Below are 178,097 nucleotides of genomic sequence, written 5' to 3' on the forward strand. Positions count from 1 at the left end.
TACGAGCGGTCTGACAGACAAACGCTCAATTCATACGCCCGTTTGATTTGGGTACGCCACCTTCATCCAATTCCGGGCAATTGTCAATCGCTCCAAAGGCTAGGAAAAACGCGACTTTCCAGTCATTTCAGAACCCCAACCATAGGCCTGCGCCTCGTCAATATTCAACTATTCACGAAATCAATAGTCGGCAAGGACGCGAAGGGTCGCGCAGTAAGCGCCCCGCTTAAAATGCCAACTTGAGCATCAGGCCAACGCTTTAAGCAGCGCATCAATGTCCTGCAAAACCTTCGCGTCGCCCTTCTCGCCCCAATACAAGGCGATCATTTGCTTGTCGGCTTGGACTTTGTAGACATTGGCCGGCAACGTTGAAAAATGCGGCAACAACTTCTCATCCACGCACGGTTCACGCCATTGGTTGACCCACACCCCGGGCTCCAGTTGCCAGTAACTCCAGATCGCCGGCGCCGCGCCACGCCGCGGCCGGCAGTATTGCGCGCACGGGCTTGGCGGCTCCTGCTTGAGCCAGTGCGGCCACTCCTGAGGTGCCAGTTGCATGGCCAGACCGATGCGACGCGCCTCCATGCGCAGGGCCATGCGCCCACTCTGATGACGCGACGGGCGCAGCCATGCCAGGGGGCTCAATACCACTACAAGGATTGACACCACTATCCAGACCGTCATATCTGTACTCCCGATTTTTCTGATGAGCGGATTTGACCTGACGCAACCCCATCCGCTTGAAACCAGCCATACTTAATTTATTGCAGTCCCCCTGGAGGAACGCCTCATGTCGTACGAACATATTCTGGTCGCTGTAGATCTGACCGAAGAGTGCGATCCAGTGATCAAGCGCGCACGAGCTTTCGCAGTCGCCAGCGGCGCCAAACTGTCCCTCGTGCATATCGTCGAACCCATGGCCATGGCCTTCGGCGGCGACGTTCCCATGGACCTTTCCCAACTGCAGCAGCAACAATTCGACCAGGCCAAGGAGCGTCTCGATCGCCTGATCGTCAAATATCCCGAAGTGACCAAGGAAAACTCCCACCTCACTTACGGCCAACCGCGTCAGGAGATCCACCACCTGGCCAAGGAACACGGCTGTGACCTGATCGTGGTCGGCAGCCATGGCCGCCACGGCCTGGCGTTGCTGCTCGGCTCTACTGCCAATGATGTGTTGCACGGCGCGCCGTGCGATGTGTTGGCGGTGAAGCTGGTTAAAAATACTTAAGGACGCTGAAGACCAAATGTGGGCGGGCGGTGCGACGTGCCCCCTCCCCCATTTAAACCGTATTTCATATGAAAAAGCCCGGTGCTCATCAGATGAACACCGGGCTTTTTATGGCCTGTAGATCAATCAGGCATCCAATTCAGCCCAACGCTCGACCAACGCCTCCAACTCCTGATTCAACGTCTCCAGCGAAGCGATGACCTTGGCGGTTTCCGCCGCAGGCCGCAGATAAAAACCCGCGTCAGCCATTTGCGCTTCTACTGCGGCGATCTGCTGTTCCTTGGCATCGATATCACCGGGCAAGGCTTCCAGCTCACGCTGCAGCTTGTAGCTGAGTTTCTTCTTGGCGGCCGGTGCGGCTTCCTGCACCGGGGCAGCAGCTTCCACCGGAGCCACCACAGCGGAGGTCAGGTCGGCTTTGCCGGATTTGCTTTCGGTCACGCCCAGCAGACGCGCAGAGCCGCCCTGGCGCAGCCAGTCCTGGTAACCCCCGACGTACTCGCGCACCTTACCTTCGCCTTCGAACACCAGCGTGCTGGTCACCACGTTGTCGAGGAATGCCCGGTCGTGGCTGACCATCAGCACAGTGCCGTTGAAGGTCAACAGCACCTCTTCCAGCAGTTCAAGGGTTTCCACGTCCAGGTCGTTGGTCGGTTCGTCGAGCACCAGCAGGTTGGCCGGCTTGCTGAACAGCTTGGCCAGCAGCAGACGCGCACGCTCACCACCGGACAGCGCTTTTACCGGGGTACGTGCGCGCTGCGGGCTGAACAGGAAGTCGCCCAGGTAGCTCAGCACGTGGCGGCTCTGACCTTCGATGTCGATAAAGTCACGGCCTTCGGCCACGTTATCGATCACGGTTTTTTCCAGGTCCAATTGATGGCGCAGTTGGTCGAAGTAGGCCACGTCAATGCGCGTGCCCTCTTCCACCGTGCCGCTGGTCGGTTTAAGACCATTGAGCATCAGCTTGAGCAAGGTGGTCTTGCCGGTACCGTTGGCGCCGAGCAGGCCAATACGGTCGCCGCGCTGCAGGACCATGGAGAAGTCTTTGATCAGGAACGGGCCGTCCGGGTGATGGAAGCTGACGTTCTCCAGCACCATCACCTGCTTGCCGGACTTGTCGGCGGTATCCAACTGGATATTGGCCTTGCCGGTACGCTCGCGACGTTCGCTGCGCTCAACGCGCAAGGCTTTGAGCGCACGCACGCGACCTTCGTTACGGGTGCGGCGCGCCTTGATGCCCTGGCGAATCCAGACTTCTTCCTGGGCCAGCTTCTTGTCGAACAACGCATTAGCAGTTTCTTCAGCGGCCAGCGCGGCTTCCTTGTGCACCAGGAAGCTGGCGTAGTCGCCGTTCCAATCGATCAGGCCGCCGCGATCCAGTTCCAGGATGCGCGTCGCCAGGTTCTGCAGGAAGGAACGGTCGTGGGTGATGAACAGCACCGCACCCTGGAAATCCTTGAGGGCTTCTTCCAGCCAGGCGATGGCGCCGATGTCCAGGTGGTTGGTCGGTTCGTCGAGCAGCAGCAGATCGGGTTCGGACACCAGCGCCTGGGCCAGCAGCACGCGGCGACGCCAGCCGCCGGACAATTCGGCGAGGGTCTTGTCGGCCGGCAGTTGCAGGCGGCTCAAGGTGCTGTCCACCAACTGCTGCAGGCGCCAGCCGTCACGGGCTTCAAGGTCCTGCTGGACGTGCATCAGCTTGTCCAGGTCTTCCTCGGTGACGCAGTTCTGCGCCAGGTGATGGTATTGCGCAAGCAACTCACCGACACCGTCCAGGCCTTCGGCAACCACGTCGAACACAGTCCGTCCGTCGGCCACCGGCAGCTCCTGGGGCAATTCGCCGATCTTGAGGCCCGGCGCGCGCCACACGGAGCCGTCATCGGGCTTCTGATCGCCCTTGACCAGCTTCATCATGCTGGATTTGCCGGTGCCGTTGCGGCCGATGATGCACACCCGCTCACCACGGGCGATCTGCCAGGACACCTTGTCCAACAACGGCATAGCGCCGAAAGCAAGGGACACATCGCTGAATTTGAGCAGGGTCATACGCTTCTCCAAAAACTGGGCGCGCATTCTACCTGAGTTGAGGGTGGGATGCGGCCGGCATTTTCGCTGTCGACACGTTCTGTAGGACATTTCCGGCGAACTTGCAGGAAGCGCCCGGCAAAGCTTTCACCGGCCGCTGGCAAAAGGCTAAGCTAGGGGCAATCAGTGTCGGCGGTGCCGGTGCTAGTCGTGATTTCTTTGCACGGACGTCTCATGCGCAGTCGCCTTTTCAACTTTTTATCTTGTCTGCTTCTTTCCGCCACCGCCGTTCAATCCGCCCAGGCCGTGGACCTCACCACCCAACGTCAATATTACGATGAAGCCAAACGCGCCCTGGCCAAAGGCGATACCGGCCCCTACATGCAATACAGCCAGGCCCTGGCCGATTACCCGTTGACGCCGTATCTGGCCTACGACGAGCTGACCGCACGCCTGAAGACCGCCAGTAACGAGGAAATCGAACAGTTCCTGGCCAAGAACGGCGACCTGCCCCAGGCCAACTGGATGAAGCTGCGCTGGTTGCGCTGGCTGGCCGATCGGGGCGACTGGCAGACGTTTGAAAAGTATTACGACCCCAAACTCAATTTCGTTGAACTGGACTGCCTGCACGGCCAGTACCAGCTCACACACAACTTGAAGGCGGAAGGGTACAAAACCGCCGAAAAACTGTGGATGACCGGCAAATCCCAGCCGGCCGCCTGCGATGTCACCTTTGGTCAATGGGCCGCCGACGGCCAACTTACCGAACAGAAAATCTGGGACCGCGCCAAGCTGGCCGCCGAAGCACGCAACTACGCCCTGGCCAACAGCCTGGTGAAAACCCTGCCGACCCTCGGCGCCCAAGGGCGTCTGATGGTGGACGTGGCCCAAAAGCCCGACATGCTCAGCGACCCGTCGCGCTTCCTGCCGGCCACCGAGGCGATGTCCGACGCCGTGGGCCTGGGCCTGCGTCGCCTGGCCCGTCAAGACCCGGACAAGGCCATGGCGCTGCTGGATGGCTATGCCAGCAGCATGCACTTCTCACGTGACGAAAAAGTGGCGATCGCCCGCGAAATCGGGCTGACCCTGGCCAAACGCTTCGACCCTCGCGCGCTCGAGGTAATGACCCAATACGACCCGGAGCTGCGCGACAACACCGTCTCCGAATGGCGCCTGCGCCTGCTGCTGCGCCTGGCTCGCTGGGAAGATGCCTACCAGCTGACCCGCAAACTCCCGCAGGACCTGGCCACCAGCAACCGCTGGCGCTACTGGCAGGCCCGCAGCCTGGAGCTGGCCGAGCCGAAAAACCCGCAAGCGCTGGTGCTGTATAAAAATCTGGCTCAGGAACGGGATTTCTACGGTTTCCTTGCCGCCGATCGCTCCAAGGCCCCCTACCAGTTGAAAAACAAGCCACTGTTGATGAGCCAGGCGCTGGTCAACAAGGTACGCAACACCCCCGGCGTACGCCGCGCCCTGGAATTCTATGCGCGAGGCCAGGTGGTCGACGGGCGCCGCGAGTGGTACCACGTCAGCCGTCATTTCAACCGCGACGAAATGGTCGCCCAGGCCAAGCTGGCCTACGACATGAAGTGGTACTTCCCGGCCATCCGCACCATCAGCCAGGCGCAGTACTGGGACGACCTGGACATTCGTTTCCCGATGGCTCACCGCGACACCCTGGTGCGTGAGGCCAAGGTACGGGGGCTGCATTCAAGCTGGGTGTTCGCCATTACCCGCCAGGAAAGCGCCTTCATGGACGACGCCCGCTCCGGCGTCGGCGCCAGCGGCCTGATGCAGCTGATGCCCGGCACCGCCAAGGACACCGCGCGCAAGTTCAGCATCCCGCTGGCCTCACCGGCCCAAGTGCTGGACCCGGATAAAAACATCCAACTGGGCGCCGCTTACCTGAGCCAGGTGCACAGCCAGTTCAATGGCAACCGCGTGCTCGCTTCCGCCGCCTACAACGCCGGCCCCGGCCGCGTACGCCAGTGGCTGCGCGGGGCCGATCACCTGAGTTTCGACGTATGGGTGGAGAGCATCCCGTTTGACGAAACCCGCCAATACGTGCAGAACGTGCTGTCTTATTCGGTGATCTACGGGCAGAAGCTCAACTCGCCGCAGCCGTTGGTGGATTGGCATGAGCGGTATTTTGATGATCAGTGAACGCTGAAGCAGTCGCCCGCTGAAGCGCCAAGATAAGTGCCCGCATTGGACCATGCGGGCATTTTTTATGGAGGGTCGATTCCACACGTTCCCCAGCCTGTGGCAGGGGAGCTGATCACCGCCAACAATCGCCTAACTGGCCGACTCTTCCCCATCACTGAACTGCAACGCCGCCAACCGCGCATACAGTGGATTGCTCGCAATCAACTGCTGATGGGTGCCCACCGCCACCAGCTTGCCCTGGTCCATCACGGCGATGCGATCAGCGTTCTTCACCGTCGCCAACCGATGCGCGATAACCAGCGTGGTACGCCCCTGCATCAACTGCGGCAACGCTTGCTGGATCAGGTGTTCGCTTTGGGCGTCGAGTGCGCTGGTGGCTTCGTCCAGCAGCAGGATCGGCGCGTCCACCAGCAGCGCGCGGGCGATGGCCAGGCGTTGACGCTGGCCGCCGGAGAGGCCCAGGCCGCCATCACCGAGGTGGGTCTGGTAGCCGTCGGGCATTTGCAGGATGAAGTCGTGGGCGTGGGCGATTCGAGCGGCGGCTTCGACCTGCTCGCGGGTGGCATCCGGGTTACCGTAGCGGATGTTCTCCTCGACACTGCCGAAAAACAGCGCCGGGCTCTGGGATACCAGGGCGAAGTGGCGGCGCAGGTCCGTTGGGTCGAGGTTGGTCAACGGTTGGCCGTCAAGCAGGACGCGGCCCTGCAGGGGGTCGTAGAAGCGCAGCAACAGGTCGAAGAGCGTCGATTTACCTGCACCGGAGGGGCCTACCAGCGCCAGGGTTTCGCCGGGGTTGATGGTCAGGTTCAGGCCATCGATGGCGTAGCTGTCCGGCCGCGAAGGGTAGGCAAAACGCAGATCCTGCAGCTCCATGCGGCCACTGACCCGTTCTGGAAGCGTTACGAGGCCCGTGGCGGGCGCCTGGATTTCGTTGTTCGACTGCAACAGCTCGCCGATGCGCTCCGCCGCACCGGCGGCGCGCTGCAGCTCGCCGAGCACTTCACTCAGGGTGCCGACGGCGCTGCCGACGATCAGGCTGTAGAACACGAATGCCGCCAGTTCGCCGCCGGAGATGCGCCCGCTGATCACGTCCATGCCACCGACCCACAGCATCACGCCCACGGCACCGAGCACCAGCATGATCACCAGGGTAATCAGCCAGGCACGCTGGGCAATGCGTTTGCGCGCGGTGTTGAACGCCTGTTCGACGGTGACGGCAAAACGCTGCTCATCCTGTACTTGGTGGTTGTAGGCCTGAACCGTCTTGATCTGGCCGAGGGTCTCAGCCACATAGCTGCCCACGTCGGCGATGCGGTCCTGGCTCTGGCGCGACAGGCTGCGCACACGCCGACCGAAGATCAGGATCGGCGCCAGCACCAGCGGCAGTGCCACCACCACGATGCTGGTGAGTTTGGGGTTGGTGACAAACAACAGCACGATGCCGCCGATGACCATCAACGCGTTGCGCAGAAACAACGACAGCGACGAGCCGATCACTGACTGCAACAAGGTGGTGTCCGTGGTCAGCCGCGACTGGATTTCCGAGCTGCGGTTGTTCTCGTAGAAACCGGGGTGCAGATAGATCAAATGGTTAAACACCTGCCGGCGAATGTCCGCCACCACTCGCTCGCCGATCCACGACACCAGATAAAACCGCGCGAAGGTGCCGACCGCCAGCCCCACAACCAACAGCATAAACAGGCCGATGGACTGGTTGAGCAGGTGCGGTGACTGGGTCATGAAACCCTGGTCCACCAGGAGACGGATACCCTGCCCCATGGACAGGGTAATGCCGGCGGTGACGATCAGCGCCACCAGGGCACCGAAGGCCTGCCAGCGGTAGGGCGCAATGAAGCGGCTGGCCAGGCGAATCGCGCGGCGTTGTCGGACTGAGAGCATGGAGGGCGTCACCGATGAGGAACCTGTACACACCCACATGGGGGGAACTTGGGCGAATAACAATGAGTCAGGTTAATTATGCCCGCCGATACTGGCCACTAGATGCTATCGGTCTAACGCCCGGCTGGAAATCCTCGGCGGTTTCTGGTGGACTGGTCGTTCGAACCGGTGATCTTGTAAGGAGTTGTAATAGCTCGGTCACGCGGGGGAATTAAAGTAGGTACACAACCTGATGAGGAGACAGGCCATGTCCTTGCAACACAGCAGCGATGCCAAGATTGACGTAATCCGCCAGCCACAGGCGTTGCCTTGCTCGTACATCGACGCCAAGGGTGACGAAGTGCAGATTACCGAAGAAATGATCCAGCGCGCCTGCAGCGAGCTGGAACAGCGACTGGTCAAGCCTGCCCAGCAAGGCTGAAACGCCCACGCTCTTTCACACCCGGCCCCGGTGGCCGGGTTTTTTATGCGCCGCGTTCCTACAGCTGTTGGGCGCCCAGAGCACTGACAATGCGCGCCAGCTCTGCCGACTCGCCGTTGATCCGCACTTTGAGCCCCTCGATCTCGCGACGCTGCGGGTAATGTTTGCGCAGCCGGTCAAAGGCCAGGCGCTGCTCCTGCACCGTGCCGACCAGGCTACGGCGAAAATCCGCGTCGTCACGGCGCGGGTCGTACACGCTGCGACATAAGGTCGCCAACGCCCAGGCCGGCTCCGTGGCTGGGTTCAGGTGCACTTCGGCCAGCCACGGAGGCGGCAGCAGATCGCTCAGCTGAATGCTCGGTGCCTGGCCCAGATGGGCACAAAACGCCTGATAGATCTGCGCCGTGCCGCGTTGTTTGCCGTCCAGGCTGTAACCGGCGATATGCGGCGTGGCCAGCACGCACAGGTCGGCGAGTGCCACGTCGACTTCGGGCTCGCCTTCCCACACATCCAGCACGGCTTGCAGGTCTTCGCGCGCCAGCAGCACCTCGCGCAGCGCGGCGTTGTCCACCACCGGGCCACGGCTGGCGTTGATCAGCCAGGCGCCGGGCCTGAGCTGGTTGAGACGCTGACGGTCGAACAGGTGCCAGGTAGAGCCGTTGCCGGACTTGATCAGCGGCGTGTGCAGGCTGATCACATCGCACTGCTCGATGATCTGCGCCAGGCTGACGTAGTCGCCGTCCTCGGCGATCTGGCGCGGCGGATCGCACACCAGCACATTCCAGCCCAGGCCCTTGAGCACCTGAACCAGGCGCCCGCCCACTTCACCGGCGCCGACCACACCGTAGGTGCGCCGGGTGAGGTCCACACCTTCGATCTCGGCCAGGGTCAGCAGGCTGCCCAGCACATAGTCCACCACGCCGCGGGCATTGCAGCCGGGGGCGCTGGCCCACTGGATACCGGCCTGCTTGAAGTAATCCAGGTCCAAATGGTCGGTGCCGATGGTGCAGGTGCCGACAAACCGCACCGATGTGCCTTGAAGCAAAGCGCGGTTGACGTTGGTCACCGAGCGTACCAGCAGCACATCGGCCTGCTCGACGGTCGCGCGGTCGATGGAACGGCCGGGCACACGGCGAATCTCGCCGAACCCTTGGAAGAATGCGTCGAGCAGGGGGATATTTTCGTCGGCAACAATCAGCATGGCGGGCTCCTTTGGCGGACAGGCAGTGTACAGGGATCGCGGGCATCGCTTACAAATCCCTAACACAGGTTTTTTCCTGACCGTTGCGTCAAGGCGTAGAATCCGCGGTCCTTGCGCACCTCTCGACTGGACACCTGTACGTGAACACTGCCACCGCTCCCCTCACCCGCCCCGCCCGCATCAGCCGGGAAGTGCGCGACCTGCTGACGCTCGCGCTGCCGATCATGATCGGCCAACTGGCGACCACCGCCATGAGCTTTGTCGACGCGGTGATGGCCGGACGCGTCAGCCCGCAGGATCTGGCGGCGGTGGGCCTGGGCAATTCGATCTGGATCCCGGTGTACCTGCTGATGACCGGCACGCTGCTGGCCACCACGCCGAAGGTCGCCCAGCGTTACGGAGCGGGCCGGTTCAGTGAGATCGGCCCGTTGGTACGCCAGTCATTGTGGTTGGCGGTGGTCGTCGGGGCCATCGGCGCATTGTTGCTGCTGTGCGCCGAACCGATCCTGCATGCGATGAAGGTCGAACCCGACCTGATCGCGCCATCCATGGGCTACCTGCATGGCATCGCGGCGGGCATGCCGGCGGTGGCGCTGTATTACGTGCTGCGCTGCTTCAGCGACGGCCTGGGCCGCACCCGGCCAAGCATGGTCATGGGCCTGGTCGGCCTGGGGCTGAATATTCCGCTGAACTACATCTTCATCTACGGTCATTTTGGCGTGCCGGCCATGGGCGGCGTGGGCTGCGGCTGGGCCACGGCCATCGCGATGTGGGTGATGATGCTCGGCCTGGCCGGTTGGACGCGCTGGGGCGCCGCCTACCAGAGCAGCGAACTGTTCAAACGCTTCGACTGGCCGCAGTGGGCGGTGATCAAGCGCGTGCTGGGCATTGGCCTGCCGATTGGCGTGGCGATCTTTGCCGAATCGAGCATCTTCGCGGTAATCGCCCTGCTGCTCGGCAGCCTGGGCGCCACCGTGGTGTCGGGGCATCAGATCGCGCTGAACGTGAGTTCCCTGGTGTTTATGATCCCCTACTCCCTGAGCATGGCGGTCACCGTGCGCGTCGGCCAGGCCCTGGGACGTGGCGAGCCGCGTGAAGCGCGCTTCGCCGCCGGGGTCGGCATGGGCACGGCATTGGCGTACGCCTGCCTGTCCTGCAGCCTGATGCTGCTGTTGCGCGAACAGATCGCAAGTATCTACACCCCGGACCCGGTGGTGATTCACCTGGCGTCCACGCTGATCGTATTCTCAGCGCTGTTCCAGTTCTCGGACTCGATCCAGGTCACCGCCGCCGGTGCGCTGCGCGGCTACCAGGACACGCGGGTGACTATGGTACTGACGCTGTTTGCCTATTGGGGCGTGGGGCTGCCGGTGGGATACGCCCTGGGGCTGACCGATTGGCTCGGCGAACCCAGCGGCCCGAGCGGTTTGTGGCAAGGGCTGATCGTAGGCTTGAGCTGTGCGGCGGGGATGCTGCTGGTGCGCCTGGCGCGCAGTGCACGCCGGCGCATTCGGGCCGACAAGGCACGGGGCTAATCGGCTTTCTTGCGGATCCAGTACAGATAGGTACCGGCCTGCTCCTGCTGCTCCACCAGTTCGTGGTCCAGGAACACGCAGAACTTGGGGATATCGCGACGGGTCGACGGGTCGGTCGCGATCACCTTGAGCAAGCCGCCCGCCGGCAGGTCACGGATGTGCTGGTGCAGCATCATCACCGGTTCCGGGCAGTTGAGGCCGGTGGCGTCGAGGGTGGCGTCGACGGGCAATTCAAGACTCATATTTCACTCCTAAAACCAACCCGATCTTTTATGGGAGCGGGCTTGCTCGCGAAGACGCGGGCACATTCAACATAAATTTCGACAGTTATACCGCTTTCGCGGGCAAGCCCGCTGCCACATTTTGAGCGGTGAGTCAGCGGGCCTTGGGTTTCTTTACGCTTTCCAACCGACGCAGGTGGCACGTCACTTCTTCACGGTCGTGGTACAGCTGCTTGCAGCCGATTTCCACACGAATGCCACGCGCCTTGAAGCCTTCCTCGATGCGCTCCAGCAGGCGCTTGACCTCGGCATAGCGCTGTTTCATCGGCAACTTGAGGTTGACCACCGCCTCGCGGCAATACCCTTCGCCGATCCAGGTCTCCAGCAGCGCCGCGTTACGCGCGGGTTTCTCGACGATGTCGCAGACCATCCAGTCCACCGGCTGCTTGGGCACGAAAGTGAAACCGTCGGCCATCAGGTGCTGCACCAGACCGGTGTCCATCAGGCTCTCGGCCATCGGGCCGTTGTCGATGGCGGTCACCAGCATGCCACGGTTGACCAATTGCCAGGTCCAGCCACCGGGCGCGGCACCGAGGTCGACGCCGGTCATGTCGCCATGCAGGCGCTCGTCCCATTGGTCGCGAGGAATAAAGTGGTGCCAGGCCTCTTCCAGCTTGAGCGTGGAGCGGCTCGGCGCTTCACGTGGGAACTTCAAACGCGGGATGCCCATCGGCCACATCGCCGAATTATTCGATTCGGCCAGGCCCATAAACACTTCGCGGCCGCTCTTGAAGGTCAGCAGCAGGCGCGGTTTGCTCGGGTCATCCACCAGCCGGCCGGCATTGAGCAGGGCTTTGCGCAGGTGCACTTCGAATTTCTTGCAGAAGTTCGACAGCTCTTTGCCGTCATTGGTGTCGACCATTTCCAGCCACAGGCTGCCGCACACCGGGAATTCGCGCAGGTGGGCAAGGATTACGCTGATGCGGTCGGTTTCCGGCAAGTCGATAAACACTCCACGCGCCCATTGCCGCGGGAAGATCAGCTCGGCAAAACGCTGGCCGTGCATCAGGCGCTGGGCGCCGTCTTCTTCGGGGCAGACAAATTCGGCGCAGGCGCTGCCGGTCTTGGCCTTGGCGTAGCCGGATACGTTCAGGCGCGCGGCAAGCTCGGCGATCTCGGAACAGACTTCGCCTTCAAACCCTGGGCGGCAGTGCATAAAAAGGGTGTTCATCAACTCTCCTGGTGACTCGACCGACATTGCGCTATCGCAATGCCTGTCATGAAAACGCGCGCATGATAGCCGAGTTCGGAACCTTGGACTTAACCATAGAGTCCAGTTATTAGCCTGCTAATCAAAACAGGGCTAACGTGATAGCTCTGTTCGTCCCGTCAGGTCCGTGGCCGTGCGGACCATAAGGAGTCGTGTCATGTCATCGCTTGATAGCCTGAGAACCCTTAAAACCCTCGAAATAGACAGCAAGACCTATCACTACTTCAGCCTGCCCGAAGCCGCCAAGAGCCTGGGCGACCTGGACAAGCTGCCGATGTCGCTCAAGGTGCTGCTGGAAAACCTGCTGCGTTGGGAAGACAACAAGACCGTCACCGGCGCCGACCTCAAGGCCATCGCCGCCTGGCTCAAAGAGCGCCAGTCCGACCGTGAGATCCAGTACCGCCCCGCCCGCGTGCTGATGCAGGATTTTACCGGTGTACCCGCCGTGGTCGACCTTGCCGCCATGCGCGCCGCCGTGGCCAAGGCCGGCGGCGACCCGCAGCGCATCAACCCGCTGTCCCCCGTCGATTTGGTGATCGACCACTCGGTGATGGTCGACAAGTTCGGCAACGCTGATGCCTTCGAGCAGAACGTCGACATCGAAATGCAGCGCAACGGCGAACGCTACGCCTTCCTGCGCTGGGGCCAGAGCGCGTTCGACAATTTCAGCGTGGTGCCGCCGGGCACCGGTATCTGTCATCAGGTCAACCTCGAATACCTGGGCCGCACGGTGTGGACCAAGGACGAAGACGGCCGCACCTATGCCTTCCCCGACACGCTGGTGGGGACCGACTCCCACACCACCATGATCAACGGCCTGGGCGTGCTCGGCTGGGGCGTGGGCGGTATCGAAGCGGAAGCGGCGATGCTCGGCCAGCCGGTGTCGATGCTGATTCCCGAAGTGATCGGCTTCAAGCTCACCGGCAAGCTCAAGGAAGGCATCACCGCCACCGACCTGGTGCTGACGGTGACCCAGATGCTGCGCAAGAAAGGCGTAGTGGGTAAATTCGTCGAGTTCTATGGCGACGGCCTGGCTGACCTGCCTCTGGCGGACCGCGCCACCATCGCCAACATGGCCCCGGAATACGGCGCCACTTGCGGCTTTTTCCCGGTCGATGAAGTGACCCTGGACTACCTGCGCCTCTCCGGCCGTCCGACAGAAACGGTGAAACTGGTCGAGGCGTACACCAAGGCCCAGGGGCTGTGGCGCAACGCTGGCCAGGAACCGGTGTTCACCGACAGCCTGGCGCTCGACATGGGCAGCGTCGAGGCCAGCCTGGCCGGGCCGAAACGCCCGCAGGACCGGGTGTCGCTGCCGAATGTCGGGCAGGCGTTCAGCGACTTCCTCGACCTGCAATTCAAGCCCACCAATAAAGAAGAAGGCCGCCTGGAAAGCGAAGGCGGCGGCGGTGTCGCCGTGGGTAATGCCGATCTCGTAGGAGAAGCCGATTACGACTTCGAAGGTCAGACCTATCGCCTGAAAAACGGCGCCGTGGTGATCGCCGCGATCACCTCCTGCACCAACACCTCCAACCCCAGCGTGATGATGGCCGCCGGCCTCGTCGCGAAAAAGGCCGTGGAAAAAGGCCTGACGCGCAAACCCTGGGTCAAAAGCTCCCTGGCGCCCGGCTCCAAAGTGGTCACCGACTACTACAAGGCCGCGGGCCTGACCCAGTACCTGGACAAGCTCGGCTTCGACCTGGTGGGGTATGGCTGCACCACCTGCATCGGCAACTCCGGGCCGTTGCCCGAGCCGATCGAAAAAGCCATCCAGAAAGCCGACCTCACCGTCGCGTCGGTGTTGTCGGGCAACCGCAACTTCGAAGGCCGCGTGCACCCCCTGGTAAAAACCAACTGGCTGGCGTCGCCGCCCCTGGTGGTGGCCTACGCCCTGGCCGGCACCGTGCGCATCGATATCAGCAGCGAGCCGTTGGGTAACGACCAGCAGGGCAACCCGGTCTACCTCAAGGACATCTGGCCCAGCAGCCAGGAAATTGCCGACGCCGTGGCCCAGGTCAACACGGGCATGTTCCACAAGGAATACGCCGAGGTGTTTGCCGGCGACGAACAGTGGCAGGCCATTGAAGTGCCGCAAGCGGCGACTTACGTGTGGCAGAAGGACTCGACCTACATTCAGCACCCGCCCTTCTTCGATGACATTGCCGGCCCGTTGCCAGTGATCAAAGACATCACGGGCGCCAACGTGCTTGCGCTGCTGGGCGATTCGGTGACCACCGACCACATTTCCCCGGCCGGTAATATCAAGATCGACAGCCCCGCCGGCCGCTACCTGCGCGAACAGGGCGTGGAACCGCGTGACTTCAACTCCTACGGCTCACGCCGGGGCAACCATGAGGTCATGATGCGCGGCACGTTTGCCAACATCCGTATCCGCAATGAAATGCTCGGCGGCGAGGAAGGTGGCAATACGCTGTATATCCCCACTGGCGAGAAGATGGCGATCTACGACGCCGCGATGAAATACCAGGCCGCGGGCACGCCGCTGGTGGTGATCGCCGGGCAGGAATACGGCACCGGCTCCAGCCGCGACTGGGCGGCCAAGGGCACCAACCTGCTGGGTGTCAAAGCGGTGATTGCCGAGAGTTTCGAGCGTATCCACCGTTCCAACCTGGTGGGCATGGGCGTATTGCCGTTGCAGTTCAAGCTGGACCAGAACCGCAAGGCGCTCAAACTCACCGGTAAGGAGAAGATCGATATCCTGGGGCTGAGCGACGTGGAGATCGTGCCGCGTATGAACCTGACGCTGGTGATTACTCGGGAGGATGGCAGTACGGAGAAGGTCGAAGTGCTGTGCCGGATCGATACGCTCAATGAAGTGGAATACTTCAAATCGGGCGGCATCCTGCACTACGTGCTACGCCAATTGATCGCCTCCTAAGAACATAGGAGATCTAATGTGGGAGGAGGCAACCCCCTCCCACAGTTTGTTCGATCAGCCGAACAGCCACTTCCACAGCAGCACCAGCACAACCACCGCCAGTACCGGTCGCGCAATGCGGTAAGCCTTCGGATGCTTGCGCTTCCACTGCTTGACCACGCCACTGAACTTATCGCTGAAACGCTTGCTCCAGGCATACGCCTGGTTAATCCCACCCACGCGCTCGTCGTCGAGGTTCTGCGGTGCGGTGGCGCGGCCCAGCTGCTTACTGACCCAACGGTTGACGCGGGTCATGAGGCGGTTGCTCAGCGGGCGCTCGATGTCGCAGAACAGGATCACGCGGGTCTGCTCGGTTTCGTTCTTGACCCAATGCACATAGGTTTCGTCGAACATCACGTCTTCACCGTCCCGCCAGGCGTACACCTGGCCGTCGACAAAGATGCGGCAGTCGTCGGAATTGGGCGTGGACAAGCCCAAGTGATAGCGCAGGGAACCGGCGAACGGGTCACGGTGCGGGTTGAGGTGGCTGCCGCCCGGCAACAGCGCGAACATCGCGCCCTTGACGTTGGGAATGCTGCTCACCAACGCCACGGTTTTCGGGCACAGCGCCTCGGCCGACGGCAGCGGTTTGTCGTACCACTTGAGGTAGAAACGCTTCCAGCCCTTTTTGAAGAACGAACCGAAACCGGCGTCGTTGTTCTTTTCGGCGGCGCGGATGTAACCCTCGTCGAACAGGTGCATGGCCTCTTCGCGGATCACTTCCCAATTGTCCTTGAGCACATCCAGTTCCGGGAATTTGCTGCGGTCCAGGTAGGGCTTGGACGGCACCGCCGAAAACAGGTACATCAGGGCGTTATACGGGGCGAACAGCGCCGAATGGTTGACAAACTGGCGCAACATCGGCAAACGGGCCTTGCCGCGCAGGTGCACGTACAGCGTGCTGCCGATAAACAACAGCAGCACCGACAGTTTGGCGGTCAGAGAAAAGGTCATGCGGCAACTCCTGGAAATAAGCGTCTGGCCGACAGCACCCCCTGGGCGGGATGCCAGACGTAGCAGCCGGCCATGATAAACAGTTGCGCCATTATGCAGAAGGCCCGCACCGACCAGCTGACCTGCATCAAGCCTGGTTTTCCTGCTCAGTGAACAGATCACTGAATAACATGCTCGACAGGTAGCGCTCGCCGGAGTCCGGCAGCACCACCACGATGGTCTTGCCCTGCATCTCCGGTTTCTGCGCCAGCCGCACCGCCACCGCCATCGCGGCACCGCAGGAGATCCCGCACAAGATCCCCTCCTCCTGCATCAAACGCAGGGCCATGGCCTTGGACTCCTCGTCGCTCACCAGTTCCACGCGGTCGACCATCGACAGGTCGAGGTTCTTCGGCACAAAGCCGGCGCCGATCCCCTGGATCTTGTGTGGGCTGGGCTTGACCTCCTGACCGGCCAGGGTCTGGGTAATCACCGGCGAACCGATGGGCTCGACGGCCACCGACAGAATCGGCTTGCCCTGGATATTTTTGATATAGCGCGACACCCCGGTGATGGTGCCACCAGTGCCCACGCCCGCCACCAGCACATCCACGGCGCCGTCGGTGTCGTTCCAGATTTCCGGGCCGGTGGTTTTTTCGTGGATCGCCGGGTTGGCCGGGTTTTCGAACTGGGCCGGCATAAAGTACTGGGCCGGGTCGCTGGCGACGATCTCGCCGGCTTTCTCGATAGCGCCTTTCATGCCTTTGGCCGGCTCGGTCAGTACCAGCTCGGCGCCGAGGGCCTTGAGCACCTTGCGCCGTTCCAGGCTCATGGACGCCGGCATGGTCAGCAGCAATTTATAGCCACGGGCCGCGGCGACGAACGCCAGGCCGATGCCGGTGTTGCCGGAGGTGGGTTCGACGATGGTCATGCCCGGCTTGAGTTTGCCGCTGCTTTCGGCGTCCCAGATCATGTTTGCACCGATGCGGCACTTCACTGAGTAACCGGGGTTACGCCCTTCGATCTTGGCCAGGATGGTCACACCGCGCGGGGCGATGCGGTTGATCTGAACCAGGGGCGTATTACCGATGGAGTGCGCGTTATCTGCAAAAATGCGGCTCATGGCGGGTCCTATTGGGCGGTTGCGAAAGGTTTCAAGGGTATGCCTGGTCTTCCGGGGCGTCCAGTCGGAGGAACGTTGAGGCCGGCGCGGGAGTCCATCTGCTTACGAGCAAGGAGAACTGCCCCATGAAACGTCGCTATAGTTGGCCGCTATGGACCATCGCCGGGCTGGTGGTGGTGCTGATCGCCCTGAACATCGCGCTGCCCTACCTGGTACGCAACTACCTGAATGACAAGCTCGCCAATATGGGCGAATACCGTGGCGAAATCGCCGACGTAGACCTGGCCCTGTGGCGCGGCGCGTACCGCATCAACGGCCTGCAGATCGTCAAGGTGGACGGCAAGGTGCCGGTGCCGTTCGTCAAGGCGCCGCTGATCGAGTTCGCGGTGAGCTGGCATTCGCTGTGGTACGACCATGCCGTTGTCGCCGAAGGCCACTTTGTGCGGCCGGAAATCAACTTTGTCGACGGCGGCGCCAACAAACAGGCGTCCCAGACCGGTAAAGGCACCGACTGGCGCGAGCAATTGGGCAAGTTGTTGCCGATCACGCTCAACGAAGTGCGCATCGAAGACGGCAAGATCGCCTTCCATAACTTCAATTCCAAACCGGCGGTGAACATCAATGCCACCGGGGTCAACGCCAGCTTCTACAACCTGACCAACGTGGTCGACACCGAGGGCAGGCGCGATGCGCGCTTTGAAGGTAAAGCACTGCTGCTGGGCCAGGCCCCGCTGGAGGCCAACGCCACCTTCGACCCCTTGAGCGATTTCGAAGACTTCGAATTCCGCTTCCGTGCCCGCGACTTGCAGCTCAAGCGCATGAACGATTTCGCCTCGGCCTATGGCAAGTTCGATTTCAAGGCAGGCACCGGCGACCTGGTCATTGAAGCCCAGGCCGAAAAAGGCCAGCTGTCCGGCTACATCAAGCCGTTACTGCGGGATGTGGAAGTGTTCGACTGGCAGCAGGACGTGGAAAACAAAGACAAAAACATCTTCCGTTCGATCTGGGAGGCCGTGGTGGGCGCCAGCGAAACGGTATTGAAGAACCAGCGCAAAAACCAGTTCGCCACCCGCGTCGAGTTGAGCGGCAGCGTGCACCAGCAAAATGTCAGCGCGTTTTCGGCGGTGATTGCCATTTTGCGCAACGGGTTCATCCAGGCATTCAATGCCCGCTATGAACAGCCCAAGCCCAGTGCCGATTGAGCGCTCGGCGTGACCGGCCATTCAGAGGCTGAATAGCCCGTCTGCGTTCACAGTCGCCGGGGCCGCGCGGTATAGTCCGGGCATTGATGAATTCGAGGAATGACCGATGAAGTTCGAAGGCACCCAGGCTTACGTTGCCACCGATGACCTGAAACTGGCCGTCAACGCTGCCATTACCCTGGAGCGTCCGCTGCTGGTCAAGGGCGAGCCCGGCACCGGCAAGACCATGCTCGCCGAACAACTGGCCGAGTCCTTCGGTGCCAGGTTGATTACCTGGCACATCAAGTCCACCACCAAGGCCCACCAAGGTCTGTACGAGTACGACGCGGTGAGCCGCCTGCGCGACTCGCAGCTGGGCGTGGACAAGGTGCACGACGTGCGCAACTACCTGAAAAAAGGCAAGCTCTGGGAGGCGTTCGAGTCCGAGGAGCGCGTGATTCTGCTGATCGACGAAATCGACAAGGCCGACATCGAGTTCCCCAACGACCTGTTGCAGGAACTCGACAAGATGGAGTTCTACGTCTACGAAATCGACGAGACCATCAAGGCCAAAAAGCGCCCGATCATCATCATTACCTCCAACAATGAAAAAGAGCTGCCGGACGCCTTCCTGCGCCGCTGCTTTTTCCATTACATCGCCTTCCCCGATCGCACCACCCTGCAGAAAATCGTCGACGTGCACTACCCCGACATCAAGAAAGACCTGGTCAGCGAAGCGCTGGACGTGTTTTTCGACGTGCGCAAAGTCCCTGGCCTGAAGAAAAAACCCTCCACATCCGAACTGGTGGACTGGCTCAAGCTGCTGATGGCCGACAACATCGGCGAGGCGGTGCTGCGCGAGCGCGATCCGACCAAGGCCATCCCGCCGTTGGCCGGTGCCCTGGTGAAGAACGAGCAGGACGTGCAGTTGCTGGAGCGTCTGGCGTTCATGAGCCGTCGCGGTAATCGCTGATGTTGCTCAACCTGTTCAATGAAATGCGCGCAGCCAAGGTGCCGGTGTCGGTGCGCGAATTGCTCGACCTGATCAACGCGCTCAAACAACGCGTGACCTTCGCCGACATGGACGAGTTTTATTACTTGGCGCGGGCGATCCTGGTGAAGGACGAGCGGCATTTCGACAAGTTCGACCGCGCCTTCGGTGCCTATTTCAACGGCTTGGAAAAGCTCGACGATCACTTGCAGGCGCTGATCCCCGAAGACTGGCTGCGCAAGGAATTCGAGCGTTCCCTCAGCGACGAAGAACGCGCGCAGATCCAGTCCCTCGGCGGCCTGGACAAACTGATCGAGGAATTCAAGAAACGCCTGGAAGAACAGAAAGAACGCCACGCCGGCGGCAACAAGTGGATCGGCACCGGCGGCACCAGCCCGTTCGGTTCCGGCGGCTTCAACCCCGAAGGCATCCGCGTCGGCGACGCCGGCAAGCGCCAGGGCAAGGCCGTCAAAGTCTGGGACCAGCGCGAGTACAAGAACCTCGACGACCAGGTGGAACTGGGCACGCGCAATATCAAGATCGCCCTGCGTCGCCTGCGCAAATTTGCGCGCCAGGGCGCGGCGGAAGAATTGGACATCGACGGCACCATCGACCACACCGCTCGCGATGCCGGCTTGCTGAATATCCAGATGCGCCCGGAACGGCGCAACACCATCAAGTTGCTGCTGCTGTTCGATATCGGCGGTTCGATGGATGCCCATGTGAAGATCTGCGAAGAGCTGTTCTCCGCGTGCAAGACCGAGTTCAAGCACCTGGAGTACTTCTACTTCCATAACTTCGTGTACGAATCGGTGTGGAAAAACAACCAGCGCCGCACCTCGGAACGCACCTCCACCCAGGACCTGCTGCACAAGTACGGTGCCGATTACAAAGTGATCTTTATCGGCGATGCCTCGATGGCGCCGTATGAAATCACCCAGGCCGGCGGCAGCGTCGAACACTGGAACGAAGAGCCGGGGTATGTGTGGATGCAGCGCTTCATGGCCAAGTACAAGAAGCTGATCTGGATTAACCCGTATCCCAAGGACACTTGGGGGTACACCGCCTCCACCGGGATTGTGCGGGAGTTGGTGGAGGACCAGATGTATCCCCTGACATTGCGCGGGCTGGAAGAAGGCATGCGCTTTCTCTCCAAGTAATGCCCGGTCCCACAGATTGGAAGCGGTGCAAATACTCTCTACAAGTACACCGACATCCAATGTGGGAGGGGGCTTGCCCCCGATTCCGGTGGTGCAGTCACCGACGGATGGACTGATACACCGCTATCGGGTGCAAGCCCTTCCCGCCGTCTGGAAGCGGCGCAAATACTCGATGTGCTGCCGATGCGCCGTTTCCTGCACCACCGGCGCCAATCGCACGGTCTCCCCCGGTAGACATTGCGCCAGCCTGGCCAACGCCAAGGGTGTGAGCGCACCCAGCCGTGGGTAACCGCCAATGGTCTGCCGATCATTGAGCAGCACGATCGGCTGCCCATCCGGCGGAACCTGGATCGCCCCCAAGGGAATCCCTTCGGAGATCAACGACGGCCCCTGATACTGCAACGGCGTGCCCAGCAGACGCATGCCCATGCGGTCGGCACGGCTGTCGAGCGTCCAGTCGGTGTTGAACGCGTCAAACAGACTCTGCCCGCTGAACCGGCCGATCTGCGCGCCGACAATCACGTCCAGCGAGCCGCCGGTCGGCAAGGCGGGCTGACTCAGCTCCTGCAGGGCACCGCCCGTACCGGAATAGGCCAACCGACCGCCTTCGGCCAGCGCCTTCCCCCTTCCCTCCACGCCACCGAGCGCTTCACGCACCACCGTGGCGCAGCTGCCCAACACCGCCGGCGCATCAAACCCGCCGGGTGCCGCCAGGTACGCCCGCGCACCGCTGAACGGCTGGGTAAAGCGCAGACGCTGGCCCTTCTGCAGGACAAAACTGCGCCCGGGGCTGATCGCGCGCTCGTCGATAAAGGCCCCCAGGTCGGCACCGGCCAACGCCAGCAGGCAATAGTCCTCGGCCTTCACGGTAAAGCCGCCGAGGGTGATTTCCACCACCGGCGCATTCAGCGCATTGCCCAGCAACCAATTGGCCCAGGCCATCGACACCCAATCCAACGCACCGCCCTGGGTTACGCCCAGATGGCGCACACCAAAACGCCCGGCGTCCTGCAACAGGCACAGCGGCGTGCTGGCCTCGATCAATAAACGGCTCATGCATGCGCCTCCAGCGGTGCGTCATCGCCACCCAACCGGATGAATTCGGCGTGATCCACCGCCTGGAAACGCACCGTATCGCCGGGCTGCATCAGGCTGTAACCGTCGCGCTCGCGGTCGAAGAGTTTGGCCGGGGTGCGGCCGATCAGGTTCCAGCCACCCGGCGACACCACCGGGTAGGCCGCCGTCTGCCGCTCGGCGATGCCCACGCTGCCGGCCGCCACGCGTTTGCGCGGGGTGCTCAGGCGCGGGGTGGCCAGGGCTTCATCTACCAGCCCCATAAAGGCGAATCCGGGAGCAAACCCAAGGGCGAACACCTGGTATTCGTGGGCGCTGTGGCGGCGGATCACCTCATCCACCGTCAAGCCACTGCGCTGGCTGAGCAAGCCCAGTTCGGGGCCGACGCGCAGGTCGTACCATACCGGCAGGACATGGCACTGGCCGCTGCCCTGGGCCTGGGGTTGCAGGTCGGCGAGGGCTCGATCGATGCGTTGTCGCGCCTCGGCCGGGCTCAACGCGGTGAGGTCGTAATGCACCATCAGCGTTGTATAGGACGGCACCAGGTCCACCAAGGCCGGGCCGAATGCGCCACGCAATTGCTGGGTAGCGGCGAGCATCCACGGCATATTGGCTTCGGCGATGACCTCGAACAGACGCACCATCAGGCAATCGATGGCCACCACTTCAATACATGGCTTCATGCTGACTTCAACGCTTGGCGAATGCGTTGCACCGCGGCGATGGAGCTGGCGTTGTCGCCGTGTACGCACAACGTATTGGCCTGCAACACCAGGGCGCTGCCGTCGCTGGCGGTCAGCGGCTCGCTGCGGGCGATGGTCAGGGCTTGCTGGAGCACGGTGTCGGCGTCGTGATGCACCGCGCCCGGCAGTTGGCGCGAGACCAGGTGGCCGTGGCTGTCGTAGGCCCGGTCGGCGAACGCTTCGAACCACAGGGTCAGGCCGTATTCGTCACCCATCGCCTGGGCCGCGCTGTTGTCGCGGGTGGCCAGCAGCATCAGCGGCAGGCCGGCGTCGTAGGCCGCGATGGCCTGCATGACTGCGCGCAGCTGCGCCGGCTTGGCCATCATGTCGTTGTACAGCGCGCCGTGGGGTTTGACGTAGCTGACGCGCGCGCCCTGGGCCCGGCAGATGCCGTCGAGGGCACCGATCTGGTAGTGCAACAGGTCCTGGATTTCTTCAGGGCTGTAAGCCATCGAACGACGACCGAACCCCTGCAGATCCTGATAAGCCGGATGTGCACCGATTCGCACGCCATGCGTGAGCGCCAGGCTGACGGTCTTGCGCATGATACTCGGGTCGCCGGCATGGAAGCCGCAGGCCACGTTGGCGCAATCGATGAACGGCATGACCTCGGCGTCCAGACCCATGGTCCAGTTGCCAAAGCTTTCGCCGATATCACAGTTCAGTAGCAGGCGGCTCACGGTGGTCGCTCCTGTAGGCTTTGTTATTTTGTAGTGTGGGATTTTTACCGCAGGACACGCAACTTGTCCTGGCACCCCCACGCCGCTTATCGTGGAACGAACCGATTTTTGGCGCTGGCCCCGTGCCGCGTCCAACTAATAAAAACCGATCCAAGCATAAGAAAAAGTTGATCCCATGAATTTGAAGTTCCTCGAAACCTTCGTCTGGGTCGCCAGGCTCAAGAGCTTTCGCCTGACCGCCGAAAAACTGTTCACCACCCAGGCATCGATCTCCAGCCGCATCGCCGTGCTGGAAAGCGAACTGGGGGTCAAGCTGTTCCTGCGCGATTCGCGGGGTGTGAGCCTGACCCCGGAAGGCGTCAAGGTGCTCGATTACGCCGAACAGATGATGGTGACCCTGCAAGGTTTGAAGCAGTCCCTGGAGACCACCAGCAGCAAGGTCGGACGGATTCGGATCGGCGCCATGGACACGGTGATCCACACCTGGCTCAGCCCGCTGGTGGCGGAATTGATGGACCGTTTCCCGCTGGTGGAAATCGAATTGGTCGCCGATACCGCACTGAACCTCAGCGATCAGCTGCAAAAAGGCTTCCTCGACCTGATTCTGCAAACCGACCTGCTGCGCCTGGAAACCGTGCGCAGCCTGGAGCTGGGCAGCCACCCCATGGCCTGGATCGTCGCCAGCCAGTCGATCTACAACCGCGACTATGCGTCCCTCGCCGACCTGGCCCAGGAGCGCATCATCACCTATTCGAAAAACTCCCACCCGCACCAGGACGTTATCCGCCTGATGCAGGCCAACGGCGTCGCCGCGCCGCGCATGAACTGCGTGAACTCGGTGTCGGCGATCACCCGCCTGCTGCGCGACGGCTTCGGCATCGGCGCCCTGCCGCCGGTGCTGGTCAGCGAAGAACTGGCGCGCGGCGAACTGTTGATGCTGCCCATGGAGCAACGTTTGCCGAACCTGCAGGTGGTGGTGTCGTGGCGCGTTGGGGTGGAATTGGTGGAGGAGATCGTGGGGTTGTGCCAGAAGGTGGTGGCCCGGTATGCCGAGGAAGTCGGCGAAGAACGGATGGTGCTGGCAGCTGAATAAACCGGATAGGAATGTGGGAGGGGCACCCCTCCCACAGTTGACCGAGTTGGGCGTTAAAGGCCCTTGAGGTCCCGCTCCTCAATCGGCCGGCTCTGGCGCAGGCGCTTGCCGCCCAGCACGATCCAGTCGATCAACCGGTACAGGCATTCCAGGCCGAACGACAACAGCATCGCCCCGCCCAGGCCCCAGCCCATGGCTTCGGGAGTCAGCAGGATCTGGTAGCTGTAGCCGTTCCAGGTTTCCAGGCGGATATCCGGATCGGCGGCCACCGCCACTTGCAGCGCGCGGATGTACCACGGGCCCTGCATGGCCTGGAATTGCTTGTCCAACGCCACCTGGCGATCAAGCAAGGCGCCCAGGCTGCTGGCATCGCTCTGGAACACCGGGTCATCGCTGGCGCGGTAATGCTCGACCAGGGCGTGCATATCCCCCTTGAAGAACTGCTGCGCCGTGGTTTCGAAGCCGCGCAGGCTGGTCTGGGCCTCGATCAGGTGGGCCTCGACGCGCTTGGCATAATCGCTGATAAACCCCGGCACCTGCACACCGACCAACAGGCCAATGGCAAACAGCACCAACCGCAGATAGCTGAGCAACATAGTCGATGTCCTTACTCGGTAATGCCCTGGCTGACGCATTCACCGCGCCGCCACAGGCTCCATTGACCCGGTTCGTAGCGGGTCCAGTTTTCGTTGTCGGTCAGGGGTTCGGTGGCAATCACCGTGACCACGTCGTTGGGGGTGGTTTCGGCCTGAAAGTCGACGATCACGTCGACATCTTTCAAGCGCGCCGGGCCGAACGGTGCACGTCGGGTGATCTGGGCCAGTTTGGTCGAGCAATAGCAGAACAGCCAGTCGCCATCGCTGAGCAGGCAGTTGAAGACGCCTTTGCTGCGATATTCGGTGCAGGCCGCGATCAGGTCCGGCAGCACCTGCTCCAGGTCCACCGGCTCTGGGAAGGCTTCGCGCACGCGGTTGAGTAAATCGCAGAACGCCGCTTCGCTGTCGGTATCGCCCACCGGCCGATAGAACGTGGCGCGCGGGGCGAAGTCCGCCAGTTGGCCGTTGTGGGCAAAACACCAGTTGCGCCCCCACAGCTCGCGCACGAACGGGTGGGTATTGGCCAGGCTCACCTTGCCCACGTTGGCCTGGCGGATATGACCGATCACCACTTCGCTCTTGATGGGGTAACGCTGCACCAGCAGCGCAACTTCCGATTCGCTGCTCGCGGCCGGGTCCTGGAACAGGCGCAGGCCACGGCCTTCGTAGAACGCGATGCCCCAACCGTCGCGGTGGGGCCCGGTGCGCCCGCCACGCTGCATCAGCCCGGTAAAGCTGAACACGATATCGGTGGGGACGTTGGCACTCATGCCCAATAATTCACACATGCCAGGGCTCTCGCTGCAGGGCTTACAACGTTAAAGGCGCGGTTCGACCCGCATACCGCTGACGGGCGCCGGACGCCGGAAGGGTTCGTCATCCTCCGGGTCTTCGGCGGCCAGGGCGGCGTCGGTGGCGGCCTTGCGTTCACGGCGTGCCTTGGCGGCGCGCTCGATGGGCCAGCGGATCAACACGAAGACCAGGTACACGCCGAATGCGATCATGGTGTACATGAACAAATCGGAAATGGCCCGCCAGGCGTTATTGCCAACCTTGAGCACCAGGTCCAGCGCGGTGATGGCCACGGCCGGCGCGAACTGGGTCTTGACCGGGTCGACGATGGTGGGGCTCAGCAGCAGCACCGCCATCAGCAATTGCAGCGGCTCGCGCAGCCAGCGCCAGATCCAGCGCGTCATGCGCCACCACACCAACAGGCAGCCCAAAGCGGCGAAGGCGTACAGGCCCCAAGCGGTCAGATAGTCGTTCTCGGTCATGGTGTCCATGGCAAGGTAGGCAAACAGGCGGCTATGATAACGGCTTTTGCGTGTCGCGGCTGCAATGCCGGCCACCTTCCGCCAGACAGAGAGTGATCCATGCCGTCATCGACCCACATCACTGCCGCCCCGATTGCCCGCAAGGCCCCAGGCCAGGACCCGTACGCCTGGCTGCAAGAACGTGACAGCGCCGAAGTGCTCGATTATCTCAAGGCCGAAAACGCCTGGCAGGAAGCCCAGCTCGCCGACCAAGCCGCGCTGCGCGAAAGCCTGTTCGAAGAGATCAAGGGGCGCATCCTCGAAACCGACCTGTCACTGCCCTCACCCTGGGGCCCGTACCTGTATTACACGCGCACCACCGCCGGTGACGAATATGCGCGTCACTACCGCTGCCGTCGCCCGGCCGACGACGGCAACCAGGTGGATGAAAGCAGCGAGGAATTGTTGCTGGACCCGAACGAACTGGCCAACGGCGGCTTCTTCTCCCTCGGCGCGTTCAGCATCAGCCCCGACCACCAGCGCCTGGCCTACAGCCTCGATACCAGTGGCGACGAGATCTACACCCTGTACGTGAAGGAATTGGCCACCGACAAGGTCAGCGAACTGGTATTCGATAATTGCGACGGCAGCATGACCTGGGCCAACGACAGCCTGACGCTGTTCTTCGGCGAACTGGACGATACCCATCGCCCGCACAAACTGTATCGCTATCGCCTGGATGGTACGGCGGCGCAGGAAGTCTTCCACGAGCCTGACGGACGGTTCTTCCTGCATTGCTACCGTTCAAGCTCCGAACGCCAGCTGCTGCTGGCCCTGGGCAGCAAGACCACCAGCGAAATCTGGGCGCTGGACGCCAACCAGCCGCACTTGGACTTCACCTGCCTGGCGCCACGGGTCGAGGAACACGAATACGATGTGGACCACGGCCAGCTCGATGGCGAGTGGACCTGGTTTATCCGCAGCAACCGCGATGGCATCAACTACGCGTTGTTCGTCGCCGCCGATACCGGCGAGGTACCCACCGAAGCCCACTGGCGCAACCTGATCCCGCACCGCGACGACGTAATGCTCGACGGCGTGAGCCTGAACGCCAGCGCCATGACCCTGAGCCTGCGCATCGGCGGCTTGCCGGTGATCGAAGTGCATCCCCAGGACCTGGCGGCCTACCGCGTCGAATTGCCCGACGCCGCCTACAGTCTCTACGTACAGAACAGCCTGGAATTTCCCAGCGACAGGATCCGCCTGCGCTATGAAGCGCTGAACCGTCCGGCCCAGGTGCGCCAGCTGGAGTTGGCCAGCGGTGCGCAGCAGGTGCTCAAGGAAACTCCGGTGCTTGGCGTATTCAATGCCGACGACTACGTGAGCCAGCGCCTGTGGGCCACGTCGGCCGATGGCACTCAAGTGCCGATCAGCCTGGTGGTCAGGCGCGATCAGTTGGGCAAGCCGACGCCGTTGTACCTGTACGGCTACGGCGCTTACGGTTCGAGCCTGGACCCGTGGTTCTCCCACGCGCGCCTGAGCCTGCTGGACCGAGGCGTTGCGTTTGCGATTGCGCATGTGCGCGGCGGTGGCGAGTTGGGCGAAGCCTGGTATCGCAACGGCAAGCAGGAGCACAAGCAGAACACCTTCAGCGACTTTATCGCCTGCGCCGAACACTTGATCGCCCAGGGCCTGACCACTTCCAAGCAACTGGCCATCAGCGGCGGCAGTGCCGGCGGCCTGTTGATCGGCGCCGTTCTCAACCAGCGCCCCGAGCTGTTCCAGGCGGCGATTGCCGAAGTGCCGTTCGTGGATGTGCTCAACACCATGCTCGACCCGGAACTGCCGCTGACCGTCACTGAGTACGACGAGTGGGGTAACCCCGAAGACCCGGAGGTCTACGCACGGATCAAGGCCTACGCGCCGTACGAAAATGTACGGGCCCAGGCTTACCCTGCCCTGCTGGTGATCGCCGGCTACAACGACAGCCGCGTGCAGTACTGGGAAGCGGCCAAGTGGGTGGCCAAGCTGCGGGACACCAAGACCGACGATAACCTGCTGCTGCTCAAGACCGAACTGGGCGCCGGCCACGGTGGGATGAGCGGCCGCTATCAGGGATTACGTGATGTAGCGCTCGAATATGCATTTGTATTCAAGGCGCTCGGGCTGATTTAGGAACTTAGTGCGGCGGTTCGGTCTGAACACAGGACCGCCACTGTTTGATGGACCAAATTGCAGCTATGCCACCACCTACCCAACTCAATAATGAAATCCGCGACATGCTCATGGACTGCGGATTATTCGATCCGCTGCTGCCGGAAGATTTTCATATCGCCGCCGGCTACTTCAACATCAGCAGCATTGCCCAGGGCGAAGTGATTTTTCTCGAGGGCGATGCGGGCACCTTCATGTGCATCATCCACAGCGGCCAGGTGGCGGTGCAGAAAACACCTCACGAAGGTCAACCCGTGACCATCGCCACCCTGCGCAGCGGCCGCACCTTTGGCGAGATGGCGGTGCTCGACGGCGAGCGGCGCTCGGCCAGTTGCATGGCCGCCAGCGACTGCGTGCTGTTGAACCTGGGCAAGGACTCCCTGGAGAAAATGCTCAACGAAGCGCCGCGGGTGGCCGCCAAGATCATCCGCGCCATTGCGATTGCCTTGTCCAAGCGCCTGCGCATGGCCGACGGGCAACTGCTGGCCCAGCAGTTCTAGCCGCCGGGTGTCTTCGGCTTGCTGTCGTTCTGCTGCAGGCCGGGCACCGGCTGATCCTTGGGCGGCGTCGGCAAGACAATGGGCGCCAGGGGCGGCGAGCCGTTTGTCTTCGGCACCGCTGGCGGCGTGACCTGAGGGTAGAGGGTGGGCGTTGGGGTGCCCGGTGCGCCAGGCGTGGGCGCGGGGGCGACCGGTACGGTTTGCAACTCCTGAGCCTGCGCCGCACCCAATGTGAGCGCGCTCAACACAATGACCGTTAGAATGCTGCACTTCATCGATGGCTCCATGGCCTGACCGGAATGTCCTAAGGCTACTCCCAACCGCGCAAGAATGCCCTTCCCAATGAGATTTCCATGAAACGTTTCGTTCTGCTGGACACCACCCCGATCCCCGACAACGGCGGCGCTTTGTGCCTGTTCGAATATGGCGAGGATTTTGTCATCAAGATCCAGGGCGGCGACGGTGGCCAGTTGATGAATACGCGCATGCACGGTTCCGAAGACGCACTGGCCGAAATTCCCTGCCGCAAGGTCGCCGGCCGGCCGGGCTCGCGGGTCTTGATCGGCGGCCTGGGCATGGGCTTCACCCTGGCCTCGGCCCTCAAGCACCTGGGCAAGAGCGCCGAAGTGGTGGTGGCGGAGTTGGTGCCTGGCGTCGTGGAATGGAACCGAGGGCCGCTGGGGGAAAAATCCGGTCGGCCATTGCTGGACCCGCGCACGGTGATCCGCCAGGAAGACGTGGCCAAGGTGCTGCAGGCCGAACCCCAGGGCTTTGACGCGATCATGCTCGACGTCGACAACGGCCCCGAAGGTCTCACGCAAAAGGCCAACAGTTGGCTTTATTCGGCCGGTGGCCTGGCCGCCTGCGCCAAGGCCCTGCGCCCCAAGGGCGTGCTGGCCGTGTGGTCGGCCAGCGCGGATAAGCTGTTCAGCGACAAACTGCGCAAGGCGGGCTTCAGGGCCGAGGAAGTGCAGGTGTTCGCCCATGGCAACAAGGGCACCCGGCACACCATATGGATAGCGGAAAAGCTTAAGGGCTGAATCACGCTGTGTCGTGGCTATCGGGGGCACGTGGAATCGTCACACCGCCCTTCCCACATCAGTGATGGGAGTGGCGGTAGTCGATCACGTACGGCACTTTTTTCTCGAAGGTTTTCTCCAGCTCATCGCGGTCCAACTGGGGCATGCCGCCCAGTTGACGGGCCGTGAAACCGCTGTCGCCTACCTGCGCGCCCGGCGCCAGGCTGACCATGCGTTTGGCGACCGCTTCAATCGCGTCACGATAGCCGCCCTTCTTGTTCAGGTTGTACGCCGTCAAATCCACTTGGGTACGCAGCCAGTTGCCCCAGTAGAACTCCAGGAATTCCGGCGCCACTTCACCCTCGTCCGGTTTGCCGTAGGCCGCCTTGCGAGTGAAGTACACCAGGCTGCGGAAGGTGTCGTCCTGCAGGGATTTGAAGCCCAGGTGGGCCGGCAACTGGTCGGGCCGCAGGGGCTGGCCCTGGTTATCCTTGAGCCAGACCTTGCGTGCAGCCTCCATGCGCTGCCAGAAAACAGCCAGGTTCGGGCTGTCGCTGAAGTCGTCGGTGACCTTGACCCACATTTTCAACCGAGGCCCGCCGCCTGGGGTTTCCCACAGTGTGGTGAAGCTGTGGTGACCATCGGTCAGGTACAACTGACCGCCCAGGCCCACCACCACGGTTTTCATGTCGGACGCATGGGTGCCTACCGGGCTGGCGCAGCTGAAACTGGCGGGCTGGCGCAGGTCGGCGTTTTTCGGCACGTTGGCGGCCTCGCCCTGGCCGTTGGTTTCGCAGTATTCATCGAAGGCCTTGGCGGGCTTGGCTGCAAACAGTCCGAGGCTGTAATGGATCTGATCGAACCCCACCACCGCCTGGGTCGGGTGCAGCTGTTCGAGGGTCACTTCGATCACCTGCCCCGGCTTGGGCACCGACAACGCCTGAGCTTGAGCGGCGACCACACACAGCAGCAGTGCAACAGTCCATGATGGCCAACGCATGACTTCCCATTCCTTATCGATAAAGTGAATCGAACCTAGCGGTCATTTGCGGCGCGAGCGGCTAGAATCAACACTGTCCGTGACCCACCTAATAGCCAGGAGCCATGATGAGCTCGAGCAACCCGCCCTCCCACACCGCCAAGCTGGACCGCATCCTCGCCGATGCCCAGCGCGACCGCGAAATGGGCTACCGCGACAAAGCGCTGAAGATGTACCCCCACGTGTGCGGCCGCTGCGCCCGCGAATTCTCCGGCAAGCGCCTGAGTGAACTGACGGTACACCACCGCAACCACAATCATGATGACAATCCCCAGGACGGCTCCAACTGGGAATTGCTGTGTCTGTATTGCCATGACAACGAGCACTCGCGCTACACCGACCAGCAGTACTTCGGCGAAGGCTCCACCAGCAGCCCGACTATTGCCAAGGCCACCCACAACCCGTTCGCGGCATTGGCGGGGTTGATGAAGAAAGACGACTGAAGATTGTCGTCGTCCGTTGCGCCTGCCTCCCACAGATGAAGGGGCTCACAATCGACAGGCGAGAGGGGGCTTGCCCCAATGCCAGTCAGTTAAGGAGGAACACTGTAACTGTGGCGAGCGGGCTTGCCCCGCGCTGGGCTGCGCAGCAGCCCCAATAGGAGCGTCGCAGTATGCCAGGCAGTTCCGGGACTATGTTTTGGGGCTGCTTCGCAGCCCAACGCGGGGCAAGCCCGCTTGCCACAGGTTACTGGTTGCCCGTTCCGTCTCTTAACTGACCGGCATTGGGGCTTGCCCCCCGATAGCGCTGGCCCAAGCACTACATCCCCTTCAGGCCGTATAATCGCCGCTTTTCTTCAAGGCACCCTTCCCCGTGGGCAATAAACGCTACAGCTGCATCGGTCTGTATAACCCAAAATCCCCCGAAAACGTCGGCTCGGTGATGCGTGCCGCCGGCTGCTATGGCGTGGCGTCGGTGTTTTACACCGGGGTGCGTTACGAACGCGCGCGGGATTTCATCACCGACACCAAGAAGGTCCATCACGATATTCCGCTGATCGGCATCGACGACCTGAAAAAGATCCTGCCGCTGGGCTGCATCCCGGTGGCCGTGGAACTGGTGGACGGCGCCCGCCCGCTGCCCGAATACACTCACCCCGACCGTGCGCTGTATATCTTCGGCCCGGAAGATGGCTCGCTGGATAAGGATATCCGCGACTGGTGCGAAGACGTGGTGTACATCCCCACCACCGGTTGCATGAACCTTGCCGCCACCGTCAACGTGGTGCTCTACGACCGGTTGGCTAAGGGCAACAACACCCGTTCGGGCCCCAAGTACTGATTTTTTCGGAACATCCGGCGCCTGCCGGCAGTCATCTGCAGACACTTGCCCTTGTTGGAGAGAGATCATGAGCGACAGCACAACCTTGCGCCCCGTCATCGAACACACGCCGTTCCAGACTCAGCCGACGCAGAATGTGCACGGTTGGGAACGCATCGGCTCGGTGGCCGGCGGCGTGATGATGGTCGGCAAAGGCCTGCGCCGTGGTGGCATTTTTGGTCTGATTCAGGTGGCGATTGGCGGCGTGGCGCTGGCCCGTGGCTTTACCGGGCACAGCTCGCTCAAGGACAAACTCGAGCAGGGCCGCCGTGAAATGAACAGCGTGCGCACCAAGATCGAACGTGCCGGGGAAGAGTTGAAGAATCTCAAGACCCGTGCGGAAGTGGCGGCCGAAAAAGCGGTTAAAACCACTGGCTGATCCCGACAGCTGAGCTGCTGGAGTTACAAATGAATGCAGGAGGTGGCGAGCCTCCTCCTGCAGTGGGATCTGTACAGGGTTGAGGATCAGCGCAGAAGCTTGGAATCGAGGACTACCGACGATTCGCCGATGATGCTTTCAGCCAGCTGCACAAACTCCGCCGTGGTGATGCGGTTGGCGCGCATCACCGCCTGCGCGAGATCATCGAGGGAGCGCTTGTTATGGGTTTTCACCCGGATCTCCCGATCCAGTTCCTGCAGCACCAGCACTGCCCGTGACACCGTTGCGCCGCTGACGTGTTCGCCGCGCAGGCTGGTGACGTCCTTGCTTTCCCTGGCCAACCGCGCCTGTATCGCCTGATACCGCTCATCGGTCACGCCGCCTGCACGGCGCAACAGTTCGATGGCGTAGAACTCGCCCATCCCTTCGCTGATCCAGTCACTGCTGTCATGGTCATTGAAACGGCCAATCGCCTGTACCACCTCACGGATCAACGGGCTGCCGCCGTTTTCACTGACCAGCGGCGTACGGCTGTTGAGAAAGATCGAATCGCGCGCTGAAAACGCGCCGCGGCGCATCGGGTCGCTGGCTCCAACCACCAGCAGCTTGGCCGGATGGCGCGGGAAGGCGGCTTCGACCTGGGGCCAGACGAAAGTCAGCAACGTCAGCACATCCATGCGCCGCATGCCCTGCGCTTTGGGCGATGCCACCGTGACTTCGGTTTCACCCAGGCGCACGCGGCGACTGCCGAGGTTGCCGGCAAGCATCCAGCCGGTGGGACGGTCAAACAGGCGCGAAACGTTGTCGACACGGAACTTGTGTTTGCCGATGCGCGGCCAGGCGGTTTCGATGCTCTTCCAGCCGGCCGGCAACTCGAACATCAGGCGCGAGACCAGCTCGACGCCATCCTGCTGGTCGAGCCGCGCGGTGGGCACCAGGTCCTCACCACGGAACATCGCCCAACCTGGGGTCACGCGCGCTTCATACACACCGGGTTTACGCGCCTGGGTGAGGCGGACCCGGTAGGTCAGGCTGGCCTTGTCGGCGCTCGGTTGCCACAGGCCGCGGTGGCCCGTGACTTTCCATTGCCCGTCGGCCTTGAAATCGCTATAGGTGCCGTCGTGGCCCAGGTCGAAATCCAGGCTACGCACCGCCGAACCTTGGGACAGGCTCACGCGGACTTCGGCCTGTTCGGTCTGGGGCAACAGTTTGACGTGGTAATCCAGGTCGACTTTCCGGGCGCTCCACGCCGCACTGCTGATGGCCAGCACCATCAGGCCCGCCGCCAGCTTGGCTGCAACCTTCATACACATTCCTCTCAGCCAGCGCGGAAGATCAGGTAATCCTCCCAGTCGTCTTCGGGCACGCTGCCTTCGCTGAGCATGCGTCCGGACTGGGAAATACGTTCGTGATGCACGGCGTCGCGGTCGCCGCACACCAGGTGGTGCCACAGCGGCAAATCCTTGCGTTCGCTCACCAGGCGATAACCGCAGGTGGGCGGCAGCCATTTGAATTGGTCGGCCTGGCCCGGGGTGAGCTGGATGCAGTCCGGCACCGACGCGCGTCGATTGGGGTAGTCGGTGCACTGGCAGGTTTTCAGGTCCAGCAACTTGCAGGCGATGCGCGTGTAATAAACGCTGTTGTCGTCTTCGTCTTCAAGTTTTTGCAGGCAGCACAAGCCACAGCCGTCGCACAGCGACTCCCATTCCTCCTGGTCGAGCTGTTCGAGGGTCTTGCGTATCCAGAAAGGTTCGACTTTGGCGGCCATGGCTCTACGTGGGTATCGGTCGGTAAAAGGGCCGCCAGTCTAGTGCGATGGCCGTCCGCGGCCAAGCGCTTACGACTGGCGGTGTTGCAAGACTTGTCAGTCTAGCGGGCGCGCAGTAGCTTTGAGCATCGAATTGACGATCAGGAACCACCTATGACCCGCGTTGCCGACTACCCGATCCATCCCCAGTTCACCGACCGCTGGTCGCCGCGCGCGTTCACCGGCGAAAACATCTCGAAGGAAACCCTGCTGAGTTTCTTCGAAGCCGCACGCTGGGCGCCGTCGGCCTACAACTCGCAACCCTGGCGTTTTCTCTACGCTCGCCGCGACACACCGGACTGGGAACGCTTCCTGGGCCTGCTCAACGAATTCAACCGCAGCTGGGCACAGCACGCCTCGGCCTTAGTGATCATTGCCTCGAAAACCGACTTTGTCGCCCCCGGCGCCAGCGAAGAAACCCCGGCACTGTGGCATACGTTCGACACCGGATCGGCCTGGGGCCACCTGGCGCTGCAAGCCAGCCTCAGTGGCTGGCACACCCACGGCATGGCCGGCTTCGATCAGGAACTGACCCGCAACGAGTTGAAGATCCCAGAAGGCTATGCCCTGCATGCGGCGGTGGCGATCGGCAAGCTAGGGGACAAGGCGACCTTGCCGGAGTACTTGCAAGGCCGTGAAGCGCCCAGCCCGCGCAAACCGTTGAGCGAGTTGGTATCGGAGGGCGATTTCAGCCATTAAGGCTAAGCGTGTCGGGGATGGGCCAGGTGATACTTTGTCAGCGCTGCCCCTCCCCGGCAGGCACACGTTTGAATGTGCGGCGCATTCAAGTGCACGGGCTTTTCTGCCCCTGTCGACTAGGCAAGCAGCTCACTCAAGCGTCTCTTGAGATCGTTCTTGCTGCGCGTATACGCCGCGATTTCCATCTCATAAAGCGCCTCGCCCGGCACCATCAGTTCAGGCGGTAGCGACTGAATATCAACCGGATAGATTTTGTTGTCTCTGGAGGAATATAAAAGGTTCTTCAACTGCAGATCCTGGTGATAAACGCCCTTGGCTTCCATCCCGTTCAATGCGTCCTCAAGTAAGGTTCGAACCTCTGGGGGCAAACTGCGCTTTTCAATTTTCGCCATGCTGACGCCGTCCAGTTTCGGCATTTTGATATATGAGCGGCCATCCTCAAGAATCGCCGTGGCAAAACCCTCTCCGTAATATTGGTTCAGCGCTCGGGTTTCATGCCTCGTGTAGTCGGGCAGAACGTCGGAGCTCGTAGCCCCCATGTCCTTATAGGCACTACGCCCATCGAGACTTTCATAGACGACGCCTTCGGTACCTCGCCCAATCTCACGTCCCAGGTCCGCTTTCACTGAAGCCGGACTCCCCCCACGGGCTCCCAGTCGCTGCCATTGATCACCCTGGACATGCTCAACCAGCAACGACGTTTGTCGATTGTTGTGATAAACCCGCGCCTGCACCCTGCCATCCTCGGTGCGCGTGACCTGTCGGACTTCGTAAACAGCTGTCCGGCCCGTGCTGTCGGTGTGGCGAATATGCGATACGTGGCCATCGGCGGCGACATACACCCCCTGGCTGTTGCGTGGACACCCGGCGATCCTCGCTTCGGGCACGTTGAATGAGCCAAACAACGCATTACTCAGCTCAGCGTCCGGCGCCTTCGGCAACAGGGTCACCTTGCCCTCCACTGCGCGGGCAGCCGGTACAAAATCTTCGAGCGGACGGCCATAAGGCCGCATGGCCTGCGCGTCCAGGGCATACCATTTGCCATTGTGCAGCGTCGCTGCGCCTTCAACACGTTCACCAGCCACTTTGAAGCTGCCCGTTGCCACGTCACCGTATTGCTTGCTGGCAATTTTGAGCAGGTCATAGCTACCGGTGGCACCCTTGAGGTGATTCACCACAGTACGACCACCTCTCAACGCCAAGCGGCCACCGACCAATGCCAGATCGCCCAGACCGCTCAAGGGGTTGAACGCCTCAACCACAGTCGCGCCGACGAACCGCGCGGCCTTGGCCAGCCTGCTCGCCGTTGACAGAGTTTTACCCAATGCCTTGCCCGCTTGCGCAGCCTTGCCGGCACCCAGGGTGACCAGGCCGACCACATCCATGCCCAAGTCGAAGAGGCCCTGCCCGACACTGCCGTTTTGAAAGTTGACGATGGCCGAGCGTAAAGGGATGAGGTTCAGAAAGAACTCGGAAATCGCGTGGTTCCGGCTGCGGTCTTGATCATATGAAGTGACCCCTCTGGCCTCCTGCAGTAGATCGGCGTTGTTCAGGTCCAGTGATTTGACGAAAACATCGGCGATCAACTGGCTGCGAGGGGAATTAAAACTATCAGGCTGCCCCGTCCCCTGCGGTTGCTGCGCATAATGCGCGGCGCGCTTACCGTCATAGGGGTCAAACACTGCCGTTCGCGAGAGGATATTGGCCTCGCGCTGTTCCATTTTGCGGGTGGTATACGGCTCGGTACGTCGGCGTAGCAGGAAGTTCTCTTTTTCGATGACACCTCTGCGCGTGTCGATGGTGTAGAGGTTTGGGCCATCTCGGGTGGTGGTCTTCACCTCCAGTGTGTGGCCTCTGACATGCAGGGCGGGAGGGGTGAGTAGATCACCGGCAATTGTGTATTGGTTGGTATGGAAGAATTCCAGCTTGCCCTCTTCCAGGTTCCTGCGGTCCTCCAAAGGCAACGTGGAGATCAGGTGCCGAACCAGGCGTTGCTGACCGTCCTCCAGTGCGCTCAGGGCCTCGTCATATGAAGCCTGGAAGGGCGCGGCAACCCCCAATCCACCCTTCTCGTAAAGCGCGCAGAACCTTTGGACGGGTAGCCGTTTGTCAGTGCTTATCCAATGATCTTCAGGCCCCAGCGCGCCGCCTTCCATGACGACGTCCAGCATTGAGCGCTCGCCGGGATACAGGCCTGGCCGACCTTCCTTCAAGCGTGCTTTGTGGAGCGTGCGCACCTCAAAGAGGTGGCTGTCCAGGTCGGGAAACGCGGCCTTGAGCTGGGTAAGTGCCATCGCCTTGCGACTGGGAATGTCAGTTTGCAGCAACGTACTGGCGTCTTTGAGCGAACTCAGGTGATGGTTATACGCTGTTCGCACGCGCTCCATATCGCTGGCCGAAGGCACTTGTTCCGCGCCGACGAGAAAGCCACTGGCGATGCCCCAATCCCTCAGCGCCTGGTAATCGATAGGCTGGCTGACCGTTTCATCGCTATCGAGCTGTTCGGCAGCCAGCAGAATCTCGGCGTACCCCATGGCGAGGGTGCGTCCGGGTGTCTGCACCTCGATCCTGGCCACGGCCATCGTCAATTGTGCCCACAGGACGCTACCGTAGGTCACGCTTTGGGGAATGTCTTTGACCAGGTAGTGAGGAGCAGCCTTGGCCAGCAGCAGATAGGCTCCTAAATGGGCGGTCGTCGCGCTGACACGGCCTTGCTCGATCAAATGTTTGCCTAGCGCCTCAACCACCGTTGAGGCCGGTTGCCCCCAATACTGGCTGCTCGCCAAGTCAAAACCGGCAACGTGATTGCGAGCGGGGGCCGCCAAAGACTCCGGATCAAGGCCCAACTGGATCGCCGTCATCACATAATCGCTGTTACAGCCCACGGCAGGCATACCGCCCAGCCGCGCCCGCAGGGCTTGCTCCAAAGCCCGCGCCTTGGGGGAGGCGAGCAGCTTCTCCATCGCGACCATCGGGTGTTTGAGGTCGGCCTCAACCACCGAGCTGCCACTGAGCAGATAGCCCAAGGCCCCCTTCCCGCCCTCAGGCAAAGGCAGACTTTGTAAGCCGGTTTCATTGCTGTGCAGCAGGTGGACGAGGGTGTTCTGGTCTTCACCGGGCATCGCTCGCGGCCAGGACAGGGCACCGCCGAGGTTCCCCAGCGGATGGGCCTGAGCTTGCGCGGACAGCGCATTTTTCAGCTCGACCAGCGCTTCCAGGGTTTTGGGCACCTGCAGCGCACAGCCTTGAAGGTACGCATCAAGACTGACCAGACGGTTGGGCGGCAGCGGCTGGGGTGGTTGATAGGAGGCGTCCTCGCACACATACATCGTTGTGCTGCTCAAGAGCGAGGCGAGCGCGGTCTCCATCCTTTCTCTGGCTTTGGCAGGGGTTAACGTGTCATCGGGCACGAGCTGGCCCGGGAGTTGCTGAATGACGGTCTGGAGCCGCCGACTCAGGGTTCGTCGGTCGCAGTGGTCGCCCAAGGCGTTCTTGAATGCCGAAATAGGTCGGGGCACAGGGGTGGCAAGCGTTTCAGACGGTTCGTCAGCGGAGGCGATAGCGGAGTGCAAATACTCCCTGTGGCGCACATAAACAGCAGGCGGTGTGGGTGTAGTCATGACAGTACCTGTCCTTAATCCAGTGGATATCCTTTAAAAGACGCAACCTTGCGCCTTTGCGATCACTGGGTGGCAGGCCCGCCAGGGCGGTTCCAACCGGACTGTCAGGTTTTGTGTACACTACCGAACGTAGATCAAAACGCGTCCGATGGCCGGGTGCGGCGGTCAGTAACCGCGCTCGAAATCCACTTCACCGCGCAAGGCTTGCTTTGCCTTGTATGCGCGTACGTTGTCCAGAAACAACTCCACCATCATCGGCGGCGACGTCGGCGCAGAGCTGTGCCCAGTCAACAACAGCCCCCAGGCGGTCCAGAATGGATGGCGCTGCGGCAGCGGTTCCTGGCGGCACACGTCGATCACCGCACCGGCCAGGTGCCCTTCTTTCAACGCCTCGACCAGATCCGCATCGACCACCGCCACGCCACGCCCGACGTTGATGAACAGGCCGGTGGGCTTGAACTGCTTGAACAGCGCCGCGTCGTACAGGTCATGGGTGTTGGGTGTGTTGGGCAACAGGTTGATCACATAATCCACCTCCCCCACCAACCGGCCCAGTTGGTCCGGCCCGGCCACTTCTATAAAGGGCTCCTGCTCACGCGCAGTGCTGGCGATGCCGTACAGCTTGACGCCAAACGGCACGAGGAATCGGGCGACGCTCCGGCCGATATCCCCCGTGCCGACGATCAACACCTTGCGTCCGGCCAGGCTCTGGCCCATGCGGTTGTCCCACTTGCGCTCGACCTGGCTGACCAGGCGCGCCAGCACCTCGCGCTCATGGCCGAGCATGTAGGTCAGCACAAACTCGGCCATCACCTGGCCGAAAATCCCCACCGCACGGGTCAGGCGATAGTCGCGTGGCAAGCCGTCGGCCAGCAGCGGCGTGATGCCGGCCCAGGTCGACTGCAGCCATTGCGGGTGGTGGCCCTGGCGCAGCAGGGTCGCCAGCAGGTCCGGCTGGCCCAGCCACACCGGGCAGTCGGCGGCCAGGCGCGACAGCTCGGCGGAGTCGCCGCTGGTCAGCACTTCCAGCTCCGGCGCTGCTTCGCTGAGCAGTCGGGCATACAGCGGGTGATCCTGTTCAGCAATCAGAACACGCATGGTTCAAACCTTTCAAAAACAGTGCAGACGGCCGCCCGTATCCTTACGGCCACCGCCAACTCAAACGATTTCATTGAGAATGTGCCCCGGACAGGGCACCTACCGATCACATCGGGTCATTGCGACGCAGCAGCTCTTCGGGCAAGTGTTCGATGTACTCGTCCTCGGCCGGCGGCATTTGCAGGTGGTAGCCCTGTTTATCGAGGTTTTCCAGGACCACGGCGATGTCCTCGCGCGACAACTTACGCTCTGGTGTCAGGACCATGTCGAAGGCCAGGTGCGGTTTGCCGAACGCCACCATCAAGGGCTCGGGCACGCGCTCAAGGGCATCGCTCTTGAGCACATAGAGGTACATGCCGTCTTTTTTCAAGCTGCGGTAGATGGAGCAAATACGTTTCAAGGCTGTTCTCCGGCAGTGGCCAGGCTGTCGAGCAGCGCCTGGCCCATCAACTCGCGGCGCCAGCCACGCAGCGAGTCTGGCAGTTGGTAAGGTCCATCGGGGTAGCCACTTTTAACCAGGGCTTCGAGGGTTTTCTTGCGCAGCATCAGTTCCGGCGCCATGTCCAAGCGTTCGGCTTCGGCCTGGCCGAGGGCGCGCAGTTGTTTGATCAGCGCGGCGGCATCCACCGGCAAGGGCTCGGCCACGGCCGGCGGCCATTGGTCCGCGGGCACACTGCCAGCACGCTTGATCAGGTCCAGCAGGAACTGCCCGTCCTGGCGCACGGTGCGCGGGTGCATGTCTTCGATCTTGCCCAGGGCGGCGAGGTTATCCGGCTGGGACTTGGCCAGGGGCCAGAGCGAATGCTCGCGGATGATGCGGTTGCGCGGCAGGTCCCGGGCACGGGCCTGCTGCTCGCGCCAGGCGCACAGCTCACGCAATACGGCCAACTGCGCGCGGGACAGTTTCCACGCCAGCTTGGCGTCGCGGTACACCTCGTAGGGGTCGACTTCGCGGCGCAGGTTGGCCACCAGTTCGGCGCCATCCTCCAGCACCCACGCGAATTTGTCGTCCGACAGGCGTGGACGCAGGCGTTCGTAGACTTCGGCCAGGTGCACCGCGTCTTCGGCGGCGTAGCTGATCTGGGTCTCGGACAACGGGCGTTGCAACCAGTCCGAGCGGGTTTCGCCCTTGGGCAACTCGATGTCCAGTACGGCCTGGACCAGGCGCGAGTAGCCCATGGAGAAGCCAAGGTTCAGGTACGCAGCCGCCAGTTGGGTGTCGAACAGTGGCACCGGCAGGCTGCCGGTCAGGCGCAGCAGCACTTCGAGGTCTTCGCTGCAGGCATGCACCACCTTGATCACCGCCGGGTTTTCCAGCAAAGCAGCCAGGGGTTGCCAATTGTCGATGGTCAGGGGATCGATCAGGTAAGCGCGTACGCCGTCACCGATCTGGATCAGCCCGGCAATGGGATAGAAGGTGTCGACCCGCATGAATTCGGTGTCGAGGGCGACGAATGGCAACTGCTGCCATTCGGCGCAATGCTGGCCGAGGCTATCGTTGTCGCAGATCCAGTGAATATCGATGGCCACACGGCTCTCCCTTGAAGAATGGCGCGCAGTATATATCGCGAAAGAGCCTTGCGAGCATCCGCAGTGCACAGCCGATCATGAAAACTCAGACAGGCATTGAAGAATAGTCCGACAGGCGGGAGTTATCATCTCTTACGCAGAACATAGACACGCCATACCGCGGAGCCCGGTACGAATTCCTGATGGTGCAGCACCTTGAAACCCGCCTGGCGAAACTCGCCCTCAACCGCGGTGCGGGAGTTGACCGAGATAATCACGGTGTCGCGACTGACCCGATGAAACTCGCGCAGCAGCGCCAGGCGTCCTTCACTGTCGGGTACATGACGAAACAATTCCAGACAGAAGATGCAGTCCACCGCGTTTTCCGACAGGCCGATGGAAAACGCCGAGCCCTGGAACGTCTTGACCCGCTTGAGCAAGGATGCCGGGTGATGGGTGCGGGCATGGTCGAGCATGGCCTGGGAGTTGTCCGACGCCAGAATCACGCGGTTGACGTGCTCGGCCAGCACCGGCCAGAAGCGCCCCGAGCCACAGGCCAGGTCGAGGATCAGCCCCGGCTCGCCGGCCACTTTCAATGCCTGGCGCACCAGCCAGGCATCGCGCCACGCCACCAGGCGCCGACGCAGCCCTGGCGGGCGCGTGTCACCGCAGACGCTGGCGTGTTCACGGCCACAGCGTTCGGCGTATTCGATCTCGATGGAGGATGGTGGTTGTGACGACATCTATGGGCTCATCTGGGCGAAACGGTAGTGAACGACCTTGATTGGCAGCTTAACGGCCGCCACGTGAAAAAAAGGTCGAAGACTTTCTACCGTTAATCCCGTCATGCCTGATGCAGGTACCAACGCCAATCCTGCTCCCCGACTTCGCCCATGAACTGGCGGTATTCGGCGCGTTTGACCGCCAGGTACACGCCGAGAAATTCTTCGCCGAACGCTTCGCGCGCCCATTGGGAGCCTTCCAGCGCGCGCAGGGTGGTGAGCCAGTCGGTGGGCAGCAGCTCTTTGGCCTGGGCGTAGCCGTTGCCTTGCACCGGAGCGCCGGGGTCGCGCTGCTCGCGCAGGCCACGATGGATGCCGGCCAGGATCGCCGCGGCAGCCAGGTAGGGGTTGGCGTCGGCACCGCAGATGCGGTGTTCGATATGCCGCGAAGGCGCCGGCCCGCCCGGCACGCGCAGGCTGACGGTGCGGTTGTCGACCCCCCAGGTGGCGGCCAGCGGTGCGTAGCTGTTGGCCTGGAAGCGCCGATACGAGTTGGCGTTGGGGCAAAACAGCAGCAACGCGTCGAGCAAAGTACTGAGCATGCCGCCCACCGCATGACGCAGCAGCGGCGTGCCATCGGCTGCGTCGCTGGCGAACAGGTTGTGGCCGTCGGCATCCGCCAGGCTGACATGCATGTGCAGGCCGGTGCCCGCCAGGTCGTCGAACGGTTTGGCCATAAAACAGGCGGTCATCCCGTGTTTGTGGGCCACACCCTTGACCAGACGCTTGTAGCGCACGGCTTCGTCCATGGCCTGCAGGGCATCGGCGCGGTGCTCCAGGGTGATTTCGACCTGGCCGGGGGCGTATTCGGAAATCGCCGTACGCGCCGGGATGCCTTGCAGCTTGCAGGCACTGTAAAGGTCGGCCAGAAACGGTTCGATCTGCTCCAGTTCGCGCAGGCCATAGACTTGGGTCGCGCGCGGACGGCCGCCGTCCTGGTCGCGTGCCGGTTGCGGGCGGCCGTGGCTGTCGGGTGTCTGGTCAAGCAGGTAGAACTCCAGCTCGGCCGCCATCACCGGGTAATAGCCGTCGGCCTTGAGCGCGTCCACCACCTTGGCCAGCAACTGGCGCGGGTCCGCCACGGTGGCGGGCAGGCCTTCGCGGGGGTGCATGCTCACCTGCACCGCTGCGGTGGGGATCAACCGCCACGGCATGCGTTGCAAGCTGCCGCTGATCGGGTAGGCGCGGCAGTCGATATCGCCCACGTCCCAGACCAGGCCGGAATTTTCCACGTCATCGCCGTTGATGGTCAGGCCCAGAATGGTGCTGGGCAGCGGGCGGCCGCTTGCGTACACCGCCAGCAGTTCATCGCGGTGCAGCAGCTTGCCGCGTGGCACGCCGTTGTTGTCGAGGATAAACAGCTCGAACAGTTCAATGTCCGGGTTGTGTTCAAGAAAGGACTGGGCTTCGTGCAGGCTGGCAAAAATACTCATGGGGGCTCTCATACGGGTACGTCAGGCAGGCGCGCGGGCGCCGCCGGGCAGATGCGCACAGGTGTGCGTCATCCAATGGGTCAATCAACGTAGGAGAGCGGTATCCGGCGGGCGCGCGTGACGGCAGTGGAACAGCGCCCAGAACGCCAGCGCGGACGCCAGTGTCGCGAGGTGAGCGTCGGGGGAAGCGGCCATGGGCAATCACACTGGTGGGATGCGCGCCAGCCTCACACGCGGCGACCGCCGGTTAAATTCACGCTTGACGGAGTGTGGTTGCAGCCCGGCTAAACAATCGTCACGCCTTGCCACCCTGCCCCGCGCTGGAAATAATGGCCACCCGCCCCTGCCCCAAGGACTCGACCGCATGAAAGCTCCTTTAGCCCTCTGTGTACTGGCGAGCCTGGCCACGTCGGCCCTGGCCGACACCGGTGCGTCGCGCCTCGATGAGGTGTTGCAGCGTGGCACCCTCAGCGTGTGCACCACCGGCGACTACAAGCCCTACACCTCGCTGCGCGCCGATGGCCGCTATGAAGGCATCGACATTGCCATGGCCGAGTCCCTGGCCAAAAGCCTCAACGCCAGGATCCAATGGGTGCCTACCACGTGGAAAACCCTGATGCCGGACTTCCTGGCCCAGCGCTGCGATATCGCGGTGGGGGGCATTTCGGTGTCGCTGGAGCGTCAGAAAAAGGCCTTTTTCAGTCAGTCCCTTGGTGTCGACGGCAAGATCCCGCTGGTTCGCTGCGTCGACGTGCAGCGCTACCAAAGCGTCGAACAGATCAACCAGCCCCAGGTACGAGTGATCGAACCGGCAGGCGGTACCAACGAAGTGTTCGCCCGTACGCACTTGGGCAAAGCGCAGATTCGCCTGCACGACAACGTGACGATTTTCGACGAGTTGCTGGCGGGCAAGGCCGACGTGATGATCACCGATGCCAGCGAGGCGCGCTTCCAGCAAAAGCTCAAGCCGGGGCTGTGCGCGGTCAACCCGGACAAGCAAATGCAGTACAGCGAAAAAGCCTTTCTGCTGCCCCGGGACGACGTGGCGTGGAAAAGCTATGTGGACCAGTGGTTGCACCTGAGCGTGGCCACCGGCGTGTACGACGGCATCGTCAATCAATGGCTGGCGGCGCCCTGAGCCATAGGCGTCTACGCTGTGCTCACATCAACAAGAACGAGGATGGGTTCATGAAGGGACTGCTGAGAATGACCTGGCTGCTGCTGTTGGGATTCAGCCAGGTGCATGCCGATACCGCTCAGGATGACGATGCCCAGGCCGCGAAGGCGCTGCTGGAAAAAGCCCTGGTTTATTACCAGAGCAATGGCGACAAGGCCTTTGCCGCCTTCAGCCGCCAGGGGGAGTTTGTCGACCATGACCGCTATGTGTTCGTGGTCGACACCCAGGGTGTCTTGCTGGCCAGTGGCGGCCCCTCCTCCGCGTTGATCGGCCGCGACGTATCCGAGGTGCTCGGGCCGGACCTGCGCGAGTCATTCGAGCAAGCGCTCAAGGTGCCCGAGGGCCAGGGCATGCAGCAGGCCGACTATCGCTGGCAGAACTGGAACGACGGCAAGGTCGAGCACAAGCATGTGTTTTACCAGCGCGTGGGCGAGCGCATCCTGGCGGTGGGTTACTACCTGCCACGGGCCACCCCGGAACAGGCCCGGGCGCTGCGCAACAAAGCGGTGAATGCGTTGGTCAAGGACGAAGCCGGTACGCTCAAGGCGATCAACTCACTGCAGGGCGGCTTTCTGCAGGATGACCTGTACGTGTTCGTGGTGGACCTCAATACCCAGCGCTACGTGGCCCATGGCACCACGCTGCGGTTGATCAACACCGACTTCAGCAAGATCAAGGACCCCGACGGCAAACCGGTGGGCGAGCCGATACTCAAACTGATGACGGAGCAGGACCAGGGCGAATACAAATACCGCTGGAAAAACCCGATCACCGACAAGGTCGAGAACAAACATGCGTATATCCGCAAGAGCGGGCATTACATGGTTGCGGTCGGCTACTACAGCCCCTGATCGGCATTGGAATGCATGCGAATGGGAGGGAGCTTGGCGGGGAGCTACTGTTAGAAATCGCAGTTCCGGCCGGTGGTAGGAGGCGGGAAGTGTGGCTATGCGGCGCGCAGACGCGGGGTGAATGGGCTGACCCCCGTTATTGGGAGCCAGCCCATTTCCGCTATCACCCAGCGTGCAGACACTCCAGCGCGCGGTCGGCCAGAGTGCTGGCCATGTCAATCAAGTGCTGCGTGGCACCGGCCATATGGCGCTGCTCGCCGCTCAAGCCCTGGGTGGTGTCGGATGCGGTGGCGGCGGCGCAGCGCAGCAGGTCGCAGAGCTGGGCGAGGGCGTCTTCGAAGCTGAGGTCGTGGTGCACGGTGAAGGATGGCGGTGAGTCGGGTTGCAGGTAATGACGCAGGGCGCGGTCGAGAATGTCGCGGTCTAGGGTGAAACGGGGTGGGTCGGGGACGATTTTGTTCATGAGTGAAGCTCCTACTGAAAAAGGAGCCAGCCTGGTGTCGTTTCCACACGACAATAGGGTGGCAGCTGTACGCAGGGTGGAAAACCGGACAGTAGGACCCGGCCAGACCGAAGCCTGCCCACGTACAGCCGCCATAAAACGATCTGAAGGCCAAGTCATGCCGACATCCGTCTGATGGAGCTGGCGCTTGGCGCCCACTGAATTCCCAGGTTTCCACACCCGATCGCTGATAGGCAGCGACGGAGCGAAGGCTAGCCAGTGGAACAAGCAGGCGCAAGGCCGTGGGATTGTCTAGGAAACGTCCTGCAAATTAAAGGGATAGGGATTGCTGGCCTTTAACAATGCATGTCGATCAGGCAGCACAGGCCACAGGTGGGAGGGGCGGTGCGTATAAGGAGCAAGTGCTAAAACGGGACGGATTATGAATAATCCGTCCCGTTTTAGTGTGTTGCCGTTATGGTGTGGCTTTTTTTCCTAATGAATATTAGTTGCTGACGACCGATACGGTGTTGTTTCCATAATTTGCAACGTATATCACTCCACTGGGCAGTATCGTTATTCCCTCTGGCTTGTTGAATCCGTTAATTTGCCCCACTTCCTCCTCCGTGTGAGTATTGATGATTTTAACATTATTGGCTGTCTGCTGTGTGAAGTATGCCATGTAGGTGATTGGATCAATTGCTATGGAGTGCGGTTCTGACACCCCAATAAGTTCTCTAGCATTTGTAAGGCGGTCTGTGTTGGTGATTATGATCTTGTTTTCTCTATAATCTGGAATATATAAGCGAGATCCCATTACGCTGTTTTGGCTGTAAGCCATGGTTCCTCTAACCTCGCCGTTTAATAATTCAGGATAGAGTTGGAATGACTGTGCATCAAACGCAGCGACCCCGTGATAGGAGCCGAAGTACCCGCGAGTATCGTCTGGGTTTGCTAATACACTGTTATTGTATGTAGAGTTCGTCAAGAACTGACCTACTCTGCCACCATTCAATGCGTTGAGTACGACGCAGGTTCCATTGTGCCCACCCAGATTGCTTACAACATAAAGACGAGTTCCCGCAGCGTTTACTGTTAATGCCCGAGATCCTGTGACGGTTGTTGAAAATAAAGTCGCGTAATTTGCTGTATTTATGCACCGTACGTTTGAGGAGCGGAAGCTTACGTATAGTCGACTTCCGTCCGGGCTAATTGCAAGGCCTATCCCAGGGCCGGATATTCCAGTAATAATATGAATAACCTCATTCGTACCTGTATCAATAACCGAAATAGAGTGACTTCCATCATTGGCCACGTAAACACGAGTGCCAGCACTGTTGGATACTATCGCACTGGGATTTGTACCCACCGAAATATTCTTAATTATCCGCATCTCCCGCTTAACCGTATAAGTCGTCAACGGAAAAGGCTGCCCCCCCTTCTCAGTACTCCCATCCAACGTCACGTCACAACTAACCGTAATCGAACCATTGTTTTGCACCCCCGAGAACCAATCGCGCGCCACATCCTTATTCACCAGCCCCGCCGCCGCTTCCCCGGAGTTGATCGGGTAACTCTCAAGCACCTTCAAGTCATCCACGCCCGGACTGCTGCAGGTCAGCCATACCCTTTGGTTGATAAAGCTCAACGGCCATTTACTGACACTGGCTTTAGCTGGCCCGGTAAAGTCCGCCAGGTCCAGAACACCGCCGTCCGGCAGTCCGTTGATCAGTGGTTGCGGTAAGTGTTCCGGCCGGATCATCTGCACCGTCAGCTCTTGAATGGCAGAAGTCACCCTGTCAGTTCTGATGGTCGCCACGTAACGCAAGGTGATCGTTTTACCGACGCTGTTGGCAATGATCCTTGCGCTGATCGGGAAGTCCACGCGCCCGCCGTCCAATCCGTTCTTTCCAGAGATCGGCTCCAGGGTGCAATCGGGATAGATCCATTGCAGTTCGATAAAGTGCGTACTGTTCATGCCCTCGTAAGCCACTGCCACAAAAGCATAGTGCTCATACTGGAGTGGGTAGATGCTCAGGCTCGCACCCGGAAGGTTGTGGAACCTGGGCGCCGGCAGTTCGCTGGGCAGCGCCTGCACGGTGTAACGACGTTCGCGGAACAACACCGCGTTGGCTTTGTTCGAGCCCCGATCAAAACTGACCCAGAACTTGACGGTCAGTGTCGACTCATCCTTCAGCTTTCGCAGTTCATCCACGGGCGTTGGCGGCAGGATGCCGTTAACCTCACCGTCGGCGGTTACCAGGTTGTTGGTATACGTGGCCTCGAAGTAAGTCCCTTCCGGGTCGGCATAGGTCCCGGTGTACTCCATCCACATGCGCTGGTTCCGATGGATGAAATGCCAGGTGTTGATCATGGTGCGCTCGGTGCCGGTCAGTCGTGACAGGTCGAGTATCGGTACATCCCCCACGCCTTCAATGGTCGGGATCGGCAAGGTGTTGAGGTTGAGCAGCAACAGATCGAGGATCAACGACGGTATTTCGCGGGTACCCCGCAGCAGGAAGTATTGCACGCTGATCTGTTGGCCAAAGGGCGCGATGTTAGCCCCCACCACGTCGGCGGGGACAATGAAGTCCAGGGTTTTGTGGCTGTTGCCGTCCTTGGTTTCACTGTGGCTGCCGATGTCGGGAATGCCCGTCCATACGGCGCGGATGCGGTCGGTGGGCAGCATTTGCGGGAACGTGACCCGAATGGTCGCACCCTGTGTGACGGCTTCGGGCGTCAGTTGATCGGGGTTGCGGGAGGCTTCAAGCACTTCGGGTCGCAGCAAATCGCCCAAGGCTTGGCCAACGCTGACGATGAGAGTTTCAGAACGCAGGGCCCCGCCACTTGCCGGGATCAAGGTGTAGCTCAGACGGATCTCGCCATTGCGGTTGTTGTCGACATACATCTTGTCGACCCCAAACACCACTGGCCGGCCCGCGCTGCTGCCATTGAGGAGGATGCTATCCCCGGTACTGCCGTTAACCCCCGTGCCCACCCAGCGCCAGATGAATGTGTCACCCGGGGAGGTGCGAACATAGGGCAGTGTCACGATGGCCTGGCCAATCACATCGTCCGGATCAAGGTTGCCGCGCTCATCGACGCGGTCCAACTGCGGTGCTGGCAGGTCGGCCACCCGCTCGCCAAAGTGCACGACCAAGTGCTCGGACTCGCGGACCGTCAGCGCACCGCTGCCGCCCAGCACGCCGACCAGGCCGTCGTCCACGCGATAAAAAATCTTCACATCGCCCAACCCCACAAAGCGCTGGAATTCACTGCGCGGCACAATCCGAAAGCGCGTCGGTGGCGGTGGGGCACCGGCCAGCAAGGTTTGCTCATAGAACTCCACGCCACCACCGGTACGCATGGCTTCCATGCGCAGGGTGACGGAGTAGTTGCGGTCGTAGGGCGTGTACTCTGGAAACTCGACAGTGATGTAATCAATCGAGGGGTCGATCAAGCCGGCGTCATCTTCCACCACGTTGACCGCCGGCATGGTGGAAACCGTGCCAAAAATGGTGACCGTCAGGCGACGCGATGTGCCAAGCACGGTGCCCAGTGGAAATTGCAACTCGTAGGAGATTTGCATGGAGCCATTGATCAGCGCCTTGAGGATGCTGTTTTCCACATGGGCGTAGGTAGAGCGGCCTATACGTGCCGTGAGGGCGGGTAAATGCACAATATGCTCAGAGCCGTCAGCCCGGATGCCGCTCAACGTAATGAGAATTTGGGTACCTGCCGGTGTGGTGGAGCCGTTGGGCAGCCGGCTGGGGACATACACCTCCACCTGAAAAGAACCCTCACCCTGGGTATCGAAATTGACATGGGTAGTGTCTTCATTGTCCACCAGGAAGTACGGCCGTTCCAGCAAGTTGGGATCAAGATCACTTTCCAGATGCACCTCTTGTGACCATTGCTGAAGTTCGCCGGAAAGATTCAGCACTTCATCGTAGACCCGAAAACGGATCGTCAGTAAGCCACTGCCGTGGGGCCGGTTAATGACTTCCGGCTCCACCCGCACTTCAAGGGGCCTGGCCCCGGAAATGTGATCGGCGTCCAACTGCAACATCACCGGATGGCCGTTCCAACGAAGATCAATGGTGTCGCGAATGCGCATTTCAGGGTAACGATCAATGGTGAGAACGACTCCCTGGGCTGCGCGATCAGGGTCCAGCACGCTGCCCGGAGGTTGCAGGTCGAGGGGCAAGTGCAGTTTGAGTGCGGAGTGATAATCCTCGTTTGGGTCACGATCGAGGCCGCCAGGCCTTGTGTCCTTGATCAACCAGGTTTGCGGCACCGAGGTACTTTCCGTACCGCTGCCCACACGCACCACCCGCCCATAGCAGGACGAAACAAAGCCCAGAGGCACCAGCTCGCGGGGGATCGCCAATTGATACCGTGGCCGGTTTTCTTCGCCTGGGCGCACTTCAGCCCAGGCCAGCTCGAACGGGGAACCGCCCATGTAAAACTCGAACACATCGCCCACGTTTAAATGAAACCAGCGCTCGAAGGTCACGATCAGGCGGTTCTCGATGTGGCGGATGCCCAGTCCTCGATCGGCGCCGACCACAGAAAGAACCGGGTCGGCCACATAAGGAGGGGGCTCCAGGTCCACGACGCGGTTGCTGTTGGACGGGTAAACCACCAGGGCGTGGTCAAATGGAATGGAACCCCCGGCGGGGGAAGGCTCAATGACAGCTGGCTCATCAGACATGGCTGAAACTCCTTGCGGTAATAGCGCCAAGGGGGCGCGGGACAAGGAAATCAGACACCCGGCGGGTTGGGCTGAATAGCTGTCAACACTGACAGTAGCGACGAACGGTTGTCACGCGGTGCGGACCCCGGCAGGCGTACGGGGCAGACTTGCCCCCGCCCCAGTTTTAGTCTTGATGGTGCCGGTTATTTCGCCTTGTCCTCGCGCCCGCGCAGTAGGCGGTTGGGCATGGCCATGGCCGCCGCCAGCCCCAGCAGCGACACCGCCGCACTCACCAGCAGCAAGTGTCGGAATGTCACTGCCAGTTCGGCGCGCAGGGCATCCTGCGCAGGGCCGGGGGCGGCGTTGAGGCCGTCGAGCAGCACGTTGCCCGAACTGCCCTCGGCCACCAGCGCGCCGCTGGACAGGTGGGCGAAGCCGGAGTCCTGCAGCAGCGCCAGCAGCAACGCCGACATGCAGGCCACGCCCACCGCACCGCCCAGCGAACGGAACAGGTTGGTGGTGCTGGTGGCCACGCCGATATCCGGCTGCGCCACCGAATTCTGCGCACCCACCAGGGAGGTCGGGAACTGCATGCCGGCGGCGATCCCGCAGAGCAGCATGAACATGGCGGTGAGCAACACATCCTGGGGCGCGCTGTAAGCCATGCCGAAGATGGCCAGCGGGCTCAACAATGCACCGCTGAGGATCATCGGTTTATAGCGCCCGGTCACCGAGGTCCGACGCCCGGCGCAGTAGGCACCGATTGGCAGGCCCATCGCCAGCGGCAGCAGGTGCAGGGCGGCGCTGTCGGCACCGGCGCCGGTCACGGTCTGAAAGCGCAACGGCATCAGCACGGTCAGGGAAATCGCCTGGAAACTGGTGAAAAAAATCGTGCACCAGCACAACACCGCACTGGCATTGGCAAACAGATGCATCGGCAGCAGCGGTTCGCGCGCGCGGCGTTCATGCCACACGAACAGCGTCAGCACCACCAGCGCGCCGGCCAGCAGGCCCAGCACCTGCGAGTCACGCCAGGAATGGCCCTGGCCGATTTCAGTGACGCCCAGCAACAGGGCGGTCAAACCGATGATCATCAGCACAGTGCCGAGGTAATCGATGATCGGCTTGCGCTGAGGCACCGGCAGCCCCACCAGGGTGCGGTGGGCCACGTACCACGCAGCGGCGCCCAGAGGCAGGTTGATCAGAAACACCCAGCGCCAGGACAGGTACTCGGTCATGTAACCGCCCAGCACTGGCCCGGCCACACTGGCCACCGCGTACATGCTGCTGAAATAGCCCTGGTAACGCCCGCGTTCGCGAGGCGCGATGATGTCGCCGATGATCGCCTGGCTCACCGAAACCATGCCCCCGGCGCCGATCCCTTGCAGCACCCGCGCCAGCACCAGTTGCTCCATGCTGTGCGCCATGCCACAGAACAGCGACGCCACGGTGAACACGCCCATGCCGATCAGCATCATCGGCCGACGCCCATACAGGTCGCCGAGCTTGCCGTAGATCGGCACCGCCACCGTCATGGCCACCATGTAGCCGGAAATCACCCAGGCCAGCAGATTGACGTCGTGAAAACGCGCCGAGATGGCCGGCATGGACACCGCGACGATGGTCTGGTCAAGGGCGCCAAGGAAGATGGCCATCATCAGCGCGACCAGAATACTGCGCACGGCGGGTAACGGCGGGGTGGGATGATTAAGCTGAGTCACGCAGGAACCTTCGAACAAGGTCGTGGGAAAGGCGCCCCACGACAATGGCGAATACGATAGCAGGCTATTCGATAGCCTCGTAAGGAAGTCCGACGTAATTTTCCGCGATCGTCCGGCGCCCGGCTTCGGAGTCGATGAAGTAGTCCAACTCACTCTGGGCGATGCGCTGGCTGAACCCGTCGGCTTCATCAAACGTGTGCAGCATGGAAGTCATCCACCAGGAAAACCGCTCGGCCTTCCACACCCGGCGCAGGCAGATCGCCGAGTACTGTTGCAGCAAATCCACCCGGCCCTGGCGATACACCTTGAGCAGAATCCTGAACAAGGTACTGACATCACTGGCCGCCAGGTTAAGGCCCTTGGCGCCGGTAGGGGGCACGATGTGCGCGGCGTCACCCAGCAGAAACAGGCGCCCGTACTGCATCGGCTCCACCACGAAGCTGCGCAGCGGCGCGATGCTTTTTTCGATCGACGGCCCGGTCACCAACTGCTCGGCCAATGCGGCGGGCAGACGCTGTTTGAGCTCTTCCCAGAACCGCGCATCCGACCATTGCTCCAGTGCTTCATCCGCCGGCACCTGCAGGTAATAGCGACTGCGGGTGGGCGAGCGCATGCTGCAAAGGGCAAAGCCACGAGGGTGCTTGGCGTACACCAGTTCCGCGTGCACCGGTGGTGTGTCGGCGAGGATGCCCAGCCAGCCGAACGGGTAGACCCGTTCGAAAATGTTCAAGGCATCGGCCGGGATCGATTGGCGGGCGACTCCGTGAAAACCGTCGCACCCGGCGATGTAGTCGCACTCCAGGCGAAACGTCTGGCCCTGATGTTCGAAGGTCAGCCAGGGCCGATCGCTCTTGAGGTCGTGGGGCTGGACGTCACGTGCTTCATACAGGGTGATGGCGCCCGCATCGGCACGCGCCGCCATCAGGTCACGGGTGACTTCGGTCTGGCCGTAGACCATCACGGATTTGCCGCCGGTCAACGCTTTGAGGTCGATGTGGGCGAGCCTATCGTTGAGCGCCAGTTCGAAGCCGTCGTGCACCAGGCCGTCGCGATCCATGCGCTGGCTCACGCCGGCCTCGCGCAGCAGATCGACCATGCCCTGCTCCAGCACGCCGGCACGAATGCGGCCGAGCACGTAATCGGCGCTCTGGCGCTCAAGGATCAGAGTCTGGATGCCGGCGTTGTGCAGCAACTGGCCGAGGAGCAGTCCGGATGGACCGGCGCCGATAATGGCGACTTGGGTGTTCAGCGTTTTCATTATTTTTATGGCCCGCAAGTTCCACCCGAACGGATCGAGTGAAAGAGTTGTCATTGGTCTTGTAGCTGACATTTTTCACTTGAGCGCCCAGCATAAGAAGGTGAAAACTGCGCCAAAGCCTGCGCTTTTTGCCAATCGGGGCGATTACCGCACAACTATCCCGAGTATCGGATTTAAACCATGACCAAAACCGCGATTCCGGTCTTCAAGCTTTACGGGGAAAGCCAGCAATGGCCGACGCCCGATTTGTTGCACTGCGAAACCATTTCCCGGCGCAGTCGGGAATACCAGTGGGAAATCCAGCCCCACCGGCACGCGGATCTGTGCCAATTGCTTTATGTGCACAAAGGCCAGGCCCAATTGGAAATCGAAGGCCAGCGCACCACCCTCAATGAAGCCACGTTGCAGGTGCTGCCACCGCTGTGCGTGCATGGCTTCCACTTTGCCGAAGATGTCGAAGGTTACGTGCTGACGCTGGCGGCCCCGCTGGTGGACCATCTACAGGCGCAACTGGGCGCCACGGCCGACGCGTTGCAGATGCCGGGCAGTTACCCGGCGGGCAAGGACAGCGAGTACCTCAACCGCCTGTTCGCCCGCTTGCAGGAGGAGTACGCCGATGAGCAACCGGCCCGGGACATGCTGATGCATGCCCTGGTCAGCGTGTTGCTGGTGTGGATCAGTCGTCAGGCAATCCAGCGTCGTCACCCTCGGGCGCCACGCGGGCGTGAGTATTTCCGGCGGTTCACCCAACTGGTTGAACAGCACTACCGCGAGCATCCGAAGATCGAAGACCTGGCCCACAAACTGGGGATCTCGGTGTCGCACCTGAACGGCACTTGCCGTGAATTGGGCGGCCAGCCCGCGCTGCAGATCATGCATGACCGCCAGTTGCTGGAAGCCAAGCGCTTGCTGACGTACACCAGCATGACCATCAATGAGATGTCTGAGGTGTTGGGTTTTTCCGACCCGACCAATTTCTCGCGGTTGTTCCGTCGCCGGGTCGGCTTTTCGCCCAAGGCCTTTCGCGAGCAGCTTAAATCCAGGCAGCCTACCTGAGCGCGCTGAAACTGCCGCTGCGCGGAACGCACAGATCCTGATGGCAGCTGATCGCAAAGGTCGGCTGCATACGGGTTTGCTCGACGCGGTAGGCGGCCGTTGCGTAAAGCGCGCTGGCCAAGACGCTGAGGGCGAAAATCGTCAGGTACTTGCGGGTTTTGATGCTCATGGCACTGACCTCTGCACGGTTCTACACGGTGCTGTTTAAAGCATAGGTCAGTCAGGGCAGGTTGCCATTATTGGCCGCCATTCAACCCGTTTATGTCGCGTATAAACCCTCATCCCACGCCGGCTCCTCGGGAAAGCGCAGGACCAGGAAATCCAGCAGGCTGCGCAACGCCGAGGGCATGTGTTTGCGCGAGGCGTAGACCGCGTAGATGTTCATCTGCCGGGGATCGGCGCCAGGCAGCAGGCGTACCAGTTCGCCACGACGAACGTAGTCGCCCGCCTGATAACTGGGCAGCATGGCCACCCCGGCGCCGGCCAGGGTAAGGCGCAGTAAGGTGCTGGCCTCGTTGGCGGTGATATTGCCGCTCACCGGTACCGACACATGCTCACCCCGCTCGTCGAAATGCCACAGGCTCTTGCCGAAATAGGAGTGGGTGAGGCAATTGTGGCGCGCCAGGTCTTCGACTTTGCGCGGCGCCGGATGCTCGCGCAGGTACTCAGGCGTGGCGCACACTACCGAGCGGCAAACGCTGAGGCGCCGGGCGATCAGGTTGGGGTCCAGGTCGTTGCTCATGCGAATCGCCAGATCGATGCGCTCATCCACCAGGTTTACCGTGCGGTCGAGCAGTTGCAGATCCACCGTCACCAACGGGTGGCGCTTGACGTATTCGGCGATGGCCTCGGCCAATTGCACCTGGCCGAACGACGTACTCACACTCAGGCGCAACAGGCCGCGAGGCGCGTCGTCCGGTTCGCTCACGGCGGCCTGCATGTCGGCACCCAATTCCAGCATTTGCCGGCAACGGGGCAGGGTTTCGCTGCCCGCTGCGGTCAGGCTGAGCTTGCGTGTGGTGCGGTGCAGCAGGCGCGCGCCGACCCAGTCCTCCAGCTCGGCCAGGTAGCGCGATACCACCGGGCGTGACAGGTCCAGATGATCGGCGGCGGCGGATTGGCTGCCCAGGTCGACCACGGTGACAAACACGCGCATTGCTTGAAGACGATCCATGATCTGCCCGCTTTTAGAAACAAACTATGTTCCAGCATCGCATTTTTAGTCTTGTTTGGTGCAACTAAGCTCTGTGCATCCTTTGAATCGATGCTGGAGCTGCCCAATGTTCTCAACCTTCAAGCGCCTGAGCCTGGCCACCGCCGCCCTGGCCTTCGCCGCCCATGCGGCCGCGGCCGAGCTGAAGCTCGACGTGTACAACCCCGGCGAAGCGGCAATCTTCCCAGTCACCTCGGTGCTGGTCAGCGGCGCCAGGGACGCGATCCTGGTGGATGCGCAATTCGGCAAAAGCCAGGCCGAGCAACTGGTGCAGAACATCCGCGCCAGCGGCAAGCACCTGACCACCATCTACATCAGCCATGGCGACCCGGACTACTACTTCGGCCTCGACACCCTGACTGCGGCTTTCCCCGACGCCAAGGTGCTGGCGCCGCAACCGGTGGTCGAGCACATCAAGGCCACCGTGGCCGACAAACTGGCATTCTGGGGCCCGAAAATGGGCGCCGACAAACCGGCTAAAACCATCGTGCCGCAGGTACTTGAAGGCCACAGCCTGAGCCTGGAGGGCCAGACACTGGAAGTGGTCGGCCTGGATGGCCCACAGCCGGATCGCAGCGTGGTGTGGATCCCGTCGATCAAGGCGGTCGTCGGTGGCGTGGTGGTGGCCCAGAACATTCATGTATGGATGGCTGACACCCAAAGCGCACAGTCCCACAAAGACTGGCTGGCGACCTTGCAACGCATCCAACAGCTGCAGCCGCGCACCGTGATTCCGGGCCATTACCTGGGCACGCCGTCGCTGGCGTCGGTGGCCTTCACGGCTGACTACATCAAGGCCTTTGACCTGGAAACCGCCAAGGCCAAGGACGCCGCCGCGCTGATCGCAGCCATGAAAAAGCGCTACCCGACCCTCGCCGACGAGAGCTCGCTGGAGCTGAGCGCCAAAGTCGCCAAGGGCGAAATGAAGTGGTGAACCGCTGTAAACCCTGACTTTTACTGGAGAACATCATGAGCAAGATCGCAATCATTGGCGCCACCGGCCGTGCCGGCAGCCAACTGCTGGAAGAAGCGCTGCGTCGCGGGTATAGCGTGGTCGCCATCGCGCGCAATACCGATACCCTGGCGGCGCGCGCCGGCGTCACCGTCGAACAGGTCGATGCCCTGAATGCCGACGCTTTGCAACAGGCCATCAGCGGCAGCGACGTGGTGATCAGCGCGGCGCACTTCGCCACATTGCCCGCTGCCGCCGTGATCGGCCCGGTGAAAAAAGCCGGGGTCAAGCGCCTGCTGGTGGTGGGCGGCGCGGGTTCGCTGCTGCTGCCGGACGGCAGCCGCGTGATCGACAGTCCGGGCTTCCCGGCTGAATACAAAGCCGAAGCCAGTGCCGGTGCTGAGTTCCTTGAAGCCCTGCGCCAGGAACAGGACCTGGACTGGACCTTTCTGTCACCGTCGGCGGAATTCGTCGAGACCGAACGCACCGGCCGCTTCCGCCTGGGTCACGACCATTTGCTGGTGAGCGCCGAAGGCCGCAGTTGGATCAGCTTTGCCGACTACGCCATCGCGCTGATCGATGAAGTGGAAAAGCATCAGCACCCGCGCCAGCGTTTTACGGTCGGTTACTGATTGGTGGAGTGACTGATCCATCGCTATCGGGGACAAGCCCCCTCCCACATGCACTGACGAAACCAGATCAAAACTGTGGGAGGGGGCTTGCCCCCGATGGCGATCGATCGGTCAGTTCAAGTACCGCTGCCCCACCCTGATCTGAAGAGTGCGCCTGGCTCTGCAGCCAAGCCATCAATGCCTCTAGCTCCGGCATGGGCTGCGCGCCCGGCGCAGACACCAGGTAATAGCCCATCCCCGTCGGCACACGCCGTTCAAACGGCATGACCAGCCGCCCCACCTTCACATCCTCGCCGATCAGCGCACAATCGCCGATCGCCACGCCGGAGCCTTGGGACGCCACTGTCATCGCCAGGTCCAGGGTTTCGAAGTGATGGCCTTGGCTCACGGTGCTCAAGCGCACATCCGCCGCATTCAGCCAGAGCGTCCAGTCCCGTTCGTCACGCGTGGGGTGCAGCAGCACCTGGTGTTGCAGGTCTGCCGGCGCGCGCAGCGTCGCGAGCAAGGCCGGCGCGCAGACCGGGGTGAGTCGTTCGTCGAATAGATGCACGGCCTCGGCGGGCTGTTCGGCGATGGGCGCGTAAATCACGGCCGCATCGAAAGGCTCGCGACGAAAGTCCACGGTGTTGGCCACGGTGGTAGTGAGCTCAACCGGCACATCAGGGCGTTCCCGTTGCCATTGCATCAGGCGCGGCAGCAACCAGCGCATCACGCAGGTGGAAGCCTTGAGTTGCAGGGCCTGACGCCGACGGCCGATCTGTTCCACCGCGGCACCGACCAGGCCAAACACCTGCTGCGTGCACTGCTGCCATTCACGCCCTTGCTCGGTAAGGCTCAAACCGCGCGCCTGACGCACAAACAAGGGGTAGCCCAAGTGGCGCTCCAGCCCGGCGATCTGCCGGCTCACCGCACCCTGGGTGATGTGCAAGCGCTCGGCGGCGCGGGTGAAGTTGCAGCACTGGGCCGTGACCCAGAACGTGTGCAGCGCAGGCAGCGGCGGAAGGCGTTTCATGCGATGAGCCATGACGTGAGGACATGGCGAGTATGACGTTTTATCGATTGTGGGCGCCATGGGCCAACCGTTCCAATACCGCCTTCTCTCATTCACAAGAGCGACCTGTATGGCGACCTGCGGCGAAGTGTTGGTCAACCTCCTGGAAGGCTACGGCGTGGACCATGTGTTCGGCATACCCGGGGTGCACACCGTGGAGCTGTATCGCGGCCTGGCCCGCTCCGGTATCCGCCACGTCACCCCGCGCCATGAACAGGGCGCCGGCTTTATGGCCGACGGTTACGCACGCACCCGTGGCAAGCCGGGCGTGTGCTTCATCATCACCGGCCCCGGTATGACCAATATCACCACGGCCATGGCCCAGGCGTATGCCGACTCGATCCCGATGCTGGTGATTTCCAGCGTGCAATCGCGCAGCCAGCTGGGCGGTGGACGCGGCAAATTGCATGAGCTGCCGAACCAGAGCGCGCTGGTGGCTGGAGTGGCGGCATTTTCCCACACGCTGATGTCGGCGGCGGAACTGCCGGGCGTGCTGGCCAGGGCGTTTGCGTTATTCCAGGCCGGGCGGCCGCGCCCGGTACATATCGAAATCCCCCTGGACGTGCTGGTGGAAAACGCCGATGCGCTGCTGCCCTGCGCACCGGTTAACGTGGCCCGCGCCGGCGCGGCACCGGCGGCGGTTGCACAGATGAGCCGTTTGCTCGTCGCGGCCAAGCGCCCGCTGATCCTGGCCGGCGGCGGTGCCATTGACGCCGCCGCTGCGCTGACCGAACTGGCCGTCACCCTCGGCGCACCGGTCGCGCTGACCATCAACGCCAAGGGCCTGTTGCCGGCCGCGCATCCGCTGCTGATCGGCTCGACCCAGAGCCTGCCCGCCACCCGCGCCCTGGTGGCCGAAGCCGACGTGGTGTTGGCCATCGGCACGGAGCTTGCGGAAACCGACTACGACACCACCTTCGCCGGCGGCTTCGAAATCCCCGGTGTCTTGCTGCGCATCGATATCGACCCGGACCAGACCGTGCGCAACTACCGGCCCGAGGTGGCGTTGGTGGCGGATGCACGGATCGCCGCCGACGCCTTGCTGGCCGACGTTTTGCGCGGGCCACTGCCTGCGCGTGAACCCCACTGGGGGCGCCTACGCGTGGCGCGGTTGTGGGCTGAATTGACGCCCACCTGGGACGCCGCCACGCGCGCGCATAGCCTGTTCCTCAATACGGTTCTGCACGCCTTGCCGGACGCCGTGCTGGTGGGCGACTCGACCCAGCCGGTGTACAGCGCCAACCTGACCCTGAACCTCGACCAACCGCGCCGCTGGTTCAACGCCTCCACCGGCTACGGCACCCTGGGCTACGCCCTGCCCGCCGCCATCGGCGCCTGGCTTGGACGCGGCGACGGCCGGCCGGTGGTGTGCCTGATCGGCGACGGCGGCCTGCAATTCACCCTGCCGGAACTGGCGAGCGCGGTGGAGGCTCGTACACCGATCATCGTGTTGCTGTGGAACAACCAGGGCTATGAAGAGATCAAGCGCTATATGCTCAACCGCGCCATCGAGCCGGTGGGCGTGGACATCTACACGCCGGATTTTATCGGCGTGGCCAAAGCCCTCGGCAGCGCCACCGCCAGCGCGCACAGCGTTACGCAGTTGCGTAGGGCGTTGGATGCCGCCGCGCAACGGCAGGGGCCGACGCTGATTGAAATCGACCAGGGGCTGTGGATGAAGGAGGTGGCGGTGTGAGCCCAGTCACCACAGGGGAGCGGCGCACACACTGGTTGTGCTGAGCGAGCAGTCTGTTGCAAGCCCATCAACCTCCGCGCAATTTTTCAATAACCCCTGCGACTTTCTCATTTGCTCCGCCTGCATCCACCGTGGCCTGATTCGCGCTTGTTCACTCAAGGCTTGCCCATGGAAAACGTTCACGCAAAACCCACTACGGCCGTCTGGCTGATGCTCAGTGTTGTGCTGGTCGCCCTTAACCTGCGTCCGTCGATGGCGGCAGTCGGGCCGTTGTTATCGTCGATTCGCGGCGATGTGCCGTTGAGTTTCAGCAGCGCGGCACTGTTGACCATGCTGCCGGTGATGGCCATGGGGCTGGCGATGTTTTTCGGTATGGGCCTGGCCAAGCGGCTTGGCGAACACCGCAGCATCGTGCTGTCGCTGGGGGTGATCGGCGTGGCGACGCTGTCACGGTTGTGGCTGGATTCGGCGCTGGAGCTGATCGTCAGCGCCATCGCCGCCGGGGTGGGGATCGCGTTGATCCAGGCGGTGATGCCGACGCTGATCAAGACCCGCTTCAACCAGAATGTGTCGTTGTTCATGGGCCTGTATGTCACCGCAATCATGGGCGGTGCCGCGTTGGCCGCGTCATTCGCGCCGTTCGTGCAGGCACGGACCGGCAGTTGGCGCATCGGCCTGGCGATCTGGGCAACGCTCGCCGTGCTGGCGCTGGTGTTCTGGTGCGCCCAGCGTGCGACGCTGCCGACGGTGCCCCAGGCCGGCTCCGGCGCGCAGGAAAGCTTTTTCGGTAACGCACGCGCCTGGTTGCTGGCGATCTTCTTTGGTCTTGGCACGGCGTCCTACACCTGTGTACTCGCGTGGCTGGCGCCGTACTACGTAGAGCAAGGCTGGAGTGAACAGAACGCCGGACTGCTGCTGGGCTTTCTCACGGCGATGGAAGTGGTGTCGGGGCTGGTCACGCCGGCCATCGCCAACCGTCGCCGGGATAAACGCGGCGTAGTGGCGGTGTTGCTGGTGCTGATCATCCTCGGGTTCTGCGGCCTGATCCTCGCGCCACAGCACCTGAGCCTGCTATGGCCCTGCCTGCTCGGCCTGGGCATCGGCGGGCTGTTTCCGATGAGCCTGATCCTGTCCCTCGACCACCTGGACAACCCCCGCCGCGCCGGTGGTCTTACGGCCTTTGTGCAGGGCATCGGCTACCTGATCGCGGGGCTGTCGCCTCTGATCGCCGGCGTGATCCGCGACCAACTGGGCAGTTTCGAATGGGCCTGGTGGGCGCTGACTGCCGTGATCGGTGTGATGCTGCTGATCGTGACGCGCTTCGACCCCAAGCGCTACGCGCAGCAAATTCGCTGAGGTCGTGTCGCCAACAGTTTTTGTCCCACACCCAACATAGAAACAGCCTACGAAGCTTCCTATTGGGACGCCCGTTCCGTTAATCTTTTGCGCTGTCTTGTACTGAATTCGGTACATGGGGTTTACGGACGAAACCGATGTTAAACAGTAACTTGCTCAGAAAGCTCGATATGCAGGACTTGATGGTGTTTATCGCCGTTTATGACCAGAGCAGCGTTACCGATGTGTCAGAAACGCTGTTCGTCAGCCAGTCCACCGTGAGCTACAGCCTCAAGAAACTGCGTACCAGTTTCGAGGATGAACTGTTTATCAACACCCGTGCGGGCATGCGACCGACGTACAAGGCCACCACCATGTACGGGCATGTGCAGAAGATTCTCGAAAGCATCAACCTGTGTCATGCCGGTGGCCAGGCGTTCGACCCGACCCAGCAGGCGGTGACCTTCAATGTGTGCGCCCCGGAATACTTCGAACAGCTGATCCTGCCGCGCCTGCTCAAGCAATTCGACCTCGCCGACCTGCCGGTGATCGTCAATGTGCGCAAGCTGGAAGCCGATATCCCCGCCGAGGACCTGCGCCAAGGTCGCCTGGACCTGGTGATTTGCTTCGGCCCGCACTTTCATCGCACCCACAAAGACTTCAGAACCCAGATGCTGCTGGAGGATGATCTGGTGTGCGTGTTCGACAAACGCGCCGCGCCACAGGAACCGGCGTTCAGCCTGCAATCGTTTGTGGAGCGACGCCATGTGTTTCCCACACCGTGGACGTCCGATACCAATATGATCGACGGTTGGCTGGGCCGCCTGGCGCATAAACGCCACGTGGTGGCGCGGGCCAACAGCTACAGCGCGGCATTAAAGATGATCACGGGCACCGACTATGTCGTCACCCTGCCCCGCCGTGTGCAAAAGCTACTGGCACCGGCCTCGACCTTCGGTCACTGCGAAGCGCCGAACGGCTTGCCGGGTTTTACTCTGGATATGCAGTGGAACGAAAGCAGCGAGCAGGACCGCGCCAATACCTGGTTCAGGGAACAGGTGGTGAAAGTCTGCGCAGAACAAGGGCTGCTCTGACGCAGGCTCTGCAGTGATTTTGCGGGGCGGTGATCAGCCGATGACAACCTTGCTGTAGGACTCTCGATCCATATCGAGCAGTTGCACGCTGAGCTGCACCTGCATGTCCGCCGGCCAGTCGCCCATATCGTGCAACGCCGCCAACAGGCCTTCCGACAGCTGTTTCTTGACTTGAGGCGAGCGTCCGCTGAGCAGCGACAATTTCACCGCAATGAAACCGCGTGGGTTGAAGGACGTGCCCACCTGGAAACTCTCGACTTTCACCGCGCGGCTTTTGATATCGAACTCCGAGCCGAATTGCCCGGATGCCATCAGCACATTGTTGAGCCGCAACAAGGCTTTCTCGACGGCCAGGCCGGTGAGGTTCGCGGTGTACTCCAGGTGCAAGTGCGGCATGGATCGCTCCGAGTCATTTGTAGGAAGACTCTTAGATATATCACGGAAAAAACCGTCAGGCAGGATTCAGCGGCCCGCGATCGCTCATAAACGCTTCCAACCGCGAACGCACCCAGCGCTCGGCCGGGTCGGTATCCACGTGGCTGAGCCAGACCATGGACAAATCCAGGGTCGGCGTCTCGAACGGAAACGGCTCGCAAAACAGCTGGCCTGACACGGCCATGGCCTCTGCGGTGTAGTCCGGCAGGCTGGCGATCAGGTCGGTGCCGGCCAACAGCGCCGGCAAGGCGCTGTATTGCGGCACCGACAACACCACCTGCCGCTTGCGGCCGATTTCCGCCAGCCATTCATCGGCAAACCCCGACACGTTGGCGGTGTGAGACACCAGCACATGGGGCCGTGCGCAATATTCATCGAGGGTCAACGGCGTGTCCGACGCATCGGCGCGCAACAGGCGCGGACGGATATGACGCAGCAATTTGCGCTTGGCATTGGCCGGCAGGCCACGGGTCTGGGTAATGCCGACGGTGATGTCACCGGATGCCAGAAGATCGGGGATGCGCCAGTAATCGACATGCTGCACCACAAACACCACCTTTGGCGCTTCCTGGCGCAAGGCGCGCAGCAAAGGCGGCAACAGGCCGAATTCCACATCGTCGGACAGGCCGATGCGGAAGGTCATGGTGCTGATGGACGGGTCGAAATCGTGGGTCAGGCTCAAGGCCGACGACAGCGAATCCAGGGCCGGCGACAGGTGCTGGATTATCTCTTCGGCTCGCGCGGTGGGCTCCATGCGGTGGCCGACGCGGATAAACAGCGGGTCGTTGAACAAGGTACGCAAACGGTTGAGCGCCGAACTGATAGTGGGCTGGCCCAGAAACAGTTTCTCCGCCACCCGCGTGACGTTGCGCTCGAGCATCAGTGCTTCGAAGACCACCATCAGATTGATGTCGGCCTTGCGTAATTCGTTGCGATTCATCGGCGCCTGCCCTTTCCCCAAGACGAACCGCAGTGTAGAAAGCGCCGCGAGCGGCGTCTACGCGCGACAGCGCCGGATTCACCGGCAGGCCATGGCCCACCGGTGCCTGTCAGACCTGGCGCTCAGGGTTTGAGCGGCATTTCCTGATCGCGCTCGGACAACTCCGTGCCATCGTCCGGATGTTTCCAGGTTTGTGGTTTTTCCTCTTCGTGACGCCGGGATTGCTCCTGCGCCGGCTCATCGTGGTGCTTCGGTTCGTTACCCATTGTCACCTCCCTTGCGTAAGCATTGGCCATCGTTATCAGCATAGAACAGGACAAGGGTTTCGGATGCAGTCGCCGATTGATAGCCATGACGCATCAATAAATCCAAAATTTTCACTTATCATTTCTAAATGTGTCAGCCACTATCCCAGGTCTTAAGCGAAACAAGCACTTTAAAAAGAACGCTGGAGACACAAAACCATGACTAGCTCAACCCGGCCTGACTCTGCCCGCTCCAAAGTGGGCGCGGTATTGCGCGTTACATCGGGTAACTTCCTCGAACAGTTCGACTTCTTTCTGTTCGGCTTCTATGCCACTTACATTGCTGCCGCGTTCTTCCCCGCCGCTAATGAGTTTGCATCATTAATGATGACCTTCGCCGTGTTCGGCGCGGGCTTCCTGATGCGGCCCCTGGGCGCGATCATTCTGGGGGCGTATATCGATGACGTCGGCCGGCGCAAAGGCCTGATCGTGACGCTGTCGATCATGGCCAGCGGTACGCTGCTGATCGTGCTGGTGCCGGGCTACCAGAGCATTGGCCTATGGGCGCCGTTGCTGGTGCTGCTCGGCCGCCTGCTGCAAGGCTTCTCGGCCGGCGCGGAACTGGGCGGGGTGTCGGTGTACCTGGCCGAAATGGCCACGCCGGGCCGCAAAGGCTTCTATACCAGCTGGCAGTCGGGCAGCCAGCAGATCTCCATCGTGGTCGCCGCCGCGCTGGGCTACGGTTTGAACGTGTGGATGGAACCGTCGGTGGTCGCCGACTGGGGCTGGCGCATTCCGTTCGCCGTAGGGTGCGTGATCATCCCGTTTATCTTTGTGCTGCGTCGCAACCTGCAGGAAACCGAAGAGTTCGCCAATCGCAAGCATCGCCCGACCATGCGCGAAGTGCTCGCAACCCTGGTGAAGAACTGGACCGTGGTGATCGGCGGCATGCTGATGGTGGCCATGACCACCACCGCGTTCTACCTGATCACCGTGTACGCGCCGACCTTCGGCAAGACCGTCCTGCAATTGAGCACCTCCGACGCGCTGCTGGTGACCTTGCTGGTGGCCATCTCCAACTTCGTATGGCTGCCCATCGGCGGCACCCTCAGCGACCGCTTCGGGCGCAAACCGGTGCTGATCGCCATGACCGCATTGACCGTGCTTACGGCCTATCCGGCCCTGTCCTACGTGGTTAACGCGCCGAGCTTTGCACATATGCTGGAAACCCTGCTGTGGTTCTCCTTCCTGTACGGCATGTACAACGGTGCGATGATCCCGGCCCTGACCGAAATCATGCCGGTGGAAGTGCGCGTGGCGGGTTTCTCCCTGGCCTACAGCCTGGCGACCGCGATCTTCGGTGGCTTCACCCCGGCGATCTCCACCTGGTTCATTCACATCACTGAAGACAAAGCTTCGCCGGCCTATTGGATGATGTTCGCCGCGCTGTGTGCACTGTGCTCGACCCTGGCGCTGTACCGCCGCGCCAACGCCCGTGGCCAAGTCATGCAGGGGGCCGCATGATGAAGCCGCTGTTCAATACGCTGACCGCCCTCGCCCTCGGCGCCCTGGCGCTGACGGCCCAGGCCGAGCAGCTCAAGGTCATGACCTCCGGTGGCTTCACGGCAGCCTATAAAGTGCTGGGCCCGCAATATGCCCAGCGCAGCGGCGACACCCTCGACACCATTCTCGGCCCGTCGATGGGCAAGGCGCCGGAAGCGATCCCCAACCGCCTGGCCCGTGGCGAACACGCCGACGTGGTGATCATGGTCGGCTACGCCCTGGATGAGTTGATCAAGCAAGGCAAGGTCGACCCGGCCTCGCGGGTGGAATTGGCCGATTCGCGCATTGGCCTGGTGGTCAGGCAAGGCCAGCCGAAACCGGCGATCGGCACCGATGCCGAGCTCAAGGCCGTACTGAGCAAGGCCAAGTCCGTGGCTTACTCGGACAGCGCCAGTGGCGTGTATGTCGAGAAAGAGCTGTTCAAGAAACTCGGCATGCCGGCCAAGGGCACCATGATCGAGCGCCTGCCGGTGGCCGAGCAGGTTGCCAAGGGCGACTACGAAGTGGGCTTGCAGCAGGTGGCAGAACTGTTACCGGTGCCGGGCGTGACCTACGTAGGCAAAATCCCCGAGGACGTGCAATCGGTGACGCGCTTCGCCGCGGGTATCCCGGTGAACGCCGATCACCCAGCGCAGGCCAAGGCGCTGCTGCAGTACCTCGCCTCTCCCGAGGTACAACCGGCGGTGCGCGCCACCGGCCTGGACTCGGTATCACACTGACCGAAACGGCATCTCGCGCACCAACCGTTCCAACTCCAACGCCGCCGGCGGCAACGTCCGCCCGCGGCGTTTGATCAAGCCCACATTGCGCATCACCTGCGGCTCCACCAGCGGCACACTCACCAGAATCGGGTGTTCGCACGCCGGCATTGCAATCGATGGCACCATGGCCACGCCCAGCCCCGCCTCTACCAACCCGATCATGGTAGTCACGTGGTGGGTTTCGCAGATACTCGGCTTCTTTACCCGCACGCCGCGCAAGGCCTGGTCGAGCAGGAAGCGGTTGCCCGAGGTTTTATCTACGGTGATGTAGTCATGCTCATAGGCTTCGGCCCAGGTCACGCTGTCGCGCCCGGCCAGTGGATGGTCACGCCGGCACGCCAGCACGTAACGCTCCTGCAGCAACAGTTCAAACTCCACCTCATCGGCCAGGCTGCCGCTGAAACTCACGCCGAAATCCGCCTCGCCGCTTTCCACCGCACTGCACACCTCGCCGGCACTGGCGTCGAGCACGCGCAGGCGAATCTTCGGGTAGAGCTTGTGGAACTCGGAGATTACATGAGGCATGAAGTAGTACGCGGTGGAGGGCACGCAGGCGATGGTGACATTGCCCATGCGCGTGGACGCCACATTGCTGATGCCCATCAGCGCGAGGTCGAGGTCGTCGAGCATGCGTTCGACCTGCGGGAGAAACGCGCGCCCCACCATGGTCAGGCTGACACGTCGGGTGGTGCGCTCGAACAGCTTCACATCGAGCGCCGATTCGAGCTTTTCGATGCGTCGGCTCAAGGCCGGTTGCGAGATGCGGATCGCTTCGGCGGCGCCGCGAAAACTGCCTTTGTCCACCACGGCACGAAAGGCCTGCAGGTCGTTGAGGTCGAAATTGATAATCACGGGAAGCACTGGCCGACTGAGAGGGTCGATCTATAGTACCCGAGGCCCATGAACGTGGGGCGACGCAGTTTGTAGACATCCCCCGCAATAATCCGTGTAAACAGTTTCAAACGACACATTTTGGTATAGATTGCGCGCAGCATATATCAGGCATCCAGGAGCTTTCCCATGGCGACACTTCACGCGAACACCGTTCAGGCGCTGCAAACCAACAAACTCAGCCTGTTGAGCACATGGATCGAAAGCCTCGAGGCCTCGGGTGCCACCCGTAACGTCAAGGAAGCCGAGCTGAAACAACAGGCCAACGACTTCCTGAGCACACTGATTGCAGCCTTGGAACAAGGCGGTTCGCAGAACGTCAACCACGAGAACTGGGCCGAAACCCGCGTGCTCCTGGAAAAGCTGTCCCATAGCCGCGCGCTGGTCGGCCAGGACTCGCAACAGACCGCCAGTTTCATCTTCGCGCTCAAAGGCCCGCTGTTCGCCCTGCTGCAACGCGAATACGTCGAACAGCCGGCGCAACTGGCCGAACAGCTGTGGGAAATTTCCGAGCTGCTCGATGCCCTCGGCATGCACACCATTCGCACGTTCCAGAAGTCCCGTGAACTGGTGATCAAGCGCCAGCAGGAAGAACTGCTCGAACTGTCCACGCCGGTGGTCAAACTGTGGGATGGCGTACTGGCCCTGCCGATGATCGGCACCCTGGATTCCCAGCGCACCCAGGTGGTGATGGAGTCGCTGCTGCAACGCATCGTCGACACCGGCGCGGAAATCGCAATTATCGACATCACCGGTGTGCCGACCGTCGATACCCTGGTGGCCCAGCACCTGCTCAAGACCGTGACCGCCATTCGCCTGATGGGTGCCGACTGCATCATCAGCGGCGTGCGCCCGCAGATCGCCCAGACCATCGTGCACCTGGGCCTTGACCTGCAAGGCGTGGTCACCAAGGCCAATCTGGCCGACGCCCTGGCCCTGTCCCTCAAGCGCCTGGGCGTGACCGTGACCAAGGCCGTCTGATTATGGAACGCATCCCGATTTTGCAGATGGGCGAGTTTCTACTCGTGACCATCCAGGTGGACATGCACGACCAGTTGGCGTTGACGCTGCAGGACGACCTGTCCGAACGCATCAATCGCACCTCGGCGCGTGGCGTATTGATCGATATCTCGGCGCTGGACATGGTCGACTCCTTTATCGGCCGCATGATCGGCACCATCTCCGGCCTGTCGCGGATCATGGACGCGCAGACCGTGCTGGTGGGCATGCAACCGGCGGTGGCCATTACCCTGGTGGAATTGGGCATGACCCTGCCCGGCGTCGCCACCGCATTGAATGTCGAACGAGGCATGAAGCTGTTGCGAGAACGGGTGGACCACTCATGACCGTGGCCAGCAATGGCACGCACCCGGTGCTGATCGAACAGGACGTCGTGCTGGCTCGGCAATTGGTCCGCAAACTGGCCCAGGACTGCGGCATGCGCCTGATCGACCTGACCAAACTGGTCACGGCGGTCAGCGAGCTGGCGCGTAACACGGTGGTCTACGGCGGTGGCGGGTATATGGATTGGGAAATAGTCGAGAAGGACCTGCGCCCCGGCGTTCGCCTGACGTTTCGCGACGAAGGCCCGGGCATTCCCGACCTCAAGCTGGCGATGACCGACGGCTGGACCTCCGGCGGCGGGCTCGGCCTGGGGCTGACCGGCGCCAAGCGCCTGGTGGACGAATTCGAACTGGACACCGCACCCGGCCAGGGCACCCGCGTGACGATCACTCGATGGGCCTGAATATTCCCAGCGCCCTCACCGAGGTGTTGTTGATCGAGGATGTAAGCCAGATTGGCCACGCCCGACGCACCGCGCAGAAACTCGCCGAACACCTGGGCTTCGACGAAACCGACGCCGGCAGAGTGGCGTTGGTGGCCACCGAGCTGAGCAGCAACATCCTCAAGCATGCGGCTCACGGGCAATTGCACCTGCGCGCCACCGGCAACGGCGGTGTGGAGATGATCGCCGTGGACCGCGGCCAGGGCTTTGACCTGGACAGCTGTCTGGTGGACGGGTTTTCCACCGGCGGCACCCAGGGCATCGGCATGGGCGCCATTTCACGGGTGGCCCAGGTGTTCGATGTATATGCCGACCCTCGCGGCACGGCGATGCTCGCGCGTCTGTATCCACGAGCCTCCACGGTCAGCGACATTCGCTACGGGGTCAGCCAGCATTCGCTGCATGACGACCCGGCCTGCGGCGACGCCTGGCACCTGGCAATCGAACCCGGCCGTTTCAGCGTGATGGTGGCCGATGGGCTGGGCCATGGCAGCGAAGCCGAACGCGCCGCGCGGGACGGCGAACAGGTATTTGCACGCAGTGCCTTTGATGAAGCCACGCGGCTGATGGCCGACATGCATGTCGGCATGACCGGCACCCGTGGCGGTGCGGTGGCCGTGGCGCAATACAACGCCGCGACCGGCAGCCTGCGCTTCACCGGCGTGGGCAATATCGGCGCCAGCCTGATCGGCTCCGGCAAGTCCCGTGGCCTGGCGTCCCACCCGGGCATCGTCGGCGTGCAGTTTCGCAAGGCGCAGCCGTTCGACTACGCTGAGGTCGGCGGCCAGTTGCTGATCCTGTACAGCGACGGCTTGCAGTCACGCTGGAACCTGGCCGACTACCCTGGGCTGACGCACCGCCACCCGGCTTTGATCGCCGCCATCCTGCACCGTGACTTCTGTCGCGGGCGGGATGACGTCACCGTTTTCGTGATTGCCCTGGAGGCCATCGATGGCTGACACCACTGCCTCGCTCGCCGCTGAGGTGCAACGCCTGCGCCAGGAAGCCGACGCCTTGCGCGCCGAGCTGGATGAAACCAACCAGGGCGTGCTGGCGCTGTATGCCGAGCTGGACACCCAGGCCGACCAACTGCGCCAGGCTTCGGATCTCAAGAGCCGTTTCCTGTCGTACATGAGCCATGAGTTCCGCACGCCGTTGGGCTCGATCCTGAGTATCACCAGCCTGCTGGACGATGAACTCGACGGCCCGCTCAGCCCTGAGCAGCACACCCAGGTGGGCTTTATCCGCAGCTCGGCGCGGGAACTGCGCGAGATGGTCGATGACCTGCTGGACCTGGCCAAGATCGAGGCAGGGCGCATCAGTATCTCCCCGGCTTGGTTCGACATGTTCGACCTGTTTTCGGCGCTGCGCGGCATGTTCCGGCCGATTGTCGATGCCTCGGCGGTGGACCTGATCTTCGAAGAGCCGGCCGGCCTGCCCAAGCTGTACACCGATGACAAGAAGCTCGCGCAGATCCTGCGCAACTTTATCTCCAACGCTCTGAAGTTCACGCTGCAGGGTGAGGTACGCGTGTCGGCGTGCATGGAGAACGAGCGGGAGATCCGCTTCGCGGTGCAGGACACCGGCCTGGGTATCCCGGTCGAACTGCACAGCAATCTGTTCGAGGACTTTTCCCAGATCGACTCCCCGCTGCAGAAGCGCCTGCGCGGCACCGGGCTGGGACTGTCACTGTGCAAGCGCTTCGCTCAATTGCTGGGTGGCCGGGTCGGCGTGGAGAGCAAGCCCGGCGTGGGTTCGCTGTTCTATGTGGTCATTCCTCTTTCCATCGCCAACGAGATCGTCGATGAAACGTGACATCCAAGTGTTGATCGTCGACGACAACGTTGCCACGCGCTACGCCCTGCGCCGGCGCCTGGAAAACCATCACTATCGGGTACTGGAAGCCGGCACCGGCCAGGACGGTCTGGACCTGATCGCCAGTCGCACCATCGATGCGCTGATCCTGGACGTCAACCTGCCGGACATGAGCGGTTTCGATATCGTGCGCGGCCTGCGCGCCGACCCCGCCACCGCGTTGCTGCCGGTGGTGCATGTCTCGGCGGCGTCGATCGAGACCGGCGATATCATCACCGGCCTGGACGCCGGCGCCGATGCGTACCTGATCCATCCGGTGGACCCGGAGGTGCTGCTCGCTACGCTGCGCACCTTGTTGCGCGTACGCGACACTGAATACGCCTTGCGCGAAAGCGAAGCGCGTTTTCGCGAGATTTTCTTCAACATCAGCGCGCCCATCGCGGTGATGGACGCGCACCTCAAAGTCCACGAATGCAACCATGCCTTCGCCCAGCTGATCCACGCCAACCTCAACCCCGACGCCCTGCTGGAATGCTTCGCCACCGATCAATTGGCCGTGATCCAGGAGCTATGCCTGCGCCTGGCCGCCGGTGAACGCTGGAAAGGCACGTTATTGATGAAGGTCGACGACCAGCTGCGCGAGACCGAATGGCAGATTTCGCCTTACCGTAGCGCCGGCCTCAGCCTGGTGTTCGTGGAGGACGTCACCGAGCATCGTCATCGCGAACGTCATCAACAGGCCGAACTGGCCAATGCCGCGAGCCAGTTGGCCCGCACCGAGGCGCAGTTGCTGCAGGCGCAGAAAATGGATGCATTGGGCAAGCTTACCGGCGGCATCGCCCACGACTTCAACAACCTGCTGACCGGGATCATCACCAGCCTGGAGCTGATCAAGAAACGCATTCAGAGCCAGCGCACCGACAAGGTGCTCAATTATGCCGACGCCGCGCTGAACTCCGCTCTGAGCGCCGCCGGCCTGACCAACCGCTTGCTCGCGTTCGCACGCCAGCAGCCGCTGGACACCCGCCCCACCGATATCAATGCGCATATCCGCTCCCTGGAAGAGCTGCTGATGCGCACCATCGGCGAACACATCGTGCTGAATCTGGAGCTGACCACCCACCCCGCCGTGGCGCTGGTCGACCCGATCCAGCTGGAAAGCTCGGTGCTCAACCTGGTGATCAACGCCCGAGACGCCCTGCCCCAGGGTGGCGTCATCTGGGTAACCACGTACCCTGCGCATTCCACCGGCAACCCCAAGCTGGAAAACGGCCCGTACATTGCGTTGTCGGTACGCGACAACGGCGTGGGTATCGAGCCCGGCGTGATCGACAAAGTGTTCGACCCGTTCTTCACCACTAAACCGGTGGGCCAGGGCACCGGCCTGGGCCTGTCGACCATCTATGGGTTCGCCCGCCAGTCCGGCGGCGATGCGCAGATCCGCAGCGTGACCCGCCAGGGCACCGAAGTGACCATCATGCTGCCCGCCGCCGACGGCCCCGCCGCCCTGGCCACGAAGGTCGAGGCCGTGCCAGGGGTGAGCAACGGCGAGCACATTCTGGTGGTCGAAGACATGCCTTCGGTGCGTGGTTTCGTGGCTGAAGTGCTGGTGGATGCTGGTTATCGCTGCAGCCTGGCCGCGGACGGTGACGAAGCCATCGTCATGCTGCGAGCCGATCCGACGATCGACCTGCTGCTTACCGATTTCGGGCTGCCGTACATGACCGGCCGCGAGCTGGCCGATCATGCGCGGGATCTGCGCCAGGAATTACCGATCCTGTTCATGACCGGTTACGCCGAGAATGCGGCGAACCGCCAGGATTTTCTCGGCGAACGCATGGACCTGATCACCAAGCCGTTTCATATCGATCAATTGCTGGAAAAAATCCGCCAAGGCCTGGAGGTTTGATTCGGGCTTTAAGAGGCGTGGTACACAATCCCAGGGCAGGCAGGCGTCATGACAGCTGGTTTCGATCCGTTGGTGCATATCGATTGGAAAACTCCCGGCGGCGAATGGCTGGCCCTGTTGCCGCCTTCCTACCCCCATATCCCTGCGCTGTGCGGCCCGGCATTCGAGGCGCTGCTGGACGAGCTGTGCAATGAAATGCCCGAGGTGTGCTTCGATGCGCTGGCCACTGCATTGGCGCGCGAGGGCTTCGACCTGTGGAACCTCGACGCCGGTGGCGACGATTACCGCCCGGTGATTGTCCCGACCGATCAGCGCGAGCGGTTTGCCCGGCATTGGCGCGAGCACAACGCAGCGCCACGCTTCACGCCCACGCTGATCGAAGCGCAAACACCGCCCGCGCGCCCACCCAGGCGCAGCAAGCTCAAGTGGCTGCAGGACGTGCACGACTACCCCGGCCCGACCTCTGTGCACGCGTACAACTACCGCAACGGCTGGGCCGCGATTACCGAGCAGGACGAAGACCGCTGGCTGTGCTTCCTGATTGATTACAACCCCTGGCCACCCACCGAGCAGGACATGCTCGAAGCCCGCGATGACAGCGTGGACGGCGCCGATCTGCAACTTATCGATGCCAACGTTCAACACAGCCTGTGGAAGCGTCAGGTGACGCGCGGCGCGTACGGTTCGGATGACCGCTATCAGTACGAGATCCGCCAGGGTGATGCTGTGGAGGACTTCGGGCCTGCCCAGATCCAATGGCCGGCGTTTGAAGAGCCCTGCGTGGTGGTCGATGGGCAGATATACGAGCGTCAACGCCTCTACGACCCCGAGCCGTTGACGCGGATCTGGCGCATCACCGCGCAGACCAGCGAGGTCATTTTCGAACACCCGGATGAACTGACCCTCTTGCCTATCGGGCCCAACCGTTTGCTGTTTATGCAGCACAACGGCCCGCAGTGCTGGATCTGCAACCAAGCCCCCGCGCAACACGCCGTCATCGCCGCCAAACCGTTGCCGGCTGAGGGTTATCAGTTGCGCGCGGCCACAGCGTACCTGGAAGGCGACGAGGTACTGTTGTTCAGCGAAGGCACACGGCCCAACCGCGAACACTCGGGCTATCAGGAAACCGTGCTGCTGGCGTGGCGCTTCAACTTCATCACCGGCGCCAGCACCCGTGCAGTCCTGGACGGCTTCGGCAGCGAACTGCGCCAGGACACGCGCCTGCTGACCACGCAACCCAAGCAGGTCATCACCCTGCGCACCTTTCATGGGCAACTGCACGTCGCCCGCGGCCATGGCGATTGGTGGGTGTGGAATTACCACACGCAAACCTTCGGCACGCACACGCTGGCGTGGTTCTGGAACCAGCGCAGCAATGACGTGCTGAAACTGTCCTCCAAAGACATCCCGCGAGTGAAACCGCAGATTCGTTACGTAGCGGCGCAGGATCGGTATCTGGCGTTCGAAACGGAATATGTGGCGCGGCTGCCGGAGTTTGCGCAGATGGTGGAGGTTTTGGGGAGTGAGGGGTTAGTGTTTGAGTGAAGGACGCCGGTACCCGCACCGGACACAACCCACCTCTACGATGAAGCCATCGGAAACGCAAAAGCCCCTGAAAGGGTTAAACCTTTCAGGGGCTTTTGGTTATTCAATAATGGCGGAGAGATAGGGATTCGAACCCTAGGTACCGGTGAAGGTACAACGGATTTCGAATCCGTCCCATTCGGCCACTCTGGCATCTCTCCAACGGCGCGCATCATAACAGCCTGTTTCGTGGAAGCAAAGCTCTTGCGAGATTTTTTTCCGTGCTATCAGATGCTTGCGTCGATTAAAGCGGTACGCCCAGACGGTTGGCGACTTCTTCGTAGGCTTCGATGACATCACCGAGGCCCTGGCGGAAGCGGTCCTTGTCCATCTTCTTCTTGGTGTCCTTGTCCCACAGGCGGCAGCCGTCCGGGCTGAACTCGTCACCCAGGACGATGGAGCCGTCATGGAATACGCCGAATTCCAGTTTGAAGTCCACCAACAGCAGGCCGGCGTCGTCGAACAGCTTGCTCAGCACGTCGTTGACCTTGAGGGACAATTCCTTCATGCGCGCCAATTGCTCGGCGGTGCCCCAGCCGAAAGCCACAACGTGGGACTCGTTGATGAACGGGTCGCCCTTGGCATCGTCTTTCAGGAACAGTTCGAAGGTGTAAGGGTTTAGCTTGAGGCCCTCCTCCACACCCAGGCGCTTGACCAGGCTGCCGGCGGCGTAGTTACGCACGACGCACTCGACCGGGATCATGTCCAGTTTCTTCACCAGGCATTCGTTGTCGCCCAGCAGCTTGTCGAATTGGGTCGGAATACCGGCCGCTTCGAGCTTCTGCATGATGAAGGCATTGAACTTGTTGTTCACCATGCCCTTGCGATCAAGTTGCTCGATGCGCTTGCCGTCGAACGCCGAGGTGTCGTTGCGAAACAGCAGGATCAGGCGGTTGGCGTCGTCGGTCTTGTAAACCGACTTGGCTTTGCCGCGGTAGAGTTCTTCACGTTTTTCCATGATGGGCTCCGCTTTGAGTGAGGTGGGCTAGGCGATATGTCGCCAGTCGAGCCCTGAATCTTGATCGGCCAGTTGCAGCCAGTCCGGGTCGCACCCGAGGGTGTCGACAAAACATTGCCGGGCAAGCGTCGGCAGGTTGTTCTTGCTGCTCAGGTGGGCCAGGACCAGATGTTGCAGGTCTTGCCAGCCCAACTCATACACCAGGTACGCCGCCTGGTGGTTGTTCAAATGCCCCCGTTCGCCGCCCACCCGCTGCTTGAGAAAATACGGGTAGTGACCACGCGCCAGCAGGTCACGGCAGTGGTTGGACTCGATCATCAACGCATCGAGGTTGCGGTAACCGTCCAGCACCTTGGCACAGTAGGAACCCAGGTCGGTGAGCACGCCGAAACGCCGCTCCCCATCGCTGAAGACATACTGCGTCGGTTCCTGAGCGTCGTGCGCAACGGCAATCACGTCGATGCTCAAGGCACCGACCTGCAACGTCTCGCCACCGGCCAGGAAACCTGCGGGTTCAATGGGTTTGCGCATCCCGCGCAAGGTACCGCGACTCAAGTACACCGGAAGATTGTAGCGCCGAGACAGCAAACCCACGCCATGCACGTGGTCGGCATGTTCGTGGGTCACCAGAATCGCGCTCAACTGCGTGGGGTGAACCCCCAGGCGCAGCAGGCGTCGCTCGGTTTCCCGCAGCGAGAAACCACAATCGACCAGCACATACGTGTCGTCATGGGCGACCAGCGTGCCGTTCCCTTGGCTACCGCTGCCGAGAACGGCAAAACGCATCGGATCAGCCCAGGTTGTCCTGAATCACTCCCAACACTTTGCGCGCTGTTTCAGCCGGCGCTACGGTATTGATGTTCTTCTCGACCGTGACTTGCACGGTTTCGCCAACCTTGCTCAAACGGACCTGATAACGCTCGGCGCGGGTCTCGACTTCTTCCTTGGTCGGTGTGCTGCCAAACAACTTGCCGAAGAAACCAGGCTCGTCATCCTTGCGCTCGGCCTTTTCGGCGACGTTGATGTAGTAAAGACCCAGGCTGCGGTTGATGTCTTCAACGCGCCATGGGCCTTGCTCCAAGGCACGGCCGACGCTGGCCCAGGCGCGATCCAGGTCTTCACCCAGGTTCAGCACCACGTTGCCGCTGCCGTCCTCGGTGAGGCTGACGCGGCTTGGGGTGTCGTAATCGCGGGCCGCGAGCAGCGAGACCGAACCGCCCTTCTCGGAGATCCGGCTCATGCTGGCCAGCATTTCATCGACCAGTGCAGAGTCGACACCGGTATTGACCGAGCGATTGGTGAACTCGACGTTGGACGTGCTGCCGGCAGGGCGCTCGGCGCTCACCACATAGACTTCACTGGTATTGCGCTGTACGCCGGGTTCGATCCGCACGCGCACACGCGTTTCGCTATCGGCGGCGACGCCACCGGCTTGCAGGCGCTTGGCCATGCTGGCGGACAATTCATTGCGCTGCTGCCACGCAGTGGTGAATTCACCGGTCTGCGGACGTTGTTCGTCAATGCGGAAACCGTTGTCCTGGAAGAACTGCACCGCCACCGGCCAGACTTCGGCAGGTGGACGTTGAGCAACGATCCAGCGCGAGTCGCCGCTTTTCTGCAGGCTGTAGTCGCTGGCATCGGCCACGGCCGCGATCGGCTGTGGACGTGGCACCACGTACTCACCCTTGGTGGTGTCATCGGCGACGTTGCGTGGAATCGGCAGCAATGGGTCAAGGCGCTTGGCGACATTGACGTCCGGCGGCAATTGCATCGGTTTGGTTGCTTGTGCTTCCAGATAATCGCTGCCGCGGTCACGGAAGTAGCCTTCCGGGCCCCAGATCCAACCGCAGCCGCTGGTGCTGGAGATAATCAAGGCAAGTGCGGAAAGTCCGGCCAATCGCTTCATGCGTAGTGCTTCCTCAATTAAACCAGGACGCCGGACTGGCGCAGGGCCTGTCGCAGCGGTTCGTGACAGGCTTCGCTGAGACGGGTGAGCGGCAGACGGATACCGTCCGGCATCATGCCCATCTCGAACAGCGCCCATTTCACGGGAATAGGGTTGGATTCGATAAACAGTGTCTTGTTGAGCGGCATCAGCTTCTCGTGGATCGCGCGGGCTTTGGCGGCATCGCCGGCGAGAGCGGCGGCGCACATGTCGCTCATGGCACGGGGGGCCACGTTGGCGGTCACGGAGATATTGCCCTTGCCGCCCAGCAGGATCAGCTCGACGGCAGTGGCGTCGTCACCGGAATACACCAGGAAGTCGGCGCTCACGCCGGCCAGGATGTCCTTGGCGCGCTGCAGGTCGCCGGTGGCTTCCTTGATGCCGACGATGTTCGGCACGGTGGACAGGCGGATTACGGTCTCGGCCTTCATGTCGCAGGCGGTACGGCCCGGCACGTTATAGAGGATCTGCGGAATGTCGACGGCTTCGGCAATGGTGCGGAAGTGCTGGTAAAGGCCTTCCTGGGTCGGCTTGTTGTAGTACGGGGTCACCAGCAGGCAGGCATCTGCACCGGCTTTCTTGGCGTTTTTGGTCAGTTCGATCGCTTCACGCGTCGAATTGGCGCCCGTGCCGGCGATGACCGCGATACGCCCGGCCACGCGCTTGACCACGAACTCGATGACCTGGATATGTTCTTCCACATCGAGTGTGGCCGATTCACCCGTGGTGCCGACCGCAACAATGGCATTGGTGCCTTCTTGCAGGTGGAAGTCCACCAGTTTGCCCAGGCTGTCCCAGTCGAGATGACCTTGTGCATCCATGGGTGTGACCAGTGCCACCATACTGCCCGCAATCATGCAACCGCTCCTGCCGGAAAAAGAGAGCCGTAATGGTACTGGCGCCAAGATGCTTGCACAAGCGAAGTACCGCGTGAGGATGCGTTCTGACGCAACTAAACGGCGATCGATGCCATCATCGGGCCAAAGGGCGATTCGAGGACCGCTGGAATCGGGCCGATGACGCAATGAAATCGCCACCTCCTAGCCCTTGGCGACGCTTTTCGCTACCCTTGATCCTTTGATCGATACGGCCCTCTCGGTATCGACCGCTCATCGCTTTAGGAAGGCTGCATGTCCACCCCCACAGTTCGCGAACAATTCCTTGTTATCAGTGCCCTCGGCGCCAACCCCATGGAGCTGACCAACGTCCTGTGCCGCGCCAGCCATGAGAACCGCTGCGCCGTCGTAACCTCTCGCCTGACCCGCCATGGCGAGTGCAGCGCCCTGGTGCTGCAGATTTCCGGGACCTGGGACGCCCTGGCGCGCCTTGAGACCGGCTTGCCGGGCCTGGCCAAGAAGCATGACTTCACCGTTAACGTGGTACGCAGCGCGGCCCTGGAGAACCGTCCCCAGGCCCTGCCTTACGTAGCTTATGTCAGCTCGGCCTACCGTTCGGACATCGTCAATGAGCTGTGCCAGTTCTTCATCGACCATAACGTCGAGCTGGAGAACCTGACGTGCGACACCTACCAGGCGCCCCAGACCGGCGGCACCATGCTCAACGCCACATTCACCGTGACGTTGCCGGCCGGCGTGCAGATCAGTTGGCTGCGCGACCAGTTCCTGGATTTCGCCGATGCGCTGAACCTCGACGCCCTGATCGAACCGTGGCGACCACAGAACCCAATGTAAGGATGTACCCATGGCGGTAGTCATCGACCAACCCGTACCCGACTTCGAAGCCCAGGCCACCAGCGGCCGGACGTTCAGCCTGGCCGCCCTCAAGGGCAAGCAGGTGGTGCTCTACTTTTACCCCAAGGACAGCACGCCGGGCTGCACCACCCAGGGCCAGGGCTTCCGCGACCAGCACGCAGCGTTCCAGGCTGCCGACACCGAAGTGTTCGGCGTGTCGCGCGACAGCGTGAAGTCCCACGAAAACTTCAAAGCCAAGCAAGCATTCCCCTTTGAGCTGCTCAGCGACAAGGACGAAGCGGTCTGCCAGCTGTTTGACGTGATCAAGTTGAAGAAGCTGTATGGCAAGGAATACCTGGGCGTGGACCGCAGCACGTTCCTGATCGATAAAGACGGTGTGCTGCGCCAGGAATGGCGCGGCGTGAAAGTGCCAGGGCATGTGGATGCGGTGCTGGCCGCCGCCCAGGCCTTGAACAAGGCCTGAACCGGCATCGGCAGGCGAGGGCCTGCTCTCGCCTGCAGCGGCAGCGGGCCAGACAGATCAGGCCTTGCGCAACCAATACCGGTACACACCGCAGGCATCTTCTTCGCGCAACAAGGTGTGCCCGGCCAGTTTGGCGAAGGTACGGAAGTCGCGCTGCGAGCCTGCATCGGTGGCGATCACCTTGAGCACCGCACCGCTGGCCAATCGATTGAGCTCCAGCTTGGCCTTGAGCAAGGGCAACGGGCAATTGAGGCCGCTGGCATCAAGCTCGGCGTCGAAGGCGATGGGGTCGGTCATGTCTTACTCCGGGACAAGCATTCGGGGCGCTTAGAATATCTGGTCCGAAGCTCAGTGTCCGGCTACAGTAAGCTCTTTGTCGAAAGGCCTCGTGCATGAATTTTTTGCGCCCTTCCCTGCTGACGCTGGCCTGCCTGCTGGCCTCTCCCGGCTTCGCCGATGACTTGCCGTCGCTGGGCGACGCCAGTTCTGCCATTGTCTCGCCGCAACAGGAATACCAACTGGGTCGTGCCTGGCTGGCGTACCTGCGGGGCCAGGTCTCGCAGCTCAACGACCCCCAACTCAAGGATTATGTTGAAACCAGCGTCTACAAGCTGGTGGAGACCAGCCAGGTCAACGACCGGCGCCTGGAATTCATCCTGATCAACAGCCCGCAATTGAACGCCTTTGCCGCACCGGGCGGGATTGTCGGGGTCAACGGCGGACTGTTTCTCAATGCCCAGACCGAAGGCGAATACGCCTCGGTGCTGGCTCACGAACTGGCTCACTTGTCCCAGCGCCACTTCGCACGAGGCGTTGAAGCACAACAGCGCATGCAGGTACCGATGATGGCCGCACTGCTCGGCGGCATCATCGCTGCCGCAGCAGGCGCGGGCGATGCTGGCATTGCAGCGATTGCCGGCACTCAGGCCGCAGCGATCCAGGAGCAGCGTCGTTTTTCCCGACAGAATGAACAAGAGGCCGACCGCATCGGCATCGTCAATCTGGAAAAAGCCGGTTACGACCCACGCTCAATGCCAACCATGTTCGAGCGCTTGATGCGCCAATACCGCTTCGACGCCAAGCCACCGGAATTCCTGTTGACTCACCCGGTAACCGAGTCCCGGATCGCCGACACCCGCAACCGCGCCGAACAAGCCAAGCCCGGCGGCAAGGAAGACAGCCTGCGCTACCAGTTGATTCGCGCGAGGGTGCAGTTGAAATACGAAGACACCCCAGGCCTGGCTGCGAAACGCTTCCAGGCACAGCTCGACGAAAATCCAAAAAACGATGTGGCGCGCTACGGCCTCGCCATTGCTCAGATAAAAGGCACGAAACTCAAGGAAGCACGGGAGAACCTGGCGCCGCTGCTGGCTAAGGCTCCCAACGATATCACCTACAACCTGGCGCAGATCGAGCTAGACATCATCAACAACCGCCTGCCCGATGCCCAGCAACGCACCGACAAGATGCTCACCCAATACCCCAGTAACTACCCGCTGAATCAGGTCCGGGTCGACCTGCTGCTCAAGCAGAATCGCACCGCCGATGCGGAAAAGGCCCTGGATGCGCTGCTCAAATCCCGCCCGGATGATCCGGACGTGTGGTATCAGGTCGCCGAGACGCGCGGTTTGTCCGGCAACATCATCGGCCTGCACCAGGCCCGCGCCGAATACTTCGCGCTGGTAGGCGACTTCCAGCAGGCTATCCAGCAATTGGACTTTGCCAAGCGCCGTGCCGGCAACAACTTCCCGCTGTCGTCGCGGATCGATGCGCGCCAGCGTGAGTTGATCGAACAGGAACGACTGGTCAAAGGGATGATGAGCTGAATCCATCGCCCACAAAAAAGCCCCGCTCTCTCTAAAGGAAAGCGGGGCTTTTTATTGAGCTGGCGCGTTACTCGGCCAGTTTGAACGTAATGAAGCTGGCACGGCCTTGACGCAGTACACGCATCGACACAGAACGATTCTTCGGCAGCGCTTTGGCAATGTCAGTGAACTGCTTGGTCGTGTCGATCGCCTGGTTGTTCAGGTGCGTAATCACATCACCCGGTTGCAGACCGATCAACGCGGCAGGCCCATCCTGCACTTCCTTGATTACCACACCGCTCTTGAGGTCGAAGCTCTTCTTCTGCTCGTCAGTCAGCTCGGCCACTGCAATGCCCAGGCGATTGCTGCTGCGCTCGGCGCCCGGCTTGGTGTTACCCAGCGCATCCAGGGTGGCGCCTTCTTCAGGAATGGCGCCGACGGTCAGCTCCACATTCTGACGCTTTCCATCACGGATCACTTCGAGCTTGGCTTTACTGCCCGCCTTCAATGCACCGACCAGATGCGGCAGGTCGGCCGACATGATGATCGGCTGGCCATTCATGCTCAGGATCACGTCACCGACCTGCAGGCCACCCTTGGCGGCCGGACCATTGTCCTGAATCTGCGCAACCAGTGCGCCCGCCGGTTTGTCGAGCCCGAAGGATTCAGCCAGGTCCTTGTTCACTTCCTGGATTACCACGCCCAACCAGCCACGACTGACCTTGCCACCGCTTTTGAGCTGATTAGAAACATCCATGGCCACGTCGATCGGAATGGCAAACGACACGCCCATGAACCCACCGGAACGGGTATAGATCTGCGAGTTAATCCCTACGACTTCACCCGCCAGATTGAACAGCGGCCCACCGGAATTACCCGGGTTGATCGGCACGTCAGTCTGGATGAACGGCACGTAGTTTTCATTGGGCAGGCTACGACCAATGGCGCTGACGATACCTTGCGTTACCGTATGGTCAAAGCCAAAAGGCGAACCGATGGCGACCACCCACTGACCGGCTTTCAGGTCTTGGGACTTGCCCAGTTTCAGCACCGGCAGATCCTTGCCATCGATCTTTAACAACGCCACATCGGAGCGCGGATCGGTGCCTATCAACTTGGCTTTGAGTTCGCTGCGATCAGCCAGGCGCACGAGGATCTCGTCCGCATCGGCAATCACGTGATTATTGGTGAGAATGTAACCATCCGGGGAAATGATGAAGCCCGAACCCAGCGATTGCGCTTCACGCTGACCGCCACCACCGCCACCCCGTGGCGCCCGGGGTTGTGGCATGCCACGCTCGAAAAACTCACGCAACATGGGCGGCAGGCCTTCGAGATCCGGCATCTGCTGGTTCGACACTTTGCGATCCGGCAGCTTCTGCGTGGTACTGATGTTCACTACGGCTGGCGAGGCCTGCTCAACCAGTTGGGTGAAGTCAGGCAGATCGGCCGCTTGCACAGGCACGGCCTGACCCAGCACCAACACCGTGGCGATTATGGATAGATAGGATTTCAAACGTGGTATCGACATACAGCTCCCGTTACGACGAGCAGGGTTGAGCGACAGGGTTCAATAAACGCCGGAAAACCGCGACCGACGTCTTTGTTCCGCGAACAAAACAAGGCCAGAGCCGACAAGCTCTGACCTATAAAAAACATGGAAGGTTTTTGCAAGTGAAAATCCTGATCCAGACATTTCATGCTCTCGGCAGCCAGGCGGGCATGGACGTAAGTTGAAAGGTCAAGATGAACATAGGATTAACAACTCACGGTGCAGGTTTGGCGGATGCCTTTTTTTCACCGCGCACCGATAACGCGATGCGTTCGGCAGTACCTATGGGGATTTCTCCTACCACCGTCACCATCATTTCGCCATCGACGGTATTCAGACGCCGGGACACTGCGACGGTCGGGCCCAGCTGCGTTCGAGCTTCCGTGACACTGCCATCGCTGATCGGCTCCAGAAACACCGAGAACCGTGCCAGGCCGTCGTCATACATCATGCTGTCGACGATGGCTTTGGTGTGGACATCCTTTCGCGCACTAGTGCGGGTGAGCTGAAACCCCGGCGGCAACCAATCCAAACGCCATATGTGGGTGGGCTGCACCTCAGGCGCACTGCTATTAGCCAGGGCAATGGGCGTGCAGTCCTTACTCGGCTGCAAGTTGCGATCATCCGGCTGGACCGAGGTGTTCAAGCGCGTGAACTGGAATCGCTCCAGCAGTTGCCCTTGGTCGTTAAGCAGCAGGGATTTGAGCGCGAGTGCGGTTTCGCGATCCAGATGCAACTCGAACCCATACCGGTATTGGTCACGCGGTGTAACGGCCACAATCACAGCATTACGACCAGCCACACGGGATTTTCCGATGACGGCCAGTTCATAAAATTGATTGAGTTTTTGCGGATCAAGCGCGCGCGAAGGTGCATCGCGGGAATTCCCAAGCCCGGGCACTAAAGTGCCGCTTACGCATTGGGTACGGCCATCCTCTCGCACGACTTCCTGGGCAGAGCCATCGAGCTGCAAAAGGCGCTCTCTGACTTGACCGTTCTGGACACGATGCCAGATGTCATGAGTGGAAAAACTGCCATTACGTTCATAGACGAACGTACCTTCAAAACTTTGGGTCTGCTCTGCACGCCCAAGTCGATTAAGCCAGTCCTGCGCTTCATCGGCATGGGCGGGGAGTACAAACCAACCACTGATCAACAGCGTAAGGAGCGGTATGGCGCGCATAAAGCTCCTTAACGGTTCAACGGTTTTCCAGGCTTGCAGCGCGAGCGTATGGCAGAGCACTTTCAGTGCCTTTCAAGGCCGATTCCTGAGCGTGTTGGCGCAGGTAACCTGGAAGACGCTGATCCTGCCAGCCGGATTGCCCCTGAAGCACGCCGTTAGCCATCGGGCCGGTCGTGTCGGAGCTTTCCTTGTAGCCGGCAAGTACGGCCGGACCTTTGACCTGCGGGCCAGCCATAACCGGCTGCTGGGTCTGCTGGGCCAATTCGGCACCGGCAATTTCGTCCTGGTTGTACAGGCGAACACCCGCCAGCACGGCAACAGTTACCGAGGCTGCCACTGCAAGGCGACCCAGGCTACGCCAAGGACCACGAGCAGCTTTAGCCGGAACGGCTTCATCAGCCAGCGCGGCAGAAACAGCCGCAGCAATATCCAGACGAGGGATTAGAAGATCCTTGTGCATCACCGCCCGAGCGACTTGGTAACGAGACCAGGTATCACGGGTTTCGGCATCATCAAATGCGTTGAGCACTCGACGAAGTTCCAGTTCATCCGCTTCGTTATCCATCACTGCGGACAGCGATTCCTGCAGGGCATCACGACTCATGGCGGTTCCTCTCTTGGCTGTCGCCGCTGTCTTTAGTTTTCCTGCAACAACGGTTGCAAGGCTTTGTCGATGGCTTCCCGGGCCCGGAAAATCCGTGACCTTACAGTCCCCACCGGACATTGCATGACGCTCGCAATGTCTTCGTAACTCAGACCATCGAATTCACGTAAAGTTAATGCGGTACGCAAATCTTCCGGCAGTTGCTGAATTGTGCGATGAACGGTTCCTTCGATCTCGTCGCGCAGCAATGCACGCTCCGGCGACTCGAGATCTTTGAGGCCGTGATCACCATCATAAAACTCAGCATCTTCTGAACTTACATCGCTATCCGGTGGGCGGCGGCCGCGAGACACCAGATAGTTTTTCGCCGTGTTAATGGCGATTCGGTACAGCCACGTATAAAACGCACTGTCACCGCGAAAATTGCCGAGTGCACGGTAAGCCTTGATAAAAGCTTCCTGTGCAACGTCCTGCGCTTCATGGGTGTCGTGCACAAACCGCACGATCAACCCGAGAATTTTGTGCTGGTATTTCAGCACTAGCAGATCAAATGCTCGCTTGTCGCCGCGTTGTACGCGCTCAACCAGCTGCTGATCCTCTTCCTGGGTTAGCATGAACACTCCTCGTAGTACTTGAAGGAGGCTTGCATAACTAAACGATCAGGCTTGCAAACATAGACTCGGTCTTTTCGCAAAAGTTCTCCCCCTCCAAGCAAGTTTCCGGCATGCACTGATTTGGCACACACGAAAAACGCAGCGCGGGTAACGCCGGCTGCGCGAATAATCTTGTCGTCGGTTTTCTGACGCGTCCAATGCTCCCGACGGGCCAATAAACTCAACGTTTTCCCAGCTTTCGGGCAACCTGCTATTGAGTCGGGAGCCATGCAAAAAGTTCCCGATTCGATAACCGGCTGATTATACCCAAGCCACGCACCGTAATCTCATATTGCCACGCATGCCTGGCTATTGTGCCGGTCCCCCCCTCTATATACTAGTGGGCCGTGTGACCCTTTGATTCGCCGATCCCGGCGTTCTGTCAGCGCCACCCTTGCGGATCGCTTTTTGCGGAATCCTATAAATGAGCCAACAGTTTCAACACGATGTTCTGGTGATTGGCAGCGGCGCAGCCGGATTGAGCCTTGCCCTGACCCTGCCGAGCCACCTGCGCATCGCGGTGCTGAGCAAAGGCGACCTGGCCAACGGCTCGACATTCTGGGCCCAAGGCGGCGTGGCGGCGGTTCTGGATGACGCCGACACTGTGCAGTCCCACGTCGAAGACACCCTCAACGCCGGCGGCGGCCTGTGCGACGAGGACGCGGTGCGCTTCACCGTCGAGCACAGCCGCGAAGCGATCCAATGGCTGATCGACCAGGGCGTTCCCTTCACCCGTGACGAGCACGCACGCGCCGACGACGGCGGCTTCGAGTTCCACCTGACACGTGAAGGCGGCCATAGCCACCGGCGCATCATCCACGCCGCCGATGCAACCGGCGCAGCCATTTTCAAGACCCTGCTCGACCAGGCTCGACAGCGCCCGAACATCGAACTGCTGGAGCAGCGCGTCGCGGTCGACCTGATCACCGAAAAGCGCCTGGGCCTGGACGGCGAACGCTGCCTTGGCGCCTACGTGCTCAACCGCGGCAGCGGCGAGGTCGACACCTATGGCGCGCGCTTCACCATCCTCGCCTCGGGTGGCGCAGCCAAGGTCTACCTCTATACCAGCAACCCCGACGGCGCCTGCGGCGACGGCATCGCCATGGCCTGGCGCTCGGGCTGCCGGGTGGCCAACCTGGAATTCAACCAGTTTCACCCCACCTGCCTGTATCACCCGCAGGCCAAAAGCTTTCTGATCACCGAAGCCCTGCGTGGCGAAGGCGCACACTTGAAACTGCCGAACGGCGAACGCTTCATGCAGCGTTTCGACCCGCGCGCCGAACTGGCACCGCGCGATATCGTCGCACGCGCCATCGACCATGAAATGAAGCGCCTGGGCATCGACTGTGTGTATCTGGACATCAGCCACAAGCCTGAAGCATTCATCAAGACCCACTTCCCCACCGTCTACGAACGCTGCCTGACCTTCAATATCGACATCACCCAAGGCCCGATCCCGGTAGTGCCTGCCGCGCACTACACCTGCGGCGGCATAATGGTCGACCAGCATGGCCGCACCGATGTGCCGGGCCTGTATGCGATTGGCGAGACCAGCTTCACCGGCCTGCATGGCGCCAATCGCATGGCCAGCAACTCGCTGCTTGAATGCTTCGTCTACGCGCGTTCGGCGGCGGCGGACATACTCGAGCAGTTGCCGCGAATCCCGGTGCCGGCCGCCCTGCCCCGCTGGGACGCCAGCCAGGTCACCGACTCGGATGAAGACGTGATCATTGCCCACAACTGGGACGAGTTGCGGCGTTTCATGTGGGACTATGTGGGGATCGTGCGCACCAATAAGCGCCTGCAGCGCGCGCAGCACCGAGTGCGCTTGCTGCTCGATGAAATCGACGAGTTCTACAGCAACTATAAGGTCAGCCGCGACCTGATCGAGCTGCGCAACCTGGCCCAGGTCGCCGAGCTGATGATCCGCTGCGCCATGGAGCGCAAGGAAAGCCGAGGCCTGCATTACACCCTCGACTACCCGCAGATGCTGCCGGAGGCCCGCGACACTATCCTGGTGCCAACCACCTACGGCGGCTGAACTTCAGGCGTACCCGCAGGCGCCGGTGCGTATCGGCGGCCTGCGAATCCCTCGGCACGCAGATCGAACGCGACCACCATTGCCCGCGCACGCGATAGCGCAGCACCACGATCGGTGGCAGTGCCAGGCTGTCGGGGCGCAACTGCACGGCGTGCCAGCCACGCTGTTCACTGAACAACTGCCAACCCTCTTCATCTCGGCGCAGGCCGCAGACCGATGAAGGATGGGTTAACAGAATATGTCTGGGCAGCACCCAACCCGCATGCGCAAGGCACAGCAGCATGCAAAGGCTTGAAAATGGCACATCCACTGCCGACAAGGCACCCAGCGCGAACACCTGGGCAAGCAAATACGCCACCAGCAGCCTGCGCGAAGGCTGCCAGCGGCATTCGAAACGGTTACTTGGGCTGGACACGGTCCAGGATCATCCGAACCATGCGCTGCAGTTCCGGATCGTCCGACTCGGCGCGCTCCATGAACCAGCCGAACATATCCTGGTCCTCGCATTCCAGCAGTCGCACATACACCTTGCGATCCACCTCATTGAGCGTGGAATAAACCTCTTTGACGAATGGCACCAGCAACACGTCCAGCTCAAGCATGCCGCGACGGCTGTGCCAATAGAGGCGATTGAGTTCTACATCTTCGACCATGGAGCGCTCCTCAAATAGAGCGCAAGTATACAGGCCCGACGGCAGCGCAACAGTCGGCTTTGGTCGTGCTCCCACGGAAACTATCCATTTGCCGGGCGCCCCTCTATGATGCACCCAAGACTTTTTGACCTGCGATGACCCATGGCCGACTCTGCTTTTTTCTGCCCCCTGTCCCACGAAGGCGTTCTTGCCGTGCGCGGTGCCGACGCTGCCAAATTCCTGCAGGGCCAATTGACCTGCAACCTCAACTATCTGAGCGACACCCAGGCCAGCCTGGGCGCGCGCTGCACACAAAAAGGGCGCATGCAGTCCAGCTTTCGCATCCTGCTGCAAGGCGACGGTGTGCTGTTGGCGATGGCCACCGAGCTGCTGGAACCGCAACTGGCCGATCTGAAGAAATACGCGGTGTTCTCCAAATCCAAGCTCACCGACGAAAGCGCCGCGTGGGCACGCCTGGGCCTGTACAACGCGGATTCAACCCTGGCCAGCCTCGGGCTTGAACTGCCGGCCGACACCGACAGCGTTGCCCGCAACGAACACTTGATCGCGATTCGCGTGTCACCTGATCGCAGCGAACTCTGGGTGCCGGCGGAACAGGCCGACGCGGTACATGGCCAGTTGAGTGCGCAATTGAAAGAAGCCGATCTGAACGAGTGGCTACTGGGCCAGATCCGTGCCGGTATCGGCCAGGTCATGCCCCAGACCCGCGAGTTGTTCATCCCGCAGATGCTTAACCTGCAAGCCGTCGGTGGCGTGAGTTTCAAGAAAGGCTGCTACACCGGCCAGGAAATCGTCGCGCGCATGCAGTACCTGGGCAAACTCAAGCGCCGCCTGTACCGCTTGAGCCTTGAATCGACGCAAATGCCCGAGCCAGGCACCCCGCTGTTTTCGCCCAGCCATAACAGTTCGATCGGTGAGGTGGTAATCGCGGCCAATGCGGGTCCGGTGATTGAACTTCTGGCCGTATTGCAAGCCGAAGCTGCCGATAGTGGCGATGTGCATTTAGGCACGCTCGAAGGCCCCGGCCTGCAACTGCTTGACTTACCCTACACGCTGGACCGCGATCGAGAGATCCAGCGTTAGTCGCCGTACTTTTTTGCAACACCCTAGAGAACATGAATGAACAAGCTGGCGGAAAAAGTCCAACAGGCTTTGGTCACGGCCATCGAAAACGATGACCTGGTTCTGCCGACATTACCGGAAGTGGCCCTGAATATTCGCAAGGCCGCCGAGGACCCGGAAATCAGCATCAGCCACTTGAGCAAAGTGATCGGTCGCGATACCGCCCTGTCCGCACGCTTGATCAAAGTGGTCAACAGTCCGCTGCTGCGCGCCACCCAGGAAGTCACCGACCTGCACACCGCCATCACACGGCTGGGCACCAACTACAGCAGCAACCTGGCGATCGGCCTGGTGATGGAGCAGATTTTTCATGCCCGCTCTGAAACGGTCGATCAGAAAATGCGTGAAGTGTGGCGCCGCAGCCTGGAAGTAGCCGGCGTGAGTTACGCCTTGTGTCGCAGCCACAGCCAGCTCAAGCCGGACCAGGCAGCGCTTGGCGGTCTGGTGCACCAGATCGGCGTGCTGCCGATCCTGACCTACGCCGAAGATCACTACGAGTTGCTGTCCGACCCGGTCAGCCTCAACCACCTGATCGACACTATCCATCCAGCCTTGGGTGATAAATTGCTCGGCCGCTGGGACTTTCCGGAGATGCTGGCGAAACTGCCCGGCCAATACCTGAACCTTGAACGCGACTCCAGCCGCCTTGACTACATCGACCTGGTGCAGTTGGCGGTGCTGTATTGCTATCGCGGCACCGATCACCCACTGGCAGGCGTGGTGGTTTCCGAAGTGCCGGCGATGAAAAAGCTCAAGGTCGACCCCTACAGCGACCGCCTGCGCGCGGAGCTCGATGAAGCACGCTCGATGTTCTACTGATCAACCGGCGATAAAACTCACCCTTACTTTCAGCCCCGCGCGCTCGCCATCGTGCAGGCTGATCTGGGCCAGATGCGCCCGGCAGATTTCCCCGACAATCGCCAAGCCCAGGCCCGAACCCATGCCCTGCTGACTGCGCCGGTAGAAGCGTTCGAACACCCGCTCCCGCTCATCCTGCGGGATCCCCGGGCCGTCGTCCTCCACCTCCAGTACCGCCGGTGCCGTCACCCGCAGGATTACATTGCCACCGGGCGGCGTGTGCGCCAGGGCGTTGTCCACCAGGTTGCTCAGCAGTTCGTTCAACAGCGTTGGCTCGCCGCGCAACCACACCGGCTCATCGGCTTCCAATGCCAGCGCCACGCCACGCGCATGGGCCAGGGGCGCCATCGCCATCCCCAACTCACGGGCCAACTGGCTCAGATCCAACAACTGCGCGCCGCCTTCTGCAATTGCCCGTGCGCCGTTCTCGATACGCGCAAGAGACAGCAATTGATTAGCCAGATGGGTCAGGCGATCAGTGCCCTGCGCAGCGGTTTCCAACGTGCTGCGCCAGGTGGCCGGGTCTTCGGCGCGCAGGCCCAACTCCAGGCGCGCCTTGAGCGCGGCCAAAGGGGTGCGCAGTTCGTGTGACGCATCGGCGATAAACTGTGCCTGGCGTTCGAACTGCCCGCGCAGGCGCTCGGTAAAGTGGTTGAGCGAACTGACCAACGGGCCGAATTCGTGCTGCACTTCCACCAATGGCAGCGGCCGCAGATCGTCGGGCTGGCGTTCTTCCACGGCCTTGCGCAGACGCTCCAGCGGGCGCAGCGCGGCGCTCACGGCAAACCACACCAGGAGCAACGCGCCGACCGCCAGCATGCCCAGGCGCAGCAGCGTATCGGCCATCAAACTGCGAGCCATGCTGACGCGGGCTTCGTCGGTTTCGGCCACACGGATTTCCGCCATGCCGTTCATGTTCGGCTCGGACACCGCCTTGAGCAGGCTCACCACCCGTACTTCCTGGCCCTGATACTTGGCGTTGTAGAACCGCGCCAGCGCCGGGTAATCATCGGTGCGCGGCGTGCCGGGAGGCGGACCGGGCAGGTTCTCGTAGCCGGAGATCAGCTTGCGATCAATGTCGTTGACCTGGTAATAAATGCGCCCGGCACTGTCGTAGGCGAACGTGTCCAGGGCCACATAGGGCACATTGGCGCTGAGGGTGCCGTCCACCTGGGTCAGGCCTGCGGCGATGGTGCGCGCCGACGCGAGCAACGTGCGGTCGTAAGCGGTATCGGCGGCTTCGCGGCCGTTCCAGTAGGCACTCATGCCGCTGGCCAGCATCAACAATACGAGCAACAGGGCCAGGTTCCACACCAGGCGCCAGCGCAGGCTGCTGGGCTTATGCATCGCGAGCTTCCAAGAGGTAGCCGAGGCCGCGGAAAGTCACAATGGCGATGGGTTGGCCATCGAGCTTCTTGCGCAGGCGATGCACATAGATTTCGATTGCATCGGGGCTGGCCTCCTCGTCCAGGCCAAAGACCTGCGAAGCCAGTTGCTCCTTGCTCATCACCCGGCCCGGGCGCGCGATCAGCGCTTCGAGCACCGCCTGCTCGCGGGAGGTCAACGTCAGCAGTTCGCCACCCAGCGTGAAGCGCCGGGTATCCAGGTCATACACCAGTACGCCGCAGGCCTGCTGACGCTCGCCGCCCAGCACGCTGCGGCGCAACAGGGCCTTGACCCGCGCCTCCAGCTCCGTCAGCTCAAAGGGTTTGGCCAAGTAGTCGTCTGCGCCCAGGTTGAGGCCATGCACGCGGTCCTTCACGTCGCTGCGCGCGGTCAGCATCAACACCGGCAGGTTTTTCCCACGGGCCCGCAAGCGTGCGAGCACCTCGAAACCATCCATGCGCGGCAGCCCCACATCCAGGATCGCGACCGCGTAATCCTCGCTGCTCAAGGCCAGGTCCGCGGCCACGCCGTCATGCAGCACGTCGACCGTCAGACCCGTGCTCTTGAGCGCCTGGGCCACACTGTCGGCAAGTTGCAAATGGTCTTCAACCAGAAGGACACGCATGGTTTTCTGCCTCGTTCAGGGGTGGTCGACGCCACGCTTTGGCGGGGAGTTTACAGGCGCCCGAGGCCCTGTGAAGCCCGGAAACATTGAAAGACTGCTGAAAGGTTAGTGAAAGCTTCGCCCATTAGCATCCAGCTCACGGTGAGCCTTGCCCACCCAGTTGCCCAAGCCGCAGCGCCCGCAAAACGCCTCGATGCGTTTTCGTCACAATAAGAACAATAACGGAGTGCACAACCATGCTGTCGACACAGCGCCAGAACCGCCCGCCTGTTCGTTTTCCTCGCTTGAACCACGCCGCCCTCGCCGGCGTTATTTCGTCGTTCAGCCAAACCGTCGTCCTCGAAGACCGCGGCACGGCCGCTGATGCGGATGAAGTGCGCCTGCTGGACCGCAAAGGCGCCGCACGCTGATAAGCAGTGCCTGGTAGTAGAACCTCATAACAAAAAAGACGGAGATACCCATGACTCTTTCATTGCGTAAATTGGCCCTCGCCGCCGGCTGCATGCTGTTCGCCGGCCAACTGCTGGCCGCCGACGAGCCCAAGCGTCCGGAATGTATCGCCCCCGCCTCCCCCGGCGGCGGTTTCGACCTGACCTGCAAACTGGCGCAAAGCGCACTGGTCAACGAGAAACTGCTGACCAAACCCATGCGCGTGACCTACATGCCCGGCGGCGTTGGCGCGGTGGCCTACAACGCCGTGGTCGCCCAGCGCCCGGCGGATGCCGGCACCCTGGTGGCCTGGTCCAGCGGCTCGCTGCTGAACCTGGCCCAGGGCAAGTTCGGGCGTTTCGACGAAAGCGCCGTGCGTTGGCTGGCCGCGGTTGGCACCAGCTACGGGGCCATCGCAGTGAAAAGCGATTCGCCCTACAAGACCCTCGACGACCTGGTTCAAGCCCTGAAGAAAGATCCAGGCAGCGTGGTAATCGGTTCCGGCGGCACCGTCGGCAGCCAGGACTGGATGCAAACCGCCCTGATCGCCAAGGCCGCCGGGATCAACCCGCGCGAGCTGCGCTATGTGGCCCTTGAAGGCGGCGGTGAAATCGCCACCGCGCTGCTCGGTGGCCACATTCAGGTGGGCAGTACCGACATCTCCGACTCAATGCCCCACATCCTCAGCGGCGACATGCGCCTGCTGGCGGTGTTCTCCGAGCAGCGCCTGGACGAGCCGGAAATGAAAGACATCCCAACCGCCAAGGAGCAAGGCTACGACATCGTGTGGCCAGTGGTGCGCGGCTTCTACCTCGGGCCTAAAGTCAGCGATGCCGATTACGCCTGGTGGAAAGACGCCTTCGACAAACTGCTGGCGTCCGAAGAGTTCGCCAAGCTGCGTGACCAGCGCGAGCTGTTCCCGTTCGCCATGACCGGCCCGGAGCTGGACACCTATGTGAAGAAACAGGTGGCTGACTACAAAGTGCTGGCCAAAGAGTTCGGCCTGATTCAGTAAACGCCCCTCTGTCGCGCGGCCATGCCTGGCAAACCCCAGGCATGGCCCAGGAGTTCACCATGCTCTTACAACGCATATTCGCCGCCGCGCTGCTGCTGGCCTGCGCCGGCCTGGCGCTGATGGCCTGGCCATATCAGGCGTCGTTTTCCTACGAACCCGTAGGGCCTCGCGCCTACCCGTTGCTGATGCTCGGGCTGATGAGCCTGGCGCTGATCTACATGCTGTTCCGCCCGCAACCAACCAAGCACACCGAAGAAGAACCGGCGCTGGATCGCGAAACCCTGGTCAAGATCGGTTTCTGCGTGGCGCTGCTGATTGTGTTCGCCGCCACCTTCGAACCATTGGGCTTCATCCTCAGCAGCATGCTGATCGGCATCCCCATGGCGCGCCTGTACGGCGGTCGCTGGGTGCCCAGCATCGTGATCGTCACCTTGATGGCCATCGGGCTGTACCTGCTGTTCGATAAAGCCATGGATGTGCCGCTGCCCCTCGGCCTGCTCGACGTTCTGGAGAACTGATATGGATACTTTCGGCTACTTGGGCCAGGGCTTCGGCGTGGCGCTGTCTCCTTACAACCTGGTGACCGCCCTGTGCGGCACCTTAATCGGTACCGTGGTCGGCCTGCTGCCGGGCCTGGGCCCGATCAACGGCGTGGCGCTGTTGATCCCCATCGCCTTCGCCCTGGGCCTGCCGCCGGAATCGGCGCTGATCCTGCTGGCGGCGGTGTACCTGGGCTGCGAATACGGCGGCCGGATCAGCTCGATCCTGCTCAACATTCCGGGCGAGGCCTCCACCGTAATGACCACCCTCGACGGCTACCCGATGGCCCGTAAGGGCCTGGCCGGTGTGGCGCTGTCGCTGTCGGCGTGGAGTTCGTTCATCGGTGCGTTTATCGCCACCTGTGGCATGGTGCTGTTTGCGCCGTTGCTGGCCAAGTGGGCGATTGCCTTCGGCCCGGCGGAATATTTCGTCCTGATGGTGTTCGCGATTGTGTGCCTGGGCGGCATGGCCGGCGACAAGCCGTTGAAGACCTTTGTCGCGGCATTGATCGGGCTGTTCCTCTCGGCGGTGGGCATCGACGCCAACAGCGGCGTGTACCGTTTTACCGGCGATAACATTCACCTCACCGACGGCATCCAGTTCGTCGTGTTGGTGCTGGGCCTGTTCTCCATCAGTGAGATCCTGTTGCTGCTGGAAAAAACCCACCGTGGCCAGGAAGCGGTCAAGGCCACCGGACGCATGATGTTCAACGTCAAGGAAGCGGCGTCGGTGTTCGTGGTGAACATCCGCTGCGGTCTGCTGGGTTTCATCATGGGCGTGTTGCCGGGTGCCGGCGCAACCCTGGCCTCGGCCGTGGCCTACATGACTGAGAAACGCATGGCCGGCGCCAGCGGCAAGTTCGGCCAGGGCGATATGCGCGGCCTCGCCGCCCCGGAAACCGCAATCGGTGCCTCCGCCTGCGGCGCTCTGGTGCCGATGCTGACGCTGGGCGTGCCCGGTTCGGGCACCACGGCGGTGATGATCGGCGCACTGTCGCTGTACAACATCACCCCCGGCCCGCTGTTGTTCCAACAGCAACCGGACATCGTCTGGGGCCTGATCGCCTCGTTGTTTATCGCCAACATCATGCTGGTGATCCTCAACATCCCAATGATCCGTCTCTTCACGCGCATCCTCGCCGTGCCGAACTGGGCGCTGGTGCCGGTGATTGCGATTATTACCGCGATCGGTGTGTACGCGGTGCATGCCACCACGTTCGACCTGTTCCTGATGGTCGGGATCGGCATCTTCGGCTATATCCTGCGCAAGCTGGACTTCCCGCTGTCGCCGGTGCTGCTGGGCTTTATCCTCGGTGGCCTGATGGAGCAGAACCTGCGCCGCGCGCTGTCGATCTCCAACGGTGCGCTGGAGATTCTGTGGTCGAGCCCGATCACCTTCGGTGTCTGGGTGCTGACGGCGTTTATGCTGGTCTTTCCGCTGATCCGCATCTACCGCAAACGCGCCCTGCAGCGTCGCGCCGTGGCCGATGTCTGAGGTCACCTTTAAACAGTGGTGGGGAACGCCGCTGGTCGGCCTGGCCGGCGGTTACCTGGCCAGCCTGATCGGCTGGCCGTTGCCGTACATGGTCGGCTCGTTGCTGGCGATCATTCTGGTGCGCTGCCTCACGCCGTGGCAGTTGGCGGAGATTCCCGGCGGGCGCAAATGCGGCCAGTGGGTAGTGGGGATCGGCATCGGCCTGCACTTCACCCCGGTGGTGATCGAGCAGGTGATGAGCCACTTCGGCCTGATCTTCTTCGGCGCGCTGGTCACCAGCCTGTCGAGCGTGGTGGGCGTGTGGCTGATGCGCCGCAGCGGTGAAGACCGCGCCACCGCGTTTTTCTCCAGCATGCCGGGCGGGTCCGGTGAGATGGTCAACCTCGGCGCACGCAATGGCGCGGTGCTCAGCCGTGTCGCGGCGGGGCAGAGTCTGCGCGTGCTGGCGGTAGTGCTGTGCGTACCGGCGATCTTCAAGTATTTGCTGGGGGGCGGCGCGCCGCAGTTTCATCCGGCACCGGTGAGTTGGGCGTGGCTGGCGTTGCTGTTTCCACTCGGGGCTCTGGTGGCCTGGGGTTGGCAGCGCCTGCGTCAGCCAAACCCGTGGTTGTTCGGCCCGTTATTGGTCAGTGCGACCGCCAGCGTTGTCTGGGATTTGCATATCGGCCTGCCCGACGGCGGCAGCCAGATTGGCCAATGGCTGATCGGCAGCGGCCTAGGCTGCCATTTCAACCGCCAGTTCTTCCGTCGCGCCCCATCGTTCATGGCCCGCACCTTGATCGGCACCGCCCTGACCATGGTACTGGCGACGCTGGCGGCCGTGGGCCTGAGCGCCCTCACCCACTTGGACCTGCGCTCGCTGACCCTGGGCATGATGCCCGGAGGCATTGCCGAGATGAGCCTCACGGCCGAGACCTTGCAACTGTCGGTGCCGCTGGTGACCGCGATGCAGGTGATGCGCTTGTTGCTTGTGTTGTTCCTGGCCGAGCCATTGTTCAGGCGGTGGAATCGTCAGCCGGAAACACTCTAGACCCTCCCCGTTTTTAGCAGGCCTGGCCTTAAAGAGGCGGCAGGCGCCACTCAATCGGCGTCTCGCCGTTCTGCTCGAGAAACTTGTTGGCGCGGCTGAAATGCCCGCAGCCGATAAACCCCCGGTACGCCGACAGCGGCGACGGATGCACCGACGTCAACACCAGGTGCTTGGTGGCGTCGATCAGCTTCTGCTTGCTCTGCGCATGGGCGCCCCACAACAGGAATACCAGGTGCGGCTGGTGCTCGCTGACCACCTCGATGATCCGATCGGTAAAAAACTGCCAGCCCTTACCCGCATGGGCATTGGCGTTGGCGCGCTCCACGGTCATGGTGGTGTTGAGCATCAGCACGCCTTGGTCGGCCCAGCTCTGCAGATAACCGTGGTTGGGGATGTCGATGTTCAGGTCGCGCTTGAGTTCTTTATAGATATTGACCAACGACGGCGGCGCCGGCACGCCCGGTTGCACCGAGAAGCACAGACCATGGGCCTGGCCAGGTCCGTGGTAGGGGTCCTGGCCGAGTATCACCACCTTGACCTTGTCCAGGGGCGTCGAATTGAGCGCATTGAATATCAGCGGGCCGGGCGGGTAGATCTCTTTGCCGGCGGCATGCTCCTGGCGCAGGAATTCGCGCAACTGGGCCATGTAGGGCTTGTCGAACTCGTCGCGCAGGGCGTCTTTCCAGCTGGGTTCGAGTTTGATGCGGTCGCCGTCGGTCATCGTTGAAGTGTCTTGTAAAAAAAGAATGAGGCGAACCCTAGGAAAGCCGACTCCGCTTGTCAATTGATCTGACACACCACCGGCACTTTCCCACCAAAGGATCATACTGATCCTTCACTTTCTCGATTGAGGTCACGATGAATCTGCACTTTGAAGAACTGACCGGCAGCGGCGGCGCCCGTATCGGCATCGCCAGCCTCGACGCGGAAAAAACGCTCAATGCCCTCTCCCTGCCGATGATTCTGGCCCTTGGCGACCGCCTGGAAGCGTGGGCCAAAGACCCGCAAATCGTCTGTGTGTTGCTGCGCGGCAATGGCCCCAAAGCGTTCTGCGCCGGTGGCGAAGTACGCAGCCTGGCCCAGGCGTGCCTTGAGCACCCAGGTGAAGTGCCCGCGCTGGGCGCGCAGTTTTTCGCCGCTGAATATCGCCTCGACTATCGCCTGCACACCTATCCCAAACCGCTGATCTGTTGGGGCCATGGCTACGTGCTGGGCGGCGGCATGGGCCTGCTGCAAAGCGCGGCGGTGCGTATCGTCACGCCGAGCAGCCGGCTGGCCATGCCGGAAATCAGCATCGGCCTGTACCCGGATGTAGGCGCCAGTTGGTTCCTGTCGCGCCTGCCGGGCAAACTCGGTGTGTTCCTGGGCCTGACCGGTGCGCATATCAATGGGCGTGATGCCCTGGACCTGGGGCTGGCCGACCGTTTTCTGCGCGATGACCAACAAGATCAGCTGGTCGAGGGCCTGTTGCAACTGAATTGGCAGGAACAGACCGCGATGCAACTCAACAGCCTGCTCAAGGCCCTGGCCCAGGAGGCGCAGGACCAACAGCCCGAAGCACAGTGGCTGCCGCGGCGTGCACAGATCGACGCCTGGCTGGACGTGGGCGATGTGCGCTGTGCATGGCGGGCCCTGAGTGCCCTGCGCGAGCATGCCGATCCGCTGTTCAACCGCGCCGGCAAGACATTGAGTGAAGGATGCCCGCTGACGGCGCATCTGGTGTGGGAACAGATCCAGCGCGCGCGTCATTTGTCCCTGGCTCAGGTGTTCCAGATGGAATACACCCTAAGCCTCAATTGCTGCCGCCACCCGGAGTTCGCCGAAGGGGTGCGGGCGCGGTTGATCGACAAGGATCAGACGCCCCATTGGCACTGGCCGGATATCAACACGGTGCCCGACGCCGTGGTGCAGGCGCATTTCAGCAAAGCGTGGGAAGGTAGGAATCCTCTGGCAGATCTTTCTGATTACTGACAGCTATCTTCGGAGTTGCTTTACGGTAAACGAGCAGTTGTCCGGCTGGCGGTCTTCACAGATGTACACGTCCCGGCCGAAGGGATCCTCGACCAGACGCCAGTGCGATGTCGCGGTCAGCGAAAAGCTGTAGGGGCCGTTCTTCGCGCTGTAGCGTAATGCGACCGACTGGCCGCGGTTAGTGCTGTAAATGCACTGTTCAAAATACCCCTCGTCGCGCGAGTCCCCCTCCTTCGGAATAAACACAGCGCCTACGAAACGCTCGACATAACCGTCGTACGGAACGCTGGGGCTGCGCCAGAGGGTCCGTCCATCAAGCGCCTGGAACCGGTTTTTTTCGTAGCGAACGGTCGATGGGTACGGGCACCCCTGCGCGGCGCTCGTCTGTATGACCGCACAGCTCAACAGCAGAAGTAGACAGGACATGGATCTGGTCAAAGGACGCCCCCAAAAGGCACTCACTATCCTGTGAGTGAAGGACATCCTGGGCAAAAAAGAAACCTGTTATAAATGACAGTCCCGATAAACGGTTGCAAAAAAAAGCGGCGCTCGATGCGCCGCTGCTCATTCAGGACCTTCAGCGGTGACCGCCGCGGCCTTGTCCATGATCACCTCGATGGCCGCGGTCGCCCCGGTCATAGCCACCATGCCCTCCACGATCGCCCCAACCCGGGTTTGGATAAGGCCGGTAGCCGGCGCGCGGGCCCGCAGGGTAATAGCGCGGTGCCGGCTGGTAGTAACGCGGGGCGGAGTAATAGCGCGGCGCAGGCGTGTAATAACGCGGTGCCGGATAGTAGTCGCGTCGGTATTGATACACCGAACCGCCACCGTAGTAGTACGCCGGTGCAGGTGAGGTGTAGACCTCGGAACGGTAATAGCTCTGGCCTCCATCGTAATAAGGCACGCAAGCGGTAAGGGTCAGACCGAGTAAAGCGCTGAGCAGCATTCGTCGATACATGGCGGCCTCCTGGACCGCGAGGGAGCACCTTCAGCGACGCTGAAGGGCGGCATTCAGCTTTCACCGAATGACGAAATATCTGACATCAAAAACGGAATCTGGTGCGTTCCGGCAACACATTGATACATCTATGTCGACCGGCGGCAAGGCCGCCGAAGCCACGTCGCCAGCGGCTCCCACGGCGGCTTCAGCTTTAACGTTTCAGTTAATTTTGAAACACCGAAACTCTTCGGCTTACGATGATGTCATTATGATGTCGCGCGACGCCAGGGAGGCTCTAGCGTGCATCCTTCGCTAACATCCCCGGATTCGAGCCATGAAAATTTCAACCAAGCTGCTGCTTTCATTTCTACTGTGTGCGCTGGTCACCCTTGGGGTCGGCCTGCTGGGTATCAAGGGGGTCGTTCGGCTCGCCACGGCGTTGGAACTGACGTTTTCCAACAACCTGGTGTCCGTGAGTAATACGGCGGCCACCCTTAATGGGCTGGTGGCGCACAACCGAGGTTTGTACCGCCTGATGGACGCCAGCCGAGGCGATGTGGCGCAGCAGGACCGTGACCGCGTACGCCAGGATATCGGCAATGAACTCAAGCGCAGCCAGGCCGCTTACGCCACCTACCGGGCAACCCCGCTGGAAGACGACGAACGGGCGGCCGGTGACAAGCTCGATCAGATCTGGCCAACCTACATCAGCAGTGCCGAACGCATCATGACGCTGCTCGACGGCGGCAAGATCGACCAGGCCCGCGTGGAGCTCAACACCACCAACAACGAGCTGTTCCGCCAGGCGCGGGAACTGATCCGCATAATCATCGATTCCAACAACCGCCAGATCAAGGAAGGCGCCATCGCTGCCGAGCAACTGCGCGACAGCGCGTTGACGTGGATGATCAGCGGCATCGTCCTGGCCTTTATCATCGCCATCAGCGTGGGCGTGCTGATCACCCGTCTGATCACGCGCCCCATCGCACAGGCGGTACAGAGCGCCCAGCGCATTGCCGACGGCGACCTCACCCACGCCATTCTCACCGAGCGCACCGACGAAGCCGGGCAACTGTTGATGGCGCTGTCCGACATGCAGGGCGGCCTGAAAAGCACCCTGGTGGAAATTGCCAATGCGGCTGATCAACTGGCCTCGGCCGCCGAAGAGTTGAGCGCGGTCACCGATGAAAGCAGCCGCGGCCTGACCCGCCAGAACGATGAGATCCAACAGGCGGCCACCGCCGTAAACCAGATGACCGCCGCAGTGGACGAAGTGGCGAGCAACGCCGTATCGACCTCGCAAGCCTCGCACCAGGCCACCACCGAAGCCGAGGAGGGTCGCCAGCAAGTGGAACAGGCGGTGTCGGGCATGTCGTCGATGGTGCTGGAGATCAACGATTCGACGCAATCGGTCGCCGACCTGGCCAACCAGGTGCGCGAAATCGGCAAGGTGATCGACGTAATCCGCAGCATCGCCGACCAGACCAATCTGCTGGCCCTCAATGCTGCGATCGAAGCGGCGCGCGCCGGCGAGCAAGGCCGTGGTTTTGCCGTGGTTGCCGACGAAGTACGCGCGTTGGCCCATCGCACCCAGACGTCCACGGTCGATATCGAAAAAATGATCGGCGAAGTACAGGTCGGTGCCGATGGCGCGGTGGCGGCGATGAACAAGAGCCTGACCTGGGCCAATAACACCCAGACCCTGGCGCAGAGTGCCGGTGAAGCGCTGCAGCGCATCACCGCCAGCGTGGCGAGGATCAACGAGCGCAACCTGGTGATCGCTTCGGCTTCCGAGGAGCAGGCCCAAGTGGCCCGTGAAGTGGATCGCAACCTGCTCAATATCCAGGACCTGTCCACCCAGACCGCGGCCGGTGCGCACCAGACCAACGCCTCCAGCCAGGACCTGTCGCGCCTGGCCACCTCCTTCAATGTGCTGGTGAGCAAGTTCAAGCTCTGAGTAGCCGACGCAAGGTCGGCCCTGTATCGTGCAAGGCACGCCGGAATTGACCGGCTCCTTGCCCGATACCGTCTGAACCCACCGATGACCACGCCCACCCTCTGCCCCGCCTGTGGTGCCCGCAACGACTGCGCCCTGGCCGACCCACGCCGCGTTGACCAGCCCTGCTGGTGTTACAGCGTCACCATCGATCCGGCAGTGCTCCAAGCCTTGCCCGATGCACTGCGCAACCAGGCCTGCCTGTGCCCGCGCTGCGCCCAGGTCGACCAGCAACTGCGCGACGCCGGCCCGTCCTGATGCGTGTCGATCGTTTCCTCAGCAACCTGCCGCGCTTCAATCGCCAGCAAGTGCGCCTGCTGCTGGTGGAACGCCGGATCAGCGTCGACGGCGTGGCCGTCAGCGATCCCCATCATGACGTGCGCGAATTCAGCCGGGTGTGCGTGGACGGGCAAGTGCTGCAGGCGGGCAGACCGGCGCGTTATTTCATGCTGCACAAGCCCAAGGGTTGCGTGAGTGCGACGGCGGACGCCCGACATCCGACCGTGCTCGACTGGCTGGACGAGCCGGATAAAGGCGAGCTGCATATCGCCGGGCGGCTGGACTTCAATACCACCGGTTTGCTGGTGATCACCAACGACGGCCAATGGTCGCGCCGCCTGACGCAACCGCAGACCAAGTTGCCCAAGGTGTATCGGGTCCACACCCAACAGGACATCGGCCCTGAGTACGCGGCGACGTTCGCCGCCGGCCTGTACTTTGCTTTCGAAGACCTCACCACCCAGCCCGCCGAGCTGGTGTTGCTGGGACCGAGGATTGCACGCTTGAGCATCGTCGAAGGCCGCTACCATCAGGTCAAACGGATGTTCGGGCATTTCGATAATAAAGTGATCGATCTGCACCGCGAGCGCATGGGGCCGCTGGAGCTGGATGCGACGCTCGCGCCGGGCGAGTATCGGGCATTGACCGACGCGGAAATCCGCCAGGTCTGACCACCGTTCAGCCGGTGCAGGCAAAAACCGGTTCGAGCGCCTTGCGGCATCCCGGGTCTGCTGCTTGAATCACCACGTCAGCCGCACTATGACTGATGAGTCGCCTATAACCTCCAAGACCTACCTTGCCCCGCCCGCGCTTGATCCACGGGCCTTCCAGGCAAACCGCCCGCCATAACAACACCCGCCGGCCAGCCGTTATCGGACCGACATGGGCCCTCCTTTTCCAGGCGTATGCCTGCCTGTCACAAAGCGCGTGCAGAGTGTTCTGCGCGCCCTACCCGCTTGCCAGGAGTCTTACGACATGAGGCCAGAAATCGCTGTGCTGGATATACAGGGTCAGTATCGGGTTTACACGGAGTTCTATCGCGCGGACGCTGCTGAAAAGACCATCATCCTGGTCAACGGCTCGATGGCCACCACGGCATCCTTCGCCCAAACCGTGAAAAGCCTGCACCCGCAGTTCAATGTGGTTTTGTACGACCAGCCCTACGCCGGCCGCTCCAAGATCCACAACCGCCATGAGCATATGCTGACGAAGGACGTTGAAGGCCAGATCCTGCTGGAGCTGATCGACCATTTCGCCGCCGAACACGTGCTGTCGTTTTCCTGGGGCGGCGCCGCCACCCTGGTGGCCCTCGCCCAGCGCCCGCGCCGGGTGGAAAAGGCCGTGATCAGCTCGTTCTCACCGGTGATCAACGCGCCCATGCGCGACTACCTCGAACGCGGCGTCGACTACCTGGGCAACCTGGACCGCGATCGCGTCGGCCATCTGGTCAATACCACCATCGGCAAACACCTGCCGTCGTTGTTCAAGCGCTTCAACTACAAGCACGTGAGCAGCCTGGCCGAGCATGAATACGGGCAAATGCATTTCCACATCAGCCAGGTACTGAACAGCGATCGACTGTGCTACCTCAAGGCCGCCAGGCAAATCGATATACCGGTGCTGTTCGTCAACGGCGAATGGGACGAGTACACCAGCGCCGAAGACGCCAGGCAGTTCGGGCACTACGTGCCCCACAGCAGCTTCAGCGTCATCCAGGCCACCGGGCACTTCCTGGACATGGAGCACAAGGCGGCATGCAGGGACAGCCGTGAAGCCGTGGTGGGCTTCTTGACACACACACGCCGCCCCAGCCGCTTGCGCTATGACCAGGGCCAGACCCAGCACGCCTTCGCGCTGTGAAACACAGGCTCAGTGCTGGCTTACGGTGACGAGCGAACCGGCTCGCCACCGTAAGCCAGCACGCGCATTGAGTGCGTTCGCCGGATCGGCCACTGCGCGCAACCCGTACATTTCCCAAAGAAAAACTTCAAATCCCGGCGCACATCTGGTACAAAGTCAGCCGCTCTGAGCGGGTGTCGTATAATGGCATTACTCCAGCTTCCCAAGCTGATAACGAGGGTTCGATTCCCTTCACCCGCTCCACTCAAATGTGCTTCCCGTCACGCAGTTACCGACGGGAACGCTTGAAAAACCGGTCCTTGGTGGCCGGTTTTTTTATGCATGCGATTCAGCCATCACAGCGCTTGGTCACTCCGCTGCTTGCCGCAAAAACCTGTACAAATTTATATTTTTGTACAAGTATTACGCCCTATCGGGGTGTCTTTCCCCGCACGTTCATGGAGTGAGAGCATGGCGCGTCTGTTGGTTTCACTGTGGCTGGTGCTAAGCCTGTGCAGTTGCACCGGCGTGGGGGTCGATCACTATGCCGACCAGCAACCCACCCTGGACCTGAAGCGATTCTTCAGTAAACCGGTCAAGGCCTGGGGCATCTTTGAGAAGCGTTCGGGGGAAGTGGTCAAGCGCTTTGAAGTGCAGATCGACAGCCGCCGTGAAGGCGAGCAGTTGATTCTCGACGAGCGCTTTGTGTACAGCGATGGCACGCGCCAGCGTCGGGTGTGGACACTGACCCCGGATGGCCCGGGCCATTGGCGCGGGCGCGCCGGAGATGTAGTCGGCGAGGCCATCGGCGAAGTGGCGGGGAATGCGCTGCGCTGGCGCTACCGCCTCAACCTGCCGGTGGACGGTTCGGTGTATGAGGTCAGCTTCGACGACTGGATGTACCTGATGGACGAAGACACACTGATCAACCGTTCGAGCATGTCCAAGTTCGGTGTCGAGTGGGGCCAGGTCACGTTGTTTTTCCGTCGCCAATAAAGCGCTTGTCGTGCCTTTCGACAGGCTTGGGGTGAATGATGAATAAGCAAATGCTGTCGGATCGGGCTGCAAAAGGTGAAGTCCGCGAGCTGCAACTGCTGTCGCTGGAAGGCGGTTTCTATGTGGCGCGCATCCGCTTTGACCATGGGGAAGCGACGCTGCTGGGAGAGGATGGCCAGCCGCTGCGCATCCGCTCTACCACGCACCTGCGTGACCTGCTGCTGGGCGTGACGCCCTTCCCCTGTGTGCTGGTGCAACAGTGCGCACATGACGAGATGTGCGGGGTCCGCGATGGGCCCATCGCAGCGTTGCGCGTGCCGTTTTCGCTGGGCGCCACGTTTTGAGGGCCTTTCAGCCGATCAATGCGATGAGCGGCCAGAAACGCAGCGGCGGGAAGCGGGTGGATACTCAGTAAAATCCGAATGCGCGCGAGGGTTCACTATAGTGATGATGACCATCCCTTGAGCCTGAGCGCGGAATGACGCATGCCTGGATACGCCCCAACCACTCCCCGCCACATCCGGCGTCAAGTCATCGGCTGGGTGTTGGTGTTGCCCTTGCTGGTGTCGTTTTTGCGGCTGCCATTCCCATTCGGGCTGTTGCTGGGGCTGGGCAGCATCGCTGCCTCGGCCTATGGCGTGTGGTTCGCCAGCCGCCATGCCAGCCGGCGCGTGACCCTGTTCGCGCTGATCGTCACCGTGTTCAATGCCTTTTCGTTGTTCATGTTGGGGACTGCATCCTTGCTCAAGGTGCCGTATCTGATCGCCTGGTATTACTGGTACGAGTACCACGCCAGCTGGGTTTATGGGTACTTCTAACGGCTGGGAATTGCACCGCAAGAAACGTAGTTTTCACTGAGGCGGGCGGCACTAGAATGGGCCTGTCGCTTTTAACCCCACCCAGTCGAGGACACCGCTCATGCCCTGCCACTACAAGCTTATGCCCTCGCCCGTTGGCGTGCTCACTCTGGTGGCGCGCGATGACAAACTCGCTGCCATCCTCTGGGAAACCGAGCGCGCCAACCGCGTCCGACTGGGGCAGTTGAATGAGGCCAATGACAGCCCGGTACTGCTGGAGACCGAACGTCAACTGACCGAGTACTTCGCCGGCAGGCGCAACAGGTTCGAGCTGGAACTGGACTTCACCGGCACCGTTTTCCAGAAGCTGGTGTGGCAGGCGCTGCTGACTATCCCCTTCGGCGAAACCCGTAGTTACAGTGAGATCGCCCAGCAGATCGGCAACCCGAAAGCCGTGCGTGCCGTGGGCGCGGCGAATGGGCGCAACCCGATCTCAATCATCGCGCCCTGCCATCGCGTCATCGGCGCGTCCGGCGGGCTGACCGGGTTCGCCGGAGGGCTGCAAGCCAAACAGTATCTGCTGGCGCTGGAAGGCACTGGTCAGGCGGGGCTGCTTTTTTAATGGCTGGTTTTTTCGAAGGTATCGGCGGACTTGAACATTCATCTCGTCCGCCTGCGTATTTGTAAAAAGAAATTTCAAAGCTCAGCTGCGGTCAGTTTATTCATCACCCACTTCTTTGAGGAAAACGGTCATGAAATTCTCCGCTGTTTCACAAACCCTGTCCCGTTGGGCAGGCAGCCCCCGGACGTTCTACACAGCGGTGGCGCTGATTCTGGCGTGGAGCCTGAGCGGGCCTTATTTTCACTTCAACGACACTTGGCAACTGATCATCAACACCTCGACCACCATCATCACGTTCCTGATGGTGTTCCTGATCCAGAACACGCAGAACCGTGACAACGACATCCTGCATATCAAGATCGATGAGCTGCTGCGCGTGTCCAAGGACGCTCAGAACGCCGTCCTGAGCCTTGATGGCCTGGACCGCAAGGAGTTGGAAAAACTGCGTCAGGAATACCGCAGCATTGGCCAGGCCGGGACGGTCAACCTCAACAGCAGTTGCGGGCATGCCGCCGACGATGCGGCGCCGACGAAAACCGACTTGAACCAGGCCTGAAAAAAACGGCGGTTGGAGCTTATCCAACCGCCGTTTCGTTATTCAACCGACCGGTTCAACCGTCGCCTTGGTGGCCTTTGCCATAGGTCGATGCCAACGCACGCGCCTTTTGCAGACGTTCTTCCAAGCGCGGCAAGGTTTCATCCACCAGCGCTTTAATCTCCGGCACATCGGAAGCGGCGCCTTCTTTTTTGAACAGTGCGATGGCCTCTTCGTTTTCCTTGACCTGCTGCGCTGTGTAGGCCGCATCGAAGGAGTCGCCGTCCTTGAGTTCAGGCATCAGGGTTTCGGCTTTATCGACGATTTTTTCCCGCGGGGCCACCGGCAGGTCGAGCTTCTTGGCGATGGCCGCCAGATGCTGGTTGGCCAGGGTGCGCTCGTTGATCACCTCGATGGTGTAGTCCTTGATTTCCTGGGACGAGGTTTTGGAGTGGGCCATGCGGCTGGTCTCGATATCGGCCATGCCCTTGGCCGACGCCTGCTCGATAAACTCAGCGGGCGACTGGGCGAAAGCACTGCTGGTGCCGAGGCCCAGCAGCATCGCGAAACTGGCGGTGCGTAACCGGATAGCCATGCGGCTCATGATGGGTTCCTCCAGAGCAAAAATTAGGGCGGGGCACAGGCCCCGCCCTGAATTCGAATTTTCACAGGAGTAAAGGTTTAGAAAAAACTTACCAGTGCGACGAACGGTCATCGGCTCGTCAGGCCGCTTTGCTGCCAAACAAGCCGGGCAAGGCATGGGCCAGTGCGTTGATGGCGAAACCGATAAACATCAGGCCACAAAGACGGGTGATAAGAATTTCATGCCGTTGGTACAGGGTGCGCACCCGATGAGCGCCGACTACGCCGATCAGAATCCCATAAGCCAGCAACCCGCCGATAAAACTCAACACAATCAACCACGGCAGCATCGACCAGGTCAGCAGCTCGGCACGGCTGGACAACAACGCAGTAAAGGTGGCCACCGCCACCGGGTAGGCCTTGGGGTTGGTCAAACCAAACAGAATGCCGTGCCAGAACGGATGCCGCGCCGCGCCCTCGGGAGCATCGCTGCTGCGACGCCGGGTGCGAATCGCGCGCCAGCCGAGCCAGAACAGATACGCACCGCTGAGCACGCCCAGCACATCGAACGCGCTGCTGCCCACCTCTCGCGCACCGACGATGGCAATCAACGCAGTGCTGCACCACACCACGTCCCCCAGCAAATGCCCGCACAAAAACCCCGCTCCGGCCCGCCGACCACGAGCGGCACCGATGCCGAACACGGCCAGTACACCGGGGCCAGGGGTAATCCCGTAGATAAAACCCGAAGCAAGCACAGCGAGCAGCAACGAAGGGGTCATGGCGCGACTCTGATAAGTGAGCGGTGCAAGGATTTTGCACGTTCCGGCGTTACGGGTAAAAGGTCATGCCGGTATAAGGCCGGGTGCGACAGGCTCGCAGGCGCGAAGCCAGATCGCCGACGTGGACTTCGAGCTTATGGCCGTCGGGGTCGAGAAAATAGAACGAGGCGCCCTCGCTGCGGTTATCGCGCCATTCCTGCACACCGGCGGTACGCAGACGTTCGACCAGCGCGGTGAACCCCTGCGGCTCAGCCGTGAACGCGTAATGCGTGTAGTCCGCAGCCGGCTCCGACCCGCATGAGCGGTCGAGGGACAGGCACAACCACAACCCCGGCAATGATAAATACGCGCCATTATCCCACGTGGCGTCAAGCTGAAGCCCCAGCACATCATGGTAGAAATTGACGCTGCGCGGCACGTCGGTGACGGCCAGAGTCAGGTGGTTGAAACCAGAAAGCATGATATTTCCTCGGCGCAATAGCGTGAGCAAGATCCAACAGTGCGAGCGCAGATTATGAAGCGAGCGGACCTCAACCCACCACCGCTTGTAGGTGGCAGGGTGAGCAATTGCCGATGATCAACGTTCTGCACGCCACGGGCGGACATCGTCAGGATCAGGTCCGTGCCCAGGATCAACTGTGGCGCCACGCCCCAGTGCGGCAGGCTGATCGCCACATATCGGCGCTGGCGGATCGCCCTCAGTACCCGCTCGATTTCCGGGGTGCCGCTGCCGCGCATTTCCAACAGCACGTGGGGGCGTGCCAGGTAAGTCGGCCTGTTCGGTCTTGCAGAGCGTCAGCTGACAACGCCCCGGGTGGTCGGGGCGTTGTTGCTGATGGGGGGCGTGGCGTTGATTCAGTTCGGCGGCGCGCCAGGCAAAGCGCTGGCGTCCGCATGAACCCGCGTCAGCGCTTGTCGGACGTGCGCATTTTCTGCGGCAGGCCCCACATCAACAGTGCGGCGGCGATCAAGGCGCACACGGCAATCACATACAACGCCGGCGTGGTGCTGCCGGTAATGTCCTTGATGCGCCCCACCATCACCGGGCTGACGATCCCGCCCAATTGGCCCAGCGTGTTGATCAGCGCTATCCCGCCCGCCGCCCCTGCTCCGGCGCCCGCCAACAGTTTGGGCGGCAAGGTCCAGAACGTCGGGATCGAAGCAATGATGCCGGCGCCCAAAAGGCCCAAGGCAATGATCAGAAACACCTGCTGGTCATCGAAGATACCCGCGCAGAAAAACCCTACAGCGCCCATGACCACCAACCCACTGACGAACTTACGCCGCTCACCGGTGGCGTCCGACCAGCGTCCTACCACGACCATGGTAATCGCGCCGCAGATATACGGGATGGCGGTCAACAGACCGATCACCACCGCGCTTTCGATGCCCGCGCTGCGGATCAATTGCGGCGCCCAGAAGTTCAGTCCGTAAGACGCTACCTGGATCAGGAAGTAGATCAATCCCAGCATCAGAAAACCGGGGATGCGCAGGGCTTGGAGCAGCGAACCTTTCTTGTGCACCTCGTGCACGGCAATGCGGCTGGCGAGCAGGGTTTTTTCCTCGGCGCTCAGCCACGGCGCGTCTTCGATGCGGTCCTTGAATTGCGTCAGCACCATCCACGCCAGCCCCACGCACGGCAGGCCGCCCAGCAGGAATAACCAGTGCCAGCCGCGCATCTGCAGCACCCCGTCCATGTGTTCCAGCACCAGGCCGGAGAACGGCGCGCCCACCAGCCCGGAAAACGCCGAGGCGAGGAACAGCATCGAGGTGATGCGTCCACGGAAGTCCTGGGGAAACCACAACGTCAGGTAATACAGCACACCGGGGGCAAACCCGGCCTCCATGGCCCCGATCAGAAAGCGCAGGGCATAGAACTGCCATTCGGCCGTGACGAACACCATGGCCGCCGTGGCCAGGCCCCAGGACACCATGATCCGTGCGATCCAACGGCGGGCGCCGACCCTGTACAGCATCATGTTGCTCGGCACTTCAAAGATCACATAGCCGATCACGAACAATCCCGCGCCCAGGCCGTAGGCGGTGTTGCTCAGGCCCAGGTCGGCCTGCAGCTGGAACTTGGCGAAGCTGATGTTGATGCGGTCAAAAAAAGCGAACAGGTAGCAGACCATGATCAACGGCATCAGGCGCCAGGCAACCTTGCGGACCACCGCCTTGACCGGATCGACTTCACCGACCGGGCGCGCGCCGGTCTCTACTGTGTTGGTGCTCATTGTTTTTCTCCCAGCGGACCGCTCCAAGGCGTCCGATTGTTTTTGTTGTCTGGTATGGCGTTACAGCGCGGCGGTGTGCGCCGGTGGCGGATGCAGATCGCAATTACGCCCGGCCTTGGCCACCTGCCCTGGCAGTTCATGGCCCAGCAAGACCGGCAAGCGCCGGGACAGCTGCAACAGGTGCGGCAGGTCGATGCCGGTGTGAATCCCCACTTCGTCGCACAGGTTGACCAGGTCTTCGGTGCAGATATTGCCCGACGCCCCCGGTGCAAACGGGCAGCCACCCAGGCCGCCGAGGGCCGCATCGAACCGACGCGCGCCCACTTCGTAAGCCGCCAGCACGTTGCACAAACCCAAGCCACGGGTGTTATGAAAATGCAGGGTCAGGTCACTTGCGCAAACCCGCTGCAGCACGCGCTTGACCAGGTGCTGCACCTGACGCGGGTTGGCCATGCCGGTCGTGTCGGCCAGGCTGATGCCTTCAATCCCCATGGCCTGGTACGCCTCGACTATCTGCAGCACACGGTCTTCGTCGATGCGCCCTTCGAACGGGCAGCCAAACGCCGTAGAGACACTGGCGTTGAGGCGCACCGGATGCTCGGCGGCAAACCGCGCGATATCGGCGAAAGCCGCCAATGAGGCTTCGCAGCGCATGCGCATATTGGCCAGGTTGTGGGTCTGGCTGGCGGACATCACCAGGTTCAATTCATCGGCGCGGGCCTCGATCGCGCGCTGGGCGCCCTTGAGGTTGGGGATCAGCGCCACGTAGATCACCCCCGGCCGACGTTCGATGCCCTGGAACACCTGCTCGCCATCGCGCAACGCCGGGATAGCTTTGGGCGACACGAACGAGCCGGCTTCGATGCGGGAAAAACCGGCCAGGGACAACTGGTCGATCAAGGCAATTTTGTCGGCGGTCTCGACCCAGGTCGGTTCGATCTGCAGGCCGTCGCGCGGCGAGACTTCCTGCACGATCAGCGGGTCGCCATAGTTATGGATCATTGCACCACCCCCGCGTTTTTCAGGCGTTGGATATCGGCGCCACTCAGGCCCAGGTTGCCGAGGATTTCGTCGGTATGCTGGCCCAGCGCAGGGCCCTGCCACTTCACGCCGCCGGGGGTTTGCGAGAGCTTGGGCACGATGCCCGGCATCTTCACCGACACACCGCCGGGCAACTGGGCATCGAGCAGCATGTCGCGGGCCTGGTAGTGCGGGTCATTGACGATATCCGCCACCGAATAGATGCGCCCGGCCGGGACTTCGGCAGCCTCCAGGACGCTGAGCACGCGGTCGATCGGCTGGCCGGCGGTCCAGTGCGTAATGGCCGCATCCAGCAAAGTACTCTGGGCGGCGCGGCCGTCGTTGTGGGCGAACTGCGGCGCATCGGCCAGATCGGCGCGGCCGATGGCGTGCATCAGACGTTTGTAGATCGGGTCGCTGTTGCCGGCGATCACCACGTAGGCACCGTCGGCGGTCGGGTAGGTATTGGACGGCGCAATGCCGGGCAACGCCCCGCCGCTGCGCTCGCGCACATGGCCGAGCATGTCGTACTCCGGCACCAGGCTCTCCATCACGTTAAACACGCTTTCGGCCAGGGACACATCGACGACCTGCCCGTCGCCCTGGCCGGTCTTGACCCGCAGCAACGACATCAACGCACCGATCACGCCATGCAGCGATGCCAGGGAATCGCCCAGGCTCACTCCGACCCGCGCCGGGGGCGAATCGGGGTTGCCGGTGGTGTAGCGAATGCCGCCCATGGCCTCGCCGATCGCACCGAAACCCGGACGGTCCCGATAAGGGCCGGTCTGGCCGTAGCCGGAGATGCGTACCAGGGTGAGCCTGGGGTTCAAGGCATGCAGCACCTCCCAGCCCAGGCCGAGCTTTTCCAGGCCGCCGGGGCGCAGGTTTTCAATAAGCACGTCGGCATCGCCGAGCAGTTGCTTGATCAGCCCCAGGCCTTCTTGGGACTTGAGGTCCAGCGCCAGGGACTTTTTGTTGCGCGATTGCAGGTACCACCACAGCGACGTGCCTTCATGCAGCTTTCGCCACTTGCGAAGCGGGTCGCCCTGGCCCATGGATTCGATCTTGATCACATCGGCGCCAAACTCGGCCATCAGGCGTGCGGCGAACGGCGCTGCGATCAGCGTGCCGATCTCGATCACCTTGATTCCGCTCAGGGGAGCTGTCATCGGGTGCACCTCTTATTCTTGGAATAGTGACCAAGGCTAGAGGAGCACCGCGCGGGAAATCCAACCGTCAGTGGGCAAGGAGCGTTCGCTAAACGCGAACGCTCATGAATTTTTCCGTAGGACCAGGCTGTCAGGCCGCTCCAGGGAAGGCATTGAGAGGCTCAGGTAGTCGAACAATAAACGGCTGACCGGCGACAATTGTGCTTCATCCCGTACGACGAGAATCAGACTGCGGTCCGACCAGGCATCCGTCAGCGCCACGGCATGCAGGCCCAGGGGGCGTCCGAACAGTTCATAGGCCTTGCGCGGCAAGATACCGATGCCCATCTTGGCCTGAACCATGCGGCACATCGCATCGAAGCCCGGCACATGAATGCGCAGGCGCAGCATCTGGCCCGCCTCGCGCGCGGCGGCATGGGTGCGCATGTTGATGGAGCTGGCGGCGTGCAGGCCGATGTGATCGCTGCCCAGGGTGTCGGCGAACGCCAGGCTCGGCCGGCCCGCCAGAGGATGGTCCGGCGGCATCAGCACCACCAGTTTGTCGTGGCGATAGGTCACGCTGGGCAGGCCCTTGGTGTCGGTGTCGCAGGAACAGATTCCCAGGTCCGCCACCCCGTCCAGCACGCCCTGCACTACGCCGTTGCTGGGGCGCTCTTCCAGATCGGTTTTGACTTCGGGGTGCAGCTCGGAAAAATCCCGCAGGTCTTCGGGCAGGAACTGAATGATCGCGGACAGATTGGCCAGCATCCGCACATAGCCGCGCACGCCATGGCTGTGCTCGCCCAGCTCAAGGCCCATTTTCTCGACGTTGAACAGCATCCTGCGCGCATGGTGCAGCAGGGTCTCACCGGCGGCAGTCAGCTCCATGCCTTTGGCCCGGCGCACAAACAGGCTCACACCAAGCACCTGTTCCAGTTCCATCAGGCGCTTGCTGGCAGCGGACACCGCAATGGCTTCACGGGTGGCGGCGCGGGTCAGCGTGCCTTCTTCGAACACCGCGACGAACAGTTGCAGGGTGATCAGGTCCAGGCGCCGTACCAGACTCTTGTGCAACATCACACACGCTCGCCGGCCAGACGCTGGATTTGGGCCTGTTCCACCACCGCCTGCGGCGCGCCATGGCGCACCGCCGCCAACATCGCGCGACCAACCGACTCGGTGCTCACCACCCATTCAGGCTTTACCCGACGGACCAGCGACAGCAGCGGCCCGAACAAGCTGTAGAACGCTTGATACAGCGGCGTCTTGGAGCGCACACCGTGCAACGGTTGAATGACCCCGGGGCGGAACAGGTACACCGCCTTGAACGGCAAGCGCAGCAAAGCGTTCTCGGTCTTGCCCTTGACCCGCGCCCACATCGACTTGCCCGTCTCGGTACTGTCGGTGCCGGCGCCGGACACGTAGATAAACGTCATCTGCGGATTGAGCCGCGCCAGGGTGCTGGCAGCGACCAGGGTCAAGTCGTAAGTCAGATGGGTGTAGCGCGCTTCATTCATGCCCGCCGAAGAAACACCCAGGCAGAAGAAACACGCATCGAAGCCCTGCAACAGATTTTCCAACGCCTGGAAATCCAGCATATCGGCGTGCAACACCTGATGCAGCTTGCCATGCACCTGCGGCAGCGGGGTGCGGCCAACGGCGACGACTTCCTGCACATCCGCCGCCAGCAGACACTCGCGCAACACGCCCTGGCCGACCATGCCAGTGGCGCCGAATAACAAGACTCTCATAAAAGGGACCTCAGCATTAAGCCGCAAGCGGTAAGCCGCAAGTTGATCGCAGTGGAAGTTCCACACTTTGGCAACCTGTAGCTTACCGCTTGCGGCCGATGCCCGCCCCTGTCAGAACGCGCTGCGAAAGATCTCCTCGATCTGACGCTGATCGGCCCGGCGTGGGTTGGTCAGCCCGCAGGCGTCCTTGAGTGCGTTGGTGGCCAGCAGGGGGATGTCCTGCAACTTGGCGCCCAGTTCACGCAGGCCGGCGGGGATTTCCACGTCGTGGGCCAGGCTGCGGATGGCGGCGATGGCGACCTGGGCGCCCTCTTCATCGCTGATGCCTTGGGTATCGGCGCCCAGGGCGCGGCCGACGTCGCTCAAGCGCTTGGCGCTGACGCTGGCGTTGAAGCTTTGTACGTGAGGCAACAGGACTGCGTTGCACACGCCGTGGGGCAAGTCGTAGAAACCGCCCAACTGATGTGCCATGGCATGCACGAAGCCCAGGGACGCGTTGTTGAAGGCCATGCCGGCGAGGAACTGCGCGTAGGCCATGTTTTCCCGCGCGGCTTTATCGCTGCCGTCGCGCACGGCCAGGCGCAGGTTGGCGCTGATCAATTCGATGGCCTTGATCGCGCAGGCGTCGGTGATCGGCGTGGCGGCGGTGGACACGTAGGCTTCGATGGCGTGGGTCAGCGCGTCCATACCGGTGGCGGCGGTGAGGCCCTTGGGCATGCCGACCATCAGCGACGGATCGTTGACCGACAGCAGCGGCGTGACGTTGCGGTCGACGATGGCCATTTTTACGTGGCGGGTGTCGTCGGTGATGATGCAGAACCGGGTCATTTCGCTGGCGGTGCCGGCGGTGGTGTTAATGGCCACCAGCGGCAACTGCGGCTTGGTTGATTGATCGACCCCTTCGTAGTCGCTGATATGCCCGCCGTTGGTGGCGCACAGCGCGATGCCCTTGGCGCAGTCATGGGGCGAGCCGCCGCCCAGGGACACCACGAAGTCGCAGGCGCTGTGCTGCAACAGCGCCAGGCCTTTTTCGACGTTTTCCACATTGGGGTTGGGCTTGGCGCCGTCGTAGATCACCGAGTCGATGTCCTGCATCGCCAGTTTCTCGGCAATCATCGCGGCCACGCCGGCCTTGGCAAGCCCCGCGTCGGTGACGATCAGGGCCTTGCGAAAGCCGTAGTTGCGAATGGCGTTCATGGCTTCGTCGAGGCAATCGGTGCCCATGATGTTGACGGCTGGAATGAAGAAAGTGCTGCTCATGGCGAATCCTCGGATGACGTTATACGTACAGCATCAACCTCAGCCGCAGGGCGCACCTTGATCAGGATCAACGCCGGCTCGTGATAAAGTCACCGCCCAGCAGATTTCGAGTAGACCCGCCGCAATGAAGGATTTCCAGGATATTGACGCCCACCTTGAAGACTGGAGCGCGCTGCGCAGCACCCACGACTTCAGCGCGATACTGATCGGCAACGGCGCCAGCCGGGCGATCTGGGAAGACTTTGCCTACGACTCGCTGTTCGAAAACGCCCGCACCGTTGAAGAAAAACCCTTAAGCGCCTCCGAACTGAGTGTGTTCGATGCGTTGCAGACCCGCAGCTTCGAGCAAGCCCTGAGCGCATTGAAAACCACCAGCCGGGTCAACAAAGCGCTGGCAGTCAGCTCGGCCGCGCCGCGCAATCGCTACTACGCGATCAAGGAGGCGCTGATCAATACGATTCACGCCGTGCATATTCCCTGGCGCCTGGTGCAGCCGTCGACGCTGGCGACAATCAATGCGGAACTGGCCCGCTACCCCACTGTGTTCACCAGCAATTACGACCTGCTCAACTACTGGGCGATCCTGCACACCCCCGGCATCGATGACCTGTTCCGCGGCGCCGACGCCCGCTTCGACCTGCGCGACACCCGCAGCGAGGCCACGCGTATCCTGTACCTGCACGGCGGGCTGCACCTGGTGCGCAACCTGGACGGCACCGCACGCAAACTGCCGACCACCGACAGCACGCTGCTCAGCAGCTTCGCGATCAACAACACGCTCAAGACCCTGGACGATGTGCCGCTGTTCGTCAGCGAAGGCACGGTGCAGGAGAAGCTCAAGACCATCCGCGGTTCGGACTACCTGTCGTTCTGTTACGCGCAACTGCTCGCTCACCAGGGCGCGCTGTGCATCTTCGGCCATGAGCTGGGCACGCAGGACAGTCATTTGGTGGACGCGATTCGTCATGCCAGGCCGAGCCTGTTGGCGATCTCGGTTTCAGGGCGCAGTGATGGCTTCATTCGTCAGCAGAAGCGCCGGTATTCGCAGTTGTTCGACGGCACCGGAGTGGCGCTGAGGTTCTTTGCGGCACGCACCCATGCGCTGGGCAATCCGGCGTTGTCGGTCCCTGTGGAGCCATAAGTCACGGCACCCATCGAAAGGCAGACACCACAGGCGGAGCGGCGCACACACGGGTTGTGGTCTCGGGTGTTATTTTCGCTGAACATGTGTCGAGACCTAACGATATAAGGAAAGCCAGCTTTACCTGGAGACAAATGACAATAATTCTCGATATCATCCGCGACGTTTTCACACCCCCTCTGCGTCAGGAAGGATATCCATGTCTCGTCCCAAGCCCGACCCGTTGTCGGCCGATGCTTTTCGCGGATTCTATGCGGACATTCTGCATTTTCTGCGCAAGCGCACGGATAACGTCAGCGACGCGGCGGACATGACCCAGGATGTGTTCGCCCAATGGCTGGGTTACCGCGACCGGGCCAACGTCGAGCAGCCTCGGGCGTTTCTGTTTCAGGTAGCGCGCAACCTGCTGCGTGACCATTGGCGCAAACAAAAGGTGCGCCAGACCGTGCAGTGCGAGCAGGTCGACAAGGACGCCGAAGCAGTCACCGAGGAGCAGAACGAACCCATGGCCGCCGCACTGCGCCTGCAGCGTCTGGAACAATTGAAAGAAGTCCTCGCCGAACTCTCGCCCCGCAGGCGAGAAGCCCTTATGCTGCACCGCTTCGAAGGCCTGAGCCAGGCGCAGATCGCCGCGCGCATGGGCATTTCGATCAGCATGGTGGAAAAACACATCGCCTTTGCCTTGCTGCATTGCAAGCGACGCCTTCAACACGAACCCGGCACGGAGCAGCCAGAATGAACCGCCTGAGCGACACCGACATTCTGGATATCGAAGCCAGCGATTCCATCGATGCCCAGGCCGCCAGTTGGTTTGCACGCAACCGTGAAGACACCGGCCGTGCCGACCGCAAGGCTTTCGCCGCCTGGCACGCCGTACCGGCCCATGCCCGCGCCTATGCCGAATTCGAGCAGTTGTGGGCCGATCTCGCGCAGTTGCAGCAACTGAACAAACCCGTGGCGCTGCCGCCGCGCAAGGCATCGGTATGGCGCCCGGCGCTGGCGGTAGCGGCGGCGGTCCTGTGCGCCTTGATGGCCACGCAACTCGGCGCGCCCCGCGAGCTGTATCACCTCCAGGTGTCGGCCCAGGCCAAGGGCGCGCGCACGCTCAGCCTGCCGGATGGCAGCACGCTCTACGTGAACGCCAACACTCGTCTGCGCGTGGATTTCAGCGCCCTGCAGCGCATCGTGCAGTTGGAGGAAGGCCAGTTGTATATCGACGTGGCGCCCGACAAGGAACGCCCGCTCTTCGTGCGCGCCGGTGAGGCCAGTGTGCGCGTGGTCGGCACCGGGTTTGATGTACGTCGTGGTCCCCGGCAACTGGTAGTCAGCGTCGCCCACGGCCAGGTCGCGTTCGCACCTACGCCCCAAGGCCCGACTCTCCAGCTCCATGCCCAACAGCGCGCCAGTTACACCTTCGCCAAGGGCACGCTGGTCCAGCAGACCCTCTCCGACGAAGCGGTCGCCGATTGGCGCAGCGGGCATTTGGCCTTTCGCAATCGCGAACTGGCCAGCCTTGTGGATGAGTTGAGCCTGTACCGGCCTCAGGCACCGTTGCAGGTCAGTCAAGCCGTGGCGCAGTTGAAAGTATCGGGCAACCTGGATGTGAACGACCCCGACGCCCTGCTCAACGCCCTGCCTGCGTTACTGCCGGTGAAAACCGTAAGCGCGGCCGACGGTGCGATCAGGATCGAACCGAACCAATAATCCCAGGCTCCACACATGAGAATATTTTGCATTCGCATGTGTGGATTTTTTTTCCAGCCCCGTCTTCCTCCCGTCTGCGTTTGATACGCACACCTTTTCGGCCTTTCAGCCACCCTGGGGGATTTCATGTTTCGCGCGCCTTGCCTCGCTTCGCCGATGTTTCGACCGACCCTTGCCTTTACCTGCCTGGCCTTCAGCCTGGGCGCCCAGGCCGAGTCGTTCACGCTGCACCTGCCCGCCCAACCTTTGGCCGCGTCCTTGAGCCAAGTGGCGCAGCAGACCAAAATCCAGCTGTTGTTCGACGAGGCCCAACTCAAGAACCTGCAGGCCCCGGCGCTCGACGGCGACTACAGCGCGGAAACGGCGATTCGCAACTTGCTGAACAACGGCGAGTTCATCCTGATCAAGGTCGGCAGCACTTACGTGGTCAAACCCGAAGCGGCCAGGACCACTTCCAGCAGCACGATCCAGCTGGAGGCCCTGAGCGTGATCGGCACCGGCAACGAAGTCGACTCCAGCACCGTCGGCCGCTCCACGCTGAGCCAGGCCGACATCGAGCGCTATCAGGCCAACAATATTCCCAGCCTGCTGCAGACCCTGCCCGGGGTCAGCCAGGGCGGCTCGCTCAAACCCGGCGGCCAGACCATTAACATTCGCGGTTTCGGCGATGCCGAAGACGTGCCGCTGACCGTTGACGGCGCCACCAAGAGCGGCTTCGAGCGCTACCAGCAGGGCACGGTGTTTATCGAACCGGAACTGATCAAGAGCATTGAGGTGGAGAAAGGCCCTAACTCGCCCTTCACCGGCAACGGTGGCTTTGGCGGCACGGTCAATATGACCACCAAGGACGCCCCCGACCTGCTGCAAGAGGGCCGCAACAGCGGCGCGATGCTCAAATATGGCTACTCCAGCAACGATCATGAGCAGGTCTACAGCAGTGCCGTGTTCGGTCGCACCGACGACGGCCGTTTCGACGCCCTGGCCTACCTGACCAAGCGCGACGGGGACGACATGAAAGTCGCCGCCAAGTTGCCCAACGAGAACAACCAGTACCCGATCAACCCTCAGCGCCTTCCCAACTCCGCCCAGAACGTCGACGGCCAGTTGTTCAAGGTCAATGCGCACTTCACCGATGAGCACAGTGTCGGCCTGTCGTACTCGCGTTCCCACAGCGACCGCTGGACCCCGTTTTCAGCCGCCAGCTACCCCACGCCCCCGACCCAGGCCAATATCGACCGCTACGGCTACGAAGGCGCGTTGAAGCGTTTCCTGGCCAACCGCGATACGGTCGACACCACTTGGTCCGGCAAGTACGAATACCAGCCGCTGGATAACCCGCTGGTGGACCTGACCGTCAAATATTCGCAGTCCAACACCGAGCAGACCGACGAGCGCACCGACACGGCGTTTTTCCAACTTGCCAGTGGCGGCCGCCGGATGGACACCGCCTACACCGACAAAAACCTCGATATCCGCAACGTCAGCCTGTTCGACACCGGGCCTTTGCAGCACGCGGTCACCGTCGGCACGCAGATCCGCAGGCATACGCGGGAAACCGAGATGTGGATGCCCGGCGCCACCTACAACACGCCGCGCTACAACTACGGGCATTTCCAGCCGGGCTTCATGCCCCACGGCAAGGTCGATACCAACAGTGCCTTCATTCAGGATGCGGTCACCCTGGGCGACGTAACGGTCACTCCGTCGCTGCGCTACGACCACGTGCGCAACCGTGGCGAGGCCAACGATGCGCCGTACTACAGCAATCCCGATCCGGCGGTTGGCCATGATTACAGCGACCGCACCTACACCGGATGGTCGCCCCGCCTGGCGCTGTTCTGGACCGTCACCCCGCAGGTCGGGCTGTTCGCCAACTGGAGCCAGACCTGGCGCGCGCCGGTGATCGACGAACAATATGAAGTGCAGGGCGTGGGCAGTCGCACCGCCACCAGCGTCGACCTCGACCCGGAGCGCATCACGTCGATCACCGTGGGCAACATCACCAGCTTCGACAACCTGATTGCTCAGGACGACAGCCTGCAAGTGCGTACGACGCTGTTTCACAACAAAGTCGAAGACGAAATCTTCAAGGCCACCGGCGTCGGCTGCCAGAACCAGGCAATCAATGGCGGCACGATTTCCACGGCCTGCCCGCCGGGGCCGATGGCCAACTACCGCAACATCGGCGGCGTGACCATCAAAGGCTTCGAGGTGGAATCGTTTTATAACTCCACCTACCTGTTCGGCTCGGTGTCGTATGCCTATACCACCGGCCAGCACGAAGGCGCGTACACCAACCCGTGGGGCCCGGATGTGTCGGCGCGGGACATTCCACCGACCAAGTGGGTGCTGGTGCTCGGCACTCATATTCCGGCCTGGGACGCCCAAGTGGGATGGATGGGCCAGTTCATCGGCGCCACCGACCGCCTGCCCAGCGACAAATACTCCGGCGGCCCCGGCAGCAGCGTCGGCGACACCTTTTACGACCAATACAACAACAAGCGCTACAACACCCAGGGCCTGTTCGCCAAATGGAAGCCGCAGCAGGCTTACCTGAAGGGCACCGAGGTCAACTTCACCCTCGACAATATGTTCAACAACAACTATCGCCCGGCCCTGAGCGGCGACCGGGCCTACACCAAGGGCCGCGATGCGAAGATCAGCGTCACGCGTTTTTTCTGAGCAGGTGTACGGATAAATCCGCGCGCAGCAGGGTTTCCAGGCAGTGTTCAGTGATGTGGTAATACGCTTTCAGCGCCTGGATTTTCTCCAGCAACGACGCGTTATCCACCGGCTCGGCACGCTTGACGGCCAGGATCATTTTGTTCTTGTTGGTGTGTTCCAGTGAAATGAACTCGAACACTTTGGTCTCGTAGCCGCAGGCTTCCAGGAACAGCGCACGCAGGCTGTCGGTGACCATTTCCGCCTGCTGGCCCAGGTGCAGGCCGTATTGCAGCATCGGCTTGAGCAGCGCCGGGCTCTGGATCTGCAGGCGGATCTGTTTGTGGCAGCACGGCGAGCACATGATGATCGACGCACCGGAGCGGATGCCGGTATGGATCGCATAGTCGGTGGCGATGTCGCAGGCGTGCAGCGCGATCATCACATCCAGTTCGCTGGGCGCCACGCTGCGCACGTCGCCGCATTTGAATACCAGCCCAGGGTGATCCAGACGCGCGGCGGCGCTGTTGCACAGGGTCACCATGTCTTCACGCAGCTCGACGCCGGTCACTTCAGCTTCGGCGTTGAGGGTATTGCGCAGGTAATCGTGGATGGCGAAGGTCAGGTAGCCCTTGCCCGAACCAAAATCGGCGACCCGCACCGGCTGGTCCAGTTTCAGCGGCGACGAGGTCAGCGCATGGCTGAACACCTCGATGAATTTGTTGATCTGTTTCCACTTGCGCGACATCGACGGGATCAGCGTCTGCTTGGCGTCGGTCACGCCCAGGTCGGCAAGGAACGGTCGGCTCAGGTCGAGAAAACGATGCTTTTCGCGGTTGTGCTCGGCCGACGGCGCCTCACGCAGTTGCTGCGGCTTGCTCTTGAACAGCGAGCTTTTGTTCTTCTTGCTGTATTCCAGCTGGGCTTCGTCGGTCAGCGCCAGCAAGTGCGCGTTCTTGAACGACGCCGGCAACAGCGCGGCAATCGCCGCGACGCCTTCGGCCACGGGCAGGTTCTTGGTGATGTCGCGGGTTTTGTAGCGGTACACGAAGGACAGGCACGCCTGCTCCTTGACGGTCACCGGCTTGATGATCAGCCGTTGCAGCTCGGCTTCGTCACCGACGTACTTGGCCAGCACCAGCTTGATAAAGGCACTGTGCGCAAGGCTTTCGCCGAGCAGTTCGATGAACTGGGCGTGATGATCCGGCGCAGGGCGGGCGGGTTGAGCGGTGACGGACATGAACAAAAACGCCTCGGGCAGGGAATGCCGGGCATTTTAGGGGGGATGAGGGTTCAGGGCACGGAGTTATTTGATCAACGGTACGGCGCTTGAACAGACCGGGGCTGAATGTGGGAGGGAGCAAGCCCTCCCACACGGTTTGATAGAGGTATTCGGGCTACTCAAGTACCACCAGGCGATTGGGCAGTTCATTGCGCGCCTGGGTCAGCGGCACATGCACCTTGAGCAACTCGCCACAGGCTTGGATGCAGGCAATGAACCCGGCCAGTGTCTGGCCCTGTTTCACCTGCTGGGTGAAGGCCTGGACAATGGCGTCCCAATTGCTGTCGTCCAGGCGTTTGGAGATGCCCTCATCCACCAGGATTTCCACATAGCGCTCGGCCTCGCTGACAAAAATCAGCACGCCGGTGCTGCCCACAGTGTGGTGCAGGTTCTGCTCCAGAAACTGCCGGCGCGCCAGGTTCGATGCGCGCCAATGCCGCACCGAACGCGGGATCAGGCGGGTCGTCACCTTGGGCAAGCGAAACACCAGGCACAACACAATGAACGTCACCCACTGCGCCAGCAGCAAGGTGTACATGGTCAGGTAGCCGGACAGGTAATGCACCACCCCCGGCACCACCAGGGCGATCAGGCTGGCCCACAACAACGGGATGTACGCGTAGTCATCGGCACGGGCGGCCAGGACTGTCACCAGCTCGGCGTCGGTCTGCTGCTCGACCCGGGCGATCGCTTCGGCGACCTGGCGTTGTTCGTGTTCACTCAGTAGTGCCATGGTTATAGATGCTCTTTTATCGTTATTGTCATTACCAGCCGCCCGAGGCCCCGCCGCCGCCGAAGCCACCCCCGCCGCCCCGGAAACCACCGCCGCCACCCCCGCCACCGCCGCCGCGCCCACTGCTGCTGAGGATCGCCAGCAGGATCGCGCCCACCGGCAGGCCCAGGCGATTGCACAGCCACAGCACACCGATCAGCAGCACGAACAGGCCAATGGAAAGGCCGGGATTATCCTTGGCAAAATTGCCGTCCGCCACATGGGCCGGCACCGCGAGGGGTTCACCGCCGACCACCTGGACCATCGCGGCCACGCCGTCGCTGATGCCCTGGCTGTAATTGCCGGCCTTGAACTTGGGCGCGATCACCTGGTTGATGATGACCCACGACTGTGCATCGGTGAGCACGCCTTCCAGGCCATAACCCACTTCGATGCGCAACTTGCGTTCATCGCGGGCGACGATCAACAGCGCGCCGTTGTCCTTGCCCTTCTGGCCGATGCCCCACTGGCGCCCCAATTGATAACCGAAGTCCTCGATCGGCACGCCTTGCAGGTCGGGCACGGTAACCACCACGATCTGGGCGCCGCGCGTCTGCTCCAGCGCCTGCAACTGCTGGGTCAACTGCTCGCGCACCGCCGGGTCGATCATCTGGGCGTTGTCCACCACCCGCCCGGTCAGCGCCGGCAAGGTCAACGCTGCCTGGGCCGCGCCCGCGCAGGCCAACAGCCACAGCGCCAGGCCTATCCTTAATAAACGCATCGACACCTCAGTGCAGCCTTATTTGAACTTCACTTGCGGCGCTTTATCGGCATCGGCACTGGTGGCTTCGAACGTGGCGCGAATCGGCAAATCGCTGTACATCACGCTGTGCCACAAACGGCCTGGGAAGGTGCGGATCTCGGTGTTGTACGCCTGCACGGCCTGGATAAAGTCGCGGCGCGCCACGGCGATACGGTTTTCGGTGCCTTCCAGCTGGGATTGCAGGGCCAGGAAGTTCTGGTTGGCTTTGAGATCCGGGTAGCGCTCGGACACCACCATCAAGCGGCTGAGGGCGCCGCTCAAGCCGTCCTGGGCCTGCTGGAACTGCTTGAGTTTTTCCGGGTTGTCCAGGGTGCTGGCGTCGACCTGGATCGAGGTGGCCTTGGCCCGCGCTTCGATCACGGCGGTCAGGGTGTCCTGCTCATGGGCGGCGTAGCCTTTGACCACTTCCACCAGGTTGGGGATCAGGTCGGCACGGCGCTGGTACTGGTTCTGCACCTGGCCCCAGGCCGCCTTGGCTTGCTCGTCGAGGGTGGGAATGGTGTTGATGCCGCAACCGCTCAGCACCGTGCTGATCAATAGCAGAGCCGCGGCTTTGAGGCCCCAGCGGTTAACGTGTGCTGCTTGCATGATGTATCTCCTGCCCAAACTGGATGGAATTGGATGACCTGCCCTATAAACCGCGCGCTTGGGGCATAATCCGCCACCACTGGTATGCATCGAGCCAATCAGCTACAAAGATGCCCAGCGCGAATAAGAGTTCAGAAGTGTGCGGTATTTCTCTGAACAACGCCCGAACAACAATAGACGCTCCCCACATTTTGGCCGTCAGCGCGAGCGCTGTGCAGTGAGCCGAAAAAGGATATTCATGAAAAAGCTGTGTTTGCTCGGCCTTGTTGCCACGCTGGCCACTCACCCCGTATGGGCAGAAACAAAGCCTGCTGCGCTTAAGGATAAGGACGCCTTTGTCAGCGACCTGCTCAAGCAGATGACCCTGGATGAAAAGATCGGCCAGTTGCGCCTGATCAGCATCGGCCCCGAAATGCCCCGCGAGCTGATCCGCAAGGAAATCGCCGCCGGCCGCATCGGCGGCACGTTCAACTCCATCACCCGCCCGGAAAACCGTCCGATGCAGGACGCGGCCATGCGCAGTCGCCTGAAGATCCCGATGTTCTTCGCCTACGACGTGATCCACGGCCACCGCACCATTTTCCCGATCAGCCTGGCCCTGGCCTCCAGCTGGGACATGGACGCCATCGGCCGCTCCGGCCGCATCGCCGCCCAGGAAGCTGCGGCCGACAGCCTGGACATCACCTTCGCGCCGATGGTCGACATCTCCCGCGACCCGCGCTGGGGCCGCACCTCCGAAGGCTTCGGCGAAGACACTTACCTGGTCTCGCGCATCGCCGACGTGATGGTCAAGGCGTTTCAGGGCACCAGCCCCGCCAATGCCGACAGCCTGATGGCCAGCGTCAAGCACTTCGCCCTGTATGGCGCGGTGGAAGGCGGGCGCGACTACAACGTGGTCGACATGAGCCCGGTCAAGATGTACCAGGACTACCTGCCGCCGTATCACGCGGCAATCAAGGCCGGTTCCGGCAGCGTCATGGTGGCGCTCAACTCGATCAACGGCGTACCCGCCACCGCCAATACCTGGCTGATGAACGACCTGCTGCGCAGGGACTGGGGCTTCAAGGGCTTGGCCGTGAGCGACCACGGCGCGATCTTCGAGCTGATCAAGCACGGCGTGGCCAAGGACGGGCGTGAAGCCGCCAAACTGGCGATCAAGGCCGGCATCGACATGAGCATGAACGACTCGCTGTACGGCAAGGAACTGCCGGGGCTGCTCAAGTCCGGCGAGATCGAGCAGAGCGACATCGACAACGCCGTGCGCGAAGTCCTCGGCGCCAAATACGACATGGGCCTGTTCAAGGACCCGTACCTGCGTATCGGCAAGGCCGAGGACGACCCGGCCGACACCTACGCCGACAGCCGCCTGCACCGCGCCGAAGCGCGTGATATTGCGCGCCGCAGCCTGGTCCTGTTGAAAAACCAGAACAACACCCTGCCGCTGAAAAAATCCGCGACCATCGCCCTGGTCGGCCCGCTGGCCAAGGCGCCGATCGACATGATGGGCAGTTGGGCGGCTGCCGGTAAACCCGAGCAATCGGTGACCCTGCTCGACGGCCTCAACGCCGTGATCGGTGAAAAAGGCAAAATCCTCTACGCCCGTGGCGCCAACATCACCAACGACAAGGCGGTAGTCGACTACCTCAACTTCCTCAACTTCGATGCGCCGGAAGTGGTGGATGACAAGCGCTCGCCGCAGGTATTGATCGATGAGGCGGTCCAAGCGGCCAAGCAGGCCGACGTGATCGTCGCCGCCGTGGGCGAGTCCCGTGGCATGTCCCACGAGTCCTCCAGCCGCACCGACCTGAACATCCCGCAAAGCCAGCGCGACCTGATCAAGGCGCTCAAGGCCACCGGCAAACCGCTGGTGTTGGTGCTGATGAACGGCCGCCCCTTGTCAATCCTCGACGAGAACCAACAGGCCGACGCCATCCTGGAAACCTGGTTCGCCGGCACCGAAGGCGGCAACGCCATCGCCGATGTGCTGTTCGGCGACTACAACCCGTCGGGCAAACTGCCGATCACCTTCCCGCGTTCGGTGGGGCAGATTCCGACCTACTACAACCACCTGACCATCGGCCGGCCGTTCACCCCAGGCAAGCCGGGCAACTACACCTCGCAGTACTTCGATGACACCACCGGGCCGCTGTTCCCGTTTGGTTATGGCCTGAGCTACACCACGTTCAGCGTGTCGGATATGGCGCTGTCGTCCACGACCCTGAACAAGACCGGCAAGCTCGACGCCAGCGTCACCGTGAAAAACACCGGTAAGGTCGACGGCGAAACCGTGGTGCAGCTGTACATCCAGGACGTGGCCGGTTCGATGATCCGTCCGATCAAGGAGTTGAAGAACTTCCAGAAAGTCATGCTCAAGGCCGGTGAAGAGCGCACGCTGCACTTCACCATCACCGAAGAAGACTTGAAGTTCTACAACACCCAGCTCAAGTACGCGGCCGAACCGGGTGAGTTCAATGTGCAGATCGGGTTGGATTCCCAGGATGTACAGCAGCAGACCTTCGAGCTGCTGTAAGGCCGCTCGGTTAAGGAATGCTGACTTCGAAGCGAAGCAGGTCGAAGGTGGGAGTTGTCCAGCTTTAGCGAGGCTGCGATGGCGTCGGCTCAGTAATATTGAGGTTGACTGACACGACGCTTTCGCGAGCAAGCCCGCTCCCACGGTTTGATCTGCATTGTCTTCACAATAGCGGCATTGGGTCTGGCGCCCTCCCCCCCTCTGAGTCAGCAAAAAGTCACGTTTCACGCACATCTCCAAGTAGTGTCCTATATCCCTCCCCCCGTGCACTCGCACACCCTGTCAGCCCGAAATCAATCTGCAGGTGTGTGGACTATGTCGCCCACGAAAAAACCCCGACAGGCAACTCAACAAGTTCCGGTTCAATCATCGTTCAAGCGCAAGGCGATCGCCCTGTGCCTGCTCGGTGGCTTGCCGAGCGTGGCTGTTGAAGCCGCAAGCTATCGCGAACAAGGCCGATTGAACGACGCCGCCAGTTGGCGCAGCGATGAGTTCAAAAAAAGTTGGGGGCTGGGCGCAGTCGGCGCCGACTACGCCTATGCCAGGGGGTTGAGCGGCGAGGGTGTGCAGGTGGGGGTTTACGACTCCGGCACCGACTTGCGCCATCATGAGTTAGCCGGCAAGCCACATTCCGCTGTACAACTGGCAGATCCCGGTTGTGTGAGCGATGCCGTGCTGTCGGGTGGCTGCTTCTTCAGCGAAGGTGATCGCTCCGAGGTGAATCTGCGCGATTCACTGCCACCCGAAGCCCTGCCCGGTCTGGAGGAGGCCATTGCCGACGGTGATCTCACCCGGGAGGAGGTCGATGACTACCTGAAAAACGTGGGGGCCCGGTACAACCCCCACGGCACTTTCGTTGCCGCCACCGTGCTTGCCAATCGCGATGGCGCGGGCTCCCATGGCGTAGCTTACGCGGCCAACGTGAGCGCGGTGCGCAGGTTCAGTAATACTTACCAGGCGGGTCCCGGGACAACCACAGACAGGGTCGCCAATGCCACGCCGGAGGCAGTCGAAGCCGCCTATGCCCAGTTGCACAAACAAAATGTGCGCGTGGTCAACCACAGCTGGGGCACGCCATCCCCCTTTGCCGATGAAGCCGCGCTGGATCTGGCGCTAAGCCAGACCCATACCCGTCATTATCAAGAGCTTAAAGCCATCGCAGACAGCGCCGTCAAATACGACATGCTGCAAGTATGGGCGGCGGGCAATTCATTAAAACCCAACGAATCGCCTCAAACCGCGCCCTTTACCGAGATCCATGCCAGCCTGCCACGCGCCGTGGCCGAGTTGGAGCGCTATTGGTTGAGCGTGGTCAATGTGAACCAGGCATTGACCCTGAGCGATGGCTCCTACCGCTGCGGCTTCAGCAAAGACTGGTGCCTGGCCGCGCCAGGAACGGATATCAGCTCAGCCTGGGTCGCGGGCTCGATAGACACCCAAACCCACTATGACAACGACGATGAAGCCGATGGCTTCACTGTCACTGGCGACAACCCCGAATTTGGTGACCTGACCGCCTCCGGGACGTCCATCGCCGCCCCTCACGTGAGCGGCGGCCTGGCCTTGCTGATGGAGCGCTTTCCCTACCTCGACAACCCGCAGATCCGTGATGTGTTGCTGACCACCGCCACCGACCTGGGTGAACCCGGGGTGGACGATATCTACGGCTGGGGCCTGATGGACCTGAAAAAAGCCATCGACGGGCCCGGCCAGTTGCGCGTCGACACCCGGGTCAACATGGACCGCCCGGCCGGCGGCGCAGTGGTCTGGCAAGGCGGCGCCTGGGACGATTGGCGCAACGATATCAGCGGGCCGGGGCGCCTGGAAAAAACCGGTGCCGGCTGGCTGCGCTTGAGCGGCAATAACAGCTTTGCCGGGACCACGCTCCACGAAGGCATTCTGGAACTGGACGGCGCCAACACCCTCAAGGGCGACGTGAAACTCGAAGGCGGCGTGCTGCGCCTGAACGGCAACCTGGCGGTCGAGGGCGACTATCAGCACGCATCGGGCGCAACCCTGATGACCGGCCTGGTTGCCCAGGCCGACCCGGCAAAACTGCACGTGAGCAACCAGGCCGCGATCAACGGCGGCACGCTGTACCTGAGCGCACAACCCAACAGTTATCCGTTGGGCCAGCGCTACAATATCCTCCAAGCACAAGGCGACTTGAGCGGTGAGTTTGCCTCGGTCGACCACCGCGAGTTCTCTCCCTTTCTCAGCGCTTTCCAGGTCAAGCAAGACAACCACTTGCTAGTGGAATTCGGCCGGGGCCGCTCGCTCGCTTCAGCGGCAAACACCGCCAACCAGCGCGCCGTCGCCACGGCCGCCGACGCTCAAGCCATGCCGACCCCGCTGCTGCAACGCTTGACCGCACTGTTTCCCGACCAGGCCCCCGCGGCGCTCGACCAGTTGAGTGGCGAGTTGCATGCCAGCACCCAGGCGGTGCTGATCGAAAACAGCCGCGTGCTGCGCCAGTCGGCGCTCGACCGGCAAGGCAACCGCGCAGGTGAGTCCGACGACTTGAACAGCGGCGCCTGGGTCCAACTGCCCCGCCGAAATGGCCAGCTCGAAGGCGATGGCAACACCGCGCGCACCTCCCATAGCAGCATCGGCCTGCTGGTCGGGTTTGATCACCGGCTGGAACAAGGCTCCCGCCTGGGGCTGGTGGCCGGCAGCGGCAGCAGCGAGGCCAAGGCCGGCGCGCGAGGCAAGGCGAGTGTCGACAGCTATCAGTTGGGCCTGCACGCTGGCCACACCTGGGACGCGTTCGGCCTGTATGGCGGCATCGCCTACGCGCAGCATCAGGTCCAGAGCAAACGCCGCGTCAGCTTTGCCGGCGTCGAAAATCGCCTGTCTGCCGACTATGCGAGCCGTACTGTGCAGACGTTTACCGAGGCCAACTATCGGTTCAATCATGGGTTCTGGGATTGGCAGCCGTACCTGCAACTGGCCCATGTACAGCTGCGCAGCGACGGGTTCAGCGAACGAGGCGGCATGGCCGCGCTGCGCGGCAAAAGCGCAAAGCAGAGCGTCAACCTGACCACCGGCGGTGTGCGCTTCAATATCGACCTGGCTCAAGCCCTGGTCGGCCCATCATGGTTGAGCCTGCGCGGTGGCCTGGCCTACACCCATGCCGGCGGAGGCCTGCAACCAGCGGCTCAAGTCGCCTGGGACGGCGGCTCCGCGCTACAGGTCAGCGGCGCTCCACTGGACCGCCTCAGCACCCGACTGGAACTGGGCGCCACTGCGCGCCTGAGCCGCCACAGCGCGCTGGACCTGGGTTTCAACCAGCAGCGCGGTGAGCGTTCACGGGACCAGAACCTCACGGCGCAGTATTCGCTGCAGTTTTAAACAGCGTTCTGAACGAAAGGCGCGGCCCTAACCCCGCCGATCCAACAGGTTGACCACCAACCGATCAATCCAGCCCCACAGCCGCTGCTTCACCCGCCGCCACAACGGCCGCGCCTTCCACGCTTCCAGGCTCACCACCTGGCTCTGGGCAAAATCGCGCTCGAAACTGTCCTTTACCGCCAGCGCCAATGCCGGGTCCAGGGCTTCCAGATTGGCTTCCAGGTTGAAGCGCAAATTCCAGTGATCAAAATTGCATGAGCCAATGCTGACCCAATCGTCCACCAGCACCATTTTCAGGTGCAGAAAGCACGGCTGATACTCAAAAATCTGCACCCCCGAACGCAGCAGGCGCGGGTAATAACGGTGGCCCGCGTAGCGCACTGAAGGGTGATCGGTGCGCGGGCCGGTCAGCAGTAAACGCACATCCACCCCACGCCCTGCTGCCCGGCGCAATGCGCGGCGCACACCCCACGTGGGCAGAAAATACGGCGTGGCGAACCAGATACGTTGCTGACTACTGTTCAGCGCGCGGATCAACGATTGCAGGATGTCGCGGTGCTGTCGGGAATCCGCGTAGGCCACCCGGCCCAGCCCCGGCCCCGTCGCCGGCACCTTGGGCAGACGCGGCAAACCGAAATGCGTGGCGGGTTTCCATGCGCGCCGCGCCGCGTTGGCGTGCCATTGGCGGTCGAACAGCGCCTGCCAGTCCAGCACCAGCGGGCCGCTGACCTGCACCATCACCTCGTGCCACTCGGCCGTGTCCTGGCCCGGCGTCCAGAACTCATCCGTTACGCCCGTGCCGCCGACCACGGCGAGCTGTTGGTCGATCAGTAACAGCTTGCGATGGTCGCGGTACAGGTTACGCATCCAGCGTCGCCAGCTCAGACGATTGTAGAAGCGCAGTTCCACCCCGGCGTCAGTCAGGCGTTTGCGCAGCGACAGGGTAAACGCCAGGCTGCCGTAGTCATCGAACAGGCACCGCACGCGCACACCGCGCTCGGCGGCCAGCACCAGTGCCTGCACCATGGCCTCGGCGCACGCACCGGCCTCCACCAGATACAACTCCAGGTCCACTTGCTGTTCGGCACGGGCAATGCCCACCAGCATCTGCGGGAAAAACTGCGGGCCGTCGATCAACAACTCGAAACGGTTGGCGCTGCGCCACGGAAACACCGCGCCGCCCATGTCAGCGCGCCGTGAAGATCAGTACCGCACCCACCGGCACCGACAAACTGATCGACTTCAGCCCGGCCGCCTTGCGCAGCGCGGCCACCCCCGGCGCCAGGTCGAAATCCTCGGCATGCAGCACCACCGGTTCCAGGGTCACCACCTGGAAACGCCGGTCATCCAGGCGCGTGGCCAGCAGCTCGGCGCTGTAGGCCTGGGTTTTGCCGTGCAAGGTCACACTCAGTGGCAGGCGCAACTCCAATTGCGCGCCGGGGGCCAGGTCGTTAATGGGCTGCAGATTGATCTGCGCGCTGATCAACGCCTCGGGGAACGTCTTGATCTCAAACAACTGATTGCGCATGCGCTCATCGCGCAGCGGCACGCCGCTGTTAACCGACTCCAGTTCCACCTGCACCTGCGCCGCGCCTTTGTCGTCGACCTTGCCGTGCAGCACCAGAAAACGATGCACATCGGCAATCTCAGTGTTTTTGGTGGTGACGAACGACAGGCGCGAGGATTCGTTATCCAGGTACCAGTCGGCATGGGCGGGCACAGCAGCGACCGCCAGCAAGGCGAAGGCCAGGGGTTTTATCAGAGAAGCATTGAACATAAAGACTCGAGGGGCAAAAAACCTGGACGAACCTTAACTGCGCCGCCTGCCGGGCGCAATGTAACTGACGAAGCAGATCAACTGTGGGAGCTGGCTTGCCTGCGATAGCGGCAGGTCAGTCAACATCACTGTCGCCTGTGCCGTCGTCATCGCAGGCAAGCCAGCTCCCGCAGGGGAAGTGTGCCGTGTCAGGGATTCAGGCGGCAGCCTTGACGGTCGCCGAGCCACCTTGCGCTGTGGGTTCGGCCCAGCCCGCTCGCCGTCACTTCACTGCGCTCCGGGTTGTCGCTGAAGGCGCTGGTCGGCACGTACTGCTTCACATACCCCTTGCAGTACTGCGCCGGGTTATTCGCCACATAGCGGCATGAGCAATACTCTTTGGCGGTGTACGCCGCGATGATATCGGGGAAGGCTTGCAGGTTGACGCGTTCGTGCCAGACCCACGCCAACAGCGCGAGCAATAACAGCAGAAAAAAACCGGTCAACGGCCGACGACGGATCATGGTTGCACCGCCGCAAGCACGCGTTTGAGCAATTCGTTGTGGCGATAGCTGCCGTCACGGTCGTCGCCGTAGCGCACGATCACCAGGCGTTCATCGGGCAATACGAACAGTGCCTGGCCCCAGTGGCCGAGCGCCGCGAAGGTATCGGCGGGAGCGTCGGGCCAAGGCCTTGGCGTGCCTTGGTTGAGCCACCAATGGCCGCCGGGGACAGCTTCGTCCTGCCCGGCCTGGTATCGGTTGAACGGTTGGCGATTGAAGGCCACCCACTCCTTGGGCAGCAGTTGCTGATCACCCCAACGCCCCTCCCGCGCCATCAGCAGGCCGACCCGCGCCAGGTCGCGAGCGGTGAGGTAAGCGTAGGACGAGGCGACAAACGTCTCGTCGCCGTCGGTTTCCCACGTGGCATTGCGAATGCCCAGTGGCTTGAACAACGCATCCCACGGGTAACTCATATAGGCCTTGTGACCGAGCATGCCTTTCAGTGCGGCGGATAAAAGATTGCTGTCGCCACTGGAGTAACGGAACGCCTGGCCCGGCGCGCTGGAGGCCTCCGTGTTCGCGGCAAACTCAGCCATGTCCGTGCGGCCACGGGTGTAGAGCATGGCCACCACCGAGGATTTCAGCGGGGCGAATTCGTAGTCTTCCTGCCAGTCCAGCCCCGAGGCCCAGTGCAGCAGATCGGCCATTGTGACCGTCGGATGCTGCTTCATCGGCGGGTAAAACCGCGCCACCGGGTCGCTCAATTTGAAGCGGTTGTCGCCGTAGGCCACCCCCAGCACGCAGGCCATCAGGCTTTTGCTGACCGACCAGGTCAAGTGCGGCGTGCTGGCGGTAGTGGGTGCGGCGTAGCGTTCGTAGATGACTTCACCGTCGCGTATCACCAGCAGGGCGTCGGTGCGAATGCCTTGGCGGGTGCTGTCGTCGCGCGGGGGAAAGGCATAGGCGTCCAGGGCTTGGAGCGCGGGACCGGTGAGCCGCGCGCCCTCGGCCCATTGCGGGTCGGGCCAGGTTTCAGTGTGGCCGTTAACGGTGAACAACAACAGCGCAACGCACAACAGGCCTCTGACCATGGACGCGAACTCGACGGGGCATTCAAACCCGCGAGGCTAGCCCAGGCGCATGACAGATTGACGACAAAGGGCCTGTCATCCAAGCGTCACCATAACTTCATGGAGATGACACCGGGCCTCCATAGCCTGACTTCGGACAACAAAGTCGACCGGCCGAAACGTGGCCGGCACTCGGAGACTCGCCATGACTCAGATCGCCCGCATCAGCGACACCGGCAATGAACGCCGTCTGCAAGCCGAACGCCTGATCGGCGCCCAGGCTTTGCAGGAAGCCCAGGCCCTGCGGTTCAACGTATTCAGCGGCGAGTTCAACGCCAAGCTGAAAGGCGCGGAACACGGCCTGGACATGGATGACTATGATGTGCACTGCAGCCATATCGGCGTGCGGGACTTGAACACCGGTCGACTGGTAGCCACCACTCGCTTGCTCGACCACCAGGCCGCCAGCACCCTGGGCCGGTTCTACAGCGAAGAAGAATTCAGCCTGCATGGCCTGCTCCACCTGAAGGGCCCGATCCTGGAAATCGGGCGCACCTGCGTCGACCCGGCCTACCGCAACGGCGGCACCATCGCGGTGTTGTGGGGCGAGTTGGCCGAGGTGCTCAACCAGGGCGGCTACAGCTATTTGATGGGCTGCGCGAGCATTCCGATGCACGACGGCGGCATCCAGGCCCATGCGATCATGCAGCGCCTGCGCGAACGCTACCTGTGCAACGAACACCTGCGCGCCGAGCCGAAAAAGCCGCTGCCGGCCCTGGATCTGCCGTCCAACGTGATCGCCGAAATGCCGCCGCTGCTCAAGGCCTATATGCGCCTGGGCGCGAAGATCTGCGGCGAGCCGTGCTGGGACGAAGACTTCCAGGTCGCCGACGTGTTTATCCTGCTCAAGCGCGACGAGTTGTGCCCGCGCTATGCGCGCCACTTCAAGGCGGCCATGTGATGAGCCGCCTGCGTGTATACGGGCGCATCGCCCGCGTGCTGCTGGTGGTGGCGCTGGGCTTGAGCATGGCCAGCGTGTTTGGCCTTTTCGAACGCTTGGGCGTGGCCAATTCGATGGTGCGCCGCCAGCGCTGGTCGCGGTTCTTCATGGCCCGGCTGACCAACGCCCTGCCCTTTCGCGTGACGGTTCATGGCCAGTTGCCGACGCAACCGATGCTATGGGTGAGCAACCACGTGTCCTGGACCGACATACCGCTGCTGGGCATGGTTGCGCCGATGTCGTTTCTGTCCAAGGCCGAAGTGCGCACCTGGCCGGTCGCCGGCTGGTTGGCGGCGAAGGCCGGCAGCCTGTTTATCCGCAGGGGCTCGGGCGACAGCCAATTGATCCGCAAGCAGATGACCCGGCATCTGGAGCAGCAACATCCACTGTTGATGTTCCCCGAAGGCACCACCACCGACGGCCGCAGCCTGCGCACCTTCCACGGGCGCCTGCTGGCCAGCGCGATCGATGCGGATGTGTCGCTGCAACCGGTGGCGATCCGTTACCTGCGCGATGGGCAGGTGGACCCGCTGGCGCCGTTCATTGGCGATGACGATTTGCTCTCGCACCTGATGCGGTTGTTTGCCAATGATCAGGGCGATGTGGAAATCCACGTACTCACACCGATTGCCTGCGCCGGGCAGGAGCGTGCCGCCCTGGCGTTCCAGGCGCAGCAGGCGGTGCAGAAAGCGTTGTTCGGGCCGATCGCTGAAGTTGAACCGGTAGCGGCGCGACCAGCGTTCGCTGCTTGAAACCATGTGGGAGGGGCAAGCCCCTCCTACATTTAGTTTTACGGCGTCAGTTGAGCCTGTGCGAACACCTGCAATTGAGGGTAGAAGCGCCGGAAGTCTTCACTCAACGGTTCATATAAAAGTCGCAACTCCTGCATCGCGTGCCCCAATTCCTCAGGTTGCGTCAGCCGCCGCGAAATCCCGCGCAGCACGTGTTCTATCACCGCAAACTCGCGGTATGAGCCCAGCCAATCGTCCGCTGCCATATAAGGCGCAATCTGCGCCAACCGCCCCGGTAACGCCGGTTCGGCCGCCAGTACCCGGTACACCCGCGAAGTGAAGTCTTCCAGCGGCTGGTCGACATACAACGCCCAATCCCGCGCCAGGCAGTGATCGAAGAACACGTCCAGAACGATCCCGGCATAGCGCCGACGGGTCAGGCTGAAGCGTGACAACGCCTGCCCTACCAACGGATGGCTGTCGGTAAAACGGTCGATCGAACGATGCAACTGGATCGCCGCTTCAATGGATGGGCTGAACTGGCCCTGCAGACGGCCTTTAACGAAGTCGCCATACAGGCTGCCCAGCAGTTGCGCGGGCAACTGGCCGCCCAGGTGCAGATGTGCGAGATAATTCATGGCGCGCAGTCTAGCACTGCGCTTAACGTATCGTTATAACCCGATATACCGATTCAGCCTGACCTCAGAGCAAAATCGTATTGGTATATCGGGATATACCGATTTAAAGTTCGCCTCATCGCGATAAACGCTTTACAACACCGAGCACACTGCCATGTCCATCGACCTCGACGAAATAATAAAAGCCCTGGCGCACCCGGTACGGCGAGACATCCTCACCTGGCTCAAAGACCCGAAGGTGCAATTCCCCGAGCAATTGCACAACCACGAGTACGGCATCTGTGCCGGGCAGATCGACCAACGCTGCGGCTTGTCCCAGTCGACCGTGTCGGCCCACCTGGCCACCTTGCAACGCGCGGGTCTGATCAGCAGCCAGAAGGCCGGGCAGTGGCACTTTTTCAAACGCAATGAGGAAGTGATCCAAGCCTTCCTCACAGCGCTCATCACTGAACTCAGCGCCGAACCGCTGTAAAAGGACCCCGCAAATGCCCCTCTCGCTCCTCATCCTGGCCCTGAGCGCCTTCGCCATCGGCACCACCGAGTTCGTCATCATGGGCCTGCTGCCCGATGTGGCGGCGGACCTCGGCGTATCGATCCCGGGCGCCGGCTGGCTGGTCACCGGTTATGCCCTGGGCGTGGCCATTGGTGCGCCCTTTATGGCGCTGGCCACGGCTAAATTGCCGCGCAAGGCCGCCCTGGTAGCGTTGATGGGGATTTTCATTATTGGCAACCTGCTCTGCGCCCTGGCCAGCGACTACAACGTGCTGATGTTCGCTCGCGTGGTCACCGCGCTGTGCCACGGCGCCTTCTTCGGGATTGGTTCGGTGGTCGCCGCCAACCTGGTGCCGGCCAACAAGCGGGCCTCGGCCGTGGCCTTGATGTTTACCGGCCTGACCCTGGCCAACGTGCTCGGTGTTCCCCTGGGCACTGCGCTGGGCCAGCAAGCCGGCTGGCGCTCGACCTTCTGGGCGGTGACGGTGATCGGCGTGGTGGCGTTGATCGGCCTGATTCGTTTCCTGCCGGCCAAGCGCGACGAAGAAAAGCTCGACATGCGCGCCGAACTGGCCGCCCTCAAAGGCGCCGGTATCTGGTTGTCGCTGAGCATGACCGCCCTGTTCGCGGCGTCCATGTTCACCCTCTTCACCTACGTGGCGCCGCTGTTGGGCGATGTCACCGGTGTATCGCCCAAAGGCGTGACCTGGACCCTGCTGCTGATCGGCCTGGGCCTGACCGTCGGCAATATCATCGGCGGCAAGCTCGCGGATAAGCGCCTGGCAGCCACTCTGATCGGCGTGTTTATCAGCATGGCCGTGGTGTCCACCGCGCTGAGCTGGACCAGCGTCGCCGTGATCCCCACCGAAATCACCTTGTTCCTCTGGGCAACCGCCGCGTTCGCCGCCGTACCGGCGCTGCAGATCAACGTGGTGACCTTTGGCAAGGCCGCGCCGAACCTGGTGTCCACCTTGAACATCGGCGCGTTCAACATCGGCAACGCCCTCGGCGCCTGGGTCGGCGGCAGCGTGATCGCCCATGGTTTCGGTCTGACCAGTGTGCCGCTGGCGGCCGCTGCCCTGGCGATCCTTGCCCTTGTGGTGACCTTGATAACTTTCCGTCAGAGCGGCGATGCCGACCTGGCCCCTGCGACCAACTGATCAATGTAATAAAGAAGGTATTGTGCGATGACGACTATTTTCGATCCGATCAAACTGGGTGACGTGGAGCTGTCGAACCGCATCATCATGGCCCCGCTGACCCGCTGCCGCGCCGACGCCGGCCGCGTGCCCAACGCGCTGATGGCCGAGTATTACGTGCAGCGTGCCTCCGCCGGGCTGATCCTCAGCGAAGCCACCTCCGTAACGCCAATGGGCGTAGGCTACCCGGACACCCCGGGCATCTGGTCCAACGACCAGGTACGTGGCTGGGCCAACGTGACCAAGGCCGTACACGGCGCGGGCGGCAAGATTTTCCTGCAACTGTGGCACGTCGGCCGGATCTCCCACGAGTCCTACCTGAACGGCGAAACCCCCGTGGCACCGAGTGCGATCCAGGCCAAGGGCCACGTCAGCCTGGTGCGTCCGCTGGCCGACTATCCGACCCCGCGCGCCCTGGAAACCGCTGAAATCGCCGACATCGTCGACGCCTACCGCACCGGTGCCGAGAATGCCAAGGCTGCAGGCTTTGACGGCGTGGAAATCCACGGCGCCAACGGCTACCTGCTCGACCAGTTCCTGCAGAGCAGCACCAACCAGCGCACCGATCAGTACGGCGGCTCCCTGGAAAACCGCGCGCGCCTGCTGCTGGAAGTGACCGATGCGGCCATCGACGTGTGGGGCCCTGGCCGCGTGGGCGTGCACCTGGCACCCCGCGCCGATGCGCACGACATGGGCGACGCCAACCTGGCGCAGACCTTTACCTACGTCGCCACTGAGCTGGGCAAACGCGGCATCGCGTTTATCTGCTCGCGCGAGAAAGAAGGCGCCGACAGCCTCGGTCCACAGCTGAAAAAAGCCTTCGGCGGCGCGTATATCGCCAACGAACGCTTCACTAAAGACAGCGCCAACGCGTGGCTGGCCGAGGGTAAGGCGGATGCGGTGGCGTTTGGCGTGCCGTTCATTGCCAACCCGGACCTGCCGGCTCGCCTGAAGGCCGATGCCCCGCTGAACGAAGCGCATCCGGAGACGTTCTATGGCAAAGGCCCGGTGGGTTACATCGACTACCCGACCCTGCCGCTGTAATCGCCTGAGACACAAACTAAATGTGGGAGGGGCCTGTCCCCTCCCACATGTTTGCCCCGTCGTTGCCTGTGTAACATTCCTTCACAGCCCTGCAACAAATTCCCTACAAAATACTTAGGCGGCTACCTATCAAGCGCCGGCCAGCCCGTATATAAAGTCACCCCACGAATAAGTCAGAAGGACGATTGACCGTCCTTAGGCTTTACTGTTGACACAACTGGACGCAATTACGCATTTTGTCTCAATTGCGCAGGCTTGGGCTCAAGCGCAGCATGTCCAGCCCTGCCTCTACCCAGCGTTCGGCTTCCTGCTGCAATTGGAAGCTGTCGGGGACCAGCAGCCATTGGCCGATCAGCCCATTGATGTAGGCATGAATGCACACCGCGCCACGCGTGGTGTCGAGGTTTTCCGGAAGTTGCCCGCGATGGACCGCATTACGCAGTGTCAGGCCGATGCGCAGGTTGCATTCCAGGCTATGCGTTTGGCGCTGGCGGCGCATGTCGCACATTTCGTCGGTGAATTCGCACTTATGAAACAAGATCTCATTGATGCGTCGGGTTTTCGGGTCCAGGGCCACTTGATGGAACAAACGAATCAGCAGCTTGCGCATACAGCCCAGCGGGTCGAGTTCATCCTCGCTTTCACTGGCCCGGGCCAACTCGTCCAAGGGCTCGTGCAGCGTATCGAGCAGCGCCTGGAGCAAATCGGATTTATTACTGAAATGCCAATAGATAGCGCCTCGCGTTACGCCGGCCAGTGCGGCGATGTCCGCCAGCGTGGTCCGCGCGACGCCACGCTCGTAAAAGGCTTGCTCGGCGGCATCGAGAATCTGGCTGCGCGTTTCCTGAGCTTCCTCTTTGGTGCGACGAACCATGGCAGTAAAACCTCAATCAGAACACTTAGGACTATCGATAATGCTGTGTTAATAGACGGTATCGATCATCTGAATAATTGTGGGACGACGCCGTCATGGGCACCGAACGTACTAAAATCGAGGCTTTGGCCGCTGCTTTGTCAACAACGCGCGAAACCTGTCAAGAGTTTACAAACAACCATGAACGTAAGTATATTGCGTAGCAAGCTACTTATCTACTCACGGCTCGTTTTTTACCCTTCCACACTTCTTGTGCGCACTCTGCGCGCCTGACCCGAGGATCTTCATGCAACTTAAGCCAGCTGTTACCGCTCTGGTCACTGCCGTCGCCCTGGCATCGCTGCTCAGCGGATGTAAAAAGGAAGAAGCGGCTCCGCCCGCTCAAATCCCTCTGGTCGGCGTGGTCACCCTGCAACCGCAAGCCTTTACCCTGACGTCCGAACTCCCTGGCCGCACTACGGCCTTTCGCATCGCGGAAGTTCGCCCGCAGGTCAACGGCATCATTCTCAAGCGCCTGTTCAAAGAAGGCGCGGACGTGAAGGAAGGCCAGCAGCTTTATCAGATCGACCCGTCGGTCTATGAGGCCACTCTGAAAAGCGCCCAGGCCACCCTGAGCCAGACCAAATCCATCAGCGACCGCTACAAGCAGTTGGTGGATGAGCAGGCCGTGAGCCGCCAGGAATACGACACCGCCGTCGCCAATCGCATGACCGCCGAAGCCAACGTGCAAACCGCCCAGATCAACGTGCGCTACACCAAAGTGTTCGCGCCGATCTCCGGGCGTATCGGCCGTTCTTCGGTGACCGAAGGCGCGCTGGTCAGCAATGGCCAGGCCGATGCCATGGCGGTCATCCAGCAACTGGACCCGATCTACGTCGACGTCACGCAGTCTTCGGCCGAAATGCTGAAGCTGCGCCGCGACCTGGAAAGCGGCCAACTGGAAAAAGCCGGCGCCAATGCGGCTAAGGTCAAGCTGACCCTGGAAGACGGTAGCGACTATCAACACGACGGCAAACTGGAATTTTCCGAAGTGTCGGTCGATCAGACCACCGGCTCCGTGACCCTGCGCGCTGTGTTCCCCAACCCTGACCACACCCTGCTGCCGGGCATGTTCGTACACGCCCAATTGCAAGCCGGCGTGAACAGCAAGGCGATCCTGGCCCCGCAGCAAGGCGTGACCCGCGACCTTAAAGGCACTCCGACGGCGTTGATCGTCAACGCGCAAAACAAGGTCGAGCAACGTGAACTGGTGGCCAACCGTACCGCCGGTGCCTACTGGCTGGTGGAGAAAGGCTTGAACGCCGGTGACCGTGTCATCACAGAAGGCTTGCAGTACGTCAAGCCGGGCGCCGAGGTCAAGGTCAAGGACGCGGACAACGCCAAGCCCGCCGGTACCGCCGCTCCTGCTGCCGCTGCTGGCAAAGGGGAGTAACCCATGTCGAAATTTTTTATCGACCGTCCCATTTTCGCCTGGGTGATTGCCCTGGTGATCATGCTGGTCGGGGCACTGTCGATCCTGAAGTTGCCCATCAACCAATACCCGGCCATCGCGCCGACCGCTATCGATATCCAGGTGACCTACCCAGGCGCGTCCGCACAAACCGTGCAGGACACCGTGGTGCAGGTGATCGAGCAACAGCTCAACGGTATCGACAACCTGCGTTATGTCTCCTCGGACAGTAACTCCGACGGCAGCATGACCATCACCGTGACGTTCAACCAGGGTACCAACCCGGACATCGCCCAGGTTCAGGTGCAGAACAAGCTGAACCTGGCCACCCCGCTGCTGCCGCAAGAAGTACAGCAGCAGGGGATCCGCGTGACCAAGTCGGTGAAGAACTTCCTGATGGTGATCGGTCTGGTGTCCGAAGACGGCAGCATGACCAAGGACGACCTGTCCAACTACATCGTGTCCAACATCCAGGACCCGATCTCGCGGACAGCCGGCGTGGGTGACTTCCAGGTATTCGGTTCCCAGTACGCCATGCGTATCTGGCTCGACCCGGCCAAGCTGAACAACTACCAGTTGACTCCGGTCGACGTCAGCACCGCCATTTCCGCACAGAACGTGCAGGTGGCCACCGGCCAATTGGGCGGCCTGCCTGCCCTGCCCGGCACTCAGCTGAACGCCACCATCATCGGCAAGACACGCCTGCAGACCGCAGAGCAGTTCGGCAACATCCTGATGAAGGTCAACACCGACGGCTCGCAGGTTCGCCTCAAGGACGTCGCGCGCATCGAGCTGGGCGGCCAGACCTACAGCATCAGTGCGCAGTTCAACGGCAAACCGGCCTCCGGCATGGCGATCAAGCTGGCGTCCGGCGCCAACGCCCTGGACACCGCCAAGGCCATCCGCGCCACCGTGGCGTCCCTGGAGCCGTTCTTCCCGCCAGGCATGAAGGCAGTGGTGCCGTATGACACCACCCCGGTAGTGACCGAATCGATCTCCGGTGTGGTGCACACCCTGGTCGAAGCGATCGTGCTGGTGTTCCTGGTGATGTTCCTGTTCCTGCAGAACTTCCGCGCCACCATCATCACCACCATGACCGTTCCGGTGGTACTGCTGGGTACGTTCGGCATCCTCGCGGCGTTCGGTTTCACCATCAACACCCTGACCATGTTCGGCATGATCCTGGCCATCGGCCTGCTGGTGGACGACGCCATCGTGGTGGTGGAGAACGTTGAGCGGGTGATGGCCGAGGAGCACTTGTCGCCTAAAGAAGCGACGGTCAAGTCCATGACCCAGATCCAGGGCGCCCTGGTGGGTATTGCCCTGGTGCTGTCGGCGGTACTGCTGCCAATGGCGTTCTTCGGCGGTTCCACCGGTGTGATCTACAAACAGTTCTCCATCACCATCGTTTCGGCCATGGCGTTGTCGGTACTGGTTGCCCTGATTTTCACCCCGGCGCTGTGCGCCACCATGCTCAAACCGATCGACCCCGAAAAGCACGGCCAACCCAAGCGTGGTTTCTTCGGCTGGTTCAACCGCACCTTCGACCGTAGCGTGGTGAGCTACGAGCGCGGCGTGGGCAACATGATCAAGCACAAGATCCCGGCGTTCCTGGTCTACCTGCTGATCTTCGCCGGCATGATCTGGCTGTTCATGCGCATCCCCGCGGCGTTCCTGCCCGACGAAGACCAGGGCGTAATCTTTGCCCAGGTGCAGACACCGGTCGGCTCCACCGCGGAACGTACGCAGAAAGTCATCGACGACATGCGCGTCTTCCTGCTCAACGACAAGGAAGGTGAGCCAGGCGAAGGCAAAGGCGTCAAATCGGTGTTTACCGTGAACGGCTTCAACTTCGCCGGTCGTGGCCAAAGCTCGGGCCTGGCTTTCGTGATGCTCAAGCCGTGGGACGAGCGTGATGCGTCCACTTCGGTGTTCGAGATCGCCAAACGTGCCCAGGGCTACTTCATGCAGACGTTCCAGGACGCCATGGTGTTCGCCATCGTGCCGCCGTCGGTACTGGAATTGGGTAACGCCACCGGTTTCGACGTGTTCCTGCAGGACCAGGGCGGTGTCGGTCATGAGAAGTTGATGGCCGCGCGCAACCAGTTCCTGGGCATGGCGGCACAGAGCAAGATCCTGGCCGGCGTGCGCCCCAACGGCGTGAACGACGAGCCGCAATACGAGCTCACCGTTGACGACGAGAAGGCCAGCGCCCAGGGCATTTCCCTGTCCAACATCAACCAGACCCTGGCGATTGCCCTGGGTGGCAGTTACGTCAACGACTTCATCGACCGTGGTCGTGTGAAGAAGGTGTACGTGCAAGGTGACGCCGCCAGCCGCATGTCTCCAGAAGACCTGAACAAGTGGTACGTGCGCAGCGACTCCGGGAAGATGGTGCCGTTGTCGGCCATCGCCACCGGCAAGTGGATCTACGGCTCGCCGAAGCTCTCGCGTTACAACGGCGTGGCCGCGATGGAAATCCTCGGCACCCCGGCACCGGGCCACAGCACCGGTGAAGCGATGGCCGAAGTCGAGCGCATCGCCAAGCAACTGCCGGCGGGCGTGGGCTATGCGTGGACAGGCCTGTCGTACGAAGAACGCTTGTCCGGCTCGCAGGCACCGGCGTTGTACGCGCTGTCGCTGCTGGTGGTGTTCCTGTGCCTCGCGGCGCTGTACGAAAGCTGGTCGATTCCGATCGCAGTCGTGTTGGTGGTGCCGCTGGGCGTGGTGGGTGCGTTGATCGCCACCAGCATGCGCGGGCTGTCCAACGACGTGTTCTTCCAGGTGGGCCTGTTGGTCACGGTGGGTCTGGCGGCGAAAAACGCCATCCTCATCGTGGAGTTCGCCAAAGAGCTTCACGAACAAGGCAAGGGCATCGTCGAGTCGGCCATCGAAGCCTCTCGCATGCGTCTGCGTCCGATCATCATGACCTCCATGGCGTTCATCCTCGGCGTACTGCCGCTGGCGATCTCCTCGGGTGCCGGTTCAGGCAGCCAGCACGCCATCGGTACCGGCGTGATCGGCGGTATGATCACGGCCACTGTCCTGGCAATCTTCTGGGTGCCGCTGTTCTTCGCCACCGTGTCGGCCATCGGCAACCGCAAAGAACCCGAAACCAAGCAAACTTCTAAAGAGGCTGGCCAATGAGCAAGTCGCTACTTTCCCTGGCCGTCACAGCATTCGTGCTCAGTGGCTGCTCGCTGATCCCTGACTACCAGCGCCCCGAAGCGCCGGTAGCGGCGCAATACCCGCAGGGGCCGGCCTATTCGTCGGCCCAGGCGCCGGGCCAGGCTGCCGCCGAGCAAGGCTGGAAGCAGTTTTTCCATGACCCTGCCCTGCAGCAACTGATCCAGACCGCACTGGTGAACAACCGCGACCTGCGTGTCGCGGCCCTGAACATCGATGCCTACGCCGCGCAATACAACATCCAGCGCGCCGACCTGTTCCCGGCCGTATCGGCCACGGGCAGCGGCGAACGCTCGCGTACCCCGGCTCGCCTGTCGCAGACCGGCGAATCGAGGATCGCCAGCCAGTACTCGGTCGGCCTTGGAATCAGTTCCTATGAGCTGGACCTGTTCGGCCGCGTGCGCAGCCTGAGTGAAGAAGCCCTGCAAAGGTACTTCGCCACGGAAGAAGCGCGGCGCAGCACCCAGATCAGCCTGGTGGCCAGCGTGGCCAACGCCTACCTGACCTGGCAGGCCGACAAGGAACTGCTCAAGCTGACCCAGGACACCCTTGGCGCGTTCGAGCAAAGTTTCAAACTCACCTCGCGCAGCAACGAAGTCGGCGTGGCCTCGGCCCTCGACCTGAGCCAGGCGCGCACCTCGGTGGAGAACGCGCGCGTGCAATTGGCGCGCTACACCCGCCAGGTGGCCCAGGACGAAAACAACCTGACCCTGCTGCTGGGTACCGGCCTGCCGGCCAATCTGGCCAGCCAGCCGCTGTCGGATAACCTGCTCAGCGAAGTACCGGCCGGCCTGCCTTCGGACCTGCTGCAACGTCGCCCCGACATTGTGCAGGCCGAGTACAACCTCAAGGCCGCCAACGCCAATATCGGCGCGGCCCGCGCGGCGTTCTTCCCAAGCATCAGCCTGACCGCCAGCGCCGGCACCGCCAGCCCGAACCTGGGCGGCCTGTTCAAGGGCGGCTCGGGCACCTGGTCGTTCGCCCCGCAGATCAACATCCCGATCTTCAACGCCGGCAGCCTGCGTGCCAGCCTGGACTACTCGAAGATCCAGAAAGAGATCAACGTGGCGAACTACGAGAAGGCGATCCAGACCGGCTTCCAGGAAGTCTCCGACGGCCTCGCCGCGCGGGCGACCTACAAGCAGCAACTGGAAGCCCAGCGCGGTTTCGTCGAGGCCAACCAGGATTACTACCGCCTGGCCGAGCGTCGCTACCGCATCGGTGTCGACAGCAACCTGACGTTCCTCGATGCCCAGCGCCAGCTGTTCAGCGCTCAGCAATCGCTGATCACCGACCGTCTGGCGCAGTTGACCAGCGAGGTCAACCTGTACAAAGCCCTAGGCGGTGGCTGGAATGAGCAGACCGCGAAGAACGAACCGCTGAAAGAAGAAGCGCCGGCGTTCAAGGCGTTCTGATAACGGCGTTGTCATAAAAAACCGCCTCCCTCACAGGAGGCGGTTTTTTTTGGCGACGGCGCTTTGCCCAATCGCCGCATCACTCGCCCCGTCAGCCATCCGCCTTGCATTCCCTTCAACCTTTCGCGGTAAAATCTGTCACAGATTCTTACAGACCACAGAGGGAGCTTGTCGTAATGATCGTAGGAATCGACCTGGGGACAACCAACAGTCTCGCAGCGGTCTGGCGCGGCGATGCCGCCGAATTGGTGCCCAATGCCCTCGGCCAGTTACTGACCCCGAGCGTGGTTGGGCTGGACGACCAGGGCCGCGTGCTGGTCGGTCAGGCCGCCAAGGAGCGCCTGCACACGCACCCGCACCTGACCACGTCGCTGTTCAAGCGCTATATGGGCAGTGCCACCGAGGTGCGCCTGGGCGACCGTTCGTTTCGCCCGGAAGAACTCTCGGCGCTGGTGCTCAAGAGCCTGAAAGAAGACATCGAACGCACCTACGGCCACGCCGTCACCGAAGCCGTGATCAGCGTGCCTGCCTACTTCAGCGACGGCCAACGCAAAGCCACGCGCATTGCCGGTGAACTGGCCGGGCTCAACGTTGAAAAACTGATCAACGAACCCACCGCCGCCGCCCTCGCCTACGGCCTGCATCAACGCGACAAAGAAACCTCGTTCCTGGTGTTCGACCTCGGTGGCGGCACGTTTGACGTGTCGATCATCGAGCTGTTCGACGGGGTGATGGAGGTGCGCGCCAGCGCCGGTGACAACTTTTTGGGCGGCGAAGACTTCGACACGCTGCTGTTGGAGCATTTCGTCGACAGCCAGCGCAACGCCCAGGGTTTTCCACCCACCAGCAGCGTGCTGCAGGCCCTGCGCCGCGAGGCCGAGCGTGTGCGCAAGGCGTTGGGCCAGGATGACAGCGCCGATTTCACCCTGCGCGTCGACGGCCAACAGTGGGTCAAGACCATCAGCCAACAGGAACTGGCCAAGCTCTACACGCCGCTGCTCGAGCGCCTGCGGGCACCGATCGAGCGTGCCCTACGCGATGCGCGCATCCGTGTCAGTGACCTGGATGAAATCCTGCTGGTGGGCGGCACCACGCGGATGCCACTGGTGCGCAAACTCGCCGCCGGGCTGTTCGGGCGCTTCCCGTCCATCAGCCTCGACCCCGACCAGGTGGTCGCCCACGGCGCCGCGATCCAGGCCGCGCTCAAGGCGCGTTCCGCCGCGCTGGAAGAAGTCGTGCTGACCGACGTGTGCCCCTACACCCTCGGCATCGAAACCTCAAACCAGTACGGCGGCCACATCGAGAGCGGGCTGTACCTGCCCTTGATCGAACGCAACAGCAGCGTGCCGGTGAGCCGGGTCAAAAGCGTGGTCACCCTGCATGACGACCAGAGCCGCGTCCTGTTGAAGATCTACCAGGGCGAAAGCCGCCTGGTAAAAGACAACATCGAACTGGGCCAGCTGGAAATCGCCGTGCCCAAGCGCAAGGCCGGCGAAGTCTCGCTGGACGTGCGCTTCACCTACGACAACAACGGCCTGCTCGAAGCCCAGGTGAATATCCCGCTGACCGGCGAGCAGCACTCCCTGGTGATCGAGAACAATCCCGGCGTGCTAAGCGCGCAGGAAATCCAGCAACGCCTGCAAGCCCTGGCGCTGCTGAAGATTCATCCGCGCGACCAGCAGGTCAACACCGTCCTGACCGCGCGCCTTGAACGGCTCTATCAGGAAAGCCTGGGTGAGCTGCGCGAACAGCTTGGGCATTGGGCCGCGCAGTTCCAGCAGGTGCTCGATACCCAGGACGAACGCCGCATCCGCGAAGCCCGCAGCGAACTGACCCGGCAACTGGAGCAGCTCGATAACGGGTTCTGGCGCTGAGGAAACCTCCCATGGATTGTTGGACCGTATTGCAGCTGCCGGAAGATGCCGACGAGCGCACCATCAAGCGCAGCTATGCACGCTTGCTCAAAAGCTGCCGCCCGGACGAGGATGCCGTCGGCTTCCAGCGCCTGCGCGAGGCCTATGAAGAGGCACTGAGCGAAGCGCGCTGGCGCGTGGACAACGACGAGCAGATTGCCGTCGAGGCACCGCCGGCCGAAGCGGCCCCCGGCAATCTCAGCGACCTGGCCGAACTGATGGACGTGCGCCCCCTCAGCCCGGCGCCGTTCGACGCCCCCGCGCCAGACCCAGCCGAGGCGCTGATCTGCGGCCTCAATGCCCATAACCTCGATGAACGCTGGGCGCAGGCTCGGCAACAGGGTTGCGCCGACGCGTTCCAGGCCGGCCTGTTGCGCCATTGTTTCACTGCCCCCGGCGAACGCAGCGCCATCGCCCAATGGGCCGCGCAGCACCTGGAATGGCTGACGCCGTGGCAGCAGGTGGCGATGACCGCCTGGCAGTACGAGGCGCTGACCGGCGAACTGTTGCAGGACTACCGCCGCACCTTGCAAGAGCTGCTGGAGCAGCAGGCCGAACGCGAGTTCATCCGCCAATTGACGCAGTACAACAGCCAAGCCTGGTTGCAGGTATTCGACCTGCAGCAACAGTGGCAACGCATCGTTCTGCAATTGCTGCATGACACCCAGTGGAGCGTGCCGCTGTTCGAACGGGTGTGCCAGGCGTTTGGTTGGGATGACCAGAAAGGCGTTTACCCGGAACCGGCATGGATGTGGCGCCAGTTGGTGTCGCGCTGCGAGCAGGAGAGTTTCTTCGCTCATCTGCAGGAGAAAGCCCAGGACACCCGACGCAACTCCGCCGACGCCCTGGCCGCGCGCCTGCTGCTGACGCCGATGTCCGCCACGCAACAAAAACGCATCATTGATACCTTCGGCGACAACGAATGGAACGCCTGCCAGCACCTGGCCGAAACGTTGACCTGGCGCTACCCGCAACTGATCGAGCGGCTGCCTCAACCTGACCTGTTCTTCTGGCGCAAATTCGTGCCACGGCCGATCTATACCCAAGTATTTATCCGGTTGTGGGCCGTGTTCGCCCTGGGTATCGGCCTGAGCATCGCCCACTCCGGGCCCGACAAACTGGACTTGATGTCGGTGTCGATCTTTATGTTCATGGCACTGGTGCCGGCCGGCATCGGCTTTCGCGTCACGCAGCTGTGGGCCGGGATGAGTTCGACCTACAGAGTGCTGGACTTGTGGCTGAGCCAGCGCTTGATCCCCAAGCGACTCAACCCCAACGACTATTGGCTGGTGATCCGCCACGGCGTGCCGCAGGCGATCATGCTGGTGGCCTGCGGCTTGATGCTCGGCGTACTCGGCGCGTTCACCTATGCCGGCATGGTACTGATCAACCTGTTGCACAAAAAACGCATCGGCCATATGAGCCAACGCTTCAGCGAAGGCTACCCGTGGCTCAACGGCCTGCATTGGGCGTTCTGGAGCCCGTGGCAAGTGGTGTTCCTGGTGGTGATGGTGGCCGTGATCGTCGCGGCCCAGCATTACTTGCCGGCGTTCCCCTGGACCCACATCGACCTGCCCAAACGCTGAGCCCGCCTGCCGGGCCCCAGCGCCCGGCAACTTGCGTTCGATCACCGCCCACAACCCGCCCTCCCCCGATTGAAGCGCGCCCGCAGCCCCGCGCACCATGGCCGCCACCTGCATAACCCCAATAACAACAGGTCCGCCACAATGAGCACTTTCCATCCGCGCCGGCTGCTGCTGGCCATCGCTGTCGCCAGTCTTGCCCTGCCTGCCGTCGCCCAAGAGCACGGTTTTTTCGAAGACGCCGGCGCCAACCTCAATCTGCGTAATTTCTTCTTCAACCGTAACTTCACCAACCCGAGCAAAACCCAGGGCGGCGCCCAGGAATGGACGCAGAGTTTTATTCTCGACGCCAAATCCGGCTTCACTCAGGGCACGGTGGGGTTCGGCGTGGACGTGCTGGGGCTGTATTCGCTCAAGCTCGACGGCGGACGCGGCACCGGCGGCACCCAGCTGTTGCCGTTGGATCACGACGGTCGCCCGGCCGATGACTTCGGGCGTTTGGGCGTGGCGTTCAAGGCACGGCTGTCCAGGACCGAGCTGAAGGTGGGCGAGTGGATGCCGGTGCTGCCGATCCTGCGCGCCGACGATGGCCGCTCCCTGCCGCAAACCTTGCGCGGCGGGCAGATCACGTCGAAGGAAATCGACGGCCTGACCCTGTATGGCGGCCAGTTCCGCGCCAACAGCCCACGCGACGACAGTAGCCTGTCGGACATGTCGATGGTCGGCAAAACCGCGTTCACCTCGGACCGCTTCAACTTCCAGGGCGCTGAATACGCGTTCAACGACAAACGCACCTAGGTCGGCCTGTGGAACGCTCAGCTCAAGGACATTTACCGCCAGCAATTCGTCAACCTGATCCACAGCCAGCCTGTGGGCGACTGGACCCTGAGCGCCAACCTGGGGTTCTTCTACGGCAAGCAAGACGGCAGCGCCCGCGCGGGCGAGCTGGACAATCAAACCTGGTCCGGCCTGTTCTCGGCCAAATACGGCGGCAACACGTTCTATGTGGGCCTGCAAAAGCTCAGCGGCGACAGTGCATGGATGCGCGTCAACGGCACCAGCGGCGGCACCCTGGCCAACGACAGCTACAACTCAAGCTACGACAACGCCCGGGAGAAATCCTGGCAAGTGCGCCACGACTACAACTTCGCCGCCCTCGGCGTGCCGGGCCTGACCCTGATGAACCGCTATATCAGCGGCAGCAATGTGTACAGCGGCACCGTTACCGATGGCAAGGAATGGGGGCGCGAAAGCGAAGTGGGCTACACCGTGCAAAGCGGTGCGGCGAAAAACCTTACAGTACGCTGGCGCAATTCCAGCATGCGCCGCGACTACAGCAACAACGAGTTCGATGAAAACCGGCTGATCGTCAGTTACCCGATCAGCCTGCTGTAAACCGGCGCGGCACTTGCTGTATGGTGCGCGCCTGCCGCTGCTGATTCGCCCAGCAGCGGCCTCTTTGCCGAGCCCGTGCCCACCATGAAACTCTATGCTTTCGCCGCTGCCGTGCTGGCCCTGGCCCTGAGCCTCGGCGGCTGCATCGGCGCGCCCATCGCCCTGACGCCGCAGACTGAGCAACGCCTGCAAGCCCAGGCGCCGATCCGCTTTCTGTTGACGTTCGATGACGGCCCCAGCGCTTCGGGCTACAACAATCCGACCCGCTCGGTGATCGCTGACCTGGCGCGCAACCCCGTGCTGCCGGGCATCAAGGCGGTGTTTTTCCTGCAGACCGAATCCGCGCGCGCAGGCGGCAGTTCGCGGGGTCGCAAGACCATGGAGCGTGAGTACGCCGGCGGGCATGTGCTGGCGTTTCACACCGCCACCACTTTCCACACCAACCACCGCTGGCTCAACGATGCCGAACTGGAACGCACCCTCACCCAGGGCGCGGCCGATATCGCCGCCATCACCGGCGCACCGCCGCGACTGGTACGCCCGCCGTTCTGGAATTACGACCGCCGCACCTTCGCCGCCTACCAGCGCCACGGCATGCAGGTACTGCTCACGGACCTGAGCGCCAATGACGGCAAGATCTGGGGCTTCAACGCCAGCCCGAGGCGGCGCGCCAACCTGTACCGGCAACTGTCGGTGGTGCGCGAACGTATCGCCCTGGGCGAATTGCCTACGGTGGACGGCGTGATCCCGGTGGTGGTGACCTTCCACGACATCAACCGCTACACCGCGCGGCACCTGCAGGAGTACTTGCAGATCCTGCTGGACAGTGCCCGCATCAACGGCATGCACACCGCCGCCGAGCCTTTCTACACCGACCACGCCGCACTGCAACGCGCCGCACTGGCCCGTACCGTCAAGGATGTGAATGAAGCCGTGCACCTGCCGGGTGTGTGGAACTGGGTATGGGACTCGGATTCCCACTGACCCGGCGTGGCGCCCATCTGTCAGCCCTGGCGGGATTCAACGCCCAGCTCGTCCCATACCGACTCGGCCAGGTGAAAAGTCGCATTCGCCGCTGGAATCCCGCAATAGATCGCGCTCTGCATCAACACTTCCTTGATCTCGGCGCGGGTCACGCCGTTGCTGGCGGCGGCGCGCAGGTGCAGCTTGAGTTCTTCGCCGCGGTTCATGCCGATCAGCATGGCGATAGTGATCAAGCTGCGGGTGTGCCGGGGCAGACCGGGACGGGTCCAGATATCGCCCCAGGCATGACGGGTGATCATCTCCTGGAATTCGCTGTTGAACTCGGTGAGGGCATTGAGGCTGCGGTCGACATGGGCGTCCCCCAACACGTCGCGGCGCACCTGCAGACCCTCGGCATAACGTTGTTTCTCGTCCACGAAAAGCTCCTTAGCGGCACAGCAGGAATTTAATCACCCGGTCACTGAACGCAGCACCGGCCTGGACGTTGGACAGGTGCGCGGCATAGAACTCGGCGTATTCGGCGCCCTTGACCTGTTGCTGGATAAAGTGGCCACCGGCAGGCGGGGTGACGGCATCTTCACTGCCGGCGATAACCAGGGTCGGCACCTGGATCGACGCTAACGCCCCGCGCAGGTCCGCATCGCGCACGGCCGCGCAGTTGGCGGCGTAGCCTTGAGGCGAGGTGGCGGCGAGCATATCGGTGATCAGTTTGGCCTGGTGCGGGTTGGCGGCGGCGAAGTCGGGGGTGAACCAGCGCGCGATCGATGCATCGCGCAAGGCCACCATCGCATCCGGGCCATCGCGCAGCACCGTCTCGATGCGTGGGTTCCACACCTCGGGCGTGCCGATCTTGGCGGCGGTGTTGCACACCACCAGCCGCTGCAGGCGCTCGCCGGCGTTGATCCCCAGCCATTGGCCGATCAGGCCGCCCATGGACAGGCCACAGAAATGCGCGCGCGGAATCTGCAGCGCATCCAGCAGCGCGAGCACATCGCGCCCCAACTGCTCGATGCGGTAAGGCCCCTCGGTCACCAGCGACTTGCCATGGCCACGGGTATCGTAACGCAACACGCGAAAATGCTCGGTGAACGCCGGGATCTGGATATCCCACATACGCAGGTTGGTGCCCAATGAATTGGACAGCACCAGCACCGGCGCATCGACAGGACCTTCCAGTTGGTAATGCAGGTCGCCCTCGGCGAGTTGTACAAAAGCCACAGCAGTCTCCTCAGGCACTCAATGCAAAATGGTCGGTCACGGCGCGGGTAACCCAGGTGTGCGCCTGGCCCAGATAATGGGCCGGGTCGAGCAGGCGATCCAACTCGGTGGCGGACAGTTCGGCGCTCACCTGCGGCTCATCGGCCAATACCGCGCGCAGATGGCGTCCCTCGGCAACCGCGCGCCGGCAGCAGCGCTCGAGCAAATCGTGCGCGGTTTCGCGGCCCAGGCGCTGGGCGAGCACCATGCTCACCGCCTCGGCCAGCACCAGACCCTGGGTCAAATCAAGGTTGTGGGCCATGCGCGCCGGATCGACCTCCAAGCCTCGGCTCAGCAGCAGCGCCTGCTGCAACGCGCCGGAGACCAACCGGCAAATGTCCGGCAGGGTTTCCCACTCGGCATGCCACAGGCCCAGGCTGCGCTCGTGCTCCTGGGGCATGGCGCTGAGCATTGTGGCCACCAGGCCCGGTACGCGGGTGGCGGCGCTGATCAGTACGGCGGCGCCGACCGGGTTGCGTTTGTGCGGCATGGTGGAAGAACCGCCCTTGCCCGGCGCCGCAGGCTCGAACACTTCCGCCGCCTCGGTCTGCATCAGCAGGCTGATATCCCGGCCCAGTTTGCCGAGGCTGCCGGCGATCAGGCCCAGCACACTGGCGAACTCCACCAGGCGATCGCGCTGGGTGTGCCAGGGTTGTTCGGGCAACGTCAGGCGCAATTCGGCGGCCAGGGCTTCGGCTACCGGCATGGCCTGTTCACCCAGGGCGGCCAGGGTGCCGGATGCGCCGCCCAATTGCAGCACCAGCAGGCGCGGTTTGAGTTCGGCCAGACGTTGCCGGGAACGGGTCACCGCACCCAGCCAACCGGCGATTTTCATACCCAGGGTCACCGGCGTCGCATGCTGCAACCAGGTGCGCCCGGCCAACGGCACGGCGGCATAGCGCTGGGCTTGCGCGGCCAGCACTTCACCCAATTGCGCCAGGTCGCTTTCGATCAATACCAGGGCGCGCCGCAGTTGCAGCACCAGGCCGGTGTCCATCACGTCCTGGCTGGTGGCCCCCAGGTGCACATAGCGCTCGGCGTTGGCGTCTTCACTGGCAATCAGTTTGCCCAAGGCCTTGACCAGCGGGATCGCCGAATTGCCCGCCGAGGCGATGGCTACGCCGAGGGCGTCAACGTCGTACAGCGACGCCAGACATGCCTGGGCAATCGGCGCCACCGCCGCTGGCGGAATCAACCCCACGCGAGCCTGCGCCCGGGCCAGGCCGGCTTCAAAGTCGAGCATGCCTTGCAAGCGGCCGTGGTCGCAGAACACCTCAGCCATGCTGTCGGCGGTGAAATAGGCGTCGAACAGTTGGTTGCTCGTGCGCAATGTCATAAGGCTTTCCTACTTCCGATTACAGATCGTGGTGCAAGTACGCCGCCTGCCGGGGCAGGCGCAGGCTGAACAGGAACGCCACCGCCATCATCGCCGTGACGTACCAGTAGAACGTGTTTTCCATCCCCATGGATTTCAGGCCCAGCGCGACGAACTCCGCCGAACCGCCAAAGACCGCATTGGCCACCGCATACGCCAGGCCGACACCGAGGGCGCGCACCTGTGGCGGAAACATTTCGGCTTTCACCAGGCCGCTGATCGAGGTGTAGAAACTGACGATGGCCAATGCCAATGTGATCAGCACGAACGCCAGGAACGGGCTGGCGACGGTCTTGAGGGTGAGCAGGATAGGAACGGTGAGTAATGTGCCGAGGCCCGCGAACCACAGCATCGAATTACGCCGGCCGATCTTGTCCGCCAGCATGCCGAACACCGGCTGCATGCACATATAGAGGAACAGCGCGCCGGTCATGATGTAGCTCGACGTCTTGGCGTGCATGCCGACGGTGTTCACCAGGTATTTCTGCATATACGTGGTGAAGGTATAAAAAATCAACGAACCGCCGGCGGTGTACCCCAGCACCGTAATGAACGCCGCCTTATGGTCGCGAAACAATGCGGCGATGCTGCCGGCGTCTTTGTCTTCGCGGATTTCCTTGCTGGTGGTTTCCTTGAGCGTGCGACGCAGCAGCAGCGAGATCACCGCCGCGATGGCACCGATTACAAACGGGATGCGCCAGCCCCAGGCGCGCAGCTCTTCTTCGGTGAGGAACTGTTGGAGAATCACCACCACCAGCACCGCCAGCAACTGGCCGCCGATCAGCGTTACGTATTGGAACGAGGCGAAAAACCCGCGCTGGCCCTTGAGCGCCACTTCGCTCATGTAGGTGGCGGTGGTGCCGTACTCACCGCCCACCGACAGGCCTTGGAACAGGCGCGCCAGCAGCAGCAGGATCGGCGCCCACACACCAATGTCGTTGTAAGTCGGCAGGAACGCGATGACCAGCGAGCCGGCGCACATCATCAGCACCGAGATCATCATTGAGTTCTTGCGCCCGTGCTTGTCCGCCACGCGGCCAAACAGCCAGCCACCGATGGGACGCATCAGGAAACCGGCGGCGAATACCCCGGCGGTGTTGACCAATTGCACGGTGGGGTTGTCCGACGGAAAAAACGCCGGGGCAAAGTAGATGGCGCAGAAGGCATAGACGTAGAAGTCGAACCATTCGACCAGGTTGCCGGAGGACGCCCCCACAATCGCAAAGATCCGTTTGCTGCGTTCTTCTCCGGTGTAATGACTGGTTTTTGTGGTCATGATTTTTTTACTCAATGGGAACGGTTATAGCCTAGACATACTTTGCAACAACCATGTTCCGCAAGCAGACTTTCAGGAAGGCAGGCAGTGCCTGGGCCGGCCTCATCGGGGGCAAGCCCCCTCCCACATTTTGATCGCACCACCTATCAACTGTGGGAGGGGGCTTGCCCCCGATGAGGCCCCAACAAGCAACTCAATAATCGAAGAACACCGTTTCCTTATCGGTCCCCTGCAAAATCACATTCCACTGATACACACCGTGCTCACCCGGCGTGGCAATCAACGTGCCCCGTCGCTCTGCCGGCACACAGGCCAGCAACGGGTCATCCCCATTCAGCGCCTCACCGTCGAAGTAAATCCGCGTCAGCAGGTGCTTCACCAACCCACGGGCAAACACCAGCACCACCAGATGCGGCGCCTGGGTGGTGCCCTTCAGTCCGGGCACGCTGCCCGGTTTGATGGTGGTAAACCGGAAGCGCCCTTCGGCGTCCACCGGCACGCGGCCGAAGCCGTCGAAGTTCGGGTCGAGGGCTTTGTCCTGCTCGTCCTCGGGGTGAGCGTACTTGCCGGCGGCATTGGCCTGCCAGACTTCCAGCATGGCGTCGTTGACCACCTCGCCATTGCCATCCAACACCTGCCCGCTGATCGCCACGCGTTCGCCGAGGGTGGCCGCGGTGGTCAGGTCCTCGCGGTTCAGCCAGGTCAGGCCGATGTGGTAATACGGCCCGACGGTGTGGGACGTGGTCGCGTTGAGTGTCATCTTATTTCTCCATCGGCGTGGCGTCGCGGCCGCGCAGGACGATGTCCCAGCGGTAGCCGAGGGCATAGGCAGGGATGGTTTTTTCCAGGTCGAAACGCGCGATCAGACGTTCCTTGGCACGGGTGTCCGGCACGCAGTTGTAGATCGGGTCGTATTCGAGCAGCGGGTCGCCGGGGAAATACATCTGCGTCACCAACCGCGTCAGCACACTGGGGCCGAACAGCGAAAAGTGAATATGCGCCGGGCGCCACGCGTTGTGGTGATTGCCCCACGGATAGGCGCCGGGCTTGATGGTCTGGAACTGGTACCAGCCCTCGGCGTCGGTGACCGTGCGCCCGGTGCCCGTGAAGTTGGGGTCCAGCGGCGCGTCGTGCAGGTCGCGCGGGTGGTGGTAGCGCCCGGCGGCGTTGGCCTGCCAGATCTCCACCAGAATGCCCGGTACCGGCAAGCCATTTTCATCCAGCACGCGGCCGTGAATGATGATGCGTTCGCCCTGGGGCTCACCGTCGTGCTGGGCGGTGAGGTCGTTGTCCTGCTCGCCGATCCGCTCGGCACCAATGGTCGGGCCGGTGATTTCCGACAAGGAATGAGGCAGAAACACCAACGGCTTGGACGGCGAACGCAGGTTCGTCGACTGGTATGCCGGGTGCAGGTAGTCAGGCTGGGTGCCCGCCTGGGGGCGCCGGTAACCGGGCTTATCACTCATGGAGCCATCCTCTCTTATTAGGCTTAGACGCGTTCGATCGCCAGGGCCAGGCCTTGGCCGACACCCACGCACAGGGTTGCCAGGCCTTTGCGGCCGCCGGTTTTTTCCAATTGATGCAGGGCCGTCAACACCAGCCGCGCGCCGCTCATGCCCAACGGATGACCAAGGGCGATGGCGCCGCCGTTCGGGTTGACCTGCGGCGCATCGTCGGCCAGGCCCAGTTCACGCAGCACGGCCAGGCCTTGGCTGGCGAAGGCTTCGTTGAGTTCGATCACGTCGAAGTCGCTGACCGCCAGGTCCAGACGCGCCAACAATTTGCGCACCGCCGGCACCGGGCCAATACCCATCACGCGCGGAGCCACACCGGCACTGGCCATGCCCAATACGCGTGCACGGGCGGTCAAACCGTGTTGTCGCACGGCCTCGGCGGACGCCAGGATCAGCGCCGCCGCGCCGTCGTTGACTCCCGAGGCATTGCCGGCGGTGACGGTCTTGCCCGGGCCGTTGACGGGTTTGAGCGTGGTCAGGGCTTCCAGGGTGGTGTCCCGTGGATGCTCATCGCGCTCCACCACGGTGTCGCCTTTTTTATGGGCGACCCGCACCGGTACGATTTCCTCGGCAAAGTAGCCGGCGGCTTGCGCGGCAGCCGCACGTTGCTGGCTGCGCAGGGCGAACGCGTCCTGGTCGGCACGGGAGACGTTGTAGTCGTCGGCCACGTTGTCGGCGGTCTGCGGCATCGCATCCACGCCATACTGGGCTTTCATCAACGGGTTGATAAAACGCCAGCCGATGGTGGTGTCTTCCAGCGTCATGTTGCGCGAAAACGCGGCATCGGCTTTGCCCATCACGAAAGGCGCACGGGACATTGACTCGACGCCACCGGCAATCGCCAGCTCCATTTCGCCGCTGGCGATGGCACGAAACGCGGTGCCGATGGCTTCCATGCCCGAAGCGCACAAACGGTTGAGGGTCACACCGGGCACGCTCTGCGGCAGGCCGGCCAGCAGCAGCGCCATGCGCGCGACATTGCGGTTGTCTTCGCCGGCCTGGTTGGCGCAGCCGAGGAATACCTCATCGACCGCGTCCCATTGCACCGACGGGTTGCGCGCCATCAACGCCTTGATCGGCAGCGCCGCCAGGTCATCGGCACGCACGCTGGACAAACCACCGCCAAAGCGGCCAATGGGGGTGCGAACGGCGTCGCAGATAAATACCTCGCGCATCAGGCTTCTCCCGGGGTTTGGCCGTGGGCGGCGGCGGTGCGGGCTTCAAGATCGCGCAACGCGGTCAGCTCGACGACGGTGGGTTCGGGGGTAGTGCCGACCTGCTCGGCGAAGCGAATCGCCCAGCCGGTGGCGGCCACCACCTGTTCGCGGGTCACGCCGGGATGCAGCGTGGTGACCACAAACTCATGGGTGCCCTCCTCCGGCTCCATGATGCACAGGTCGGTAATAATCCCTACGGGACCTGCACCTGGCAGACCCAGGCGTTTGCGCGAGTCGCCACCTTCGCCGTGGCCGACCGAGGTGATGAAGTCCAGTTTGTCGACGAACGAGCGCGCCGATTGTTTGAGGATAATCAACACGCTCTTGGCCGAACCGGCGATCTCCGGCGCCCCCCCGGCCCCCGGCAGGCGCACTTTGGGTTGGTGATAATCGCCGACCACAGTGGTGTTGATATTGCCGAAGCGGTCTACCTGGGCCGCGCCGAGAAACCCGACGTCAATGCGCCCGCCCTGCAGCCAGTAGCGAAAAATCTCGGCCGTGGGCACCACGGTGTCAGCGGTTTGCGCCAACTCGCCATCACCGATGGACAGCGGCAGCACGGACGGCTTGGCGCCGATCGGGCCGGACTCGTAAATCAACACCACATCCGGCGACGAGGTCAGGCGCGCCAGGTTGGCGGCTTTGGAAGGCAGGCCGATACCGACGAAACATACCGAGCCGTTCTGGAGGCGGCGCGCGGCGGCGACGGTCATCATTTCATGGGTCGAATAAGTCATTGCTTGGCCTCCTGGGCGGCGGCCAGTTTGGCCTGGAACTCAGTGAAATCGGCAGTGCCGCGGATGTAGTCGTCGATCCACGCAGTAAACGTCTCACGGTCGCGGGCGATTGGGTCCCACGCCTGATAGAAGCGGTTATCCCGCTCGTTGTAGCCATGGGCGTAGGACGGGTGCGCGCCGCCGGGCACATGGCACACCGCGCTCAGGGCCCAGGTCGGCAGCACGCAGCTGTTCATCGGCGCATTCAGGTCGTCGACGATTTCTTCCACGGTGACGATGCAACGCTTGGCGGCCAGCGCGGCTTCTTTCTGCACACCGAGAATGCCCCAGAGCAGTACGTTGCCCTTGCGGTCGGCCTTCTGCGCGTGAATCACCGTGACGTCCGGGCGCACCGACGGCACGGCCGCCAGCACTTCGCCAGTGAACGGGCACGTCACGCTCTTGATCAGTGGATTGACCTTGGGCAAGTCGGAACCGGCGTAAGCACGCAGCACCGCAAAGGGTAGGCCGGAGGCGCCGGCAACGTAGGCATTGGCCAGGTCGGCGTGGCTGTGTTCTTCGATTTCCAACGGCTGCGGCCACTGCTTCTCGACCGCGTCGCGCAGACGATGCAAGGAACCTACGCCGGGGTTGCCGCCCCAGGAAAAAATCAGCTTGCGGGCGCAACCGGCACCGATCAACTGGTCGTAGATCAGGTCGGGCGTCATGCGGACCAGCGTCAGGTCTTTCTTGCCTTGACGGATGATTTCATGACCCGCTGCCGTAGGTATGAGGTGGGTAAAGCCTTCCAATGCGACGGTATCGCCGTCATTGACGAATTGCTTTACCGCATCACGCAGCGCGAGGATTTCAGCCATGGGGTCGGGCTCCCGGTGTTGATCGAAAAAGGCGCTGAGGGGGCGCCGAAGTGCTTGCAGATTAAGCCGGGCAAATAGGCCAAACAATCCGATAATCGACTAAGCGTTCGATTATCGAACCGATTGTTGGCAGGCTATCGATCAGGTCGCGTCGGCGTGGCTGACCATGCCTTTGATCACCACGGCAGTGGTGGCCAGTGCGGCGGGAATCACCAAGGCGCTGAGCACTTGCTCGAAGTTCCAGCCCAGGCCCAGCAGCGTGGCGCCCATCCAGGCGCCGAGAATCGCGCCGAAACGCCCGATGCCGAGCATCCACGACACGCCTGTGGCGCGGCCCTGGGTCGGGTAGAACCGCGCCGCCAGGGAAGGCATCGCCGATTGCGCGCCGTTGACGCACATGCCGGCGACCAGCACCAGGGTGGCCAGTAGCGTGATATTGCCCAGGCTCTGCCCGACCGCGTAGGCAAATACCCCGGCCAACAGGTAAAACGTGCCGATCACCTTGTGCGGATTGAACCGATCCATCGCCCAACCTACGCCGACCGCGCTCAACACGCCGCCGAACTGGAACAACGCGCCGATAAACGCGGCCTGCTCCATACTTGCGCCGCTGTCGCGCATCAGGGTCGGCAGCCAACTGGTCAACAGGTACACGATTACCAGGCCCATGAAGTACGTCAGCCACAGCAGCAAGGTGCCGGCGCTGTAGGTACCGGAGAAGATCACCGCGAACACGTTGCGGGCCTTCACGGTTTTTTGTTCGGGCACGCTGAAATGAGTGGCCTGGGCGACCAGGTTGGGTTCGATGGGCGAGAGGGTCCGGCGCACTTTGTCGGCGCCACGGTTGCGTACCACCAGATAACGCGCCGATTCCGGCAACCACACCAGCAATACCACGGCCAGGATCAACGGCAGGATGCCGCCGATCAGCAGCAGACTGTGCCAGCCGAATGCCGGAATCAGCTTGGCCGAAATAAACCCGCCGCCGGCCATGCCCAGGTTGAAGCCGCAGAACATGCTGGTCACCAGCAGCGACTTGTGGCGTTCAGGAGTGTATTCGGAGAGCAAGGTGGTGGCGTTGGGCATCCCCGCCCCCAGGCCCAGCCCGGTGAGAAAACGCAGCACCAGCAACTGATCGACGTTGCTGCTGTAGGCCGAAGCCAGGCTGAAGGCACCGAATACCAGCACCGCGCCTACCAGCACGACTTTGCGCCCGAAGCGGTCGGCCAGCGGGCCGGAGCCGAGGGCGCCGAACACCATGCCGATCAACGCGGCGCTCATCACCGGGCCGAGGCTGGCGCGGTCAATGCCCCAGTCCTGGGACAACGCCGGTGCAATAAAGCCCATGGCTGCCGTATCGAGGCCATCGAGGAACACAATCAGGAAACACAGGATAACCACGCGCCACTGATAGCGTGACAGCGGCTGGGCATTAATAAAGGACTGCACGTCCAGGGTGGTACCGACAGAAGGCTGATTCATTATTTTTATTCCACACCGATGGCGGGCGGACGGCCTGGGGCCGTCATTCTTATTAAGTGGCGCTTGAACAGCGCTGCCGCACATTAATAAGCCGGGGGAAACAGCGTCAATTGATCAGCTCGGGATCTGTGCGGTCACCGAACAGCTTACGCAAATAATTGCGCACTCAGCTCGCGGCTGGCGCTGAGCATGCTCGGCAGGAAGCGCTGCTCCAGCTCGCTGCGGCTGACACGCCCGGCGTGGGTGCTGACGTTCAGCGCCGCGAGCACCTGCCCGGAAGCGTCATAGACCGGCACCGCGATGGAACGCAGGCCTTGCTCGAGCTCCTGGTCGACGATGCACCAGCCTTGCTGGCGTACCTGCTGCAGGCATTCGAACAACGCTTCGGGGGTGGTGAGGGTGCGGCTGGTCTTGGTTTGCAGGTCGGCATGATCGAGGTAGTCCTGCAGCGAAGCGTCGTCCAGCGCCGCCAAAAGGATGCGCCCCATGGACGTGCAGTAGGCCGGCAAACGCCCGCCGACGGACAGATCGACCGAGATCAGCCGCTGGGTGGTCGCCGAACGCGCGATGTAGAGGATGTCGTCGCCTTCGAGGGTAGCCATGTTGCATGCCTCGTGCAGTTGCTCACTCATGCGGTCCAGATAAGGTTGGGCCGACACCGCCAGTGGCGTGGACGACAGGTACGCATGGCCCAGGGTCAGCACCTTGGGCAATAACGAATAGGTACGCCCGTCGGTGGTGGCGTAGCCGAGCTTGATCAGGGTGTGCAGACAACGGCGCACGGCGGCACGCGGGATTTCGGTGCGGTGGCTGATCTGGGCGATGGTGAGGTGGCGCTTGCGCTCCTGGAACGCCTGCACCACCGCCAGGCCGCGAGCCAGGGAGGTCATGAAGTCGGGGTCACCGGTGAACGCCTGGATGCGCTTGGCCGGCGAGGCAACGATCGGAGGCGCCACGGACGCGAAGGAATTGCGCAATTGATCGTTCATCTCGATGCCTTCTCTTATTGTCAGCCGCTGGGGAGGTTTGCCAGGTATTACAAGCCGCGCCGGCTGCGGGATACAAGATTGCGCCGACATCACTGTGCGATTATCGGACGATGATTCGATAATCGCAATTTAGCGCGAGCACACCGCAGAGTGCTCAGCCGTGAGTGTGCCAAGGGAAAGTTGTACAAATGCATTAACAGCGTTTAACCAATTGTGAAGCGCAGGCACTTATTAAATGCTCACACACCGATGTAACAAAAGCCTCATACAAAGTTGAAGCTTTTTAACTCTATGCCGATAGTGTTATACAAATGCGCCGCTATAATGCACCCTGCGCCCGGATCGCGGTCTGCAGGTTCGCCGACCACGCCTGCCGCCACTGCACAGGAGTGCGGGGCAAGCGCACTATCAGCCTGGAATGACCCGCACGTCGCATGCAAAGGCACCTGTGTTTCATAAGTTGGCGTTGCAAGGGGTCAACTCTGTTCACCTTGAGACGCCATCCAGGCATAACGCTTTAACTTACTTACACCCAACTCAATTAGGTAACGATGTGACGAAAGATGAACTGCGCGCGGAACTAGAGCGCCAGGAACAACGTTACAAGGACGTTTACGGCGGGGAAGTCACCACCTACGCCGCCCAGCCTGAACCTGAGCGTAAGCCATGGCGCAAGCGCGCCAGCCTGCTGGACCAGGCCTTTGCCCAGGAAATCCAGAAGATTGAAGAGGAACTCAAGACCGAAGAGCCGTAGGCGCAGCACAAAAGGATGGCGCATAGCCAGCTCGAGCCAATCCGCCTCTCTGCGCCCTCGGTAAAATTTCATACAAATGTTTCAGAGATGACGTTTTGGCGACAATCGCCCTCGCAAGAGGGCCGCAGCTATATAAATCAATGACTTGTCAAAGCCCCGGAAACCCTGGGATGCACAGCGCTCCCCGGTGTTTTTCCAGTGAAGATTGTTACCGATGAGCAGCTAGTGCATCGATTACTGAGGTTTTCTGGCATAATCGCGCCCCCTTACGACCGGGTCAGAAAACCTTCATGATCGATTTATTCAGCGGACTGGATGCGTGGGTTCTAGTGAGCCTGTTGCTCGCCCTGGCCTTTGTCCTCGCCTTCGAGTTCATCAATGGCTTTCATGACACCGCTAACGCGGTGGCCACAGTCATCTATACCAAAGCCATGCCGCCGCACCTGGCCGTGTTCTTCTCCGGGGTGTTCAACTTCCTCGGCGTGTTGCTCGGTGGTGTCGGTGTCGCCTACGCCATCGTGCACCTGCTGCCGGTGGAGCTGTTGATCAATGTGAACACCGGTCACGGTCTAGCCATGGTCTTCTCATTGCTGGCGGCGGCGATCACCTGGAACCTGGGCACCTGGTACTTCGGTATCCCCGCGTCCAGCTCCCACACTCTGATCGGCTCGATCCTCGGCGTCGGCCTGGCCAACGCACTGATCAACGATATCCCCCTGGCTGACGGTGTGAACTGGCAGAAGGCAGTCGATATCGGTGCCTCTCTGGTGTTCTCGCCGATGGCCGGTTTCCTGGTCGCAGCCCTGGTGCTGATCGGCCTGAAGTGGTGGCGCCCGCTGTCGAAGATGCACAAGACTCCGGACCAGCGCCGCAAGCTCGACGACAAAAAGCACCCGCCGTTCTGGAACCGTCTGGTGCTGGTGATCTCGGCCATGGCCGTGAGCTTCGTGCACGGTTCAAACGACGGTCAGAAAGGTATCGGCCTGATCATGCTGGTGCTGATCGGTATCGTGCCGGCGCAATTCGTTCTCGACCTGGGCAGCACCACTTACCAGATCGAACGCACCCGCGACGCCACCGTGCATTTGAGTCAGTTCTATGAGCGCAATAACGCAACCCTCGGCGAGTTCCTGGCCCTGGGCAAAAGCGTGAAAGATGACCTGCCGGGCAAGTTCCAGTGCAACCCGCAGCAGACCGAGCCGACGATCAATGCGCTGGTCAACACCTTGAAAGGTGTATCCGACTACCACTCGCTGAGCGCCGATCACCGCATCGAAGTGCGTCGCTACCTGCTCTGCCTGGACGATACCGCGAAGAAAGTCGGCAAGCTGCCAGGCCTGGATGCGCGCGAGAAGTCGGACCTCGACAAGCTGCGCAAAGACCTGACCGCCACGACCGAATACGCACCGTTCTGGGTAATCCTGGCCGTCGCATTGGCCTTGGGCCTGGGCACCATGGTGGGCTGGAAGCGCGTAGTGCTGACCATCGGCGAGAAGATCGGCAAACAGGGCATGACCTACGCACAAGGCATGTCGGCGCAGATCACCACGGCGAGCATGATTGGCCTGGCCAACATCTTCAGCCTGCCGGTATCGACCACCCACGTGCTGTCGTCGGGTGTCGCCGGCACCATGGTTGCCAACAAAAGCGGCCTGCAAGGCGGCACGGTCAAGACCATCCTGATGGCCTGGGTGCTGACCCTGCCGGCGACCGTTGCGCTGTCGGCCGGGTTGTTCTGGCTGGCGTCCAAGGCGCTGGGCAGCTGATCGCCCTACGCTGAAAAAAGAAGGTGCGGCCTCGCAAGAGGACCGCACCTTTTTTTATGACTGGGCATTAGCGAAGAGCTCAAATCGCAGGTAAAAAAAAGGGCGACCGAAGTCGCCCAAAATGCCTTGCGTGCTCATGTAATCCAGAAAGACCTATGGTTTTTTACGCTTATTCGCGTCTTTCCAGATAAAAAATCCAAACCCTACAAAGAACATCACCATGAGGCTGACGGTCAGCACTCCGGCAAACACCACATTATCGATGAACATGACCGCCCTCCCGTGCTTGCCCTGTTGCGATGGGGCTAAGTTAACGGAGATGGTGCAGGGGAAAATTGACGAGGATCAATGTCGCCCGCAACGGGGCGTAAAGAAGGGCAATAACTGACCTGCATCAATAGATGCAGGTCATTTCAACGCTTTTTGGGTTTGTTTTTCGGTTTTTTCTTGGTTTTCCCAAGCGGCATGGCCTGTTCAAACGCCTGGCGCACTTCGTTCAGACGCTTGTCGTTCAGGTCATGCACGCGCTTGGCACGTTCGGCATTCAGGTCGATCAGCTTGGGTTCATCACTCATGGCTTGGCTTACGTGGTGGCGGGAAGGCCTCAATAATGCGGCCTCGCCCGCCCGACGGCAAATCAGCGGGCGACAAAAGGCAGGCCATCGACCAAAATCGACGCGTCTGTCCAACCTTTTGAGGCGTCCCCAGGTGGCACTGCACAGAGACCTTCCACCGCTGCTGGCCCTGCGCGCTTTCGAAGCCGTGGCACGACATTTGAGCTTTATCAAGGCAGCGTCTGAATTGTCGGTGACCCAGAGCGCGTTGAGCCATCAAGTGCAGAAACTGGAGCAGCATCTGGGTAAATCACTGTTTGTCCGGCGCACACGTGCGATTGATCTGACCGCCGACGGCCAACAGTATTACGACGACATTCGCCCGGCCCTCGACGCGATCGCCGTCGCCACCCGTGCGCAACGGGCGGCGCCCAGTACGACGGTCTTGCGCATCGGTCTGCTGGCCTCGTTCGCCACACTGTGGCTGGCCCCCCGCCTGGCCGGATTTCTCAACCGCTACCCGTCTATTCAGGTTGAGTTGCTGCCGGCCATTCAACTGGCCAATGTCGCCGCCGCCGAAGTCGATCTGGCGATCCGCTATGGCAAAGGCGACTGGCCCGACGTACATGCCACACGATTGATGCCGGAGGTGATTTCCCCGGTGTGCAGTCCTGCGTTCAAGGCCGGCCCATTGCACAAGGGGCCGTTGCTGATGGCCACTTCGCACCGGCCGTTCGAGTGGAGCGATTGGTCCGCGCATTACCAGGTCGATCTGGAGCACCACCCCCGCGTGCTGCTGCACGACTACAACATCGTCGTCGAAGCAGCCGTGGCCGGCCAGGGCATTGCCATGGGCCGGCATCGTTTGATCGAAAGGCGTTTGCAGGATGGCAGCCTGGTGCCAGCCTTCGATTGGCCGCCTTATCACAGCGATATCGGTTACTGGCTGATCGCCCCGCCAGGCGGTATCAGCCCAGCGGCCGAATGCTTCGTTGAGTGGCTGAAGGACGCCTGCACTGACGCGTGAGTTATTTCGATACGTCGGGTGAGATCTATCCGTTTGTCGCCGCCGCTCAAGGCCAACATGCTCACGCCTCCCACTCTTAAGAGGTTTGACCATGGACTCCCTCCGCGCCCGCGTAAATGCTCTGGGCCTGACGCTGCCCTCCCCCAGCCAGCCGATTGCCAATTACATCAACCATGTCGCCAGCCACCATCAACTGTTTATCTCCGGGCAAATCCCGCTGGTGGACGGCAAGCCTGCTTATGTGGGCCGATTGGGCGAGACCCTCGGCGATGAAGAAGGCGTTCGGGCCGCGGAGCTGGCGGCCCTGGGATTGCTCGCGCAATTGAGCGATGCCTTGGGCGATGACCTGTCGCGCCTTGTACGAACGCTGCGCCTGGGCGTGTTCATTGCCGCCAGCAGCGATTTTCAACGCCAGGGCATGGTGGCCAACGGCGCATCGAACCTATTGGTCAACGTCCTGGGCGAAAAAGGCCGGCATGTCCGCACTGCGATAGGCGTGGCCAGCCTGCCCGCCGGCGTGGCGGTGGAGGTTGATGCGGTGTTCGAGGTGCAGCCGTGAGCCCGCTGGAGGTTCGGCAATTGCGCGCGGCCACGCCGGGCTGCCAGTCGGGGTTGGTGCATTTCAATCATGCCGGCGCCTCCTTGCCGAGCCAGGCGACCGTCGATGCCATCATCGAGCAACTGCAGCGCGAGGCGTGCGACGGGCCAATGGAAGCCGGCGAGCACGGCGCCGTACTGGCGGACAATGCCAGGCGCGCCGCCGCGCGGTTGCTCAACGCCCCGCCCTCCTCCATCGCCTTCGCCGGCAGCGGTTCGAGCGCCTGGAACCTGGCATTCCAGGCCCTTGGTCCCTGGCAGCCGGGGGACCGGATCCTGGTCGGGCGCCATGAATGGGGCGGCAACCTGGCGAGCATGCAAGTGGCCGTAAAAGCGGGTGCCCGTGTGGAAGTGATCCCCTGCGATGCCAGCGGCGCCGTATGCCCGCTGGCGCTGACGGCGATGATCGACGCGCGGGTCAAGCTTATCGACCTGACCTGGCTGCCCGCCAACGGTGGCCTGATCAACCCGGCCCAGGCCATCGGCGAAGTGGCCAGGCGCCATGGCATTGCCTACTTTATCGATGCCGGCCAAGCCGTCGGCCAGATCCCGGTGGATGTGCAGGCGCTGCACTGCGATGTACTCAAGTGCGCCGGGCGCAAGCACCTGCGCGGGCCACGCGCAACCGCACTGCTGTATGTGCGGCCGGCGTTTCTGCCGCGCCTCGACCCGGCCCAGCGCGATGTGTTTTCCGCACCGTGGAGCGCGCAAGGTTTCGACCTGCGCAATGACGCCCGGCGTTTTGAAACCAGCGAAGTGTCCTACGCCCTATTGGCCGGATTGGGCAATGCATTGCACGAGATCAATCAGCTTGGGATCGAGCGAGTATGGGAAAGGGTTGCGCAGACAAGTGCGAGAATTCGCCAGGCATTGGGTGAGATCGAGGGCATCTCGCTGCATGACCTGGGCGAGCATCGATCGGGCTTGATCGCCTTCAACCTGGAAGGCTGGGACGGGTTCGAACTCAAACGGCAACTGGCCTTGCAACGCATCAATATCGGCGCCAATAACGTGGCCTATACCCCGCTGGACATGCAGGCAAGGAGCCTGCCCGGCATCGCGCGCATCTCCGTCAGCCCGCTTAACGACGAGGGCGATATCGAGGTCTTGCTGAACGCCCTGCGCGCACTGCGTGGCTAGACTTCGACGTCTACCCACAATCCCTGGCGCGGCGCATCTTCAATCAGCGGCACGACCGGCACGGTGTTATCGGCGTTGAGCACATCGCCAGGAATGGCCAGGTGCTGCTCCGGGTCTTCATCCGCCTCCCGCCGACGCTTCTGCTGTTCCTGCTGGCGACGCTGTTCCTCGCGCAGCAGAAAGGTGGATTGCTCGGCGTCGCCCTTTTTCAGATCGATCGTACTTTCGTTGGAGCCCTGTTGCACGGGCACCACGGGCGGGATATCCGGCTTCTGGCGCACCGGGTCAAGTTGTGACGTGACCGGCACGACGCTGACGGGCAGCATGGGTGGCAGCATAAGTTTTTCTCTCCTGATCTCAGGCTGTCGGCGCGGCGCAGAGCGACTTGAGCACCAAGGTTGGAACCTGTGACCCAGTCGACACTCGCAAGTGCCCGCCACCCGTCGACTCAACGCGCATCGCTGCCCGCGAACGGCGTAGTTTTTGTCAGAGTCCTTGGGCGGTGGACCTTGTTCCGTTAAGATAGTCGGCTTTTTCACGGCGGGAGTCAGGCAGCATGGCGCAGCAGTATCAACCGGGGCAACGCTGGATTAGTGACAGCGAAGCAGAGCTGGGGTTAGGCACCGTTCTGGCACAGGACGGCCGCTTGTTGACCGTGCTCTATCCGGCCACTGGCGACACCCGCCAGTATGCGCTACGGAATGCGCCCCTCACCCGCGTGCGGTTCTCGCCGGGCGACTCCATCACCCATTTCGAAGGCTGGAAAATGACCGTGCAGGAAGTCGACGACGTCGACGGCCTGCTGGTGTACCACGGCCTCAATGGGCAGAACGAGCAGGTCACCCTGCCGGAAACCCAACTCTCCAATTTCATCCAGTTCCGTTTGGCCAGCGACCGTCTGTTCGCCGGGCAGATCGACCCATTGGCCTGGTTCTCGCTGCGTTACCACACCCTGGAACACACCAGCCGCCAACTCCAATCCTCGCTGTGGGGCCTGGGTGGCGTGCGTGCGCAACCCATTGCGCACCAACTGCACATCGCCCGTGAAGTCGCTGACCGTATCGCACCGCGCGTATTGCTGGCCGACGAAGTGGGCCTGGGCAAGACCATCGAAGCCGGCCTGGTGATCCATCGCCAACTGCTGTCGGGCCGCGCCAACCGCGTATTGATCCTGGTCCCGGAAAACCTGCAGCACCAGTGGCTGGTGGAAATGCGCCGCCGCTTCAACCTGCAGGTGGCGCTGTTCGACGAAGAGCGCTTTATCGAAAGCGATGCCACCAACCCGTTCGAAGACACTCAACTGGCCCTGGTTGCGCTGGAATGGCTGGTGGACGACGAGAAAGCTCAGGACGCGCTGTTCGCCGCCGGCTGGGACCTGCTGGTGGTCGACGAGGCTCACCACCTGGTCTGGCATGAAGACAAGGCCAGCCCGGAATACGCGCTGGTCGAGCAACTGGCCGAAGTGATTCCGGGCGTATTGCTGCTCACCGCCACCCCGGAGCAATTGGGCCAGGACAGCCACTTCGCGCGTCTGCGCCTGCTTGACCCGAACCGCTTCCACGATCTGCAGGCCTTCCGCGCCGAGAGCGAGAACTATCGCCCGGTCGCCGAAGCCGTGCAGGAACTGCTGGACAAAGGTCGCCTGTCGCCTGCCGCGCACAAGACCATCCAGGGTTTCCTCGGCAACGAAGGTGAAGCGCTGCTCACCGCCGTCAACGATGGCGACACAGAAGCCAGTGCACGCCTGGTGCGCGAGCTGCTCGACCGTCACGGCACCGGCCGCGTGCTGTTTCGCAACACCCGCGCCGCGGTGCAAGGGTTCCCGGAGCGTAAGCTGCACGCTTACCCGCTGCCGAACCCGGACGAATACCTCGAATTGCCGCTGGGCGAGCACGCCGAGTTGTACCCGGAAGTCAGCTTCCAGTCGCAGCCGGACATCGAAGAAGAACATCGCTGGTGGCGTTTCGACCCACGCGTGGAGTGGCTGATCGATCAGCTCAAAATGCTCAAGCGCACCAAGGTCCTGGTGATCTGCGCCCACGCCGAAACCGCCATGGACCTGGAAGATGCACTGCGCGTGCGCTCCGGCATTCCAGCCACGGTGTTCCACGAGGGTATGAATATCCTTGAGCGCGACCGCGCCGCCGCCTACTTCGCCGACGAAGAATTCGGCGCCCAAGTGTTGATCTGCTCGGAAATCGGCAGTGAAGGCCGCAACTTCCAGTTCTCCCACCACCTGGTGTTGTTCGACCTGCCGTCCCACCCGGACCTGCTGGAACAGCGGATCGGCCGCCTGGACCGGATCGGCCAGAAACATGTAATCGAACTGCATGTGCCCTACCTGGAAACCAGCCCGCAGGAGCGCCTGTTCCAGTGGTACCACGAAGCGCTGAACGCTTTTCTCAACACCTGCCCGACCGGTAACGCCTTGCAGCATCAGTTCGGCCCGCGCCTGCTGCCGCTGCTGGAAAACGCCGACGATGGCGAGTGGCAAGCGCTGATCGACGAAGCGCGTGCCGAACGCGAACGCCTGGAAGAGGAACTGCACACAGGTCGCGACCGTCTGCTGGAGCTCAACTCCGGTGGCGCAGGCGAAGGCGATGCGCTGGTGGAGGCCATTCTGGAGCAGGACGATCAGTTCGCGCTGCCGATCTACATGGAAACCCTGTTCGATGCGTTCGGCATCGACAGCGAAGACCATTCGGAAAACGCCCTGATCCTCAAGCCCAGCGAAAAAATGCTCGACGCCAGCTTCCCCCTGGGCGACGACGAAGGCGTGACCATTACCTACGATCGTGACCAGGCGCTGTCGCGTGAAGACATGCAGTTCATCACCTGGGAACACCCGATGGTGCAGGGCGGCATGGACCTGGTGCTGTCCGGCTCCATGGGCAATACCGCCGTGGCGCTGATCAAGAACAAGGCGCTCAAGCCGGGCACCGTGCTGCTTGAACTGCTGTACGTCAGTGAAGTGGTGGCGCCGCGCTCGCTGCAATTGGGCCGCTACCTGCCACCGGCCGCCCTGCGCTGCCTGCTGGACGCCAACGGCAACGACCTGTCCGGCCGCGTGTCGTTCGAAACCCTGAATGATCAGTTGGAAAGCGTGCCACGGGCCAGCGCCAACAAGTTCGTCCAGGCCCAGCGCGATCAACTCACGCCGCGCATCAATGCCGGCGAAGAAAAGATCAGCCCTCGCCATGCCGAACGCGTGGCCGAAGCCAAACGGCGCCTGGCGGCGGACACCGATGAAGAACTGGCTCGCCTGACGGCACTGCAGGCGGTCAACCCGACCGTGCGCGACAGTGAACTGATTGCCTTGCGCCAGCAACGCGAACAGGGCCTGGCCATGCTCGACAAGGCTGCGCTGCGCCTGGAAGCGATTCGGGTGCTGGTGGCGGGTTGATGACCCTCCTGCCCTGCTGACCTTATCGGGGGCAAGCCCCCTCCCACAGTTGACCGAGTTGTCATGTCGGTCACTGATCAATGTGGGAGGGGGCTTGCCCCCGATGGCTTCACCCCAGTCTCAAGCGGTCGCGGCAACAGCCGGCACCTCAACCGCACTCAACCCCTCCTTCATGCGCTTGGCATCCCGCACAAAGCTGCGCGAGGCCTGGAACAGAAACAGCATCGTCAAGAACAGCGCCACCGGGATCAGGTACATGGCGTCGTGCAGGCCCACGGCTTTGTAGGCTTCCGTCATCTGTTGCGCACCGTCGGCGTACATCGCCGAATGGGCAAAGTGGTCGGACAAACCGCCCACCACAATCGGCCCCATGCCGCCGCCCAGCAGGTACAACCCGGCAAAAAACAGCGCCATCGCCGTGGCCCGCAGGCGCGGTTCCACTACGTCCTGAATCGCGGTGTAGACGCAGGTGTAGAAGTTGTACGCAAACAGCCAGCCGACACTGAACAGCGCGACAAACACGCCGATCTCGATGCGCCCGGCATGCAGGGCCCAAGCGGTGGTGACGGTGGAAATAATCAGGCTGCACGCGGCAAATAACAGCCGGCCATTGGCAATCCGCTGATGGATCTTGTCGGCGATCCAGCCGCCCAGTGTCAGGCCGATCAGGCCTGTGACGCCGACGATGAAACCGGTGGCCACCGCCGCGTCCTGCAACGGCAACAGGAAATAGCGCTGCAGCATCGGCACCAGGAACGAGTTGCAGGCATAGGTGGCGAAGTTGAAGCACAATCCGGCCAGCACCAGCCATAGGAACGTCGGCACCGCCAGCACGCGGCGGATCGGGCGGTCGACGCGCGCCTGGGACACCTGCACCGCCTCCGCCGCGCCACGCTTGGGTTCTTTGATATAGAACATGAACACCGCCAGGATCAGCCCCGGCACCGCGGCAATAAAGAACGGCGCGCGCCAGCTGTCGAACGCCTTGACCATCGCCCCGATGGTAAAGAACGCCAATAGCAGGCCCAACGGTAGCCCGAGCATGAAAATCCCCATGGCGCGGGCGCGGCGGTGCGCCGGGAACAAGTCGCCGATCAGCGAGTTGGCCGCCGGCGCGTAGCTCGCTTCACCGATGCCGATCCCCATGCGCACCAGCAGAAAACTCCAGAAACTGCCGACCAGGCCGTTGATCGCCGTGAGCCCGCTCCAGGCAAACAGCCCCCAGCCCATCAACTTGCTGCGCGAGCCGGTGTCGGCCAGACGCCCAAGGGGCAGGCCGGCGATGGCATAGACGATGGTAAAGGCGGTGCCGATGATGCCGAGCTGAAAGTCACTCAGGTGCCATTCCATGCGGATGGGTTCGATGATGATTGCCGGAATGGTGCGATCGAAGAAATTGAACAGGTTGGCGAGGAACAGCAGGAACAGAATGCGCCAGGCATTCGCCGCTTGGGTCGAGTTCTGCATGGGTCCGTCTCTTTTATTGTTATGAGAGCTGCGATGCCCGATGCATCCCGCTCAGGTAACTGCAACATAGTCACGCCGGCGGTGGTTGTCTGTAATGATTCGTAAAGCTGATAGGACGTAATTTCACCCGGCACTGCGGGACTTCGCCTACACAAAATATATGTGTGCCCCCCTCTTCCCAATGGCGTTGGCGTGGATAGAATGGCGAGCCTTCCTGCAGTGCCCCTATCCCACTTTTCTTATCGATGACGCCCATGTCCGAAGCCAGTCCGTGTCTGAGTTGCGGTGCCTGCTGTTCCTATTTTCGCGTGTCGTTCTTCTGGGGCGAGTGCGCCTCGTCGGGTGGTACGGTGCCCGATGATCTGGTGGAACAGATCAATCCCACTCGCGTGGCGATGATCGGCACCGACCGCAAACCTGCGCGCTGCTGCAGCCTTGAAGGCACGGTGGGCGAAGGGACGCGCTGCACGATCTATGAGCAGCGCTCCAGTGTATGCCGCGAGTTCGAATCGTCCTGGAGCCAGGGCGTGCAGAACGTCGATTGCGATGCCGCGCGCGCCGCCTTCGGCCTGCCGCCCCTGCAGGCACCGATTGAATTCGAGCTGCCCATCAGCGCTTAGCATCAAACGCTATGGGCAGCATGCCGAAAAGGTTCTGAGCAAAGTGCCATTATCCCTGGCAAATTCCGCGAGGCTTCTATACTCGACCTCATAGGTCATCGCCTTAGGCCGTGACGTGACGCTATGACAGGACATGCTATGGAATGGCTGGGTCTGCATTTCTTTACCGACCTCCCCACCAACGGGCATTTATTACTCAATTGCAGTCATAACCCGTTTCTGGTGCTGCTGGCTTATCTGGTGGCCTGCGCGGCAGGGTTCGGCACGCTGGACATGGCCGAGCGGGTTGGCCATGTCGAGGACCCCACCGCGCGCCGACATTGGCGCTGGCTGGGGGCCGGCTGCCTGGCTGGGGGCATCTGGTCGACACATTTCATCAGCATGCTGGCCTTCCAGGCGCCCATCGCAATTCACTACGAACTGACGATGACCTTCGTGTCATTGCTGATCGCGCTGATTGCGTCGTTGTTTGCCATGAAAACCCTCAGCCATCCCAAGCTGCGGCTGCTTCAATACCTGCTGGCCTCGGTGTGGATGGGACTTGGCATCGCCTTGATGCATTACGTCGGCATGTCAGCGATACGCTCCCAGGCATGGATGTACTTCGACTCATGGCTGCTGCTGGCCTCGATCGGCATTGCCATCGGTGCCAGCCTCGCCGCGTTGTTGCTGTCGAATTATCTGCGCACCGGGGCCGGGATCTTCCACCAACTGCTTAAATATGCCGCCAGCCTGGTCCTGGGCGCGGGCATTATCAGCATGCATTTCACTGGCATGGCCGCCATGCAGATGGTAGTGCCTACCGGTGCTGACCTCTCGGTTGCGCCCAACAATAATCCCATGCAGCTGGGCCTGTCGGTGGCGGTGATCACCTTGCTGGTAATCGGCAGCAGCATCAGCGCGGCGCTGGCGGACAAGAAACTGCAACACAAGGAACGCGACCTGCGTCGGGTCAACGCCCTGCTCAGCGAATTGGACCAGGCCCGCGCGTCCCTGCAGCAGGTGGCCCATTACGATGCGTTGACCAGCCTTCTCAACCGTCGCGGGTTCAACCAGATTTTTGCGGAAAAAGTCGCGGAAAAGACCGCCACCCACGGCATGATGGCGGTGATCTTCCTCGATATAGACCACTTCAAGCGCATCAATGACAGCCTCGGGCACGACGCCGGCGATCAACTGCTGACCGTACTGGCCAGCCATATCAAAGGCTCGGTGCGCAGTCATGCCGACGTAGTCGCGCGCTTTGGCGGCGATGAATTCTGCATCCTGATCAGCATCCATCACCGCGACGAAGCGCGCCATCTGGCCCAGCGCATCATGCAAAAAATGAAAGAACCCGTGGAACTGGCCGGCCGTCGGATGGTGATGACCACCAGCATTGGCATCAGCCTGTTTCCCGATGACGGCATGACCTGTGAAGAGCTGTTGAAAACCGCCGACCTGGCGCTGTATCAGTCCAAGGATGCGGGACGCAACAGCCTGAATTTTTTCAGCTCCAACTTAAAGACCCGCGCCACCCTCGAACTGCAGTTGGAAGAAGAGCTGCGCAACGCCCTGCGCACCGGCACCCAACTGGTGCTGTTCTATCAACCGATCTTCGACATGAAACTGGGCAAGGTCAGCCGCCTGGAGGCTCTGGTGCGCTGGCAGCACCCACAGCACGGGCTGCTCGCACCCGACCGGTTTATCGAGATCGCCGAAAGCAACGGCCTGATCGCCGAGCTGGACCATTGGGTACTGCGCCAGGCCTGTCATGACCTCAGCCAGCTCACCGACCGAGGCTACACCCAGCTCACGCTATCGGTGAACTGCTCGGCCCTGAACCTGGCGCGCGACGAGCTGGCGGATGAAATCGAAGATGCCCTGCGCTTCAGCGGCCTGGCCGCCAACCGCCTGGAACTGGAAGTAACCGAGAATGCGCTGATGGGCAATATCAGCAGCACCCTGGCGCTGTTGCGGCAAATACGTTCGCTCGGGGTATCGCTGGCCATCGACGATTTCGGCACCGGCTACTCGTCCCTTGCCTACCTCAAGCGCTTGCCGCTCAACACGCTGAAGATCGATCGCTCCTTTATCCAGGACATTCCCAAATCCACCGCCGACCTGGAAATCGTCCAAGCCATCATCGGCATGGCCCATACCCTGCACCTGCAGGTGGTGACAGAAGGCGTGGAAACCCACACCCAGTTCGAACTGCTTCATAGCCTTGATTGCGACTTCATCCAGGGCTACCTGTTGAGCCCGGCGGTGGGCATCGGCGAGATCATCGGCGTAGTACAAGGCATTGAGCGGCATAATCCACTGCATACCTTCACGCCTGCGGCGAACAAAGAGCCTGCACCGTCCAAAGCGGTGCCGCCAAACCGCGGCAGCGCCGGCTCAACCGTGAGGCCAATCCGCTGACGTCGAAGCCTTGGCAGTTAGCCATCATTTATCTAAAGAAGTCCGACGAACGGCCGATCCATGAACGTCCGGCCAGGTTTTGCCGAGCCCATCAAGCCTAAGGCCAATGGTTCAGGACAAGGACGCACTGCAAAGTCGCGAACAACCCAATCCGTGATGGCCCTTTGAGATTTTCCAGCCATCCGCCCAGGCACATGGCGCACAATGACTTCTAAAAATAACTCTGCCACCGTGGTATCCGACGTGTTGCTCACAGCTCCTGCGGAAAAACCCTCAGGTTCCAAGTCATTGAGCTCCACCTCCGCGCTGGCCACCCAGCAATACCTGTACTTCACCGAGACCAATACCGACCGCATCCTCGACAATCTCGACGGTCTGCGTGACATGGTGTTCCCGCGTCCGCCTCACGCCGAGGGCGATGGCGAACAGCACAGCGACCAGGAATTCCCCTCGGTGTGCCTGATCGGCCTGGGTCGTTGCGGTTCGAACATCGCCCTGGATGTGGCAGAGCTGGTGTACAACGCGCGCAAGTTTTACCTGAACGAGTTCAGCACTGAAGACAAGTCGATCGATAAGGGTTATAGCCCGGCCCAGTGGATCCGCAACAACCTGCGCCTGGGCAATGGCAAGGCCAGCAAACCGGTATTCCTGGTGGAGCCGCTGGTCATGCTGGGCGATCTGGACAAGGACATCGCCGGGCGCATCCGCTTCTCGCGCAAGAACGAAAAAAGCGGGTTCCTGCGCGACTACAGCAAAATGAAAATCATGGACCTGTCGGAAGTGCACGCCGGTGGCGCCGGCAACGCGCCAATCCTGGGCCAGTACCTGGCCAAGATCATCCTCAATAAAGACACCCAGCGCTTTTCCAGCCCCGACTGGAAGATGATTCACTCGTACCTCATCGATTCATGCGGCATCAAGGCCAACCAGTCGCGCCTGTATTTTTCGATCTTCAGCGCCGGCGGTGGCACCGGCTCGGGCATGGCTTCGGAGTTCGGCCTGGCCCAGCAGCATTCGTACATGAACAAGACATTCGACACCAAGCCCGCCGACGAGCACGACAGCAAGAGCGGCCACGCCTTCGTGTTCGAGCCGATCTTTACCAGCGGCATTTGCGTGCTGCCGAATATTTCCGACCATCGCAGCGAGATGTCCGAGGCCTTGCACATCAACGCCGGGCGTCTGCTATGCAAATACCTGTCGGAAGAATGGGATTTCTCTTACAACTTCGCCAATGAAGACAGCAGCGAAGCCAGTGTGAAAGGGCGTATCCGGCCCTGGAACGCCATGATGCTGATCTCCAACGACATCATGCGTTATGCCGAAGAAAGCGATGACGGCAACATCCAGAACATTGATGTCAATGCCATGGAAAAACACGCCAACCAATACATCTCACAGCAGATCTTCAACATTCTTACGGCCCAGGCCGTGACCACCGACTACGATCAGAACTATTTCCGGCGCGCCGGCATCGACATCGGCGAGACCATTCGCCTGGATGCCAACGACTTGTTTATGAGCCTGGCCGGCCCTGTGGCGATTGCGTACGCTGAATCCGTCGTCCCCGAAACCCCGGCGCCCTCGAATGACAAATTCAAGGTGTTCGAAAAAGAACCTCAGCGCCTGAACATCGACGACCTGTTCTTCCGGTCCATCGACCTGCCGCATTTCAACAAGGTCACCCAGGCCATCGAAGGCATCAGCCTGTTGCCGATCGAGTCCAAGCGCTACAAGGCATCCCTGGAGCAATACAAGAACTCCGGCTATGACGCAGCGGCGCTGCACGACCTGCACTTCTTCAAGAACTGCTCGTCGGTGGTGTCGATCGTCTCATTGCCCAAGGACTACAAGCTGTCCTACATGGACCTGAATCGGCTCAAGACGCACCTCAACAGCCTGTTCCCCAACACCACGCTCAAGCGTTATGCCCTGGTGATCGGCGCGTCGGCCAACCTGTCGCTGACCACCCTGATCGCTAAGAGCCCGTGCCTGTCGGACGACTTCCTGACGCTGATCGTGGCGTTTATCAAACGCTGTTTCGCCCGCAACCCCTACCGATTCGATGACACCCTGGACAACTCGATCCTGGACTTCATCATCCACGAGGATTTCGATGAGGAGCGCATCGACGAACTGCTCAACGAGTTCGAGAACCCGGCGAAAATCCTCGATACCAACTGGTACGCGATCAAACCGATGTACGAGAAGAAGTACCGCGAGCTGATCAACGACAAAGAGAAGTTCGTGTCCATCAATGACATTCGCCTGTCACGGGACTGCGTGAAAAAGGCGATCAAGTACCTGCGCGAGATTTACCGTCACCGCATCGGCAAGACCAAGGTGATTTCACTGAACAACCACACCGGCAAGACCGGCTAGGTTGAGGCGCGGCCATCGCGGCCTGGAAATCCATGGGCAGCCTCCTGACGCTGTGGTGATCGGGCTTGCTGGGTGAACAGGCTTGCCGTGGTGAACGGGCTTGCTGTGGTGAGCGGGCTTGCTGTGGTAATGGAATGGACGCCCCCTTCCTAACGGCATCTATGTGCCAAAATTAA

165 protein-coding genes, 2 tRNA genes and 4 pseudogenes are annotated in these 178,097 nt (G+C 61.9%); 84 read left to right on the top strand and 87 right to left on the bottom strand.

Going from position 1 to position 178,097, the window contains the following annotated elements; translation table 11 throughout:
* Positions 1 to 246: 246 nt before the first annotated feature.
* Positions 247 to 684 carry a hypothetical protein gene (locus QRN10_RS14710; protein WP_181078053.1) on the bottom strand — a complete coding sequence of 146 codons (438 nt, stop codon included), beginning with the start codon at positions 682 to 684 and terminating at the stop codon, positions 247 to 249.
* A 106-nt stretch (positions 685 to 790) separates the two neighbouring features.
* Between QRN10_RS14710 and QRN10_RS14715 the strand changes: the two genes are divergently transcribed.
* Positions 791 to 1,231, top strand: a complete 441-nt coding sequence (locus QRN10_RS14715) for a universal stress protein (protein ID WP_181078051.1) — start codon at positions 791 to 793, stop codon at positions 1,229 to 1,231.
* Positions 1,232 to 1,357: 126 nt separating this feature from the next.
* On the opposite strand, the gene QRN10_RS14720 is transcribed toward QRN10_RS14715, so the two are convergent.
* Positions 1,358 to 3,277, bottom strand: a complete 1,920-nt coding sequence (locus QRN10_RS14720) for an ATP-binding cassette domain-containing protein (RefSeq protein ID WP_285428624.1) — start codon at positions 3,275 to 3,277, stop codon at positions 1,358 to 1,360.
* Positions 3,278 to 3,490: 213 nt separating this feature from the next.
* On the opposite strand from QRN10_RS14720, the gene QRN10_RS14725 reads away from it, so the two are divergent.
* Positions 3,491 to 5,419 (top strand): transglycosylase SLT domain-containing protein, encoded by a 1,929-nt coding sequence (locus QRN10_RS14725; RefSeq protein WP_181078048.1) that lies wholly within the window; start codon positions 3,491 to 3,493, stop codon positions 5,417 to 5,419.
* A 132-nt stretch (positions 5,420 to 5,551) separates the two neighbouring features.
* On the opposite strand, the gene QRN10_RS14730 is transcribed toward QRN10_RS14725, so the two are convergent.
* Positions 5,552 to 7,360: an ABC transporter ATP-binding protein/permease gene (locus QRN10_RS14730; RefSeq protein ID WP_285428625.1), complete on the bottom strand. Its 1,809-nt coding sequence runs from the start codon at positions 7,358 to 7,360 to the stop codon at positions 5,552 to 5,554.
* A gap of 208 nt (positions 7,361 to 7,568) precedes the next feature.
* Here QRN10_RS14730 and QRN10_RS14735 point away from each other — a divergent pair, with 208 nt between their 5' ends.
* Positions 7,569 to 7,742 (top strand): PA1571 family protein, encoded by a 174-nt coding sequence (locus QRN10_RS14735; RefSeq protein WP_181078044.1) that lies wholly within the window; start codon positions 7,569 to 7,571, stop codon positions 7,740 to 7,742.
* Between the two features lie 58 nt (positions 7,743 to 7,800).
* Here QRN10_RS14735 and pdxB read toward each other — a convergent pair whose 3' ends face one another.
* On the bottom strand, positions 7,801 to 8,943 hold the full coding sequence (pdxB, locus tag QRN10_RS14740) for a 4-phosphoerythronate dehydrogenase PdxB (RefSeq protein ID WP_181078043.1): 1,143 nt from the start codon (positions 8,941 to 8,943) through the stop codon (positions 7,801 to 7,803).
* Between the two features lie 140 nt (positions 8,944 to 9,083).
* On the opposite strand from pdxB, the gene QRN10_RS14745 reads away from it, so the two are divergent.
* Positions 9,084 to 10,478, top strand: a complete 1,395-nt coding sequence (locus tag QRN10_RS14745; RefSeq protein WP_266248472.1) for an MATE family efflux transporter — start codon at positions 9,084 to 9,086, stop codon at positions 10,476 to 10,478.
* Here the strand turns inward: QRN10_RS14745 and tusA are convergent.
* Both tusA and rlmM read right to left on the bottom strand, forming a co-directional pair.
* Positions 10,475 to 10,720, bottom strand: a complete 246-nt coding sequence (tusA, locus tag QRN10_RS14750; RefSeq protein ID WP_034096464.1) for a sulfurtransferase TusA — start codon at positions 10,718 to 10,720, stop codon at positions 10,475 to 10,477. The genes QRN10_RS14745 and tusA overlap by 4 nt on opposite strands.
* Positions 10,721 to 10,853: 133 nt before the next feature.
* Positions 10,854 to 11,930 (bottom strand): 23S rRNA (cytidine(2498)-2'-O)-methyltransferase RlmM, encoded by a 1,077-nt coding sequence (rlmM, locus tag QRN10_RS14755; protein ID WP_285428626.1) that lies wholly within the window; start codon positions 11,928 to 11,930, stop codon positions 10,854 to 10,856.
* Positions 11,931 to 12,126: 196 nt separating this feature from the next.
* On the opposite strand from rlmM, the gene acnA reads away from it, so the two are divergent.
* Positions 12,127 to 14,868: an aconitate hydratase AcnA gene (acnA, locus tag QRN10_RS14760; RefSeq protein ID WP_285428628.1), complete on the top strand. Its 2,742-nt coding sequence runs from the start codon at positions 12,127 to 12,129 to the stop codon at positions 14,866 to 14,868.
* Positions 14,869 to 14,922: 54 nt separating this feature from the next.
* Here the strand turns inward: acnA and QRN10_RS14765 are convergent, their stop codons facing one another.
* Together QRN10_RS14765 and cysK are read right to left on the bottom strand one after the other, a co-directional pair.
* Positions 14,923 to 15,861 (bottom strand): aspartyl/asparaginyl beta-hydroxylase domain-containing protein, encoded by a 939-nt coding sequence (locus tag QRN10_RS14765; protein ID WP_253511265.1) that lies wholly within the window; start codon positions 15,859 to 15,861, stop codon positions 14,923 to 14,925.
* A 127-nt stretch (positions 15,862 to 15,988) separates the two neighbouring features.
* A complete protein-coding gene (gene cysK, locus QRN10_RS14770; protein ID WP_181078033.1) occupies positions 15,989 to 16,963 on the bottom strand; it encodes a cysteine synthase A in 975 nt (324 codons plus the stop codon).
* A gap of 125 nt (positions 16,964 to 17,088) precedes the next feature.
* Here cysK and QRN10_RS14775 point away from each other — a divergent pair, with 125 nt between their 5' ends.
* The 3 genes from QRN10_RS14775 (at position 17,089) to QRN10_RS14785 (ending at position 20,295) form a co-directional block, all read left to right on the top strand.
* A complete protein-coding gene (locus tag QRN10_RS14775) occupies positions 17,089 to 18,165 on the top strand; it encodes a DUF748 domain-containing protein (protein ID WP_181078031.1) in 1,077 nt (358 codons plus the stop codon).
* A gap of 106 nt (positions 18,166 to 18,271) precedes the next feature.
* Complete coding sequence (locus QRN10_RS14780; protein WP_003189627.1) at positions 18,272 to 19,117, top strand: AAA family ATPase; 846 nt, start codon at positions 18,272 to 18,274, stop codon at positions 19,115 to 19,117.
* On the top strand, positions 19,117 to 20,295 hold the full coding sequence (locus tag QRN10_RS14785; RefSeq protein ID WP_181078029.1) for a vWA domain-containing protein: 1,179 nt from the start codon (positions 19,117 to 19,119) through the stop codon (positions 20,293 to 20,295). The genes QRN10_RS14780 and QRN10_RS14785 overlap by 1 nt, the downstream gene beginning before the upstream one ends.
* 123 nt (positions 20,296 to 20,418) lie before the next feature.
* On the opposite strand, the gene QRN10_RS14790 is transcribed toward QRN10_RS14785, so the two are convergent.
* Genes QRN10_RS14790 through QRN10_RS14800 form a run of 3 tightly spaced genes read right to left on the bottom strand, consistent with a single transcriptional unit; the run spans position 20,419 to position 22,792 of the window.
* Complete coding sequence (locus QRN10_RS14790; protein WP_285428630.1) at positions 20,419 to 21,351, bottom strand: 5-oxoprolinase subunit C family protein; 933 nt, start codon at positions 21,349 to 21,351, stop codon at positions 20,419 to 20,421.
* Positions 21,348 to 22,052: a 5-oxoprolinase subunit PxpB gene (pxpB, locus tag QRN10_RS14795; protein ID WP_181078026.1), complete on the bottom strand. Its 705-nt coding sequence runs from the start codon at positions 22,050 to 22,052 to the stop codon at positions 21,348 to 21,350. The genes QRN10_RS14790 and pxpB overlap by 4 nt, the downstream gene beginning before the upstream one ends.
* A complete protein-coding gene (locus tag QRN10_RS14800; protein ID WP_253511253.1) occupies positions 22,049 to 22,792 on the bottom strand; it encodes a 5-oxoprolinase subunit PxpA in 744 nt (247 codons plus the stop codon). Before QRN10_RS14800 ends, pxpB begins: the two co-directional genes overlap by 4 nt.
* A gap of 175 nt (positions 22,793 to 22,967) precedes the next feature.
* Here QRN10_RS14800 and QRN10_RS14805 point away from each other — a divergent pair, with 175 nt between their 5' ends.
* A complete protein-coding gene (locus QRN10_RS14805; RefSeq protein WP_181078021.1) occupies positions 22,968 to 23,885 on the top strand; it encodes a LysR family transcriptional regulator in 918 nt (305 codons plus the stop codon).
* 53 nt (positions 23,886 to 23,938) lie between these two features.
* On the opposite strand, the gene QRN10_RS14810 is transcribed toward QRN10_RS14805, so the two are convergent.
* The 3 genes from QRN10_RS14810 to QRN10_RS14820 are packed head-to-tail and all read right to left on the bottom strand — an operon-like array spanning position 23,939 to position 25,830.
* Positions 23,939 to 24,481 (bottom strand): DUF2937 family protein, encoded by a 543-nt coding sequence (locus tag QRN10_RS14810; protein ID WP_181078019.1) that lies wholly within the window; start codon positions 24,479 to 24,481, stop codon positions 23,939 to 23,941.
* Between the two features lie 11 nt (positions 24,482 to 24,492).
* Positions 24,493 to 25,269, bottom strand: coding sequence for a class II glutamine amidotransferase (locus QRN10_RS14815; protein WP_181078017.1), 777 nt, complete (start codon positions 25,267 to 25,269; stop codon positions 24,493 to 24,495).
* A gap of 30 nt (positions 25,270 to 25,299) precedes the next feature.
* The gene (locus tag QRN10_RS14820; protein WP_181078015.1) at positions 25,300 to 25,830 is read right to left on the bottom strand and encodes an MFS transporter; all 531 of its coding nucleotides are present in this window, start codon (positions 25,828 to 25,830) and stop codon (positions 25,300 to 25,302) included.
* Positions 25,831 to 25,854: 24 nt separating this feature from the next.
* Between QRN10_RS14820 and QRN10_RS14825 the strand changes: the two genes are divergently transcribed.
* Both QRN10_RS14825 and QRN10_RS14830 read left to right on the top strand, forming a co-directional pair.
* Positions 25,855 to 27,909 carry a S9 family peptidase gene (locus QRN10_RS14825; protein WP_285428631.1) on the top strand — a complete coding sequence of 685 codons (2,055 nt, stop codon included), beginning with the start codon at positions 25,855 to 25,857 and terminating at the stop codon, positions 27,907 to 27,909.
* 65 nt (positions 27,910 to 27,974) lie between these two features.
* Positions 27,975 to 28,448, top strand: coding sequence for a cyclic nucleotide-binding domain-containing protein (locus QRN10_RS14830; RefSeq protein ID WP_181078011.1), 474 nt, complete (start codon positions 27,975 to 27,977; stop codon positions 28,446 to 28,448).
* Here the strand turns inward: QRN10_RS14830 and QRN10_RS14835 are convergent.
* Positions 28,445 to 28,723: a hypothetical protein gene (locus QRN10_RS14835; RefSeq protein WP_181078009.1), complete on the bottom strand. Its 279-nt coding sequence runs from the start codon at positions 28,721 to 28,723 to the stop codon at positions 28,445 to 28,447. The genes QRN10_RS14830 and QRN10_RS14835 overlap by 4 nt on opposite strands.
* 78 nt (positions 28,724 to 28,801) lie before the next feature.
* On the opposite strand from QRN10_RS14835, the gene QRN10_RS14840 reads away from it, so the two are divergent.
* Positions 28,802 to 29,488, top strand: coding sequence for a spermidine synthase (locus QRN10_RS14840; protein ID WP_266248454.1), 687 nt, complete (start codon positions 28,802 to 28,804; stop codon positions 29,486 to 29,488).
* A 58-nt stretch (positions 29,489 to 29,546) separates the two neighbouring features.
* On the opposite strand, the gene QRN10_RS14845 is transcribed toward QRN10_RS14840, so the two are convergent.
* A complete protein-coding gene (locus tag QRN10_RS14845) occupies positions 29,547 to 30,467 on the bottom strand; it encodes a ParB/Srx family N-terminal domain-containing protein (protein ID WP_285428632.1) in 921 nt (306 codons plus the stop codon).
* Between the two features lie 107 nt (positions 30,468 to 30,574).
* On the opposite strand from QRN10_RS14845, the gene QRN10_RS14850 reads away from it, so the two are divergent.
* The 3 genes from QRN10_RS14850 to QRN10_RS14860 all read left to right on the top strand — a co-directional run bounded on the left by QRN10_RS14850 (position 30,575) and on the right by QRN10_RS14860 (position 32,205).
* Positions 30,575 to 30,949 carry a YajD family HNH nuclease gene (locus tag QRN10_RS14850; protein WP_181078004.1) on the top strand — a complete coding sequence of 125 codons (375 nt, stop codon included), beginning with the start codon at positions 30,575 to 30,577 and terminating at the stop codon, positions 30,947 to 30,949.
* A gap of 370 nt (positions 30,950 to 31,319) precedes the next feature.
* Positions 31,320 to 31,787: an RNA methyltransferase gene (locus QRN10_RS14855; protein WP_034096446.1), complete on the top strand. Its 468-nt coding sequence runs from the start codon at positions 31,320 to 31,322 to the stop codon at positions 31,785 to 31,787.
* 67 nt (positions 31,788 to 31,854) lie between these two features.
* Entirely contained in the window at positions 31,855 to 32,205 is a 351-nt protein-coding gene (locus QRN10_RS14860; protein WP_181078002.1) for a YgaP family membrane protein, read from the top strand.
* 86 nt (positions 32,206 to 32,291) lie between these two features.
* Here QRN10_RS14860 and QRN10_RS14865 read toward each other — a convergent pair whose 3' ends face one another.
* A complete protein-coding gene (locus QRN10_RS14865; RefSeq protein WP_285428633.1) occupies positions 32,292 to 33,512 on the bottom strand; it encodes a hypothetical protein in 1,221 nt (406 codons plus the stop codon).
* An 11-nt stretch (positions 33,513 to 33,523) separates the two neighbouring features.
* On the bottom strand, positions 33,524 to 33,973 hold the full coding sequence (locus tag QRN10_RS14870) for a YcgN family cysteine cluster protein (RefSeq protein ID WP_043046481.1): 450 nt from the start codon (positions 33,971 to 33,973) through the stop codon (positions 33,524 to 33,526).
* Positions 33,974 to 34,126: 153 nt separating this feature from the next.
* Between QRN10_RS14870 and QRN10_RS14875 the strand changes: the two genes are divergently transcribed.
* Positions 34,127 to 34,711, top strand: coding sequence for a nitroreductase family protein (locus tag QRN10_RS14875; protein WP_181077998.1), 585 nt, complete (start codon positions 34,127 to 34,129; stop codon positions 34,709 to 34,711).
* Between the two features lie 116 nt (positions 34,712 to 34,827).
* Here QRN10_RS14875 and QRN10_RS14880 read toward each other — a convergent pair whose 3' ends face one another.
* From QRN10_RS14880 to QRN10_RS14905, 6 genes are all read right to left on the bottom strand, one after another.
* Positions 34,828 to 38,331: an OspG family effector kinase gene (locus QRN10_RS14880; protein ID WP_285428634.1), complete on the bottom strand. Its 3,504-nt coding sequence runs from the start codon at positions 38,329 to 38,331 to the stop codon at positions 34,828 to 34,830.
* 165 nt (positions 38,332 to 38,496) lie between these two features.
* Positions 38,497 to 39,429, bottom strand: a complete 933-nt coding sequence (locus QRN10_RS14885; protein WP_181077994.1) for a D-2-hydroxyacid dehydrogenase — start codon at positions 39,427 to 39,429, stop codon at positions 38,497 to 38,499.
* A 106-nt stretch (positions 39,430 to 39,535) separates the two neighbouring features.
* On the bottom strand, positions 39,536 to 39,829 hold the full coding sequence (locus QRN10_RS14890; RefSeq protein ID WP_181077992.1) for a YcgL domain-containing protein: 294 nt from the start codon (positions 39,827 to 39,829) through the stop codon (positions 39,536 to 39,538).
* Positions 39,826 to 40,959, bottom strand: coding sequence for a ribonuclease D (rnd, locus tag QRN10_RS14895; RefSeq protein ID WP_181077990.1), 1,134 nt, complete (start codon positions 40,957 to 40,959; stop codon positions 39,826 to 39,828). The genes QRN10_RS14890 and rnd overlap by 4 nt, the downstream gene beginning before the upstream one ends.
* 125 nt (positions 40,960 to 41,084) lie before the next feature.
* Positions 41,085 to 41,681 carry a class I SAM-dependent methyltransferase gene (locus QRN10_RS14900; protein ID WP_181077989.1) on the bottom strand — a complete coding sequence of 199 codons (597 nt, stop codon included), beginning with the start codon at positions 41,679 to 41,681 and terminating at the stop codon, positions 41,085 to 41,087.
* 101 nt (positions 41,682 to 41,782) lie between these two features.
* On the bottom strand, positions 41,783 to 43,153 hold the full coding sequence (locus QRN10_RS14905) for a glutamine synthetase family protein (RefSeq protein WP_181077987.1): 1,371 nt from the start codon (positions 43,151 to 43,153) through the stop codon (positions 41,783 to 41,785).
* Positions 43,154 to 43,517: 364 nt separating this feature from the next.
* On the opposite strand from QRN10_RS14905, the gene QRN10_RS14910 reads away from it, so the two are divergent.
* Both QRN10_RS14910 and QRN10_RS14915 read left to right on the top strand, forming a co-directional pair.
* Positions 43,518 to 44,291, top strand: a complete 774-nt coding sequence (locus tag QRN10_RS14910; RefSeq protein WP_253511207.1) for a transporter substrate-binding domain-containing protein — start codon at positions 43,518 to 43,520, stop codon at positions 44,289 to 44,291.
* Positions 44,292 to 44,341: 50 nt separating this feature from the next.
* Positions 44,342 to 45,181 carry a cache domain-containing protein gene (locus QRN10_RS14915; protein WP_181077983.1) on the top strand — a complete coding sequence of 280 codons (840 nt, stop codon included), beginning with the start codon at positions 44,342 to 44,344 and terminating at the stop codon, positions 45,179 to 45,181.
* A gap of 163 nt (positions 45,182 to 45,344) precedes the next feature.
* Here the strand turns inward: QRN10_RS14915 and QRN10_RS14920 are convergent, their stop codons facing one another.
* The 4 genes from QRN10_RS14920 to pobA form a co-directional block, all read right to left on the bottom strand.
* Positions 45,345 to 45,644, bottom strand: a complete 300-nt coding sequence (locus QRN10_RS14920; protein WP_181077958.1) for a DUF6124 family protein — start codon at positions 45,642 to 45,644, stop codon at positions 45,345 to 45,347.
* A 484-nt stretch (positions 45,645 to 46,128) separates the two neighbouring features.
* Positions 46,129 to 50,337: a YncE family protein gene (locus QRN10_RS14925; RefSeq protein WP_285428635.1), complete on the bottom strand. Its 4,209-nt coding sequence runs from the start codon at positions 50,335 to 50,337 to the stop codon at positions 46,129 to 46,131.
* A 185-nt stretch (positions 50,338 to 50,522) separates the two neighbouring features.
* Positions 50,523 to 52,040 (bottom strand): MDR family MFS transporter, encoded by a 1,518-nt coding sequence (locus tag QRN10_RS14930; protein ID WP_285428636.1) that lies wholly within the window; start codon positions 52,038 to 52,040, stop codon positions 50,523 to 50,525.
* A 64-nt stretch (positions 52,041 to 52,104) separates the two neighbouring features.
* Positions 52,105 to 53,298 carry a 4-hydroxybenzoate 3-monooxygenase gene (gene pobA / locus QRN10_RS14935; RefSeq protein ID WP_181081060.1) on the bottom strand — a complete coding sequence of 398 codons (1,194 nt, stop codon included), beginning with the start codon at positions 53,296 to 53,298 and terminating at the stop codon, positions 52,105 to 52,107.
* 180 nt (positions 53,299 to 53,478) lie between these two features.
* On the opposite strand from pobA, the gene QRN10_RS14940 reads away from it, so the two are divergent.
* The gene (locus QRN10_RS14940; protein ID WP_181081061.1) at positions 53,479 to 54,354 is read left to right on the top strand and encodes a helix-turn-helix domain-containing protein; all 876 of its coding nucleotides are present in this window, start codon (positions 53,479 to 53,481) and stop codon (positions 54,352 to 54,354) included.
* Here QRN10_RS14940 and QRN10_RS14945 read toward each other — a convergent pair.
* Positions 54,347 to 54,523: a hypothetical protein gene (locus tag QRN10_RS14945; protein WP_181081062.1), complete on the bottom strand. Its 177-nt coding sequence runs from the start codon at positions 54,521 to 54,523 to the stop codon at positions 54,347 to 54,349. The two genes, QRN10_RS14940 and QRN10_RS14945, sit on opposite strands and share 8 nt — an antisense overlap.
* A 90-nt stretch (positions 54,524 to 54,613) precedes the next feature.
* Entirely contained in the window at positions 54,614 to 55,528 is a 915-nt protein-coding gene (locus QRN10_RS14950) for a LysR family transcriptional regulator (protein ID WP_181081063.1), read from the bottom strand.
* 106 nt (positions 55,529 to 55,634) lie between these two features.
* Between QRN10_RS14950 and QRN10_RS14955 the strand changes: the two genes are divergently transcribed.
* Together QRN10_RS14955 and QRN10_RS14960 are read left to right on the top strand one after the other, a co-directional pair.
* The gene (locus QRN10_RS14955) at positions 55,635 to 56,501 is read left to right on the top strand and encodes an MBL fold metallo-hydrolase (RefSeq protein WP_253511182.1); all 867 of its coding nucleotides are present in this window, start codon (positions 55,635 to 55,637) and stop codon (positions 56,499 to 56,501) included.
* 35 nt (positions 56,502 to 56,536) lie between these two features.
* Positions 56,537 to 57,151, top strand: coding sequence for an NAD(P)-dependent oxidoreductase (locus QRN10_RS14960; protein WP_253511179.1), 615 nt, complete (start codon positions 56,537 to 56,539; stop codon positions 57,149 to 57,151).
* A 67-nt stretch (positions 57,152 to 57,218) separates the two neighbouring features.
* On the opposite strand, the gene QRN10_RS14965 is transcribed toward QRN10_RS14960, so the two are convergent.
* Positions 57,219 to 58,163 (bottom strand): LysR substrate-binding domain-containing protein, encoded by a 945-nt coding sequence (locus tag QRN10_RS14965; RefSeq protein WP_285428637.1) that lies wholly within the window; start codon positions 58,161 to 58,163, stop codon positions 57,219 to 57,221.
* Positions 58,164 to 58,272: 109 nt separating this feature from the next.
* On the opposite strand from QRN10_RS14965, the gene QRN10_RS14970 reads away from it, so the two are divergent.
* From QRN10_RS14970 to QRN10_RS14980, 3 genes are all read left to right on the top strand, one after another.
* Positions 58,273 to 59,898, top strand: a complete 1,626-nt coding sequence (locus QRN10_RS14970) for a 5-guanidino-2-oxopentanoate decarboxylase (RefSeq protein WP_285428638.1) — start codon at positions 58,273 to 58,275, stop codon at positions 59,896 to 59,898.
* Between the two features lie 168 nt (positions 59,899 to 60,066).
* Entirely contained in the window at positions 60,067 to 61,254 is a 1,188-nt protein-coding gene (locus QRN10_RS14975; RefSeq protein ID WP_181081068.1) for a cyanate transporter, read from the top strand.
* Positions 61,255 to 61,391: 137 nt separating this feature from the next.
* Positions 61,392 to 62,327, top strand: coding sequence for a LysR family transcriptional regulator (locus tag QRN10_RS14980; RefSeq protein ID WP_181081069.1), 936 nt, complete (start codon positions 61,392 to 61,394; stop codon positions 62,325 to 62,327).
* 33 nt (positions 62,328 to 62,360) lie between these two features.
* Here QRN10_RS14980 and QRN10_RS14985 read toward each other — a convergent pair whose 3' ends face one another.
* The 3 genes from QRN10_RS14985 to QRN10_RS14995 form a co-directional block, all read right to left on the bottom strand.
* The gene (locus QRN10_RS14985; RefSeq protein WP_181081070.1) at positions 62,361 to 62,723 is read right to left on the bottom strand and encodes a 5-carboxymethyl-2-hydroxymuconate Delta-isomerase; all 363 of its coding nucleotides are present in this window, start codon (positions 62,721 to 62,723) and stop codon (positions 62,361 to 62,363) included.
* Positions 62,724 to 62,778: 55 nt separating this feature from the next.
* The gene (locus QRN10_RS14990) at positions 62,779 to 63,702 is read right to left on the bottom strand and encodes a LysR substrate-binding domain-containing protein (RefSeq protein ID WP_181081071.1); all 924 of its coding nucleotides are present in this window, start codon (positions 63,700 to 63,702) and stop codon (positions 62,779 to 62,781) included.
* Positions 63,703 to 63,824: 122 nt separating this feature from the next.
* Positions 63,825 to 63,968 carry a hypothetical protein gene (locus QRN10_RS14995; RefSeq protein ID WP_181081072.1) on the bottom strand — a complete coding sequence of 48 codons (144 nt, stop codon included), beginning with the start codon at positions 63,966 to 63,968 and terminating at the stop codon, positions 63,825 to 63,827.
* Positions 63,969 to 64,166: 198 nt separating this feature from the next.
* Between QRN10_RS14995 and QRN10_RS15000 the strand changes: the two genes are divergently transcribed.
* Positions 64,167 to 65,471 carry an MFS transporter gene (locus QRN10_RS15000; protein ID WP_181081073.1) on the top strand — a complete coding sequence of 435 codons (1,305 nt, stop codon included), beginning with the start codon at positions 64,167 to 64,169 and terminating at the stop codon, positions 65,469 to 65,471.
* A complete protein-coding gene (locus tag QRN10_RS15005) occupies positions 65,471 to 66,229 on the top strand; it encodes a substrate-binding domain-containing protein (RefSeq protein ID WP_253512073.1) in 759 nt (252 codons plus the stop codon). Before QRN10_RS15000 ends, QRN10_RS15005 begins: the two co-directional genes overlap by 1 nt.
* On the opposite strand, the gene QRN10_RS15010 is transcribed toward QRN10_RS15005, so the two are convergent.
* Positions 66,221 to 67,123 (bottom strand): LysR family transcriptional regulator, encoded by a 903-nt coding sequence (locus QRN10_RS15010; protein ID WP_181081074.1) that lies wholly within the window; start codon positions 67,121 to 67,123, stop codon positions 66,221 to 66,223. The two genes, QRN10_RS15005 and QRN10_RS15010, sit on opposite strands and share 9 nt — an antisense overlap.
* Before the next feature lie 168 nt (positions 67,124 to 67,291).
* Here QRN10_RS15010 and QRN10_RS15015 point away from each other — a divergent pair, with 168 nt between their 5' ends.
* From QRN10_RS15015 to QRN10_RS15045, 7 genes are read left to right on the top strand one after another with little or no spacing between them, the layout of a single operon-like run.
* The gene (locus QRN10_RS15015; RefSeq protein WP_181081075.1) at positions 67,292 to 68,143 is read left to right on the top strand and encodes an STAS domain-containing protein; all 852 of its coding nucleotides are present in this window, start codon (positions 67,292 to 67,294) and stop codon (positions 68,141 to 68,143) included.
* A gap of 2 nt (positions 68,144 to 68,145) precedes the next feature.
* Positions 68,146 to 68,508, top strand: coding sequence for an STAS domain-containing protein (locus QRN10_RS15020; protein WP_181081076.1), 363 nt, complete (start codon positions 68,146 to 68,148; stop codon positions 68,506 to 68,508).
* Positions 68,505 to 68,909, top strand: coding sequence for an anti-sigma regulatory factor (locus QRN10_RS15025; RefSeq protein ID WP_181081077.1), 405 nt, complete (start codon positions 68,505 to 68,507; stop codon positions 68,907 to 68,909). The genes QRN10_RS15020 and QRN10_RS15025 overlap by 4 nt, the downstream gene beginning before the upstream one ends.
* A complete protein-coding gene (locus tag QRN10_RS15030) occupies positions 68,900 to 69,907 on the top strand; it encodes an ATP-binding protein (RefSeq protein WP_253511167.1) in 1,008 nt (335 codons plus the stop codon). Before QRN10_RS15025 ends, QRN10_RS15030 begins: the two co-directional genes overlap by 10 nt.
* Entirely contained in the window at positions 69,900 to 70,763 is an 864-nt protein-coding gene (locus QRN10_RS15035) for a sensor histidine kinase (protein ID WP_181081079.1), read from the top strand. Before QRN10_RS15030 ends, QRN10_RS15035 begins: the two co-directional genes overlap by 8 nt.
* Positions 70,753 to 72,672 carry a response regulator gene (locus QRN10_RS15040; protein ID WP_285428639.1) on the top strand — a complete coding sequence of 640 codons (1,920 nt, stop codon included), beginning with the start codon at positions 70,753 to 70,755 and terminating at the stop codon, positions 72,670 to 72,672. Before QRN10_RS15035 ends, QRN10_RS15040 begins: the two co-directional genes overlap by 11 nt.
* A 48-nt stretch (positions 72,673 to 72,720) precedes the next feature.
* Positions 72,721 to 74,217, top strand: coding sequence for a hypothetical protein (locus QRN10_RS15045; RefSeq protein WP_285428640.1), 1,497 nt, complete (start codon positions 72,721 to 72,723; stop codon positions 74,215 to 74,217).
* Between the two features lie 110 nt (positions 74,218 to 74,327).
* Here QRN10_RS15045 and QRN10_RS15050 read toward each other — a convergent pair.
* The 5 genes from QRN10_RS15050 to dapA form a co-directional block, all read right to left on the bottom strand.
* Positions 74,328 to 74,417: transfer RNA gene (locus QRN10_RS15050), tRNA-Ser, on the bottom strand.
* 83 nt (positions 74,418 to 74,500) lie between these two features.
* Complete coding sequence (purC, locus tag QRN10_RS15055; RefSeq protein ID WP_010212191.1) at positions 74,501 to 75,214, bottom strand: phosphoribosylaminoimidazolesuccinocarboxamide synthase; 714 nt, start codon at positions 75,212 to 75,214, stop codon at positions 74,501 to 74,503.
* A 27-nt stretch (positions 75,215 to 75,241) separates the two neighbouring features.
* On the bottom strand, positions 75,242 to 76,000 hold the full coding sequence (locus tag QRN10_RS15060) for an MBL fold metallo-hydrolase (protein ID WP_181081097.1): 759 nt from the start codon (positions 75,998 to 76,000) through the stop codon (positions 75,242 to 75,244).
* A gap of 4 nt (positions 76,001 to 76,004) precedes the next feature.
* Positions 76,005 to 77,120: an NlpB/DapX family lipoprotein gene (gene bamC, locus QRN10_RS15065; RefSeq protein ID WP_285428641.1), complete on the bottom strand. Its 1,116-nt coding sequence runs from the start codon at positions 77,118 to 77,120 to the stop codon at positions 76,005 to 76,007.
* A 17-nt stretch (positions 77,121 to 77,137) separates the two neighbouring features.
* Positions 77,138 to 78,016, bottom strand: a complete 879-nt coding sequence (gene dapA / locus QRN10_RS15070) for a 4-hydroxy-tetrahydrodipicolinate synthase (protein WP_253511156.1) — start codon at positions 78,014 to 78,016, stop codon at positions 77,138 to 77,140.
* A gap of 273 nt (positions 78,017 to 78,289) precedes the next feature.
* Here dapA and QRN10_RS15075 point away from each other — a divergent pair, with 273 nt between their 5' ends.
* Together QRN10_RS15075 and QRN10_RS15080 are read left to right on the top strand one after the other, a co-directional pair.
* Positions 78,290 to 78,850: a glycine cleavage system transcriptional repressor gene (locus QRN10_RS15075; RefSeq protein WP_003172487.1), complete on the top strand. Its 561-nt coding sequence runs from the start codon at positions 78,290 to 78,292 to the stop codon at positions 78,848 to 78,850.
* Positions 78,851 to 78,860: 10 nt separating this feature from the next.
* The gene (locus QRN10_RS15080) at positions 78,861 to 79,334 is read left to right on the top strand and encodes a peroxiredoxin (RefSeq protein WP_181081100.1); all 474 of its coding nucleotides are present in this window, start codon (positions 78,861 to 78,863) and stop codon (positions 79,332 to 79,334) included.
* A gap of 57 nt (positions 79,335 to 79,391) precedes the next feature.
* On the opposite strand, the gene QRN10_RS15085 is transcribed toward QRN10_RS15080, so the two are convergent.
* A complete protein-coding gene (locus tag QRN10_RS15085) occupies positions 79,392 to 79,631 on the bottom strand; it encodes a sulfurtransferase TusA family protein (protein ID WP_181081101.1) in 240 nt (79 codons plus the stop codon).
* Positions 79,632 to 79,726: 95 nt separating this feature from the next.
* On the opposite strand from QRN10_RS15085, the gene QRN10_RS15090 reads away from it, so the two are divergent.
* Positions 79,727 to 81,160, top strand: a complete 1,434-nt coding sequence (locus tag QRN10_RS15090) for a M48 family metalloprotease (protein ID WP_181081102.1) — start codon at positions 79,727 to 79,729, stop codon at positions 81,158 to 81,160.
* Between the two features lie 67 nt (positions 81,161 to 81,227).
* On the opposite strand, the gene QRN10_RS15095 is transcribed toward QRN10_RS15090, so the two are convergent.
* The 4 genes from QRN10_RS15095 to rpoE all read right to left on the bottom strand — a co-directional run bounded on the left by QRN10_RS15095 (position 81,228) and on the right by rpoE (position 85,092).
* Positions 81,228 to 82,670: a DegQ family serine endoprotease gene (locus QRN10_RS15095; protein WP_181081103.1), complete on the bottom strand. Its 1,443-nt coding sequence runs from the start codon at positions 82,668 to 82,670 to the stop codon at positions 81,228 to 81,230.
* 235 nt (positions 82,671 to 82,905) lie between these two features.
* Positions 82,906 to 83,874 carry a MucB/RseB C-terminal domain-containing protein gene (locus QRN10_RS15100; RefSeq protein ID WP_253511151.1) on the bottom strand — a complete coding sequence of 323 codons (969 nt, stop codon included), beginning with the start codon at positions 83,872 to 83,874 and terminating at the stop codon, positions 82,906 to 82,908.
* 16 nt (positions 83,875 to 83,890) lie between these two features.
* Positions 83,891 to 84,478, bottom strand: coding sequence for a sigma-E factor negative regulatory protein (locus QRN10_RS15105; RefSeq protein ID WP_003172479.1), 588 nt, complete (start codon positions 84,476 to 84,478; stop codon positions 83,891 to 83,893).
* Between the two features lie 32 nt (positions 84,479 to 84,510).
* Positions 84,511 to 85,092: an RNA polymerase sigma factor RpoE/AlgU gene (gene rpoE / locus QRN10_RS15110; RefSeq protein WP_003172477.1), complete on the bottom strand. Its 582-nt coding sequence runs from the start codon at positions 85,090 to 85,092 to the stop codon at positions 84,511 to 84,513.
* A gap of 463 nt (positions 85,093 to 85,555) precedes the next feature.
* Here rpoE and nadB point away from each other — a divergent pair, with 463 nt between their 5' ends.
* Positions 85,556 to 87,172, top strand: coding sequence for an L-aspartate oxidase (nadB, locus tag QRN10_RS15115; RefSeq protein WP_253511148.1), 1,617 nt, complete (start codon positions 85,556 to 85,558; stop codon positions 87,170 to 87,172).
* On the opposite strand, the gene QRN10_RS15120 is transcribed toward nadB, so the two are convergent.
* Together QRN10_RS15120 and QRN10_RS15125 are read right to left on the bottom strand one after the other, a co-directional pair.
* Positions 87,141 to 87,587 carry a protein YgfX gene (locus QRN10_RS15120; protein WP_285428642.1) on the bottom strand — a complete coding sequence of 149 codons (447 nt, stop codon included), beginning with the start codon at positions 87,585 to 87,587 and terminating at the stop codon, positions 87,141 to 87,143. The genes nadB and QRN10_RS15120 overlap by 32 nt on opposite strands.
* A complete protein-coding gene (locus QRN10_RS15125; protein WP_034096390.1) occupies positions 87,571 to 87,825 on the bottom strand; it encodes an FAD assembly factor SdhE in 255 nt (84 codons plus the stop codon). The genes QRN10_RS15120 and QRN10_RS15125 overlap by 17 nt, the downstream gene beginning before the upstream one ends.
* Positions 87,826 to 87,966: 141 nt before the next feature.
* Here QRN10_RS15125 and ygfZ point away from each other — a divergent pair, with 141 nt between their 5' ends.
* Together ygfZ and QRN10_RS15135 are read left to right on the top strand one after the other, a co-directional pair.
* The gene (gene ygfZ, locus QRN10_RS15130; RefSeq protein WP_266248392.1) at positions 87,967 to 88,908 is read left to right on the top strand and encodes a CAF17-like 4Fe-4S cluster assembly/insertion protein YgfZ; all 942 of its coding nucleotides are present in this window, start codon (positions 87,967 to 87,969) and stop codon (positions 88,906 to 88,908) included.
* Positions 88,909 to 88,944: 36 nt separating this feature from the next.
* Positions 88,945 to 89,766 carry an HDOD domain-containing protein gene (locus tag QRN10_RS15135; protein WP_266248390.1) on the top strand — a complete coding sequence of 274 codons (822 nt, stop codon included), beginning with the start codon at positions 88,945 to 88,947 and terminating at the stop codon, positions 89,764 to 89,766.
* Here QRN10_RS15135 and tctE read toward each other — a convergent pair whose 3' ends face one another.
* Positions 89,767 to 91,152: a two-component system sensor histidine kinase TctE gene (gene tctE, locus QRN10_RS15140; RefSeq protein ID WP_285428643.1), complete on the bottom strand. Its 1,386-nt coding sequence runs from the start codon at positions 91,150 to 91,152 to the stop codon at positions 89,767 to 89,769. It lies immediately after the preceding gene.
* Positions 91,145 to 91,816, bottom strand: coding sequence for a two-component system response regulator TctD (gene tctD, locus QRN10_RS15145; RefSeq protein WP_181081110.1), 672 nt, complete (start codon positions 91,814 to 91,816; stop codon positions 91,145 to 91,147). The genes tctE and tctD overlap by 8 nt, the downstream gene beginning before the upstream one ends.
* Positions 91,817 to 92,052: 236 nt before the next feature.
* Between tctD and QRN10_RS15150 the strand changes: the two genes are divergently transcribed.
* Genes QRN10_RS15150 through QRN10_RS15170 form a run of 5 tightly spaced genes read left to right on the top strand, consistent with a single transcriptional unit; the run spans position 92,053 to position 96,324 of the window.
* Entirely contained in the window at positions 92,053 to 92,226 is a 174-nt protein-coding gene (locus QRN10_RS15150; protein ID WP_181081111.1) for a hypothetical protein, read from the top strand.
* Positions 92,227 to 92,270: 44 nt separating this feature from the next.
* Entirely contained in the window at positions 92,271 to 93,260 is a 990-nt protein-coding gene (locus QRN10_RS15155; RefSeq protein WP_181081147.1) for a Bug family tripartite tricarboxylate transporter substrate binding protein, read from the top strand.
* A gap of 59 nt (positions 93,261 to 93,319) precedes the next feature.
* Positions 93,320 to 93,778, top strand: coding sequence for a tripartite tricarboxylate transporter TctB family protein (locus QRN10_RS15160; protein WP_181081112.1), 459 nt, complete (start codon positions 93,320 to 93,322; stop codon positions 93,776 to 93,778).
* 1 nt (position 93,779) lies between these two features.
* Positions 93,780 to 95,294: a tripartite tricarboxylate transporter permease gene (locus QRN10_RS15165; protein WP_181081113.1), complete on the top strand. Its 1,515-nt coding sequence runs from the start codon at positions 93,780 to 93,782 to the stop codon at positions 95,292 to 95,294.
* Positions 95,287 to 96,324: an AbrB family transcriptional regulator gene (locus QRN10_RS15170; protein ID WP_285428644.1), complete on the top strand. Its 1,038-nt coding sequence runs from the start codon at positions 95,287 to 95,289 to the stop codon at positions 96,322 to 96,324. The genes QRN10_RS15165 and QRN10_RS15170 overlap by 8 nt, the downstream gene beginning before the upstream one ends.
* A gap of 28 nt (positions 96,325 to 96,352) precedes the next feature.
* On the opposite strand, the gene ung is transcribed toward QRN10_RS15170, so the two are convergent.
* Entirely contained in the window at positions 96,353 to 97,045 is a 693-nt protein-coding gene (gene ung / locus QRN10_RS15175) for a uracil-DNA glycosylase (RefSeq protein ID WP_253511132.1), read from the bottom strand.
* Positions 97,046 to 97,182: 137 nt separating this feature from the next.
* Here ung and dspII point away from each other — a divergent pair, with 137 nt between their 5' ends.
* Complete coding sequence (dspII, locus tag QRN10_RS15180; protein WP_266248379.1) at positions 97,183 to 98,295, top strand: enoyl-CoA hydratase/isomerase DspII; 1,113 nt, start codon at positions 97,183 to 97,185, stop codon at positions 98,293 to 98,295.
* A 3-nt stretch (positions 98,296 to 98,298) separates the two neighbouring features.
* On the opposite strand, the gene QRN10_RS15185 is transcribed toward dspII, so the two are convergent.
* Positions 98,299 to 98,721 (bottom strand): DUF3757 domain-containing protein, encoded by a 423-nt coding sequence (locus tag QRN10_RS15185; RefSeq protein ID WP_181081118.1) that lies wholly within the window; start codon positions 98,719 to 98,721, stop codon positions 98,299 to 98,301.
* Positions 98,722 to 98,872: 151 nt separating this feature from the next.
* Positions 98,873 to 99,253: a hypothetical protein gene (locus tag QRN10_RS15190; RefSeq protein ID WP_181081119.1), complete on the bottom strand. Its 381-nt coding sequence runs from the start codon at positions 99,251 to 99,253 to the stop codon at positions 98,873 to 98,875.
* A gap of 316 nt (positions 99,254 to 99,569) precedes the next feature.
* On the opposite strand from QRN10_RS15190, the pseudogene QRN10_RS25330 reads away from it, so the two are divergent.
* The 11 genes and pseudogenes from QRN10_RS25330 to QRN10_RS15240 form a co-directional block, all read left to right on the top strand.
* Positions 99,570 to 100,334, top strand: a pseudogene (locus QRN10_RS25330) (MCP four helix bundle domain-containing protein); the annotation flags it as partial.
* Complete coding sequence (locus tag QRN10_RS25335) at positions 100,329 to 101,192, top strand: methyl-accepting chemotaxis protein (RefSeq protein WP_409523076.1); 864 nt, start codon at positions 100,329 to 100,331, stop codon at positions 101,190 to 101,192. The pseudogene QRN10_RS25330 and the gene QRN10_RS25335, both read left to right, overlap by 6 nt.
* A gap of 84 nt (positions 101,193 to 101,276) precedes the next feature.
* Positions 101,277 to 101,489 (top strand): cysteine-rich CWC family protein, encoded by a 213-nt coding sequence (locus QRN10_RS15200; protein WP_181081121.1) that lies wholly within the window; start codon positions 101,277 to 101,279, stop codon positions 101,487 to 101,489.
* Positions 101,489 to 102,181, top strand: a complete 693-nt coding sequence (locus QRN10_RS15205) for a pseudouridine synthase (RefSeq protein ID WP_181081122.1) — start codon at positions 101,489 to 101,491, stop codon at positions 102,179 to 102,181. The genes QRN10_RS15200 and QRN10_RS15205 overlap by 1 nt, the downstream gene beginning before the upstream one ends.
* Before the next feature lie 304 nt (positions 102,182 to 102,485).
* Entirely contained in the window at positions 102,486 to 103,370 is an 885-nt protein-coding gene (locus QRN10_RS15210; RefSeq protein ID WP_285428646.1) for an alpha/beta fold hydrolase, read from the top strand.
* A gap of 169 nt (positions 103,371 to 103,539) precedes the next feature.
* Positions 103,540 to 103,613: transfer RNA gene (locus QRN10_RS15215), tRNA-Gly, on the top strand.
* 207 nt (positions 103,614 to 103,820) lie between these two features.
* A complete protein-coding gene (locus QRN10_RS15220; protein WP_181081124.1) occupies positions 103,821 to 104,345 on the top strand; it encodes a DUF3833 domain-containing protein in 525 nt (174 codons plus the stop codon).
* 38 nt (positions 104,346 to 104,383) lie between these two features.
* Positions 104,384 to 104,689, top strand: a complete 306-nt coding sequence (locus QRN10_RS15225; protein ID WP_181081125.1) for a DUF6482 family protein — start codon at positions 104,384 to 104,386, stop codon at positions 104,687 to 104,689.
* Positions 104,690 to 104,830: 141 nt separating this feature from the next.
* Complete coding sequence (locus tag QRN10_RS15230; protein ID WP_181081126.1) at positions 104,831 to 105,163, top strand: hypothetical protein; 333 nt, start codon at positions 104,831 to 104,833, stop codon at positions 105,161 to 105,163.
* Between the two features lie 100 nt (positions 105,164 to 105,263).
* Positions 105,264 to 105,764 carry a methylated-DNA--[protein]-cysteine S-methyltransferase gene (locus QRN10_RS15235; protein ID WP_285428648.1) on the top strand — a complete coding sequence of 167 codons (501 nt, stop codon included), beginning with the start codon at positions 105,264 to 105,266 and terminating at the stop codon, positions 105,762 to 105,764.
* Positions 105,765 to 105,894: 130 nt separating this feature from the next.
* Positions 105,895 to 106,320 (top strand): low affinity iron permease family protein, encoded by a 426-nt coding sequence (locus QRN10_RS15240; protein ID WP_181081128.1) that lies wholly within the window; start codon positions 105,895 to 105,897, stop codon positions 106,318 to 106,320.
* A 55-nt stretch (positions 106,321 to 106,375) separates the two neighbouring features.
* On the opposite strand, the gene QRN10_RS15245 is transcribed toward QRN10_RS15240, so the two are convergent.
* The 4 genes and pseudogenes from QRN10_RS15245 to QRN10_RS15260 all read right to left on the bottom strand — a co-directional run.
* On the bottom strand, positions 106,376 to 106,903 hold the full coding sequence (locus QRN10_RS15245) for a DUF4142 domain-containing protein (protein WP_181081129.1): 528 nt from the start codon (positions 106,901 to 106,903) through the stop codon (positions 106,376 to 106,378).
* 118 nt (positions 106,904 to 107,021) lie between these two features.
* Positions 107,022 to 107,663 (bottom strand): LysE family translocator, encoded by a 642-nt coding sequence (locus QRN10_RS15250; RefSeq protein WP_181081130.1) that lies wholly within the window; start codon positions 107,661 to 107,663, stop codon positions 107,022 to 107,024.
* A 49-nt stretch (positions 107,664 to 107,712) separates the two neighbouring features.
* Positions 107,713 to 108,123 carry a fosfomycin resistance glutathione transferase gene (gene fos / locus QRN10_RS15255; protein ID WP_181081131.1) on the bottom strand — a complete coding sequence of 137 codons (411 nt, stop codon included), beginning with the start codon at positions 108,121 to 108,123 and terminating at the stop codon, positions 107,713 to 107,715.
* Positions 108,124 to 108,212: 89 nt separating this feature from the next.
* Positions 108,213 to 108,437 (bottom strand): annotated as a pseudogene (locus QRN10_RS15260) (type 2 periplasmic-binding domain-containing protein); the annotation flags it as partial.
* Here QRN10_RS15260 and QRN10_RS15265 point away from each other — a divergent pair.
* A pseudogene (locus QRN10_RS15265) lies at positions 108,436 to 108,561 on the top strand (DMT family transporter); the annotation flags it as partial. The pseudogenes QRN10_RS15260 and QRN10_RS15265 sit on opposite strands and share 2 nt — an antisense overlap.
* 7 nt (positions 108,562 to 108,568) lie before the next feature.
* Here the strand turns inward: QRN10_RS15265 and QRN10_RS15270 are convergent.
* The 6 genes from QRN10_RS15270 to yiaY form a co-directional block, all read right to left on the bottom strand.
* Complete coding sequence (locus tag QRN10_RS15270) at positions 108,569 to 109,897, bottom strand: MFS transporter (RefSeq protein ID WP_266248368.1); 1,329 nt, start codon at positions 109,895 to 109,897, stop codon at positions 108,569 to 108,571.
* A 60-nt stretch (positions 109,898 to 109,957) separates the two neighbouring features.
* Positions 109,958 to 110,899: a hydroxymethylglutaryl-CoA lyase gene (locus tag QRN10_RS15275; protein ID WP_285428650.1), complete on the bottom strand. Its 942-nt coding sequence runs from the start codon at positions 110,897 to 110,899 to the stop codon at positions 109,958 to 109,960.
* A complete protein-coding gene (locus QRN10_RS15280) occupies positions 110,896 to 112,089 on the bottom strand; it encodes a CaiB/BaiF CoA transferase family protein (RefSeq protein WP_181081135.1) in 1,194 nt (397 codons plus the stop codon). The genes QRN10_RS15275 and QRN10_RS15280 overlap by 4 nt, the downstream gene beginning before the upstream one ends.
* A gap of 102 nt (positions 112,090 to 112,191) precedes the next feature.
* A complete protein-coding gene (locus QRN10_RS15285; RefSeq protein WP_181081136.1) occupies positions 112,192 to 113,145 on the bottom strand; it encodes a LysR family transcriptional regulator in 954 nt (317 codons plus the stop codon).
* Positions 113,145 to 113,819: an NAD(P)H-binding protein gene (locus tag QRN10_RS15290; RefSeq protein ID WP_285428651.1), complete on the bottom strand. Its 675-nt coding sequence runs from the start codon at positions 113,817 to 113,819 to the stop codon at positions 113,145 to 113,147. Before QRN10_RS15290 ends, QRN10_RS15285 begins: the two co-directional genes overlap by 1 nt.
* Positions 113,820 to 113,930: 111 nt before the next feature.
* Positions 113,931 to 115,079: an L-threonine dehydrogenase gene (gene yiaY / locus QRN10_RS15295; protein WP_181081138.1), complete on the bottom strand. Its 1,149-nt coding sequence runs from the start codon at positions 115,077 to 115,079 to the stop codon at positions 113,931 to 113,933.
* A 124-nt stretch (positions 115,080 to 115,203) separates the two neighbouring features.
* On the opposite strand from yiaY, the gene QRN10_RS15300 reads away from it, so the two are divergent.
* From QRN10_RS15300 to QRN10_RS15315, 4 genes are all read left to right on the top strand, one after another.
* Positions 115,204 to 116,220 (top strand): DUF4917 family protein, encoded by a 1,017-nt coding sequence (locus tag QRN10_RS15300; RefSeq protein WP_181081139.1) that lies wholly within the window; start codon positions 115,204 to 115,206, stop codon positions 116,218 to 116,220.
* A gap of 199 nt (positions 116,221 to 116,419) precedes the next feature.
* Positions 116,420 to 116,959 (top strand): RNA polymerase sigma factor, encoded by a 540-nt coding sequence (locus QRN10_RS15305; RefSeq protein ID WP_181081140.1) that lies wholly within the window; start codon positions 116,420 to 116,422, stop codon positions 116,957 to 116,959.
* The gene (locus QRN10_RS15310) at positions 116,956 to 117,924 is read left to right on the top strand and encodes a FecR family protein (RefSeq protein ID WP_285428652.1); all 969 of its coding nucleotides are present in this window, start codon (positions 116,956 to 116,958) and stop codon (positions 117,922 to 117,924) included. Before QRN10_RS15305 ends, QRN10_RS15310 begins: the two co-directional genes overlap by 4 nt.
* Before the next feature lie 126 nt (positions 117,925 to 118,050).
* Positions 118,051 to 120,606 carry a TonB-dependent receptor gene (locus QRN10_RS15315; RefSeq protein WP_285428653.1) on the top strand — a complete coding sequence of 852 codons (2,556 nt, stop codon included), beginning with the start codon at positions 118,051 to 118,053 and terminating at the stop codon, positions 120,604 to 120,606.
* Here the strand turns inward: QRN10_RS15315 and QRN10_RS15320 are convergent.
* The 4 genes from QRN10_RS15320 to QRN10_RS15335 all read right to left on the bottom strand — a co-directional run bounded on the left by QRN10_RS15320 (position 120,590) and on the right by QRN10_RS15335 (position 123,990).
* Complete coding sequence (locus QRN10_RS15320; RefSeq protein ID WP_181081143.1) at positions 120,590 to 121,825, bottom strand: class I SAM-dependent methyltransferase; 1,236 nt, start codon at positions 121,823 to 121,825, stop codon at positions 120,590 to 120,592. The two genes, QRN10_RS15315 and QRN10_RS15320, sit on opposite strands and share 17 nt — an antisense overlap.
* A gap of 157 nt (positions 121,826 to 121,982) precedes the next feature.
* Complete coding sequence (locus QRN10_RS15325) at positions 121,983 to 122,600, bottom strand: TPM domain-containing protein (protein ID WP_285428654.1); 618 nt, start codon at positions 122,598 to 122,600, stop codon at positions 121,983 to 121,985.
* A gap of 31 nt (positions 122,601 to 122,631) precedes the next feature.
* Positions 122,632 to 123,360, bottom strand: coding sequence for a TPM domain-containing protein (locus QRN10_RS15330; protein ID WP_253511088.1), 729 nt, complete (start codon positions 123,358 to 123,360; stop codon positions 122,632 to 122,634).
* An 18-nt stretch (positions 123,361 to 123,378) separates the two neighbouring features.
* Positions 123,379 to 123,990 carry a LemA family protein gene (locus tag QRN10_RS15335; protein WP_253511085.1) on the bottom strand — a complete coding sequence of 204 codons (612 nt, stop codon included), beginning with the start codon at positions 123,988 to 123,990 and terminating at the stop codon, positions 123,379 to 123,381.
* 238 nt (positions 123,991 to 124,228) lie between these two features.
* Between QRN10_RS15335 and bglX the strand changes: the two genes are divergently transcribed.
* Both bglX and QRN10_RS15345 read left to right on the top strand, forming a co-directional pair.
* A complete protein-coding gene (gene bglX / locus QRN10_RS15340) occupies positions 124,229 to 126,520 on the top strand; it encodes a beta-glucosidase BglX (protein ID WP_181081524.1) in 2,292 nt (763 codons plus the stop codon).
* A 315-nt stretch (positions 126,521 to 126,835) separates the two neighbouring features.
* Complete coding sequence (locus tag QRN10_RS15345; protein ID WP_181081525.1) at positions 126,836 to 129,871, top strand: autotransporter domain-containing protein; 3,036 nt, start codon at positions 126,836 to 126,838, stop codon at positions 129,869 to 129,871.
* 27 nt (positions 129,872 to 129,898) lie between these two features.
* Here the strand turns inward: QRN10_RS15345 and QRN10_RS15350 are convergent, their stop codons facing one another.
* From QRN10_RS15350 to QRN10_RS15365, 4 genes are all read right to left on the bottom strand, one after another.
* A complete protein-coding gene (locus QRN10_RS15350) occupies positions 129,899 to 131,056 on the bottom strand; it encodes a phospholipase D-like domain-containing protein (protein ID WP_285428655.1) in 1,158 nt (385 codons plus the stop codon).
* 1 nt (position 131,057) lies between these two features.
* Positions 131,058 to 131,648 (bottom strand): YceI family protein, encoded by a 591-nt coding sequence (locus QRN10_RS15355; RefSeq protein WP_285428656.1) that lies wholly within the window; start codon positions 131,646 to 131,648, stop codon positions 131,058 to 131,060.
* 188 nt (positions 131,649 to 131,836) lie between these two features.
* Positions 131,837 to 132,151 carry an amidase gene (locus QRN10_RS15360; RefSeq protein ID WP_253511075.1) on the bottom strand — a complete coding sequence of 105 codons (315 nt, stop codon included), beginning with the start codon at positions 132,149 to 132,151 and terminating at the stop codon, positions 131,837 to 131,839.
* Complete coding sequence (locus tag QRN10_RS15365) at positions 132,148 to 133,221, bottom strand: serine hydrolase domain-containing protein (RefSeq protein WP_285428657.1); 1,074 nt, start codon at positions 133,219 to 133,221, stop codon at positions 132,148 to 132,150. The genes QRN10_RS15360 and QRN10_RS15365 overlap by 4 nt, the downstream gene beginning before the upstream one ends.
* 184 nt (positions 133,222 to 133,405) lie before the next feature.
* On the opposite strand from QRN10_RS15365, the gene olsB reads away from it, so the two are divergent.
* Both olsB and QRN10_RS15375 read left to right on the top strand, forming a co-directional pair.
* Positions 133,406 to 134,161 carry an L-ornithine N(alpha)-acyltransferase gene (olsB, locus tag QRN10_RS15370; protein WP_034096335.1) on the top strand — a complete coding sequence of 252 codons (756 nt, stop codon included), beginning with the start codon at positions 133,406 to 133,408 and terminating at the stop codon, positions 134,159 to 134,161.
* On the top strand, positions 134,161 to 134,952 hold the full coding sequence (locus QRN10_RS15375; protein ID WP_181081529.1) for a lysophospholipid acyltransferase family protein: 792 nt from the start codon (positions 134,161 to 134,163) through the stop codon (positions 134,950 to 134,952). Before olsB ends, QRN10_RS15375 begins: the two co-directional genes overlap by 1 nt.
* Before the next feature lie 38 nt (positions 134,953 to 134,990).
* On the opposite strand, the gene QRN10_RS15380 is transcribed toward QRN10_RS15375, so the two are convergent.
* Positions 134,991 to 135,569 (bottom strand): acyl carrier protein phosphodiesterase, encoded by a 579-nt coding sequence (locus QRN10_RS15380; protein WP_285428658.1) that lies wholly within the window; start codon positions 135,567 to 135,569, stop codon positions 134,991 to 134,993.
* Between the two features lie 154 nt (positions 135,570 to 135,723).
* On the opposite strand from QRN10_RS15380, the gene QRN10_RS15385 reads away from it, so the two are divergent.
* Genes QRN10_RS15385 through QRN10_RS15395 form a run of 3 tightly spaced genes read left to right on the top strand, consistent with a single transcriptional unit; the run spans position 135,724 to position 138,304 of the window.
* Entirely contained in the window at positions 135,724 to 136,041 is a 318-nt protein-coding gene (locus tag QRN10_RS15385; RefSeq protein WP_181081531.1) for an ArsR/SmtB family transcription factor, read from the top strand.
* A gap of 13 nt (positions 136,042 to 136,054) precedes the next feature.
* Complete coding sequence (locus QRN10_RS15390; protein ID WP_181081532.1) at positions 136,055 to 137,221, top strand: MFS transporter; 1,167 nt, start codon at positions 136,055 to 136,057, stop codon at positions 137,219 to 137,221.
* A gap of 27 nt (positions 137,222 to 137,248) precedes the next feature.
* The gene (locus QRN10_RS15395) at positions 137,249 to 138,304 is read left to right on the top strand and encodes an alkene reductase (protein ID WP_253511065.1); all 1,056 of its coding nucleotides are present in this window, start codon (positions 137,249 to 137,251) and stop codon (positions 138,302 to 138,304) included.
* Positions 138,305 to 138,545: 241 nt separating this feature from the next.
* Here QRN10_RS15395 and QRN10_RS15400 read toward each other — a convergent pair whose 3' ends face one another.
* Positions 138,546 to 139,178: a TetR family transcriptional regulator gene (locus QRN10_RS15400; RefSeq protein ID WP_181081534.1), complete on the bottom strand. Its 633-nt coding sequence runs from the start codon at positions 139,176 to 139,178 to the stop codon at positions 138,546 to 138,548.
* 286 nt (positions 139,179 to 139,464) lie between these two features.
* Between QRN10_RS15400 and QRN10_RS15405 the strand changes: the two genes are divergently transcribed.
* The 7 genes and pseudogenes from QRN10_RS15405 (at position 139,465) to QRN10_RS15435 (ending at position 151,104) form a co-directional block, all read left to right on the top strand.
* Positions 139,465 to 140,610, top strand: a complete 1,146-nt coding sequence (locus tag QRN10_RS15405; RefSeq protein ID WP_181081535.1) for an efflux RND transporter periplasmic adaptor subunit — start codon at positions 139,465 to 139,467, stop codon at positions 140,608 to 140,610.
* A 3-nt stretch (positions 140,611 to 140,613) separates the two neighbouring features.
* On the top strand, positions 140,614 to 143,775 hold the full coding sequence (locus QRN10_RS15410) for an efflux RND transporter permease subunit (protein WP_285428659.1): 3,162 nt from the start codon (positions 140,614 to 140,616) through the stop codon (positions 143,773 to 143,775).
* Positions 143,772 to 145,229: an AdeC/AdeK/OprM family multidrug efflux complex outer membrane factor gene (gene adeC, locus QRN10_RS15415; RefSeq protein ID WP_181081537.1), complete on the top strand. Its 1,458-nt coding sequence runs from the start codon at positions 143,772 to 143,774 to the stop codon at positions 145,227 to 145,229. Before QRN10_RS15410 ends, adeC begins: the two co-directional genes overlap by 4 nt.
* Positions 145,230 to 145,405: 176 nt before the next feature.
* Complete coding sequence (locus tag QRN10_RS15420) at positions 145,406 to 147,103, top strand: molecular chaperone HscC (RefSeq protein WP_285428660.1); 1,698 nt, start codon at positions 145,406 to 145,408, stop codon at positions 147,101 to 147,103.
* A gap of 11 nt (positions 147,104 to 147,114) precedes the next feature.
* Positions 147,115 to 148,728 (top strand): J domain-containing protein, encoded by a 1,614-nt coding sequence (locus tag QRN10_RS15425; protein ID WP_181081539.1) that lies wholly within the window; start codon positions 147,115 to 147,117, stop codon positions 148,726 to 148,728.
* Positions 148,729 to 148,869: 141 nt separating this feature from the next.
* Positions 148,870 to 150,120 (top strand): annotated as a pseudogene (locus tag QRN10_RS15430) (OprD family porin).
* A gap of 84 nt (positions 150,121 to 150,204) precedes the next feature.
* Complete coding sequence (locus QRN10_RS15435) at positions 150,205 to 151,104, top strand: polysaccharide deacetylase family protein (RefSeq protein WP_285428661.1); 900 nt, start codon at positions 150,205 to 150,207, stop codon at positions 151,102 to 151,104.
* Positions 151,105 to 151,124: 20 nt separating this feature from the next.
* Here QRN10_RS15435 and pcaC read toward each other — a convergent pair whose 3' ends face one another.
* The 11 genes from pcaC to pcaR all read right to left on the bottom strand — a co-directional run bounded on the left by pcaC (position 151,125) and on the right by pcaR (position 161,808).
* The gene (gene pcaC, locus QRN10_RS15440) at positions 151,125 to 151,520 is read right to left on the bottom strand and encodes a 4-carboxymuconolactone decarboxylase (RefSeq protein ID WP_181081542.1); all 396 of its coding nucleotides are present in this window, start codon (positions 151,518 to 151,520) and stop codon (positions 151,125 to 151,127) included.
* Positions 151,521 to 151,530: 10 nt separating this feature from the next.
* The gene (gene pcaD, locus QRN10_RS15445) at positions 151,531 to 152,322 is read right to left on the bottom strand and encodes a 3-oxoadipate enol-lactonase (RefSeq protein ID WP_181081543.1); all 792 of its coding nucleotides are present in this window, start codon (positions 152,320 to 152,322) and stop codon (positions 151,531 to 151,533) included.
* Positions 152,323 to 152,332: 10 nt separating this feature from the next.
* Positions 152,333 to 153,697 carry a 3-carboxy-cis,cis-muconate cycloisomerase gene (locus tag QRN10_RS15450; protein ID WP_181081544.1) on the bottom strand — a complete coding sequence of 455 codons (1,365 nt, stop codon included), beginning with the start codon at positions 153,695 to 153,697 and terminating at the stop codon, positions 152,333 to 152,335.
* Between the two features lie 19 nt (positions 153,698 to 153,716).
* Positions 153,717 to 155,012 (bottom strand): MFS family transporter, encoded by a 1,296-nt coding sequence (locus QRN10_RS15455; protein ID WP_181081545.1) that lies wholly within the window; start codon positions 155,010 to 155,012, stop codon positions 153,717 to 153,719.
* A 193-nt stretch (positions 155,013 to 155,205) separates the two neighbouring features.
* Entirely contained in the window at positions 155,206 to 155,772 is a 567-nt protein-coding gene (gene pcaG, locus QRN10_RS15460; RefSeq protein ID WP_253511048.1) for a protocatechuate 3,4-dioxygenase subunit alpha, read from the bottom strand.
* Between the two features lies 1 nt (position 155,773).
* Positions 155,774 to 156,478, bottom strand: coding sequence for a protocatechuate 3,4-dioxygenase subunit beta (gene pcaH / locus QRN10_RS15465; RefSeq protein WP_253511044.1), 705 nt, complete (start codon positions 156,476 to 156,478; stop codon positions 155,774 to 155,776).
* Between the two features lie 23 nt (positions 156,479 to 156,501).
* Positions 156,502 to 157,704, bottom strand: a complete 1,203-nt coding sequence (gene pcaF / locus QRN10_RS15470; protein ID WP_253512070.1) for a 3-oxoadipyl-CoA thiolase — start codon at positions 157,702 to 157,704, stop codon at positions 156,502 to 156,504.
* Positions 157,701 to 158,480, bottom strand: coding sequence for a CoA-transferase subunit beta (locus QRN10_RS15475; protein WP_181081548.1), 780 nt, complete (start codon positions 158,478 to 158,480; stop codon positions 157,701 to 157,703). The genes pcaF and QRN10_RS15475 overlap by 4 nt, the downstream gene beginning before the upstream one ends.
* Positions 158,477 to 159,337 carry a CoA transferase subunit A gene (locus QRN10_RS15480; protein ID WP_181081549.1) on the bottom strand — a complete coding sequence of 287 codons (861 nt, stop codon included), beginning with the start codon at positions 159,335 to 159,337 and terminating at the stop codon, positions 158,477 to 158,479. The genes QRN10_RS15475 and QRN10_RS15480 overlap by 4 nt, the downstream gene beginning before the upstream one ends.
* A gap of 141 nt (positions 159,338 to 159,478) precedes the next feature.
* Positions 159,479 to 160,819 carry a 4-hydroxybenzoate transporter PcaK gene (pcaK, locus tag QRN10_RS15485; RefSeq protein ID WP_253511038.1) on the bottom strand — a complete coding sequence of 447 codons (1,341 nt, stop codon included), beginning with the start codon at positions 160,817 to 160,819 and terminating at the stop codon, positions 159,479 to 159,481.
* A gap of 146 nt (positions 160,820 to 160,965) precedes the next feature.
* A complete protein-coding gene (gene pcaR, locus QRN10_RS15490) occupies positions 160,966 to 161,808 on the bottom strand; it encodes a pca regulon transcriptional regulator PcaR (RefSeq protein ID WP_025855315.1) in 843 nt (280 codons plus the stop codon).
* Positions 161,809 to 162,361: 553 nt separating this feature from the next.
* On the opposite strand from pcaR, the gene QRN10_RS15495 reads away from it, so the two are divergent.
* Both QRN10_RS15495 and QRN10_RS15500 read left to right on the top strand, forming a co-directional pair.
* Complete coding sequence (locus QRN10_RS15495) at positions 162,362 to 162,562, top strand: hypothetical protein (RefSeq protein ID WP_054898413.1); 201 nt, start codon at positions 162,362 to 162,364, stop codon at positions 162,560 to 162,562.
* Positions 162,563 to 162,852: 290 nt separating this feature from the next.
* A complete protein-coding gene (locus tag QRN10_RS15500) occupies positions 162,853 to 164,328 on the top strand; it encodes an inorganic phosphate transporter (RefSeq protein ID WP_181081551.1) in 1,476 nt (491 codons plus the stop codon).
* A gap of 153 nt (positions 164,329 to 164,481) precedes the next feature.
* Here the strand turns inward: QRN10_RS15500 and ccoM are convergent, their stop codons facing one another.
* Together ccoM and QRN10_RS15510 are read right to left on the bottom strand one after the other, a co-directional pair.
* The gene (ccoM, locus tag QRN10_RS15505) at positions 164,482 to 164,598 is read right to left on the bottom strand and encodes a cytochrome c oxidase subunit CcoM (protein WP_277309687.1); all 117 of its coding nucleotides are present in this window, start codon (positions 164,596 to 164,598) and stop codon (positions 164,482 to 164,484) included.
* 143 nt (positions 164,599 to 164,741) lie between these two features.
* Positions 164,742 to 164,903, bottom strand: a complete 162-nt coding sequence (locus QRN10_RS15510) for a hypothetical protein (protein WP_181081552.1) — start codon at positions 164,901 to 164,903, stop codon at positions 164,742 to 164,744.
* A 133-nt stretch (positions 164,904 to 165,036) separates the two neighbouring features.
* Between QRN10_RS15510 and QRN10_RS15515 the strand changes: the two genes are divergently transcribed.
* The 3 genes from QRN10_RS15515 (at position 165,037) to QRN10_RS15525 (ending at position 167,646) form a co-directional block, all read left to right on the top strand.
* Positions 165,037 to 165,909 carry a LysR substrate-binding domain-containing protein gene (locus tag QRN10_RS15515; RefSeq protein WP_285428662.1) on the top strand — a complete coding sequence of 291 codons (873 nt, stop codon included), beginning with the start codon at positions 165,037 to 165,039 and terminating at the stop codon, positions 165,907 to 165,909.
* A 91-nt stretch (positions 165,910 to 166,000) separates the two neighbouring features.
* Complete coding sequence (locus tag QRN10_RS15520) at positions 166,001 to 166,468, top strand: RidA family protein (RefSeq protein WP_181081554.1); 468 nt, start codon at positions 166,001 to 166,003, stop codon at positions 166,466 to 166,468.
* Entirely contained in the window at positions 166,465 to 167,646 is a 1,182-nt protein-coding gene (locus QRN10_RS15525) for an aminotransferase class V-fold PLP-dependent enzyme (RefSeq protein ID WP_181081555.1), read from the top strand. Before QRN10_RS15520 ends, QRN10_RS15525 begins: the two co-directional genes overlap by 4 nt.
* On the opposite strand, the gene QRN10_RS15530 is transcribed toward QRN10_RS15525, so the two are convergent.
* Positions 167,643 to 167,984, bottom strand: coding sequence for a hypothetical protein (locus tag QRN10_RS15530; RefSeq protein WP_034137285.1), 342 nt, complete (start codon positions 167,982 to 167,984; stop codon positions 167,643 to 167,645). The genes QRN10_RS15525 and QRN10_RS15530 overlap by 4 nt on opposite strands.
* A 218-nt stretch (positions 167,985 to 168,202) precedes the next feature.
* On the opposite strand from QRN10_RS15530, the gene rapA reads away from it, so the two are divergent.
* A complete protein-coding gene (gene rapA, locus QRN10_RS15535; RefSeq protein WP_181081556.1) occupies positions 168,203 to 171,049 on the top strand; it encodes an RNA polymerase-associated protein RapA in 2,847 nt (948 codons plus the stop codon).
* 120 nt (positions 171,050 to 171,169) lie between these two features.
* Here rapA and QRN10_RS15540 read toward each other — a convergent pair whose 3' ends face one another.
* Positions 171,170 to 172,516, bottom strand: coding sequence for a spinster family MFS transporter (locus QRN10_RS15540; RefSeq protein ID WP_181081557.1), 1,347 nt, complete (start codon positions 172,514 to 172,516; stop codon positions 171,170 to 171,172).
* Between the two features lie 254 nt (positions 172,517 to 172,770).
* On the opposite strand from QRN10_RS15540, the gene QRN10_RS15545 reads away from it, so the two are divergent.
* The 3 genes from QRN10_RS15545 to QRN10_RS15555 all read left to right on the top strand — a co-directional run bounded on the left by QRN10_RS15545 (position 172,771) and on the right by QRN10_RS15555 (position 177,921).
* Positions 172,771 to 173,136 (top strand): YkgJ family cysteine cluster protein, encoded by a 366-nt coding sequence (locus QRN10_RS15545; RefSeq protein WP_285428663.1) that lies wholly within the window; start codon positions 172,771 to 172,773, stop codon positions 173,134 to 173,136.
* Between the two features lie 138 nt (positions 173,137 to 173,274).
* Complete coding sequence (locus tag QRN10_RS15550) at positions 173,275 to 175,539, top strand: putative bifunctional diguanylate cyclase/phosphodiesterase (protein ID WP_285428664.1); 2,265 nt, start codon at positions 173,275 to 173,277, stop codon at positions 175,537 to 175,539.
* Positions 175,540 to 175,743: 204 nt separating this feature from the next.
* Positions 175,744 to 177,921 carry a hypothetical protein gene (locus QRN10_RS15555; RefSeq protein ID WP_181081560.1) on the top strand — a complete coding sequence of 726 codons (2,178 nt, stop codon included), beginning with the start codon at positions 175,744 to 175,746 and terminating at the stop codon, positions 177,919 to 177,921.
* Positions 177,922 to 178,097 lie beyond the last annotated feature (176 nt).

Origin of the sequence: Pseudomonas sp. lyk4-R2A-8 (assembly GCF_030209095.1) — a bacterium.
Taxonomy (GTDB): Bacteria; Pseudomonadota; Gammaproteobacteria; order Pseudomonadales; family Pseudomonadaceae; genus Aquipseudomonas; species Aquipseudomonas quebecensis.

What these genes read in the sequence shown, in the direction of transcription:
- QRN10_RS14830 (WP_181078011.1), top strand. Translation starts at nt 27,975, where the DNA reads ATGCCACCACCTACCCAACTCAATAATGAAATCCGCGACATGCTCATG.
- QRN10_RS14885 (WP_181077994.1), bottom strand. Translation starts at nt 39,429, where the DNA reads ATGCGTGTTCTGATTGCTGAACAGGATCACCCGCTGTATGCCCGACTG.
- QRN10_RS15345 (WP_181081525.1), top strand. Translation starts at nt 126,836, where the DNA reads ATGTCGCCCACGAAAAAACCCCGACAGGCAACTCAACAAGTTCCGGTT.
- QRN10_RS14810 (WP_181078019.1), bottom strand. Translation starts at nt 24,481, where the DNA reads ATGTTGCTCAGCTATCTGCGGTTGGTGCTGTTTGCCATTGGCCTGTTG.
- QRN10_RS15420 (WP_285428660.1), top strand. Translation starts at nt 145,406, where the DNA reads ATGATCGTAGGAATCGACCTGGGGACAACCAACAGTCTCGCAGCGGTC.
- QRN10_RS14990 (WP_181081071.1), bottom strand. Translation starts at nt 63,702, where the DNA reads ATGAATCGCAACGAATTACGCAAGGCCGACATCAATCTGATGGTGGTC.
- ygfZ (WP_266248392.1), top strand. Translation starts at nt 87,967, where the DNA reads ATGGCCGACTCTGCTTTTTTCTGCCCCCTGTCCCACGAAGGCGTTCTT.
- QRN10_RS15220 (WP_181081124.1), top strand. Translation starts at nt 103,821, where the DNA reads ATGGCGCGTCTGTTGGTTTCACTGTGGCTGGTGCTAAGCCTGTGCAGT.
- QRN10_RS15205 (WP_181081122.1), top strand. Translation starts at nt 101,489, where the DNA reads ATGCGTGTCGATCGTTTCCTCAGCAACCTGCCGCGCTTCAATCGCCAG.
- QRN10_RS15335 (WP_253511085.1), bottom strand. Translation starts at nt 123,990, where the DNA reads ATGCAAGCAGCACACGTTAACCGCTGGGGCCTCAAAGCCGCGGCTCTG.
- QRN10_RS15125 (WP_034096390.1), bottom strand. Translation starts at nt 87,825, where the DNA reads ATGGTCGAAGATGTAGAACTCAATCGCCTCTATTGGCACAGCCGTCGC.
- QRN10_RS14860 (WP_181078002.1), top strand. Translation starts at nt 31,855, where the DNA reads ATGAGCGACAGCACAACCTTGCGCCCCGTCATCGAACACACGCCGTTC.
- pxpB (WP_181078026.1), bottom strand. Translation starts at nt 22,052, where the DNA reads ATGAAGCCATGTATTGAAGTGGTGGCCATCGATTGCCTGATGGTGCGT.
- QRN10_RS15365 (WP_285428657.1), bottom strand. Translation starts at nt 133,221, where the DNA reads ATGGTCAGAGGCCTGTTGTGCGTTGCGCTGTTGTTGTTCACCGTTAAC.
- QRN10_RS14805 (WP_181078021.1), top strand. Translation starts at nt 22,968, where the DNA reads ATGAATTTGAAGTTCCTCGAAACCTTCGTCTGGGTCGCCAGGCTCAAG.
- QRN10_RS14785 (WP_181078029.1), top strand. Translation starts at nt 19,117, where the DNA reads ATGTTGCTCAACCTGTTCAATGAAATGCGCGCAGCCAAGGTGCCGGTG.
- QRN10_RS15090 (WP_181081102.1), top strand. Translation starts at nt 79,727, where the DNA reads ATGAATTTTTTGCGCCCTTCCCTGCTGACGCTGGCCTGCCTGCTGGCC.
- QRN10_RS15385 (WP_181081531.1), top strand. Translation starts at nt 135,724, where the DNA reads ATGTCCATCGACCTCGACGAAATAATAAAAGCCCTGGCGCACCCGGTA.
- QRN10_RS15350 (WP_285428655.1), bottom strand. Translation starts at nt 131,056, where the DNA reads ATGGGCGGCGCGGTGTTTCCGTGGCGCAGCGCCAACCGTTTCGAGTTG.
- QRN10_RS15285 (WP_181081136.1), bottom strand. Translation starts at nt 113,145, where the DNA reads ATGTTGCACAAGAGTCTGGTACGGCGCCTGGACCTGATCACCCTGCAA.
- QRN10_RS14735 (WP_181078044.1), top strand. Translation starts at nt 7,569, where the DNA reads ATGTCCTTGCAACACAGCAGCGATGCCAAGATTGACGTAATCCGCCAG.
- QRN10_RS14995 (WP_181081072.1), bottom strand. Translation starts at nt 63,968, where the DNA reads ATGGGTAACGAACCGAAGCACCACGATGAGCCGGCGCAGGAGCAATCC.
- ung (WP_253511132.1), bottom strand. Translation starts at nt 97,045, where the DNA reads ATGACCGACGGCGACCGCATCAAACTCGAACCCAGCTGGAAAGACGCC.
- pcaR (WP_025855315.1), bottom strand. Translation starts at nt 161,808, where the DNA reads ATGAACGATCAATTGCGCAATTCCTTCGCGTCCGTGGCGCCTCCGATC.
- QRN10_RS15410 (WP_285428659.1), top strand. Translation starts at nt 140,614, where the DNA reads ATGTCGAAATTTTTTATCGACCGTCCCATTTTCGCCTGGGTGATTGCC.
- QRN10_RS15200 (WP_181081121.1), top strand. Translation starts at nt 101,277, where the DNA reads ATGACCACGCCCACCCTCTGCCCCGCCTGTGGTGCCCGCAACGACTGC.
- QRN10_RS15435 (WP_285428661.1), top strand. Translation starts at nt 150,205, where the DNA reads ATGAAACTCTATGCTTTCGCCGCTGCCGTGCTGGCCCTGGCCCTGAGC.
- QRN10_RS15455 (WP_181081545.1), bottom strand. Translation starts at nt 155,012, where the DNA reads ATGACCACAAAAACCAGTCATTACACCGGAGAAGAACGCAGCAAACGG.
- QRN10_RS14840 (WP_266248454.1), top strand. Translation starts at nt 28,802, where the DNA reads ATGAAACGTTTCGTTCTGCTGGACACCACCCCGATCCCCGACAACGGC.
- bamC (WP_285428641.1), bottom strand. Translation starts at nt 77,120, where the DNA reads ATGAAGCGATTGGCCGGACTTTCCGCACTTGCCTTGATTATCTCCAGC.
- QRN10_RS14865 (WP_285428633.1), bottom strand. Translation starts at nt 33,512, where the DNA reads ATGAAGGTTGCAGCCAAGCTGGCGGCGGGCCTGATGGTGCTGGCCATC.
- QRN10_RS15390 (WP_181081532.1), top strand. Translation starts at nt 136,055, where the DNA reads ATGCCCCTCTCGCTCCTCATCCTGGCCCTGAGCGCCTTCGCCATCGGC.
- QRN10_RS15405 (WP_181081535.1), top strand. Translation starts at nt 139,465, where the DNA reads ATGCAACTTAAGCCAGCTGTTACCGCTCTGGTCACTGCCGTCGCCCTG.
- QRN10_RS15530 (WP_034137285.1), bottom strand. Translation starts at nt 167,984, where the DNA reads ATGCTGCCACCCATGCTGCCCGTCAGCGTCGTGCCGGTCACGTCACAA.
- QRN10_RS15375 (WP_181081529.1), top strand. Translation starts at nt 134,161, where the DNA reads ATGAGCCGCCTGCGTGTATACGGGCGCATCGCCCGCGTGCTGCTGGTG.
- QRN10_RS15100 (WP_253511151.1), bottom strand. Translation starts at nt 83,874, where the DNA reads ATGCGCGCCATACCGCTCCTTACGCTGTTGATCAGTGGTTGGTTTGTA.
- QRN10_RS14790 (WP_285428630.1), bottom strand. Translation starts at nt 21,351, where the DNA reads ATGAGCCGTTTATTGATCGAGGCCAGCACGCCGCTGTGCCTGTTGCAG.
- QRN10_RS14970 (WP_285428638.1), top strand. Translation starts at nt 58,273, where the DNA reads ATGGCGACCTGCGGCGAAGTGTTGGTCAACCTCCTGGAAGGCTACGGC.
- QRN10_RS15040 (WP_285428639.1), top strand. Translation starts at nt 70,753, where the DNA reads ATGAAACGTGACATCCAAGTGTTGATCGTCGACGACAACGTTGCCACG.
- olsB (WP_034096335.1), top strand. Translation starts at nt 133,406, where the DNA reads ATGACTCAGATCGCCCGCATCAGCGACACCGGCAATGAACGCCGTCTG.
- QRN10_RS14955 (WP_253511182.1), top strand. Translation starts at nt 55,635, where the DNA reads ATGTTCTCAACCTTCAAGCGCCTGAGCCTGGCCACCGCCGCCCTGGCC.
- QRN10_RS15225 (WP_181081125.1), top strand. Translation starts at nt 104,384, where the DNA reads ATGAATAAGCAAATGCTGTCGGATCGGGCTGCAAAAGGTGAAGTCCGC.
- acnA (WP_285428628.1), top strand. Translation starts at nt 12,127, where the DNA reads ATGTCATCGCTTGATAGCCTGAGAACCCTTAAAACCCTCGAAATAGAC.
- QRN10_RS15310 (WP_285428652.1), top strand. Translation starts at nt 116,956, where the DNA reads ATGAACCGCCTGAGCGACACCGACATTCTGGATATCGAAGCCAGCGAT.
- QRN10_RS15500 (WP_181081551.1), top strand. Translation starts at nt 162,853, where the DNA reads ATGATCGATTTATTCAGCGGACTGGATGCGTGGGTTCTAGTGAGCCTG.
- QRN10_RS15290 (WP_285428651.1), bottom strand. Translation starts at nt 113,819, where the DNA reads ATGAGAGTCTTGTTATTCGGCGCCACTGGCATGGTCGGCCAGGGCGTG.
- QRN10_RS15185 (WP_181081118.1), bottom strand. Translation starts at nt 98,721, where the DNA reads ATGTCCTGTCTACTTCTGCTGTTGAGCTGTGCGGTCATACAGACGAGC.
- QRN10_RS15085 (WP_181081101.1), bottom strand. Translation starts at nt 79,631, where the DNA reads ATGACCGACCCCATCGCCTTCGACGCCGAGCTTGATGCCAGCGGCCTC.
- QRN10_RS14975 (WP_181081068.1), top strand. Translation starts at nt 60,067, where the DNA reads ATGGAAAACGTTCACGCAAAACCCACTACGGCCGTCTGGCTGATGCTC.
- QRN10_RS15360 (WP_253511075.1), bottom strand. Translation starts at nt 132,151, where the DNA reads ATGATCCGTCGTCGGCCGTTGACCGGTTTTTTTCTGCTGTTATTGCTC.
- QRN10_RS14835 (WP_181078009.1), bottom strand. Translation starts at nt 28,723, where the DNA reads ATGAAGTGCAGCATTCTAACGGTCATTGTGTTGAGCGCGCTCACATTG.
- QRN10_RS15240 (WP_181081128.1), top strand. Translation starts at nt 105,895, where the DNA reads ATGAAATTCTCCGCTGTTTCACAAACCCTGTCCCGTTGGGCAGGCAGC.
- QRN10_RS15300 (WP_181081139.1), top strand. Translation starts at nt 115,204, where the DNA reads ATGAAGGATTTCCAGGATATTGACGCCCACCTTGAAGACTGGAGCGCG.
- QRN10_RS15475 (WP_181081548.1), bottom strand. Translation starts at nt 158,480, where the DNA reads ATGACTTATTCGACCCATGAAATGATGACCGTCGCCGCCGCGCGCCGC.
- QRN10_RS15510 (WP_181081552.1), bottom strand. Translation starts at nt 164,903, where the DNA reads ATGAGTGATGAACCCAAGCTGATCGACCTGAATGCCGAACGTGCCAAG.
- QRN10_RS15555 (WP_181081560.1), top strand. Translation starts at nt 175,744, where the DNA reads ATGACTTCTAAAAATAACTCTGCCACCGTGGTATCCGACGTGTTGCTC.
- QRN10_RS15095 (WP_181081103.1), bottom strand. Translation starts at nt 82,670, where the DNA reads ATGTCGATACCACGTTTGAAATCCTATCTATCCATAATCGCCACGGTG.
- QRN10_RS15005 (WP_253512073.1), top strand. Translation starts at nt 65,471, where the DNA reads ATGAAGCCGCTGTTCAATACGCTGACCGCCCTCGCCCTCGGCGCCCTG.
- rapA (WP_181081556.1), top strand. Translation starts at nt 168,203, where the DNA reads ATGGCGCAGCAGTATCAACCGGGGCAACGCTGGATTAGTGACAGCGAA.
- QRN10_RS14710 (WP_181078053.1), bottom strand. Translation starts at nt 684, where the DNA reads ATGACGGTCTGGATAGTGGTGTCAATCCTTGTAGTGGTATTGAGCCCC.
- QRN10_RS15015 (WP_181081075.1), top strand. Translation starts at nt 67,292, where the DNA reads ATGGCGACACTTCACGCGAACACCGTTCAGGCGCTGCAAACCAACAAA.
- QRN10_RS15315 (WP_285428653.1), top strand. Translation starts at nt 118,051, where the DNA reads ATGTTTCGCGCGCCTTGCCTCGCTTCGCCGATGTTTCGACCGACCCTT.
- QRN10_RS15030 (WP_253511167.1), top strand. Translation starts at nt 68,900, where the DNA reads ATGGGCCTGAATATTCCCAGCGCCCTCACCGAGGTGTTGTTGATCGAG.
- QRN10_RS15270 (WP_266248368.1), bottom strand. Translation starts at nt 109,897, where the DNA reads ATGAGCACCAACACAGTAGAGACCGGCGCGCGCCCGGTCGGTGAAGTC.
- QRN10_RS15480 (WP_181081549.1), bottom strand. Translation starts at nt 159,337, where the DNA reads ATGGCTGAAATCCTCGCGCTGCGTGATGCGGTAAAGCAATTCGTCAAT.
- QRN10_RS15450 (WP_181081544.1), bottom strand. Translation starts at nt 153,697, where the DNA reads ATGACATTGCGCACGAGCAACCAACTGTTCGACGCCTATTTCACCGCC.
- QRN10_RS14920 (WP_181077958.1), bottom strand. Translation starts at nt 45,644, where the DNA reads ATGAACAAAATCGTCCCCGACCCACCCCGTTTCACCCTAGACCGCGAC.
- QRN10_RS15160 (WP_181081112.1), top strand. Translation starts at nt 93,320, where the DNA reads ATGCTCTTACAACGCATATTCGCCGCCGCGCTGCTGCTGGCCTGCGCC.
- QRN10_RS15275 (WP_285428650.1), bottom strand. Translation starts at nt 110,899, where the DNA reads ATGATCCATAACTATGGCGACCCGCTGATCGTGCAGGAAGTCTCGCCG.
- QRN10_RS15380 (WP_285428658.1), bottom strand. Translation starts at nt 135,569, where the DNA reads ATGAATTATCTCGCACATCTGCACCTGGGCGGCCAGTTGCCCGCGCAA.
- QRN10_RS15210 (WP_285428646.1), top strand. Translation starts at nt 102,486, where the DNA reads ATGAGGCCAGAAATCGCTGTGCTGGATATACAGGGTCAGTATCGGGTT.
- nadB (WP_253511148.1), top strand. Translation starts at nt 85,556, where the DNA reads ATGAGCCAACAGTTTCAACACGATGTTCTGGTGATTGGCAGCGGCGCA.
- tctD (WP_181081110.1), bottom strand. Translation starts at nt 91,816, where the DNA reads ATGCGTGTCCTTCTGGTTGAAGACCATTTGCAACTTGCCGACAGTGTG.
- QRN10_RS15060 (WP_181081097.1), bottom strand. Translation starts at nt 76,000, where the DNA reads ATGCGTTTTGCCGTTCTCGGCAGCGGTAGCCAAGGGAACGGCACGCTG.
- QRN10_RS15170 (WP_285428644.1), top strand. Translation starts at nt 95,287, where the DNA reads ATGTCTGAGGTCACCTTTAAACAGTGGTGGGGAACGCCGCTGGTCGGC.
- QRN10_RS14940 (WP_181081061.1), top strand. Translation starts at nt 53,479, where the DNA reads ATGACCAAAACCGCGATTCCGGTCTTCAAGCTTTACGGGGAAAGCCAG.
- QRN10_RS14910 (WP_253511207.1), top strand. Translation starts at nt 43,518, where the DNA reads ATGAAAGCTCCTTTAGCCCTCTGTGTACTGGCGAGCCTGGCCACGTCG.
- QRN10_RS14875 (WP_181077998.1), top strand. Translation starts at nt 34,127, where the DNA reads ATGACCCGCGTTGCCGACTACCCGATCCATCCCCAGTTCACCGACCGC.
- QRN10_RS15080 (WP_181081100.1), top strand. Translation starts at nt 78,861, where the DNA reads ATGGCGGTAGTCATCGACCAACCCGTACCCGACTTCGAAGCCCAGGCC.
- QRN10_RS14905 (WP_181077987.1), bottom strand. Translation starts at nt 43,153, where the DNA reads ATGAGTATTTTTGCCAGCCTGCACGAAGCCCAGTCCTTTCTTGAACAC.
- QRN10_RS15165 (WP_181081113.1), top strand. Translation starts at nt 93,780, where the DNA reads ATGGATACTTTCGGCTACTTGGGCCAGGGCTTCGGCGTGGCGCTGTCT.
- QRN10_RS14775 (WP_181078031.1), top strand. Translation starts at nt 17,089, where the DNA reads ATGAAACGTCGCTATAGTTGGCCGCTATGGACCATCGCCGGGCTGGTG.
- QRN10_RS15075 (WP_003172487.1), top strand. Translation starts at nt 78,290, where the DNA reads ATGTCCACCCCCACAGTTCGCGAACAATTCCTTGTTATCAGTGCCCTC.
- QRN10_RS14725 (WP_181078048.1), top strand. Translation starts at nt 3,491, where the DNA reads ATGCGCAGTCGCCTTTTCAACTTTTTATCTTGTCTGCTTCTTTCCGCC.
- rpoE (WP_003172477.1), bottom strand. Translation starts at nt 85,092, where the DNA reads ATGCTAACCCAGGAAGAGGATCAGCAGCTGGTTGAGCGCGTACAACGC.
- QRN10_RS15330 (WP_253511088.1), bottom strand. Translation starts at nt 123,360, where the DNA reads ATGCGTTTATTAAGGATAGGCCTGGCGCTGTGGCTGTTGGCCTGCGCG.
- pobA (WP_181081060.1), bottom strand. Translation starts at nt 53,298, where the DNA reads ATGAAAACGCTGAACACCCAAGTCGCCATTATCGGCGCCGGTCCATCC.
- QRN10_RS15320 (WP_181081143.1), bottom strand. Translation starts at nt 121,825, where the DNA reads ATGTCCGTCACCGCTCAACCCGCCCGCCCTGCGCCGGATCATCACGCC.
- QRN10_RS14720 (WP_285428624.1), bottom strand. Translation starts at nt 3,277, where the DNA reads ATGACCCTGCTCAAATTCAGCGATGTGTCCCTTGCTTTCGGCGCTATG.
- QRN10_RS14850 (WP_181078004.1), top strand. Translation starts at nt 30,575, where the DNA reads ATGAGCTCGAGCAACCCGCCCTCCCACACCGCCAAGCTGGACCGCATC.
- QRN10_RS15305 (WP_181081140.1), top strand. Translation starts at nt 116,420, where the DNA reads ATGTCTCGTCCCAAGCCCGACCCGTTGTCGGCCGATGCTTTTCGCGGA.
- QRN10_RS15325 (WP_285428654.1), bottom strand. Translation starts at nt 122,600, where the DNA reads ATGGCACTACTGAGTGAACACGAACAACGCCAGGTCGCCGAAGCGATC.
- adeC (WP_181081537.1), top strand. Translation starts at nt 143,772, where the DNA reads ATGAGCAAGTCGCTACTTTCCCTGGCCGTCACAGCATTCGTGCTCAGT.
- QRN10_RS14960 (WP_253511179.1), top strand. Translation starts at nt 56,537, where the DNA reads ATGAGCAAGATCGCAATCATTGGCGCCACCGGCCGTGCCGGCAGCCAA.
- QRN10_RS15355 (WP_285428656.1), bottom strand. Translation starts at nt 131,648, where the DNA reads ATGTTCAATGCTTCTCTGATAAAACCCCTGGCCTTCGCCTTGCTGGCG.
- QRN10_RS15035 (WP_181081079.1), top strand. Translation starts at nt 69,900, where the DNA reads ATGGCTGACACCACTGCCTCGCTCGCCGCTGAGGTGCAACGCCTGCGC.
- QRN10_RS15550 (WP_285428664.1), top strand. Translation starts at nt 173,275, where the DNA reads ATGGAATGGCTGGGTCTGCATTTCTTTACCGACCTCCCCACCAACGGG.
- pdxB (WP_181078043.1), bottom strand. Translation starts at nt 8,943, where the DNA reads ATGCTGATTGTTGCCGACGAAAATATCCCCCTGCTCGACGCATTCTTC.
- QRN10_RS14730 (WP_285428625.1), bottom strand. Translation starts at nt 7,360, where the DNA reads ATGTGGGTGTGTACAGGTTCCTCATCGGTGACGCCCTCCATGCTCTCA.
- rlmM (WP_285428626.1), bottom strand. Translation starts at nt 11,930, where the DNA reads ATGAACACCCTTTTTATGCACTGCCGCCCAGGGTTTGAAGGCGAAGTC.
- QRN10_RS14870 (WP_043046481.1), bottom strand. Translation starts at nt 33,973, where the DNA reads ATGGCCGCCAAAGTCGAACCTTTCTGGATACGCAAGACCCTCGAACAG.
- QRN10_RS15235 (WP_285428648.1), top strand. Translation starts at nt 105,264, where the DNA reads ATGCCCTGCCACTACAAGCTTATGCCCTCGCCCGTTGGCGTGCTCACT.
- QRN10_RS14880 (WP_285428634.1), bottom strand. Translation starts at nt 38,331, where the DNA reads ATGACTACACCCACACCGCCTGCTGTTTATGTGCGCCACAGGGAGTAT.
- QRN10_RS14825 (WP_285428631.1), top strand. Translation starts at nt 25,855, where the DNA reads ATGCCGTCATCGACCCACATCACTGCCGCCCCGATTGCCCGCAAGGCC.
- bglX (WP_181081524.1), top strand. Translation starts at nt 124,229, where the DNA reads ATGAAAAAGCTGTGTTTGCTCGGCCTTGTTGCCACGCTGGCCACTCAC.
- tctE (WP_285428643.1), bottom strand. Translation starts at nt 91,152, where the DNA reads ATGCATAAGCCCAGCAGCCTGCGCTGGCGCCTGGTGTGGAACCTGGCC.
- QRN10_RS15230 (WP_181081126.1), top strand. Translation starts at nt 104,831, where the DNA reads ATGCCTGGATACGCCCCAACCACTCCCCGCCACATCCGGCGTCAAGTC.
- ccoM (WP_277309687.1), bottom strand. Translation starts at nt 164,598, where the DNA reads ATGTTCATCGATAATGTGGTGTTTGCCGGAGTGCTGACCGTCAGCCTC.
- QRN10_RS15135 (WP_266248390.1), top strand. Translation starts at nt 88,945, where the DNA reads ATGAACAAGCTGGCGGAAAAAGTCCAACAGGCTTTGGTCACGGCCATC.
- QRN10_RS14900 (WP_181077989.1), bottom strand. Translation starts at nt 41,681, where the DNA reads ATGTCGTCACAACCACCATCCTCCATCGAGATCGAATACGCCGAACGC.
- purC (WP_010212191.1), bottom strand. Translation starts at nt 75,214, where the DNA reads ATGGAAAAACGTGAAGAACTCTACCGCGGCAAAGCCAAGTCGGTTTAC.
- pcaK (WP_253511038.1), bottom strand. Translation starts at nt 160,819, where the DNA reads ATGAATCAGCCTTCTGTCGGTACCACCCTGGACGTGCAGTCCTTTATT.
- tusA (WP_034096464.1), bottom strand. Translation starts at nt 10,720, where the DNA reads ATGAGTCTTGAATTGCCCGTCGACGCCACCCTCGACGCCACCGGCCTC.
- QRN10_RS14715 (WP_181078051.1), top strand. Translation starts at nt 791, where the DNA reads ATGTCGTACGAACATATTCTGGTCGCTGTAGATCTGACCGAAGAGTGC.
- QRN10_RS14985 (WP_181081070.1), bottom strand. Translation starts at nt 62,723, where the DNA reads ATGCCGCACTTGCACCTGGAGTACACCGCGAACCTCACCGGCCTGGCC.
- dapA (WP_253511156.1), bottom strand. Translation starts at nt 78,016, where the DNA reads ATGATTGCGGGCAGTATGGTGGCACTGGTCACACCCATGGATGCACAA.
- QRN10_RS15540 (WP_181081557.1), bottom strand. Translation starts at nt 172,516, where the DNA reads ATGCAGAACTCGACCCAAGCGGCGAATGCCTGGCGCATTCTGTTCCTG.
- QRN10_RS15395 (WP_253511065.1), top strand. Translation starts at nt 137,249, where the DNA reads ATGACGACTATTTTCGATCCGATCAAACTGGGTGACGTGGAGCTGTCG.
- QRN10_RS15250 (WP_181081130.1), bottom strand. Translation starts at nt 107,663, where the DNA reads ATGACCCCTTCGTTGCTGCTCGCTGTGCTTGCTTCGGGTTTTATCTAC.
- QRN10_RS15020 (WP_181081076.1), top strand. Translation starts at nt 68,146, where the DNA reads ATGGAACGCATCCCGATTTTGCAGATGGGCGAGTTTCTACTCGTGACC.
- QRN10_RS15105 (WP_003172479.1), bottom strand. Translation starts at nt 84,478, where the DNA reads ATGAGTCGTGATGCCCTGCAGGAATCGCTGTCCGCAGTGATGGATAAC.
- QRN10_RS15025 (WP_181081077.1), top strand. Translation starts at nt 68,505, where the DNA reads ATGACCGTGGCCAGCAATGGCACGCACCCGGTGCTGATCGAACAGGAC.
- QRN10_RS15245 (WP_181081129.1), bottom strand. Translation starts at nt 106,903, where the DNA reads ATGAGCCGCATGGCTATCCGGTTACGCACCGCCAGTTTCGCGATGCTG.
- QRN10_RS14980 (WP_181081069.1), top strand. Translation starts at nt 61,392, where the DNA reads ATGTTAAACAGTAACTTGCTCAGAAAGCTCGATATGCAGGACTTGATG.
- QRN10_RS14845 (WP_285428632.1), bottom strand. Translation starts at nt 30,467, where the DNA reads ATGCGTTGGCCATCATGGACTGTTGCACTGCTGCTGTGTGTGGTCGCC.
- dspII (WP_266248379.1), top strand. Translation starts at nt 97,183, where the DNA reads ATGAATCTGCACTTTGAAGAACTGACCGGCAGCGGCGGCGCCCGTATC.
- QRN10_RS15520 (WP_181081554.1), top strand. Translation starts at nt 166,001, where the DNA reads ATGGACTCCCTCCGCGCCCGCGTAAATGCTCTGGGCCTGACGCTGCCC.
- QRN10_RS14780 (WP_003189627.1), top strand. Translation starts at nt 18,272, where the DNA reads ATGAAGTTCGAAGGCACCCAGGCTTACGTTGCCACCGATGACCTGAAA.
- QRN10_RS15190 (WP_181081119.1), bottom strand. Translation starts at nt 99,253, where the DNA reads ATGTATCGACGAATGCTGCTCAGCGCTTTACTCGGTCTGACCCTTACC.
- QRN10_RS25335 (WP_409523076.1), top strand. Translation starts at nt 100,329, where the DNA reads ATGCAGGGCGGCCTGAAAAGCACCCTGGTGGAAATTGCCAATGCGGCT.
- QRN10_RS15045 (WP_285428640.1), top strand. Translation starts at nt 72,721, where the DNA reads ATGACAGCTGGTTTCGATCCGTTGGTGCATATCGATTGGAAAACTCCC.
- QRN10_RS15400 (WP_181081534.1), bottom strand. Translation starts at nt 139,178, where the DNA reads ATGGTTCGTCGCACCAAAGAGGAAGCTCAGGAAACGCGCAGCCAGATT.
- QRN10_RS15150 (WP_181081111.1), top strand. Translation starts at nt 92,053, where the DNA reads ATGCTGTCGACACAGCGCCAGAACCGCCCGCCTGTTCGTTTTCCTCGC.
- QRN10_RS15000 (WP_181081073.1), top strand. Translation starts at nt 64,167, where the DNA reads ATGACTAGCTCAACCCGGCCTGACTCTGCCCGCTCCAAAGTGGGCGCG.
- QRN10_RS14945 (WP_181081062.1), bottom strand. Translation starts at nt 54,523, where the DNA reads ATGAGCATCAAAACCCGCAAGTACCTGACGATTTTCGCCCTCAGCGTC.
- pcaG (WP_253511048.1), bottom strand. Translation starts at nt 155,772, where the DNA reads ATGACACTCAACGCGACCACGTCCCACACCGTCGGGCCGTATTACCAC.
- QRN10_RS14765 (WP_253511265.1), bottom strand. Translation starts at nt 15,861, where the DNA reads ATGACCTTTTCTCTGACCGCCAAACTGTCGGTGCTGCTGTTGTTTATC.
- QRN10_RS15425 (WP_181081539.1), top strand. Translation starts at nt 147,115, where the DNA reads ATGGATTGTTGGACCGTATTGCAGCTGCCGGAAGATGCCGACGAGCGC.
- QRN10_RS14965 (WP_285428637.1), bottom strand. Translation starts at nt 58,163, where the DNA reads ATGAAACGCCTTCCGCCGCTGCCTGCGCTGCACACGTTCTGGGTCACG.
- QRN10_RS14915 (WP_181077983.1), top strand. Translation starts at nt 44,342, where the DNA reads ATGAAGGGACTGCTGAGAATGACCTGGCTGCTGCTGTTGGGATTCAGC.
- fos (WP_181081131.1), bottom strand. Translation starts at nt 108,123, where the DNA reads ATGCTTTCTGGTTTCAACCACCTGACTCTGGCCGTCACCGACGTGCCG.
- QRN10_RS14950 (WP_181081063.1), bottom strand. Translation starts at nt 55,528, where the DNA reads ATGGATCGTCTTCAAGCAATGCGCGTGTTTGTCACCGTGGTCGACCTG.
- pcaH (WP_253511044.1), bottom strand. Translation starts at nt 156,478, where the DNA reads ATGAGTGATAAGCCCGGTTACCGGCGCCCCCAGGCGGGCACCCAGCCT.
- QRN10_RS14925 (WP_285428635.1), bottom strand. Translation starts at nt 50,337, where the DNA reads ATGTCTGATGAGCCAGCTGTCATTGAGCCTTCCCCCGCCGGGGGTTCC.
- cysK (WP_181078033.1), bottom strand. Translation starts at nt 16,963, where the DNA reads ATGAGCCGCATTTTTGCAGATAACGCGCACTCCATCGGTAATACGCCC.
- yiaY (WP_181081138.1), bottom strand. Translation starts at nt 115,079, where the DNA reads ATGAGCAGCACTTTCTTCATTCCAGCCGTCAACATCATGGGCACCGAT.
- QRN10_RS15280 (WP_181081135.1), bottom strand. Translation starts at nt 112,089, where the DNA reads ATGACAGCTCCCCTGAGCGGAATCAAGGTGATCGAGATCGGCACGCTG.
- QRN10_RS14815 (WP_181078017.1), bottom strand. Translation starts at nt 25,269, where the DNA reads ATGTGTGAATTATTGGGCATGAGTGCCAACGTCCCCACCGATATCGTG.
- QRN10_RS15545 (WP_285428663.1), top strand. Translation starts at nt 172,771, where the DNA reads ATGTCCGAAGCCAGTCCGTGTCTGAGTTGCGGTGCCTGCTGTTCCTAT.